Source organism: Pseudomonas parasichuanensis (assembly GCF_021601385.1).
Lineage (GTDB): Bacteria > Pseudomonadota > Gammaproteobacteria > Pseudomonadales > Pseudomonadaceae > Aquipseudomonas > Aquipseudomonas parasichuanensis.
Genome location: NZ_BQHO01000004.1, coordinates 112,544 through 276,169 on the forward strand (window position 1 = coordinate 112,544; position 163,626 = coordinate 276,169).

The following is a 163,626-nucleotide window of genomic DNA, read 5'->3' on the forward strand; positions in this document are numbered from 1 at the left end:
CCTTTCGTACACCTTTACTGTCCCTATCTGAGCAAATCTTGGTTGTTCGTGAGGACACGCGAGCCCGACTGAGCGGGTTACTCGACGCCGCCCGCGTTGTAGGCCAAGGCCAGCCCTACCAGCGGGACGTAGGCCACGAGCAGGCCAACGAATCCATCGATGTCGAACAGCATGACGCAGGCCGCTACCGGCAACAACCAGCATAGCGTCAGCAGCGCCACCGCCAGCGTCACAGGCAGGTGCCCACCTACGCGCCGCGAGGCGAACTGGTAGGCATGGCTGCGGTGCGCCTCATAGACCTTGTCGCCACGCAACAGTCGACGAATCAGGGTGAACGTGGCATCGACAATGAACACGCCGAGCAGGATCAACCAGCACCAGAACAGCTCAGACGACACCCAGGCCGCCTGCAGGGACAGGAGCCCCAGGGCGATGCCGAGAAAACCGCTGCCGGCGTCACCCATGAAGATCTTGGCAGGCGGGAAATTCCAATACAGAAAACCGCCTACCGCCATGATCAGGATCACCGGCAACACCATCAGTTGCTCGTAGCCACCGAGCCAGTACACCCCACAGGCACCCAGGCAGACACAAATGGCCTCCACGCTGGCAATGCCGTCGATTCCGTCCATGAAGTTGTAGAGATTGAGCAGCCAGACGAGGTAAACCGCCGCAATGATCGAGCCCGCCCAGCCAAGATCGATCTCGCCCCCAAACACGGTCAGTGGCGGCAGGCCTCCCAGCCAGAACAGCCCCCAGGCTGCGGCGATGAAGTGCCCCAGCAGCCGCCAGCGCGCGGCGATATGCCCGTGATCATCCATGAAGCCGATGATCGCGATCAGGCCACCCGCGCCGGCGACAGCCAACACGGCATGCGCCTCCAGCAGGCCGCCAGCGCCGAGCCCCACCAGTGCCAGCAGGAACGAGACCACGATGGCCACGCCGCCACCACGGGGCGTTGGTACCACATGGGAGCTACGCGCATTGGGAATGTCGATGATGCTCCTGGCCAGCGCATAGCGGCGCAAACCTGCGGTCATGAGCAGAGAGATCAGCAGCACCAGCGGTGCCAGCCACCATTGAGTCATTTGTTCATGTGTTCCTGGTAATGGTGGGCGGCTTGCGCCAGCGCCCGGTCCACGCTCACCGGCGGCGTCCAGCCGAGCAGCGAACGCGTTTTTTCGATATCGACCTGCAGCGAGCCGCACAGGCGCTGCGAGAGCGCACGACGCCCGAGCAATGTCGCGCCGAAGGCCAACCATGCAGCGGGAATGGGCAACAACCTCGCGGGCTTGCCCAGAGCGCTTGCCATGCGCTGCAACAGGCTGGTGGTGGACAGGTCCTCGCCATCGCTGACCAGGAACGTCTGGTTGGCGGCGGCCGGATGACTCGCGCAGGTGCGCACCAGGTCGACAAGGTTGTCCAGGGCGACCAGGCTGCGGCGGTTGTGGATGGCTCCAAATGGCAGGGGGACGCCCTTGTCCAGCCAGCGCATCATCGCCAGGAAGTTGGCCCTGACGCCCGGGCCGTAGACCAGCACGGGGCGAATGATCACCACTTCCATGCCGGTATCCCTGGCCAGTTCGCGCAGCCCCTGCTCGGCCTCCATTTTCGACACGCCATAAGGATCGGCAGGCGCCGGCCTGTCGTCCGCGCGATAGGGCCGCCCGGGCAAGGTGCCTTCGCCATTGACCTTGATCGAGCTGATGAAGACAAACCGCCGCACGCCCGCGGCCACCGCTTGGCGGGCCAGATTGAGGGTGCCCTCGACATTGACCTTGCGAAAGGCCGCCAAGGGGTCTGCCTCGGTATCGTTCATCACATGCACACGGGCGGCCGAGTGGATTACCACTTCGACGCCGTCGAGGGCAGTCCGCCAGTCGGTCTCACCGTCGATCGCCTTGATCGCGAACGCCGTAGCCGCGAACTCGGCCGGGGTCGCCCCACGAATCGCAGCGCGCAGCGTATGGCCACGGGCGACGAGGTCGGCCAACACGGCCCTGCCGACAAAACCGGTAGCCCCCGTCAACAACACCATCGAACTCATCAGCAACTTGTCCTTCGCAACGAGGCGCCACGCAGCAGGGATTCCAGGCGAGTCATCAGTTTTTCCTTGGCGTAGCGCTGCTCGTAGTAAGCACGCCCCGCTCGCCCCATGGCCACCCGCTCAGCCTCACTGGCCTGGGCCAGGGAGCGGGTAATCGTAGCCAGGCCACCGGCATCGCCGGAGTTGCAGGCATAACCTGCGCCTGACTCCTCGATCACCCGTGCGGCCTCGCCATTGATCATACCGAGTAAAGGCCGCCCCGATGCCAGATAAGCCTGAACCTTGCCGGGAATAGTCTGCTCGAACACATCATTGGTCTTGAGCGACACCAGCAACGCGTCGGCCTGGGCGAACAACCCCGGCATCGCCTCTAGGGGATGGCGCCCGAGCAGATGCACGTTGTCTAGCTTGCGCAAGGCGACCTGGGCGCCAAGCCATTCGCTCATGCGCCCGTCACCCACGATCACCCAGCGCACCGCCACCTTGCCGCGCAAGGCTTCGGCGGCATCGAGCACGGCGGGAAAGTCCTGGGCCTCGCCCAGATTGCCGGCGAACACCACAGTGAACTGTTCGGGGTCGCGCTGGATCAGCGCCGAGCCAGATAACGACGCCTGGGAAAAGTCGTCCTCCGCCCAGCTGGGGAAGTAAACCAGACGCTCCTCCGCAATCGGGCGGCTGCAATATCGGCGTACATTGTCGAAAAAACCGTGGGACTGCAGCAGCAGGTAGTCGGTGCGATTGTAGATCCACGAGACCATCCTGCCGACCAGCCCCAGCAGGCGGGGGTGCTTGACCACACCGACCGCACGCAGGGTTTCGGGCCACAGGTCCAGCACCCAGACGAATACCGGTGCACGCTTCAGGCGCCCGATGACCAGGGCCGGGATGGCTGCCAGGATCGGCGATACGGCGTACACGAACACGGCATCGAAGTGCCGCCCGCGCAACTTGAATGGGCCCAGCGTGGCAGCACTCAGGAGGAACGACAGGTAGTTCAATACCAGTGTGAAGCTACGCTTCCCTCGCGACACCATCGGCACGCGAATCACTTCGGCACCCTCATAGTGCGCGAACGCCTCCGGGTTCTTTCGGAAGCGTTCGAATACCTTACCTTCCGGGTAGTTGGGCAACCCGGTCAGGACGGTGACTTGGTGACCTTTGGCGGTCAGATCGCGGACCAAGTCATTGATCCGCATATTTTCTGGCCAGAAGTACTGGGAAACCACCAGTACCTTCAAAGAAGTGTCTGACATGTTCGCTCGATCTGACTCAATACTGCTTCCAGACGACGCGATTCACGTAGTCGGTATAGCTGTGGAGGATACGCACGACCTTGTCTGCGACATTAGGCATGCTGTAGTCCTCGACCAGACGCAGGCTGCGGTTTTCGCCCCGGCCCTGGCTGTCGAGGATGGCAAGCCCCTGCAGAACACGATCGATTTCCAGGCCGACCATCATTGCCGCCGCCTCTTCCATGCCCTCGGGACGCTCGTGCGCCTCTCGAATGTTCAAGGCCGGGAAGTTGAGAATCGAAGCCTCTTCGCTGATGGTGCCGCTATCTGACAATACCGCCTTGGCATCCATCTGCAGCTTGTTGTAGTCCTTGAAACCAAGCGGCTTGAGCAGCCGCACGTTGTCATGGAATACGATACCCAGGCTGTCGACGCGTTTTTGCGTGCGCGGGTGGGTGGAAACGATGACCGGTAAATCGTAGGTCTCGGCAACGGTGTTGAGCACCTCGACCAGCTTCATGAAGTTTTTGTCGGAGTCGATGTTCTCCTCCCGGTGCGCACTAACCACGAAGAAGCGGCCCCGCTCGACACCCAGGCGAACCAGCACATCGGAGGCGTCGATGCCCTGTCGATAGTGGTTGAGCACTTCGTACATCGGGCTGCCAGTCTTGATCACACGATCCGGCGGCAGGCCTTCACGCAGCAGGTAGTCACGCGCGATCGTGCTGTAGGTCAAGTTGATATCGGCAGTGTGATCGACGATGCGGCGGTTGATTTCCTCGGGCACCCGCATGTCGAAACAACGGTTGCCGGCCTCCATGTGAAATGTCGGAATCTTGCGGCGCTTGGCCGGTATCACCGCCATGCAACTATTGGTGTCGCCCAGCACCAGCAGCGCTTCAGGATTGACTTCAGACAACACGCGGTCCACGGCGATGATCACATTGCCGATGGTCTCGGCACCCGATGCGCCCGCCGCGTTGAGGAAGTGATCGGGTTTGCGCATGCCCAGATCCTGAAAAAAGATCTCGTTCAGTTCGTAGTCATAATTCTGGCCGGTGTGGACCAGCACATGGTCGCAGTGCTCATCCAGCTTCGCCAACACGCGCGATAGGCGAATGATTTCTGGGCGGGTCCCCACCACGCTCACTACTTTCAGCTTTTTCATTGCAAATTCCTGTCGCCGCTCAGGCTTGTTTACCGACCGGCCGGGCGTAGGTATCCGGATGTTCTCGGTCAAAGATCTCATTGGCCCAAAGTACCACGATCATTTCGTCATCACCGATATTGGTGATGTTGTGCGTCCACCCCGGTACAGTTTCAACGATCTGCGGCTGGTCACCCTGGGTGATCAGCTCGTAGAACTCTCCGGTCACAATGTGCCGGAAGCAGAAGCTCGCCCGCCCCTTGATGACCAGGAACTTTTCCGTCTTGGAGTGGTGGTAGTGGCCACCCCGGGTGACACCCGGATGCGCCGTGAAAAAAGAAAACTGCCCCGCATCGCGGGTCTTGAGCATTTCCACGAACACTCCCCGAGGGTCGCTATACGCCGGGACCTCGTAGGTAAAGCGCTCTGGCGGCAGATAGCTCAGATAAGTGGAGTGCAACGCCCTCACCAAGCCGTTGCCTACCGCCTCAGTCACCAGTGTCTTGCGGCTGTCGCGAAATGCCTGGATTTGCTCGGCCAACGCCCCGACCGTCATTTCATACTGCGGCAAAACGTTGACGTAAGGCCCGTCGGGCGCCGCGCCGTCCATGATCGCCATGAACTGACGAACCACATCGTCGATATAGACAAGCGTCATGCGTGCGGCAGGATCATTGATCTGGATTGGCAAGTCCCGACCGATGTTGTGGCAAAACGTCGCCACTGCCGAGTTGTAGTGAGGTCGCGCCCATTTACCGAACACGTTGGGCAAGCGAAAGATATGCACCGGCGAGCCCTGTGTCTCGCTCATTGCCAGCAGCAGCCGTTCTGCAGCCAACTTGCTGGCACCGTATGGATTCTCAAGCTCGGCCTGGCTGGACGAGGCATACAGCACCGCTATCTTCCGCCCGCTGGCCTTGACCGCTGCGCACAGGGCGGCGGTCAGGTCGGTGTTGCCGTGGTGGAACTCCTGAGGGTCCTGAGGGCGGTTGACACCGGCCAGGTGGAAAATGCATTCCACCTGCGCCACAAGGCTCGGCAAGCTTTCCAGGGCATCGTCCCGGGTGAAGGACAGCACCTCGACATCCTGTCGCTCACCCAGGTGCACGACAAGATTGCGGCCGATGAAGCCATTGGCACCGGTAATCAGAACCTTCATGTTCATTCCTCGGGCGTTGCGTGCTCACCGCGTTGAATGGCACGCATGAAATCCAGTTTCAACAGCAAACGCTGCATACCGGCCACCTCCAGGCGCTCGGTATTGTGCGAGTTGTAGTCTTCGGTGCGGGAGATCTTGGTTTCGCCCTGCTCCACAAACTTGGCATAGTTCAAGTCGCGCAGGTCTGGTGGTACTCGGAAGTACTCGCCCATGTCCTCGGCGCAGGCCATTTCTTCTCGGCTGAGCAGTGCTTCGTACAGTTTCTCGCCGTGGCGAGTGCCAATCACCTCGATGGGATGCTCTGGCACACCGAGCAGACCGGTCAGTGCGCGCGCCAGTGTTTCCACGGTCGCGGCCGGCGCCTTCTGCACGAACAGATCACCGTTGTTGCCGTGCTCGAAGGCGTAAAGTACCAAGTCCACGGCATCACCCAACGTCATCATGAACCGGGTCATGTTGGGGTCGGTCAAGGTCAGCGGCTTGCCTGCCCGGACCTGGTCGATAAACAGCGGAATCACCGAGCCACGGGATGCCATGACGTTTCCGTAGCGCGTGCCACAGATAACAGTCTTGCTGTCATCGACGTTACGCGACTTGGCGACCATCACTTTTTCCATCATGGCCTTGGAAATACCCATGGCGTTGATGGGGTAGACCGCTTTATCAGTGCTCAAGCACACCACACGCTGCACTTGGTTCTGGATCGCCGCCTCCAGTACGTTCTCGGTACCGATGACGTTGGTCTTGACCGCTTCCATGGGATGGAACTCGCACGACGGCACTTGCTTGAGGGCCGCGGCGTGGAAGATGTAATCGACACCCCGCGTGGCATTGAGCACGCTTTGATAATCGCGAACATCACCGATGTAGAACTTCAACTTGGTATTGGAATAACGCTTGCGCATGTCATCCTGTTTCTTCTCGTCCCGGCTGAAAATGCGGATCTCGGAAAAACCAGAATCGATAAAACGGCGAAGCACGGCGTTACCAAACGATCCCGTACCACCGGTAATCAAAAGCACCTTGTTAGTGAACATCTCTACATCCTTTCTTAATTCTGCAACGCGCTATGGCAAAGCTGCGTTTTTTGAGCCGGAGTCGGGTAGTTGATCAGCACAGCCCGGTACTTCCCCTTGAACACGAACAAGCTTCCCGCTGCTGCACCCACCACACCCAATCGCTTGATCAGATCCTCGAGATGTTCCTGGGCTCCCGCGCCGCCGAGCACGGTAACCGGCACCCTGACAGCGGCCTTGACCGACGCAGCCAGTTCGATGTCGTAACCTTGCATCATGCCATCACGATCAACCGAGTTGATCACGATCTCGCCCGCCCCAGCATCCTGCAGCTGCCTGGAGAATTCCACCGGGTCGAGCTTGTGCAGTTTTTGCGCGTTATGCGTGCACACCTGGTAGCCCTTGGAGAACAACCCGCTTTTCTTGCGCACATCCATCACCGCGACCACCGACTGGCTACCCACCGCCCTGGCCATTTCGGTTATCAAGGCGGGCTGGGCAATCGCCGCGGCACTGACCGCGACCTTCTCCACGCCAAGCTCGATGATGCGAGCCGCTTGCGCCGCAGTCGTGACCCCACCGCCGTAACACAACGGCATCCGGCATTCGGCAGCCAACTTGGCAATCAGGTCGAAGTTGGGCGCAACCCCTCTGACCGTGGCGTCGATATCCAACACCATAAGCTCGTCGGCTTCTTTTTCATTGAAGATCTTGACCGCGTTGATCGGGTCACCCACGTACTTCGGGTCCTTGAACAACTGGGTCTTGACCAGGCCACCCTGGTGTATGAGCAGACAAGGAATGATTCGTGGCCGTAGCATCAATCAGCACTCCGCAAAATTTTTCAAAAGCTGCGCGCCCCAATGATGGCTTTTCTCCGGATGGCATTGCACGCCATGGATATGCCCTCGCGATACCACGGCATCAAAGTCAAAGCCGTAGTGCGCCGTGGCCGCCACATCGTCCTGGTGTTGCGCGTCAAAATAATAGGAGTGCAGGAAATAGAACTGCGGCGCCTCCTCGGCAGCTTGCGCGAACAACGTGCTGCCCTCGCGCACATTGAGCGTGTTCCACCCCATGTGCGGCATGGGCAGCGCCTTCGCCTGGGGATGGCTGGCAAAGGCCCGCACATGCCCCGGTATCCAGTTGAGTCCTGGCAACTGCCCTTCCTCCGAACCGGTAGCCAGCATTTGCATGCCCACGCAAACGCCTACCACCGGAACCTTCTCTTCCAACACAAGCGCTTCCAGCCGCTCGCGCATCCCGGAATCGTTGAGACGCTGCATGGCATGATCGAAATGACCCACGCCAGGGAGGATAAGACGCGTGGCGTCAGCTAGGGCCTCTGCACAGGTCGCACGCTGGGCATCTACGCCCAAACGCTTGAAAAGGGTAAGAAAGGCCTGGATGTTGCCAACGCCGTAATCGACGATACGAATCACCGGAAGAACCTCTTTTCCAGGCCCAACGCACGTAGCAGGCTCGCGCCGGAATCAATGACCCAGCGTTTGTTCTTGTAGTCGCGATAGGTTTTCTTCGGGCTGTCGAACAGCACACGTAGCTCGTCCACCGTCAGCCCCAACTTGTGCGCGACATACTCGAATTCCTGCTCGAGGAAATGCTCGTCCATTTCCGGGCGGGCGATGCGTTCGAGTGCGGCCTCACGGGTCATCTGCCCAGTCATGATCAGGCTGGAAAAATGCGCGCGGCGCTTTTCGAAGCCGAATCGCCGCGGCAACCAGTAGTCTTCATAAAACCGAGTAAAGCGCGACTCGTGATGTTTGTGCTTGAACGAACGCCAGCCATATAAGCGACCCAGTTCCTCCTCCGCCTCCTGCTTCACATAGGGCACGAGGTTAAGCGGATGATGGACCTTCATCCCGAGGATCTTTTGATACCAGACCTTGTAGATCAGAATATCGGTCAGCGGGAAGCTCTTGAGCTGGCCCTCGCCGTGCTGTTTCCAGATATCACCGAACAGCCGCGTGTCGATGCCCAGGTAGCCGCCCCACTCTTCAGGCTCACGGCAGCACTCCGTCGAGAAGTTGGAGCCCGTGATGATATGCTTGATGCCATGCTGACGTGCGAACTTGTAGAGGCCAGAAAAGAACGCCGCGTCCTGAACCAGGTCCTGATCAGGAATGCCTGCGCGCAGGAAGGCGGTCTGAAGCCGACGCACCTCATCCCAGTTGATCACTTCCGTGTAAAGATCGAGCCCCAGCCCGTCCACCAGCTTTTCGATATTGCCTACAGCCTGATCGGTGTTCCAGCCCGCATCAACATGGAACAGCAATGGGCGCAAGCCCATCTTCTCCTTGGCGATATAAGCGGCATAAGAGCTGTCCAAGCCGCCACTGAGGCCGATGATGCAGTCAAAGTCCTTGCCCTCACCTGCCGCCTTGATGGTGTGCGCCAATTGCGCCAGACGTGCTTGGCCGGCAGCCCCGGTATCCCAGCTGGGTTTGATATTGCGCTCAAAATTGCTGCAATATTCGCAAACACCCGCTTCATCGAAAGTAATATTAGGATCCGACGTATCCATAATGCACTTAGAGCAAATCATACACTACCCTTATTTTGCAAAATCTGATCCTGCTCACCGCTATACTGTGACGTCGATACTCTCTCGACTGCCGTTAGAAAATCCAAACTTAAAAATAAAAAAGTACTGCCCAGCCCGTCGGCGCAAATCCTTCACCATCGAATGCACCCTTTGCAAAACATGAAGTAGGCTGTGTAAAAAAGTGTCTGCGCTAAGGTCATGCCGCGTTGAAAACAGGCCCGAAATGCTCATTGACAGCCAGTCAAGTCGAGCGCGACTTCGACCGCTCCTCATCAGCTTTCGCCTCGCCTGATCGCCGCTCGGCGCCCCCGGCAAGTGCGCTGCGCATCGGCAACGGCTTCGGCCAACTCGACCGAGCGGCAATGGTACAGCAAAAGGCATATGCGAAAAACGTGTGAAATGCCCAAGCGGCGATGCATAAGCCCCTCACGCATAGGTTGAACGAGAGAGCCTGGCCACCCGCACGCCAGGCCCGCACATCCGCTTCCCACACGCTTGAACAACTCGCGATGTGCACTGCGCGCGCGATCAACAACCGCAAAATGCGCAATAGATTACCGGTCACATCAGAAAAAACTGTTGGAACATTGTAATCGGTCAACCACTTGCGCGAACGCTACCCTTGCTGTGGCGATCGCCCCTCGGCTGGAAGACCACCGTCCATCGCCGCCCCCTCCAGAGCCTGCAAAAAAGCCTCTACGTCAGTGACAGTTTCCCCCAGCAACGCGAGCCTTTCATCTGAACACTCCCACCACCTGACACGCTCCAGGCGCGCGATCACCTCTGGGTCAAACCTGTAGCGAATCACCTTCGCCGGGCTCCCCGCAGCAATGGCGTAGGGCGGTACATCCCGGGTCACTACCGCTCCCGCGCCCACTACGGCACCATTACCCACAGTCACACCCGGCAGGATGATCGCGCAGCGACCAATCCACACGTCATGCCCGATCTCGACCGATGCAGACGGGGGTAACGGGTGCTCGGCGAACTTGCGGGTAACACTGTCACGCCCCTTGTAGAAAACCGGAGACATGCTGGCCCACTCCATCGGGTGCCTCGCCCCGCCCACCACGACCCCACTGGCAATGGAGGTGAAACTACCGATGGCACAATGAGCAATATCGCAGTCGTAGCCACAGAAGCTATATCGCCCCATGCGCGAGGATACAAAGCTGGTGCCCGACTCCACCTTGGCCGTTGCATGCACCTGCGAATCTATTACCGCAGCCAGGCGCAATTTCTTGAGCGTTTTTGACACCAGGTAGGCAAGACTGAACCTGAAAAACTTCACACGCTTCTCTCCCTCACAGCACCGTGGAGACCGGACGACGAGGATAAGCATCGAGCAAGCTCACGTCGGTCAAATTGACCACCTTGACACCATGCTTTTTGGCCAGCTTCGCAATCAAATAATGGAACTCGGTCGTCAAGTGATAATACTTGAGATAAAAAGCGAGATTGTAGGTGACCGCCGACAACTCATCGTCATCGTCATAACAGTGACCACGACCAAAATTGCAGAACGCGTTATAGTCGCAGCCCAGCAAATAGATTTCCTTAAAGCCCATGTACATGGCAGAGACAATGCAGACGCTCACCACATTCATCAAACCATGTATATCGCTGTGTAGCGCCAGGCTCACCTCGGAAACCGGGTATTTCTTGGCGTACACATAAATTGCATCCAGCTCTCGACCGGCACCGTCGACCACCGCTTTGGCCCGCGGGTCGGTAATGAATACCGGTGCATCCGCGCCATAGGCCTGCGCCACCTCGGCATAGGTATGCTGATGAACCTCCCAGTAGTTATTATCGACCAGCGCGTAGTAGTCAGGCCGCACAGCCTTGCCCACGCCAGCCTTGTACAGGGAGTTCAAGCCAAAGGTTCGCTCTTGCTTCAACTTTTCGATCTGTGCGTCGCTGAGTTCACCCAGGGACGGCCCGGTCCCCAGGATAAAACAGCGCTCCCCCTGATGCTTGTTCTGGTAGGCGCGGTTTTTCTCGAGCAGCTTTCTCGTCTTGAAGCTGCACAGGAAAATGACTGTCGCCAGGGTGTTGTACATCAGGAAAACACAGTTATCCAGAAGCTCTTTAATTTTGAACTTGTTCATCAATCGCAACCAAAACTATATAAAATGAGCCAGCGTCACTGGAGTGTTTGGCTCCACCGCCAACCGCAGCTCACGCCCCACAATGTCATCCATAAACTTGGGGGCCAGCCCAAAGCCCGGCCTAACACTTCTGACCGCATCCGCCGTCAGTCGCTCACCCGCCTTCATCTTCTTCACGAAATAGAGCGAGCGCCGAAACTTCACGTTCCCCTGTTCACTCGACTTACGCCCATAGTCAACCTGCCCCAACGCCTGCCAGGCCGTCTTGCTGTCACGGCACAGCGCCGCCAGTTCGGCAGGCTCCAGCGAGAAGCTGTCGTCTGGCCCACCGCCATTGCGATCCAGGGTGAAGTGCTTCTCGATGATGCACGCCCCCAACACCACACTGGCCGTTGCCGTCGTGTTATCCAGCGTATGGTCAGAAAGCCCGGTGACACAGCCGAAGCGACGCATCATGTCAGGCAGGGTACGAAGGTTGTAATCTTCGGCAGGGGCAGGATATCCACTGACGCAATGCAGGATTGCCAGCTCCTTGCAGCCGCCTTCACGAGCAGCATTGATCGCCTCTTGTATCTCTTCGGCATCCGCCATGCCCGTGGATATGATCATCGGCTTGCCGGTACTGGCTACATACCTGATCAAAGGCAGATCGACAGCTTCGAACGAGGCGATCTTGTAGGCCGGCGCATTCAGGTCCTCCAGCAGGTCGACCGCCGAAGGATCAAAGGGTGAACTGAAAATGGTAATACCCAGCCGATGCGCATGCTCGAACAAGGGCTGATGCCAAGCCCAAGGCATATGCGCTTCCTGGTAGAGCTGATAGAGGGTCTTGCCACCCCACAGGCCACCCTGGATCTGAAACGCCTCATCATCACAATTCAGCGTAATGGTGTCAGCGGTATACGTTTGCAGCTTGATAGCGTCCGCACCGGCTTTTTTAGCTTCTTCGATAATCTTCAGTGCGGTCTCAAGCCGGCCATTATGATTGGCTGACAACTCGGCAATAATGTAGGGCGGCTCATCGCCTGCAATCCGGCGGCCGGCAATCGTGATGCTGGGGTACGAAGACATTGGCTGATCTCACACTATACGGCTTGCCACTCACTGAGCAGCAACCCTAAACAAATGACGTCATGATAGCGCTGGCCATCATAATGCTGCTGACGCAGCACGCCTTCCTGACTGAAACCCAGGCGCTCATGAAAACGAATGGAGCGCACATTGTAGTCGAGCACCTGGCCACACAATTTATGCAGCTTTGCCTCGCCGAACGCGTACCGCAATGCGGCTTGCCCCAGCAGCCGCCCGGTGCCCTGCGGGGCATCGGCGCTAGCATAAAACCCCCAGTCGGCCACCCCACCGCGCCCGGTTTCATGGATGCTGACAAACCCCAATGGCGTGTCATCGCACTCGAACACCAATAGATGGCGCGCGCTGTCCCGCGACGCCTTCGCGAACCAGCGAGCATGCTCCTCAAGGGTGATTTCATGCTGGGTATACATGTAACGACGCACCTCAGGGTGATTGCGCCACATCAAAACCCGCTCCAGGTCCGCGTCCACCATGGGACGCAGTGTCTGCCTGATCATTTCAGTGCCTCCATCCGCTCAACCACGACCTCTGCGCCACGCCCGTCCAGCAGGCCTGCCGCCACGGCGCTCATTCTGTTGAGACACCCAGGATCACTGACCAGCGTTGCCATGTATTCTGGAAGCCGCGCAACGGCATCCCCGTCACCCTCCAAAACCCATGCCGCCCCGGCAGCCTGAAGCGCACTGGCGATCAAACGCTGGTTATCAGCCAGTACCATCATCAAGGTAGGCAAGCCCAAGCAGCAGCGCTCCCATGACGTAGCGCCCGCCGCGCCCACCGCCAGATCGCTGTCAGCCATCAACTCGCCCATATTGCTGACACCCGCCAGCACGCGAGTGTCCCACGGCATCCCCTGGGCAAGGCTGCGGACCTCGGACAGCCATGGAGCACTCGCCCCCAAGACCACCGTAATTCGAGACCGAGCCGGTAGTCGACAGAGCCGCAACGCTTCCAGCACTTGGCCTGTCGCATTGCCTTTGTCGACCCCGCCCATCGTAACCAGCACCTCAAGCAACCTCGGGACGGACCGTCGCTTCAGGCTGGCAGCACGAAGCGCAGCGAACTCCGGGCGCAGCAGCGCATACCTGACACCGCACAACATGACACAGTGCCCAGACACCCAAGGCCGATAATCCGCCTCATCACGGCCTAGGGTCTGATCCAACAGCATGTCGCACTCATGCGATCGATCCGCCAGATCATCAATGACCAGGAGCTTGCCGCAATAAGGCGTCAACTCGCGCTCCCAACGACTGTCGAGCGCATAGTGGTCGACAATCAACCAGTCGGGTCGCAGCCCCGCCAATACGCCCCGACAGGCCTGTACGTCGTCGAGCTGAGTACCCCCCAGCCACGCGCTGTGAGCCACCCCATCGTCTTCAACAGGCCCTGCCGGCCCACGGGGCAACACATGGACGCGATAACCTTTTTGCCGCACCCACTCAACAAGGTGCCCAGGATGTTCGCGGCAGAGGAAATGGCATTCAACACCGTGCTGACGCAGGGCGTCCGCCAACGTCAAGCAACGCATGACATGACCCGCACCAATCTCCAGCGAGGCATCGGCACGGAAAACCACCTTGCGTATCAATTTCCCGCCTGCATGGCTTTGAACAGCCATTCAGCCCGAACCCAGTCTTCCTGAGTGTCGATATCCTGGACACGGTGGCGCGGCAGCACCACCGGCACGGAACGAGGCCCAAAGATGGGTCGCTCCTCAAGCCAGGCTGACGTACGCCCCCAATAGAATTGCCCAGCGTCGTGAAACGCCTCTTCGAGATCTTGAGAGCGCGTGCCGAGGTGCTCCGGCTGGAACATCTCAATACGGTTCTGCGCAGTGACCCGCACGGCACGCTGAATGGGAAACGCGTAGCTCGTTACCGAAAAGGCGTAATCCACCGCCTCGTCTGCCATCGACACAAGCCCGCGCTCTATATCAGCCGCATTGACAAAAGGTGCCGTTGCGTAGATGCAACAGACATGCGTCGGCATCTCGCCTTCGGCCTTCAATTGCTCGATAGCGTGGCGAATGACAGGTACCGTGCCCGTGTAATCGTCCGATAACGCGCCAGGGCGGAGGAAGGGGACACTCGCGCCACACTCGCGTGCAAGGGTCGCTATCTCGCTGTCATCCGTTGAAATGACCACTTTATCAAAGCAGCCACTGGCCAAGGCGGCCTCGATGGAATAAGCAATCATCGGTTTCCCGCAAAACATTTTTATGTTCTTGCGTGGAATACGCTTGCTACCACCGCGCGCAGGAATGATTGCAACCTTCACACGAGCAACTCTTGCAATTTGTCGATGACAAAGTCCTGCTGCGCCTCGGTAAGCCCAGGGAACAACGGGATACTGATAGCCTCCTGATAGTATTGCTCCGCCTCGGGAAACTGCCCCAACTGAAAGCCCAAATTTCGATAATAGGGCTGCGTATGCACCGGAATATAATGCAGGTTAACCATTATTCCGGCTTCACGCATCGACGTGAAAATATCGACGTGCTTAGCCTTGATACGATCCAGCTGGATCCTGACGACATAAAGGTGATAGGCGGAATAATTATCAGGGTACTGATAAGGCAGCGTCAGTGGCAAATGCTGAAGCTTTTCGTTATACCGCTGGGCCAGCAGATGCCGCTTGTTAACAAATTCATCCAGACGCTCAATCTGAGCGACACCAAGCGCCGCCTGCAAATCGGTCATGCGATAATTGAAACCAAGGTCAACCTGCTGGTAATACCAGGGTCCATCCATCTCATGCGTCATCAGATGCGGCTCACGGGTTATGCCATGGCTGCGCAAAAGCCCCATTTTCTCGGCCAATTGCGGATCATTGGTAACCGCCATGCCACCTTCAGCCGTCGTGATGATCTTGACCGGATGGAAGCTGAATATCGTGATATCGCTGTAGCTGCACCCGCCAATGTAGTCACCTTGATACTTCCCACCAATCGCGTGAGAGGCATCTTCAATGACCTTGAACCCATACTCATGGCTCAACGCGCGAATCGCACGCATGTCGCAAGACTGCCCGGAGAAATGCACCGGCACCACCACCTTGGGCAGCGTGCCCAGCGCCTTGGCCTCTTTCAGTTTCTCTTCAAGACGCAAAGGGCAAAGATTGTAGCTTTTCGGGTCAATATCGACGAAGTCGACCCGAGCCCCACAGTACAATGCACAGTTTGCAGATGCGACAAATGTATTGGGGGTCGTCCACAGCCAATCCCCTGCGCCTAACTCCAGCGCCAGGCATGCGATATGCAACGCTGAGGTCGCGCTATTGGTAGCCAGCGCATAACGGGCACCACACACGGCTTTCACAGCATCTTCGAATTGCGTAATTCTAGGGCCCTGGGTGAGATTCGTTGATTGCAGTGCACTCACCACCGCATCAATATCGGCTTGCGTAATTTCTTGCCGCCCGTAGGGTATCATTTGCCGATTTTCCTCAAACTTTAGTAAAACAAGGCACACGATTTAACATTATTTTTTATCACTGCAGCACTGCGACCTTGGCGTCACTGTAGCGGTAGGCACAATATTTGTAGAGGAGCATAAATATATAAGCTACACAACCACCCACTGGCACCGCATAAAACGCATTCCAGTCAACTGCCAACCACACCACCAATATGAATACCGGAACGCTCAACACATGCGCCGCCACGATCGCACGGTCCCGCCCTTGGGCATAGAGCGCATAATGTGGAATGTAGCTCAGCGCCTGGAAAAACATGGCGAGCAAGAAAACATACAAAATATCTTTCATTCCAGAATACACGTCTCGCTGCAGCAGTAGCAAAACCCAGTCAATGAACAGTAAAACCCCTACTGCGAACGCTATAGCAAGCACGACGGTCTGAATCAACATCTTGCGCAAGTGGCTCTTGAAAAGAACCTCGTTTCCAGCACTGTGCGCCGCAACAATAGACGGGTACATGAAGAAGAACACCCCCGCCTCCAGAAATGACATCATGGCGGCAGAGATCGACATGTAGAACACATAGCCGCCGAGCATTTCACGCCCCTGCAATGACTCGAACCAATAGCGATCAACGCTCGTGACAAAATTCAGGGACATGGTACCGATAAACATGGGAATAGCGACCTTCAATCCCCGCCGTATCCAGCGCCAGTCCACCGCTTCAGACAGGAAGCCCATCCCTCCCGATGCCCTGGCCAAAGCAAAAGCACACATGACCGCGGCCGCTGCCGCCCCCATAAGCCAGGCCATCAGGACGTTGTCTAATTGGCGATAACCTGGATCGAACGCCATCAGCAAGATCACCACGCAAGCCCACAACCCCTGCCGAACGAACAGCGTAATACTCGCTATCAATTGCTTTTCGAGCGCAATCAGCAGACGCGTCATTTCCTGACAAGCATGCTCCAGCACCACCAGGGCAAAAAACCAAGGAGCCATCCGCCAAGACAAGAAGTCAAAATAAAAAATCAAAAGCAACAATGGCAAGGAAATGACATACAACCAGCCATGCAGGGCAAGTTGATTTTTGAAGAGCCGCCCGCGACTGCAGGGCCCACTCTTTATTATTTCGCGAGAGCTATAGGCATAGAATTCCAGGCCCAATGGGTAAGTAGCATAAGCAATGGTAACGACCAAAAGCCCATACAGCCCCACATCCTCTGGAACCAGATATTTGGCCAGGAAAAACAATAATACAAACTTGCCAACCAGCGTCATACCGCGCAGGCCCATATTCAGCAATCTGTGAAAATACTGCGCCAACGTCATAGTAACTGCTTTTTCTGTGGACTGTATTCTGTGCCCTGGCCGCACGGCACCCCCGGCCTCACGAGCAGGCGTACCCTGTAAAAACCCACTCGCTTACATTCAGACACACCAGAACCTCATGAATTTCCTCTGCCGCCCGAAATCGGCCACCTCACACACTCAGCGCTGGTTATGGACCGCAAGCAATCGCTGCAATGCGGCACGCAATTTACGCGCCACTAGAGGATGGCGAGCACAAAAGATGCCATCAAGACACAAGCCTGCTCAGGCATAGGCAGTATCGGACGTGCGCCTTGAATCTTTAATGGACGCAAGTACACTCACGACAAGGTCGTAGACAGCGAACCCATGCAGCAGCCGATTCCAGTCACACTCATCGCCCCTCGCCCCGACTGCAGCTCATGCCCGGCACTTCGATGCCACACCCACGTAAACGGCTGATACTAACAAAATCGGGGGTAGGCCACATCATTTATACGCCCAGACATACCTACGCCGATTGAAGCCCCACTCATCACAGAGCAGCCGCAGCCGCAGCCGCAGCCAAGCAGCGGGCACCTACTGCGCCACGCTGACATCCATCGCGCAACCTAGATCGAGACTTCTGCGACGCAACGCCAGGGCCAACGCCTGCTTGCTGGCCTGCTCCCCATGCACCAGCACCACCCGCTTGGCCGGCTCCTCCTGGCACAGCGCAAACTTGATCAAACCCTCCTGGTCCGCGTGCCCCGAATACCCGCTCACCGTCATCACCTTCGCGCGGATATCGTACATTCGCCCATCCAGGTCGATCTGCACGAAGCCTTCTGCACCCTCGCTGGCCTGGATGACCGCGCCAGGCGTGCCCTTGGCCTGATACCCCACGAACAACACCTCATGCCTGGGGTCTGTGAGCATAGCCTTGAGATAGTTGACAATTCGCCCGCCGGAGCACATGCCGTTGCCCGCAATCACGATAGCCGGGCGCCCAGTACTCTTCAGGTAGTTGACCACTTGTTGATGGCGAGCATGGGTATCAATGCTGATCAACTGGCGAAAGCCCAGCGGATCGCGCCCCTGGCTTATCCGATCCTCGGCCGCCTCGCGCCAATATTGGTGCAGCTCGCGATAGACATCGGTCACACGCCTGGCCAATGGGGAATCAAGAATGATCGGCAACTGCGACCACCCAGGGAAATCCCCCTGGACCTTGACCGCAGGCTCGCCCAACAAGGCTTTGCCATGAAGAATTTCTTCGATCTCACACAGCAGATCCTGGGTACGCCCCAAGCTGAACGCTGGGATCAATATCGTTCCACGATCAACAAGAGCACGATCGATGGCGTGTTCCAATTGCTGGCGACGATCGCCACGATCAGGATGCATGCGGCCGCCGTACGTGCTTTCGAGCACCAGCACGTCAGCCCGCTCAGGAGGCTCCACCGGACGTAGCAGCGGACTATCGGGAGCACCCAGGTCACCAGAGAACACCACACGCGCGCCGCCATCGGGGCACACCACATCACACTCGACGTAAGCAGAGCCAAGCAAGTGGCCAGCACGTCGCAAGCGTATTGCACAACGCAGGGCCGAATCCTCGATCAGCACCTGCCAACGATCGAATGGCAGCGCAACGATACGCTGCTGTACGAACGCCAGGTAGCGCGCAACCTCAACAGGATCGCTACTGATCGCGAGCCGATAGGCGTCTTCAAGTACCAATGGGAGCAACCGAGCCGAGGGCTCACTGCAATAGATCGGGCCACGAAAGCCCGCTGCGAACAACGCAGGGATTCGACCAACATGATCGAGATGGACGTGCGTGACGACCAACGCCTGAATGCCAGCGACGTCAAAATTGATCTCCGCCGAGGCCTCGCCACCCCCGAGCCCCGCGCCCTGCTCTAACCCGCAGTCGACCAACAGACTGAATGTCGAATCAAGATGTAACTGGTGACAGGAGCCCGTGACACCACGGGTACCACCATGATGAGAAAGGAATGGATAGGTCATTGCATCAAGGCCTTGTGCCAGGGGAAAGAGCGCTCTATTTAGTCACCCCCTCAACCACCAACACAGCACCCGAACGCCACGCCCTTCGTGAGAAACTTCCTTAACGACCGGCCAAGGCATCCTTGCGAGCGCTCGCCCGGATCTTGCGCTTACCACGCATCAGGCCATAAGCCCCCAGCAGTGGACCGACCGCCAAGCCGAGCACCAGCGCCGCGATGAGCAACACTGCGACCGGCACTGCAGGCGCCGCCCAGCCAAACATTACCAGCGAAACAGCCTGCTGATTCTCTAGTACGAAGAACAGCACCACGGCCGCAAGCAGCAACACGAACAACGCCGCCAGGACGCGTTTGAGGTTACGCATCGGATCGCTCCTTAAGTGATTCAGCCTGGCTCATGCTCTTCTTCATTCACCCGATCACGCAATTCCTTGCCGGGTTTGAAGTGCGGCACGAACTTGCCTTCGAGCTCGACCGACTGGCCAGTCTTGGGATTGCGCCCTACGCGCGGCGCGCGATAATGCAGAGAGAAGCTGCCAAAGCCACGGATCTCGATGCGATCCCCTGTAGCCAGGCACTGCGCCATCTGCTCAAGCATGGTCTTGATGGCCAGCTCAACGTCCTTGGACGAGAGCAGCCCCTGATGGGTGACAATACGTTCGATCAGCTCCGACTTCGTCATATTTTTCCCTTCGTTATCAAGCAGCTAGATCATTGCTTAATCAGTTTGTAGCACGCTCCAGCTGATTTGAACAGGCTAGTTCTTGACTAAAAGAAAAAATTCAAGATTACGCTTTAACCCGCTTGAACGCTGATCGTCGCAAACCCGTGACGGACGAAGCCGAATTGCGAGCATGAAAAAGGGCGACCGAAGTCGCCCTTTTTCTTACCGATCAAACAGAACTCAGTTCTGCTTGGCCATTGCTTCGCGCAGCAGCGCAGCCATGGTGGTATCGGCAGCCGCTTCCGGAGCGTTTTTCAGGCTCTGGATGGCTTCGCGCTCTTCAGCATCGTCCTTCGACTTGATGGACAGGCTGATAACGCGGGACTTGCGGTCGACGCTGATGATCTTGGCTTCGATCTCTTCGCCTTCCTTCAGCACGTTACGGGCGTCTTCAACGCGGTCACGGCTGATTTCGGAAGCTTTCAGAGTAGCTTCGATGTCGTCGGCCAGGGTCACGATAGCGCCCTTGGCATCAACTTCCTTGACGATACCTTTGACGATAGCGCCCTTGTCGTTGATCGAAACGAAGTTGGAGAACGGATCATCTTCCAGCTGCTTGATGCCCAGGGAGATGCGCTCGCGCTCTGGGTCAACCGACAGGATGACGGTTTCCAGCTCGTCGCCCTTCTTGAAGCGACGCACGGCTTCTTCGCCAGCTTCGTTCCAGGAGATGTCGGACAGGTGAACCAGACCGTCGATGCCGCCGTCCAGGCCGATGAAGATACCGAAGTCGGTGATCGACTTGATGGTACCGGTGATCTTGTCACCCTTGTTGAACTGGCCGGAGAAGTCTTCCCATGGGTTGGACTTGCACTGCTTGATGCCCAGGGAGATACGACGACGCTCTTCGTCGATGTCCAGAACCATGACTTCCACTTCGTCGCCAACCTGAACGACTTTCGACGGGTGGATGTTCTTGTTGGTCCAGTCCATTTCGGAAACGTGTACCAGGCCTTCAACGCCTTCTTCCAGCTCAGCGAAGCAGCCGTAGTCGGTCAGGTTGGTAACGCGAGCAGTTACGCGAGTGCTCTCTGGGTAACGGGCTTTGATAGCAACCCATGGGTCTTCACCCAGTTGCTTCAGGCCCAGCGAAACGCGGTTGCGCTCGCGATCGTACTTCAGGACCTTGACGTCGATCTCGTCGCCAACGTTGACGATCTCGGACGGGTGCTTGATACGCTTCCAGGCCATGTCGGTGATGTGCAGCAGACCATCGACGCCGCCCAGGTCAACGAACGCACCGTAGTCGGTGAGGTTCTTGACGATACCTTTGACCTGCTGGCCTTCCTGCAGCGATTCCAGCAGAGCTTCGCGCTCGGCGCTGTTTTCGGCTTCCAGGACGCTGCGACGGGAAACGACAACGTTGTTGCGCTTCTGGTCCAGCTTGATGACCTTGAATTCCAGCTCTTTGCCTTCGAGGTGGGTGGTGTCGCGCACTGGGCGGACATCAACCAGGGAGCCCGGCAGGAACGCACGGATGCCGTTAACGTCGACAGTGAAGCCGCCTTTAACCTTACCGTTGATAACGCCCTTGACCACTTCTTCAGCAGCGAAAGCAGCTTCCAGAACAATCCAGCACTCGGCGCGCTTGGCTTTTTCACGGGACAGCTTGGTTTCGCCAAAGCCGTCTTCGACCGCGTCCAGCGCAACGTGAACTTCGTCACCGACCTTGATGGTCAGTTCGCCAGCTTCGTTGTAGAACTGCTCGAGCGGGATGACGCCCTCGGACTTCAGGCCAGCGTGTACGGTAACCCAGTCGCCGTCGATGTCGACAACGATACCGGTGATGATCGCACCCGGCTGAAGATTGAGGGTTTTCAGGCTTTCTTCAAAGAGTTCTGCAAAGCTTTCGCTCATTTTAATTCCTGTAGATTCGGGCGAAAAAGACGCCCATAGCCACATTCCAGACAATGTGGGTTTCGTTAAGTTAAGAAGCGCTGACAGGACGTTGACTGGTGCCCCTGCCCGCTCTCCTCTCCATCAGACCAAGTCGCGCAGGGCGAGCTCGCTTCTGATGCGTTGCAGCACCTGCTCGATGGACAACTCCGTGGAGTCCAGCTGGATCGCATCGGCCGCCGGTTTGAGCGGGGCCACTGCGCGCTGGATGTCGCGCTCATCGCGCGCACGGATCTCATCTAGCAGACTCGACAGACTAACATCTTCGCCCTTGCCCTTCAACTGCAGGTAACGGCGACGGGCACGCTCCTCGGCACTGGCGGTGAGGAACACTTTCAACGGCGCGTCCGGGAATACCACGGTACCCATGTCACGGCCATCGGCGATCAGCCCGGGCGCTTCGCGGAACGCGCGCTGACGCTGCAGCAGCGCCTCGCGCACCGCCGGCAGCGAGGCGACCATCGAGGCGCCGGCGCCGACCGTCTCGGTGCGGATGACGTTGCTGACATCCTCGCCCTCGAGAATGATCTGCTGCAGCTTGCCAGGCTCGGCGGCGATGAACTGCACGTCCAGATGGGCCGCCAGGGCCTTGAGCAGCTCTTCGTTGGTCAGGTCGACACCGTGGTTGCTGGCATTGAATGCCAGCAAGCGGTACAGGGCGCCGGAGTCGAGCAGACGCCAGCCCAGCTCACGGGCCAGCAACCCTGCGACCGTACCCTTGCCCGAGCCGCTTGGCCCGTCGATGGTGATGACCGGCGCTTGCGAATTCACGACTTGCCCTCTTCTGCGACGCGAATACCGACTTCCTTGCACAGCGCCAGGAAGTTGGGGAACGACGTGGCGACGTTGGCGCAGTCATGAATGACGATCGGTGCAGTAGCGCGCAGCGAGGCGATGCTGAACGCCATGGCGATACGGTGATCACCATGGCCGTGCACTTCACCGCCACCGATCTGGCCGCCGTCAATGATGATGCCATCCGGGGTCGGCTCGCACTTCACACCCAGGGTGATCAGGCCGTCGGCCATCACCTGGATGCGGTCCGACTCCTTCACCCGCAACTCTTCGGCACCGCGCAGCACGGTACGCCCTTCGGCGCAGGCAGCGGCGACGAACAGCACCGGGAACTCGTCAATGGCCAGTGGCACCAGCTCTTCAGGGATATCGATACCCTTGAGCTTGGCGCCACGCACACGCAGGTCGGCCACAGGCTCGCCGCCGACTTCACGCTGGTTCTCCAGGGCGATGTCACCGCCCATCAGGCGCAGGATGTCGATCACGCCGGTGCGGGTGGGGTTGATGCCGACATGCTCCAGGACCAGCTCGGAACCTTCGGCGATCGAAGCGGCCACCAGGAAGAACGCTGCGGAAGAGATGTCCGCCGGTACTTCGATGCGGGTCGCAGTCAGCTTGCCGCCGGACTGCAGCGAGGCGACCGGGCCGTTCGACTCGACCGAGTAGCCGAAGCCACGCAGCATGCGCTCGGTGTGGTCACGGGTCGGCGCAGGCTCGGTTACGGTGGTGGTGCCTTCGGCGTACAGGCCCGCCAGCAGCAGGCAGGATTTGACCTGGGCACTGGCCATCGGCAGCGTGTAGGTCAGGGCCTTGAGCTTGGCGCCACCACGAATGGTCAGCGGTGGGCGCCCTTCCGGGCCGGTTTCGACTACCGCGCCCATTTCGCGCAGCGGGTTGGCCACGCGGTTCATCGGGCGCTTGGACAGCGAGGCGTCGCCGGTCATGGTCACATCGAACGGCTGGCCAGCCAGCAGGCCCGAGAGCAGGCGCATCGAGGTGCCGGAGTTGCCGACATAGAGCGGGCCAGGCGGCGGCTTCAGGCCGTGCAGGCCAACACCGTGAATGGTCACGCGGCCATGTTGCGGGCCCTCGATGACCACGCCCATGTCACGGAACGCTTGCAGGGTGGCAAGCGCGTCTTCACCTTCGAGGAAGCCTTCGACTTCAGTGGTGCCTTCGGCCAGGGAGCCGAGCATGATCGAACGGTGGGAAATCGATTTGTCGCCCGGTACGCGAATCCGTCCGGAGACGCGGCCACCAGGTTGGGCCAGGAAAATCATGTCGTTGGCGTTCATAGCGTCCACATAGGCCCGACGGGCAAGGATTTTACTGAAATGCTCGCGGGCAACCCGGGCGCGGGTGAACACACCCAGCAGTTGGTGCCCGTCTCCAGCATCGACCGCGTCGCGCAAGGCGTCGAGATCGCTGCGAAATGTATCGAGGGTGCGCAGGACCGCTTCCCGGTTGGCGAGGAAGATGTCATGCCACATGATCGGGTCGCTGCCGGCGATTCTCGTGAAATCGCGGAAGCCCCCCGCAGCGTACCGGAAGATGTCCAGGTTTTCATTGCGCTTGGCCAACGAGTCGACCAGCCCGAATGCCAGCAGGTGGGGCAGATGGCTGGTGGCTGCCAGCACTTCGTCGTGGCGCTCCACCGGCATGTGCTCGACATCGGCGTCCAGCGCGCGCCACAGCCGGTCGACCAGCGCCAGCGCGGCCGGATCGGTCTCTGGCAATGGCGTGAGAATGACTTTGTGCCGGCGGAACAGCGCGGCATTGGAGGCCTCCACCCCGCTCTGCTCGGAACCGGCGATCGGGTGGCCCGGGACGAAGCGCGACAGGCCTGCGGCAAAGGCCTCACGGGCCGCGCGCACCACATTGCCCTTGGCGCTACCGACATCGGTGATCACCGCATCGCCCAGCGGCAACTGCGCAAGCAGCGCCAGCACCTTTTCCATCGCCAGGATGGGCACGGCCAGCTGGATCACGTCGGCGCCGACACAGGCCGCGGCCAAGTCGGCTTCACAGCGATCAACCACACCGAGCGCCACCGCCTGCTTGCGTGACTCGGCATCCAGGTCGACGCCGACCACTTCGCGGCACAGCCCGCTTTCGCGCAGCCCCTTGGCAAAGGAGCCGCCGATCAGGCCGAGACCGACGACGACCAGGCGGTTGATCAGTGGGGTGGAATTGTTTGTTACAGCATTAACCACGAGCGCGAACCCTGTTCAAAAACATGCCAGTCAGTGAGGCCGCAGGGGGCTGCTGCGCAGCCCATCGCTGGCAAGCCAGCTCCCACAGGGCCGGCGACACACCGCTCCTTGTGGGAGCCGGCTTGCCGGCGATGGGCCGCAAGGCGGCCCCCTGCAAAATCGATCAAAGCACCGCTTTCGGATAGGAACCCAGCACCTTCAGCGCCACAGCCTCCTGGCTGATCTTCTCCAGCACCGCCTTGATCAACGGGTCGCGGTGGTGGCCGACGAAGTCGATGAAGAACACGTAGGTCCACTTGCCACTGCGCGACGGGCGGGTCTCGATGCGCGTCAGGTCGATGCCATTTTCATGGAACGGCACCAACAGCTCATGCAGCGCACCGGGCTTGTTGCTCATGGAGACGATGATCGAGGTCTTGTCGTCGCCGGTCGGCGGCACTTCCTGGTTACCGATCATCAAAAAGCGCGTGGAGTTGTCCGGGCGGTCCTCGATCTTCTCGGCCAGGCGGGTCAGACCATACAGGTTCGCCGCCATATCACCGGCGATCGCCGCAGAGTTCCACTCACCCTTGACCCGCTTGGCCGCCTCGGCGTTGCTCGAAACCGCCACGCGCTCGACATTCGGGTAATGCGCGTCCAGCCACTTACGGCACTGGGCCAGCGACTGGGCATGGGAGTAGATGCGGGTAATGCTATCGGTCTTGGTGTTCTCGCCCACCAGCAGGTGGTGGTGGATGCGCAGCTCGACCTCACCGCAGATCACCATGTCGTGCTCGAGGAAGCTGTCCAGGGTATGGCTGACCGCACCTTCGGTAGAGTTTTCCACCGGCACCACGCCGAAGTTGACGGCACCGGCCGCCACTTCACGGAACACTTCGTCGATGGCCGCCATCGGGCGGCTGACCACGGCATGGCCGAAGTGCTTCATGGCCGCCGCCTGGGTGAAGGTCCCCTCAGGGCCGAGGTAGGCAATCTTCAACGGCTCTTCAAGCGCCAGGCACGACGACATGATCTCGCGGAACAACCGCGCCATCTCTTCGTTGCCTAGCGGGCCCTTGTTACGCTCCATCACGCGCTTGAGCACGGCAGCTTCGCGCTCGGGGCGATAGAACACCGGCTTCTCGCCTTCGGCCAGCGAGGCGGTCTTGACCCGCGCCACTTCTTCGGCGCAACGCGCGCGGTCGCTGATCAGCTCGAGGATCTTCTCGTCGAGGCTGTCGATGCGTACGCGCAGGGCCTTGAGTTCCTGTTCGGACATCAGCCGTGCTCCTTCTCGAATTCAGCCATGTAACCCACCAGCGCTTCGACCGCTTCCAGGCCCAGGGCGTTGTAGATCGATGCGCGCATGCCGCCCACCGACCGGTGGCCTTTGAGGTTCAGCAGGCCACGGGCATCGGCGCCGGCCAGGAAGGCCTTGTCCAGACGCTCGTCGGCCAGGCGGAACGGCACGTTCATCCACGAACGGGCGTTGTGGCTGATCGGGTTGGTATAGAACTCGCTGGCATCGATGAAGCCGTACAGGCGGTCTTTCTTGGCACGGTTGCGCTGCTCCATGGCCTCGACACCACCCTGCTCCTTGAGCCACTCGAACACCAGGCCCGAGAGGTACCAAGAGTAAGTGGCCGGCGTGTTGTACATCGAGCCGTTGTCGGCCGAGACCTTGTAGTCGAGCATGGTCGGGCAGCTGCTGCGGGCACGGCCCAGCAAGTCTTCACGCACGATCACCACCACCAGGCCGCTCGGGCCGATGTTTTTCTGCGCACCGGCGTAGATCAGGCCGTACTGCGACACGTCGATCGGGCGCGAGAGGATGTCCGAGGACATATCGACCACCAGCGGCACGTCGCCTGCCTCGGGCACCCAGTCGAACTGCAGGCCACCGATGGTCTCGTTGGAGGCGTAGTGCAGGTAGGCGGCATTCTTGCTCAGCTGCCACTCGTTCTGGCCCGGGATGGCCAGGTAGTCATAGGGCTTGGCGCTGGCAGCGACATTGACATTACCGAAACGACGCGCTTCCTCGATGGCCTTTTTCGACCAGATACCGGTCTCGACATAGTCCGCGGTGCCGTTTTCCGGCAGCAGGTTCAGCGGGATCTCGGCGAACTGCTGGCTGGCGCCACCCTGCAGGAACAGCACCTTGTAGTTGGAGGGGACGGACAGCAGGTCACGCAGGTCCTGCTCGGCCTTCTCGGCGATGGCCACGTAGTCGTCGCTGCGATGGCTCATTTCCATCACCGACAAACCCTTGCCGCGCCAGTCCAGCATTTCTGCCTGGGCACGCTGCAGGACGGCATCAGGAAGCGCGGCAGGGCCTGCGCAGAAGTTAAAGGCTCGTTTGCTCACATCCACTCTCGCTCTGCCAAATAGAACAAATCGTAACTTGCAGGCCCCGCCCACCCCTGTAGGAGCGGCCTTGTGTCGCGAAAGGGCCGTATGGCGGCCCCAGGATTTCAGTGACACCGCATGAATCCGGGGCTGCTTCGCAGCCCTTTCGCGACACAAGGCCGCTCCTACAGGGGCCAGCGCTGCCGGCTCTAATCAGTCAAACGGGGCGACCTTGGTCGCCCCGTTCGGGTTGTAGCACTTGCTTACTCTTGCGGCGCCTCTTCAGCGCCGGCGCTGTCCTCGTCAGCGGCATCCACCGCGTCGAGCGGTGCGCCCTCCTCGTCCGTCTCGATGACATCGTCGAGTTCGTCCTCGGATGGCTCCTGGATACGCTCCAGGCCTACCAGCGTCTCGTCGGCTGCCAGCTTGATCAGCGTCACACCCTGGGTGTTACGGCTCAGGCTGGACACTTCGCCAACCCGCGTACGCACCAGCGTGCCCTGGTCGGAGATCAGCATGATCTCTTCGCCTTCCTGCACCTGGATAGCACCGACCAGCAGACCGTTGCGCCCCTTGGTACCCATGGCGATCACGCCTTGGCCACCACGGCCGCGACGCGGGAACTTGGACAGCGGGGTACGCTTGCCGAAGCCACGCTCGGAAGCGGTGAGGATCTGCGCGCCGGACTCCGGGATCAGCATCGAGATAATCTGCTGCCCTTTGCCCAGCTTCATGCCGCGCACGCCGCGGGCGGTACGGCCCATTTCGCGCACGACGCTCTCGGCGAAACGGATCACCTTGCCGGCGTCGGAGAACATCATGACTTCCTTGGCACCGTCGGTGATGGCCGCGGCGATCAGGGTGTCGCCCTCTTTGAGCTTCAGGGCGATCAGGCCGTTGGAACGCGGACGGGCGAACTGCACCAGCGGGGTCTTCTTGACGGTACCGGAAGCGGTGGCCATGAAGATGTAGGCGCCTGTCGCTTCGGCAACCCACTCCGGCGTGTCACCGTCTTCCTCGTCGATCTCTTCGGCCTCTACCAGCTCGCCTTCGATCACGTTGTCATCGCTGTCTTCCAGCTCTTCCTCAGGGTCTGCGTGCTGCTGCAGCGCCTCCAGGTCGATCTGCAGCATGGCGGTGATGCGCTCACCCTCCTCCAGCGGCAGCAGGTTGACCAGCGGGCGACCGCGGGCGGCACGGGAGGCCTCGGGGATTTCGTAGGTCTTCTTCCAGTACACCTTGCCCTTGCTGGAGAACAGCAACAGGGTGGCGTGGCTGTTGGCGACCAGCAGGTGCTCGATGTAGTCCTCGTCCTTGACGCCGGTAGCCGACTTGCCCTTGCCACCACGGCGCTGGGCCTGGTAGGCGGACAACGGCTGGGTCTTGGCATAACCACCGTGGGAGATGGTCACCACACGCTCTTCTTCCGGGATCATGTCGCCGTAGTTGAGGTCGTGGCTGGCATTGAGGATTTCGGTGCGGCGGGCATCGCCATACTCGGCACGGATCGCTTCAAGCTCTTCGCGGATCACTTCCATCAGGCGCTCAGCACTGCTGAGGATGCGGATCAGTTCGCCGATCTGCTCGAGGATCTCCTGGTACTCGGCCAGCAGCTTCTCGTGCTCAAGGCCGGTCAGGCGGTGCAGACGCAGGTCGAGAATGGCCTGGGCCTGCTCCGGCGACAGGTAGTACTTGCCTTCGCGCAGGCCGTATTGCTCCGGCAGGTCTTCCGGGCGGCACGACTCGGCGCCGGCGCGCTCGACCATGACCTGCACGGCGCTGGATTCCCAGGCCATGGCGACCAACGCTTCCTTGGCCTCGGAAGGCGTCGGCGAAGCCTTGATCAGGGCGATGACCGGGTCGATGTTGGACAGCGCGACCGCCTGACCTTCAAGGATGTGGCCACGTTCGCGGGCCTTGCGCAGTTCGAACACGGTACGACGGGTCACCACTTCGCGGCGGTGACGGACGAACGCTTCGAGCAGGTCCTTGAGGTTGAGCAGGCGTGGGCGACCGTCGATCAGGGCAACAATGTTGATGCCGAACACGCTCTGCAGCTGGGTCTGCTGGTAGAGGTTGTTGAGCACCACCTCCGGCACCTCGCCGCGACGCAGCTCGATGACGATGCGCATGCCGTCCTTGTCGGACTCGTCGCGCAGCTCGGTGATGCCTTCGATCTTCTTCTCTTTCACCAGCTCGGCGATCTTCTCGATCAGGCGCGCCTTGTTCAGCTGGTAAGGCAGCTCGGTGATGACGATCTGCTGGCGGCCACCGACCTTGTCGATGTCTTCGATCTCGGAGCGGGCGCGCATATAAATGCGGCCACGGCCGGTGCGATAGGCCTCGATGATGCCCTGGCGACCGTTGATCTGGCCGGCCGTGGGGAAATCCGGGCCCGGGATGAACTGCATCAGTTCATCGACCGTGATATCGGAGTTGTCGATCAGTGCCAGGCAGCCATCGATCACTTCGCCCAGGTTGTGCGGCGGAATGTTGGTGGCCATGCCCACGGCAATACCGCTGGAACCGTTGACCAGCAGGTTGGGGATACGGGTCGGCATGACCGCCGGGATCTGCTCGGTGCCGTCGTAGTTGGGCACCCAGTCGACGGTCTCTTTGTGCAGGTCGGCCAGCAGCTCGTGGGCCAGCTTGGACATGCGCACTTCGGTGTATCGCATGGCCGCGGCGTTGTCGCCGTCCACCGAACCGAAGTTGCCCTGGCCATCGACCAGCAGGTAGCGCAGCGAGAACGGCTGCGCCATACGCACGATGGTGTCGTACACGGCAGTGTCGCCGTGGGGGTGGTACTTACCGATCACGTCACCGACCACACGGGCGGATTTCTTGTACGGCTTGTTCCAGTCGTTGCCCAGTTCGCTCATCGCATACAGAACGCGACGATGCACGGGCTTCAAGCCGTCACGCGCATCGGGCAGCGCTCGCCCGACAATCACGCTCATCGCGTAGTCGAGGTAAGACTGTCTCAGTTCGTCTTCGATATTGACCGGGAGGATTTCTTTGGCCAGTTCGCCCATGAGAAGCCTGATTCCTTTTTCTGGTGAAACTTCGCCTGATCCCTCGAAGGACGAACGAAGCTCGCCGCCGCAGTGCATAGGGGTGCGACGACATACGACAAATCAATGAGTTGTGCCATGGATCTGCGCAATGAAGGCCGCCTCAACGAGCGGCCTTGGAAACTGCCGGATGTTACCACAAAGGCTGGGCGCATGGGAGATATGGCAGGATGCCGCCGCGCCCCCTGACAGCCCCATCCATCTGGACAGGGCGAAGCCGCTGAAACCCCCTCAATGCAGGCGTTTGCGGCACATCAGCTGGGCGATCTTCGCGGTATCCGGGCGCTCGACCACGCCTCTTTCGGTAACGATCACGTCGATCAGGTCGGCCGGGGTGACATCCACCACCGGGTTGTAGGCCTCGACATCGGCCGTTACCTGGATGCCTTCCACCTCCAGCAGCTCTTCTTCGCCGCGCACTTCCAGCGGGATGTCTTCACCTGTAGCCAGGTTCAGGTCGATGCTGGTGCTCGGCGCCACCACCATGAAGCGCAAGCCATGGTGCATCGCCGTTACCGCCATCTGATAGGTACCGATCTTCGCCGCCACGTCGCCATTGGCGGCGATACAGTCGGCGCCGACCACCACCCAGGTAATGCCTTTGACTTTCATCAAGTGCCCGGCAGCGGAATCGGCGACCACGGTCACCGGCACGCCATCGGCGGCCAGTTCCCAAGCTGTCAGGCGCGAGCCCTGCAACCACGGGCGCGACTCACAGGCATAGACCCGCTCGACCATGCCTTCCAGCGCCGCAGCCCGGATCACCCCCAGTGCGGTACCGAAACCACCACTGGCCAGGGCCCCGGCATTGCCATGGGTCAGCAGCACCTGCTCGCTGCCCTGGTGCTTGCGGATCTGCTCGACACCGAACTGGGCCATGGTCAGGTTGGCCTCGCGATCGCTCTCATGGATGGCCACCGCCTCGGCCTCCAGCGCCGCCAGCACGTCCTCTTCAGGGCGAAGGCGCTGCAGGCGTTCGCGCATGCGGTTGAGCGCCCAGAACAGGTTGGCCGGCGTGGGGCGCGCCTCGCCCAGCATCATGAAGTCTTCTTCCAGGGCCTCTTCCCAGCCGTCGCCTTCGGCCAGCCGCTGACGCAACGCCAGCACCAGCCCGTAGGCGGCACAGATGCCGATTGCCGAGGCGCCACGCACGGCCATGTCGCCGATCGCCTCGACCACCGCCGCAACGTCGGTGCAGGCCAGCCAATGCTGCTCGAGCGGCAGCAGGCGCTGGTCGAGCAGGTGCAACGCGCCGTCGCGCCACTCGATGCCCGTCACCGTCTCCGCCGCCAAAAGTTGCTCGCGCATCGCCTCTCCCCGTCGCCCTGGCATCAAAAGCCGGCGATTATAGCGACCCTGCGCCCCGGACGCTCGGGTATACTGCGCGTTTCGCCGAACCGACCCAGGTATATGCCGCGCATGCCCACCGCCACTCCCCCTCTCGACCTGCTGCTCGTGCCGCAATGGCTGGTGCCCGTGGAGCCGGCAGGGGTGGTACTGACGGGGCACGCGCTGGGCATTCGCGACGGCCTGATCGCCTGGCTTGGCCCGCGCGAGCGGGCCCCCCAGGCGAACGCGGTGCGCGAGCTGCCCGACTGCCTGCTCAGCCCCGGGCTGATCAATGCCCACGGCCATGCCGCCATGAGCCTGTTCCGCGGGCTTGCCGACGACCTGCCCTTGATGACCTGGCTCCAGGAACACATCTGGCCGGCGGAAGGGCGCTGGGTCGACGAGGCCTTCGTGCGCGACGGCACCGACCTGGCCATCGCCGAACAGCTCAAGGGCGGCATCACCTGCTTCGCCGACATGTACTTCTTCCCCCGCGAAGCCTGCGACCGCGTGCACCGCAGCGGCATCCGCGCCCAGATCGCAGTGCCCCTGCTGGACTTCCCGATCCCCGGCGCACGCACCCCGGAAGAAGGCCTGCAGCTGGCCATCGAGCTGTTCGGCGACCTGCGCCACCACCCGCGCATCAGCATCGCCCTGGGCCCACACGCGCCCTACACGGTCAGTGACCAGAACCTGGAAAAGATCCGCATCATCGCCGACCAGCTCGACGCGCCGCTGCACATGCACATCCATGAGACCGCCAGCGAAGTCGAGCAGGCGCTCAACGACACCGGCGAGCGCCCGCTGGCGCGCCTTGCGCGCCTGGGCCTGCTCGGCCCCAACCTGCAGGCAGTGCACATGACCCAGGTCAGCGACGAAGACCTGGCGCTGCTGGTAGAAAGCAACACCAGCGTGGTCCACTGCCCGGAATCCAACCTCAAGCTGGCCAGCGGCTTCTGCCCGGTGGAGCGCCTGTGGCAGGCCGGTGTGAATGTGGCCATCGGTACCGATGGCGCGGCCAGCAACAACGACCTCGACCTGCTCGGCGAAACCCGCACCGCCGCCCTGCTGGCCAAGGCCGTCGCCGGCAGCGCCACCGCCCTGGACGCCCACCGGGCGCTGCGCATGGCCACGCTCAATGGCGCGCGTGCGCTGGGCCTTGGGGACGTGACCGGCTCACTGGAGCCGGGCAAGGCCGCCGACCTGGCCGTGTTCGACCTGTCCGGCCTGGCCCAGCAACCCGTGCACGACCCGGTTTCGCAACTGATCTACGCCACCGGCCGCGACTGCGTCAAAGACGTCTGGGTCGCCGGCCATCCCCTGGTGCAGGACCGCCGCCTGACGCGGATGGACGAGCAGGCACTGGCCGCCACGGCCCGCGCCTGGGGAGCCCGCATCAACGGGCGCAACGAATGACTGGCCGGCAGCCACGGCTGCCGCCCCGTGACACTCTTTATCGAAGTTTCAGAGGACTGTTCAAATGAGCAACGTCGACCACGCCGAAATCGCCAAGTTCGAAGCCCTGGCCCACCGCTGGTGGGACCGCGAAAGCGAGTTCAAGCCCCTGCACGACATCAACCCGTTGCGCGTCAACTGGATCGACGAACGGGTCAGCCTGGCCGGCAAGAAAGTGCTCGACGTCGGCTGCGGCGGCGGCATCCTCAGTGAAGCGATGGCCCAGCGCGGCGCCACCGTCACCGGCATCGACATGGGCGAGGCACCGCTGGCGGTAGCCCAGCTGCACCAGCTGGAGTCCGGCGTCGCAGTCGAATACCGGCAGATCACCGCCGAAGCCCTGGCCGAGGAAATGCCCGAGCAGTTCGACGTGGTCACCTGCCTGGAAATGCTCGAGCACGTGCCCGACCCATCCTCGGTGATCCGCGCCTGCTACCGCATGGTCAAGCCAGGCGGCCAGGTGTTCTTCTCGACCATCAACCGCAACCCCAAGGCCTACCTGCTGGCCATCGTCGGCGCCGAGTACATCCTCAAGATGCTGCCGCGCGGCACCCACGACTTCAAGAAGTTCATCCGCCCCTCCGAACTGGGCGCCTGGAGCCGCGCTGCCGGCCTTGAAGTGAAGGACATCATCGGCCTCACTTACAACCCGCTGACCAAGCACTACAAGCTGTGCAACGACGTCGACGTCAACTACATGATCCAGACCCTGCGCGAGGAATGAGCATGCGCCTGCGAGCAGTACTCTTCGACATGGACGGCACCCTGCTGGACACGGCGCCGGACTTCATCGCCATCTGCCAGGCCATGCTCGCCGATCGCGGCCTGCCGGCCATCGATGACGCGCGCATCCGCGACGAGATCTCCGGTGGCGCCCGCGCCATGGTTGCCGCCACCTTCGCCATGGACCCGGACGCCGACGGCTTCGAGGCCCTGCGCCTGGAGTTCCTCGAGCGCTACCAGCGCGACTGCGCGGTGCACAGCAAGCTGTTCGACGGCATGCCGGAGCTGCTGGCCGACATCGAACGCGGCAACCTGCTGTGGGGCGTGGTCACCAACAAGCCGGTGCGTTTCGCCGAGCCGATCATGCAGCGCCTGGGCCTGGCCGAACGCTCGGCGCTGCTGATCTGCCCCGAGCACGTGACGCGCAGCAAGCCCGACCCGGAGCCGATGATCCTCGCCTGCAAGACACTGAACCTGGACCCGGCCAGCGTGCTGTTCGTCGGCGACGACCTGCGCGATATCGAGTCGGGCCGCGATGCCGGCACCCGCACCGCCGCCGTGCGCTATGGCTATATTCATCCACAGGACAACCCCAACAACTGGGGCGCCGACGTGGTGGTGGACCACCCGCTGGAACTGCGCAAGGTGATCGACAGCGCGCTGTGCGGCTGCTGAACGCCAACTGATGCCCCGAACACCGTCCTGTGGGAGCGGTGCAGCATCAACGAACTCGAAGGATCTGGACATGTTCGACTACACCGCCCGCCCCGACCTGCTCAAAGGCCGGATCATCCTGGTCACCGGCGCCGGCCGCGGCATCGGCGCCGCCGCCGCCAGGGCCTATGCCGGCCTTGGCGCCACCGTGCTGCTGCTGGGCAAGACCGAAGCCAACCTCAACGAGGTCTATGACCAGATCGAGGCTGCCGGTCATCCGCAACCCGTGGTGATCCCGTTCAACCTGGAAACCGCCCTGCCCCACCAGTACGACGAACTGGCGGCGATGATCGAGGAGCAGTTCGGCCGCCTCGACGGCCTGCTCAACAACGCCTCGATCATCGGCCCGCGCACGCCGATGGAACAGCTGTCGGGCGATAACTTCATGCGCGTGATGCACATCAACGTCAACGCCACCTTCATGCTCACCAGCACCCTGCTGCCGCTGCTCAAGCTGTCGGAGGACGCCTCGGTGGTGTTCACCTCCAGCAGCGTCGGGCGCAAGGGCCGGGCTTACTGGGGGGCGTATGGCGTGTCGAAGTTCGCCACCGAAGGGCTGATGCAGACCCTGGCCGACGAGCTGGAAGGCGTGGCGCCGGTGCGTGCCAACAGCATCAACCCAGGCGCCACGCGCACGGCGATGCGCGCGCAGGCCTACCCGAGCGAGAACCCGCAGAACAATCCGCTGCCCGAAGAGATCATGCCGGTGTATCTGTACCTGATGGGGCCAGACAGCAAGGAAGTGAACGGGCAGGCGCTGAACGCGCAGTAACGTTCAAGATTGCCGGGGCCGCTGCGCAGCCCTTTCGCGACACAAGGCCGCTCCTACAGAGGTACGCATGCTTCTGTAGGAGCGGCCTTGTGCCGCGAAAGAGCCGCAAACCCCAGCAATCAGCCCGCCGCCAAGGCCGGGCGCATCCGCCCCTGTTGGCGCCCTTCCAGCTGCATGCAACGCTCCAGGAACAGGAACATGCAGTCGTAGCTCTTGCAGATCGCCCTGCGCAGTTCGGTGCGCAGCCCCAGCGTCGGGTTCTCACCTGCCAGCGTGCAGATGATTTCCAGCGCCTCCCACGGGTGCGCATCGTCGTACTGGGCGTGCATTTTCAGCCACTTCATCGCGCGCTTGCGGGTTTCGTCGGGGAAGCCTTGGGCGTAGGTGTCATCGGCACAAACCACCGCCGACCACTCGCCCGTGGCACCTTCGATGGCGTAGTTGGTGGCGGCCATGGCGATGGCCAGCGACTCGGTGGCGCAGACCCGCCAGCACCAGTCGTTCAGGCCATTAAGCTCGGGCGGCACCTCCTGCGCCTGCAGCTCGTGCAGGTGAATGCCGTGGGCCTGGCACCAGTGCACCCAGTAGTCGGCATGGTTGAGTTCAACGCGGATGTTGCGCATCAGCCAGCGCCGCGCCATGTCTTCACCGGCGTGGCGCCCGTAACGGGTCTTGGTGAGGTTGTGGGCCATGTACAGCGAGAACTGCTCGACCACCGGCCAACCGCCGATCAGGTACTGGCGGATGGTTGCCGGGCGTAACTGACCATCGCGCAGACGCTGGTAGAACTCATGCTCGACCACCCTGCGCTTGCTTTCGCGGCAATCCTCGATCAGTTGCTGGGCCCAATCCGGATAACTGGCCGGATCCATCAAGGGTCCGATCCTTATGAATGCGTCAATCACTGTCAGCTCCTTGATTCCCTGTGATTTCCGGGCTGAATTCAGCGAAAGGTCCCCGGCGCCCGGTGTAACAGGGGTCTCGCGGCAATCCGTTGGCGCTGCAGGCTGTCGCAGGTGAATACCTGCGGCCGCTCGATGAGATAGCCCTGGGCGTAATCCACGCCGATTTCCTGCAAAGCCTGCTCGATCAAGGGTGTCTCGACGAACTCGGCGATGGTGCGCTTGCCCATCACATGACCGATGTGATTGATCACCTCAACCATAGCCCGATTGATCGGGTCGTCGAGCATGTCTTTGACAAAACTTCCGTCGATCTTCAGGAAGTCTACCGGTAAATGTTTCAAATAGGCGAATGACGACATCCCGGCGCAGAAGTCATCGAGGGAGAACTTGCAGCCCAGCCCTTTCAATTCATTGATGAATCGAATCGCGCTCCCAAGATTGGCGATTGCACTGGTTTCCGTTATTTCAAAACAGATGAGCCGTGGCGGGATCTCGAACTCACCAAACAGCCGCTGCAGGTATTCGAGGAAGTTGTCGTCACCGATGCTCGAACCCGACAGGTTGATCGCGCACAGGGCCAACGGCCCCTCGCGCCCCTCGTCCAGGCATTGGCGGATCACCTGGAACACACTGCGCACCACCCAGCGATCGAGGGCCGTCATCAAGCCGTAACGCTCGGCTGCCGGGATAAAGCTATCGGGCAGAATGGTGCGTCCGCTTTCATCATGCAGGCGCAGCAGGATTTCGATATGGCCCGGCCCCTCCTGCCCTTGCAAGGGCGCGATCTCCTGGGCGTACAGGCAGAAGCGGTTCTCCTCCAGCGCCACATGCAGGCGCTGGATCCAGGCCATCTCGCCAAAGCGCATGGACAGCTCGCTGTCGTCGGCGTGGTACACCTGGACCCGGTTGCGCCCTTTCTCCTTGGCCATGTAGCAGGCCATGTCGGCAGCCCGCAGCGACGCCTCCAGGGTGCTCGGTGCCTGGGCGATATGCACCAGGCCAATACTCACCGTGGTGACGAACGGCCGGCCCTTCCACACGAAATGCAGGCTCTGCACCGCCTGGCGCAGCTGCTCGGCAATGCGCTCGGCCTGCTCCGGCGGGCAGTTTTCCAGCAGCACGCCGAATTCGTCGCCCCCCAGGCGCGCCAGGGTGTCACCCTCGCGCAGGCCCGACTGCAGCACCGCGCAGATATGCCGCAGCAACTCGTCGCCGGCGGCATGGCCACAGGTGTCGTTGACCAGCTTGAACTGGTCGAGGTCGAGGAACATCAACGAGTGGCGCCCCGCCTGGCGCATCAGGGTGTTGAGCGCCTGCTCCAGGCGGTATTCGAATTCGCGGCGGTTGGCCAGCCCGGTGAGGGCGTCATGGGTCGCCTGCCATGACAGGTTGGCGATGTACTGGCGCTCCTGGGTCATGTCGTGAAGCACCACGACGATACCGCTGACCTGGCCGTCGGTCATGATCGGCGAACCCACCAGGTTGATGGAGACCGTGCTGCCGTCCAGACGCTGGATCAACCGGGCATGTTCGTCGCTGCCCTTGAGGCTGCCGCTGAGCACCTGTTCGACCAGGGTTCGGCTGTCCTTCTCGGCGTTCTCGTCGAGCAGGCTGAACAACGCCGCCAATGGCAGGCCCTCGGCCTGGGCAGCCTGCCAGTGAGTCAGCTGCTCGGCCGCGGGGTTCATGAAGGTGATGCAGCCATCGACGTCGGTGGTGATCACCGCATCGCCGATCGACTCGAGGGTGACCTGCGCCCGCTCCCGCTCTTCCTGCAAGGCACTGGCGAAGGCCTGGCGCTGGGCCAGCAGCTTGCTCGAGCGCAGCCAGGCCATGGCGATGAGGAACAGTGCAGTGATCAGGTTGGTGAGCATCAGCACTTTGAGCAGCGCCCGCGAGCCCTCGCCCAGGGCGTCGCTGAAGGCCTTGGCGGCCGGGGTCACGCCATCGTTGATGGCGACGATACGGGTCTTCCATTGCGCCACAAGGCCTGCGTCGACAGCGCCACTGACAAAGCCCTCGCGCATCTCACCCGCCAGCACATCGAGCTGGCGCAGGTAGTCGTCGCCGATATCCCAGTAGTCGATGGCGGTCTGCATGTAGCTGATGTGGCGAAAGTTGCGGTAGAACCAGATGATCCGGGCGACATCGTCCGGGTGGTTGCCGCCCTGCAGGATGCCCTTGCGCGCGGCTTCGATGTCCGGCTCCGCCCGGTCGAGCGCCAGGCGCAGGTCGTGGTCGCCCTGGGGCACCAGAATGGCCTGGCGATAGCGTTGGTAGGTCAGCGGGTGACGATCGTCGGCGTACAGGCTCAAGTAGTAGATGGCGTCCTTCTGGGCCTTGGACCACAGGCTTTCCCCCGCCACGTAGGCACGCACCGAGGACAACGCATAAAGGCTGAGGCTGCCCAGCAGCACCTGGAAAACCACAACGGCAACGAAAGGCCAGATGATGCCCAGCAGCCTTGGCGCTTCGAGAGTCCGATTTCCCTTCATGTAATCCCTGTCACGGCGGCAGATAAGGCACGAATCGACCTAGACACAGCACAGCGTAGGCCATTTGCCATGAAGCAGCGACAAGCGACAAGCTTCAAGCAGCAAGAAAAAGCGCACGCGCTCCTCTTGCCGCTTGAAGCTTGTAACGTGCGGCTGTTTTTAGGTCTGCTGCAGGTGCCCGTACAACTTGGCGTACAGGCCGCCTTCGGCGATCAGTTGCTGGTGGTCGCCATCCTCGGCCACATGCCCGCCATCGAACACCAGCACCCGGTCGGCCTGCTTCACCGCCGACAGCCGGTGGGCGATGATCAGCGTGGTGCGCCCGCTGAGGAACCGCGCCAAGGCCTGGTGCAGGTTGTACTCGGTGGCGGCATCCAGCGCCGAGGTAGCCTCGTCGAGGATCACCACCTTGGGCTCGGCCAGCACCATGCGCGCAATTGCCAGGCGCTGCCGCTGGCCGCCGGACAGGCGCACCCCGGAGCGGCCGACCACGCTGTCCAGGCCCTGCGGCAGGGCCGTGATGGTGGCATCCAGCTGGGCGATGCGCAGCGCGTGCCAACAGGCTTCGTCACTGCATTCGCGGCCCATGGTCAGGTTGGCACGCACGCTGTCGTTGAACAGCGACGGGTGCTGCAGCACCACCGCAACATGCTCGCGCAGCGTCTCCAGGCCGATTTCCTGCAGGCTGGCGCCACCAAAGCGGATGGTCCCGGCCTGGGCGCTGTACAGCCCCAGCAACAGTTGCACCAGGGTGCTCTTGCCACCGCCACTGGCGCCCACGATAGCCACCTTCTCACCCGGGGCGATGGACAGGTTCAACTGGTCCAGCACCGGCTCTTCGGCGTAGGCAAAACGCAGGTCACGCACCTCGATGCCCACCGTCTCACGCCCGGCGAACGGGTCGCTGGCCGCCGGGTACTGCGGCTCGTCGGCGCGCGCCAGCAGCTCGTTGAGCCGGCTCAGGGCGCCGCCGGCGGCATAGTAGGCGTACTGCAGGTTCAGCAGTTGCTCCACCGGGCCGATCATGAACCACAGGTAGCTGAACACCGCCAGCATCTGGCCGATGGACAGGTCGGAGAACAGCACGGTGAGCATGGCGGCGGCACGGAAGATATCGATGCCGAACTGGAACAACAGCCCGCTGGCGCGGCCGCTGGCATCGCTTTTCCACTGCGAGGCAACGGCATAGTCGCGCACCTCGCGGGCACGCAGGCCTAGGCGGCCGAGGAAATAGCCCTGGCGGTTGCCGGCGCGGATCTCCTGGATGGCATCGAGGGTTTCGGTCAGCGCCTGGGTGAAGCGTGCAGTGCTGTCGTTCTCGAGTTTTTTCAGGTGCTTGACGCGTTTGCCCAGCTGCACGGTGAAGTAGATCACCAGAGGGTTGAACAGCAGGATCAGCAGCGCCAGCTGCCAGTGCATCCAGATAAGGATCGCCGCCGTGCCGGTGAGTGTCAGCACCGCCACCAGGAAGCGGCTGAGGGTTTCGCCAACGAACTTGTCGAGGGTATCCAGGTCGGTGACCAGGTGGGTGGTCACCGTGCCGCTGCCCAGGCTTTCATACTCCTGCAGCGAGATGCGCTTGAGCCGCTCGATCAGGCGGATGCGCAGGCGGTAGACGATATCCTTGGCAAGCCCGGCGAACAGCTTGGCCTGGACCACGTTGAAGGCCAGCGCGGCCAGGCGCAAGGTCAGCGTGGCGCAGAGCATCAGGCCGATATACCCGGCGGCCACCTGCCAGCCGCTGGGCAGCAAGTGATTCATCCATTTGAGCGCGGCATCGCCATGCCCCAGCAACACTTCGTCCACCAGCAGCGGCAGCAGCAACGGTATCGGCACACTGCACAGGGCGGCGAACACCGCCACCAGGTTGGCGCTCCACAGGGCTTTCTTGTGGTGCAGGGCAAGGCGGCGGATTTCCGCCCAGCTCAAGCGATCGGGCACAGCGGGGGGCTTCCCAGGTACAGGGTCTGGCGACCCGGGCAGGTCAAGCACACACGGCCTGCTGCAGCCAGCGGCCGAGCAAGGGTTGCAGGCTTTGCAGCGGCTGGTAGCCGTTGGTCAGCAGGGCCAGCTGGCCATTGCGCTCGGCCAGCAGCGTGGGGAAGCCGGCGATCCCCAGGTCCTGCACCCAGGCGAAATCGGCCGTGGTGGCAGTGCGGGTGTCGTGGCTGGCGAAGCGCTGGGCGAACAGCTCCCGGTCGAACCCGGCCTGTTCAGCCAGCTCGACCAGTTGCGGGGCGCGGGTGACATCCACGCCCTGCTGGTAGAACGACGCCTGGATCAGCTTGAGCAGGCCCCAGGCGCGCTGCTCGTCCAACTCACGGGCCGCAACCAAGGCGCGGCAGGCAGGCTCGGTGTCGTAGACGAAACCATCCGGCATCGCGCCTTCGAACTGGAACGGTTGCCCGGTGGCGTCATGCACCGCCTGCCAATGCTCGAGGATGTACTTGCGGGTCGAGGCGTCCAGGGCAGTGCCGCCTGTACGCAGCCCGCCCGGTACCAGGCGGGTGCTGACACCGGCCTCGCGCGCCTGGGCGATCAGCGCCTCGGCCACCGGGGCGAAACCCCAGCACCAGGAGCACATCGGGTCCATCACATAGAGCAGGCGTGCGGACATGCATCAGGCCTCGGCTTTGTAGTTGAAACCGATCGGGTGCGGCTGGTTGCGCGCCTTGGCCAGCTCGATCTGTTTCTGGCGGTCGATGGCGCTGCGCCGGGTCTTCTCACTCAGGCTGTCCCAGCAATGCGGGCAGCTCACGCCTGGCGAATAGTGCTCGGACTCACGGTCCTTCACATCGATCGGGTGGCGGCAAGCGTGGCACTGGTCGTACTCGCCTTCGGTCAGGTCGTGACGCACGGTGACCCGGTTGTCGAAGACGAAGCAGTCGCCGTCCCACAGGCTTTCTTCCTGAGGTACTTCCTCGAAGTATTTCAGGATGCCGCCCTTGAGATGATAGACCGCTTCATAGCCCTCACCGAGCATGTAGCTCGAGGCTTTTTCGCAACGGATGCCGCCGGTGCAGAACATGGCCACCTTCTTGTGCTTGCTGGGGTCGAAGTTGGCCTTGATGTAATCGGGGAACTCGCGGAAGGTCTCGGTCTTCGGGTCGATGGCGCCCTTGAAGGTGCCGATGGCCACTTCGTAGTCGTTGCGGGTGTCGATCAGCAGCACTTCAGGGTCGCTGATCAGGGCGTTCCAATCCTTCGGCTCGACGTAGGTGCCCACGGCCTGGTTCGGGTCCACGCCCGGCACGCCGAGGGTGACGATCTCTTTCTTGAGCTTGACCTTGGTGCGGTAGAACGGCTGCTCGTCGCAGTACGACTCTTTATGGTCGACGTCCACCAGGCGCGGGTCGTTGCGCAGCCAGGCCAGCAGCCCGTCGATGCCTTCACGGGTGGCCGACACGGTGCCGTTGATGCCTTCGTGGGCCAGCAGCAGGGTGCCTTTGACGCCGTTTTCCAGCATGGCGTTGAGCAGCGGCTCGCGCAGCTCGAGGTAGTCTTCCAGGGTGACGAACTTGTACAGCGCCGCCACGACGATCGGTTGGGTCATTGCGTTGAATCTCCAGGTGGTTGCCCTCGTAAGGGGCGGACCGGAATGACAAATAAAAACGCGCCGACAAGCGGCGCGTTGTGCAGTCTACCAGAATGCCGGAATGGATTCAGTGCCCGCCGCCGGCACACACCGGCGAGGCCGGTGCCACACCCACCTGGGCCCACTCTTCAGGGGTGTAGGTGTGAATGGCCAAGGCGTGGATTTCGCCCATCAGCTCAGCCATGGTGGCGTAGACCTTCTGGTGGCGCTTGACGCTGTTCAGCCCGGCGAACTGCTCGCTGACCAGCACCGCCTTGTAGTGCGTCTCCTGGCCACGGCTGTGCATGTGGCTTTCGTTGAGCACTTCAAGGTGCGCGGTGCCCAGCGGCGCCAGTTGCTGTTCGATGCGTTGCTGCATGCTCATCGCGATGGGCTCACTTCTTGGCCGGGGCCTTGCCGGCGTTCGGGTCGAGTTCCTTGGTCATGTCGTCGAGCAGCTTGTTGACCACCGGTACCGCAGGCTCGAGGCTCTGCTGGGTGAGCTGGGCCGACTGCTGGGTGACCTTGGGCATTTCGCGCAGGACTTTCTTGCCCAGCGGCGACTCGTAGAACTTGACCAGGTCGTTCAACTCGGCCTCGGTGAAGGTGGCGGTGTACAGGTCGACCATCTTCGGCTTGAGCTTCTTCCAGCCAATGGCGTTGTCCAGGGCGGCATTGGCCTTGGCCTGGTAGCTGTCGAGTACGGTTTTCTTGGAGGCCGGCGCCTTGGTCTGCTCGAAGCGCTGGGCGAACATCTGCTGGACCTGCATGTACACCGGGGTGCCCAGCTTGTCGGCGTTGGCCAGGGTCAGGAACTTCTCGGCGGCGGCATTGTGGCTGGGGGTGGCAGCGAGTACCTGGCCGCTGGCACAGACCAGGGCTACGGCGGCACAGAGGACACGGAGACGGGTCATTGCATTTCCTTCAAGAAAGGGAGGCGGGTACCTCAGAGTAGAGCATTCTGCGCCGTGATGGCGAAGTGCTCAAGGGCTACGACGAGCGTGGGAACCGCTTGATCGAATCAAGGCCTAAACTGCGAATTCGGACTACAAAGGAGTGAGCGCAGCATGAGCCGTATCGAGACAGACAGCCTGGGCCCGGTGGAAGTTCCGGAGGACGCCTACTGGGGTGCGCAGACCCAGCGTTCGCTGATCAACTTCGCCATAGGCAAGGAGCGCATGCCCCTCGCGGTGCTGCACGCCCTGGCGCTGGTCAAGAAAGCCGCGGCGCGGGTCAATGACCGCAACGGCGACCTGCCCGCCGACATCGCCCGGCTGATCGAGCAGGCCGCCGACGAAGTGCTCGACGGCGAGCACGACGACCAGTTCCCGCTGGTGGTCTGGCAGACCGGCAGCGGCACCCAGAGCAACATGAACGTCAACGAGGTGATCGCCGGGCGCGCCAACGAGCTGGCCGGCAAGGGCCGTGGCGGCAAGGTGCCGGTCCACCCCAACGATCACGTCAACCGCTCGCAAAGCTCCAACGACTGCTTCCCCACCGCCATGCACATCGCCGCCGCCCAGGCCGTGCAGCACAAGCTGCTACCGGCCATCGCCGAGCTGTCATCCGGGCTGGCCGAGCTGTCGGCGCGCCACCAGAAGCTGGTCAAGACCGGCCGCACGCACATGATGGACGCCACGCCGATCACCTTCGGCCAGGAAGTCTCGGCCTTCGTCGCCCAGCTCGACTACGCCCAGCGCGCCATCCGCGCCACCCTGCCGGCGGTGTGCGAGCTGGCCCAGGGCGGCACGGCGGTGGGCACCGGGCTCAACGCCCCGCATGGTTTTGCCGAGGCCATCGCCGCGGAGCTTGCGGCCCTCTCCGGCCTGCCCTTCATCACCGCGCCCAACAAGTTCGCCGCCCTCGCCGGCCACGAGCCGCTGACCAGCCTGGCCGGCGCGCTGAAAACCCTCGCGGTGGCGCTGATGAAGATCGCCAACGACCTGCGCCTGCTCGGCTCCGGTCCCCGCGCGGGGCTGGCCGAGGTACGCCTGCCGGCCAACGAACCGGGCAGCTCGATCATGCCCGGCAAGGTCAACCCGACCCAGTGCGAGGCCCTGTCGATGCTGGCCTGCCAGGTGCTGGGCAACGACGCGGCAATCGGCTTTGCCGCAAGCCAGGGTCACTTGCAGTTGAATGTGTTCAAGCCGGTGATCATCCACAACCTGCTGCAGTCGATCGAACTGCTGGCCGATGGCTGCAGCAACTTCCAGCAGCACTGTGTGGCCGGCATCGAGCCCGACGCCGGGCAGATGGCCGCGCACCTGGAGCGCGGGCTGATGCTGGTGACGGCGCTCAACCCGCACATCGGTTATGACAAGGCCGCGGAAATCGCCAAGAAGGCCTACAGCGAAGGCAAGACCCTGCGTGAGGCGGCACTGGAGTTGAAGTACCTGACCAACGAGCAGTTCGATGAGTGGGTAAGGCCGGAGAACATGCTGGCGCCTGGGGGCAAGGGTTGATCTGACACTACGCTTCAGCTTCTTCGCGGGTTTACCCGCGAAGAAGCCAACGCAGTTAATCAGCCAACCCGCGCCAGCCGCGCCTTCCACCCCGCCACCAACGATGGCCCCAACGCCACCAGCGCCGACCCCAGCACCACCGTCACCGCCCCGAGATACCCCAGCGCGTTGATATCCTCGGCATGCACGTAGTCCGGCCAGACCCAGGCCGCGATCGCCACTGCAATGAACGTCACCAAAGGCGTCAACGCCAGCGTCGCGCTCACCCGCGAGGCCTCCCAGTGCGCCAGGGCTTCCGCGAAGGCACCATAGGCCACCAGCGTGTTGAGGCAGCAGGCCAGCAGCAGCCAGCCCTGCAACGGGCTCAGTTGCAGGGCCTCCAGCGGGTGCACCCAGGGCGTCAGCAGCATCGCGCAGCCCAGGTACATCACCATCATCACCTGCTGCGACCCCCACACCGTCAGCAGTTGCTTCTGGCTCAGGGCGTAGAACACCCAGATGCTGGTGGCCAACAGGATGGTCAACACCCCGGTGGTGTAGGCACCCAACGAGGTCAGCAACTCTTCCAGGCGCTGGTTGAAGAACAACCCGAAGCCCGCCAGCAGCACCAGCAGGCCAATGCCCTGCCCCAGGCTGAAGCGCTCCTTGAACACGAACACACTGGCCACCAGCAACAACACCGGCCCCAGTTGCACCACCAGCTGCGCGGTGCCGGGGCTGAGCAGCTTGAGGCCGATCAGGTACAGCACATAGTTGCCCAACAAGCCGCCGATGGCGACCAGCACCAGCAGTTTGCCCTTGCCGCCCAGCCGGCCGAACGAAGGTAGCTGCCGACGGGCCGCCAGCCAGGCGAACAGCAACCCACCGGACACCGCAAGGCGGTACCAGGTGACGGTCACCGGGTCCATCACTTGCAGCACCTGCTTGAGCTTGATGGGCAAGATGCCCCACAGCAGCGCGGTCAACAGGGCGAGCAGCAGGCCGAAAACCCAACGGCCGGAAGTGATGTGCATGGTGTCCTCGATCAGGCCCGTGGTGGGGGAAACTGGATTCTAAGGGGTTGCAGCGCCGGGCCGAGGGCGGGTTGCGGGAAAAGAATTCATCAGGTCATTCCCACCCGGCATGGGTATCCCTTTGTAGGAGCGGCCTTGTGCCGCGAACGGGGTGCGAAGCGCCCCCGGCTTTCGGGTCAGTCGCAAGAATGCTGGGGCCGCTGCGCGGCCCTTTCGCGGCACAAGGCCGCTCCTACAGGGGACGGTGTTGACCCTATTTCTTGTGCTTGGCAAACGCCGCCTCCAGCGCCTCGTTGATGGTGCGCAGCACCTTCACCCGCGCCCAGCGCTTATCGTTGGCCTCCACCAGGGTCCACGGCGCGATCTCGGTGCTGGTGCGGTCGACCATGTCGCCCACCGCTTCGCTGTAGACGTCCCACTTGTCGCGGTTGCGCCAGTCTTCCTCGGTGATCTTGTAGCGCTTGAACGGGATCTGCTCGCGTTCCTCAAAACGCTCCAACTGAGTCTGCTGGTCGATGGCCAGCCAGAACTTGACCACCACCACCCCGGCGTTGCGCAGTTGCTCCTCGAAGTCATTGATCTCGCCATAGGCACGCATCCAGTCGGCCGGGCTGCAGAAACCCTCGACCCGCTCCACCAGCACCCGCCCGTACCAGGAGCGGTCGAAGATGGTGAACTTGCCGCGCGCCGGAATGTGCCGCCAGAAGCGCCACAGGTAGGGCTGCGCACGTTCCTCCTCGGTGGGCGCGGCCACCGGCACGATACGGTACTGGCGCGGATCGAGCGCCGCCGCCACCCGGCGGATCGCCCCGCCCTTGCCGGCAGCGTCATTGCCTTCGAACACCGCCACCAGCGCATGGCGGCGCATGTACTTGTTGCGCAGCAGACCGGCCAGACGCGCCTGCTCGGTAACCAGCTGTTCTTCGTAGTCGCGCTTGGCCAGGCGCAGGGTCAGGTCCAACGCACCGAGCAGGCTCTTCTGGTCGATGCTGCGCCCCAGTGGCGCCACGTTACCCTGATGCTTGCCCTTGGGGTTGTTGGCCAGGGCAGCCTGCAGGCTCTCCAGCAGGATGCGCCCCACCGCCAGGCTGCGGTAGTGCGGGTCGAAGCCCTCGACCACATGCCAGGGCGCGTAGTCGCGGCTGGTACGGCGCAGCACGCGCTCGCCAAAGCGCACGAAGCGGTCATAGGTTTCCGATTGCTGCCAGTCCAGCGGGCTGATGCGCCAGTTGTGGAGCGGGTCGTCCTTCAGCGCCTTGAGCCGCGCCTTCATCTGCTTCTTGGACAGGTGGAACCAGAACTTGATGATCAGCGCGCCTTCGTCGCACAGCATCTGCTCCAGGCGCTCGGCCCCGGCGATGGCCTGGTCGAGCACGGCGTCCTTGAACTGGCCATGCACCCGGCCTTCGAGCATCTGGCTGTACCAGTTGCCGAAGAACACGCCCATGCGCCCTTTCGGCGGCAGTGCCCGCCAGTAGCGCCAGGCCGGTGGGCGCGCCAGCTCTTCGTCGGTCTGCTGGTCGAAGGTGCGCACCTCGATCAGGCGCGGGTCCATCCACTCGTTGAGCAGCTTGACCGTCTCGCCCTTGCCGGCGCCCTCGATACCGTTGATCAGCACGATCACCGGGAAACGCCCCTGCTGCTTGAGGTCGTACTGGGCTTCGAGCAACGCCTCGCGCAGGGCGGGCACTTCGGCCTCGTAGGTGTCCTTGTCGATGCTGTGACCGATTTCCGCGGATTCGAACATGCTGGGCTCCTTCATTGGATAAGCAAGACTAGCGGATTGTGTTTCCCCTGTACCAATGCCTTAAAATCGGCCATCCGCCGCAACCGAGCCCCCCATGTCCACCCTCCACCAACATGCCCAGATCGACTGGGACGACCAGGGCCGTCCGCACTCGCGCCAATACGACGATGTGTATTTCTCCAGGGAAGACGGCATCGACGAAACCGTGCATGTGTTCATCGAGCAGAACCGCCTGCGCCAGCGTTTCGCCGAACTGGCGCCACACGCCTGCCTGGTGATCGGCGAGACCGGCTTCGGCACCGGCATGAATTTTTTCTGTGCCTGGCAACTGTTCGACCAACTGGCCCATGCCGATGCCCGCCTGCATTTCGTCAGCGTCGAGAAGTACCCGCTGACCCGTGACGACCTGGCGCGGGCCATGCAGTTGTGGCCACAGTTCGCCGCATTCACCGGCCCGCTGCTCGAGCAGTACGTGGCCATCCACCCGGGCTTTCAGCAGTTCAGCCTGGACGGCGGCCGGGTGACCCTGACGCTGATGATCGGCGATGCCCTGGAGCAGCTGCCGCAACTCGATGCGCGCATCGACGCCTGGTTCCTCGACGGCTTCGCCCCGGCGAAAAACCCCGACATGTGGACCCCCGAGCTGTTCGCCCAGCTGGCGCGCCTGTCGCACCCCGGCACTACCTTGGGCACCTTCACCACCACCGGCTGGGTTCGCCGGTCGCTGGTCGAAGCCGGCTTCACCATGAAGAAGGTGCCGGGGCTGGGCAAGAAATGGGAGGTGATGCACGGCCACTACAGCGGTGAACCCGCCGCCCCGCCCGCCCCTTGGTACGCCCGCCCGGCCACGCCACCCGGCCCGCGCGAAGCCCTGGTGATCGGTGCCGGCCTGGCCGGCAGTGCCACGGCCGCCAGCCTGGCCGCACGCGGCTGGCAGGTCAGCGTGCTGGAGCGCCACGACGGCCCGGCGCGGGAAGCCTCGGGCAACCCGCAAGGCGTGCTCTACCTCAAGCTGTCCGCCCACGGCACGGCGCTGTCGCAAATGATCCTTGCCGGCTTCGGCTACACCCGTCGCTGGCTCGAACGCCTGCAGCGCGGCCAGGCCTGGGACGGCTGCGGGGTGTTGCAACTGGCCTTCGACGGCAAGGAAGCCGAACGCCAGGCCAAACTGGCGGCGGCGTTCGACAGCAGCCTGCTGCGGGTGCTGGACCGCGACCAGGCCCAGACCGTCGCTGGCGTCGCCCTGCCCGCTGGCGGCCTGTACTACCCCGAAGGGGGCTGGGTGCATCCGCCCGCGCTGTGCCAGGCGCAGCTCGGCCATCCGCGCATCCGCCTGCTGAACCACGCCAATGTGCTCCAACTGCGCAAGGCCGATGGCCTGTGGCAGGCCTGGGACAGCGAACGCCTGCTGGCCAGCGCGCCGCTGGTGGTGCTGGCCGGTGCCGCCGAGGTGCGCAACTTCCCGGCCTGCGCCGGGCTGCCGCTCAAGCGTATTCGCGGGCAGATCACCCGCTTGCCGGCCACCGACGCCAGCCGGGCGCTGCAAACGGTGGTGTGCGCCGAAGGCTATGTGGCGCCGCCGCGTGGCGACGAGCACACCCTGGGCGCCAGCTTCGACTTCCACAGCCAGGTCACCACGCCGACCACAGCCGAGCACCAGGGCAACCTGGCGCTGCTGGACGAGATTTCCACCGACCTGGCCCAGCGCTTGGCCGTTGCAGAGCTCGATGTCGAGCAACTGCAAGGCCGTGCGGCGTTCCGTTGCACCAGCCCGGACTATCTGCCCATCGTCGGGCCGGTGGCGGATACCGAGGCGTTCAATGATGCCTACGCCGCGCTGGCCAGGGATGCGCGGCAGGTGCCGGATATCGCCTGCCCGTGGCTTGCGGGGCTGTATGTGAACAGCGGGCATGGCTCGCGTGGGTTGATTACTGCACCGCTGTCCGGGGAACTGATTGCGGCGTGGGTCAGTGGTGAGCCGTTGCCGGTGGCCCGAGCCGTGGCCGAAGCTTGCCACCCGAACCGGTTCGCGTTGCGCCGGTTGATTCGCGGTAAGTAGCGAGATCGCTGGGGGCGCTTTGCGGTCCCACTCCCGGCAACCACATATAACAGAATGATCTAAAACTCTCACAACCCACCCCGGTCCCTACCTAAGTGCCCCCATTTTGGGCACCTTCCCCAACGGCAAAACCGGTAAGGACTTATGTGCGGATTAGCAGGAGAGTTACGTTTCACCCCCCTCGGCCAAGCCCCTCGCCCGGCGGACCTCGCCGCGGTGGAGCGCATCACCCACCACCTGGCGCCCCGCGGCCCGGACGCCTGGGGCTTCCATAGCCAGGGCCCGATTGCCCTCGGCCACCGCCGGCTGAAGATCATGGACCTGTCCGACGGCTCGGCGCAGCCGATGGTCGACACCCCCCTCGGCCTGGCCCTGGCCTTCAACGGCGCCATCTACAACTTCCCCGAGCTGCGCGAAGAACTGCAGGCGCTGGGCTACAGCTTCCACTCCGACGGCGACACCGAGGTGCTGCTCAAGGGCTACCACGCCTGGGGCGCAGCATTGCTGCCCAAGCTCAACGGCATGTTCGCCCTGGCCATCTGGGAACGCGACAACCAGCGCCTGTTCCTGGCCCGCGACCGCCTCGGCGTCAAGCCGCTGTACCTGTCGCGCAACGGCGAACGCCTGCGCTTCGCCTCGACGCTGCCGGCGCTGCTCAAGGGCGGCGACATCGACCCGATGCTCGACCCGGTGGCGCTCAACCACTACCTCAACTTCCACGCCGTGGTGCCGGCGCCGCGCACCCTGCTGGCCAACGTGCAGAAGCTCGAGCCCGGCACCTGGATGCGCATCGACCGCCACGGCGAAGTCGAGCGCCAGACCTGGTGGCAGCTGCACTACGGGGCCAACCCCGACGAGCAGGAGCTGGACCTGGAAGGCTGGACCACCCGCGTGCTCGACGCCACCCGCGACGCCGTGGCGATCCGCCAGCGCGCGGCGGTGGACGTTGGCGTGCTGTTGTCCGGCGGGGTCGATTCGAGCCTGCTGGTCGGCCTGCTGCGGGAGGCCGGGGTGGACGACCTGTCGACCTTCTCCATCGGCTTCGAGGATGCCGGCGGCGAACGCGGCGACGAATTCCAGTACTCCGACCTGATCGCCCGCCACTACGGCACCCGCCACCATCAGTTGCGCATCGCCGAGCACGAGATCATCGAGCAGCTGCCGGCGGCGTTCCGTGCCATGAGCGAGCCGATGGTCAGCCATGACTGCATCGCCTTCTACCTGCTGTCGCGGGAAGTGGCCAAGCACTGCAAGGGCGTGCAAAGCGGCCAGGGCGCCGACGAGCTGTTTGCCGGCTACCACTGGTACCCGCAGGTGGACGGCGCGCAGGACCCGTTCGCGGCCTACCGCGAAGCCTTCTTCGACCGCAGCCACGGCGAATACCGCGACACCGTGCAGGCTCCCTGGCTGCTGGACAACGACGCCGCCGGCGACTTCGTCCGCGAGCACTTCGCCCGCCCCGGCGCGCCGGACGCGGTAGACAAGGCGCTGCGCCTGGACAGCACGGTGATGCTGGTCGACGACCCGGTCAAACGGGTGGACAACATGACCATGGCCTGGGGCCTGGAGGCGCGCACGCCGTTCCTCGACTACCGCCTGGTCGAGCTGTCGGCGCGTATCCCGGCGCGCTTCAAGCTGCCCGACGGCGGCAAGCAGGTGCTCAAGCAGGCAGCGCGGCGGGTCATCCCCCACGAGGTGATCGACCGCAAGAAGGGCTACTTCCCGGTGCCCGGCCTCAAGCACCTGGAAGGCGCGACCCTGGGCTGGGTGCGCGAGCTGCTGACCGACCCCAGCCAGGACCGTGGCCTGTTCAACCCGGCGATGCTCGACCGCCTGCTGAGCAACCCCCACGGCCAGCTCACCCCGTTGCGCGGCTCCAAGCTGTGGCAGCTGGCAGCGCTGAACCTGTGGCTCAGCGAACAAGGAATCTGATCGATGAAAGCCCACGAAATCGCCTACGGCCAGCGCCTGTTGCGCGGCCAGGCGCCGTCCTACGAACGCCTGCAGGCGCGCCTGGCCGGTGACGGCAGCGAGCCCCACGACCAACCCCGCGCGGTGCACTGTGGCTGGGGCCGACTGCTGATCGGGCACACCTACCCCGACCCGGCCAGCCTGGCCGACGCTCTGCTGGAAGAACGCGCCGGCGAGCGCGACATCGCCCTGTACGTGGCCGCGCCGCAGCAGGTGCTGGCCCGGGCGCCGCAGCAGCTGTTCCTCGACCCGTCCGACACCCTGCGCCTGTGGTTCACCGACTACCGGCCGGCGCAGCGGGTGTTCCGCGGCTTTCGCATTCGCCGTGCACAGAGCGCGGCGGACTGGCAGGCAGTCAACGCCCTGTACCAGGCCCGCGGCATGCTGCCGCTCGACCCCGGCCTGCTGACCCCGCGCCACCTCGGTGGCCCGGTGTACTGGCTGGCCGAGGACGAAGACAGCCACGCGGTGATCGGCAGTGTCATGGGCCTGAACCACAGCAAGGCCTTTGACGACCCTGAACACGGCAGCAGCCTGTGGTGCCTGGCGGTCGACCCACACTGCACCCGCCCCGGCGTTGGCGAGGTGCTGGTGCGCCACCTGATCGAGCACTTCATGAGCCGCGGGCTGGCCTGCCTCGACCTGTCGGTGCTGCACGACAACCGCCAGGCCAAGCGCCTGTACCAGAAGCTGGGGTTTCGCAACCTGCCGACCTTCGCCGTCAAGCGCCGGAACGGCATCAACCAGCCGCTGTTCCTGGGCCCCGGCCCGGAAGCCGGGCTTAACCCCTATGCACGGATCATCGTTGATGAAGCGTTGCGCCGGGGCATCGAAGTACAGGTGGACGATGCCGCCGCCGGGCTGTTCACCCTCAGCCTGGGCGGGCGGCGCATCCGTTGCCGCGAGTCGCTCAGCGACCTGACCAGTGCCGTGAGCATGACCCTGTGCCAGGACAAACGCCTGACCCGCCAGGTGCTGCACGATGCCGGCCTGCAAGTGCCGGCGCAGCAACTGGCGGGCAACGCCGACGACAACCTGGCGTTTCTCGACGAGCATGGCGCGGTGGTGGTCAAGCCCGTGGACGGTGAGCAAGGCCAGGGCGTGGCGGTGAACCTGGCCTGCATCGACGACATCGGTCAGGCGGTGGAGCAGGCGCGGCGCTTCGACAGCCGTGTGCTGCTGGAAAGCTTCCACCCGGGCAGCGACCTGCGCATCCTGGTGATCGGCTACGAGGTGGTGGCCGCCGCCATCCGCCACCCGGCCCAGGTGATCGGCGACGGCAAGCACAGCCTGCGCGCGCTGATCGAGGCCCAGAGCCGCCGGCGCCAGGCTGCCACCGGCGGTGAAAGCCGCATCCCGCTCGATGACGAGACCGAACGCACGCTCAAGGCGGCGGGCGTTGGCTACGACCATGTATTGCCGGCCGGCCAGCGCCTGGCCGTGCGGCGCACCGCCAACCTGCACACCGGCGGGACCTTGGAAGACGTGACCGAGCGCCTGCACCCGGTGCTGGCCGATGCGGCTGTGCGGGCTGCGCGGGCGCTGGAGATCCCGGTGGTGGGGCTCGACTTCATGGTGCGTGATGCCGAGCATCCGGATTACGTGATCATCGAGGCCAATGAGCGCGCGGGGCTGGCCAATCATGAGCCGCAGCCCACTGCCGAGCGTTTTGTCGATTTGCTGTTCGCCCATAGCCGGGCGCCGGCGTAAGCCTTCAAGGGCCTCTTCGCGGGTAAACCCGCTCCCACAGGTACGTCGCCACCCTCTAGGTGAGTGAAACCCCTGTGGGAGCGGGCTTGCCCGCGAAAGGTCCAGCACAAGATTCGAGGAGTACCCCATGACCGAACGACACCCCGAACCCGATCTCGACTACCTGAAGAAAACCCTGCTGGAAATGCTCGCCATCCCCAGCCCCACCGGCTTCACCGACACCATCGTGCGCTATGTCGCCGAACGCCTGGACGAACTGGGCATTCCCTTCGAGCTGACCCGCCGCGGCACCATCCGCGCCACCCTCAAGGGCCGGCAAAGCTCGCCGGACCGCGCCGTCTCGGCGCACCTGGATACCATCGGCGCCAGCGTGCGCCAGTTGCAGGACAACGGCCGCCTGGCCCTGGCGGCCGTGGGCTGCTGGTCGAGCCGCTTCGCCGAGGGCAGCCGGGTCAGCGTGTTCACCGACACCGGCGTGTACCGCGGCAGCGTGCTGCCGCTGATGGCCAGCGGGCACGCTTTCAACACCGCCATCGACCAGATGCCGATCAGCTGGGAACACGTGGAGGTGCGCCTGGACGCCTACTGCACCACCCGCGCCGACTGCGAAGCGCTGGGCATAGCCATCGGTGATTTCGTCGCCTTCGACCCGCTGCCGGAGTTCACCGAAAGCGGCCATATCAGCGCCCGCCACCTCGACGACAAGGCCGGCGTGGCGGCGCTGCTGGCGGCGCTCAAGGCGGTGGTGGAAAGCGGCCGGCAGCCCCTGATCGACTGCCACCCGCTGTTCACCATCACCGAGGAAACCGGCTCGGGCGCCGCCGCCGCCCTGCCCTGGGATGTCAGCGAGTTCGTCGGGATCGACATCGCCCCGGTGGCTCCCGGCCAGGCCTCCAGCGAACATGCGGTGAGCGTGGCCATGCAGGACTCGTCCGGGCCTTATGACTACCACCTGTCGCGCCACTTGCTGAAGCTGGCCGGCGACCAGGGCCTGCCGGTACGCCGCGACCTGTTCCGCTACTACTTCAGCGACGCCCATTCGGCGGTGACCGCCGGCCACGACATCCGCACCGCGTTGGTGGCCTTCGGTTGCGATGCGACCCATGGCTACGAGCGCACCCATATCGACAGCCTGGCGGCACTCAGCCGGCTGCTCTGTGGCTACCTGTTGAGCCCGCCAGTGTTCGCCAGCGACTCGCAGCCGGCCAACGCTTCGCTGGAGCGCTTCAGCCACCAGCTGGAGCACGATGCACAGATGGAAAGCGATACCCGGGTGCCGGCGGTGGACAGCCTGGTGGGCAACAAGGGCTGAGGCTTTGTGGTGACTGTACGGGCCTCATCGCCGGCAAGCCGGCTCCCACAGGGTTATGTGATCCCTGTGGGAGCCGGCTTGCCGGCGATTGGCAGGCGCGGCCAATGCACATCGCACGGCTTGCCCCGCCCTGCGCCACCCCGCACAATGTCAGGCCTTTCTGGCGTCAATCCGCAGGACCCTGCATGAAAATCAACAAACCCACCGCCATCGCCCGCCGCAACGAAGCGCTGGCGCGCCCGGTACTCGACAGCGACAACACCCTGTTCGCCATCCTCGACACCAAGCGCAACCTGTGGTGGTTCGACGTGCCGGTGGCACTGCTGCGCAAAGGCCAGCCCGACTGGGTCAACCTGCTGCTGCACACCCCGGAAACCGACGAACTGCAGCACCTGAAGGTGCCGGTCAACTTCCTCCGTGCTCACCAGGAGCAGATGGAAGTGCGCCACCCCGGCAAGCGCCGCTCGACCATCAGCCTGGCGCTGAGCGCCGACCGCGATTCGCTGCTGCGCGACACCCGCCCGGGCGGCGAGCAGCTGGATTTCCGCACCTTCGTGCAGGCCTGATCAGGCCCGCTCGATCCGGTCGTCATGGATGACGATCTTGCCTTGCTTGAACAACGCGCCAATGGCCTTCTTGAAGTTGCCCTTGCTGACGTTGAACAGCTGGCTGATCACCGCCGGGTCGCTCTTGTCGCACACCGGCAGCACGCCACCGGCCGCTTCCAGGCGCTGCATGATCTGCCCTTGCAGGCCGTCGGCCAGTGCTTCGCCCACTGGCTGCAGGCTCAGGGCAATCTTGCCGTCGTGGCGCACTTCCTTGATGAAGCCCTTCTCGTGCATGCCCGAGCGCAGGAACTTGAATACCTCGTTCTTGTGGATCAGGCCCCAGTGGCGGTTGTTGATGATCGCCTTGAAGCCCATCGGCGTCTCGCCGGCCACCAGCAGCTCGACCGGCTGGCCGGGCTTGTAGTCGACCGGGGCGTTGTCCAGGTAGCGATCCAGCTTGGCGGTGGCGGTGATGCGGCGGGTGCGTTTGTCCAGGTAAGCGTGGACCACGCAGTAGTCCCCGATCTTCAGCGGCCGCGACTCTTCCGAGTACGGCATCAGCAGGTCCTTGGACAGGCCCCAGTCGAGGAAGATGCCCGCGCCGTTGATGTCCTTGACCTTGAGGCTGGCGAACTCGCCCACCTGCATTTTCGGCTTCTCGGTGGTGGCGATCAGCTGGTCTTCGCTGTCCAGGTAGATGAACACGTTGAGCCAGTCATCGAGCTCCAGCTCTGCGCCCTTGGGGAAGTAGCGCCGTGGCAGCAGGATTTCGCCATCGGCGCCGCCGTCCAGGTACAGGCCGAATTCCACGTGTTTCACGATTTGCAAACTGTTGTAGCGCCCAAGCAGAGCCATTTCCGAAGATCCTCAAGACAAGGCGGCTATTCTAACACCTGACCCGCCCGGCCGCCCGAGCGCACATGCACCGGAACCGCCGCGCGCCCCTTGCGTCTACCGCCTGGCCAGTCCCTGCAAGGATTCGCTCATGCCTGTACGCCTGACCAAAGCCCTGCTCATCGTCGTTGCCCTGGCCCTGGTGCTGGCGGCCTGCAACCGCATCGACCTGGCCTACCGCAACCTCGACCGCCTGGTGCCCTGGTCGCTGGGCGACTACCTGGACATGAACCGCGAGCAGAAGCGCCTGCTCGACGAACGGCTCAAGGAGCAACTGGCCTGGCATTGCAGGACGCAACTGCCCGGCTACCTCGACTGGCTCGACCGGGTGCAGTCGATGGTCGCCAGCGACAACGTCACCGATAACGCCCTGCAACAGCGTACCGCCGAAGCACGCCAGGCCATCGGCCGGGTGGCCGAGCAGATCACGCCCTCCGCCACCGAGCTGCTGCGTGGCATGAGCGATACCCAGGTGGCCGAAATGCGCCAGGCGTTTCGCCAGGACATCGCCAAGCGCCGGCAAACCTATGCCGATACCCCATTGCCGAAACAGGTCGAACTGCGCGCCACGCGCATGCAAAAGCGCCTGGAACCCTGGCTGGGTGAACTCACCCGCGATCAGCGCCTGCGGGTGATGAGCTGGTCCCAGGCGCTCGGCGACCAGAACGGCCAGGCGATCGCCAACCGTGCCCACTGGCAACAGCAACTGGCGCTGGCGATGGAGCAACGCGCCTCCCCCAGTTTCGAGCCACGCCTTGCGCAGCTGCTGCAGCGCAAGGAGAGCCTATGGACGCCAGAGTACCGCCAGGCCTTCCAGAACAGTGAGCAACAGGCACGCAGCCTGCTGGTGGACCTGATGAAGCAGAGCAGCCCGGCGCAGCGGCAATTCTTGCAGCAAAAACTCAACAAGGTGCGCACCGACTTCAGTGAGCTGAAATGCCTGAAAGGGTAAATCAGCCGCTCCACAGCCCCCTAGTCAGCGCACCTTGCGCCGGTAGGGGAACACGTCGATCACCTTCCCTGCCCGGATCGCCTCCTGCAACCCCTTCCAGTAATCGGCGTCATACAGCTCGCCGTGCAAACGGCTGAACAAGCGGCGCTGGCCGATATCGGCGAACAGGAACGGCGGGAACTCCTCGGGGAACACATCGTGCGGGCCAATCGAGTACCACGGCTCGCCGGACATTTCGTCCTCCGGGTAGCGCGGTGGGGGGATATGGCGGAAGTTGACCTCAGTAAGGAAGCAGATTTCGTCATAGTCGTAGAACACCACACGGCCATGGCGAGTGACACCGAAGTTCTTCAACAGCATGTCGCCAGGGAAGATATTGGCCGCCGCCAGCTGCTTGATGGCCAGCCCGTAATCTTCCAGCGCCTCCAGCACCTGTGCCTCACTGGCATGCTCCAGGTACAGGTTGAGCGGGGTCATGCGCCGCTCGGTCCAGCAGTGGCGGATCAGCACGGTGTCGCCCTCGAGCGTTACGGTGGAAGGCGCCACCTCCAGCAGCTCGGCCAGGCACTCAGGGTCGAACTTGGACTGCGGGAAGCGAAAATCGGCGAACTCCTGGGTATCGGCCATGCGCCCGACGCGATCGACGCTTTTCACCAGCCGGTACTTGTCGATCACCGTGGCGCGGTCGACGGTCTTCGAGGGCGAAAAGCGGTCCTTGATGATCTTGAACACCTGGTTGAAGCCCGGCAGGGTGAACACGCTCATCACCATGCCCCGTACCCCCGGGGCCATGATGAAACGGTCATCGCTGCGCGCCAGATGGCCAATCAGCGCGCGGTAGAACTCCGACTTGCCGTGTTTGTAGAAACCGATCGAGGTGTACAGCTCGGCGATATGCTTGCCTGGCAGGATGCGCTTGAGAAAGTTGACGAACTCCGCCGGCACCGGCACATCGACCATGAAGTACGAGCGGGTGAAGGAGAAGATGATCGACACCTCGGCCTCGTCGGTGATCAGGGCGTCGGCCTCGATGCCATGCCCTTCACGGTGCAGCAGCGGGATTACCAGTGGCCATTGTTCGTCGACCGTGTGCAGGCGCCCGACCAGATAGGCGCCCTTGTTGCGGTACAGCACCGGGGTGAACAGCTCCACGGCCAGCGCCGGGTCCTTGCACACCCAGTCGGGCAGGCTCTCGCGCAGTTGTTGCTCCAGCCGCGTCAGATCGCCCTCCAGGTCACCGTACGGTGCGTTGAACACGTAATCGGCGAAGATCGCCCGCAACAATCCCTTCAGTCCGCCCTCGAGCGGGTAGGTACAGGTTTGCGCCGCGCGCTCATGGCTGCGCATCGACGGCCGGGTGGTGTGGATGAACATGCAGCCGTCGCTGATCTGGTCATGGCTGAACAGGCTGCAGAACAGCGAGTTGTACCAGGTCTCCGACAGTTCATCGTCCAGGCGCGGGTCGATCAGGCGGATGTAGGCGTTCTTCACCAACGGCCACTGCTCCACGTCCAGCAGCACCGGCGCCTCGAACCCCTGGCGCAACCTGCCGTTGGCCTCGGCGACCTTTTCTTCGTAGAGGTTGATACGGGCGGCGGCCGCCTGCTGGATGTCCTGCCAGCGCGCCTGCTCGAAACGCTCGCGGGCGCCCAGGGTGATGCGGCGAAAATGCTCGCGGTAGTCGTCGAAGCCCTCGAGGATCACACGGGCGATGTCGGCGGCGGGCCAGGGTTGGGTCATGCGCGGGGCCTCAGTGCAGTGGGCATCGCAAGAGCTTAGCCGGGCCGAAGCCGGTGTGTGGCCTGCCAGGGCCTCATCGCTATTGCACAGCAAGAAAGCACAAGAATCGCCAAGGCCCGTGACGTACACTCGCGCCCCTGCCCCACTGCCGGAGACCCCCGTGAGCCCCATCGCCCTAGCCCGCCTGCTGACCCTTGCCGCTGTCTGGGGGGCGAGCTTCCTGTTCATGCGCATCATTGCCCCGGAACTCGGCACCGTGCCGACCGCATTCTTCCGGGTGTCGATCGCCTGCCTGGGGCTGATCGCGATCCTCGCCGCTACCCGGGTGCGCTGGGACTTCAATGGCAAGCTGGGCGCCTGCCTGGTGCTGGGCATGATCAACTCCGGTATCCCGGCCACCTTCTATTCGGTGGCGGCGCAGGTGCTGCCGGCCGGCTATTCGGCGATCTTCAACGCCACCACGCCACTGATGGGCGTGCTGATCGGTGCGCTGTGCTTCCGTGAACCGATGACCCTGGCCAAGCTGAGCGGGATTTTCCTCGGGCTGTTCGGGGTCGGCATCCTCAGCGGCGCAGGGCCTGTGGCACTGGACCTGGCCTTGCTGCAAGGCGCCCTGGCGTGCCTGGCGGCAACCACCTGCTATGGCTTTGCCGGCTTCCTCGCGCGACGCTGGATCAGCGGCCTGGACAGCCGCCTGTCGGCCCTGGGCAGCATGCTCGGCGCCACCCTGCTGCTGAGCCCGCTGTTCGCCTGGAGCGCCCTGACCCAACCGCCGGCCAGCTGGGGCGGCTGGCAAGTATGGCTGTCACTGCTGGGCCTGGGCCTGCTGTGCACGGCGTTCGCCTACATTTTGTACTTCCGCCTGCTGGAGGAGATCGGGCCGGTCAAGGCCAGTACCGTGACCTTCCTGATTCCGGTGTTCGGGGTGCTGTGGGGGGCGTGGCTGCTGGACGAGCCATTGTCGATGGCGCACCTGTATGGCGGGGTGCTGATTGCTGCTGCGCTGTGGCTGGTGTTGCGCCCGGCGCCCGGACGAAAAGCCATTTGAGATCATCGCCGACACGCCCACATAACGGCCTTGCGTGTCTTCTGTAGGAGCGGCACAAGGCCGCTCCTACAATTGTCGTTCAGTCCAAGTGCGAGCCGACTCAGCGCTTTGCCTTAAACCTCAACCGCACGCAGCGCCGGCTTGCGGAACACAAACAGCAGCCCCACCACGATCAGCCCCATGCCCAGCAGGCTGAGCGGCGCCAGGCGGTTACCGAAGATGATGAAGTCCATCACTGCGGTCACCGCCGGCACCAGGTAGAACAGGCTGGTGACATTGACCAGGTTGCCCCGCGCGATCAGCCGGTACAGCAGCAGCGTGGCCAGCAACGAAACCACCAGCCCCATCCACAGCAGCGCGCCGACGAAGCTGGCGTTCCACTCCACCTGCAACGGCTGGAACGGCGCGAATACTGCACACATCGCAAAGCCCGCCAGGTATTGCAGCGGCAAGGTGCCCAAGGGGTTGTCGGTGATGCGTTTCTGCAGGATCGAGCCGCAGGTCATGCTGGCCAGCGCCAGCAAGGCGAACAGCATCCCGAGCAACGAAACACCGCCGAGGTTGATGCCCTGGTAGACCACCATCACCAGCCCGCCAAGCCCCAGCCCAAGGCCGAACAGGCGGCTCCAGGAGCGTTGGCGCTCCATCAGCACCACGGTGAGGATCGGTTGCACGCCCATCACCGTGGCCATGACGCCGGGGGTAACGTGGGTATTCAGGGCCAGCAGATAGAAGATCTGGTACGCGCCGAGCAACACGCAGCCGGTACCCAGGGCGCGCAGAATGCCACCCCGGCTACGCGGCCAGCGCAGCCCCAGCAACGGGCCGATCAGCAGCAGGCCGGCCAGTGCCAGCGCCGAGCGCAGCAGCAGGAAGGCGAAGGGGCTGGCCTGGGCCAGGCCGAGTTTGGAGACGATCGCCCCGCTGCTCCACAGCAGGACGAACAGGCTGGTGGTGGCCGCCGAGGCCACGGATGCTTTGGTAAAGACAGACATGTATTGCCACCTGTATGGGCAAGGAAAGCCGTACGGGCGGATCTATCGCGTATCGAGGGATAGCCGACCGTGTTCAGTAGGTTGCGTGTGCTGGGGATGCGGCCAGAAGCCGATCAGCCCAGTACGACCACGCAAGGAGGCGGAGCTACGCCGCCTACAACGCCACTGACAGGTGGTGGTGGGTAGTGACTGATCATGGCCGGCTGCTGGCTGCCACGCACGACCACGCCCGCGACAGGCGCGAGAACGTAAGCGGTGGTGGAAGGGATGGCTGGCATGAACAGGTCTACTGGAGAAGTGAGTGTTTCGGAATATATCGGTGTATTCATCGCGGGGCAAGCCCGCTCCCACGCGGGAGGACGGGCTTGCCTCAGCGCGTCAGAACAACCAGCGGTAAAGCGCGACGGCCACCAGCACCGCCAGCACCGGCCGCAGCACGCGGTAGGCCTTGGGGTTGGCGCGCTTGAACTGCTTCACCCGCGAACTGATCACGTTGCTGAAACGCTTGCTCCAGGCATAGGCCTGGTTGATCCCGCCCACGCGCTCGTCGTCGGTGTTCTGCGGCGCGGTGGCGCGGCCGAGGAAGGCGCTGACCTTGCGGTTGATGCGGGTCATCAGCGGGCTGTTGAGCGGGCGCTCGACATCGCAGAACAGGATCACCCGGGTCATGTCGGTCTCGTTCTTCACCCAGTGCACGAAGGTCTCGTCGAACATCACGTCCTCGCCATCGCGCCAGGCATACGGCTGGCCGTCGACGTAGATGCGGCAGTTGTCCGAGTTGGGGGTGGACAGGCCCAGGTGGTAGCGCAGGGAACCGGCGAAGGGGTCACGGTGCGGGTTCAGGTGGCTGCCGCCGGGCAGCAGGGCGAACATCGCGCCTTTGACGTTGGGAATGCTGTTGACCAGTTCGACGGTCTTGGGGCACAGCGTCTCGGCCGACGGCAGCGCCTTGTCGTACCACTTGAGGTAGAAACGCTTCCAGCCCTTCTTGAAGAACGAGCCGAAACCGGCATCGTTGTCTTTTTCCGCGGCCTTGATGTAACCCTCGTCGAACAGGCGCATGGCCTCTTCGCGGATGGTTTGCCAGTTGTCCTTGAGCACGTCCAGTTCAGGGAAGCGCTGGCGGTCGAGGTACGGCTTGGACGGCACACCGGAGAACAGGTACATCAGGCTGTTGTACGGGGCGAACAGCGCCGAATGGTTGACGAACTGGCGCAGCACCGGCAGGCGCGCCTTGCCGCGCAGATGCACGAACAGCACGCTGCCGAAAAAGACCAGCAGCACACCGGCCTTGGCGACAAAGGAAAAGGTCATGCAACACTCCTTGGAGGGGAAATCTGGCCATCCCCGAATAGCCGGACATCATAAACCCCTCAGGGGCAGCTGCAAGCTACAAGCTGCAAGGTACAAGCTGATCTGGGTCAACTTGCACAGCCTTTGCTTGCAGCTTGAAGCTTGCCGCCAGCTGCTCTACTGCTGGTTTTCCTGCTCGCTGAACATGTCGCTGAACAGCATGCTCGACAGGTAGCGCTCGCCGGAGTCGGGCAGGATTACGACGATGGTCTTACCCTGCATTTCCGGTTTTTCCGCCAGGCGCACCGCCGCCGCCATTGCCGCGCCACAGGAGATGCCACACAGAATGCCCTCCTCCTGCATCAGGCGGATGGCCATGGCCTTGGACTCGTCCTCGGTAACCGTCTCCACCTGGTCGACGATCGACAGGTCGAGGTTCTTCGGCACGAAACCGGCGCCGATGCCCTGGATCTTGTGCGGGGTGGGCTTGAGCTCCTCACCGGCCAGGGTCTGGCTGATCAGCGGCGAGTTCACCGGCTCCACCGCCACCGACAGGATCGCCTTGCCCTGGGTGTGCTTGATGTAGCGCGACACCCCGGTGATGGTGCCACCGGTGCCGACACCGGCCACCAGCACGTCGACCGCGCCATCGGTGTCGTTCCAGATTTCCGGGCCGGTGGTCTTCTCGTGGATGGCCGGGTTGGCCGGGTTGTCGAACTGGCCCGGCAGGAAGTGCTGCGCAGGGTCGCAGGCGACGATCTCGTTGGCCTTCTCGATGGCGCCCTTCATGCCCTTGGCCTTGTCGGTCAGCACCAGCTCGGCACCCAGTGCTTTGAGCACCTTGCGCCGCTCCAGGCTCATCGAGTCCGGCATGGTCAGGATCAGCTTGTAACCGCGGGCGGCGGCCACGAAGGCCAGGCCGATGCCGGTATTGCCCGAGGTGGGCTCGACGATGGTCATGCCCGGCTTGAGCTTGCCGCTGCTCTCGGCGTCCCAGATCATGTTCGCGCCAATGCGGCACTTCACCGAGTAGCCAGGGTTGCGCCCTTCGGTCTTGGCCAGAATGGTCACGCCGCGCGGGGCGATGCGGTTGATCTGCACCAGCGGCGTGTTGCCGATGGAGTGGGCGTTGTCTGCGTAGATACGGCTCATGGCAGGTGTCCTTGAACATGAAACAGCAGGGAAAACCATGAGGGTAAGCCCGCAAATAGGGTGCGTAAAGCCCGTTCGAACTCACTGAAGCGGCCCGCAGTCAACCGCACAACCTGCTGCGGAGAATCGCGATGAAAGCCCGTTACCGCTGGCCGCTGGTCGGCCTGGCCAGTTTGCTGGTGCTGCTGGCGCTGCACCTGGCCTTGCCCTGGCTGGTGCGCGATTACCTCAACGACACACTGGCCGACATGGGCGACTACCGGGGCCAGGTCAGCGACGTGGACCTGGCCTGGTGGCGCGGCGCCTACCAGATCAACGGCCTGAAGATCATCAAGGTCAGCGGCAAGGTGCCGGTGCCGCTGCTCGACGCCCCGCTGATCGACCTGTCGGTAAGCTGGCCCTCGCTCTGGTACGACCATGCGGTGGTGGCCAAGGTGACCTTTGCCCGCCCCACGCTCAACTTCGTCGACGGCGGCAGTAAGCAAGCTTCCCAGACCGGCCAGGGCACCGATTGGCGCCAGCAACTGGAAAAGATGCTGCCCATCACCCTCGACGAAGTGCGCATCGAACACGGCAGCCTGACCTTTCGCAACTTCACCTCCAAGCCACCGGTCGACCTCAAGGCCACCCGCCTCGACGCCCGCATCCGCAACCTGACCAATGTGCGCGACAGAGAGGGCCGGCGCGACGCCAGTTTCGAGGCCAGCGCCCTGCTGCTGGGCGATGCCAAGGTCGAGAGCCGCGCCACCTTCGACCCGTTCAGCGACTTCGACGACTTCCAGTTTCGACTGCGCGTCACCGGCATCGAGCTGCGCAGGCTCAACGATTTCGCCAGCGCCTACGGCAAGTTCGACTTCAACGCCGGGCACGGCGATGTGGTGATCGAGGCCCAGGCCGAGAAGGGGCGACTCAACGGCTATATCAAGCCGCTGCTACGCGATGTCGATGTGTTCAACTGGCATCAGGACGTGGAGAACACGCACAAGGGCGTGCTGCGCTCGGTGTGGGAGGCACTGGTGGGGGCCAGTGAAACCGTGCTGAAGAACCAGCCAAAAAACCAGTTCGCCACCCGCGTGGAGCTCAATGGCAGCGTGCACCAGCAGGACATCAGCGCGTTCGAAGCCTTCCTGCAGATTCTGCGCAATGGGTTCATCCAGGCGTTCAATGCACGCTACGAGCAGCCCCCACCCAAATCAGACTGAGCCCTGGGTGACGAACCATTCAGGGACTGAATACCCGGTCTGCGTTTGCAGGCGCCTGGGCTGGGGTTATAGTCGTCGCCAATATTCAGCGCTTGTCCGCAGCGGCCTCTTCGCGGGTAAACCCGCTCCCACAGGGCGTGCACGTTCTTGTGGGGGCGGGTTTACCCGCGAAGAGGCCCTCGAGGCCCTCAGAGGATCGGTTCATGAAGTTCGAAGGCACCCGCGACTACGTCGCCACAGACGACCTGAAACTGGCGGTCAACGCGGCCATCACCCTGGAGCGCCCGCTGCTGGTCAAGGGCGAGCCCGGCACCGGCAAGACCATGCTCGCCGAGCAACTGGCCGCCTCGTTCGGCGCCCGCCTGATCACCTGGCACATCAAGTCGACCACCAAGGCCCACCAGGGCCTCTACGAGTACGACGCGGTCAGCCGCCTGCGTGACTCGCAGCTGGGTACCGACAAAGTCCACGATGTGCGCAACTACCTGAAAAAGGGCAAATTGTGGGAAGCCTTCGAGGCCGAGGAGCGGGTGATCCTGCTGATCGACGAGATCGACAAGGCCGACATCGAGTTCCCCAACGACCTGCTGCAAGAGCTCGACAAGATGGAGTTCTACGTCTACGAGACCGACGAGACCATCAAGGCCAAGCAGCGCCCGATCATCATCATCACCTCCAACAACGAGAAAGAGCTGCCCGACGCCTTCCTGCGCCGCTGCTTCTTCCACTACATCGCCTTCCCCGACCGCGACACCCTGCAGCGCATCGTCGATGTGCATTACCCGAAGATCAGCGAATCGCTGGTCAGCGAGGCGCTGGACGTGTTCTTCGATGTGCGCAAGGTGCCGGGCCTGAAGAAAAAGCCTTCCACCTCCGAACTGGTCGACTGGCTCAAGCTGCTGATGGCCGACAACATCGGCGAAGCCGTGCTGCGTGAACGTGACCCGACCAAGGCCATCCCGCCGCTGGCCGGCGCCCTGGTCAAGAACGAGCAGGACGTGCAACTGCTCGAGCGCCTGGCCTTCATGAGCCGGCGCGGCAACCGCTGACAGGAGCCGGGCCATGCTGCTCAACCTGTTCAATGAAATGCGCGCAGCCAAGGTGCCGGTGTCGGTGCGCGAGCTGCTCGACCTGCACCACGCCCTGCAGAAAGGCGTGGTGTTCGCCGACATGGACGCGTTCTACTACCTCGCCCGGGCCATCCTGGTGAAGGACGAACGCCATTTCGACAAGTTCGACCGCGCGTTCGCCGCCTACTTCAAAGGCCTGGACAACCTCGACCGGCATATCGAGGCACTGATCCCCGAGGACTGGCTGCGCAAGGAGTTCGAGCGCTCGCTGAGCGACGAGGAACGCGCGCAGATTCAATCACTCGGTGGCCTGGACAAGCTGATCGAGGAATTCAAGAAACGCCTCGAAGAGCAAAAGGAACGCCACGCCGGCGGCAACAAGTGGATCGGCACCGGCGGCACCAGCCCGTTCGGCTCGGGCGGTTTCAACCCCGAGGGCATCCGCGTCGGCGAGGCCGGCAAGCGCCAGGGCAAGGCGGTGAAGGTATGGGACCAGCGCGAGTACAAGAACCTCGACGATCAGGTCGAACTGGGCACCCGCAACATCAAGCTGGCGCTGCGCCGCCTGCGCAAGTTCGCCCGTGAAGGCGCCGCCGAAGAGCTCGACATCGACGGCACCATCGACCACACCGCCCGTGACGCGGGGCTATTGAACATCCAGATGCGCCCCGAACGGCGCAACACGGTGAAGCTGCTGTTGCTGTTCGATATCGGCGGCTCGATGGATGCCCATGTGAAGGTATGCGAAGAGCTGTTCTCGGCCTGCAAGACCGAGTTCAAGCACCTGGAGTACTACTACTTCCACAACTGCGTCTACGAGTCGGTGTGGAAGAACAACCTGCGCCGCACCTCTGAGCGTTTCGCCACCTTCGACCTGCTGCACAAGTACGGCGACGACTACAAGGTGATCTTCGTCGGTGACGCCGCCATGGCGCCTTACGAGATCACCCAGCCTGGCGGCAGCGTCGAGCACTGGAACGAAGAAGCCGGGTATGTGTGGATCCAGCGCTTCATGGAGAAATTCAAGAAGATCATCTGGATCAACCCGTACCCCAAGCAGGCCTGGGACTACACCGCGTCGACCCACCTGGTGCGCGACCTGATCGAGGACAAGATGTATCCGCTGACCTTGCAGGGGTTGGAAGACGGGATGAAGTATCTGTCCAAGTAGGCATTTGAGCAGGCCCGGCCCCAGCGCCGGCCGGCGCCCACAGGGTTCGATGCCCTTTGTGGGAGCTGGCTTGCCAGCGATAGGGCCGACACAATTTGTCGGGCAATTACGCTAAACTCGCGCCACTGCTGTCTGGAGTGACTTATGCGCGATGCCCTGAACGCCGGCCTGATCGAATTCCTCAAGGCCTCCCCGACGCCCTTCCATGCCACCGCAAGCCTGGTGCAGCGCCTCGAAGCTGCTGGCTTCCAGCATCTGGACGAACGCGACAGCTGGGCCACGGTGCCCGGCGGACGCTACTACCTGACCCGCAACGACTCCTCGATCATCGCCATCAAGCTCGGCAAGCATTCGCCGCTGATAGGCGGTATCCGCATGGTCGGCGCCCACACCGACAGCCCATGCCTGCGGGTCAAGCCGCAACCCGAACTGCAGCGCCAGGGCTTCTTGCAACTGGGCGTGGAAGTCTACGGCGGCGCCCTGCTCGCCCCGTGGTTCGACCGCGACCTGTCGCTGGCCGGGCGGGTCACCTTCCGCCGTGACGGCAAGGTCGAAAGCCAACTGATCGACTTCAAGCTGCCGATCGCGGTGATCCCCAACCTCGCGATCCACCTCAACCGCACCGCCAATGAAGGCTGGATGATCAACCCGCAGACCGAACTGCCGCCGATCCTGGCCCAGGTGGCGGGCGATGAGCGCATCGACTTCCGCGCACTGCTCACCGAGCAGCTGGCCCGCGAGCACGACCTCAACGCCGACGTGGTGCTCGACTACGAGCTGAGTTTCTACGACACCCAGGACGCCGCGTTGATCGGCCTGAACGGCGACTTCATCGCCGGCGCCCGCCTGGACAACCTGCTGTCGTGCTATGCCGGCCTGCAGGCGCTGCTGAGCGCCGACAGCGACGAAACCTGCCTGCTGGTGTGCAACGACCACGAAGAAGTGGGCTCCTGCTCGGCCTGTGGCGCCGACGGCCCGATGCTCGAACAGACCCTGCAGCGCCTGCTGCCCGAAGGCGACGCCTACGTGCGCACCGTGCAGCGCTCGCTGATGATCTCGGCCGACAACGCCCACGGCGTGCACCCCAACTACGCCGACAAGCACGACGGCAACCATGGGCCCAAGCTCAACGCAGGCCCGGTGATCAAGGTCAACAACAACCAGCGCTACGCCACCAACAGCGAAACCGCCGGGTTCTTCCGCCACCTGTGCATGGCCGAGGAAGTGCCGGTGCAGAGCTTCGTGGTGCGCAGTGACATGGGCTGCGGTTCGACCATCGGCCCGATCACTGCCGGCAACCTGGGCGTGCGCACGGTCGACATCGGCCTGCCGACCTTTGCCATGCACTCGATCCGCGAGCTGTGCGGCAGCCATGACCTGGCACACCTGGTGAAGGTGCTGACGGCGTTCTACCGTAGCCGCGAACTGCCGTAAACCACGCTGCCCTTTTCGCGGGTAAACCCGCTCCCACAAGGTCCGCGAACCTCTGTGGGAGCGGGTTTACCCGCGAAGGGGCCCGTGCAGGCATACACCTGCCCCTGGTCAATCCGCCTCGCTGGCAAAGCGCTATGCTTGATACATGGCCCATCAAGCACAAGGATTGCCACCCCATGTCCCCGTTCCTGTCGCTGTTCATCCCGGTATTCGGCTTTCTCATGCTGCTGACCATCGGCTTCAGCCTGCGCGAGCGCAATATCGGCGTGCTGATGATGTGGATCGGCACCCTGGGCATCTTCGGCCTCACCTGCTGGAAGATCCTGGAGAAACTGCCCACATAAACCTCTACACTCGGTCAATCGTTTGACCTGAGGTAGATTTCCCGGTGCCTGCCCTCCTGCGTTGCCTGTTCCTGCTGCTGTTCCTGTTCGTCTCCCCGGTGCACGCCGCCGGCCTGCCGAGCCTGCTTGGCTCCAGCGCGCCCGCCCAGCCCGAGGCCACCGAGCCGCTGGGCAAGTCGCTGGACGAGGTGATCAAGAACCTGGAAAACGACCAGCAGCGCGCCAAGCTGCTGGCCGACCTGAAAAAGCTGCGCGACGCCACCAAGCAATCGCAACCCACCGTCGAACAAGGCGTGCTCGGCCTGATCGGCGGCGCCCTGCACGATTTCGAGAAGCAGTTCAGCGGCGACGCCAGCCCGTTCAACCGCTGGGCGCAGGAGATCAGCCAGGCCCAGGATGAACTCATTGCGCTGATGGTGCCGGTGCACCAGTGGCCGGCCATCCTCTTCGGTTTCGCTGCGGTCATTGCCGTATGGAGCCTGTTGGCCTACGTCTTCAACTGGATCGGCCACCGGGTGCGGGTGCGCTTTGGCCTCACCGAAGAACTGCCCCAGCACCCGCGCACCTGGGACCTGGTGCGCTTTGCCCTGCGCAAGCTCGGGCCGTGGCTGGTGGCGCTGGTGTTCACCGTCTACCTGAGCTTCGCCCTGCCGCCATCACTGGGTAAGTCCATGGCCATGGTGCTGGCCTATGCGCTGGTGGTCGGCACGCTGTTCTCGGCGATCTGCGTGATCGCCTTCTCGCTGCTCGACGGCCCGCACCGCCACCGTGCCCTGTACATCCTGCGCCACCAGGCGTTCCGCCCGCTCTGGCTGATCGGCAGTTTTGCCGCGTTCGGCGAGGCAATGAGCGACCCACGCCTGACCACTGCCCTGGGCAGCCACCTGGCCCATGGCCTGGCCACCCTGGCCAACGTCTTCGCCGCCTTGTGCACCGGGCTGTTCATCCTGCGCTTCCGCCGCCCGATCGCCCACCTGATCCGCAACCAGCCGCTGAGCCGGCGCCTGACCCGGCGCACCCTCAGCGACACCATCGAAATCCTCGGCAGTTTCTGGTTCATCCCGGCGCTGATCCTGGTCGCCGTCTCGCTGTTCGCCACCTTCGTTTCCGCCGGCGACACCAGCACTGCGCTGCGCCAGTCACTGATGTGCACGGTGCTGGTGGTGGTGTGCATGGTGCTCAACGGCCTGGTACGCCGCCACGCCGCCAACCCCAAGCACGCCAACAAACGCCAGGCGGTGTACACCGAGCGCTTGCGCAACTTCGGCTATGCCCTGGTGCACTTGTTCATCTGGCTGGCCTTCATCGAACTGGGGTTGCGCGTGTGGGGCCTGTCGATGATCGACTTCGCCGAAGGCGACGGCCACGAGATCAGCCTGCGCCTGCTGGGCCTGGCCGGCACGCTGATCGTCGCCTGGCTGGTGTGGATCCTGGCCGACACCGCCGTGCACCACTCCCTGGTGCGCTCGCGCCGGGGCCAGGCCAACGCCCGCGCACAGACCATGATGCCGCTGATCCGCAACGTGATGTTCGTGGCGATCTTCATCATTGCGGTGATCGTCGCCCTGGCCAACATGGGCATGAACGTCACGCCGCTGCTGGCCGGTGCCGGGGTGATCGGCCTGGCCATCGGTTTTGGCGCCCAATCGCTGGTCGCCGACCTGATCACCGGGCTGTTCATCATCATCGAGGACTCGCTGGCCATCGACGACTACGTGGATGTCGGCGGCCACCTCGGCACCGTGGAAGGCCTGACCATCCGTACCGTGCGCCTGCGCGACATCGACGGCATCGTGCACACCATCCCGTTCAGCGAGATCAAGAGCATCAAGAACTACTCGCGCGAGTTCGGCTATGCGATCTTCCGTGTGGCGATCCCCCACAACATGAACATCGACCAGGCCATCAGCCTGGTGCGTGAGGTCGGCCAGAAGCTGCGCAGCGACCCGCTGATGCGCCGCAACATCTGGTCGCCGCTGGAGCTGCAGGGGGTGGAGAGTTTCGAGTCGGGCTCGGCGATCCTGCGGGCGCGGTTCAAGACCGCGCCGATCAAGCAGTGGGAAGTGTCGCGGGCGTTCAACCTGGCGTTGAAGCGCCAGCTCGACGAAGCCGGGCTGGACCTGGCGACGCCGCGGTTGTCGGTGCAGGTGGTGACGGCGGGGGGTGGTGCCATCCCTGAAGCCGGCGGAGCCGCCAGCTAGGGCCGCTTCGCGCCCCATCGCCGGCAAGCCGGCTCCCACAGGGATCACATGACCTTCAAGACTAACGCCAAACCTGTGGGAGCCGGCTTGCCGGCGATGGGCTGCACAGCAGCCCCCTTACCCCGCCTGCGCGCGGATGCGAATCGCATCATGGCGCCAATACTCCAGATCGCAGTCGATCAAGTGCCCATGCTGGTCGCTGTTGACCCGGGTGATATGCAGCCCCGGGCTACCCGCTGACACTTTTAGCGCACTGGCCGCGTCCACCGGCAGGGCGGTGGGCAGGATCTCGAAACATACCTGCCCGTACTGAATGCCGTATGCCCGGCCATAAATCTCGGTCAGCGATTGCGCCAGGTCCAGTTCAAGAATGCCTGGGAAGTACCTGGGGTTGAGGTAGTGCTCGGCATACAGCACCGCCCGCCCGTCAATCCGCCGCAAACGGCAGATCCGCACCACGCTGGACAGCGCCGGCAGGCGCAGGCGTGCGCAAATGGCCGCCGGGGCCGGTTGCAGCCGCGCCGACAGCAGCTCGGTGCTGGGCGCCCGTCCCTGGTCCCGCACCATCGCATGGAAGTGGCTACGCTCGATCAGGTCGTAGGTCAGCCGCTCGGGCGCGACGAACCAGCCACGCCGCTCCTCGCGGTAGATCAGGCCCTGGGCCTCCAGCTGCACCAGTGCCTCGCGCAGGGTGATGCGCGTGGTATCGAACACCTCGCTGAGCTTGCGTTCGGCCGGCAGCTTGCCGCCCGGCGCCAGCAGGCCGTGTTCGATCTGCTCCTGCAGGGCATGGCAGATGGCTGTTACCGCACGCGGTGGCGTCGCTTGCATCAAAGGTTACCTATCTGGACTAGTCCAGAACAGGGCACATGGAGCGTAGTGCAAGCCTAGTCACGGCTGATGAACATCCTGTGACAAAGGCTTTTCACAGGGCTTGCCAGATCCGGGCCAGCCCGCGTGATTCAAGGCTTTCGATCTGGTCTACGCTGTATTGCCAGGGCCTTTGGCCAACCCTGGCGGCCCGCCCCTTACATCAAACTGTCACGCAACCGGCCTACCTTGGCTCAAGGTTTGCTGACCTAGACCAACGGTTGGCAGGCACCGCTTCATCACATAACAACGATTGCAAGGCACCCACCCAAGGAGCTTCGGATGAAAAAGTTGTTCATGGCGTCACTGCTCGGTTCGGCCATCGCGTTCTGCACCACGGCCATGGCCGAAGACCTCAAGGCCCTGGAAGATGCCGCCCGCAAGGAAGGCACGGTCAACAGCGTGGGCATGCCCGATGCCTGGGCCAACTGGAAAGGCACCTGGGAAGACCTGGCCAGCAAGTACGGCCTCAAGCACAGCGACACCGACATGAGCTCGGCCCAGGAAGTGGCCAAGTTCGATGCCGAGAAGGACAACGCCAGCGCCGACATCGGCGACGTGGGTGCCGCCTTCGGCCCGATCGCCACCAGCAAGGGCGTGACCCAGCCCTACAAGCCAAGCACCTGGGACCAGGTACCCGCCTGGGCCAAGGACCAGGACGGCCACTGGGCGCTGGCCTATACCGGCACCATCGCCTTCATCATCAACAAGGACCTGGTCAAGGAAGGCGATCGCCCGAAAACCTGGCACGACCTGGAAAAAGGCAAGTACAAGGTCGCCATCGGCGACGTCGGCACCGCCGCCCAGGCCGCCAACGGCGTGCTGGCTGCCGCCATTGCCTACAAGGGCGACGAGAAGAACATCGAGCCGGGCCTGCAACTGTTCACCAAGCTGGCCCAGCAGAAGCGCCTGTCGCTGGCCAACCCGACCATCCAGACCATCGAGAAGGGCGAGATCGAAGTGGGCGTGGTGTGGGACTTCAACGGCCTGAGCTACCGCGAGCAGATCGACCCCAAGCGCTTTGAAGTGCTGATCCCGTCCGATGGTTCGGTGATTTCCGGCTACACCACCATCATCAACAAGTACGCCAAGCACCCCAATGCGGCCAAGCTGACCCGTGAATACATCTTCAGCGATGCCGGGCAGATCAACCTGGCCAAGGGCCACGCCCGGCCGATCCGCGCCGAGCACCTGAAACTGCCGGCCGACGTGCAGGCCAAGCTGCTGCCCAACGAGCAGTACAAGGCCGCCCAGCCGATCAAGGACGCCGCGGCCTGGGAAGCGACCTCCAAGGCCCTGCCGCAGAAGTGGCAGGAGCAGGTGATCATCGAGATGGAATAACGGGCAGATTCCCTTCTGCCTGAACCGGCCCTATCGCCGGCAAGCCGGCTCCCACAGGGTCAGCGCAAGACCTGTGGGAGCTGGCTTGCCAGCGATGAGGGCGACGCGGTACCGACTGATACCCCTGCGGAGCCACCATGCAACACAACGTCATCCTGGTCCTGCTCGACGGCCTGAACTACCAGGTCGCCCACCACGCCATGGGCCACCTGCACGCCTACGTCGAGGCCGACCGCGCCGCGCTGTACCGCGTGGAATGCGAGCTGCCGTCGCTGTCGCGACCGCTGTACGAATGCATCCTCACCGGCGTGCCGCCGATCGACAGCGGCATCGTGCACAACAACGTCAACCGCCTGTCCAACCAGCGCAGCGTGTTCCACTACGCCCGCGAGGCCGGGCTGGGCACCGCGGCGGCGGCCTATCACTGGATGAGCGAACTGTACAACCGCTCGCCGTTCGACCCGCTGCGCGACCGCCACACCCACGCGCCCAAGTTGCCGATCCAGCACGGGCTGTTCTACTACGCCGACCACTACCCCGATTCGCACCTGCTGGCCGACGCCGAATACCTGCGCCGCCGCCATGCACCGAACTTCCTGCTGGTGCACCCGATGAACATCGACGACGCCGGCCACCGCCACGGCCTGGACAGCAGCCAGTACCGCAACGCCGCGCGCAGCGCCGACATCCTCTTGGCCGACTACCTGCCGCGCTGGCTGGAAGAGGGCTACCAGGTGCTGGTGACCGCCGACCACGGCATGAACAACGACCGCTCGCACAATGGCCTGCTGGCCGAAGAGCGCGAGGTGCCGCTGTTCGTCTTCGGCGACAGGTTCAGCCTTGACCCGGCAGCCAAACCGCTGCAGACCGAACTGTGCGGCACTATTTGCGAACTGCTGGGCGCGGCCCATGACAAGACCGTCTGCCGGGAGCTGCTCAAGTGAATGCAAGCTCCCGTGGCCGTTACCTGGCCCTGCTCTGGCTGTTGCCGTTCGCCGTGTTCTTCATCATCTTCCAGATCGCCCCGCTGGCCTGGGTGGCGATCAACAGCCTGCAAAGCGAAAGCGGCTGGGGCCTGGCCAACTTCAGCAAGGTGTTCGCCTCGAAGTTCTACCTGCAGGCGCTGCAACGCAGCCTGGAGATCAGCTTCTGGTCGAGCCTGTTCGGCATCATCATCGCTACCCTGGGTGCCTACTCGCTGCGCCGGGTCGATTCGAGACTGCGCGACTTCGTCAGCGCCTTCGCCAACATGACCAGCAACTTTTCCGGGGTACCGCTGGCGTTCGCCTTCATCATCCTGCTGGGCTTCAACGGCGCACTCACCCTACTGCTCAAGCAGATGGGCCTGCTGGGTGACTTCAGCATCTATTCCAAGACCGGGCTGATCCTGGTGTACACCTACTTCCAGATCCCGCTGGGGGTGCTGCTGCTCTACCCCGCCTTCGATGCCCTGCGCGAAGACTGGCGTGAATCCGCTGCGTTGCTGGGGGCCAACCACTGGCAGTTCTGGCGGCACATCGGCCTGCCGGTGCTCACCCCTGCCCTGCTCGGCACCTTCGTCATCCTGCTGGCCAACGCCCTGGGCGCCTACGCCACGGTCTACGCCCTGACCACCGGCAACTTCAACGTGCTGCCGATCCGCATCGCCGGCCTTGTGGCCGGCGACATCAGCCTCGACCCGAACCTGGCCAGCGCCCTGGCCATGGTGCTGGTGGGGCTGATGACCCTGGTCACGGTGGTCCATCAATGGCTGCTCAAGAGGAGCTACCATGCGCGCTGAACAATCCACCGGCGGGCTTTACCACAAGCTGGTGGTGTACCTGCTGTTCCTGATCCTGCTGCTGCCGCTGGCCGGTACCCTGCTCTACTCCCTGGCCACCAGCTGGTCGGCGACCCTGCTGCCCAGCGGCCTGACCTTCAAGTGGTACATCGCGCTGTGGAGCGAGCCACGCTTTCTTGCCGCCTTCGGCCAGTCGCTGCTGGTGTGCGTGGGGGCGCTGCTGCTGTCGGTGGTGCTGATCCTGCCGCTATTGTTCGTGGTGCACTACCACTTCCCCCGGCTAGACGCGCTGATGAACGTGCTGATCCTGCTGCCGTTCGCAGTGCCGCCGGTGGTATCGGCAGTGGGGCTGCTGCAGCTGTACGGCAGCGGGCCGATGGCCATGGTCGGCACGCCGTGGATCCTGATCGGCTGCTACTTCACCGTCGCCCTGCCGTTCATGTACCGGGCCATCACCAACAACCTGCAGGCGATCAACCTGCGCGACCTGATGGACGCCGCCCAACTGCTGGGGGCCAGCACCTGGCAGGCCGCGTTCCTGGTGGTGCTGCCCAACCTGCGCAAGGGCCTGATGGTGGCGTTGCTGCTGTCGTTCTCGTTCCTGTTCGGCGAGTTCGTGTTCGCCAACCTGCTGGTGGGCACCCGCTACGAGACCCTGCAGGTGTACCTGAACAACATGCGCAACAGCAGCGGCCACTTCAACAGCGCGCTGGTGATCTCCTATTTCGCCTTCGTGCTGGTGCTGACCTGGGTCGCCAACCGTTTGAACAAGGACAAGACCTGACATGAGCTTCGTCAGCGTACAGAAACTGCAAAAGAGCTACGCCGGCAGCCCGGTGTTCGAAAACATCGACTGCCAGATCGAACGCGGCGAGTTCGTCACCCTGCTCGGCCCCTCGGGCTGCGGCAAGTCCACCCTGCTGCGCTGCATCGCCGGGCTCACGCCGGTGGACAGCGGCCATATCCTGCTCGACGGCCAGGACATCGTGCCGGTCAGCCCGCAGAAACGCGGGATCGGCATGGTGTTCCAGAGCTACGCGCTGTTCCCCAACATGACCGTGGAGCAGAACGTCGCCTTTGGCCTGCGCATGCAGAAGGTCAAGGCCGAGGAAAGCCAGGCACGGGTGCGCGAAGTGCTCGACCTGGTGGAACTGGGCAGCTTCGCCGGGCGCTACCCGCACCAGTTGTCCGGCGGCCAGTGCCAACGCGTGGCGCTGGCCCGCTCACTGGTCACCCGCCCGCGCCTGCTGCTGCTCGACGAGCCGTTGTCGGCGCTGGATGCGCGCATTCGCAAGCACCTGCGCGAGCAGATCCGCGCGATCCAGCGTGAGCTGGGGCTGACCACCATCTTCGTCACCCACGACCAGGAAGAAGCGCTGACCATGTCGGACCGCATCGTCCTGATGAACCAGGGGCGCATCGTCCAGAGCGGCGATGCCGAAACCCTCTACACCGCGCCCGTCGATCTGTTTGCCGCGGGCTTTATCGGCAACTACAACCTGCTCGATGCCGACAGCGCCAGCCGCCTGCTGCAGCGCCCGGTGGCCAGCCGCCTGGCGATCCGCCCCGAGTCCATCACCCTGGGCGTCAACGGCGAGCTGGACGGCGAGGTACGCAGCCACAGCCTGCTGGGCAACGTCATCCGCTACCGCGTGCAGGTGCGCGGGGTGGAACTGGTGGTGGACGTGCTCAACCGCTCGGCGGCCGACCTGCACCCCGACGGGCAGCGTGTATCCTTGTCGATCGACCCCACGGCGCTACGGGAAGTGGCCTAAGGAGATTCAACCCATGGCATTGGCAATTTTCGATCTGGACGAAACCCTGATCCACGGTGACTGCGCGTCACTGTGGAGCGAACAGATGGCCCGATTGGGCTGGGTCGACGGCAAGGCGTTCCTCAAGCGCGACCATGAACTGATGGAGGCCTACGGCAAGGGCCACCTGGCCATGGAGGACTACATGGCTTTCAGCCTGGAGCCGATCGCCGGACGCACCCTGGAAGAGGTGGAGCACCTGGTCGAGCCGTGGGTCGAGGACGTGATCGAGCCGATCATCTACGGCGATGCCTGCCGTTGCATCGCCGAACACCGCAAGCGTGGCGACCGCATCCTGATCATTTCCGCGAGCGGTACGCACCTGGTGGGGCCGATCGCAGCGCGGCTGGGGGTGGACGAGTACCTGGCCATCGAGCTTGAGGCGGTCAACAGCGTGTTTACCGGCAAGACCCACGGTGTGCTGACCTACCGCGAAGGCAAGATCACCCGATTGCTGGAGTGGCTGGACCAGGAGCAGGAGAACCTGGAAGGGGCGAGTTTCTATTCCGATTCGCGCAACGATTTGCCGTTGTTGCTGAGAGTGGATCATCCGTTTGCGGTGAACCCGGATGCGGTGTTGCGTGAGCATGCCGAGAAAAATGGATGGCCGGTGCTGAGCTGGGCCTGAAGGTTTGTGCTGCCAGTTCTGCCCCTATCGCCGGCAAGCCGGCTCCCACACTAACCGCGCTGACCTTGGGCTATGCGCAATCCTGTGGGAGCCGGCTTGCCGGCGATGAGGCCGGAATGCCTTACACCAGGCTCGGGTCGATCACCAGCACCAGCTTGCCCGACACCTGGTTGCTCGCAAGCTCCGCATAGGCCGCCTCGGCAAATTCCACAGGATAGGTATCGACCAGTTGCGCCGACAACCGCCCCTCAGTGAACAGCGGCCATACCTGCTGCCCCAGCTCGCGCAGCAATTCAGCCTTGAATCCGTCATCCCGGTTGCGCAGCGTCGACCCGGTGACCTGCAGGCGCTTGCCCAGGACCAGCGCCAGGTCCAGCTCGACCTTGCGCCCGCCCATCAGGCCGATGATCACCCAGCGTCCGTCGCGGGCGAGCAGCTTGAGGTTGAGCGGCCCATAGCTGGCACCGACCGGGTCGAGGATCACATCGAACGGCCCGAGCTGCTCCAGCGCGTCGAGGTTGGCATTGCGCACCACGCCGCCCGCCGCCCCCAGGCCTTCGCAGTAGGCCAGGCGCTCGTCAGAGCCGACGCTGACCCATACCGGGTTGCCGAAGGCCTTGCACAGCTGGATCGCCGCCGAACCCACGCCGCTGGCGCCAGCATGCACCAGCACCTTCTCGCCAGCCTTGAGGCCACCCAGCTGGAAGATGTTCAGCCAGGCCGTGGCGTACACCTCGGGGATCGCCGCCGCTTCGTGCAGGCTCAGGCCTTCGGGTACCGGCAGCACGTGGCGGGCATCGACCACCACTTCTTCGGCCATGCCGCCACCGGCCAGCAGTGCGCAGACCCGGTCACCGACGCGCCAGTCGGCGCCAGCGCCGACCTCTTCGATGATGCCGGCGCACTCCAGGCCCATATAAGGGCTGGCACCCGGCGGCGGTGGATAAAGGCCGGCCTTTTGCAGCAGGTCGGCGCGGTTCAGCCCCGCGGCGGCCACTCGAATGCGCACCTGCCCTGCGTCACAGGCCGGGCGTTCGGCCTCGACCCAGGCCACATGTCCGTCAACGCCTTGCAATGCCTTCACAGTGCCTCCATAGTTGAATCATATGACTGAGCCTGGGATCACCGTCCCAGGCTTTTTGCAGTATTTTCCCGGTTTCATGGAACCGGCGAACGGAAAAGACGGCCTACTATGCGTGATCAATTGCCTACACGTCGAATCAGCATGAAGCATTTCCTCCCCAGCACCGCCCTCGCCCTCGTCATCGGGCTCGGCAGCCTCACGCTCGGTGGCAATGCGGCCGCCGCCAACAAGTGGGACAGCTTGCAGCCAGACCGTGACGAGATCGTCGCCAGCCTCAACGTGGTCGAGTTGCTCAAGCGCCACCACTACAGCAAGCCGCCGCTGGACGACGCCCGTTCGGTCATCATCTATGACAGCTACATCAAGCTGCTGGACCCGTCACGCAGCTATTTCAACGCGGCCGACATCGCCGAGTTCGACAAGTGGAAGACGCAGTTCGACGATTTTCTGAAAAGCGGCAACCTCGACCCCGGTTTCACCATCTACAAGCGCTACCTGGACCGTGTGAAGCAGCGCCTGGACTTCGCCCTGGCCGAACTGAACAAGGGCGTCGACAAGATCGACTTCACCGTAAAAGAGGACCTGCTGGTCGACCGCAAGGACGCCCCGTGGATGAAGAACTCGGCCGAGCTCGACGACCTGTGGCGCAAGCGCGTGAAGGATGAAGTGCTGCGCCAGAAGATCGCCGGCAAGGACTTCAAGCAGATCCAGGAAACCCTGACCAAGCGCTACAAGAACCAGCTGGCGCGCCTGGACCAGACCCGTGCCGAAGACATCTTCCAGGCCTACATCAACACCTTCGCCCAGTCCTACGACCCGCACACCAACTACCTGTCGCCGGACAACGCCGAAAACTTCGACATCAACATGAGCCTGTCGCTCGAAGGCATCGGCGCGGTGCTGCAGAGCGACAACGACCAGGTCAAGATCGTACGCCTGGTGCCCGCTGGCCCTGCGGCGAAAACCAAGCAGGTGGCCCCGGCCGACAAGATCATCGGCGTGGCGCAAGGCAACAAGGAAATGGTCGACGTGGTCGGCTGGCGCCTGGACGAAGTGGTCAAGCTGATCCGTGGCCCGAAAGGCTCGGTGGTGCGCCTGGAAGTGATCCCGGCGAGCAATGCGCCGAACGACCAGACCAGCAAGATCGTCTCGATCACCCGTGAAGCGGTCAAGCTCGAAGAGCAGGCGGCGAAGAAGTCGGTGCTCAAGCTCAAGCAGGACGGCCGCGACTACAAGCTGGGGATCATCGAGATCCCGGCCTTCTACCTCGACTTCAAGGCCTATCGCGCCGGCGACCCGGACTACAAGAGCACCACCCGCGACGTGAAGAAGCTGCTCACCGAGCTGCAGAAAGAGAAAGTCGACGGCGTGGTCATCGACCTGCGCAACAACGGCGGTGGCTCGCTGCAGGAAGCCACCGAGCTGACCAGCCTGTTCATCGAAAAAGGCCCGACCGTGCTGGTGCGTAACAGCGACGGCCGCGTGGACGTGCTCGAAGACGAAAACCCTGGCGCCTTCTACAAAGGCCCGCTGGCGCTGCTGGTCAACCGCCTCTCGGCCTCGGCCTCGGAGATCTTCGCCGGCGCCATGCAGGATTATCACCGCGCGCTGATCATCGGTGGCCAGACCTTCGGCAAAGGCACCGTGCAGACCATCCAGCCGCTCAACCATGGTGAGCTCAAGCTGACGCTGGCCAAGTTCTACCGGGTTTCCGGGCAGAGCACCCAGCACCAGGGCGTGCTGCCGGACATCGCCTACCCGTCGATCATCGACACCAAGGAAATCGGCGAGAGCGCCCTGCCCGAAGCCATGCCGTGGGACACCATCCGCCCGGTGATCAAGCCGGTGGCCGACCCGTTCAAGCCGTACCTGGCCCAGCTCAAGGCACAGCATGAGGCGCGCAGCGTCAAGGATGCCGAGTTTGCCTACATCCGTGACCGCCTGGCGCTGACCCAGAAGCTGATGGACGAGAAGACCGTCAGCCTCAACGAGCAGGACCGCCGCGCGCGCCACGACCAGATCGAGGCCAAGCAGCTGGCGCTGGAAAACATCCGCCGCAAGGCCAAGGGCGAAGAACCGCTCAAAGAGCTGAAAAAGGAAGACGAGGACGCGCTGCCAGCCGAGCCGGACGACACCAAACCGGAAGACGACGCCTACCTGTCGGAGACCGGGCGCATCCTGCTCGACTACCTGAGCTTGAGCACGTCGGTGGCCAAGCACTGAAGTGATGGCAATATAATGTGAGCCGTCATTAAACAGTCATCTGACTGTCGTGAAATAGAAGGGCCGGGCGTGAAAACGCCCGGCCTTTTTCTATTCAGGAAGCAGTCCATGACCGTCACCGAACAGCTCAGCGCACTGAGCGCCATCCTGGCTCAACGTAGCGTGCACAGCCTGTTCCAGCCCATCGTCTGTCTTTCTGAACGGCGCATTCTCGGCTATGAAGCCTTGAGCCGCGGCCCCTCCAACAGCCCGCTGCATTCGCCGCTGAACCTGTTTGCCATCGCCCGCCAGGCCGGGCGCCTCAGCGAACTGGAAGTGCTGTGCCGCGAAACCGCCTGCCGGCGCTTTGCCGAACAGAACCTCGAGGGCAAGCTGTTCCTCAACGTTTCGCCCGAGTCCCTGCTGGAACCGCACTACCCTTCCGGGCGTACCCTGAAGATGCTCGAACAGGTCGGCCTGTCGCCCAGCCGGGTGGTCATCGAACTCACCGAGCAGACGCCCACCGAAGACTTCCAGCTGCTGTTCAACGCCCTGCACCATTACCGCGACATGGGTTTCTCGATTGCCCTGGATGACTTGGGCGCAGGCTATTCAAGCCTGCGCCTGTGGTCGGAGCTGCGCCCGGACTACGTGAAGATCGACCGCCACTTTATCGACGGCATCCACCAGGACCCGCTCAAGCGCGAGTTCGTCGGTTCCATTCTGCAAATCGCCCGCGCCTCACGCGCCCAGGTGATCGCCGAAGGCATCGAGCTGGCGGAAGAGCTGGCAGTATTGAGTGAAATGGGCGTTGAGCTGCTACAGGGCTATCTGCTTGGCCGCCCTCAGGAGACCGCTGCACGTGAATGCTCGATCCTGCCGCCTCAAGTGCCGAGCAGCCCTGCCACGTTGAACGAAGACAACGCCGACCTTGGCGCCCTGCTTATCCAGCAGCCAGCAGTGCCGCTGGAAACCGCCACCCAGCATGTGTTGGAGGCCTTCCGCCGCCAGGCCAGCCTCAACTCCATCGCCGTGCTGGACCCACAAGGCAAGCCGTGCGGTATCGTCCATCGCCATTCGTTGTCCGAAGCGCTGCTCAAGCCAGCGGGCAGCGAGCTGTTAACAGGCAAACCCGTCAGCCAAGTGATGAGCCAGGACTTTGTGGCAGTCGAACGTGGGCAATCACTGCAGCAGGTCAGCCGCCTGCTGACCAGCCGGGCGCAACAGCGTATCGAGGACGCCTTCATCATTACCCAGGGCGGCCGCTACCTGGGGCTGGGGCGGGTGATCGACGTGCTCAAGCTGATCACCGAGCAGCAGAGCGAGCGGGCCCGCGATCAAAGCACCTGCTGCTAGGTGGGCAACGTCATGTGAAAACAACTGCCTGTTTAGGAGCCCCCGAGAAGGCCGCGCCTACAGAAGTTACGCAGCTCTTGTGGGCGTTGGCTTGCCAGCGATGAAGCCGGCACTGCCGCCCCCGTTTCACGCCTCTTCCGGATACCGATACTCGAATACCCGCACCACTTCCGAGGCATGCCATGACGCCGCTTCCATGCCATCCACCGGCCCGTTGAACCTGCCCAGCCGCTCGACGCACTCGAAAAAACCGGTACGTGGCAGGCGGCTGGCGCCCTGGCTGATCACCAGCGAGCTGCGCAACGGCTGCTCGGCGCGGGCATCAAGCAGCGCCAGGTATTCCAGGGCGGCGGTCAGTGTCTGCATGGCCGGGCTGGGCAACTGGAGGCGTTCGAGCAATGCGCGGTAGGTGAGCAGGTGGCGTTGACGGCGGGCCAGGTCGAGCTCGGTCAGCAGACTCTCCCAGTGCTGACGGCTGATCCTGACCTGGCTCATGACGGCTCGCTCCAGCCACCAATGCCCAGGTGCCAGGCCAGGCTGCGCAGGATTGCAGCGTCAGGACGGCGTTCGCCGGACTCGATCATCGCCAGGTAAGCCGGGCTGATGCCTACCGTGCGCGCCAGCTGCTCGGGAGCCAGGCCTTTGGCCTGACGCAACGACGCCAGCTCATCCAAAGCACGCAGGCTGGCGCTCTGCGTTGTGCTTTCGACAGTGTCGGTACTGCCTGGCGCCGCGGCAGGTGCCTGGCCCGCGGCGGCCAGCAGCGCCTGATACTGCTCCCAGGGAACCACTGCGTACTCGGGCTGACCGTCCCGGCTGATGACCTGAATACCCATACAACCCCCTTGACGTTGGATCACGGCATGTAATCCCTAGGCATAACGCTTATGCCAATTATATTACCAACCTCGGGGGTCTGTGCGCTCGCTGCTTGTTCAGCGGTTTGGACGCTCCAGGCGCAGCGCCTCGGGCGTGGCCGGCAGGCGCTCGACCACCCGCAGTTTCTCCGGCGCCTGGCTGTCGCGCCAGGCCCTGAAGCGGCTCAGTTCATCGGCCACGGTCTTCAATACCCAGCCGAGCACGGCGATATCATCGAGGAAACCGACCCCCAACAGCCAATCGGGAATCGCATCCAGGGGGCTGACGAAATACAGCAGCCCGGCGACGACGGTCACCAGCGCCTTGGGGCTCACCGCGCGGTACTCGCCACGCCACCAGGCCAGGCACAGGGCCTGCATCAGCCGCACATCCTCACGCAACTGGCCAAGCTTGGGCCCCTTGCGCGCGACCGCAAACAACAGCGCCGGCAAACGCCCACGGCTGAGCAGGCGCTCGGCCAGCGGCAGGAAACGGGCGAAATTCCAGGGAGCGCTCATGCAACCTCCAGAGCAACGGACAGTTATCCACATTTATTGTGGATAACCTTGTGAACAGGACCGCCTTTGCGCCGCTCGGCGCCCGCCGGACAAGGGCCGGGCACGGATCGGGCGTTTTTTACACAGCCGTTTCAATTGCGCAAACGTTTTGCGACAACCCGCCGCAGGTTCATCCCACGGCATTGCTTGCGACAGTGAAGGACGTCAGCGGTTCGCGTCAACCACCTGCAAAAACGACGACGCCCCGTCGAAACGGGGCGTCGTTGTACAGCAAAGGGTGCGCTTACTCAGCCTGGGCCGGTTCGGCGTCCTGCTTGCTCGGGTCTTTGATGCCCAGCAGTTCCAGGTCGAAGACCAGGACCGAGTTGGCCGGGATCAGCGGGCTCGGGCTCTGGGCGCCGTAGGCCAGCTCGGCCGGAATGTACAGCTTGTACTTCTCGCCGACATGCATCAGTTGCAGGCCTTCGACCCAGCCCGGGATCACGCCGCTGACCGGCAGGTCGATCGGGGCGCCGCGCTCGACGGAGCTGTCGAACACCTTGCCATCGATCAGCTTGCCTTCGTAGTGAACGGTCACGACATCAGTCGGTTTTGGCTGCGGGCCATCGGCCTTCTTCACCACTTCGTACTGCAGGCCCGAAGCCGTGGTGACCACGCCAGCTTTCTTGGCGTTTTCTTCCAGGAACTTCTTGCCGGTGGCGGCAGCTTCTTCGCTGGCCTTGGCCAGACGCTCCTCAGCGCGCTTCTGCAGGGCGGAGAAGGCCTCGACCAGCTCTTCGTCCTTCAGGCGCTGTTCTTTCTTGCCGACCGCATCCTCGATACCTTGGGCGACAGCTTTCGAATCCAGGTCGTCCATGCCTTCCTGAGCCAGGCTCTTGCCCATGTTCAGGCCGATACCGTAGGAAGCTTTCTGTGCCGGAGTCTTCAGTTCGACGCTGCTGGTCTGGGCGTCGCAGCCCGCCAGCACCAGACCTACCAGGGCAACCGCAGCCGCCAGACGAGTTTGTTTCATGCTGATTCCTTGTTCATGCGCCAGAGGGGCAAATCAGGGTAAAGCCGCGAGCTTATCAGGCGGCCACGACCAATGGCTACCGGCATAGGAGCCAGGAAAGCCTGATAAGTTCCGGTATTTGAACAACAGACGCCAGTCCAGCAGACCGTGGAGTACCAGATCGCCATCACACCCTTCGAGACAGTGGCTGAAAACGGCCCTGCCCAAAGACCTGCTCAGGGGTACAGGCCGTCCCGGTACTGCCCCGCCACCTCGCGCAGCACCTCGCACACCCACTGCGCGGGGAGGCTCGGCGGCAAGTCGGCATTGCGGCAGATGCCCACCGAGCCGCCCGGCTCGCGCACGCCCAGGTCCAGCTCGGCCAGTTCGTTACGGCGCAGGTCGAGCAACACCGCGTCGCGCGGCGCCACCCACAACGCATCGCTGCCCAGCAGGTAACGGCGGCTCAAGGCCAGCGACAGGGTTTCCAAGCGCTGTGCCGGCAACGCGATACCGCACTGCACGAACAGGCTGTCGGCGTGCCGGCGAATGGTGGTGCCCTGGGGCGGCAGCACCAGCGGATAGCTGCCCACCTGCGCCCGCTCCACCGGTGCGCTGGCCAGCAGCGGGTGGCCCGGACGTACCACCAGGGCCATCGATTCGCTGTACAAGTGTTCGAATGACAGGCCCTGGATCTGCGGGCTGTCGGTCATACGCCCGACCACCAGCTCCAGCTCGCCCAGGCGCAGTTGCCCGAGCAACTGCGCACTGACCCCGGTGACCACGCTGATCACCAGGGCTTCATGGCGCTGGTGCAGGCGGCACAGCACTTCGGGCATCAGCAGGCCCTCGACCGTCGACAGCACGCCGATGCGCACCTGCGAGGGTGTCCTGGCGTCGCCACGCACGCTGCCCACGCCATCGCGCAGGGCCTGCACGCTGGGCCCGGCGTAACGCATGAAACGGGTGCCGGCGGGGGTCAGGTTGACGCCCAGGTGGGTGCGCTCGAACAGCCGTGCTTCGAGCAGGTCTTCCAGTTCCTTGAGGGTCTTGGAGATGGCCGGCTGGCTGATGGCGAGCACATCGGCGGCACGGGCCAGGCTGCCCTGCCGGGCAATCTCCAGGAAGCACAGCAGGTGGCGAAACTTGATGCGGGTGTCGAGGTTCATGCGAGGCAGTGTATCTGCGCGGGCGAGTGCTGTAATCCGTTGCCGTAGAGGCATGTCGGCTGCACTGGCCTCATTGCCGGCAAGCCGGCTCCCACAGGAACCGCGTCTCCCTGTGGGAGCCGGCTTGCCGGCGATGAGGCCAGGTGAGATTACCCCAAGCCAATCTCCACCTGCCCCGCCACCACCCGCACCGGCCACACCCGCAACTGCTGCGCGGCATCCTCCAGGCAACGCCCGTCCTGCAGGCTGAAATGCTGCTTGTACAGCGGCGCCGCCACCACCAGCTCACCCTGCAGGCTGCCCACCAGCCCGCGACCGATGATATTGGCCCCCGAGCGCGGGTCGCGGTTGTCGATGGCGTACAACGCCTGCTCGTGCCCCGGCAGGTAGAACAGCGCCACCTGCTCGCCCGCATGCCATACCACCACGCCGGAATCGGCAACCAGGTCGACGGCCTGGCACACGGCCTGCCAGGTGGTTTGCGTTGCTACAGCAGCATTGGACAGGTTCATCAGACAACCTCCTCATGGGTCGGGATCAGGTGCAACGCAGCAGCAGGCCGGCGCTGGCCACGCTCGCGGACGAAGTGCACATCGGGGTCGGCGCGCCGGTCGTTGACGAAGGTGCGAAAGCGCTTGAGTTTTTCCGGGTCGTTCAGGGCGTTGGCCCACTCGCATTCGTATTGCTCGACCACATGCTGCATCTGCGCTTCCAGCTCGGCGGCCAGGCCCAGGCTGTCGTCGAGGATCACCTGCTTGAGGTAGTCCAGCCCGCCATCCAGGCCTTCGCGCCACACCGAGGTGCGCTGCAGCTTGTCGGCGGTGCGGATGTAGAACATCAGCACCCGGTCGATCAGCCGTACCAGGGTTTCATCGTCCAGGTCGGTGGCGAACAGCTCGGCATGGCGCGGGCGCATGCCGCCGTTGCCGCACACGTACAGGTTCCAGCCCTTGTCGGTGGCGATCACGCCGATGTCCTTGCTCTGCGCCTCGGCGCACTCGCGGGTGCAGCCAGACACCGCGAACTTGAGCTTGTGCGGCGAGCGCAGGCCCTTGTAGCGGTCCTCCAGGCGCAGGGCCATGGCCACGCTGTCCTGCACGCCATAGCGGCACCAGGTGCTGCCCACGCAGGACTTCACCGTGCGGGTCGACTTGCCGTAGGCGTGGCCGGTCTCGAAACCGGCCTCGATCAGCTCGCCCCAGATCAGCGGCAGCTCATGCAGCTGGGCGCCGAACAGGTCGATGCGCTGGCCGCCGGTGATCTTGGTGTAGAGGTCGTACTTTTTCGCCACCTGGCCGATCACGATGAGTTTTTCCGGGGTGATCTCGCCGCCAGGGATGCGCGGCACCACCGAGTAGGTGCCGTTCTTCTGCATATTGGCCATGAAGGTGTCGTTGGTGTCCTGCAGCGGCACCAGCGCCGGGTCCATGATCGGCTGGTTCCAACACGAGGCGAGGATATTGCCCACTGCCGGCTTGCAGATGTCACAGCCGACATGGCCTTTGCCGTGGCGTTCGAGCAACTCGTGGAAGCTGCGGATGCCCTCGACCCGCACCAGGCCGTAAAGCTCCTGGCGGGTGTAGGCAAAGTGCTCGCACAGGCTCTTGTCGACGGTCACGCCACGGGCGGTGAGCTCGTGTTCGAACACTTGCTTGAGCAGCGCCGCACAGCCGCCGCACCCGCTGGCCGCCTTGGTGCAGCCCTTGACCGCCGCAAGGTCGCTGCAGCCGCTGTCGATGGCCGCGCACACCGCGCCCTTGCTGACGTTGTGGCACGAGCAGATGGTCGCGCTGTCGGGCAACGCATCGGCGCCCAGCGCTGGCGCGCCGCCCCCTTGGGGCAGGATCAGCGCGGCCGGGTCGGCCGGCAGCTTGATGCCGTTCTGGGCGTATTGCAGCAGGGTGTCGTAATAGCTGTTGTCGCCCACCAGCACCGCGCCGATCACATGCTTGCCGCTGGCGTCCACCACCAGCCTGCGGTAGCTGGCGTTGGCTTCGTCGATGAAGCGGTAGCTGCGCGCGCCCGGGGTGGCGCCGTGGGCATCGCCGATGGAGCCGACATCCACCCCCAGCAGCTTGAGCTTGGTCGACATGTCGGCGCCAGTGAACTCGCCACTTGCCGCGCCCATCAACAGCGCTGCCAGGTTGCGCGCCATGGCATAGCCCGGGGCGACCAGGCCGAACACGCTGCCGTTCCACGAAGCGCACTCGCCGATGGCGAAAATCTTCGGGTCGCTGGTGCGGCAATGCTTGTCGATCACCACGCCACCCCGGGCGGCGATCTCCAGGCCGCTGGCCCGGCCCAGGGCGTCCTGCGGGCGAATACCGGCAGAGAACACGATCAGGTCGGTTTCCAGGTGTTCGCCGCCGTCGAAGTTCATGCGGTAGCGGTAGTCTTCACCGGCACTCACCGACTGGGTGGCACGGGACAGGTGCACGCCCACGCCCAGCGCTTCGATCTGTGCCTTGAGTGCCGCGCCACCGTCGATGTCCAACTGCACCGGCATCAGCCGAGGAGCGAACTCCACCACATGGGCTTCCAGCCCCAACGACTTGAGTGCGTTGGCCGCTTCCAGCCCCAGCAGGCCACCGCCGACCACCACGCCACGGCGGGCATCACTGGCGGCGGCGCGGATCGCATCGAGGTCATCGAGGGTGCGGTAGACCAGGCGGGCGTTGCCGCTGCAGCCTTCGACCGGCGGCACGAACGGGTAGGAGCCGGTGGCCAGCACCAGTTGGTCATAACCGTAACGGCCCTCGGCGGTGACCACCTCGCAGCGCTCACGGTCGATCTCCAGCACCGCCTCGCCCAGGTGCAGGTGTACGCCGTTGTCGCCGTAGTAGCCCTGCCCGCACAGGGCCAGGGTCTCGGCGCAGCTCCCGGCGAAGTATTCCGACAGGTGCACCCGGTCGTAGGCACGCTGGCGCTCTTCACCGAACACATGCAGCTCGAAGCGCTCGAGTGCGCCCTGCCCGATCAGTTGTTCGACACAGTGGTGGCCGACCATGCCGTTGCCGACGATGACCAGTCGTGCCCGTTGTGCGCCGTTCGCTGTTGCCTTCATAGCCGTTCCTCGATCACGGAAAACAAAAAGGCGCCTGGAGCGTAAGCTCCAGGCGCCTTTGCCTGTACTCATCAGTGTGAGGCCCCTGGTTTGATCGCCGTTGATCAGTGGGGCTGTTGTGAATCTGTCAAAGCAGAGACTGTGCCAAGACCTGCATGTCGCGTTGCCTCACCGGCTGCTTCGCGGGTAAACCCGCTCCCACAGGGCCTTCGCTGCTCCTGTGGGAGCGGGTTTACCCGCGAAGCAGCCGGCACAGGCCACCCATGAATGCACAGCCAAGGTGCACAGCTCCCCAACGCGGGGCACTCAATACACATCCCGCCGATAACGCTTGTCGCGCCCCAGCGCCTCGACATAGGCATCCGCCGCCGCCGCATCCATGCCGCCATGCTCGGCCACCAGCTTGCGCAATGCGCTATCCACATCCCTGGCCATGCGCTGGGCATCGCCGCAGATGTAGACATATGCCCCCGCCTGCAACCACTGCCACAGCTCGGCGCCGTGCTCCAGCAGGCGCTGTTGCACATAGATCTTCTCGGCCTGATCGCGGGAAAACGCCGTGCTCAGGCGCAGGTGCCCGCTGGCCTGCCAGGCCTCCAGTTGCTCGCGGTAATAGAAATCGCAGGCCGCCTGCTGCTCGCCGAAGAACAGCCAGTTGCCCCCGCTGGCCGCGCGCACCTCGCGCTCCTGAAGGAACCCGCGAAACGGCGCCACACCGGTGCCGGGGCCGATCATGATGATCGGCAGGCTGTCGTCCTCGGGCAGGCGGAAGTGCCTGGACGGCTGCGGGAAGATTGCCACTTCCAGTGCCTGAGCCCGGTCGGCGAGAAACGCCGAGCAGACCCCTTTGCGCTCGCCGTAGCGCACGGTGGCCATCGTCAGGTGCACCTGCCCCGGGTGCGCGGCGAGGCTTGAGCTGATCGAGTACAGGCGCGGCTGCAGCGGCTTGAGCAGCGTCAGCCAGGTCTCCAGCGGTAACTGCTGGGGGTATTCGCGCAGCACGTCGGCCAGCTGACGGCCCCACAGCCAGTCTTTCAATTCGGTTTTGTCCTGCAGCAGATCGCGCAACGCCTCGGCCGTCTGGCTGAACACTTCCAGCTGCTGCGGCGTAACCCGGGCGATTTCCAGGTGCCGCTCCAGGGCCACGGCCAGCGGCATCGGTGCGTGCCCCTTGAGCTCGACCTGGGCCTGGCCATCGAGCTGCATCAGTGCCAGCAGCTCGATGACCAGCGCCGGGCAGTTGCGCGGCCATACGCCCAAGGCATCGCCGGGCTGATAGGTGAAGCCGCTGCCGCTCAGGTCGAACACCACTTGGCGGGTTTCCTTGGTCGAGCCAGGGCCGCTGAGCAAGCGGTTCTCCAGCACCGGCGCCAGCCAGGGCTGCTGCTTGCTGTAGGTGTCTATCGGCTCGGGCTCAACGCAGGCTGGCGCGGCGCTACCCAACTCGGGCAGCAGGGCGGCCAGCCAGGTGCTGAAGGCTTCGTCATGGTCCGGCTCGCAATCGACCCGCGCCAACAGGCGTCGCCCGCCCAGTTCGGCCAGGCGCTGGTCGAGCTTGCGGCCAAACCCGCAGAACTGGTCGTAACTCGAATCGCCCAGCGCCAGTACCGCATAGGGCAGTGCCGCGCAATGCGCGCCCGCCTCGCCCTGCAGCGCCTGCCAAAACGCCGCGCCGCTGTCCGGGGCGTCACCATCGCCAAAGGTACTGGCGATCAGCAGCACGCTGGCGCTGCCCCGCAACTGCGCCGGGCTCACGGCCTCCATGCAGCTCAATTGCACCGCCAGCCCGGCCTCGCGCAGGTGCTGAGCGCAGCGTTCGGCCAGAGCCTCGCCCGTGCCGGTCTGCGAGGCCCAAAGTACGTGGTGGCAGGGCGCTGCATCTATCATCGCCGGGACTGCCGCAGGCTGGGCGAACAGCCCGGCCAGCAAGCCATCGACGAACAGCCGCCGGGCCGGGGCCAGCGGCGCACTGGCCGGCAGGCTCGGCACGCCTTCGCTACGGGCCTGGCCCAGGCCGAGCAGGAAGCCCTGCAGGTAGTGACGTTCGTCCTCGGCCAGCACCGGGGCCGGCAGTGCGTCCAGGCCCAGCAGGCGGGACAGGGTGGCGGTCGGCATGGCGGCAGGCTCCGAAGGGGTGGCAGTGTTCAGGTCGAGGGCCTCGATACGCTCGCCGGCCACCCGCTCCAGGGCCACGGCGCAGTGCTTGAAGGCCGGTTGCAGCGAGGTGGGGTCGACCGCATCGCAGGTCACCGCGTTGATCGCCAGTTGCTCGCCGTACAGGTCGTTCCAGTGGAACGGCGCAAAGCAGCCACCGGGCAATACCCGGTCACTGAGCCGCGCCGGCAGCAGCGCCCGGCCACGGCGTGAGCGGATCGCCACCTGGTCCTTGTCGGCAATGCCCAGGCGCCGGGCGTCGTCAGGGTGGATCTCGACGAAGGGGCCGGGCTCCAGTTTGTTCAGGCTCGGCACCTTGCCGGTCTTGGTCAGGGTGTGCCACTGGTGCTGCACGCGGCCGGTGTTGAGCACGAAGGGATAGGCGTCGTCGGGCAGCTCGGCCGGCGGCAACCAGGGCCGGGCGAAAAAACGCGCCTTGCCGCTGGGCGTGGGGAAGGCCAGCGCCGGCAGCTGGCCTTGCGGGTCGCGCAGCAGGTGCTGGCTGAGGCCGTCGTTGCGGTAGCGCCATGGGCTGCGGTCGTCGTTTTGCCCTGGGGCGCACGGCCATTGTCGGGGGCGCTCGCGCAGCTCGGCGTAACCGATGCCGCGCAGGTCGTAGCCGGTGGCCGGGTTCCAGAAACGGCGGATTTCCTCGTACACCGCTTCGGCGTCGGGGTAGTCGAAGGCCTCGGCGTAGCCCATGGCGCAAGCGATACGGGCAATGATCCGCCAGTCCTCCAAACTTTCACCGGGCGCCGCGACGGCACGCGGCATCAGCGTGAGGTTGCGCTCGCTGTTGATCATCACCCCTTCACCCTCGGCCCACAGCGCGGCGGGCAGGAGGATGTCGGCATGGCGGTTGGTTTCGCTGTCGAGAAACGCGTCCTGGCTGATCACCAGTTCGGCCTGGCCCAAGCCGTCGATCACCTGCTGGCGGTTGGCGACGCTGGCCACCGGGTTGCTGCAGATGATCCAGCAGGCCTTCACCTCGCCGGCCTTCATTTGCTCGAACAGCGCCACGGTGCCCTCGCCGCCTTCGCTGCGCAGATGGCCGGGCGGCAGTTGCCATTGCTGCTCGACGAACGCACGGTCAGCCTCGACCTGCGCCGAGCGCTGGCCCGGCAGCCCCGGGCCCATGTAGCCCATCTCACGCCCGCCCATGGCGTTGGGCTGGCCGGTCAGCGAGAACGGCCCGCTGCCAGGGCGGCAGATGGCGCCGGTGGCCAGGTGCAGGTTGCACAGCGCATTGCTGTGCCAGGTGCCGTGGATGCTCTGGTTCAGGCCCATGGTCCAGCAGCTCATCCATTCGCCGGCCTCGCCGATCAGGCGTGCGGCCTCAATGATGTCGGCCTCGCTCAGGCCGGTTATGGCGGCCACGCGCGCGGGCGTGTAGTCGGCCAGGAATGCCGGCAGCTCGTCCCAGCCCTCGGTGTGCCGGGCGATGAAATCGGGGTCGGTGTGGCCGTTGGCGTGCAGCAGGTGCAGCAGGCCGTTGAGCAGCGCCAGGTCGCTGCCCGGGCGCAGTTGCAGGAACAGGTCGGCCTTGTCGGCGGTGGCGCTGCGCCGGGGGTCGACGACGATCAGCCTGGCCCCGGCCTTGACCCGGTCGAGCAGGCGCAGGAACAGGATCGGGTGGCAGTCGGCCATGTTCGCGCCGATCACCAGGAACACCTCGGCACGCTCGAAATCCTGGTAGCTGCCCGGCGGGCCGTCGGCGCCCAGCGACTGCTTGTAGCCACTGCCGGCGCTGGCCATGCACAGGCGCGAGTTGGACTCGATATGGCGGGTGCGGATAAAACCCTTGGCCAGTTTGTTGGCCAGGTACTGGGCCTCCAGCGACATCTGCCCGGACACATACAGGGCCACGGCGTCCGGCCCGTGCGCGTCGATGATCGCGCGCAGTCGCGCAGCGGCCTCGGCGATGGCCTGGTCCATGCCGGTGCGCACCGGCTGCTGGCTGCGCTGGCGGCGCACGAAGGCCTGGGCCATGCGCCCGACGCTCAGCGGCACATGGGCGGTCAGGCCCTTGGTGCACAGGCGGCCGAAATTGCTCGGGTGCTGCTTGTCGCCGCTGACCTTCACCACCTGGCCGTCGCTGACGCTCATGACGATCCCGCACCCCACCCCGCAATACGGGCAAACGCTGCGCACCTGGCTGCTGCTCATCGGCGATCTCCTGCTGATGAAACGACAAAGGCGCCGGCTGCCCCGCCTGCACTGGGCAAGCGGGGCAACACGGCGCCTTCGTCGTGATGAAAAGCGGCCATCGGCGTTGATGGCCTTGATGGTGTGTGCTCAGCAATTCTCAGGCCAGCACTGGGCCAATCGCTGGCAAGCCAGCGCCCACAGGGTTCAAGCTGCGGGAGCCAGCTTGCCGGCGATTGCCCCACGCACCGTTGTGGTGAGTAACGCACCAGCGGGTGGCATACCTCTCGATATCCAAGATATGATTCATATACGTTTCATATATACGGATGACTTAGCCATGGGCATCGTCAAGATCAACGACGAACTCCACGAAGACCTGCGCATCGCCAGTGCCGCCCTGTCACGCTCGATCAACGCCCAGGCCGAACACTGGATCCGCCTCGGCATGCTCGCCGAGCTGCACCCCCAGGCCACCTACCAGGAATTGCTGCGCCAGCTGCTGCGCCAGGAACAGGCCAACCTCAAGGAACTGCTGCAATGAGCAAGGTGATACTCAAGGACGCCGCCCAGCTGGCGCTGATGCGCCGCGCAGGGCAACTACTGGCCCAGGTGTTCGCCGACCTCGACGGGTTCATCCGCCCTGGGGTGACCACCATGCAGATCAACGACCGCGCCGAAGCCTTCATCGTCGAAACCCTCAAGGCGCGCCCGGCGAGCAAGGGCCAGTACGGCTTCCCCTACGCGCTGAACACCTCGGTGGACCATGTGGTGTGCCACGGCATGCCCAAGCTGGACGAGGTGCTCAAGGAAGGCTCGATCGTCAATGTCGACATCACCCTGGAACAGGGCGGCTATATCGCCGACTCGTCGAAGATGTATTGCCTGGGGCAGATCGGCGCAGAGGCCCGCCGGCTGGTCGACACCACCTACGAAGCGCTGTGGAAAGGCATCGAACAGGTCCGCCCGGGCGCGACCCTGGGCGATATCGGCCACGCCATCCAGGCCCATGCCGAGGCCGCCGGCTACAGCGTGGTGCGCGAATACTGCGGGCATGGCATCGGCCAGGAAATGCACGAAGCGCCCGAGGTGCTGCACTTCGGCCAGCCCGGTTTTGGCCTGAAGCTGCAGCCCGGGATGGTGTTCACCATCGAGCCGATGATCAACCAGGGCGGGCGCGGCACCCGCAGCCTGCGCGATGGCTGGACGGTGATCACCCGCGACCACAGCTTGTCGGCGCAGTGGGAGCACACCGTGGCGGTGACCGAGCGCGGCTATGAGGTGTTGACCCTGCGCGCGGACGAACAGCGCCACTGAGCACCCCTGGTTCGACGCCCTCTGTAGGAGCGGCCTTGTGCCGCGAAAGGGCTGCAGCGCAGCCCCGGCGACTTCTGTTGTGACGCTGAAAACTGGGGCCGCTTCGCGACACAAGGCCGCTTCTACACCGGAACCGTAACCCCACGCCGCCAACCATTGCATTACAATCCGCGCCAGTTCCCCCGCGCCCCAGGATCGATTTTTCATGGACGAAACCGCGCAGCACTGGCTGTATGCCCTCTCCGCCCCCATGGCCGCCCTCAACGGCGCCAGCTACACCGCCGCCGAATACTACGAAGGCGAAGACCAGTCCGACCTGGAACGCTGGTGGGGCATCAGCAACCGCGCCCATCTGCTGGACATGCTCGGCATGGCCGACACCGGCCACGCCACCGAGGTGAGCGAGGCCTACTGGCAATTCCAGCGCTGCCTGCCCAGCCAGTGGCAAGCCCTGCTCGACGGGCTCACTCCACGTGAGCGTATCCGCCACGAATTCGCCGCCCGCACCTTCCCCGACTGCGGCCCGGGCGGCACCCGCGCCTGGGACCTGGGGCGCATGAGCTTTCTACTGCGCGCCGGGTTCAAGAAGGGCCTGATCAGCCACGACGAGAGCCTGTACCTGCACTACCGCCTGGCCCTGCGCGCCCGCCACTACTACAACCGCTGGGACACCTACCTGGCCGGCTACCTGTTTGGCAAGGCGCTGTGGAACGTCAGCGACAGCAGCGACGAGACCTTCGCCGCCAACCTCGAACGCCAGGGCAGCGAACACTGGAACCGCTGCATCGTGCTCAACCTGCGCCACGGCGCCCACGAACTGCTCGCCGGCCTGCCGTGGGACTTGCCCCTGCCCGAACCTGAACGCCCCACCACGCTGGAAGAGGATTGCTGGTCATGAGCTGCTGGATTCGCCTGGGGATCGAGCCCACCCACGACCTCGACGCCATCCGCCTGGCCTACCGTGGCCGGCTGCCCGCCCACCACCCCGAGACCGACCCGGAAGGTTTCAAAGCCCTGCGTGCGGCCTATGACGAAGCCTTGCGCCTGGCCCGCGAGCAAGAGCCCGCGCCACCTGATGACAGCGAGCAGCCGGCCGAGGAAGCCGCCGCGCATCCGGCGCTGACCAGCTTCCACACCCTGCTCGAAGAGCCGGCCCTGCGCTTCGACCCGCAGGCCTGGCAGCGCTACATCGCCGAGCTGGACGAGTTGCCGCTGGATGAGCTGGACGAACTGAGCTGGCAATTGCTGCGTGCCCTGTACGACTGCGGGCCGCTGTCGCACCAGTGCGCGGGCCTGCTGGCGCGCCGCCTGGCCTGGGACCAGCAACTGCTGCGCCTGGAAGACCCGCAACCGGTGGAAGCCTTCCTGCGCCGGCTGGATGAGCCCGACCCGTTCGACACCGGGCTGATGCGTGACTGGCCACCCACCGCGCAAATGGAAACCCTGTGGTACCTGCGCAGCCTGGAGCACTGTTTCCAGCAGCGCCCGCTGTTCGAGTACGAGCAGTTCGCCAGTGTGCACACCTGCCTGGCGATCCCCAATGACGACGCCCTGGTCGAGCGCCTGATGGTGCAGTTCAGCCAGGCTGGCATCGCCAGCAGCACTTTCCATGGCCTGCTGCAGGAGCGCTTGCGCCAAGCGCCAGACGACGCCGACCTGCTCTACCTGCTGGCCCGCCAGGCCGATGCCCTGGGCGCCGAGGCGCAAGCGCTGGAATGCTGGCTGCGGCTGTACCGCGAACACCAGCATCCACAAGCCGAACGCTGGCTGCTGGACCTGTGCGCGCAGCGCCAGCCCCAGCGCCTGCCGCTGCTGATCCAGGCCTTCGACCGGCAGCACACACCGGCCGCCTGGCCCGCCGACCTGGCCGACCCGGCCCAGGCCTGGGGCAGCCCGGGGCAGGCGCCGCAAACCCTGACGCGCTGGGCCGAGGCTTCGCGCCAAGGGCTCGACGGCATCGCCGCCACCTTCGTCGACTGGTGCCTGGACGGTGACGACGAGCTGCCGCTGCTGGCCTGGCTGCTGCAAGAGCAGCCCGACCGCGAGCTGCACCGCCTGTATTGGCAGGCCTGGGCGCTGCAACGCGGCGAGGCCGGGCTGCTGCGCCTGATCACTGACCAACCGAACAGCGCAGAGCCCCTCGACGCGTTGATCCTCGAAGGTTTCCAGCGCCAGGCCAGGCAACAACTGCACTGGCTGGAGCACTCCCCGGTGGTGCAGGCGCTGGTGCAGTTCTGCGCCAGCGACGACCCGGCGCAAACACTGCCCGAGGCGCTGAGCGAGGCCGCCGTGCACCCGGTGTGCCGCGAATGGTTGCGGCGCATGCGGGTGTATTCGGCCCGGGCGCTGCATGAACTGGACAGCCACTTCGAGTTGCGGCGCATGTTCACCGTGCCGTTCGCCGTGCAGTTGCAGGCCAACCTGGCCGGGGACGGTGTACTGATGCCGCCGCAACCGCAAGGCGAGGCCTTGTGGGACTGGCATCGTCAGCAGCTGTTCATGCTGGCCCTGCTCGAGCAGCCGGCGCGTTGGCTGGCCCTGATCGACCCCGCGCTGACGGGGCAACTGCAGTACCCGAGCGAGCACCCGTTCGCCAACCTGCACGCCTTGCTGCACACCAGCGCCGAAGGCGGTAGCGGCCTGCTCGGCAGCCTGGATACCCGCGACCCGCTGCAACGCGCCGTGGCCAACCGCCTGCTCAGCCTCAGGCAAGCACTCGACAGCGCCCGCCTGCCCAGCGCCGTGCAACTGGCGGCCTGCCTGGACAACGACGACGGTGGCCTGCTCAACGATTCCACCCTGGGCTACCTGCTGTTCTGCGCGGTGCTGTACCACGACCGCTCGCTGGATGAGGAACAGCGCACACGCCTGCGCAACCGCCTGGAGGCGGTGGACCTGCACGGTGCCTGGTTCGAGCCGCTGCGCCGTGGCCTGGTGGAGGGCAAGGTCAAGCACCCGGCCCCCGAATACGTGGCCGCCCAAGGTGTCGAAAGCCGCCCCTTCAACCACGCGCTGGACGCCCTCGACAGCCTGCTCAACGATTGCACCCCGCCCAAGGTGAAGGTGCTGCGCGCGCTGCAAAAAGCCAAGGACGACCCGCAGCAGGACCTCGGCCTGCGCTGCGCGATCACCGCGCTGCTGGCCTGGTCCGAGCGCATGCTGCGCAACGACCTGCAGCACAAGCCCGCGCCGTTCTGGGCCGTGTGGAAGCTCAATAGCCGCCTGAACCGCTCAGGTTTTGGCCTGCACCTGGTCGCCATCACCCTGTGCTACAGCCTCATGCTGACAATGCCAGCACTGATCCTGGTGATCATCGGGCTGGTGATCAGCGCCCTGCTCAGGCGCCTGCACGACCTCAATCGCGGCGTACCCTCACTGCTCCTGCTGGTGGTGGTCAGCCGCCTGCTGCCATTCGTGCCCTTCCTGTTGCTGGGCTGGCCTGGCGACCGGCTGCCGAACCGCTATGGCTCGGCACCGGGGCAGCCGGGGCTGCTGGAAGACAGCCTGCAGGCCACCCTGCGGCGGATGAACGGTCAGTAGCGCAGTTCGTCGAGCGCCTGGCTCAAGGCCTGGCGCTCGCGGCTGATCTCGCTGGCCTGCTGGCGGGCCAGCACGTTGTTGAAGGCATCCAGCCAACCGCTGATCAACTCGCGTTCATCGCCCAGGCTCTGCATCCAGGCACGTTCAAGGCGCGCCAGCAGGGTGCGGTTGGGCAGCGTGTCGCGTGGGTGGATCTTGAGCTTGGCCAGGCGCGCCTGGCTGGCCTGGCGCGCATCGGCATCCAGGCCGGTGGGGCTGCGGTCGATGCTGTGGCTGTGCTTCTGGCCGCTTTCGAGGAAGGTCACGTCCACTTCCAGCAGGCCGTTGATGTCGTAGCTGAAACGCACGTCCAGCGACTGGACCTGGCCGGTCTGCTCCAGCGGGATCTCGAAACTGTCGACCAGGATGTTGTCGCGCACCCACGGCCGCTCGCCCTGGTAGACGGCAATACGCACGAATTTCTGCTCGGCATGGCTGCTGTAGAAGCGCTGCACCTTGGAGGTGGGGATCACCGTATTGCGCTCGATGATCGGCGAGAACGCGCCGGTGACGTCTTCGCCCCGCGAAGAGGCGACGCCCAGGGTGTAGGGGCAGACATCGGTCAGGATCAGCTCGTCGATGGCCGCGTCACGGGCCTTGCAGGCGGCCTGGCTGGCGGCGCCGAGGGCGACGATAGTGTCCGGGTCCAGGTGCCGGTACGGCAGGCGGCCGAACAGCTTGGCCACCAGTTGCTGCACCTGCGGCATGCGCGTGGCACCGCCGACCAGCACCAGGCTGTCCAGCTCCCGTGGGCTCAGCCGGGCATCGCGCAGGGCCTGCTCGATGGGGGTGCGCACCCGCGCCAGCAAAGGTGCCCAGATGGCCTGCAGCTTGAGTTCGTCGAGCACCCATTCGCGGGCCTGGCCGTCGCCGCTCCAGCTGAGCGTGCGGCTGCCCTCGCCCGCCTCGCGCTTGAGCTGCTCGATGGCGTCGCGCAGGCTGGCCAGGGCCTGGCCTTCGAGGTCTTCGAGGGCCAGGTTCCAGTCGCGCAGGCAGGCCAGCAGCAAGGCCTCGGTGAAGTCCTCGCCGCCCAGGTAGTTGTCGCCGGTGGAGGCATGCACCTCGATCAGCGGCAGCGCGTACTCCAGCACCGTGACGTCGAAAGTGCCGCCGCCCAGGTCGAACACCAGGGTGCGCTCGAACTTCTGCTCGTGCAGGCCGTAGGCCATGGCGGCGGCAGTCGGCTCGTTGATCAACCGTTGCACGGTCAAGCCGGCAAGCTCCGCGGCGAACAATGTGCGTTTGCGTTGCTCGTCGCTGAAATAGGCCGGTACCGAGATCACCGCCTCGCTCACCGCGCAGCCCAGGTAAGCCTCGGCATCCTGCTTCAAGGCGCCCAAGACCAGGGCCGACAGCTCTTCGGGGCTGAAGCGGTGCTCGCCCAGTTCATAGCGTTTGTCGCTGCCCATGAAGCGTTTGAACGCCGCAGCGGTGCGCTGCGGATGAGTAGTCAGGCGCGACCGTGCAGCCTGGCCGACGAGGATGCTGCCGTCGTCATCGACGCTGACCACCGACGGGGTCAGCACTTCGCCCAGGGCATTGGGGATCAGCTGCGCGGCGCCATCGCGCCAGACGGCAATCAGGCTGTTGGTGGTACCGAGGTCGATACCCAGTAAGGGCGTGGGCTGTGTCGCGGAGGGAGCGAGGCTGGCATCCTGCATGGTCGGTCTCGTGCTGGCGATAAGAACCGGCGCACGGCCTGCTGGCCACTTGCGGCGGACAGGGGATTCTGACCGGTCCGGCGCACCGGCGAAGGCCAGAAACAAAAAAAGCGACCCTAAGGTCGCTTTCTCTGTTGCTTCAGGGTGTTCAGTGGGCCCTGAAGCTTAATATGGCGCGGCGGACGGGACTCGAACCCGCGACCCCCGGCGTGACAGGCCGGTATTCTAACCGACTGAACTACCGCCGCGCTATACATCGAGTGGTGGGTGATGACGGGATCGAACCGCCGACCCTCTGCTTGTAAGGCAGATGCTCTCCCGGCTGAGCTAATCACCCTTCGTCTCGGTGTGGTGCGCATTCTACGGAGGGGCCTGCACCCTGGCAAGCACTTTTTTAAATTTTTTTGAATAATTTTCAAGGACCTAGCGCAGCCGCTGTTTTCTTCCTTTATAGAGGACTGGTGGCCCTCTGACAGGGTTGGCCTGAACCCACCGCTCGGAGAATAATGCCCGCCTTATGCATTAAGGAGAGATTGCCCCCCATGTGGTTCAAGAACCTGCTGACCTACCGCCTGACCCAGGATGTCCCGTTCGAGCCTGAAGCACTGGAAGCTGCCCTGGCCAGCAAGCCGGCCCGCCCCTGCGCCAGCCAGGAACTGACCACCTACGGTTTCGTCGCCCCGTTCGGCAAGGGCGAGGACGCGCCACTGGTGCACGTCAGCGGTGAATTCCTGCTGATCGCCGCACGCAAGGAAGAACGCATCCTGCCCAGCAGCGTGGTCAACGATGCGGTGAAGGAGAAAGTCGAAGAGATCGAGACCGAGCAGATGCGCAAGGTCTATAAGAAGGAACGCGACCAGATCAAGGACGAGATCATCCAGGCCTTCCTGCCACGCGCGTTCATCCGCCGCTCGATGATCTTCGCCGCCATCGCCCCGCGCCAGGGCCTGATCCTGGTCAACTCGGCCAGCGCCAAGCGCGCCGAAGACCTGCTGTCGACCCTGCGCGAAGTGATGGGCTCGCTGCCGGTGCGCCCGGTCAGCGTCAAAGTCGCCCCGGTCGCCACCCTGACCGAATGGGTCAAGGCCCAGGCCCCGGCTGCCGACTTCTATGTACTGGACGAATGCGAGCTGCGCGACCAGGCCGAAGACGGCGGCATCGTCCGTTGCAAGCGCCAGGACCTGACCGGCGAAGAGATCCAGCTGCACCTGAGCACCGGCAAGGTGGTCACGCAACTGGCCCTGGCCTGGCAGGACAAGCTGTCGTTCGTGCTCGACGACAAGACCGTGATCAAGCGCCTGAAGTTCGAAGAGCTGCTGCAGGAGCAGGCCGATCAGGACGGCGGTGACGAAGCCGAGCAACAGTTCGATGCCAGCTTCCAGTTGATGATGATGACCTTCAACGAGTTCCTGCCGGCGCTGTTCGAAGCATTGGGCGGAGAGGAGATTCCGCAGGGGGTCTGAGGCCCCTGAACTGCCGGTGCTGGCCTGGGGAATTTCTTCAGCCAGTACTGGCCCTCTCGCCTGCAAACTTAACTGGGCTCATGATCTTGGACACATTCACTGGGCGATAAAGCCCATGCCCATAAACGCCCCTTCCCGCTTTGCGCCGCTTCCCTGCCCCACTAAGCACATGCCTGCCCTTACTGGAATAGCTTCCTGCTGCGCCTCCCTGAAACCACTACGTAGGCTGACTTTGCTTCAACGAGTCAGACAACGACCTATCAGGAGGCAAGTCCATGAGCATTCCCACAATCGATTCCACAAAATCTTTCACAGCTGATGTCTACATTCTCGACAGCAGCGCCAAACACCCTGTCCGCATCAACGAAGACGGCTGGCTGACAGTTCTGCAAGACAACGTCTTGCCGACAACCTTATGGTTCGGGTGCTATCAGGAAGATGGCGAAGACTTTTTCATCATCAAGGAATACACCAAAGGTGCCAGCAATTTCGACACTGCTATCAATATCAGCAGCAACGACTTCCTGGGCTTGTACAAAAATTCGTCCAGACCCTGGAAAGTCAAGAAAGCAGACGGCAGTGCAGTGGCAAGACAGATTGGCGCCGACATCGACGTGTCGATCTGCACCAAGGGCGGCAGGAGCTGGAAGGTAAGCGAAAACTTCCTCAAAGTGCGTGATGGTGAAGGAAGCCAGATCCAGATCCATGTGCATAAATGGGGCATCAGTCGCTTTTGAATGAGTGCCGTGGTTTCACGTCTTGGCGCGGATTACCGGACCGCTGCTTGCCTTGCCGCCTTTGAGTGGGCACTATAGTGCGCACTGTGAGGACGACCTCACGACGCTGTGCGTGATCGTATCGGGGACGGCCCCATCATTAATAGATGGAGACACACCATGTCCTGGATCATCCTGTTCTTCGCCGGCCTGTTCGAAGTCGGCTGGGCTGTCGGCCTCAAGTACACCGACGGCTTCACCCGCCCCCTGCCCACCGTGCTGACCGTCGGCGCCATGGTCATCAGCCTTGGCCTGCTGGGCCTGGCCATGAAAGAGCTGCCGCTGGGCACCGCCTATGCCATCTGGACCGGCGTTGGCGCCGTGGGCACCGTCATTGCCGGGATCATCCTGTTCGGCGAGTCCATGGCGCTGATCCGCCTGGCCAGTGTCGCCCTGATCGTCACCGGCCTGGTCGGCCTGAAGGTCAGCGCCAGCTGACCTTCTGCTTCATCCCTTCCTAACGTAGATCGCCGCGCAGCAGGCTTACCTGTTCGCGCAGCACTTCGGGCTGCGCCGCCTCCACCGGGATGGCGGCGCCTGCCACGATCGTCACCCGCGACCACAGGCGCTTGAAAAAGCCCTTGTTCGGATCGCGACTGAAGAAGCTGCCCCACAGCCCCTGCAACGCCAGCGGAATCACCGGCACCGGCGTTTCCGACAGGATCCGGCTGACCCCACCCTTGAACACATCGATCTCACCGTCGGCACTGAGCTTGCCCTCGGGGAAGATGCACACCAGCTCGCCCTCGGCCAGGTACTGCTTGATGCGAGCGAAGGCACGTTCGTAGATCGCCTCGTCCTCACCACGCCCGGCAATGGGGATGGTGCCGGCAGTGCGGAAGATGAAATTGAGCACCGGCAGGTTGTAGATCTTGTAGTACATGACAAAGCGGATCGGCCGGCGAATGGCGCCGCCGATCAACAGCGCATCGACGAACGACACGTGGTTGCACACCAGCAATGCCGCACCTTCATCAGGGATACGCTCAAGCTCGCGGTGCTGCACCCGATACATCGAGTGGCTGAGCAGCCAGATCAAAAAGCGCATGGTGAATTCCGGCACGATGCGGAAGATATAGGCGTTGACCGCGATGTTAAGCAGCGACACCACCAGGAACAGCTGCGGGATGCTCAGCTTGGCCAGGCTCAACAGGACGATGGTGACGATCGCCGACACCACCATGAACAGCGCGTTGAGGATATTGTTGGCGGCGATCACCCGGGCCCGCTCGCCTTCGGCGGTACGGGCCTGGATCAACGCGTACAGCGGCACGATATAGAAGCCGCCGAAAATACCCAGGCCAACGATCGAGGCCATGATCCACCAGGCCTGGCTCATGCCCAGCAGGTCCAGCCAACTGTGCGGCGCCGCGCCTGCCGGCACATCGCCCGAATGCCACCACCAGAGCAGGCCGAACAAGGTCAGGCCGAACGAGCCGAACGGCACCAGGCCGATCTCCACCTTGCGCCCGCTCAAGCGTTCGCACAGCAGCGAACCCACGGCGATGCCCACCGAGAACAGGGTCAGCACCAGAGTGACCACGGTCTCGTCGCCGTGCAGCCAGTCCTTGGCGTAGGCAGGGATCTGCGTGAGGTAGATGGCGCCGACGAACCAGAACCATGAGTTGCCGACGATCGAACGCGACACCGCCGGGGTTTGCCCCAGGCCCAGGCGCAGGGTGGCCCAGGACTGCTTGAAGATGTTCCAGTCGAGTTTCATTTCCGGCGCGGCAGCCGCCGCCCGCGGGATCCAGCGGCTGGCCAGGTAGCCGAGCACAGCAGTGCCGAGCACCCCGCCAGCCACCACCGTGGCATAGCTGGAAGCCGACATCATCACCCCGGCGCCGATGGTGCCGGCGAGGATCGCCAAGAACGTCCCCATTTCCACCAGGCCGTTGCCGCCCACCAGCTCTTCTTCGCGCAGGGCCTGGGGCAGGATCGAGTATTTCACCGGGCCGAACAGCGCCGAATGGGTACCCATGGCGAACAGGGTCAGCAGCATGAGCTCCAGGTGGCTGGTGAGAAAGCCGATGGCGCCAATGGCCATGATCACGATCTCGGCCAGCTTGATCGCGCGGATCAGCCGGTCCTTGGCGAACTTCTCGCCAAACTGCCCGGCCAGCGCCGAGAACAGGAAGAACGGCAGGATGAACAGCAAGGCGCAGAGGTTGACCCAGATCGAGCGGTCGCCTTCCAGGCTCAGCTTGTAGAGGATCGCCAGGATCAACGACTGCTTGAACAGGTTGTCGTTGAACGCGCCCAGCGACTGGGTGATGAAGAACGGCAAGAAGCGCCGCTTGCCGAGCAGGGTGAATTGCGAGGGGTGACTCATCGTCCGTGTACCTGGTTGGGCTTTGTCATTGGAGGCACGCTCAGCGCCAGAAGCCACAAATCTGCACGGGAATGGTCACCCAAGGCAAGCCGTGGCCCCTCAGCGCTGGGCAATGCACGGCGACACGAACAGCTCGCCACGCCATGCCCCACGCAGGGTCCGGCTGGCCACCAGCGCCCAGAGCATGGCCAAGGCCACCACCAGCACCTGGCCGAACACCAGGAAGAAGCCGAGCTGCAGCCAGGCCGCCAATTTCAGGGTGGCCAGGCAGTACACGCCCAGTGGGAAGGTAAAGCCCCACCAGCCCAGGTTGAACGGCATGCCCTGGCGCATGTAGCGCAGGGTGATCAGCACCGCCGTCAGCAACCACCACAACCCCGCGCCCCACAGCACGATGCCCGCCACCAGGCCCAGGCCACGGGCCACCTCGCCCAGCGAACCCAGGCCATTGGCGGCGAACACCGCCGGCGCGTCGCCACCGAGCACCAGCATGCCCAGCGCACCGGTGCCGATCGGCCCGAGGGCCAGCCAGCTGGACGCCGCCATGTTGGCCGGCGGCAGCTTGTGCAGGGCCATGCGCAGCATGAGGATGGTGAGTATGCTGAACGCCACCGGCAGCGACACCGCCCACATCACGTAGCTGGTGATGACCACCAGGAACTGGGCATGGGCGTCCGCCAGGTGTGGCGCCAGCAGCCCGCCGCTGGCGGCGGCGACTTCGGCGGCCACCACAGGCAGCAGCCACACCGCGGTCATCTGGTCGATGCTGTGCTCCTGGCGGGTGAACATCAGGTACGGGATGGCCACCCCGCACAGCAACGCCAAACCAACATCCAGCCACCACAGGCTCTCGACCCACGGCACCACCGCCTCGCCCCAGCGCGCCAGACCGAACACCAGCGCGCCATTGAGAATCGTGGCCAGGCCCATGGGGATGGTGCCGAAGAACATCGACACGGTGGAGTGGGCGAAAATCCGCCGGGCCTCGTCGAAGAACAGCACCCAGCGGGCGCCATAGAGGACACAGAACAGGGCGAACAGGCCGATGGTCAGCCACCAAAGGCCTTCGGCCACGGTGTCCAGCAGCGGGATCTGCACCTGATGAAAGGCCAGTGCCAGCACGCCAGTCCCCATGGTCGCGGCGAACCAGTTGGGGGTGAACTGGCGGATCACCTCGCGGGGATGGGCCAATTGGCTGAACGGGCGCCACGACGGGGCGCGGGTCTGGGTGCATGGCATGGGCTGTCTCCTGGCCTTGTGTAAGGTGGATTCATCTTATGCCTTTGAAGAATATCTATATAACGGGTAATTTCTCTATCTGTTATCGATTTTAAAGATATAGCCTATGCCACGGCGCCTGGCATATGCTTGGCCGCTAACAAAGACAAGGATCCGTCGATGCTCCGCGCCCTTAAAAGCTACCCTGCCGCCGTCCGCCTGCTGCTGCTCACCACCTTCACCCTGACCACGGCCCGGGCGATCACCCTGCCCTACCTGGTGGTGTACCTGTCCGCGCACATGGCCCTGTCGATCGGCCAGACGGGGCTGCTGGTCGGTGGCGCGATGTTCCTGGCATCGTTGCTGAGCCTCTATGGCGGGCACTTGGTCGACACCCTGCGCAGCCATACGCTGATCGTGGCGAGCGCGGTGGTGTTCGCCCTGGCCATCGCGGGGATGATGGCCAGCACTTCGGCCGTGCTGTTCTTTTGCTTCCTGGTGGTGACCAACCTGGCCCAGACCGTGGTCGATATCGCCGCCAAGGCGGGGTTCTGCGCCTTGCTGCCCGAAGACAAGCGCGGCGAGGTGTTCGCCATCAAGTACACCTTCAACAACATCGCCTGGGCCGCTGGCCCCATGCTCGGGGTGCTGCTGATCGAAGCCGACGACCACCTGCCGTTCCTGGTGTCGGCCCTGATCGGCCTCGGCCTGAGCCTGATTTATTACCGCCTGGGCGAACGCGGCCTGTCGAGCCAGGGTGAGCGCGCGCCCGCGGCAGGTTTCATCCAGGTCGCCCTGGGCATGCTGCGCGACCGGCGCTTGGTGTGCTTCACCCTGGGCGGCGTGCTCAGTGCCGTGGTGTTCGGGCAGTTCACTGCCTACCTTTCGCAGTACCTGGTGGTGAGCATCCAGGACCCCGCCGAAGTGGCGCGGCTGGTGAGCTACCTGGTGACCACCAACGCCCTCACGGTGATCGCCCTGCAGTACCTGATCGGCCGGCGCATAACCCGCCAGCACTTGATGCCCTGGCTGATGGCCGGCATGGCCATGTTCGTCGCCGGGTTGCTGGGGTTTTCCCTGGCCGGCTCGGCACTGGCCTGGTGCCTGGCCATGCTGGTGTTCACCCTGGGCGAAATCATCGTCATTCCCGCCGAGTTCATGTTCATCGACCTGATCGCGCCGGAACATCTGCGCGGGATCTATTACGGCGCGCAGAACCTCTCCAACCTGGGCGCGGGGCTGGGGCCGATGCTGGTGGGCCTGGCCCTGGGGTACATGGCGCCAGCGGCGGTGTTCTACCTGTTGATCGGGTCGGTGATGCTGGCGGCGGTGTTCTACTGGCTGGGGACGCGCGGGGCGCAGCAGCCCTAGGTGAATTGGTTCGGCCCTATCGCTGGCAAGCCAGCTCCCACAGGTTCTACGCAGCTCCCGAAGTTCGCGCTGTTTCTGTGGGAGCTGGCTTGCCAGCGATGGGGTCGACACCGATGCCTGCGACGTCCTGCCACTGCGACCAACGTCGGCGCTGACGAACCCGCCCCCGCGTGCCAGACTGATTGATCGTGACCGCGTTACATTTTTTGCTCCGGAGTTTGCATGTCGTTGTCCAGCGGGCTGATCGCCGTGGTCGCCCTGGCCTATATGGCCATCATGTTCGCCATCGCCTTCTACGGCGACCGCCGCAGCACCCCGTTGCCGCCGAAGCTGCGTGCCTGGGTGTACAGCCTGTCGCTGGCGGTGTACTGCACCAGCTGGACCTTCTTCGGCGCGGTCGGCCAGGCCGCCGAGCAACTGTGGGCGTTCCTGCCGATCTACCTGGGCCCGGTGCTGCTGCTGATCTTCGCGCCCTGGGTGCTGCAAAAGATGGTGCTGATCAGCAAACAGCAGAACATCACCTCGATCGCCGACTTCATCGCCGCCCGCTACGGCAAGTCGCAAACCCTGGCGGTGGTGGTGGCGCTGATCTGCCTGGTCGGCGTGCTGCCCTACATCGCCCTGCAGCTCAAGGGCATCGTGTTGGGGGTGAACCTGTTGATCGGCGCCAACGCCGACGCCACCGGCAGCCGGGTGCAGGACACCGCGCTGGTGGTGTCGCTGGTGCTGGCGCTGTTCGCCATCGTGTTCGGTACGCGCAGCCTGGACGTCACCGAGCACCACCGTGGCATGGTCCTGGCGATCGCCTTCGAGTCGCTGGTCAAGCTGCTGGCATTCCTCGCCGTGGGCGCCTTCGTGGTGTTCAACCTGTACGACGGCTTCGACGACCTGTTCACCCAGGCGCGCCAGTCGGTGCACCTGGAAAGCTACTGGCAGGAGACCATCAACTGGCCGTCGATGGTGGTGCAGACCGCCGTGGCGATGATGGCGATCATCTGCCTGCCCCGGCAGTTCCACGTCACCGTGGTGGAGAACATCGAGCCCCAGGACATGCGCCTGGCGCGCTGGGTGTTCCCGCTGTACCTGGCGCTGGCCGCGCTGTTCGTGGTGCCCATCGCCCTGGCCGGGCAGATGCTGCTGCCGGGCACGGTGATCTCCGACTCGTTCGTGATCAGCCTGCCGCTGGCCGAAGCCCACCCAAGCCTGGCGCTGCTGGCGTTCATCGGCGGCGCCTCGGCGGCCACCGGCATGGTCATCGTCGAGGCCGTGGCGCTGTCGACCATGGTCTCCAACGACATGCTGCTGCCCTGGCTGCTGCGCCGCAACAACGCCGAGCGGCCGTTCGAGGCATTCCGCCACTGGATGCTCTCGGTGCGCCGGGTGACCATCGTGGTGATCCTGCTGCTGGCCTACGTCAGCTACCGCCTGCTCGGTTCCACCGCCAGCCTGGCCACCATCGGCCAGATCGCCTTCGCCGCAGTGACCCAACTCACACCGGCCATGCTCGGCGCGCTGTACTGGAAACAGGCCAACCGCCGCGGCGTGTTCGCGGGCCTGGCCGCCGGTATCTTCCTGTGGTTCTACACCCTGGTACTGCCGATCGCCGCCCATAGCCTGGGCTGGTCGCTGTCGCTGTTCCCGGGGCTGGCCTGGCTGCACGGCAACCCGCTGGGCCTGCCGATCACCCCGCTCACCCAAGGCGTAGTGCTGTCGCTGGCGGGCAACTTCACCCTGTTCGCCTGGGTCTCGATCCTGTCGCGCACACGGGTCTCGGAGCACTGGCAGGCCGGGCGTTTCATCGGCCAGCAGACCAGCGCCCGCCCCAGCAGCAAACCGCTGCTGGCGGTACAGATCGACGACCTGCTGAACCTGGCCGCGCGCTTCGTCGGCGAAGAGCGCGCCCGACAGAGCTTCATCCGCTTCGCCTACCGCCAGGGCAAGGGCTTCAACCCCAACCAGAACGCCGACGGCGACTGGATCGAACACACCGAGCGCCTGCTGGCCGGGGTACTCGGCAGCTCGTCGACCCGCGCAGTGGTCAAGGCGGCCATCGAAGGCCGCGAGATGCAGCTCGAGGATGTGGTGCGCATCGCCGACGAGGCCAGCGAGGTGCTGCAGTTCAACCGTGCGCTGCTGCAGGGCGCCATCGAGAACATCAACCAGGGCATCAGCGTGGTCGACCAGAACCTGCACCTGGTGGCCTGGAACCGCCGCTACCTGGAGCTGTTCAACTACCCCGACGGGCTGATCAGCGTCGGCCGGCCGATCGCCGACATCATCCGCTACAACGCCGAGCGCGGCCTGTGCGGCCCGGGCGAGGCACAGGTCCATGTGGCGCGGCGCCTGCACTGGATGCGCCAGGGCCGCGCGCACTCCTCCGAGCGGCTGTTCCCCAATGGCCGGGTCATCGAGCTGATCGGCAACCCGATGCCCGGCGGCGGCTTCGTCATGAGCTTCACCGACATCACCCCGTTCCGCGAAGCCGAGCAGGCCCTGCGCGATGCCAACGAAGGCCTGGAGCAGCGGGTGGCCGAGCGTACCCACGAGCTGTCGCAGCTCAACCAGGCGCTCACCGAGGCCAAGAGCCGCGCCGAGGCCGTCAGCCAGTCCAAGACCCGTTTCCTCGCCGCAGTCAGCCACGACCTGATGCAGCCGCTGAATGCCGCGCGGCTGTTCTCCGCCGCGCTGTCGCAGCAGGCCGAGGGCATGAACGACGAAGCCCGGCAGCTGGTGCAGCACATGGACAGCTCGCTGCGCTCGGCCGAAGAGCTGATCAGCGACCTGCTGGACATCTCGCGCCTGGAAAACGGCAAGGTCACCCCCGACGTCAAGGCCTTCGCCCTCAACGAGCTGTTCGACACCCTGGGTGCCGAGTTCAAGCTGCTGGCCGCCGAAAAAGGCCTGGCGTTCCGCCTGCGTGGCAGCCGCCTGCGGGTGGACAGCGACATGAAGCTGCTGCGCCGGGTGCTGCAGAACTTCCTCACCAACGCCCTGCGCTATGGCAAGGGCCCGATCCTGCTGGGCGTGCGGCGCCAGGGTGAGCGGCTGTGGCTGGAAGTGTGGGACCGCGGCCCGGGCATCGCCGACGACAAGCTGGCGGTGATCTTCCAGGAGTTCAAACGCCTGGACAGCCACCAGACCCGCGCCGAGAAAGGCCTGGGCCTGGGCCTGGCGATTGCCGACGGCCTGTGCCGGGTACTCGGCCACCAGCTGCAAGTGCGCTCCTGGCCGGGCAAGGGCACCGTGTTCCGCGTCAGTGTGCCGATTGCCCGCAGCGCAGCGCCGAGCGTGCCGACACCGACAGAGCAGCCAGGGCAACCGCTGGCCGGGCTGCAGGTGCTGTGCGTGGACAACGAAGACAGCATCCTGATCGGCATGAACAGCCTGCTCAGCCGCTGGGGCTGCCAGGTGTGGACCGCGCGCAACCAGGCCGAATGCGAAGCGCTGCTGGCCAAGGGGCTGCGCCCGCACCTGGCGCTGGTGGACTATCACCTGGACGACGGCGAGACCGGCACCGGGCTGATGGGCTGGCTACGGGCGCGCCTGGGCGAGCCGGTACCGGGGGTGGTGATCAGTGCCGACGGGCGCAACGAGACCATCGCCATGGTCCATGCCGCCGGCCTGGACTACCTGGCCAAGCCGGTCAAGCCCGCAGCGCTGCGCGCCCTGCTCAATCGGCATCTGAGCCTGGTTCAGTAACCGCTTCGTCGCTCAGGGCGCGCTCGATCAACTCGGCCGGCAGGCTCTTGCTGGCCCGGGCGCCGAGCAGCTTGAGCTGCTCGCTGCGGCTGACCAGGTTGCCGCGCCCTTCACAGAGTTTGTTGCGCGCAGCAGCGTAGGCCTTGTCGACCTGTTGCAGGCGGGTGCCGAGTTCATCCAGGTCCTGGATGAACAGCACGAACTTGTCGTACAGCCAGCCGGCGCGCTCGGCGATCTCGCGGGCGTTCTGGGTTTGCCGCTCTTGCTTCCACAGGCTGTCGATCACCCGCAGGGTGGCCAGCAAGGTGGTTGGGCTGACGATCACGATCTGCCGGTCAAAGGCTTCCTGGAACAGGTTCGGCTCAGCCTGCAGCGCCGCCGAGAACGCCGCCTCGATGGGCACGAACAGCAGCACGAAATCGAGGCTGTGCAGCCCATCGAGGCGGTTGTAATCCTTGCTCGACAGGCCTTTGACGTGGTTGCGCAGCGACAGCACATGCTGCTTGAGCGCGGCGTCGTCGTTATTGCTGACGAACTGCTGGTAGGCGGTAAGGCTGACCTTGGCGTCTACCACCACCTGCTTGTCGCCCGGCAGCATGATCAGCACGTCAGGCTGGAAGCGCTCGCCATCGGCGCTCTTGAGGCTGACCTGGGTCTGGTACTCGCGGCCCTTTTCCAGGCCCGCGTGCTCCAGCACCCGCTCGAGGATCAGCTCGCCCCAGTTGCCCTGGGTTTTCTGGCCCTTGAGTGCCTGGGTGAGGTTGGTGGCTTCGTCAGACAGGCGCAGGTTGAGCTGCTGCAGGCGTTCGAGCTCCTTGCCCAGCGAGAAACGCTCGCGGGCCTCTTGCTGGTAGCTTTCCTCGACGCGTTTTTCGAAGGCCTGTATGCGCTCCTTGAGCGGGTCGAGCAACTGGCCCATCTGCTGCTGGCTGGTCTGGGCGAAGCGCTGCTCGCGCTCATCGAAGATCTTCGTGGCCATTTCGGCGAACTGGGCGCGCAGGGTGTCGCGGGCTTGCTGCAGGTCTTCCAGGCGCTGCTGGTGGCTTTCCTGCTGCTCACGCAACTCGGCTTCCAGGCGCGCGGCCTGCGCTTCGAAGCGGCGTAGTTCGGCCTCGCGATTGGCGCGTTCCAGGCTCCAGGCGTGGGCGGCGTCGCGGGCGTTGTCGCGGTCGATCTGCAACAGCTCCAGTTCGCGGCCCTGGGCGGCCAGCTGGGCCTGCTTGACGGTGTTGGCTTCGCTCAGGTCGCTGATCTCGTCACGGCCCGCGTCGAGCTGGGCCTGCAGGCCTTCCTGGGCCAGCTGGGCGCTGTTCAGGCGCTCTTCGAGCAAGGCCCGCTCATTGTCCCGAGCACCCTGGCGGCGCTGAACCTGCATGACCCACCCCAGGCAGGGCAAGGCACCCGCCACCAACCCCAGCAGAATGCTGGCCAGATCCACTGCCATGCTTACCCCGAACGATCTTTTGCGAATGCTGCGCAGCTTATCAGCCTGGATGCGACACTGCCCGTGCCTACAGGGAGGCTAACTGCTTCAACAGCCGCCGCGCCTCCTGCGAGCCCTGCCCCGCCGCCTGCCCCAGCCAGTAGCGTGCCTGTTCGGGCTCCTGCGCCTGGCATGCACGCCCATACTCCAGCTGCGCTCGGCGATCACCGGCACGCGCAGCCTGGCGCAGCAATTCATGGCCGATGCGCCGGTCACGGGCGTTGCCACAGTCGCGGCACAGCATCTGCCCCAGGCGGCTCTGGGCCACCACCACGCCCTGGCGGGCCGGCTGTTTGAGCATGCGCCCAGCCAGGTGCTTGACGCTGGGTTTGTCGCCCAGCCGCGGGCTGTCGAGCAGCCACAGGGCAACCTTCAGGGAAAACCGTTTTTTGGGGGGCAGCGATGCATCCGGACTGGCGAGGTGTTTACCGCGAAGCTTCATGACCAACAGCGTAGGTGACTCAAGAGGCGCGCCACTCTACTCTTTTTTTTTCGCCACGGCCCGGCAGACTTTTGGCCAAGATCGATTTTTTTTTTCATGTTTTTTTCTTGACGTTTTCGCCGGGCGGATTTCCTTGCCACGGCACAACCCCGATTGTCGGACACTTGCCCAAACTGCTGGCACGCCCGTGCTAGAGCAAGCGCCCGGGACAATCCACAGAAGCTGTGGATAACTCGGTGGACAACCACTTCGAGAAGCCCGCAAAGCCCGATGAAACGTGGCCTGCAGTCAAACTGTCGATTTTTTCACCAGTAAAAATTAGTGTTTTTTTTCATTGACTTAAGCTCGCAGTCAAGTCATTGGCGAGGCCTTGGCAGCCTGTTGCACGCGGCTAACAGCCACTGTCTCAAATGTGTACAAGTGCACCATCAAACAGCATGGGCGTGCCCGAAAAAAGGCCATCCAGGTATTGGACGGGGCATTTCCCCTCTTCCCAGCACCGACAAGAATCGACATAATGGCGGGCTTCGCTAAAAACAACTTGATACTTGCCAACCCTCGATCATTCGTGTAGGGTTCGCCCCGTTAGTACCCAGTTGAAAATCAATTCCGGCCACACAGTCCTCGCAGCCCCCCTCTCGACCACGAGCAGGCGCTGCCCCATCAGGACCGGCCCATTCGATGATCCACTTGGCAGCCAACGCTGCTCAAGCACGAATCACGTCTCAGATTGATCAGGATCTTCCCCGGCGCCTCGAACCCTGGCCCCGGTGTGCTGCCTGCCTTTTGTCGTACCTACCAGTCAGCCCAGCGCCCACCTTTGATGCGCCACTCTGGCTGCCCTGTTCCAGTCAGGTTCTGCGTCTCCTTAATAAAGACGTCACTGGAACGTTTCTATTGTGCACGGATCAAACCCCGTGTCTTACGCAGGAACATCCAACAATATGAGTAACCATCATCAAATTCAGGTTGCCGCCGGCACCCTTTCCAAAGCCTTCGCTCCACTGAAGTGCCTGATCGTTGCGCCCCGCAAGGGCAGCTTCAGCTTCACCCTGGTCGACGAGTTTGGCGTTGCTTGCCACACCGAACGCCTGTACCCGGACCAGTACACCCGCGCCGAGCCCTTGCAGGCAGTGATCGAGCGCACCCGCCAATCACTGGTCGCATGAACGAATGGCGCGCGATTCATGCCGTGAATCCATGCCCATGCAAGCTGCCTGAAGGTTCTTGGCTTAATTGCCAGCGGGTATATGCCCCGCAACCTCAGGCAGCAATCGATTTAAAAACAGCCCTTTACACCATGCTTATCACACTACACTTCAACTCGAGCGGCCGTGGTCGCTTCCGACGGGCCTGACCACTCACCAGCTGCCAAGCTCCAGCGCCCGTCGGTCCTGATCTGGTCGAGGGCACCATGGGCATCGCTGCGAACGAGTTGAGTCGATACGTGATTCGGCCAACGCTGATCTACCTGAACCGCCACTGCGAAAGCGCCGAAGCATTGTTACTGGGCGTTGCCGCAAGCCAGTCGGCACTGGGCTCGGCCTTGCACGACCGGCGCGGCCACGGCCTGTACCGCATTGCCGAGCACCGCCACCGCTGCCTGTGGGACCAGTTCCTGGCCCGCGACCCGGAACTGGCCAGCCTGGTCCGTGGCCTGGCCAGCCAGCACGCCTTCCTCGGCGGGCCGCACCTGGAACTCACGGTCAACCTGCGCTACGCCACCGCCATCGCCTGGATGCTGATCGAAGAGCAGGCCCCCCCATTGCCCGCCGCCGACGACCTGCTGGGGCTGGCACGGATCTGGCGCCAGACCTTCAACCCCCAGGGCCGCTTGCGTGATTTCACCCGGGCCTGGCAGCACTGTATCGAACCCGTCACGGCATAGCCGTGCTGAGAAGCGTTCTCGAATACACCCCGGAAAAAAGGAATTTTGGTCGGATTGTCCTACAAAACCGCTCTATCTCGTGCATTACAGCCTATGGCGTGGAGCGAGATTTGTTGGTAGCTTTCCGACCCGGAGATCCCAAGGAGTTTCTAATAATGAAAAAAGCAATGCTCAAAACCTCCCTCGGTATTGCCGTTGCCCTCGCTTCCAGCCACTTGCTCGCCAGCGGTTTCGCGCTGAACGAACAAAGTGTCAGCGGCATGGGGACAGGTTTCGCGGGTCGTTCTTCTTCTGCCGAAGATGCCAGCACCGTGTACGGCAACCCGGCGGGCATGGCGCGCCTCAAGCGCGAACAAATTACCGTGGGTGGCGCAGCCATCTTTGCAAAGTCCGACATTTCCGGCCGTGGCAGCAACCTCGGGGGGGAAACCGATGGTGACATGGTCCCGGTCGTCGGCGTGCCGATGGGTTACTACGTCAAGCCGATCGACGATCACTGGAGCGTCGGTTTCGGTGTGTACGTACCGTTCGGCCTGGTCACCGACTACGGCAGCGGCGACGCCGCACGCTACTGGGGCAAGAAGAGCCACGTTGAAGTGGTGACCTTCCAGCCGACCGTCAGCTACGCCTTCAACGACAAGGTGTCGATCGGTTTCGGTCCGACCATCAACCGCATCAAGGGCGAGCTGGGCTCGAACACCGTCAACCCGCTCACCCCTGGCCGCAACGACGGCGAAGTGAAGATCAAGGGTGACGACACCGCCGTCGGCTACAACATCGGCATCATGATCCAGGCCACCGACCGTACCCGCATCGGCCTGACCTACCACTCGATGGTCGACTACAAGCTCGAAGGCGATACCAAGGTCAACAACGCCTTCCTTGGCGCCTACAGCGGCAGCAAGTTCGACGCCGAACTGAAGATCAAGACGCCGGAGTCGGCCGACTTCTCGATCACCCACGAGCTGGATGACCAGTGGACCCTGTACGCAGGCACCACCTTCACCCGCTGGAGCCGTCTGAAAGACATCACCGTCACCAACGAGTTGCCGGCACAGGTTGCCGCCAACCCGATCGGGCGTGGTCTGGGTACCATCACCGAAGAGCAGAACTGGCATGACACCTGGGCTGGCGCCATCGGTGCGGCCTACAAGGTGAACAAGGAGTGGACCCTGCGCACCGGCTTCTCCATGGACCAGTCGCCGACCAACAACCACGACCGCTCGCCGCGCATCCCCACTGGCGATCGCAAGATCTTCAGCCTGGGCGCCGGCTACAGCCCGACCGACGACATGACCATCGACGTGGCTTACTCCTACCTGTGGGAGGAAGACACCAAGGTCAACCTGGCAAGCTCGACCAAGGGCAGCTACCAGGCCAAGTACGAAAACAGTGCTCACGGTGTCGGTGCTTCCCTCACCTACCGCTTCTGAGTCACTGCCGCAGCATGAAAGAACCGCCCACGTGGCGGTTTTTTCATGCCTGAACGGGCCAGCTGTCGCCCAGGCAGTCCTGCAGATACGCCATGAAGGCACGCACCTTGGTGGTCATGGCATGGCGATCGGCCAGGCACAGGTAGACATCCATCGGCTCGGTCTGGGCATAGGCCTGGGCGTCGTCGCTGAACTCGAACAACGGCACCAGCCGCCCGGCGTCCAGGTGTGGGCGTGTGATGAAATCGGCCAGTCGGGTGATACCGCCATCGTTCAGCGCCATCTGGGTCAGGGCATCGATGTCGTCGCTGATCAGCACCGGGCCGAACTGCGCCTCGAAACGCAAGCCATCGCGCATGAAGCCCCAGGGCAGGTAGCGCCCATCCACCGGGTAGCGGAACACCAGGCAGCGATGCTCACGCAGCGCCTCGGGCGTGGCGGGCCAGCCGTTGGCGGCCAGGTAACCGGGCGAGGCGCAGCAGATGAAGGGGATGCGCGCGATATGCCGGGCCAGCAGGTGATCTTCAAGCTGCGGGGTGATGCGCAGGCTGACATCGACGTCCTCGCGGGCATGATTGACCTTTCGGTCAGTCATCACCAACTCTATCGAAAGCTGCGGATAGCGCGCGGCAAACGCCGGGATCAGCGGCGCCAGCACATGCCGGCCAAAGGCCGAACTCGAGGCAATGCACAACCGGCCTTGGGGTTCGCTATCGGGCGTGGTCACGGCTTGCTCGGCCAGGGCCAGGTCACGTTCGATATGGCTCACCCGCGCGTAGTACAGGGTACCTGCTGGTGTAAGTGCCATGCTACGGGTGGTGCGCGACAGCAGGCGGACTTGCAGATGGCTTTCCAGGCGCGCCAGGTTCTGGCTGACTGCTGCTGGGCTAAGCCCCAGCGTGCGGGCGCCCCCGGCAATGCTGCCGGCCTCGACCACCTTGATGAAACTGCGGATGGCGTTGAGCAAGTCCATGTCGTGCCCTTCGGATTCGTAAGAATCTCTTTATAAAGAACACACTGGGCGGGGTCTACAGGGGCCTAGGTAGTCGTTGCTAACCTGCGCCCTCACCTTTCGCACAGGAATAGCCATGAACGAGCCCCTTACACTGCGCAACCGACGCAAGCTGCACCCAGGTGCGACACCCTATGTCTTTGCCTTTTTCATGTCGGGGATCATGGCCATGCTGATGTGCTTCGTGATCACCGCAGCCACCGCCGGGGTGGATGCCGATTACCTGAGCAAGGTGCTCAAGGCCTACCAGCTGGCGATGCCGGTGGCTTTTGTTTGTGTGCTGATGGTGCGGCCAGTGGTGGTTCGACTCGTGGCGCTGACGGTGCACCCTCATTGAGGTGAGGTTGGGCCTCAAGATGCAGGTCGGGATATTGGGTGAGGGCCACCAGGCGTTCGCGGGGGCATTTGCTGCGCTCTCAAGATCGAGCGCCGCCCGCGCGGCGCATCGCTGGCAAGCCAGCTCCCACATCTGTTTCGGGCCAGTCACTCCTGTGGCTTCATCGCTGTACGCCTTGTTGGTACGACGCGGTGTTGAGGTGGGCACCACTGACGCCTCGCCTGACTTGAGACATGCGCCAAGGCGGGCAGCGGTACCTTCACAGGCATAATTGGCCCGAAATAAATGTGGGAGCTGGCTTGCCAGCGATGCGCCGCGCGGGCGGCGCTCGATCTTGAGAGCGCTGCAGATCTGTCGGCGAGCACCTGGCGACCCACATGCAATCCCAAGACAGAAGCCAGAGCATCACTCACGGCTGCGAAGCAATCGCCTTCTCGATCGCCGCCGTAAACGCCGGATCATCCGGTTTGGTCAGGCTGGAGAAATTGCCGATGACCTTGCCCTTGCGGTCCACCACGTACTTGTAGAAGTTCCACTTCGGTGCGCTGCTCTGGTGCGCCAGCTCGACAAACAGCGGGATCGCATCCTTGCCCCGTACCGGCTGGGTCTTGGTCATGGTGAAGGTCACGCCGTAGTTGGCGTAGCACACCTTGGCGGTCTTCTCGCTGTCGGCGTCTTCCTGCTTGAAGTCGTTGGACGGCACGCCCAGCATCTCTAGCCCTTGGCCGTGATAAGTCTTGTAGGTGGTTTCCAGCCCTTCGAACTGCGGGGCGAAGCCGCAGTAGCTGGCCGTGTTGATCACCACCAACGGCTTGCCGGCGAAGCGCTGGCACAGGTCGATCTGCTCCTTGCCACGCAGTTCGGGCAAGCTGCCCTGCAGCAAGGCCGGGCAGTCAGCCGCCCAGCTGGAAGTCGCTGCGGCCAGGGCCAGCAGGGGTAAGGTCAGCCAGCGTGCATGCATCAGGGGTGCTCCTGCAGGAAAATGCTTCCTGCAGGGTAGCGCTTAACACAGGCTCATGCCCAGCTGCAGCAACGCCAGCCCGCCCTGGTGCCAGCCCCACCAGGCCAGCGCCAACAACAGCAGCACGGCGACGGCCAGCAAGCCGCGCCCCAACAGGCGGTTCATGCCGCCTGCGCCTGCAACCGGGCGACCGGGCGCTCTCGCACCGGCCAGTTCAGTGCAGCGGCCAGCAGGCTGAGCAGGATCGAGATCTGCCAGACCAAGTCGTAGCTGCCGGTCTGGTCGTACACCACACCGCCCAACCAGCCGCCGAGGAAGGCGCCCAGCTGATGGAACAGGAACACGATCCCGCCGAGCATCGACAGGTTGCGCACGCCGAATAGCGTGGCCACCGTACCGTTGGTCAAAGGCACCGTCGACAGCCATAGCAGGCCCATGGCGATACCGAACAGGTAAGCGCTCACCTGGGTCACCGGCGCCCACAGGAACAGCACGATCACCACCGCCCGCAGCAGGTACAGCGCGGTCAGCAGGCGCGGCTTGGACATGCGCCCGCCCAGCCAGCCGGCGGTGTAGGTACCGACGATGTTGAACAACCCCACCAGCGCCAGCACCGTGGTGCCGGTGATGGCCGGCAGGTGCTGGTCGACCAGGTAGGCCGGCAGGTGCACGCCGATGAACACCACCTGGAAGCCGCAGACGAAGAAGCCCAGGGCGAGCAACCAGAAGCCCGAATGCGAGCAGGCCTCGCGCAACGCCTGGCCAAGGCTCTGCTCGGCGCCATGGGCAGGCATCGGGTTGTCGCGCAAAAAGCCCACCAGCGGCACGATCAAGGCCACCATCAGGCCCAGCACCAGCAGCGCCGCCGACCAGCCCAGCCACTGGATCAGGCCGAGGGTGCCGGGCAGCATGGCGAACTGCCCAAACGAACCCGCCGCACTGGCGATGCCCATGGCCATGCTGCGTTTTTCCGGCGGCACGGCGCGGCCAACCACGCCGAGAATCACCGAGAACGAGGTGCCGGACAGGCCGATGCCGATCAGCAGGCCGGCACTGAGCGACAGTGACCAGATCGAGTCGGCCATGCCCATCAACACCAGCCCCGTGGCGTACAGGATGCCGCCAATGATCACCACCTTCGCCGCGCCCAGCCGGTCGGCCAGCGCGCCGGAGAACGGCTGGGCCAGGCCCCAGATCAGGTTCTGCAGGGCGATGGCGAAGGCGAACACCTCGCGGCCCCAGCCGAAATCGGCGCTCATCGGTGCCAGGAACAGGCCGAAGCCATGCCGCACACCCAATGACAGCGCCAGGATCAGCGCCGCCCCCAGAAGTACCCAACCGCTGGTCCGCCATACGGAAGTCATTGTCGTTGTCTCCAGCACATCGCAAGGTTTATGCGGGTATATACCCGCTTATGATCGTCATGGATCAAGCCAGCCGCTCCAACAGGCGCACCAGCTCGTCGCGCTGGCCTTCGCCCAGTTGTTCCACCAGTTGCTGCTGGGCCTGCTGCCAAGCCGGGTGCGCCGCTTCAAGCCGCGCCCTGCCCGCCTCGCTCAACAGCACCAGCCGATTGCGCTGGTCGTCGCCGTCGGCCAGCCGCACCAGCCCTTCGGCTTCCAGCACCCGCAGATTGCGGCCCAGGGTGCTGCGCTCAAGGCCCATGGCTTCGGCCAGGCTGGTGATGCTCGGCCGGTCGAGCCGCTGCACATGGCGCAGCAGCGAAAACTGGGCGACATTGATGCCGAAGCCGGCAAGGGCCTCGTCGTAATGCCGGCTCACCCCACGGGCGGCGCGACGCAGATGGGTACAGATGCATTCACTGGTCAGCATGGATACGTGTATATACCCGCAATATGGATGTTGCAAGAAGTTTCAGGGTTCATGAGGCCAGCGCTGGCAATCGAACAATCAGCCGGCCAATACCGCCAGCGCAACCACCACGGCCAGTTCCAGCAGTTCCAGCAATGCCCCCGCGGTATCTCCGGTAGTACCGCCGAGGCGCTTGCACATCAACCGGCGCAGCCCGCCAAACACCAGCAACGCCAGCCCGAGCGCCCACAGCACCGACCAGCCTCCGAGCGCCACGCTTGCCAGCGCACTCCCCAGCAGAGCCCATCCTGCAGCCTGGCGCGGCAAGTGTTCGGCCAACGCCGCCCCCAGCCCACCGGCCCGCACATAAGGCGTCGTCAGGAACAGCCCGAGCATCGCCGCCCGCCCGACCACCGGCGCCAGCACCAGCAAACCACCCGCCCCACGCTCGACCAGCACCCACAGCGCGCAGAACTTCAACAGCAGCACCAGTACCAGGGTGACCACGGCAATCGGCCCGCTGCGCGGGTCTTTCATGATCTGCAGGGTGCGCTCGCGATCGCCGAAGCCGCCCAGCCAGGCATCGGCGCTGTCGGCCAGGCCATCAAGGTGCAGGGCACCGCTGAGCAGCACCCACAACGCCAGCAACAGCGCCGCCTGCAAGGGCGCCGCCACGCCCTGCAGCAGGTGGCTGGCCAGCCACAGCAGCAGGCCGAACAGCAAGCCGACCACGGGATAGAACAGCAGCGAACGGCCCATCTGCGCAGGCGTCGGCATACCCGGCAGGCTTACCGGCAGGCTGCTGAGAAACTGCAGGGCAATCCAGAATGGCAGCATCTCAGTCGACCTCACGCAAATGGCCATCGCGGCTGGCCTCAAGACGCATCAACGCCCCATGCCCAACCTCGACTTGCAGCAACTGCTCACGCGGCAGGCCACGCGCCCTTGCCAGCAACAGGCGCATCACCCCGCCATGGGTGACCAGCAGCACGCGCTTGCCGGCATGCGCGCGGGCCAGGCGTTCAACCGCTGCCACGACCCGCTCGGCAAACGCCAGCACTGGCTCGCCGGCCGGCGGTGTGAAGGCGTAGGGGTCATTCCAGAACTGGCCCAGGGCATCGGCTTCGGTCTGCATGATCTGCGCCGCGCTACGCCCTTCCCAGTCGCCGAAGTGCAGCTCGCGCACATCCGCCTCACGCTGCACCGGCAAGCCCAGGCGCGCGCCCAGCTCGTCGGCGAACAGCGCGCAGCGTTGCAGCGGTGAGCTGACCACGACGTCCCAGGGGCCGGCCTGCGCCACGGCCTGGCGCATCTGTGCCCAGCCGGTGGCGGTCAGTGCGTCGTCCAGGCTGCCACGCAGGCCGCCACCCAGTTCGGTCTCGCCGTGGCGCAGCAGGTCGAGGATCATGCCGGGCGGTCCGCCACCGCCGCTTCGGCGAAGGTCGCCATCTGCCCGTGCAGGGCGCAGGCCAGGCGCAGCAGCGGCACCGCCAGCGCCGCACCGCTGCCTTCACCCAGGCGCAGGCCCAGGGCCAGCAGCGGCTCGGCCTGCAACGCGGCCAGCAGCGCCTTGTGGCCCGGCTCGGCGCCCTGGTGGGCGAACAGCAGCCAAGGGCGGCATTGCGGGTTGAGGCGTACCGCCACCAGGGCGGCGACGCTGCAGATGAAACCATCGACCAACACCGCCACGCCGTGCTGGGCGCAGGCCAGGTAGGCGCCGGCCAGCGCGGCGATCTCGAAACCACCGACACAGGCCAGGGCCTGCAGCGGTTGGTCGGCGCGCAACCCGTGCAGCACCAGCGCCGCCTCGATCACCTCGGCCTTGTGCCGCACACCGGCGCTGTCCAGGCCAGTGCCCGGCCCGCTCAGTTCGCGCGCCGGGCAACTCAGCAAGGTGCTGGCCAGGGCCGCTGCCGCGGTAGTGTTGCCAATGCCCATCTCGCCGCCGATGAACAGCTGGGCGCCGTCCTCGACCGCCCGCAGGGCACTGTCACGGCCGGCCTGCAAGGCTGCGGCCAGCTGGGTGTCGGTCATCGCCGGCTGGCGGGCGAAGTTGGCTGTGCCCGCGCCCAGGCGCAGGTGGTGTACGCCAGGCAGTTCGAGGGACGAATCGATGGTGCCGAGGTCGACCACCTCAAGGCGTGCATCCAGTTGGCGCGCCAACACGCTGATCGCCGCGCCGCCGCCGACAAAGTTGCGCAGCATCTGCCCGGTCACTGCTTGCGGGTAGGCAGATATACCCTCCTCCACCACACCGTGGTCGCCGGCGAAGATACTGATCGCGACCTTGTCCACGCCAGGCCGCTCGCGGCCCTGCATGCCGGCCAGATGAATCGCCAGGCCTTCAAGCTGGCCGAGGGAACCGGCGGGTTTGGTCAGCTGCTGCTGACGGGCGCGGGCCTGGTCCATGGCGGCGGTGTCGAGGGGTTGGCAGGCGTCACGCCACCACATCTGGGTCATAGAGCGGGTCCTTTGGTAAAGGCGAGGAAAGTCGGGGCCGCGTTGCGGTCCTTTCGCGGCGCAAGGCCGCTCCTACAGAGGGTTGCGTGAGGCATGGCCCGCGTCAAAGCGCGGGTCCTTTGAGCATGAAAGGGAGGCCGGCCACGGTCAGCACCACGCGTTGGCAGCGCTCGGCCACGGCCTGGTGCAACAGCCCGGCGTGGTCGACGTAGCGGCGGGTCAGTTCGCCCATGGGCACCACGCCCAGGCCGGTTTCGTTGCTGACCAGGATGATCGTGCCCGGCAATTGCTCAAGGCACGCCAGCAGCGCGTCGCGCTCCTGCACCAGGCGCTGTTCGTCGTCGAGCATCAGCAGGTTGGTCAGCCACAGCGTCAGGCAGTCCACCAGCAGGCAGTGCCCTGCGTCGGCTTCGGCGCGCAGTGTCCTGGCCAGGGCCAGGGGTTCTTCGATCAGCCCCCAGTCGGCCGGGCGGCGTTCACGGTGCAGGCGCACCCGTTCGTTCATCTCGCCGTCCAGCGGCTCGCTGGTGGCGATGTAGGTCACCGGCAGGCCGCTGGCGCTGGCCAGTTGCTCGGCCAGGCGGCTCTTGCCCGAGCGGGCGCCGCCGAGGATCAGGTTACGCATGGGCAGTGATTCCACACAGCTGGCGCAGGTGCGCGGTGTCCAGGTGCTGCTCGACCAGGTCGGCCAGGCGCTCGATATCGCGCTCGCGCAGGGCCTCGTAGTCGATGGCCTGTACATCGGCGAGCCCGGCCCAGCGCAGCAGCGCCGCGCACGACTGGCTGCCTTCGAACAGGCCGTGCAGGTAGGTGGCGAGGATCTGCCCGTCGGCGCTGATGGCGCCGTCGCAGCGGCCGTCGTGCAGCTGCACGGCCGGATGCTCCAGGGCCGGGCCACGGGTAACGCCGGCATGGATCTCGTAGCCCGCTATCGGCGACTGCTCAAGCCGCAGTGTGCCGCCGACGTTGCGCAGTTGCTTCTCGGCCTCCAGCACGGTCTCGTAATCCAACAGGCCAAGCCCGACACTGGAGCCGGCCGGGCCTTCCAGCCCGAGTGGATCGTGGACCTCGCGGCCCAGCATCTGCAAACCGCCGCAGATGCCGATCAGCTTGCCGCCGTAGCGCAAATGCCGGGCGATGGCCGTGTCCCAGCCACGCGCACGCAACTGCGCCAGGTCGCCGCGCACGCTCTTGGAGCCGGGCAGGATGATCAGGTCGGCGGGCGGGATCGGCTGGCCCGGGCCGATGAATTGCAGATCGACCTGCGGGTGCAGGCGCAGTGGGTCGAAATCGGTGTGGTTGCTGATGCGCGGCAGCACCGGCACGATCACCTTGAGCAGCCGTTCGCCTTTGACCGCCTGGCGCACGTCGATGCCGTCCTCGGCCTCCAGGTGCAGGTCGGTGACATAGGGCAGCACGCCCAGCACCGGTTTGCCGGTGCGCTGCTCCAGCCAGTCCAGGCCCGGTTGCAGCAAGGCGATATCGCCACGGAAACGGTTGATGACGAAGCCTTTGACCCGCGCCTGCTCGCTCGGCGAGAGCAGCTCCAGGGTGCCCACCAGGTGGGCGAACACCCCGCCACGGTTGATATCGGCCACCAGGATTACCGGGCAGTCGACCGCCTCGGCAAAGCCCATGTTGGCGATATCGCCGGCACGCAGGTTGATCTCGGCAGGGGAGCCTGCGCCTTCGACCATCACCACTTGATAGGCTTGCTCGAGCCGCTCATGGGAGGCCAGCACCGCCTGCATGGCGATGGCTTTGTAGCCGTGGTAGGCCACGGCATTCATGCTGGTGACGGCGCGCCCATGGATGATCACCTGGGCACCGGTGTCGCTGTTGGGCTTGAGCAGCACCGGGTTCATGTCGGTGTGCGGCGCCAGCCGGCAGGCCTGGGCCTGTACCGCCTGGGCACGGCCGATCTCGCCACCGTCGGCGGTCACTGCGCTGTTGAGCGCCATGTTCTGCGGTTTGAACGGCACCACTGCAACGCCTTGGCGCAGCAGCCAGCGGCACAGGGCGGTAACCAGCGTGCTCTTGCCGGCATCGGAGGTGGTGCCTTGCACCATCAGGGTGGTCATGCCGATTCCTTTAGATAATCCAGCAGCGCCTCGCGCAGGCGCTGCTCTTGTGCGGCGTTGGCCGGCAGGCCGAAACGCAGCGCCGCCGGGTGCTCGAACAGGCGCACGAGGATGCCGCGCCGGGCGAGGAATTCATGCAGCTGTGCGGCACGCTCGGTGGCCACGTACTGGAACAGGTCGCAGCCCCCCGTCGGCGCCAGGCCGGCTTCGGCCAACAGGGCCACCAGCCGAGCGCTGGCCCCGGCACAGCGGTCGATCTGCATCAGGTGGGCCAGCTCATCGGCCAGGCATACCTTGCCCAGCACCCGGGTCGGACCGCTCACCGTCCACGGCCCCAGCAGCTCGGCCAGCGCCTGCAGCAGTGCCGGTTGAGCCATCACGAAGCCCAGCCGCACCCCTGCCAGGCCGAAGAACTTGCCGAACGAGCGCAACACGATCAGCCCTGGCCGATCGACATGGCCGCACAGGCTGAGCCCCGGGGTGTTGTCGATGAACGCTTCGTCGACCACCAGCCAGCCGCCCCGCGCAGCCAGCCGGGCATGCCAGGCCAACAGGCGCTCACGGGGGATCAGCCGGCCGGTGGGGTTGTTGGGGTTGACCAGCACCAGCACGTCGAGGCTGTCGATAGCTGCCTCGACCTGGTCGTCACCCAGCTCGACCAAGGTATGCCCGGCACGCTGCCAGGCATGCGGATGCTCGGCATAACAGGGTGTCAGCACCCCGACCCGCCCAGGCGCGCGCAGCTGCGGCAGGGCCTGGATCGCCGCCTGAGAGCCGGCCACGGCCAATAACAGACTGGCGTGATAGTAGGTGCGCGCCGCCTGCTCCAGGCCGTCCTCGGTTTCCGGCAGTCGCGCCCAGGCCTCCTGGGGGATCGACGGCACCGGGTATGGCCAGGGTGCGATGCCACTGGACAGGTCGAGCCAACGCTCGCGGGCAATCCCGTACTGCACTACCGCCCGCAGCAGGCGGCCACCGTGTTCAAGCATTCAGGTAACTCCCCAGGCAGATCACCAGCAACCATAGCCACACCCCGCGCTGCACCAGGCTCCAGCCACGCTCGATGGCGTCGGCGTCGGCCATCGGCCCCTCGCCCAGGCGCGGCCGCTCGTGCAGCTCGCCGTGGTACACCGCAGGGCCTCCCAGCTCAACACCCAGCGCACCGGCGCCGCTGGCCATCACCGGGCCTGCGTTGGGGCTGTCCCACAGCGGCCCCTGCTGGCGCCAGCAGCGCAGCGCCAGGCGGGTCTTGCCGAGCACGGCGTAGGTCAGCGCCACCAGGCGCGCGGGAATGTAGTTGAGCACATCGTCGATGCGCGCCGCGCACCAGCCGAAGCGCTCGAAGCGTTCGTTGCGATAGCCCCACATGGCATCGAGGGTATTGCTCAGGCGATACAGCACCACACCCGGCGCACCGGCCACGGCAAACCAGAACAACGCGGCGAACACCGCATCGCTGCCGTTTTCCAGCACCGACTCGGTAGCCGCCCGGGCCACGGCGGGCTCGTCCAGCTCGCGGGTTTCACGGCTGACCAGGTAACCGACCCGGCGCCGCGCTTCGTCCAGGTCACCCTGGCGCAGCGCCTGGGCCACCGGCAGCACATGCTCGCCGAGGCTGCGCAGGCCCAGCGCGCAGTACAGCGCCAGCACATCGACGATCCAGCCAACGTAAGGTAGCCAGGACAGGATCAGCGCCAGCAGGGTCAGTGGCACCACGGCCAGGAACCAGGCGCTGACACCATGGCTGCGCCAACCACGGCCACCGGCATTCAGGCGCCGCTCCAGGTTCGCCGCCAGGTTGCCGAAGCCCACCAGCGGGTGCCGGCGTTGCGGCTCGCCAAGCAAGGCATCCAGGGCCACGCCCGCGACAGTCAGCAAGGCCACGCTCATGGCCGGTCTCCCCAATGGTTTTCGTACAGCATTTCACTCAGCGGCCGTGGCTCGGCCCAGTTTTGCAGCGCCAGCATCGGCGCCGGGTAGAACTCGGTCACCGGCCCCAGGCACAGCACCGCCACCGGCTTGGCTCCGGCGGGCATGCCCAGCAGCTCGGCCAGCGCCTGTGGCTCGAACAGCGACACCCAGCCCATGCCCAGGCCCTCGGCACGCGCCGCCAACCAGAGGTTCTGGATAGCGCAGGCCAGCGACGCCAGGTCCATTTCCGGCAGGGTGCGACGGCCGAAAATGTGCGGTTCGCGGTTGTCCATCAACGCCGCTACCCACAGTTCGGCGCAGTCGTTGATGCCCTCGACCTTGAGCTTCATGAATTCGTCGGAGCGCTCGTTCAGGGCGTCGGCGGTGCGCACCCGCTCCTCCTCCACCAGCGCCTGGATGCGCGTGCGCAGTTCAGCCTGGGTGATACGGATGAAACGCCATGGCTGCATCAGGCCCACGCTGGGCGCCTGGTGCGCGGCGGCCAGCAGGCGCCCGAGCAGTGCCGGCGCCACCTCGCCACCGGCGAAATGGCGCATGTCGCGGCGCTCGCCGATGGCCCGGTAGACGGCCGCGCGCTCGGCGTCGCTGTAGGCGTGGCCGCTCATGGTCGCAGCAGCGCCGCCGCCGCGTCGGGGTTGGAAGGGAAATAGAAGTGCACGTAGGAGGCGGTCAGCCGCCCGATGCGGTACACCGCTTCGTTGCCACGGCCACCGTTGGGGCTCAGGCCGCGGGCGATCGGCTCCAGCGCGGTGCTGGTCAGCGAGTGGTGGTAGGTGTGCCCGCGCAGGGTGCCTTCCGGCAGCTCAACCGCCTGCAAGGCCAGGGCAGCCAGGCGTTTCTGCATGGTCGCCTCACCCGGCAGCAAGCCGAGCAGTGCGGCGCGTTCGCCGGCCACGTCGGTCAGGGCATCGAGCAGGTAGAGCATGCCGCCGCACTCGGCCAGCAAGGGCTTGCCCTGGGCGTGGTGGGCGCGGATCGCCTCCAGCATCGGCGCGTTGGCGGCCAATGCAGGGTGATGAAGCTCCGGGTAGCCACCGGGCAGGTACAGGCTATGCACGGTGGGCAATTCGCGGTCATGCAGCGGCGAGAAGAACTCCAGGTGCGCACCGAGGTTGCGCAGCAGCTCCAGGTTGGCGCCGTAGGTGAAGGCAAAGGCTTCGTCACGGGCTACGCCGATGCGTACGCCGGAGAGTGTCTTCGACAGGTCGACAGGCGCCGGCGCGGCAAAACTGACCGGTGGCGGCAACGCCGCATCGCAACTGGCGGCGAGTGCTTCGGCGGCGGCGTCCAGGCGTGCATCCAGATCGTTCAGTTCGCTGGCCTGGACCAACCCGAGGTGGCGGCTGGGCAGCTCGATGCCGCGCTCGCGGGACAGCCCGCCATACCAGCGCAGGCCTTCGGTCAGGCTGCCTTCGAGCAGCTGCGCATGGCGCAGGGTGCCGACACGATTGGCCAGCACGCCGGCAAACGGCAGGTCCGGCTGGTAGCGCGCCAGGCCCAGGGCCAGGGCGCCAAAGGTCTGGGCCATGGCCGTGCCGTCGATCACCGCCAGCACCGGCACGCCGAAGTGGCGCGCCAGGTCCGCACTCGACGGCGTGCCGTCGAACAGCCCCATCACCCCTTCGATCAGGATCAGGTCGGCATCAGCGGCCGCTTCCCAGAGCAGGCGGCGGCTCTCGTCGGCACCAATCATCCACAGGTCCAGCTGGTACACCGGCGCACCGCTGGCGCGCTCGAGGATCATCGGGTCGAGGAAGTCCGGGCCGCACTTGAACACCCGCACCTTGCGCCCGAGGTTGCGGTGCAGGCGCGCCAGGGCGGCGGTGACGGTGGTCTTGCCCTGGCCGGAGGCTGGCGCGGCGATCAGCACCGCCGGGCACTGGCGTGGCTCACTCACAGTTCAACGCCCTTCTGCGCGCGGATACCGGCCTGGAACGCATGCTTGAGCATGCCCATCTCGGTGACGGTGTCGGCCAGTTCGACCATCTCGGGCTTGGCCGCACGGCCAGTGACAATCACGTGCTGCATCGGCGGGCGGGCCTGGATGTCGCTGAGCACCTGGTCGAGGTCAAGGTAGCCGTGCTTGAGGGCGATGTTCAGTTCATCGAGCACGACGAACTGGATCGACGGGTCCTGCAGCAACTGGCGCGACACGGCCCAGGCGGCTTCGGCGGCAGCGATGTCGCGCTGGCGGTCCTGGGTTTCCCAGGTGAAGCCCTCGCCCATCACGTGGTAGCTCACCTGCTCGGGGAAGCGCCGGAAGAACAGCTCCTCGCCGGTGCTGTTGCGGCCCTTGATGAACTGCACCACGCCGCACTGCATGCCGTGGCCCATGGCCCGGGCGAGCATGCCGAAGGCCGAGCTGCTCTTGCCCTTGCCGTTGCCGGTGAGTACCAGCAGCAGGCCGCATTCGTTAGGGGCGTTGGCGATGCGCTCGTCGATGAGCGCCTTCTTGCGCTGCATGCGCGCCAGGTGGCGTTCGTCGCGTTCGGGGGATTCGCTCATCAGGGTTCTCCGCAGCTGTCACCGCCAGGCGACAGGTAAAAGGCGGGCAGACGGAGAACGCGCAGGGGCCGTGGCACGAAAGACCACATCGCACTGCGCATCACCCTCCGTGATGCCGTTGGCAGTTACAGGCCGGTCTCCGGGCTTGTGAGCGGGCCATGGGCCCTGTGCCTGCGCACCTTCCCGGGTGTTTGCACCCAGTGGTTCTGCGCGGTTTCTACTCACTTACCGTTGCGGGGGCAGCGCCGGAATCGCACCTTGTCGGCGCCCACCGGCTTCCCAGTTTCACCCTGCCGAACCACAGTCCGCAGGGCACCTGAAACACGCCGCGAAGGTTAGAGGGTTGCACCATGAGCGTCAATCGAACACGGGCCGATCTGGCCTGGATCAATGGCCAATCCGTCGGCTTGTGCCACACTCATGACAGTGATATCACTTAGCCATCAATCTCGCTGACCTCAATGACAATGACAAGGAGCGCCCAGCATGCAAGGCCTGATCATCAACAACACCCACTTCGAGTTCCTGCGCCCGGCGCTGGAGCGCTGGGTTGACTGCATCGACCGCTTCAACCAGCTGCAAGGGGACGCTGATGCGCCCTACTGGCATGGCAGCGCCGCCAACGTCGGCATGCTCGCGGCAGCGGCCTGGCAGGGCGAACTGGTGGCACTGCAGCAGTACCAGAGCAAGAAGCAACGTGACGAGGGTGAGCGCGAGGGGCGTTGCGACCTGTCGATCAGCAACGCCGAAGCCTCCCTGCACCTGCATGCCGGCCAGCGCTGGCCACGTATCGCCCGCCTCGACCTGGCCTCGGCCCTGCAGGAAACCGCCGCCCAGGCCAAACACATCGGCTATGCCAGCCAGCTCAAGGCGGGTGCGCTGTTCGTCACGCCCTGGAAAGCCGGCCAGCACGCCAGCCCCGAGGAGTTGCAGGACCTGGTTGACGACCTGCAGAAACACACCGCCTGCGCCATCGCCTGGTACTTCCCCTATGCCTACCGCAAGCTGCACAACGACCTGGGGCAGTACTTCCCCGGCGTGGCACTGCTGCTCAAGCAAGCCTGAGGGCAGGTGCCAGATAGCTACCGCCGCCCCGCCGCCTCCCTGACGACAATGGCCACTCCATCCCCTGAAGGAGCTGGCCATGACCGCCCTGCTGGACAAGTTTCAAAGCACCCTGGACGCCCTTGAGCTGGCCGGGCCGTTCGTACGCCTGGTCGATGATTTCGTTCGAGACTTCCCCGACCCTTTTGCACTGGCAAACGGGCACGCGGCACGCATCGTGCGCACCTATGAGGGCAAGTCGCTGGACCCGCGGTTTTTCTGGTGGCACCAGTTCAATACCACCAGCAGCAGCTCCCGCACCTTCACCGGCTGGCAGCACAGCGGCCCACCACAGAAGTCGATGACCTTGACGCAGCTGGTGGTGCAGCGTTTCGACCTGCGCTTCCAGGAGGCCAGCGATGAACTGAGCCAGTTGGGCGGGTTCTACCGGGACGGCCCCCAGGCCCGCATGTTCGACGAGCGCAACGAGCAGCGGCTGCTGGGGGCCGATGTTCTAAGTGAGCTCTGGACACTGGATTTCGGCGCGGCCTATCGCCACGATGTCGAGCGCTTCTGGCGGGGTAGCGGCCGGCACTTCAAAGTGCTGGCCAGGCTCAACCTGCTGGGCCACGCTTGCACCGCCGAACGTGCGGGGCGGATCGACAGTGCCGACCTTGCCGCGATACGGGAAATGCTAGGAGTATCGGGCAACGTCCTCACGCTTGCCGAGCTGCAGCACGATGCGCCCGCTAGCGCACTCACCGTGAGCCGCTATGACGCCGGGCACGGCAGCCGGCCGTGGCTGTACAGTCTGGCGGCGAGCAGTGGACGGGTGCTGGCCTACCTGCCGTGGTGCGCAGAGCCGCTGCGCGCATTCGATTCGACGCGACACATGGCCGGCTGGCTGCGCACGCAGTTGCAGGACCCGACGCAACTGGCGGCCTTTGCCCAAGCGGCGCAAAGCGACCTGGCCGACAACGCCCAGGCGCAATTGCTGTATCGCACCTTCAGCAGCATCAGGGACAGTCGCTCCGACGAAGCGGTCGAAGTGTTGCTGGGTTTCATCCGTCGGCAGCTGCCGGGTAATTTCTTCGTCTACCTTGCCGAACAGGCCAGGGCAGAAATGCAGCGCAATGCTTCGGCAATGCTGAACAACAGCGCGCTGCGCAAGGCCCTGTGGAGCGGTTATCTGGCGGCGTTCCTCGGCGTTTTTGGCAGCTTCGCACCGCTGGGCTGGCCAATGACCCTGCTACTGCTCGGGGCTGGCCTGACCAAACTGGCGCTGGATGTGGACGCAGCGGCCAGCGCGGTCGACAAGGCGGCGCGCCAGGACGCGTTGCGCGAAGCCATGATCGACAGCCTGTGCGCGGCATTCAGCCTGGTCGACCTGAGTTTTCATGGCAATTTCGCGTCACTCGACTACCAGGCGCCCGCCCACGAGCTGGACACCACCCTGAACACATGGGCGCCGCACCCGGCTCCGGGTACGGTACTGGAGGGCCTGGAGAGCAACCAGCTGGCGATCGGCGAGCTGGGCGTGGCTGGCACGCTGCAAGGCGTGAGCCTGTATGACGATGGCAGTTGCCGGATCAGCCTGGACGGGACGGTCTATCGGGTGCGCTACAGCCGCGAACTGTCGACCTGGTTGATTGTGACGGAGGACAATCCTTACGCATTTGCACCGCTGCGCCCGGTGCGCCTGAACGCGTCCGGCCAATGGGAGCTGCTGGATCGCCCGGGGCTGATCGGCGGCGCCCCGCCCACCGTAGCCGGCGTGGCCGACGTACCCTCGGCGTTCTGGGACCAATACATGGTCGCCGACCAGGGTAAAAGCACAGCGCTGTCGGTACGCGCCAGGCTTCGGCAGAAAAATTTGCTCGCTGACCTGCCCGTGCTGGCCAAGGATCAGTTACCGCAAGCGGATGAACATGGCATCTACTGCATCAAGGTCGATGGCAACCCGACCTATTCGTACCTGCACCAAGGCGACGGCTATCACAACGAGTTGATCGAGTACTTCACCGACGAAGACTCGCAGGTCAACCGAGTGTTCCGCCAGGGCACCTACGACCATGACGATGTCGACAACTACATTGCCAGGCTCGCCGATTCGCTCGAGGCATTACCCAAGAGCAATGCGGTCACCCTGTACCGGGGCGGTAATGCCGCGCGCGGAACCAGTGGCGCCTTGTACCGCAATGGCCAGCTGAAAGTGGGCGATACGCTGATCAATACCGACCTGACCTCGTTCACCGAAAACCCCTATATCGTTCCCGGGTTCGCGGCCAGGGTCGCGGTGACGTCCGATCTGCCCTGGTTGTTCGATGACACCTCGGTGGTGTTCGAACTGCCGGCGGGGCACTACCAGGGAGGAACGCCAATCAGCGCCTTTTCCATGTATTGGGATGAAGCCGAAACGCTGTTCCTGCCCGGCCAGTACTTTCGTATCGAAAAGCTCGAGCAGGTCTACGGCGATGCCTACCGCTTCATTCACGTGACCCTCAGGCAGGTTGTCAGGCCAACTTCAGGGCCTTTATACGACCTGCGCACCGGTGCGCCGTACGATCGCGGGCTACTGCAGGCCCGGATCAGAACACCTGCACTGGCGCAGCGTTTCTTTCCGCTGGAGCCCACACAGGCGTGAAGCAGGCTCAGGGGTTCTGCGCCAAATGCCCGGGTGGCAACACCCGCTTGGCCTGCAGATAGGCCTTGGCCCAGTAGTTGCTGGAGAGGTAGTCCAGGCGCACCGTGCCGCCGGTGGACGGCGCATGGACGAAACGCCCTTCGCCGACATAGATACCAGCGTGGCTGACCTGTGCCCCGCCATTGGTGGCAAAGAACACCAGGTCGCCGGACTGCAAGGCATTGATGTCCACACTGGGCGCACGCATGACGATCATGTCGCGAGTGGTGCGTGGCAGGCTGATGCCCGCGGCATCACGGTACACATAGCCGATCAGACCGCTGCAATCGAACCCCGAATCAGGGGTGTTGCCGCCCCAACGATACGGCGTACCGACCAAACCGATCGCGCGGAACAGCACATCCTCTGCCGCGGGCGATGCCGCCGGTTGCGGGCTGAAGACCATGGGCTGCTTGACCGGCGCAGGGGCAGGTGCACGGCTGGAGCAGGCAGCAAGCAATGCCGCCAGGGAGAGAAATGCGAAGCGCGCCAACATCGCCATGATGCGAACGTCCTGTCAGGCAAACCTCGGCCGCGGCCGAAGATGGAAAGAGGTGAGAAATTAGATTAGACGCTTTCTGTAAATGCGCACGGCGGCGAGCTTTTCAGCTACGCCGCCGCGGCAGGGTACAGCATTTTGATATCAAATCAATTGCGCGAGATCGTGGTCGGTGCCATGGCCAGCGCGCGCTTGGCTTCGATGAAGGTCTTGCTCCAGTAGCGATCGCCCAGGCTGTCGATGCGCACACCACCGCTGCGGCGGCTGCTGGAGTGGATGAACTGGTTGTCGCCCAGGTAGATGCCGGCATGGCTGACGCGGCCGCGACCATTGGTGCTGAAGAACAGCAGGTCGCCTGGCTTGAGCTTGTTGCGCGCGACTTTGGGGGCGTCGACGTTGATCATCTCGCGGGTCGAGCGCGGCAGGTTCATGCCAGCTTCTTCGCGGAACAGATAACCAATGAAACCGCTGCAGTCAAAACCTTGCTCGGTGGTGCCGCCAAAGCGGTAGCGGGTACCGATCAGCGCCATGCCGCGCTCGAGGATACTGTCGGCCAGCACCGGGAGCTGATAAGGCTTGCTGTTGCTGGAGAAGGCATTCAGGTCATCTTCGCTGGCCAGCTCTTCCTCGGTGAATACGGAAGAAGCGGAAGCCTTGGCCTTGACCGATTGCTCGGCGGCCAGGCGATGATCCTGGGATTGAGTGGCCGGGCCATTAGCGGCGCAACCAAACAGAAAGGTGGCAAGTGCAAGTGGCACGAGGGGTGCGAAGCGCTTCAGCATGGGCACGACCGTGTCTGTAGTCCTTTAGAAGGGGGAAACTATGCCTTCTATCGGAACCATTTGCAAATTTTATCGAAAAACATGTGACTTTTCTGTTTTGACGCTCTGGCCCCGTGTTTTCAGGGCGTCACCAACCCAGGGTTTCCTTGAGGAACGGGATGGTCAGCTTGCGTTGCGCCTGCAACGAGGCCTGGTCTAGGCGTTCGAGCAGGTCGAACAGCGCGCTCATGCTGCGTGTGCCACGGGTGAGGATGAAGTGGCCGACCTCGTCGGTCAGGTGCAGGCCGCGCCGCGAGGCACGCAATTGCAGGGCACGCAGCTTGTCTTCATCGGACATGCCACGCATCTGGAAGATCAGCGCCAGGGTCAGGCGTGACTTGAGGTCCGCCAGCTTGATGGGCAGTTCGCGAGGGGAGCTGGACGCCGCCAGCAGCAAGCGCCGGCCACTGTCGCGCAGGCGGTTGAACAGGTGGAACATGGCCTCTTCCCAGTCTGCCTTGCCGGCGATCACATGCAGGTCGTCGATGCACACCAGTTCGTATTGTTCGAGGTGGTCGAGCAACTCGACGCCGCGCTCCAGCAGTTGCGCCAACGGCAGATAGACGGCGGGCTCGCCGCGCTGCTGGAACCGCTGGGTAGCGGCTTGCAGCAGGTGGGTGCGGCCAACGCCCTGTTTGCCCCACAGGTAAATGAGGCTCTCGGTCCAGCCGGCGTCGGCTTCGCATAGCCGCTCGACATAGCCCAATGCCGCGGCATTGGCGCCGGGGTAGTAGTTGATGAAGGTGGCGTCATCACGCAGACGCACACCCAGGGGCAACTGGATCGGTTTCATGCTCTCGGGCGGTCGCGTGGACCACAGGGGGCCTTTGGTGAAGAGTGTGCAAAGTCTATACCCGCAACGCGGGCGGCACAATCCGACAGGGGAAGAGCACAAGTAAAATCAAGCAGTTGCGATGTTCAACAGCCCCTGTGGGAGCGGCGGTTCGCCGCTCCCACGGTTGACGCGGTCACTTACAGGTCCGGATCAATCTCCCCGGCGTACATATCCGACTCCTTGTAAAGCTCATGCACGTGCCGCAGCAGCACCATGATCACCGCCGCCGCAGGCAGCGCCAACAACACCCCGGTAAAGCCGAACAACTCACCACCGGCGAGGATGGCGAAGATCACCGCCACCGGGTGCAGGCCGATCCGGTCGCCCACCAGCAGCGGCGTCAGCACCATCCCCTCGAGTGCCTGGCCAACCATGAACACCGCGACGATCCCCAGCATCGGATACAGCTCGCCGCTGAACTGGAACAAGCCGGCCACCAGTGCCGCGCCGATACCGATGATGAAGCCCATGTACGGGACGATCGCCGCCAGCCCCGCCAACATGCCGATCAGCAGGCCCAGCTCCAGCCCCACCAGCATCAGCCCGGTGGAATAGATGACGCCCAGTGCCAGCATCACCAGCAACTGGCCACGCACGAACGCCCCCAGCACCTCATGGCATTCACCGGCCAGCCCCACCACCTGCTCTTCGCGCTGGCGCGGCAACAGGCTGCGCAGCTTGGCCATCATCAGGTCCCAGTCACGCAGCAGGTAGAAGCCCACCACCGGGATCAGCACCAGGTTGGCCACCCAGCCGATCAGGGCCAGGCTCGACGCAGTGGCCTGGGACAGCAGTACACCGACGAGGTCGGTGGTCTGGCCCATGTGCTCGCCGATGGCGGATTTGATCTTGTCGAACTTCCAGAAGCCATCGGCCAGGCCCAGGCGGATTTGCACCCAGGGCAGGGCCACGTGCTGCAGCCAGTCGAGCATCTGCGGCGCCAGCTCGTACAAGCGCACCAGCTGCTTGGCCAGCATGGGGATCAGCACCAGCAGCAAAGCCATGAACACCAGGGTGAACAGGCTGAACACCACCACCACGCCCCAGGTTCGCGACAGCCCGGCTCGCTCGAGGCGGTCGACCAGCGGATCGGCCAGGTAGGCCAGCAGAATCCCTACCAGGAACGGCGAAAGAATGTTGTGCAGCAGATACAGCAGCACAGCGATCAGCAGGGCCGCGCCCAGCCCGATCCAACGACGCATATCGATCATGCTCAAGCCCCCTTACCAGCGAAAACGCAAGCCATCGAACGGCTTGGCTGCAGTGGCAGGGGGTGTCGTGCCTGGCTCGCCCTGGGCGGCAGGTGCCGGCGCGGCCTCGGCAGGCAACTCCTGCAACTTGGCCAAGCCCAGTTGCGCACGCAACTGCTCGCGGTTGCCGGTGACACCGTAAGTCAGGGTGCGACCTTCGGCCATCTGCAGACGGGCACCATAGGGCTCGAGCACGCGGCTCAATTCGGCATAGCGCTGCAGGTTCATGCCCTGCACCTGCACCTGAAGGTCACTGCTGGCCCCGGGGCGGGTGACATAGCGCGGCGCCAGGCGGTTGCTCACGGCCAGCAGCACGGCATCGGCCAAGGCGGCCTGGTCGGCACCTTCGGCGCTGCCCTGCTCGCGCTGGTCACCCAACCACAGCTGCCACTTGCCCTGCCACTTGCCGTCGGCCTCGTGCGCATGCACCGCCAGCAAGGCATTGGCGCCGTAACGCTCGGATGCCTCACGCAGCGGTGCCGGGTCATTGCCTTCAAGCTGCTTGGCGTTGGCCACCAGCTGCTCCTGCAAGTCGGCCAGCGGCAGGCGCAGCGGCAAGCCACGGTGCTGGGCGGCACGGCGCAGCGGTTCGGCGGCGGCCTGGCCATCACCCACCAGGTTGCTGCCCTCGGCACTGTCGTAAAGCCACCAGCCGAGGATAGACGGGCGATTGTTGCCCCACAGCGCCAGGCCCGCCTGGCGCAGCGCACGCTCAGTGCTGCCAGGGTCGAACTCGACCAGCAGCACCTCGGGCGGCCCGGCCTCGGTGCCCACCTGGTTGATGATTTGCTGCGGGTCCTTGCGCAGCGCGGCCAAGGCCGGGCTCTGCGCCGCCTTGGGGTCGCCGGTCAGGCGCAGCACCAGGGTATCCAGGGCCTTGCTGGTAGCCTGGGCGCGGGCGTCGCTGCCCTGCCCTTCGACAGGTTCGCGGACCTGATAAAGGCCGGTGACGGTTTCGGCCTGCGCTGCAGCGCCGACCAGCACCAGGCACCCGGCCGCGATGAAATTGAAAAGACGCATTGAGGATTCCTGTCCAGATGACCACGAGCGACGAGCCCGGACCTGCCGGTTGTGACCGCGCAACGCGGAAAAATGCTGCGCTGCCGCGGCCCTTTATGCCCGTCACGATGCCTATACCTTATACAGGCACCGGCGCGGCAACCAGTCGCGCACCGTGAAAGCGCTTTTTTGCCCAGATTTGAGGCCTGCCCGTCGGCCTGAGGATGGCCGCTTCGGGGCAACCCTGATAAAATCGCGCGCCTTCGCAGACCAGTGACGTACAGGCAGCCGCCGCTTCTGAAGCCGGCCTTGGCCGTCCCGGTCGTTTTCCAAGAATCCCTCCCTCTTAAAGGCCTGGATCAATGAGCAAGCAACCCTCCCTGAGCTACAAGGACGCCGGTGTAGACATCGACGCCGGCGAAGCACTGGTCGAACGCATCAAGGGCGTCGCCAAGCGCACCGCACGCCCTGAAGTCATGGGTGGCCTGGGCGGCTTCGGCGCCCTCTGCGAGATCCCGGCCGGCTACAAACAGCCGGTGCTGGTCTCCGGCACCGACGGTGTCGGCACCAAGCTGCGCCTGGCGCTGAACCTGAACAAGCACGACAGCATCGGCCAGGACCTGGTCGCCATGTGCGTCAACGACCTGGTGGTGTGCGGCGCCGAGCCGCTGTTCTTCCTCGACTACTACGCCACCGGCAAGCTCAACGTCGACGTGGCCGCCACCGTGGTCACTGGCATCGGCGCCGGTTGCGAACTGGCCGGCTGCTCGCTGGTCGGTGGTGAAACCGCCGAAATGCCAGGCATGTACGAAGGCGAAGACTACGACCTGGCCGGCTTCTGCGTTGGCGTGGTGGAAAAAGCCGAGATCATCGACGGCTCGAAAGTGGCCACCGGCGACGCCCTGCTCGCCCTGCCCTCCTCCGGCCCGCACTCCAACGGCTACTCGCTGATCCGCAAAATTCTGGAAGTGTCCGGCACCGACATCGAAAACACCCAGCTCGACGGCAAGCCGCTGACCGACCTGCTGATGGCGCCGACCCGCATCTACGTCAAGCCGCTGCTGCAGCTGATCAAGAACACCGGCGCGGTCAAGGCCATGGCCCACATCACCGGTGGCGGCCTGCTGGACAACATCCCGCGCGTACTGCCGAAAAACGCCCAGGCCGTGGTTGACGTGGCCAGCTGGCAGCGCCCGGCGGTGTTCGACTTCCTGCAGGAAAAAGGCAACGTCGACGAGCACGAGATGCACCGTGTGCTGAACTGCGGCGTAGGCATGGTCATCTGTGTCGCCCAGGATCAGGTCGAAGCCGCCCTGAACGAACTGCGCAAAGCGGGTGAGCAGCCTTGGGTGATCGGCCACATCGCCGAAGCCGCCGAAGGCGCCGCCCAGGTCGAGCTGCAGAACCTCAAGGCACACTGATGCCGAGCAAGACCTGCAACGTCGTGGTATTGCTGTCGGGCTCCGGCAGCAACCTGCAAGCGCTGATCGACAACACCAGCGCCAGTGACAGCCCGGTACGCATCCGCGCGGTGATTTCCAACCGCGCCGATGCCTACGGCCTGGAACGTGCCAAGGCAGCCGGCATCGACACCGCGCTGCTGGAACACCAGGGTTTCGACGGCCGCGAAGCCTTCGATGCGGCGCTGATGGCGCTGATCGACGGCTTCGAGCCCGACCTGGTGGTACTGGCCGGCTTCATGCGCATCCTGAGTGGCGGCTTCGTACGCCACTATCAAGGCCGCCTGCTCAACATACATCCGTCACTGTTGCCCAGGTATAAAGGCCTGCACACACACCGGCGTGCGCTGGAGGCCGGCGATGCCGAGCACGGCTGCAGCGTGCACTTCGTCACCGAGGAACTCGATGGCGGGCCTTTGGTCGTACAGGCTGTGGTTCCGGTTGCAACGGACGACACCGAGCAGACACTCGCCCAGCGCGTGCACCTGCAGGAACACCAGATCTACCCGCTGGCGGTGCGCTGGTTCGCCGAAGGACGCTTGCGTCTGGGCGAACAGGGTGCATTACTGGATGGCCAGCCGCTGGCGGCCAGCGGTCACTTGATTCGATCCTAGGAGAATTTATGCGTCGCGCCCTGCTCTTGGCTCTCGCCGTGCTCGCCCTGCCGCTCCAGGCAGCTGATCTGAAGCCTTTCGCAGCCAGCTACACGGCTGACTGGAAGCAACTGCCCATGAGCGGCACTGCCGAGCGCAGCCTGGTGAAGAACGCCAACGGTACCTGGGACCTTAACTTCAAGGCTTCCATGATGATCGCCAGCCTCACCGAGCAAAGCACCCTCAAGCTCGACAACGACACCCTGCTGCCGCAGAAGTACCACTTCGAGCGCGGCGGCCTGGGCAAGGCGAAGAAAGTCGATCTCACCTTCGACTGGACCGGCAAGAAGGTCACCGGCAGCGACCGTGGCGACGCGATCAGCCTGCCGCTCAACCGCGGCGTGCTGGACAAGTCGTCCTACCAGCTGGCACTGCAGCATGACGTGGCCGCCGGCAAGAAGAGCATGACCTACCAGGTGGTCGACGGTGACGAGATCGACACCTACGACTTCCGCGTGCTGGGCACCGAGAAAGTCACCATCAAGACCGGCCAGGTTGAAGCAGTCAAGGTCGAGCGCGTGCGCGACCCGAGCCAGAGCAAGCGCATTACCGAGCTGTGGTTCGCCAAGGACTGGGACTACCTGCTGGTGCAACTGCGCCAGGTCGAGACCGACGGCAAGGAGTACGTGATCGTGCTGCAGGATGGCACGGTCGATGGCAAGGCGGTCAAAGGCAACTGATCAGCGACGCCGGCAATAGCCGAAGCCCCGCCTTGTGCGGGGCTTTTCTTTGCAGCAGTCACTACCCTCCTGTAGGAGCGGCCTTGTTTCGCGAAAGGGCTGCGCAGCAGGCCCGGCAATCTTGTGGCCTGGGCAGACTCTGGGGCCGCTACGCGACCCTTTCGCGACACAAGGCCGCTCCTACAGGGGGCCGCGCACACCCTACTGCCTTCATGAAACTTGTTTCATCGCCGTTTAATTTACTTAGCCTGCTAACAAATTCTATAAAGAAGGCCTGCGACACAGTGCCGCAGCCCATCAAGCAGTGGAGTTTGACGATGACAGTTCAAGTAACCGAACGCGACGAATCGAAAATGTCCCACGAAGGCCTGGCCGCTGGCGTGCGGATCTGGGATGTGCACCAACAGGGCCAACTGGTCGGCATGTTCCACGAAGAACACCTGGCCCAGCAGTACCGCAGCGAACTGGAAGTCCTGGAAAACCAGCGCACGCCCCAGTGACACCGCCTTCAAACAAAAAACCCCGCCTAGGCGGGGTTTTTCATGCTTACCACATCAAATCGTCAGGGATCTTGTAGGCCGCGTACGGATCGTCCTCGTCCGCCTCCTCGACATGGGTGTTGAGCAGCAGGATACGCTGTGGGTCGCGCTCCTGGATTTTCACCGCCGCTTCACGCGGAATCACTTCGTAGCCGCCGGCATGGCCGACGATCGCCAGCGCACCGTTGCTCAGCTTGGTACGCATCAGGGCGTTGACGGCGATGCGCTTGACCTTCTTGTCATCGACGAAGTTGAAGTAATCCTCGGTGGTGAGCTTGGGCAGGCGCGTGGCTTCGATCAGCTGCTTGATCTGCGCGGCGCGGGCTTTCTGCTCGGCCTTCTCCTGGACCTGGCGGTTCAGCTCCTGGTCTTTTTTGGCCTTTTCGGCCAGGGCTTCCTTGGCCAGGCGTTGCTGGCTGTCGTCCACCTCGACCTGGCCTTTGTGCTCCAGGCGCTTCTGTTTTTTCTCAGCCTTGTTGGTCTGGGAAACCTGTTTCTGGTTGACCAGGCCGGCTTTGAGCAGCTGGTCGCGAAGGGAAAGGCTCATGGGTGTCTTTACTCACTTATGCATCGGCTCAGCCGCAGCTGGGCAGGTTCTTTTCCTGACGCTTGGCCTCGCCCCACAGGGCGTCCAGCTCGTCGAGGGTACGATCTTGGAGGTTCAGGCCCTGCTCGCGCAATGCCTGTTCGATAAAACGGAAACGCCGTTCGAATTTGCGGTTGGCGCGGCGCAGGGCGTTTTCCGGGTCGTGCTTGAGGTGCCGGGCCAGGTTGACGGTGGCGAACAGCAGATCGCCCAGCTCGTCCTCCAGCGCATCGCTGTCACCGTCGGCCATGGCCTGCAGCACTTCGTCGAGCTCTTCGCGCACCTTGTCCAGCACCGGCAGCGCATCAGGCCAGTCGAAACCGACCGTGGCCGCGCGCTTCTGCAGCTTGGCGGCGCGCGACAGTGCCGGCAGCGCCGCGGGCACGTCGTCAAGCAGCGACAACTGCTCGGGCTCGCTGTTTTCGGCGCGCTCTTCGGCCTTGATCTCTTCCCAGCGCGACTTGACCTGGGCTTCGCTCAACGAAGGCGTGTCGACCGGTGCATAGAGCTCGCCGGTGGGGAACACATGGGGGTGACGACGGATCAGCTTGCGGGTAATCGAGTCAACCACACCGGTGAACTCGAAACGCCCCTCTTCCCGCGCCAGCTGGCTGTAGTAGACCACCTGGAACAACAGGTCACCCAACTCACCCTGCAGGTGGGCGAAATCACCCCGCTCGATGGTGTCGGCGACTTCGTAGGCTTCTTCGATGGTGTGCTGGACGATGCTGGCGTAGTCCTGCTTGAGGTCCCACGGGCAACCATATTGCGGGTCGCGCAGCCGGGCCATCAGGTGAAGCAGGTCGTCGAGGGTGTAGGTCATGAATGGCTTTTCCTCAGCGAGGGCGTTGCCCTCGATCGCCGGCAAGCCGGCCCCCACAGGGAGCTGGCTTGCCGGCGATGGGCCGCACAGCGGCCCCGTTCAGTCTCAAGGGGTACGGTTACGCCGCGTCTCGATGATGTTCGGCAACTGCGAGATCCTGCCGAGCAAGCGCCCGAGGGCATCCAGGCCGGGGATCTCGATAGTCAGCGACATCAAAGCGGTGTTGTCTTCCTTGTTCGAGCGGGTGTTGACCGCCAGCACGTTGATCTTCTCGTTGAGCAGCACCTGCGACACGTCGCGCAGCAGCCCCGGGCGGTCGTAGGCACGGATGACGATGTCGACCGGGTAGGTCTGCACCGGGATCGGCCCCCAGCTGACCTGGATGATCCGCTCCGGCTCCTTGCCCGCCAGTTGCAGCACCGAGGCGCAGTCCTGGCGGTGGATGCTCACGCCGCGGCCCTGGGTGATGTAGCCGACGATGGCATCGCCCGGCAGCGGCTGGCAGCAACCGGCCATCTGCGTGAGCAGGTTGCCAACGCCCTGGATCTGGATGTCGTTGCGCTTGCCCGCGCGGATGCCCCGCGCCTGACGCGGCACCAGCTCGACCTGTTCGATGCGCTCGGGCTCGAGCAGCTGCTGGGCGGCGTTGACCATGTGCGCCAGGCGCAAGTCGCCGGCACCGAGGGCGGCGAACATGTCTTCGGCGGTCTTGACGTTGGCCTTCTCGGCAAGGCGTTCGAAGTCCACCTGGGGCAGGCCCAGCCGGCTCAGTTCGCGCTCGATCAGGGTCTTGCCGGCAGCGACGTTCTGGTCGCGGGCCTGCAGCTTGAACCAGTGGACGATCTTCGCCCGCGCCCGCGAGGTGGTCACATAGCCGAGGTTGGAGTTCAGCCAGTCGCGGCTCGGGTTGCCGTGCTTGCTGGTGATGATCTCCACCTGCTCGCCGGTCTGCAGGCTGTAGTTGAGCGGCACGATGCGGCCGTTGATCTTGGCGCCGCGGCAGTTGTGGCCGATTTCGGTGTGCACGCGGTAGGCGAAGTCCAGCGGCGTGGCGCCCTTGGGCAGGTCGATGGCATGGCCGTCGGGGGTGAACACGTAGACCCGGTCCGGCTCGATATCGACCCGCAGCTGCTCGGCCAGGCCGCCGATGTCACCCAGTTCTTCATGCCACTCGAGCACCTGGCGCAACCAGGAGATCTTCTCTTCGTAGTGGTTGGAGCTGGGCTTGACGTCGGTGCCCTTGTAGCGCCAATGCGCGCACACCCCCAGCTCGGCCTCTTCGTGCATGGCGTGGGTACGGATCTGCACTTCCAGCACCTTGCCCTCTGGGCCGATCACCGCGGTGTGCAGCGAGCGGTAGCCGTTTTCCTTGGGGTTGGCGATGTAGTCGTCGAACTCTTTGGGGATGTGCCGCCACAAGGTGTGCACGATGCCCAGCGCGGTGTAGCAGTCGCGCACTTCCGGCACCAGCACGCGCACCGCGCGCACGTCGTAGATCTGGCTGAACTCCAGGCCCTTGCGCTGCATCTTGCGCCAGATCGAATAGATGTGTTTCGCCCGGCCGCTGATGTCGGCGTTGACGCCGGTGGCCAGCAGCTCGTTCTGCAACTGGTTCATCACGTCGCTGATGAAGCGCTCGCGGTCCAACCGGCGCTCGTGCAGCAGCTTGGCGATCTGCTTGTACTGGTCGGGCTCAAGGTAGCGGAACGAGAGGTCTTCGAGTTCCCACTTGATATGGCCGATGCCCAACCGGTGGGCCAGCGGTGCATAGATATCGAACACCTCGCGGGCCACGCGCAGGCGTTTTTCATCGTCGGCGGACTTCACCGCACGAATGGCACAGGTGCGCTCGGCGAGCTTGATCAGCGCCACGCGAACGTCGTCGACCATGGCCACCAGCATCTTGCGCAGGTTCTCGACCTGCGCCTGCGAGCCCAGCACCAGCGACTGGCGTGGGCTGAGGCTGGCACTGATGGCCGCCATGCGCAGCACGCCATCGATCAGTTTGGACACCACCGGTCCAAAACGCTGGCCGACTTCGGCCACTGTCACCTTGCCTTCGCGCACCGAGCGGTAGATGACCGCCGCCATCAGCGAATCCTGGTCGAGCTTGAGGTCGGCGAGGATTTCGGCGATTTCCAGGCCCGCCTGGAAACTGGACGTGCCATCGGCCCAGGAATGCTTGGCCGGGTTGCCCTTTTTCTCGATTTCCTGGGCGAACTCACAGGCCTCTTTGAGCGCCGCGCGATCAAGCTGCGAATCGACGCTCACCACATGATCGAGCCATGCTTCGAGATTGATACTGCCGTCGTTGTTGACCGGCTGGTGCACTCTCACCTGTACCATCTTTGTTTTACCTTTCCATACAGCGCACCACACGGGTGCGCTGGTTATCACCTGTGCCGCCCACGTTCCCTGAGGGCCACACCAAGAAGACCAGGCTCGCTAGCCCACTTCGAATAACGCCATGGCCTCGACATGCGCCGTCTGAGGAAACATGTCGAGAATCCCGGCCCTTTTTAACCGGTACCCCTGCCCGACCAGCACCTGCGCATCTCGCGCCAGCGTGGCCGGGTTGCACGATACGTAGACCAGCCGTTTCGCGCCGAGCCGAGCGATGCCTTGCACCACTTCGTACGCACCGTCGCGCGGTGGATCCAAGAGTACCGCAGAAAAGCCCTCGGCGACCCATCCGGCGCCGGCCAAAGGCTGCGATAAATCGGCCTGAAAAAACCGTGCGTTATGCACATTGTTGCTGCGGGCATTGGCCTCGGCGCGCTCGACCATCGCCTGCACGCCTTCTACCGCTACCACTTCCCGCGCCTGACGGGCCAACGGCAGGGCGAAGTTGCCCAGGCCGCAGAACAGGTCCAGCACCCGTTCATCCGCCTGGGGCGCCAGCCAGGCCAGGGCCTGCTGGATCATCAGGGTGTTGACCTGGGCATTGACCTGGACGAAGTCACCCGGCCGCCAGGCCAACTGCAACCCCCAGGGTTCCAGGGCAAAGCCCAGCTCGACCGCGGCCTCCACTGGCGCCGGGTCGCCCTCACCCTGCAGCCACAACTGGGCGCCGGCTTCACGGCAGAACGCCTCGAGCCGCGCCAGGTCGTCAGCCGCAAGCGGCGCCACATGGCGTACCAGCAGCGCCTCGGCACTGCCGCTGAACAGCTCCACATGCCCCAGCGCCTGCGGCTTGCTCAAGCTGCGCAGCACGGTCGGCAAGTGGCGCAAGATCGACTGCAAGGGTTGTACCAGCACCGCGCAGTCGTCGATGGCGACGATGTCCTGGCTGGCCTCGGCACGAAACCCCACGTCCAGCTGACGAGCCTTGACGTCCCAGCGCACGGCCACCCGCGCCCGGCGTCGATAGCCGAACTCGGGCCCGCTCAGGGGCGCGGCCCACTCGTCCGGCTGGATGCCGGCGACACGCTGCAATTGTTCAGCGAGCGTGCGCTGCTTGAGCGCCAGCTGGCCGTCATGGGGCAGGTGCTGCAGGTTGCAGCCGCCGCAGCGCTGGTAATGTTTGCACGGCGCTTCGCGGCGCTCGGGGCTGCCCTGGAATACGCGCTCCAGGCGCGCCTCGACCACCTTGCCGCGGGCCGCGAGCACCCGTGCTTCGACCTCTTCGCTGCCCAGCGCACCGCTGACGAACCAGGTGCGCCCTTCGACGAAGGCGATCCCGCGACCATCACCGGCCAGGCGCTCGATCTTGAGGCGCTGCTTCTTGCCCACGGGCACCTGGGTGCTACGGTCGCCGCCGGCCGGCTGGAAGCGCAGGCCGCTGTTGCTTTTCTTTCTGGACATCAGTTGGTATCGAACAGGCCGGTGGAAAGGTAACGGTCGCCACGGTCGCAGATGATGGCAACCATCACTGCGTTCTCGACTTCACGGGACAGGCGCAGCATGGCCGCCACCGCACCACCGGAGGACACGCCGCAGAAGATGCCCTCTTCGCGGGCAAGGCGGCGGGTGGTCTCTTCGGCTTCCTGCTGCGACATGTCGACCACACGGTCGACCCGGGTAGCGTCGAAGATCTTCGGCAGGTATTCCTGGGGCCAGCGGCGGATGCCGGGGATGGCCGAACCTTCCATCGGTTGCAGGCCGATGATCTGCACCGCCGGGTTCTGCTCCTTCAGGTACTGCGAGCAGCCCATGATGGTGCCGGTGGTGCCCATGGAGCTGACGAAATGGGTGATGGTGCCCTCGGTCTGCCGCCAGATCTCCGGCCCGGTACTGTTGTAGTGGGCAATCGGGTTGTCGCCGTTGGCGAACTGGTCGAGCACCAGGCCACGGCCTTCGGCCTGCAGCTTTTCAGCCAGGTCGCGCGCGCCTTCCATGCCCTCTTCCTTGGTCACCAGGATCAGCTCGGCGCCATAGGCGGTCATGGCCGCCTTGCGTTCGGCGGTGGAGTTGTCCGGCATGATCAGGATCATCTTGTAACCCTTGATCGCCGCCGCCATGGCCAGGGCGATCCCGGTGTTGCCGGAAGTCGCTTCGATGAGGGTGTCGCCGGGCTTGATCTGATTGCGCAGTTCGGCGCGGGTGATCATCGACAACGCCGGGCGGTCCTTGACCGAACCTGCCGGGTTGTTGCCTTCGAGCTTGAGCAAAAGCGTGTTGCTGGTGGCCCCGGCGATGCGCTGCAGGCGAACCAGAGGCGTGTTGCCGACGCAATCGGCGATGGTTGGGTACTGCAGGGTCATGGGCGTTATCGCAATCCGGACGGCAGGGGCGCCTATCATACCGGCAAACCCTGCGTGGCCATATCACGCAATTGTCGGACGCTATAGCTGGAAGCTATAAGCCGACTGGCAATGGGGGGGCGTCGCGCGTTGTGGGAGCTGGCCTGCCCCGCGATGGATCGCACTCACCTGCCGGCAGGCGCATGCACACGCGCAACCCATGTTCGCCATTGATAGCCCAGACACTGCCCCCCTGGCGCCGGATGGCACTGCGGGCAATGCTCAGCCCCAGCCCGAAACCACCATCCCCCGGCCGCGAACCGTCGAGCCGCGAGAACGGCGCGAAGATCCGCTCCAGGTCCTCCTCGGCCACGCCGCCGCCCTCGTCTTCGAGGGCGATGCGCCAGTAACCGCCCTCGCGCTGCCCACTCAGGCGCACACAGCCGTCGGTCGGCGAATGACGAATGGCATTGCGCAGGATGTTCTCCAGCGCCTGGGCCAGGTGATTGAGATTGCCCTGCACCCAGCAGTCGAGCGGCAAGGCACAGACCAGGCGCTGTGGTGCCCAGCCACTTTCATAGCAGGCGTTTTCGCTGAGCATGTCCCACAGCACCGGCAACTGGATCGGCTCCAGGTTCATCGGTGCGCGCTCGGCATCCTGCCAGGCCAGTTGCAGGGTGTCCTCGACCAGTTGCTGCATGCCGTCCACTTCGCGGTGCACGCGTTCGCGCAGGCGCTGCAGGTCGGTTTCGCCATCGCAGGCCACGCGCAAACGGCTGAGCGGGGTGCGCATTTCGTGGGAGAGGTCGCGCAACAGCTGCTGCTGCAGCGCCACGGTGCCCTGCAGGCGCTCGGCCATCTGGTCGAAGGCCCGGGCCAGTTCGCCAAGCTCGTCACGGCGCTGGATGGTGCGCGAGTCGAGCCGCGTCGTGAGCTGGTCGGCACGCCAGGCGCTGGCCTGCTCGCGCAGCTGGTTGAGCGGCACGATCAGCATGCGGTACAGGCCGACGCACAGCAGCAGGGTGAACAGCCCTGGGATGACACCGTTGGTGATGACCCGCCAGAACAGGCGGTACTGCCCAGGGTTGAAACGCTCGGGCAGCTCGATCACCAGGGCGCCTTGCTCCGGCTGGCCGGGAAACGGCAGGCGCAGCCAGGGTTGGCCGATAGTGCGCCGGCTCATCGGCCAGTCAACGCCGCGCAAGCGGGTCAGGTGCTGAATCTGCTCTGCGTTCAAGGGGGCCGTGCCCAAGGGGCGAAGCCCCCCGTCGAGCACCCCGACCCAGCCGCGCTCGCGCTGGTGCATGCCTGCCAGCCAGCGGTCGACGCCGTCCTGCCCGCCTTCGCGCCAGGCCTGCTCGGCTTCGGCAGCATAGCCGCGCAATACCTGGCGGGCCGGCTCGGAGAGGAAGGCGTTCTGGGTTTCCATGTGCCGGCCCCAGGTGTAGCTCAGGCCGATCATCAGCAGGCAGAAGCCCACGAGCAGTACGGCCAGCTTCCAGAACAGCGAATGGCGATCGAGCACGGTCAGTCCGCCTCGCCCGCACCGAACAGATAGCCCTTGCCCCACACCGTGCGGACCTGCCGCTCGTGGTAGCCGATGGCCTTGAGCTTGCGGCGGATCTGGCTGACGTGCATGTCCAGGCTGCGGTCGTGGCGGGCGTAGCCGCGCTGCAGCACTTGCTGGTAAAGGAAGGGTTTGCTCAGCACTTCGTCCTGGCTACGGTTCAGGATGTCGAGCAGGCGGAACTCGCTGGGAGTCAGGCCGGCCCAGGCACCTTCAAGGCTCACATCGCACAGTGGCTCGTCGAAGTGCAACTGGCCGACGCCCGCCTCATGGGGCACCTTGGCGCGACGCTCGAAGGCCACCCGGCGCAGGATCGCCTCGATACGCACCCGCAGTTCGGCGAAGCTGAACGGTTTGGGCAGGTAGTCGTCGGCGCCGCGCTCGAAGCCGCTGATCCGGTCCGCCTCGGCCCCCAGCGCCGACATCAGGATGACCGGCGTGGCGCTGTGCCGACGCAGGCGCGCCAGGGCGTCCAGGCCGTTGAGCCCCGGCAGCAGGATATCCATCAACACCAGGTCGAACACCTGGCGCCCGGCGGCCTCCAGCCCTTCCAGGCCGTTGCGGCACCAGGTGACCTGGAAGCCGCCACGCTGCAGTTCTTCATGCAGGTAGGCGCCCAGGACAGGATCATCCTCGATGGCCAGGATACTGGACTCGTGAATAGCTACGGGATTCATTGGCAACTGCCATCAATTCTCAGTTGCGCAATTATTGAGCATACCGTCTTGCCAAGGCAACCGCTGTACGACCGACGCGCACCCTGCAGGCCAGGGCAGACAAAAACCAATACAAATGAGTGCATTGCCACCAAGCCCGGAGTAACGTTCCCGCTGGAGCGCGTCCGCGCGTTGGCACATGACAGGAGACAGGTGTGCTCGATCGTTTGGGAATCCGCAGCCGCGTGCTGCTGCTGGCGTTGCTGCCGGCCAGCCTGATGGCCCTGGTGCTGGGCAGCTACTTCACCTGGCTGCAACAGAACGAGCTGCGCACGCAACTGCTGCAACGCGGCAAGATGATCGCCGAGCAACTGGCCCCGCTGGCCGCCCCTGCCCTGGCCCGCCTGGCCCCGGAACAGCTGGAGCGCATCGCCGCCCAGGCGCTGGAGCAGTCTGACGTGCGCGCCGTGGCGTTTCTTGCCGCCGACCGCACACGCCTGGCCCACGCCGGCCCGAGCATGCTCAACCAGCCGCCCAGCGGCGGCACCGGCACACAATTGTTGCAACGCACCGGCAATGACGCCACCCGCTACCTGATGCCGGTGTTCGGCCATCACCGCGACCTCGCCACCGACGCGGTGCCCGCCGAGGCCGAGCGGCTGCTCGGCTGGGTGGAAATCGAGCTGTCCCACGATGGCACCCTGCTGCGCGGCTATCGCAACCTGTTCACCAGCCTGCTGCTGATCTTCGCCTGCCTGAGCCTGACCGCCCTGCTCGCCGTACGCATGGGCCGCACCATCAATGGCCCGATCAACCGCATCAAGCATGCGGTCAACCAGCTCAAGGACGGCCACCTCGACGCACGCCTGCCGGCCATGGGCAGCCATGAGCTGGACGAGTTGGCTGCCGGTATCAACCGCATGGCCGAAACCCTGCATAGCGCCCACGAAGAGCTGCAGCACAGCATCGACCAGGCCACCGAGGACGTGCGCCAGAACCTGGAGACCATCGAGATCCAGAACATCGAGCTGGACATGGCGCGCAAGGAGGCCCTGGAAGCCAGCCGCATCAAGTCCGAGTTCCTCGCCAACATGAGCCATGAAATCCGCACCCCGCTCAATGGCATCCTGGGCTTCACGCACCTCTTGCAGAAAAGCGAGCTGACCCCGCGCCAGCTCGATTACCTGGGCACCATCGAAAAGTCCGCCGACAACCTGCTGGGGATCATCAACGAGATCCTCGACTTCTCCAAGATCGAGGCCGGCAAGCTGGTGCTCGACAGCATCCCGTTCAACCTGCGCGACCTGATCCAGGACACCCTGACCATCCTCGCCCCGGCCGCCCACGCCAAGCAGCTGGAGCTGCTCAGCCTGGTGTACCGCGACACGCCGTTGTCGCTGGTCGGCGACCCGCTGCGGCTCAAGCAGATCCTGACCAACCTGGTGAGCAACGCGATCAAGTTCACCCGCGAAGGCACGATCGTCGTGCGCGCCATGCTCGAAGACGAGCAGGAAGACAGCGTGCAGTTGCGCATCAGCGTGCAGGACACCGGCATCGGCCTGTCGCCGCAGGACGTGCGTACCCTGTTCCAGGCCTTCAGCCAGGCCGACAACTCGCTGTCGCGCCAGCCCGGCGGCACCGGCCTGGGCTTGGTGATTTCCAAGCGCCTGATCGAGCAGATGGGTGGAGAGATCGGCGTCGACAGCACCCCGGGCGAAGGCTCGCAGTTCTGGATCAGCCTCAACCTGCCCCGGGCCCACGACGATATCGAGGAACACCCCGTGCAGGCGCTGCTTGGCCGCCGGGTGGCCATCGTCGACGGCCATGACCTGGCGCGCCAGGCCCTGGAGCATCAGCTGGAGGACTGCGGGCTGTCGGTCTGCCTGTTCACCACCTACGACCAGCTGCTGCAGGCCGTGCACGCGGCCGCGCAAGCCGGGCAGCCCTTCGATTTCGCCGTGCTCGGCGCCAACCTGGGCAGCCTCTCGCCCGAACAGCTCGGCCACTATCACCAGCAACTCGAACGCCAGGGCTGCCAGTGCGTGGTGCTTTGCCCGACCACCGAGCAGCCGCTGTACCACCCCTACCTGCCCAACGCCCATGGCCAGTTGCTGGCCAAGCCGACCTGCACACGCAAGCTGCGCCGCCTGCTGCTGGAGCTGGTGCAACCGCGCCGCCCCCTCGGCGAACAGCGCCACGTCACAGGCGAGCGCATGCCCAAGGTGCTGTGCGTCGACGACAACCCGGCCAACCTGCTGCTGGTGCAGACCCTGCTTGAAGGCATGGGCGCCGAAGTGCTGGCGGTGGACAGCGGCTTTGCGGCGGCCCAGGCCGTGCAGGACGAACCCTTCGACCTGGTGTTGATGGATGTACAGATGCCGGGCATGGACGGGCGCGCCTGCACCGAACAGATCCGCCGTTGGGAAAGCAGCCACAGCGGCCCGGCGCTGCCGATCGTCGCCCTGACCGCGCACGCCATGGCCAATGAAAAGCGCGCCTTGCTGCACAGTGGCATGGACGACTACCTGACCAAGCCGATCAGTGAACGCCAGCTGGCCCAGGTGGTGATGAAATGGACCGGCCTGAGCCTGGGTGCCCCGCAACCCGAGCGCAGCCCCGAGCGCCTGCCCGATAGCAGCGAACTGAAAGTGCTCGACCCAGAGGAAGGGTTGCGCCTGGCTGCCGGCAAACCGGACCTGGCGGCGGACATGCTGGCCATGCTGCTGGCCTCGCTTGCATCTGAACGGGAGGCCATCCTTGCAGCCCGTGAAGCGGACGATCACACCGCCCTGATCGAGCGCGTGCATCGGCTCAACGGCGCCTCGCGCTATTGCGGCGTGCCACAGCTGCGTGCGGCCTGCCAACGCAGCGAAACCTTGCTCAAGCAGGACAACCCACAGGCCCAGCAGGCGCTGGATGAGCTGGACCGGGCGATTGTCCGCCTCGCGGAACAGGCGCAATGCGGTGTGTGATCGCGTCCCCCTTGGAGCGGGCTTGCCACACGATGAGGCCGCCACAGCCCATCCAGATCAATAGACGCCCTGCCCGCCTGGCTAAACTGGCGGCGTAGCCATTAAAGGAATACCACCATGCGCGCCCTGTTGTTCAGCAGCCAGCACTACGATCAGGAAAGCTTCAACCGTGCTGCCGCTGGCACGGCTCTGGAGTTGCACTACCAGCCGGCGCGCCTGACCCTCGACACGGCGGCCCTGGCCTGCGGTTACGAGGTGGTCTGCGCGTTCATCAACGACGAGCTCGACGCTCCGGTACTGGAGCGCCTGGCAGCTGGCGGCACGCGCCTGATCGCCCTGCGCTCGGCCGGCTACAACCACGTCGACCTGGCGGCGGCGCAGCGCCTGGGGCTGGCGGTGGTGCGGGTGCCCGCCTACTCGCCGCACGCCGTCGCCGAACATGCCGTGGCCCTGATCCTGGCCCTCAACCGGCGCCTGCATCGCGCCTACAACCGCACCCGTGAAGGTGACTTCACCCTGCATGGCCTGACCGGCTTCGACCTGCACGGCAAGACCGTCGGCGTGGTCGGCACCGGGCAGATCGGCGTGGCCTTCGCCCGTATCATGGCCGGTTTCGGCTGCCAGCTGCTGGCCTACGACCCTTACCCCAACCCCGAGCTGCTGGCCCTGGGGGCGCGCTACCTGGCGCTGCCCGAGCTGCTGCGCGAAGCCCGCATCATCAGCCTGCACTGCCCACTGACCGAGCACACCCGGCACCTGATCAACGCCCAAAACCTGGCCCAGTTGCAACCCGGCGCCATGCTGATCAACACCGGCCGCGGCGCCCTGGTCGATACCCCAGCGCTGATCGAGGCGCTCAAAAGCGGCCAGCTCGGCTACCTGGGGCTGGATGTGTATGAAGAAGAGGCGCAGCTGTTCTTCGAGGACCGCTCCGACCAGCCCCTGCAGGACGATGTGCTGGCGCGCCTGCTGACCTTCCCCAACGTGATCGTCACCGCGCACCAGGCGTTCCTGACCCGCGAGGCGCTGGATGCCATCGCCGCGACCACCCTGGACAACATCACCCGCTGGGCGGCAGGCAATCCGCAGAACATCGTCGAAGGTTGATGCTAGGATACGCGGCAATTCTGGAGGACCCATGGTCGAACACGATTTCCGCTACACCCTTTTCAACCCGCAACACACCCTGATCGAATGCCGCGCACTGGTGCCGGGCCGTTACCAGGTCACCGGCAACGGCGGCTCGATCCAGAAAAACGACGTGCTGCTGGTCAGCCTCAAGGGCAGCAAGACCCTGTCCATGCGCCTGACCGTGGACAGCGTGCGTCACCTGATCAACCCGAGCGGCCAGTGGGTCGCCGTGGCCCAGGGCCCGGTGTTCAACGAGCTGGAAATCCTCGAATGGCAGGTCAAGTGCGACAGCTGCGACGCCGTGCTGGATTTCGAGTTCGCCGCTGAAGCCAAGCTGGGCAAGAAAGGCCATGCACCGGCCGCCAGCGCCCGCGTGGCGGAGCTGGGCTGGGCCAGCCAGGGCGACAAGCACCTGTGCCCACAGTGCCGGGAGCGTGGTTGAGTGAAACAGCTGTTGAGCGCCGCGCTGATCGCCGGCGGCCTGATGGGTTGTGCAGCGCAGCCTTCGCCCCTGCAGCAGGAGCAGAGCTATGTGCTGGAATGGATCGGTGAGCGACCGCTGATCGACTACAGCCACCTCACGCTCACCCTGGCCAACGATGGCCGCGCCTATGGCAATGCCGGCTGCAACCACTGGTTCGCGCCGTACACGCTGAATGGCGAGCAGCTGAGCTTCGGCAAGGTCGGCAAGACCCGCAAGCTGTGTGCGCCGGCGCTGATGGACCAGGAAAAACGCTTCCTGCAGGCGCTGGAGACGGTGCAGCGCTGGGATGTGTCGCCGATCGAGCAGATCCGCTTCTGGCCGGCTGAAGGCAAGCCGTTGCGCTTCTGGCCTGAGGAAGGCTGAGCATCCAAGGGGGCGCTTTGCGCCCCATTCGCGGCACAAGGCCGCTCCTACAGGGGCACGCGATACCCTGCAGGAGCGGCCTTGCCGGGGCGCCGGACCGGCCGGAAAGGGCCGCATAGCGGCCCCGACAATGCCTCAGGCGCCGCCCTTGAGCGCCTTGATCTTCGCCTGCAGCCCTTCGAGCGTCTGCTCACCCATCAACTGCTCACGCACCTTGCCCTTGTCGTCGATGATGTAGGTCACCGGCAGCGCTTCGCTGCGCGGCAGTTCGTAGCGCTCGGCCGGGTCCTGGGCGAGCACGGTGAAGGCGATGCCCAGCGTGTCGGCGGCGGCCTTGAGGTCGGCGCCCTGCAAGCCGTCGAAGTTCACCCCGAGCACCTTGATGCCCTGGGCCTCCCACTGCTTGGCCGCGGCATTGAGTTCGGGAATTTCCGTACGGCACGGGCCGCACCATTCGGCCCAGTAGTTGAGCACCAGCCAGTGCCCGTCGACCTGTTCGCTCTTCACCGTGTTGCCGTGCTGGTCCACACCGTAGTCTGCACCGCAGCCGCCGAGCAACAGGCTCGCGGTGATGGCCAGTGCAGCTGCCAAACGCCTTGCCATGGGTCAATCCTTCTCGAAGTTTTCAAGCATTGAAGTCGGTTAGAATAGCTGCCACACCCTGCTGGATGCGACCCGTCATGACCGATCTGACCCTGTATCATAACCCGCGTTGCTCGAAATCCCGCGGCGCCCTTGAGCTGCTCGAGGCACGCGGCTTGTCGCCCACCATCGTGCGCTACCTGGAAACCCCGCCAGACGCGGCCACCCTCAAGCACCTGCTTGGCCAGCTGGGCATTGGCGCGCGCCAGCTACTGCGCAGCGGTGAAGACGAATACAAGGCCCTCGACCTGGCCAACCCGGCCCTGACCGATGCCCAACTGATCGAAGCCATGGTCCAGCACCCCAAGCTGATCGAACGCCCGATCCTGGTCGCCGGCGGCAAGGCCGTGATCGGTCGCCCACCGGAGAAAGTCCTGGAGATCCTGCCGTGAGCGCCCCGTACATCCTGGTGCTGTATTACAGCCGCCACGGCTCGACCAGCGAGATGGCCCGGCATATCGCCCGCGGCATCGAGATGGCCGGCCTGGAAGCCCGCCTGCGCACCGTGCCGGCGATCTCCACCGAGTGCGAGGCCGTGGCCCCGGACATCCCGGCCAGTGGCGCGCTGTACGCCACCCTCGACGACCTGCGCCATTGCGCCGGCCTGGCCATGGGCAGCCCGACCCGCTTCGGCAACATGGCCGCCCCGCTCAAGTACTTCCTCGACGGCACCAGCAGCCTGTGGCTCGGTGGCGAGCTGGTGGGCAAACCTGCGGCGGTGTTCACCTCCACCGCCAGCCTGCACGGCGGCCAGGAAACCACCCTGCTGTCGATGCTGCTGCCGCTGATGCACCACGGCATGCTGGTGCTGGGCCTGCCCTACAGCGAGTCGGCGCTGCTGGAAACCCGCGGCGGCGGCACCCCGTATGGCGCCAGCCACCATGCCGGCGCCGACGGCAAGCGCGAACTCGATCAACACGAAATCACCCTGTGTCGCGCACTCGGCCAACGCCTGGCGAATACCGCCAAGGCCCTGGGTGGCGAACGTGGCTAAAAAACCCAAGGTACTGCCGCCACTGGACTGGCTGGCGCCACGGGTGCGGCTGACCCGGGCCTTGAGCCTGGCCTGTTTCTTCGGCCTGATCGCCTTGCTGGTGGTGAACAACCTGTGGTTCGCCGATCTGCACGGGGCGCGGGTCGGGGTGATCCTGGCCATCGAACTGGTCCCCCTGCTGCTGCTGTTGCCCGGCATGCTCATGGGCAGCGCCCGGGCGCATGCCTGGACCTGCTTCGTGGTGAACATCTACTTCATCAAGGGCGTGCTGGCGGCGTTCGACCCGTCGCGGGCGCTGTTTGGCTGGGTCGAGGTGCTGGTGAGCCTGGGGTTGTTCGTGGCCGGGCTGCTGTATGTGCGCTGGAAGTTTCAGATCGAGCGGCGTATGGCCGGCGAATGACGTTAAATTCTGCCATTTCGCGGCGCAAGGCCGCTCCTACAGGGGAACGCTTACTTCTGTAGGAGCGGCCTTGTGCCGCGAAAGGGCCGCAACGCGGCCCCGGCAATCTCAATGGTTGACGGTATGCGCCAGCATCACCGACAGCTGGCACAGCGGCCGCCCGCTCTCGGCGTGCCACTGGTTGAACGCCTGCTGCACCAACGCAAGATCCCGCTGGCTGGTCGGCGGTTTGTCGATGATCTTCTGCGCGATCAGCGCGGCCGCCATGTCGTCGGTGGGGATGAAGGTATCCTTGCCGACCATGCGCAGAAAGCGCGGCGCCGACAGCCCGCCCAACTGGTTACCGTGCTTGGCCAGGTACTTCCACAGCCCGACGATGTCGGTCTCTGGCCAGTCGGCAATGAACGCGCCGAAACTGCCCTTCTCCCTGGCCACGTCCAGCACCATCTGCGCATTGCGCGGCACGCTCTTGAGCTTGCCCAGGTGGCGGATGATGCGTTCGTCCTGCATCAGCCGCTCCAGGTGCTCGGCGCCCATCAGCACGACTTTCTCCGGGTCGAAACCAAAGAACACCTGCTCGAACGCCGGCCACTTGGCGTCCACCAGGCTGTGCTTGAGCCCGGCGCGGAACACGCGCAGGGCCAGGGTCGACAGGTAGCGGTCGTCACTGATGCCGCGCAACTGCGCCGGCGTGCGCGGCTGCGGCAGGAAGGCCTCCAGGGCCTGGGCCGAGCCGAAGCGGTTCAGGCAGTACTCGTACAGCCACGGGTAGTCGCGCATGGGCTCAGAGGTTCACCACGTCGAGGAAACGCGGGGTGGCGTTTTCGTCGATGGTAAGGCTGGTGAAGTCGAACAGGTTGCGGTCGGCCAGCTGCGACGGCGCCACGTTTTGCATGGCGCGGAAGATGCTCTCGGTACGGCCCGGGTGCTTGCGCTCCCACTCCACCAGCATGTCCTTGACCACCTGGCGCTGCAGGTTTTCCTGCGAACCGCACAGGTTGCACGGGATGATCGGGAATTCCTTCATGTCCGAATAGGCCTGGATGTCTTTCTCGCTGCAGTAGGCCAGCGGGCGGATCACCACGTTGCGCCCGTCGTCGGCGCGCAGCTTCGGCGGCATGCCCTTGAGCGCGCCGTTGAAGAACATGTTGAGGAAGAAGGTCTCGACGATATCGTCGCGGTGGTGCCCCAGGGCCATCTTGGTCGCGCCGATCTCGTCGGCGAAGGTGTACAGCGTGCCACGGCGCAGGCGCGAGCACAGCGAGCAGGTGGTCTTGCCCTCGGGCACCAGCTCCTTGACCACCGAGTAGGTGTCCTTCTCGACGATGTGGTACTCGACACCCAGCGCTTTGAGGTAGGCCGGCAGCACGTGCTCGGGGAAGCCGGGCTGCTTCTGGTCCATGTTCACCGCGACGATGTCGAACTTGATCGGCGCCACCTTCTGCAGGTGCAACAGAACGTCGAGCATGGTGTAGCTGTCCTTGCCGCCGGACAGGCAGACCATGACCTTGTCGCCATCCTCGATCATGTTGTAGTCGGTGATGGCTTCGCCGGCGAGACGACGCAGGCGTTTTTGCAGTTTGTTCTGGTTGACCGAGAGGGTGCCCATAGCGCTTGGATCCGCGAGGTGTGACAAAAGGCGGATATTTTACGCACAAATGGCGCACCGCTGTAGGCCATTCCGTCAAAGACTTCAAGGGAATCAACAGAGGGCCTGACAGCGCAATTTGCTCTAAAAAGCCGGTTTTGTGTGGGGAACGGCTTCCTATACTGCGACATAAGGCCACATGACCGCGGTAATGGGTGTTCCTGGCCTCGGGCCACAGGCGCTCCATCTGGGGGGCGTTTGGCAACGACGATAGGAGTGACCAGTATGATTCATCACGTTGTAGGGCTGTTCACCCACCCTGACCAGGAGTGGCGGGAGATTCGTGGCGAGGACGAAAGCATCAGCCACATGTACCTGACGCACACACTGATCCTGGCGGCGATCCCCGCTGTCTCGGCGTTCATCGGCACCACCCAGGTGGGCTGGGTAATCGGCGAGCGCCCGGCAGTGATGCTGACCATGGAAAGCGCGATCTGGATGAGCATCATGTCGTACCTGGCAATGCTCGCCGGGGTGGCCGTGATGGGCGCTTTCATCCACTGGATGGCGCGCACCTACGACGCCAACCCGAGCATGGCGCAATGCATCGCCTTCGCCACCTACACCGCAACCCCGCTGTTCATCGGGGGCCTGGCGGCGCTTTACCCACACTTGTGGCTGGGCATGCTGATCGGTACAGCGGCGATCTGCTACACGGTCTACTTGCTGTACGTGGGGCTGCCGACATTCATGAACATACCGTCCGACGAAGGCTTCTTGTTCTCGAGTTCGGTGCTGGCGGTGGGCCTGGTGGTCCTGGTGGCGATCATGGCCGCCACGGTGATCATCTGGGGACTGGGCGTGGGGCCCGTCTACACCAACTAGCACATACCAATTAGATCGACCCGACACGGGAGCATCACCCGAGGCCGCCGCAAGGCGGCTTCGTTTCGTCTGCTGACCGGTGGCTCGGCAGGCCCAAAGCGCTTGCGGCATAATGCCCGGTCAGGAGAACCACCCCGCCATGCCCGAGCAGCTCAAGCAACGCGTCGAAACCTGTTACCAGCAAGCCGAAACCTTCTTCAAACGGCCCTTCCCGCGCCCGGAAGTCAGCTTCAAGCTGCGCGGGCAGAAGGCGGGTGTCGCGCATCTGCACGAGAACCTGCTGCGCTTCAACCTGCAGCTGTACCGCGAGAACCAGGAAGACTTCCTGCGCCAGACCGTGGCCCATGAAGTGGCGCACCTGGTCGCCCACCAACTGTTCGGCGACCGTATCCAGGCCCATGGTGAAGAGTGGCAGCTGATCATGCGCGGGGTGTACGAGCTGCCGCCCAATCGTTGCCACAACTACGAAGTGCAACGGCGCGTGGTAATGCGCTACATCTACCGCTGCCCGTGCCCGCAGAGTGATTTCCCGTTTACCGCGCAGCGCCACAAGCTGGTGCGCCAGGGGCGGCGCTACCTGTGCCGGCGGTGCCGGGAGATCCTGGTGTATAGCGGTGAGACTCGCGTCGAGTGATAGACCGTATTCGCGGGTAAACCCGCTCCCACAGGTAAATCGGCAGGCCTGAGTACGGCACACATCCTGTGGGAGCGGGTTCACCCGCGAAAGGGCCGACACCGGCGCTGCAGAAAAACCAGGCACCAAAAAAGGCGACCCGAGGGTCGCCTTCTTCATTTCACTGTCGCGATCAACGCGCCGGGCCTTCAGCCACACCCAGGTCGTCGGTCGGACGGGTTTCGACCAGCGGCGAACCACCGGAAGCCAGCTCCGACTCCAGCTTGTCGGTGTCCAGCTCCTTGACCCACTTGGCCACTACCACGGTAGCCACGGCATTGCCGATCAGGTTGGTCAGGGCACGGGCTTCGGACATGAAGCGGTCGATGCCGAGGATCAGCGCCAGGCCGGCAACCGGCAGGTGGCCGACGGCCGACAGGGTCGCAGCCAGGACGATGAAGCCCGAACCGGTAACGCCGGCAGCACCTTTGGAGGCCACCAGCAGCACCAGCAGCAGGGTGATCTGGTGGGTGATGTCCATGGTGGTGTCGGTGGCCTGGGCAATGAACACCGCGGCCATGGTCAGGTAGATCGAGGTGCCGTCGAGGTTGAACGAGTAACCGGTCGGGATCACCAGGCCAACCACGGATTTCTTCGCACCCAGGCGCTCCATTTTGGCCAGCATGCGTGGCAGGGCCGACTCGGAGGACGAGGTGCCCAGCACGATCATCAGCTCTTCACGGATGTAGCGGATCAACTTGAGCACGCTGAAGCCGTGGGCGCGGCAGATGCCACCCAGCACCACCAGCACGAACAGCACGCAGGTGATGTAGAAGCAGGCCATCAGGTAGCCCAGCTGTACCAGCGAACCCACGCCGTACTGGCCGATGGTGAAGGCCATGGCACCGAAGGCGCCGATCGGGGCCAGCTTCATGATCATGTTGATGATGTTGAACATGACATGGGCGAAGCGGTCGATCAGGTCCAGCAGCGGCTTGCCGTAGCTGCCCAGGCGGTGCAGGGCGAAGCCGAAGATCACCGAGAACATCAGTACTTGCAGGATGTCGCCGTTGGCGAAGGCGCCAACCACGGTGTTGGGGATGATGTTGAGCAGGAAGCCAACGGTGGTCTGCTGTGCGCCGGCGGCGGCGTAGGCGGCCACGCTGCTGGCGTTCAGGGTGCTGACGTCGATGTGCATGCCAGCGCCCGGCTTGACCACGTTGACGACGACCAGGCCGATGATCAGGGCGATGGTGGAGACGATTTCGAAGTACAGCAGCGCGTAGCCGCCGGTCTTGCCTACCGACTTCATGCTTTGCATGCCAGCGATGCCGCTGACCACGGTGCAGAAGATGATCGGGGCGATGACCATCTTGATCAGTTTGACGAACCCGTCACCCAGGGGTTTGAGGGCAACGCCGGTTTCCGGGTAGAAGTGGCCGAGCAGGATACCGATGGTGATGGCGACCAACACCTGGATATACAGCGATTTGTACAGCGGCTGACGTGTCGTCATGGCTCATTTTTCCTCAAGTGTGCCGGCCCATCCTTCCCAGGATGTGGGGCACCTGAATCGCGAACCCTCCTGCACCCGGAGGGATTTGTCGTTGTGTTCGAGCGCCTGGGCAGGCCTCTGCCAGATGAATAGCAAGGGCGATGCCAATGTGCCCGCTTGGGGTGCATGACCAGTGTTTACGGGGTGGGAATGCCCTCGGACGGGGCGAAACTGCAGGTAGGAGATGGCGGATTCCCGCCCGATGGCGGAAAACGTACAAGGCAGGTTGGCGGGAATCCGCCTTGCAGGCACCCGCACCGCTGGCGCCTGCGGGGTGTCATTCCAGGCGGAAGACGATGTGGAAGGCTGCCCCGCCGAGCGCCGAATCATCCAGGCTCAGCTCGGCGTCGTAGCTGTCGATGATGTCCTTGACCACCGCCAGGCCGATGCCCTGCCCAGGGTGCTGGCTGTCCAGCCGCTCGCCGCGCTCGAGGATGCGCTCGCGCTGGTCGGCGGGCACGCCGGGGCCGTCGTCCTCGACGCACAATTCCAGCAGCCCCGGCGTTTCATGCAGGCTGACCCGCACCTGGCCCAGGCACAGGCGGTAGGCGTTCTCCAGCAGGTTGCCGAGCAGCTCCAGCAGGGCGCCCTGCTCCATCGGCACCCGCGCCTGGGGCGGGATGTCCAGGCTGACCTCGACGCGCTTGTCGCGGTAGACCTTGGCCAGCGTGCTGCACAGGCTGTCGAGCAGTGGGCCGAGCTGCACCTGGTGGCGTACCAGGCCGCTTTTGCGCAGGCTGGCGCGCTGCAACTGGTAGTCGATCTGCTGGCTCATGCGCTCGATCTGGCCCTGCAATACCCGCCCCTGCTCGGGTTCCTGCTTGCCCTGGGCCATGCTTTCGCCCACCCCCTGCAGCACCGCCAGCGGGGTCTTGAGGCTGTGCGCCAGGTCGTCGAGCGAGTCACGGTAGCGCTGACGCTGCTCGCGCTCGCTGCGCAGCAGGCGGTTGAGCGAGCCGGTCAGGCGCAGCAGTTCACGGGGATGTTCACGGCTAAGCCCCTCCCGCGCACCGGCCTCGACCTCGTCGAGCTCGACGCTGAGCCTGCGCAACGAACGCAAGCCCCAGGTCAGGCCGGCCCAGAGTAGGACCATCAACGCCAGCAAGGCCGCGCCAAAGCCCAGGTAGAGCTTCTCGCGCAGGCCGTCCAGGGTGTGCTGGTATTCGCTTACCGGCTGCAGGGCAACAATGCTGAACGCGGCGCTCTTGCCGCCCAGCAGCTTGACCTCCACGTCATAGACGAAAAACTCATCGCCATCGCTTTGGTGGATGCGCGCGAACTCGTTGCCGCGCCCGTCGTACCGCGGTTGGTAGTTGATGTTCTGGTTGCGGGTAGCCCGCGACTGCCAGACCAGCTTGCCCTGGCGGTCGAAGATATAGCCGAGCAGGCCGGTGTAGGGCAGGTTGAAGCGTTCGTCCGGCAGCAGCGCCGGCATCTGCAGTTGGCCGCGCTCAATGCGCGCGGCGGAGATCAGGGTGGTTACATCAGAAGCCAGGCGCTGCTCAATGGACTCCTGCAACGCCAGGCTGAAGGCCTTCTGTAACGCCGGCAGCAGCGCCAGCATGAACAGCAACGCCAGCAGCGCCGCCGCCAGCATCAGGCGCACGCGCAGCGAACGGATCATCGGCAGCGCTCGGTGAACAGGTAGCCCAGGCCACGCACCGTGTCGATCGGCTTGAAGCCCTGTTCGCCCTCGAGCTTGCGCCGCAGGCGGCCAACCAGCACTTCGATGACATTAGGGTCGCGCTCTTCGTCCCCCGGGTAGAGCTGCTCCATCAGCCGGTCCTTGGCCACCACCTGCTGGTGATGGCGCATGAGGTATTCGAGGATGCGGTATTCGTAGGCGGTCAGCGCCAGCGGGGCCTCGTCCAGTGTCGCCTGCTTGCGGTTGAGGTCCAGCACCAGGGGGCCGGCGGCGATGGTCGACTGGGTGAAGCCGCTGGAGCGGCGCAGCAGCGCGTTCAGGCGCGCCTCCAGCTCTTCGAACTGGAACGGCTTGACCACATAGTCGTCGGCGCCGGCGGCCAGGCCTTCGACCTTGTCCTGCCAGTTGCCCCGGGCGGTGAGGATAAGGATCGGGAAGCTCTGGCCCAGGCTGCGCAACTGGCGGATCAGGTCCAACCCGCTCATGCCCGGCAGGCCCAGGTCGATGATCGCCAGGTCGTGGTTGTACTGCTCGGCCTGGTACAGGGCCTCTTCGGCATTGGCCACCGCCTGCACCACATGGCCGCCCTCGCCCAGGCGAGTGAACAGATGATGACGCAGCAGCGCCTCGTCCTCGACCACCAGCAATTTCATGCGGATCTCCTTATTCGGTTGCCTTTAGCGGCCTCATCGCTGGCAAGCCAGCTCCCACAGGTTTTGCGCATCACCTGTGGGAGCTGGCTTGCCAGCGATGAGGCCCTTACAGGATAACAGTGACCTCAGAACTTGTAGTTGGCCGCCAGGTAGGTCTGCGCGCTGCTGTTCAGGCGCAGGGTGCCGATCTTGGCGCCGTCGTGGGGCGACAGTTCGGTGCTGGCGTTGCTGCGCAGGTAACGGTAACCCAGTTCCACCGAGGCATTGTCGGTGACCTGTTGCAGCACGCCGCCCTGCAGGCCGACGGCGTAGCCGGTATCGGTATCACGGCTGTAGCCGGAGGACTCCTGGGACAGCTTGGTCACACCCAGCGAAGCACCGCCGAACAGCTTGGTGGTATCGCCCACCGGCAGGAACAGGTCGTAGCTGCCGAGCAGGTTTTCCTGGCGCAGCTTGAGGCCGCTGTGCTCGCCCGAAACGTTGTCGTAGGTCAGGTAGTAGCGGCCCTGGTTGTTCATCTGCCCCACGCGCACGCCCCAGGTACCGTCCTTGGCGATGACGCCATCGGTGTTCAGGTGGTCGGTGTTGCTCTGCAGCAGGCCGGACTTGCGAACCTTGTCGCTGGTCTGGCCGTAAGTCAGGCTGGCGAAGGTGTCGTCGGCCTGGGCGGTGGTGGCGATGCCAGCGGCGCAAACGGCCATGGCGGCAAGCAGGGTGTTGAAGGTTTTCATAGGTTCGTACTCCAGTTGGATGCGCTGTTTCGGTCTGGGGACTAGAGTAGGGAGGACGCCCTGAACCACCGCTGAACCCGGCCTGAACCCCGGCTGAACGAAACACCCACCGCAAAAGAAGGAGCTTTGCCATGCGTTTTCTGCTTGCCCTGGCCCTGCTGTGCAGTACCGTCCTTGCCCAGGCAGCGGTGCAGACCCGCGAGATCCGCTACCAGGATGCCGACGGCCCCCCCCTGATCGGCTACTACGCCTATGACGACGCGGTCGAAGGCAAACGCCCCGGTATCGTCGTGGTGCATGAATGGTGGGGGCTGAACGACTACGCCAAGCGCCGCGCCCGGGATTTCGCGGCGCTGGGCTACAACGCCCTGGCCATCGACATGTACGGCGACGGCAAGCACACCGAGCACCCGCAGGATGCCCAGGCGTTCATGGCGGCAGCGATGAAGGACCCGCAGGCGGCCGCCAAACGCTTCGATGCGGGGCTGGAGTTGTTGAAGCTGCAGCCCAACACCCGGCAGCACCAACTGGCCGCCGTGGGCTACTGCTTTGGTGGCAAGGTGGTGCTCGACGCCGCACGCCGCGGCGAGAAGCTCGATGCCGTGGTGAGCTTCCATGGTGCGCTGGCCACCCAGAGCCCGGCCAAGCCCGGCGTGATCCGGGCGAAGATCCTGGTGGAGCACGGCGAGGCCGACAGCATGGTCACGCCGGAGCAGGTGGCGGCGTTCAAGGCAGAGATGGATGCGGCCAAGGCCGACTACAAGTTCGTCGGGATTCCGGGAGCCAAGCATGGGTTTACCAACCCGGATGCCGATCGGTTGAGCCATGGCGAGCATGGTGGGCCGGACATTGGTTATGACAAGGCGGCGGATGAGAGCTCGTGGAAGGATATGCAGGCGTTCTTGAAGACGGCGTTTGATTGAAGATAGCCGGGGCCGCTTTGCGGCCCCAGCAATTTCAGCTCCACCACCCGCCCAACGGCTGGCACAATACCCGCCATGAACAGACTCCCCGCCTGCTGCGCCCCCCTCCAGC

General features: G+C 64.2%; 144 protein-coding genes, 2 tRNA genes, 1 pseudogene and 1 riboswitch. Of the genes and pseudogenes, 55 read left to right on the top strand and 92 right to left on the bottom strand.

Going from position 1 to position 163,626, the window contains the following annotated elements; translation table 11 throughout:
* Positions 1 to 77: 77 nt before the first annotated feature.
* From L6D77_RS04880 to mtnA, 27 genes are all read right to left on the bottom strand, one after another.
* The gene (locus L6D77_RS04880; RefSeq protein ID WP_232882306.1) at positions 78 to 1,088 is read right to left on the bottom strand and encodes an MraY family glycosyltransferase; all 1,011 of its coding nucleotides are present in this window, start codon (positions 1,086 to 1,088) and stop codon (positions 78 to 80) included.
* Positions 1,085 to 2,047, bottom strand: a complete 963-nt coding sequence (locus tag L6D77_RS04885; RefSeq protein ID WP_232882307.1) for a UDP-glucose 4-epimerase family protein — start codon at positions 2,045 to 2,047, stop codon at positions 1,085 to 1,087. The genes L6D77_RS04880 and L6D77_RS04885 overlap by 4 nt, the downstream gene beginning before the upstream one ends.
* On the bottom strand, positions 2,047 to 3,300 hold the full coding sequence (locus L6D77_RS04890; RefSeq protein ID WP_232882308.1) for a glycosyltransferase family 4 protein: 1,254 nt from the start codon (positions 3,298 to 3,300) through the stop codon (positions 2,047 to 2,049). The genes L6D77_RS04885 and L6D77_RS04890 overlap by 1 nt, the downstream gene beginning before the upstream one ends.
* A gap of 16 nt (positions 3,301 to 3,316) precedes the next feature.
* Positions 3,317 to 4,447 carry a non-hydrolyzing UDP-N-acetylglucosamine 2-epimerase gene (gene wecB, locus L6D77_RS04895; protein WP_236170006.1) on the bottom strand — a complete coding sequence of 377 codons (1,131 nt, stop codon included), beginning with the start codon at positions 4,445 to 4,447 and terminating at the stop codon, positions 3,317 to 3,319.
* Between the two features lie 19 nt (positions 4,448 to 4,466).
* Positions 4,467 to 5,585: a UDP-2-acetamido-2,6-beta-L-arabino-hexul-4-ose reductase gene (gene wbjC / locus L6D77_RS04900; protein WP_232882310.1), complete on the bottom strand. Its 1,119-nt coding sequence runs from the start codon at positions 5,583 to 5,585 to the stop codon at positions 4,467 to 4,469.
* A 2-nt stretch (positions 5,586 to 5,587) separates the two neighbouring features.
* On the bottom strand, positions 5,588 to 6,622 hold the full coding sequence (locus L6D77_RS04905) for a polysaccharide biosynthesis protein (protein ID WP_232882311.1): 1,035 nt from the start codon (positions 6,620 to 6,622) through the stop codon (positions 5,588 to 5,590).
* 14 nt (positions 6,623 to 6,636) lie between these two features.
* The gene (locus L6D77_RS04910) at positions 6,637 to 7,422 is read right to left on the bottom strand and encodes an AglZ/HisF2 family acetamidino modification protein (RefSeq protein ID WP_232882312.1); all 786 of its coding nucleotides are present in this window, start codon (positions 7,420 to 7,422) and stop codon (positions 6,637 to 6,639) included.
* 3 nt (positions 7,423 to 7,425) lie between these two features.
* A complete protein-coding gene (gene hisH / locus L6D77_RS04915; protein ID WP_236170007.1) occupies positions 7,426 to 8,043 on the bottom strand; it encodes an imidazole glycerol phosphate synthase subunit HisH in 618 nt (205 codons plus the stop codon).
* Complete coding sequence (locus L6D77_RS04920; protein WP_269807411.1) at positions 8,040 to 9,164, bottom strand: N-acetyl sugar amidotransferase; 1,125 nt, start codon at positions 9,162 to 9,164, stop codon at positions 8,040 to 8,042. The genes hisH and L6D77_RS04920 overlap by 4 nt, the downstream gene beginning before the upstream one ends.
* Before the next feature lie 616 nt (positions 9,165 to 9,780).
* Positions 9,781 to 10,455, bottom strand: coding sequence for a CatB-related O-acetyltransferase (locus L6D77_RS27280; RefSeq protein WP_275094576.1), 675 nt, complete (start codon positions 10,453 to 10,455; stop codon positions 9,781 to 9,783).
* 13 nt (positions 10,456 to 10,468) lie between these two features.
* The gene (locus tag L6D77_RS04930; protein WP_232882315.1) at positions 10,469 to 11,275 is read right to left on the bottom strand and encodes a 6-hydroxymethylpterin diphosphokinase MptE-like protein; all 807 of its coding nucleotides are present in this window, start codon (positions 11,273 to 11,275) and stop codon (positions 10,469 to 10,471) included.
* 15 nt (positions 11,276 to 11,290) lie between these two features.
* Complete coding sequence (gene pseI / locus L6D77_RS04935; protein WP_232882316.1) at positions 11,291 to 12,346, bottom strand: pseudaminic acid synthase; 1,056 nt, start codon at positions 12,344 to 12,346, stop codon at positions 11,291 to 11,293.
* Positions 12,347 to 12,360: 14 nt separating this feature from the next.
* Positions 12,361 to 12,864: a UDP-4-amino-4,6-dideoxy-N-acetyl-beta-L-altrosamine N-acetyltransferase gene (gene pseH, locus L6D77_RS04940; RefSeq protein ID WP_232882317.1), complete on the bottom strand. Its 504-nt coding sequence runs from the start codon at positions 12,862 to 12,864 to the stop codon at positions 12,361 to 12,363.
* Complete coding sequence (pseG, locus tag L6D77_RS04945) at positions 12,861 to 13,988, bottom strand: UDP-2,4-diacetamido-2,4,6-trideoxy-beta-L-altropyranose hydrolase (RefSeq protein ID WP_232882318.1); 1,128 nt, start codon at positions 13,986 to 13,988, stop codon at positions 12,861 to 12,863. The genes pseH and pseG overlap by 4 nt, the downstream gene beginning before the upstream one ends.
* Entirely contained in the window at positions 13,955 to 14,647 is a 693-nt protein-coding gene (gene pseF, locus L6D77_RS04950) for a pseudaminic acid cytidylyltransferase (RefSeq protein ID WP_232882319.1), read from the bottom strand. Before pseF ends, pseG begins: the two co-directional genes overlap by 34 nt.
* Positions 14,644 to 15,801, bottom strand: coding sequence for a UDP-4-amino-4,6-dideoxy-N-acetyl-beta-L-altrosamine transaminase (gene pseC, locus L6D77_RS04955; RefSeq protein WP_232882320.1), 1,158 nt, complete (start codon positions 15,799 to 15,801; stop codon positions 14,644 to 14,646). Before pseC ends, pseF begins: the two co-directional genes overlap by 4 nt.
* A 58-nt stretch (positions 15,802 to 15,859) precedes the next feature.
* A complete protein-coding gene (locus tag L6D77_RS04960; RefSeq protein WP_236170008.1) occupies positions 15,860 to 17,119 on the bottom strand; it encodes a lipopolysaccharide biosynthesis protein in 1,260 nt (419 codons plus the stop codon).
* Between the two features lie 558 nt (positions 17,120 to 17,677).
* The gene (locus tag L6D77_RS04965) at positions 17,678 to 19,111 is read right to left on the bottom strand and encodes an MBL fold metallo-hydrolase RNA specificity domain-containing protein (protein ID WP_236170009.1); all 1,434 of its coding nucleotides are present in this window, start codon (positions 19,109 to 19,111) and stop codon (positions 17,678 to 17,680) included.
* 100 nt (positions 19,112 to 19,211) lie between these two features.
* The gene (locus L6D77_RS04970) at positions 19,212 to 19,475 is read right to left on the bottom strand and encodes a lipopolysaccharide assembly protein LapA domain-containing protein (protein WP_232882323.1); all 264 of its coding nucleotides are present in this window, start codon (positions 19,473 to 19,475) and stop codon (positions 19,212 to 19,214) included.
* A 20-nt stretch (positions 19,476 to 19,495) separates the two neighbouring features.
* Positions 19,496 to 19,792: an integration host factor subunit beta gene (gene ihfB / locus L6D77_RS04975; RefSeq protein ID WP_232882324.1), complete on the bottom strand. Its 297-nt coding sequence runs from the start codon at positions 19,790 to 19,792 to the stop codon at positions 19,496 to 19,498.
* 222 nt (positions 19,793 to 20,014) lie between these two features.
* Positions 20,015 to 21,691: a 30S ribosomal protein S1 gene (gene rpsA / locus L6D77_RS04980; protein WP_110992524.1), complete on the bottom strand. Its 1,677-nt coding sequence runs from the start codon at positions 21,689 to 21,691 to the stop codon at positions 20,015 to 20,017.
* A gap of 123 nt (positions 21,692 to 21,814) precedes the next feature.
* Positions 21,815 to 22,501, bottom strand: a complete 687-nt coding sequence (gene cmk, locus L6D77_RS04985) for a (d)CMP kinase (RefSeq protein WP_236170010.1) — start codon at positions 22,499 to 22,501, stop codon at positions 21,815 to 21,817.
* Positions 22,498 to 24,738, bottom strand: coding sequence for a bifunctional prephenate dehydrogenase/3-phosphoshikimate 1-carboxyvinyltransferase (locus L6D77_RS04990; RefSeq protein ID WP_232882325.1), 2,241 nt, complete (start codon positions 24,736 to 24,738; stop codon positions 22,498 to 22,500). The genes cmk and L6D77_RS04990 overlap by 4 nt, the downstream gene beginning before the upstream one ends.
* A gap of 163 nt (positions 24,739 to 24,901) precedes the next feature.
* The gene (gene pheA / locus L6D77_RS04995) at positions 24,902 to 25,996 is read right to left on the bottom strand and encodes a prephenate dehydratase (RefSeq protein ID WP_153786959.1); all 1,095 of its coding nucleotides are present in this window, start codon (positions 25,994 to 25,996) and stop codon (positions 24,902 to 24,904) included.
* Positions 25,996 to 27,081 (bottom strand): 3-phosphoserine/phosphohydroxythreonine transaminase, encoded by a 1,086-nt coding sequence (gene serC / locus L6D77_RS05000; RefSeq protein WP_232882326.1) that lies wholly within the window; start codon positions 27,079 to 27,081, stop codon positions 25,996 to 25,998. Before serC ends, pheA begins: the two co-directional genes overlap by 1 nt.
* A gap of 245 nt (positions 27,082 to 27,326) precedes the next feature.
* Entirely contained in the window at positions 27,327 to 30,098 is a 2,772-nt protein-coding gene (gene gyrA, locus L6D77_RS05005) for a DNA gyrase subunit A (protein ID WP_236170011.1), read from the bottom strand.
* 270 nt (positions 30,099 to 30,368) lie between these two features.
* A complete protein-coding gene (gene mtnA / locus L6D77_RS05010) occupies positions 30,369 to 31,445 on the bottom strand; it encodes an S-methyl-5-thioribose-1-phosphate isomerase (RefSeq protein ID WP_153786962.1) in 1,077 nt (358 codons plus the stop codon).
* Between the two features lie 111 nt (positions 31,446 to 31,556).
* Between mtnA and L6D77_RS05015 the strand changes: the two genes are divergently transcribed.
* From L6D77_RS05015 to L6D77_RS05030, 4 genes are all read left to right on the top strand, one after another.
* Positions 31,557 to 32,882, top strand: coding sequence for a TRZ/ATZ family hydrolase (locus L6D77_RS05015; RefSeq protein WP_232882328.1), 1,326 nt, complete (start codon positions 31,557 to 31,559; stop codon positions 32,880 to 32,882).
* Positions 32,883 to 32,946: 64 nt separating this feature from the next.
* Positions 32,947 to 33,645 carry a bifunctional 2-polyprenyl-6-hydroxyphenol methylase/3-demethylubiquinol 3-O-methyltransferase UbiG gene (ubiG, locus tag L6D77_RS05020; RefSeq protein WP_232882329.1) on the top strand — a complete coding sequence of 233 codons (699 nt, stop codon included), beginning with the start codon at positions 32,947 to 32,949 and terminating at the stop codon, positions 33,643 to 33,645.
* A gap of 2 nt (positions 33,646 to 33,647) precedes the next feature.
* Complete coding sequence (gene mupP / locus L6D77_RS05025) at positions 33,648 to 34,319, top strand: N-acetylmuramic acid 6-phosphate phosphatase MupP (RefSeq protein WP_232882330.1); 672 nt, start codon at positions 33,648 to 33,650, stop codon at positions 34,317 to 34,319.
* Positions 34,320 to 34,389: 70 nt separating this feature from the next.
* On the top strand, positions 34,390 to 35,130 hold the full coding sequence (locus tag L6D77_RS05030) for a YciK family oxidoreductase (RefSeq protein ID WP_232882331.1): 741 nt from the start codon (positions 34,390 to 34,392) through the stop codon (positions 35,128 to 35,130).
* Positions 35,131 to 35,249: 119 nt separating this feature from the next.
* Here the strand turns inward: L6D77_RS05030 and L6D77_RS05035 are convergent, their stop codons facing one another.
* From L6D77_RS05035 to L6D77_RS05065, 7 genes are all read right to left on the bottom strand, one after another.
* The gene (locus tag L6D77_RS05035; RefSeq protein ID WP_232882332.1) at positions 35,250 to 36,035 is read right to left on the bottom strand and encodes an iron-containing redox enzyme family protein; all 786 of its coding nucleotides are present in this window, start codon (positions 36,033 to 36,035) and stop codon (positions 35,250 to 35,252) included.
* Between the two features lie 38 nt (positions 36,036 to 36,073).
* Positions 36,074 to 38,530, bottom strand: a complete 2,457-nt coding sequence (locus L6D77_RS05040) for an EAL domain-containing protein (protein WP_236170012.1) — start codon at positions 38,528 to 38,530, stop codon at positions 36,074 to 36,076.
* A gap of 159 nt (positions 38,531 to 38,689) precedes the next feature.
* Positions 38,690 to 40,522, bottom strand: a complete 1,833-nt coding sequence (locus L6D77_RS05045) for an ABC transporter ATP-binding protein (protein ID WP_232882334.1) — start codon at positions 40,520 to 40,522, stop codon at positions 38,690 to 38,692.
* A complete protein-coding gene (locus L6D77_RS05050) occupies positions 40,515 to 41,147 on the bottom strand; it encodes a DsbA family protein (protein ID WP_232882335.1) in 633 nt (210 codons plus the stop codon). Before L6D77_RS05050 ends, L6D77_RS05045 begins: the two co-directional genes overlap by 8 nt.
* A 3-nt stretch (positions 41,148 to 41,150) precedes the next feature.
* On the bottom strand, positions 41,151 to 42,083 hold the full coding sequence (gene trhO / locus L6D77_RS05055; RefSeq protein WP_232882336.1) for an oxygen-dependent tRNA uridine(34) hydroxylase TrhO: 933 nt from the start codon (positions 42,081 to 42,083) through the stop codon (positions 41,151 to 41,153).
* A gap of 109 nt (positions 42,084 to 42,192) precedes the next feature.
* Positions 42,193 to 42,489, bottom strand: a complete 297-nt coding sequence (locus L6D77_RS05060; RefSeq protein WP_125463092.1) for a BolA family protein — start codon at positions 42,487 to 42,489, stop codon at positions 42,193 to 42,195.
* A 10-nt stretch (positions 42,490 to 42,499) separates the two neighbouring features.
* Positions 42,500 to 43,018, bottom strand: coding sequence for a DUF2059 domain-containing protein (locus tag L6D77_RS05065; protein ID WP_236170013.1), 519 nt, complete (start codon positions 43,016 to 43,018; stop codon positions 42,500 to 42,502).
* Positions 43,019 to 43,171: 153 nt separating this feature from the next.
* Between L6D77_RS05065 and L6D77_RS05070 the strand changes: the two genes are divergently transcribed.
* Positions 43,172 to 44,566, top strand: coding sequence for a class II fumarate hydratase (locus L6D77_RS05070; protein WP_232882338.1), 1,395 nt, complete (start codon positions 43,172 to 43,174; stop codon positions 44,564 to 44,566).
* A gap of 59 nt (positions 44,567 to 44,625) precedes the next feature.
* Here the strand turns inward: L6D77_RS05070 and L6D77_RS05075 are convergent, their stop codons facing one another.
* Together L6D77_RS05075 and pap are read right to left on the bottom strand one after the other, a co-directional pair.
* The gene (locus tag L6D77_RS05075; RefSeq protein ID WP_232882339.1) at positions 44,626 to 45,579 is read right to left on the bottom strand and encodes a DMT family transporter; all 954 of its coding nucleotides are present in this window, start codon (positions 45,577 to 45,579) and stop codon (positions 44,626 to 44,628) included.
* A gap of 253 nt (positions 45,580 to 45,832) precedes the next feature.
* Entirely contained in the window at positions 45,833 to 47,326 is a 1,494-nt protein-coding gene (gene pap / locus L6D77_RS05080; protein ID WP_232882340.1) for a polyphosphate:AMP phosphotransferase, read from the bottom strand.
* Positions 47,327 to 47,420: 94 nt separating this feature from the next.
* On the opposite strand from pap, the gene mnmC reads away from it, so the two are divergent.
* From mnmC to L6D77_RS05105, 5 genes are all read left to right on the top strand, one after another.
* Positions 47,421 to 49,385, top strand: coding sequence for a bifunctional tRNA (5-methylaminomethyl-2-thiouridine)(34)-methyltransferase MnmC2/FAD-dependent 5-carboxymethylaminomethyl-2-thiouridine(34) oxidoreductase MnmC1 (gene mnmC, locus L6D77_RS05085; RefSeq protein ID WP_236170014.1), 1,965 nt, complete (start codon positions 47,421 to 47,423; stop codon positions 49,383 to 49,385).
* A 144-nt stretch (positions 49,386 to 49,529) separates the two neighbouring features.
* Positions 49,530 to 51,317 (top strand): N-acetylglutaminylglutamine amidotransferase, encoded by a 1,788-nt coding sequence (locus L6D77_RS05090; RefSeq protein ID WP_232882342.1) that lies wholly within the window; start codon positions 49,530 to 49,532, stop codon positions 51,315 to 51,317.
* A 3-nt stretch (positions 51,318 to 51,320) separates the two neighbouring features.
* Complete coding sequence (gene ngg, locus L6D77_RS05095) at positions 51,321 to 53,066, top strand: N-acetylglutaminylglutamine synthetase (RefSeq protein ID WP_232882343.1); 1,746 nt, start codon at positions 51,321 to 51,323, stop codon at positions 53,064 to 53,066.
* 127 nt (positions 53,067 to 53,193) lie between these two features.
* The gene (locus L6D77_RS05100; RefSeq protein ID WP_232882344.1) at positions 53,194 to 54,378 is read left to right on the top strand and encodes an osmoprotectant NAGGN system M42 family peptidase; all 1,185 of its coding nucleotides are present in this window, start codon (positions 53,194 to 53,196) and stop codon (positions 54,376 to 54,378) included.
* 185 nt (positions 54,379 to 54,563) lie between these two features.
* Positions 54,564 to 54,944 carry a hypothetical protein gene (locus L6D77_RS05105; RefSeq protein ID WP_110992499.1) on the top strand — a complete coding sequence of 127 codons (381 nt, stop codon included), beginning with the start codon at positions 54,564 to 54,566 and terminating at the stop codon, positions 54,942 to 54,944.
* Here the strand turns inward: L6D77_RS05105 and L6D77_RS05110 are convergent, their stop codons facing one another.
* Positions 54,945 to 55,781 (bottom strand): CvfB family protein, encoded by an 837-nt coding sequence (locus L6D77_RS05110; protein WP_232882345.1) that lies wholly within the window; start codon positions 55,779 to 55,781, stop codon positions 54,945 to 54,947.
* A 130-nt stretch (positions 55,782 to 55,911) separates the two neighbouring features.
* On the opposite strand from L6D77_RS05110, the gene L6D77_RS05115 reads away from it, so the two are divergent.
* Positions 55,912 to 56,772 carry a DUF6279 family lipoprotein gene (locus L6D77_RS05115; RefSeq protein WP_232882346.1) on the top strand — a complete coding sequence of 287 codons (861 nt, stop codon included), beginning with the start codon at positions 55,912 to 55,914 and terminating at the stop codon, positions 56,770 to 56,772.
* A 24-nt stretch (positions 56,773 to 56,796) separates the two neighbouring features.
* Here L6D77_RS05115 and aceK read toward each other — a convergent pair whose 3' ends face one another.
* A complete protein-coding gene (gene aceK / locus L6D77_RS05120) occupies positions 56,797 to 58,512 on the bottom strand; it encodes a bifunctional isocitrate dehydrogenase kinase/phosphatase (RefSeq protein WP_236170015.1) in 1,716 nt (571 codons plus the stop codon).
* A 160-nt stretch (positions 58,513 to 58,672) separates the two neighbouring features.
* On the opposite strand from aceK, the gene L6D77_RS05125 reads away from it, so the two are divergent.
* On the top strand, positions 58,673 to 59,560 hold the full coding sequence (locus L6D77_RS05125) for a DMT family transporter (RefSeq protein WP_232882348.1): 888 nt from the start codon (positions 58,673 to 58,675) through the stop codon (positions 59,558 to 59,560).
* Between the two features lie 113 nt (positions 59,561 to 59,673).
* Here the strand turns inward: L6D77_RS05125 and L6D77_RS05130 are convergent, their stop codons facing one another.
* The 3 genes from L6D77_RS05130 to cysK all read right to left on the bottom strand — a co-directional run bounded on the left by L6D77_RS05130 (position 59,674) and on the right by cysK (position 63,000).
* Positions 59,674 to 60,555, bottom strand: coding sequence for a DMT family transporter (locus L6D77_RS05130; RefSeq protein WP_232882349.1), 882 nt, complete (start codon positions 60,553 to 60,555; stop codon positions 59,674 to 59,676).
* Between the two features lie 378 nt (positions 60,556 to 60,933).
* On the bottom strand, positions 60,934 to 61,869 hold the full coding sequence (locus L6D77_RS05135; RefSeq protein ID WP_236170016.1) for an aspartyl/asparaginyl beta-hydroxylase domain-containing protein: 936 nt from the start codon (positions 61,867 to 61,869) through the stop codon (positions 60,934 to 60,936).
* A gap of 156 nt (positions 61,870 to 62,025) precedes the next feature.
* The gene (gene cysK, locus L6D77_RS05140; protein ID WP_232882351.1) at positions 62,026 to 63,000 is read right to left on the bottom strand and encodes a cysteine synthase A; all 975 of its coding nucleotides are present in this window, start codon (positions 62,998 to 63,000) and stop codon (positions 62,026 to 62,028) included.
* Positions 63,001 to 63,131: 131 nt separating this feature from the next.
* Here cysK and L6D77_RS05145 point away from each other — a divergent pair, with 131 nt between their 5' ends.
* From L6D77_RS05145 to L6D77_RS05170, 6 genes are all read left to right on the top strand, one after another.
* Positions 63,132 to 64,202 carry a DUF748 domain-containing protein gene (locus L6D77_RS05145; protein ID WP_232882352.1) on the top strand — a complete coding sequence of 357 codons (1,071 nt, stop codon included), beginning with the start codon at positions 63,132 to 63,134 and terminating at the stop codon, positions 64,200 to 64,202.
* Between the two features lie 203 nt (positions 64,203 to 64,405).
* Positions 64,406 to 65,251, top strand: a complete 846-nt coding sequence (locus tag L6D77_RS05150) for an AAA family ATPase (RefSeq protein WP_110992491.1) — start codon at positions 64,406 to 64,408, stop codon at positions 65,249 to 65,251.
* Positions 65,252 to 65,264: 13 nt separating this feature from the next.
* On the top strand, positions 65,265 to 66,443 hold the full coding sequence (locus L6D77_RS05155; protein ID WP_232882353.1) for a vWA domain-containing protein: 1,179 nt from the start codon (positions 65,265 to 65,267) through the stop codon (positions 66,441 to 66,443).
* 144 nt (positions 66,444 to 66,587) lie between these two features.
* Positions 66,588 to 67,877: a M18 family aminopeptidase gene (locus tag L6D77_RS05160; RefSeq protein WP_232882354.1), complete on the top strand. Its 1,290-nt coding sequence runs from the start codon at positions 66,588 to 66,590 to the stop codon at positions 67,875 to 67,877.
* A gap of 176 nt (positions 67,878 to 68,053) precedes the next feature.
* Positions 68,054 to 68,221 carry a hypothetical protein gene (locus tag L6D77_RS05165; protein ID WP_167409870.1) on the top strand — a complete coding sequence of 56 codons (168 nt, stop codon included), beginning with the start codon at positions 68,054 to 68,056 and terminating at the stop codon, positions 68,219 to 68,221.
* Between the two features lie 44 nt (positions 68,222 to 68,265).
* Positions 68,266 to 70,422 (top strand): mechanosensitive ion channel family protein, encoded by a 2,157-nt coding sequence (locus L6D77_RS05170; protein ID WP_232882355.1) that lies wholly within the window; start codon positions 68,266 to 68,268, stop codon positions 70,420 to 70,422.
* A gap of 117 nt (positions 70,423 to 70,539) precedes the next feature.
* Here the strand turns inward: L6D77_RS05170 and phnR are convergent, their stop codons facing one another.
* Positions 70,540 to 71,253, bottom strand: coding sequence for a phosphonate utilization transcriptional regulator PhnR (phnR, locus tag L6D77_RS05175; protein WP_232882356.1), 714 nt, complete (start codon positions 71,251 to 71,253; stop codon positions 70,540 to 70,542).
* A gap of 321 nt (positions 71,254 to 71,574) precedes the next feature.
* Between phnR and L6D77_RS05180 the strand changes: the two genes are divergently transcribed.
* The 6 genes from L6D77_RS05180 to L6D77_RS05205 all read left to right on the top strand — a co-directional run bounded on the left by L6D77_RS05180 (position 71,575) and on the right by L6D77_RS05205 (position 76,855).
* Positions 71,575 to 72,633 carry an ABC transporter substrate-binding protein gene (locus tag L6D77_RS05180; RefSeq protein ID WP_232882357.1) on the top strand — a complete coding sequence of 353 codons (1,059 nt, stop codon included), beginning with the start codon at positions 71,575 to 71,577 and terminating at the stop codon, positions 72,631 to 72,633.
* 137 nt (positions 72,634 to 72,770) lie between these two features.
* Positions 72,771 to 73,577: an alkaline phosphatase family protein gene (locus L6D77_RS05185; protein WP_232882358.1), complete on the top strand. Its 807-nt coding sequence runs from the start codon at positions 72,771 to 72,773 to the stop codon at positions 73,575 to 73,577.
* Positions 73,574 to 74,413 (top strand): ABC transporter permease, encoded by an 840-nt coding sequence (locus tag L6D77_RS05190; RefSeq protein WP_232882359.1) that lies wholly within the window; start codon positions 73,574 to 73,576, stop codon positions 74,411 to 74,413. The genes L6D77_RS05185 and L6D77_RS05190 overlap by 4 nt, the downstream gene beginning before the upstream one ends.
* Positions 74,403 to 75,197 (top strand): ABC transporter permease, encoded by a 795-nt coding sequence (locus tag L6D77_RS05195; RefSeq protein ID WP_232882360.1) that lies wholly within the window; start codon positions 74,403 to 74,405, stop codon positions 75,195 to 75,197. The genes L6D77_RS05190 and L6D77_RS05195 overlap by 11 nt, the downstream gene beginning before the upstream one ends.
* A 1-nt stretch (position 75,198) precedes the next feature.
* Positions 75,199 to 76,188 carry an ABC transporter ATP-binding protein gene (locus L6D77_RS05200; RefSeq protein ID WP_232882361.1) on the top strand — a complete coding sequence of 330 codons (990 nt, stop codon included), beginning with the start codon at positions 75,199 to 75,201 and terminating at the stop codon, positions 76,186 to 76,188.
* A 13-nt stretch (positions 76,189 to 76,201) separates the two neighbouring features.
* A complete protein-coding gene (locus L6D77_RS05205) occupies positions 76,202 to 76,855 on the top strand; it encodes an HAD family hydrolase (RefSeq protein WP_232882362.1) in 654 nt (217 codons plus the stop codon).
* A 121-nt stretch (positions 76,856 to 76,976) separates the two neighbouring features.
* Here L6D77_RS05205 and L6D77_RS05210 read toward each other — a convergent pair whose 3' ends face one another.
* Positions 76,977 to 77,939 (bottom strand): NAD(P)H-quinone oxidoreductase, encoded by a 963-nt coding sequence (locus L6D77_RS05210; RefSeq protein ID WP_236170017.1) that lies wholly within the window; start codon positions 77,937 to 77,939, stop codon positions 76,977 to 76,979.
* Positions 77,940 to 78,080: 141 nt separating this feature from the next.
* On the opposite strand from L6D77_RS05210, the gene L6D77_RS05215 reads away from it, so the two are divergent.
* Both L6D77_RS05215 and L6D77_RS05220 read left to right on the top strand, forming a co-directional pair.
* Positions 78,081 to 80,162 (top strand): carboxy terminal-processing peptidase, encoded by a 2,082-nt coding sequence (locus tag L6D77_RS05215; RefSeq protein WP_232882364.1) that lies wholly within the window; start codon positions 78,081 to 78,083, stop codon positions 80,160 to 80,162.
* 108 nt (positions 80,163 to 80,270) lie between these two features.
* Positions 80,271 to 81,476 (top strand): annotated as a pseudogene (locus L6D77_RS05220) (EAL domain-containing protein); the annotation flags it as partial.
* 147 nt (positions 81,477 to 81,623) lie between these two features.
* Here L6D77_RS05220 and L6D77_RS05225 read toward each other — a convergent pair.
* From L6D77_RS05225 to L6D77_RS05260, 8 genes are all read right to left on the bottom strand, one after another.
* The gene (locus L6D77_RS05225; protein WP_110993079.1) at positions 81,624 to 81,992 is read right to left on the bottom strand and encodes a hypothetical protein; all 369 of its coding nucleotides are present in this window, start codon (positions 81,990 to 81,992) and stop codon (positions 81,624 to 81,626) included.
* Positions 81,989 to 82,333, bottom strand: coding sequence for a helix-turn-helix domain-containing protein (locus L6D77_RS05230; protein ID WP_232882365.1), 345 nt, complete (start codon positions 82,331 to 82,333; stop codon positions 81,989 to 81,991). Before L6D77_RS05230 ends, L6D77_RS05225 begins: the two co-directional genes overlap by 4 nt.
* A 99-nt stretch (positions 82,334 to 82,432) precedes the next feature.
* Complete coding sequence (locus tag L6D77_RS05235) at positions 82,433 to 82,873, bottom strand: YkvA family protein (RefSeq protein ID WP_232882366.1); 441 nt, start codon at positions 82,871 to 82,873, stop codon at positions 82,433 to 82,435.
* 283 nt (positions 82,874 to 83,156) lie between these two features.
* The gene (locus L6D77_RS05240; RefSeq protein WP_125463028.1) at positions 83,157 to 83,885 is read right to left on the bottom strand and encodes a BamJ family beta-barrel-assembly machinery protein; all 729 of its coding nucleotides are present in this window, start codon (positions 83,883 to 83,885) and stop codon (positions 83,157 to 83,159) included.
* A 215-nt stretch (positions 83,886 to 84,100) separates the two neighbouring features.
* The gene (gene pcaQ / locus L6D77_RS05245; RefSeq protein WP_236170018.1) at positions 84,101 to 85,033 is read right to left on the bottom strand and encodes a pca operon transcription factor PcaQ; all 933 of its coding nucleotides are present in this window, start codon (positions 85,031 to 85,033) and stop codon (positions 84,101 to 84,103) included.
* Between the two features lie 149 nt (positions 85,034 to 85,182).
* Positions 85,183 to 85,545 carry a nitrite reductase small subunit NirD gene (gene nirD, locus L6D77_RS05250; RefSeq protein WP_232882368.1) on the bottom strand — a complete coding sequence of 121 codons (363 nt, stop codon included), beginning with the start codon at positions 85,543 to 85,545 and terminating at the stop codon, positions 85,183 to 85,185.
* Entirely contained in the window at positions 85,545 to 88,097 is a 2,553-nt protein-coding gene (nirB, locus tag L6D77_RS05255; RefSeq protein ID WP_232882369.1) for a nitrite reductase large subunit NirB, read from the bottom strand. Before nirB ends, nirD begins: the two co-directional genes overlap by 1 nt.
* A 306-nt stretch (positions 88,098 to 88,403) precedes the next feature.
* The gene (locus tag L6D77_RS05260; RefSeq protein ID WP_232882370.1) at positions 88,404 to 92,417 is read right to left on the bottom strand and encodes a bifunctional nitrate reductase/sulfite reductase flavoprotein subunit alpha; all 4,014 of its coding nucleotides are present in this window, start codon (positions 92,415 to 92,417) and stop codon (positions 88,404 to 88,406) included.
* Between the two features lie 319 nt (positions 92,418 to 92,736).
* Here L6D77_RS05260 and L6D77_RS05265 point away from each other — a divergent pair, with 319 nt between their 5' ends.
* The 4 genes from L6D77_RS05265 to L6D77_RS05280 all read left to right on the top strand — a co-directional run bounded on the left by L6D77_RS05265 (position 92,737) and on the right by L6D77_RS05280 (position 97,253).
* Complete coding sequence (locus L6D77_RS05265) at positions 92,737 to 92,940, top strand: ParD-like family protein (protein WP_110993070.1); 204 nt, start codon at positions 92,737 to 92,739, stop codon at positions 92,938 to 92,940.
* Positions 92,937 to 93,713: a type I methionyl aminopeptidase gene (gene map / locus L6D77_RS05270; protein WP_232882371.1), complete on the top strand. Its 777-nt coding sequence runs from the start codon at positions 92,937 to 92,939 to the stop codon at positions 93,711 to 93,713. Before L6D77_RS05265 ends, map begins: the two co-directional genes overlap by 4 nt.
* A gap of 205 nt (positions 93,714 to 93,918) precedes the next feature.
* Positions 93,919 to 94,611 carry a DUF1266 domain-containing protein gene (locus L6D77_RS05275; protein ID WP_232882372.1) on the top strand — a complete coding sequence of 231 codons (693 nt, stop codon included), beginning with the start codon at positions 93,919 to 93,921 and terminating at the stop codon, positions 94,609 to 94,611.
* Positions 94,608 to 97,253 carry a J domain-containing protein gene (locus L6D77_RS05280; protein WP_232882373.1) on the top strand — a complete coding sequence of 882 codons (2,646 nt, stop codon included), beginning with the start codon at positions 94,608 to 94,610 and terminating at the stop codon, positions 97,251 to 97,253. The genes L6D77_RS05275 and L6D77_RS05280 overlap by 4 nt, the downstream gene beginning before the upstream one ends.
* Here the strand turns inward: L6D77_RS05280 and L6D77_RS05285 are convergent.
* From L6D77_RS05285 to L6D77_RS05295, 3 genes are all read right to left on the bottom strand, one after another.
* Positions 97,247 to 98,953 (bottom strand): molecular chaperone HscC, encoded by a 1,707-nt coding sequence (locus L6D77_RS05285; RefSeq protein ID WP_232882374.1) that lies wholly within the window; start codon positions 98,951 to 98,953, stop codon positions 97,247 to 97,249. The two genes, L6D77_RS05280 and L6D77_RS05285, sit on opposite strands and share 7 nt — an antisense overlap.
* A 171-nt stretch (positions 98,954 to 99,124) precedes the next feature.
* Positions 99,125 to 99,201 (bottom strand) — tRNA-Asp (locus L6D77_RS05290).
* A gap of 13 nt (positions 99,202 to 99,214) precedes the next feature.
* Positions 99,215 to 99,290, bottom strand: a tRNA-Val gene (locus L6D77_RS05295).
* A gap of 205 nt (positions 99,291 to 99,495) precedes the next feature.
* Here L6D77_RS05295 and rdgC point away from each other — a divergent pair.
* From rdgC to sugE, 3 genes are all read left to right on the top strand, one after another.
* Entirely contained in the window at positions 99,496 to 100,416 is a 921-nt protein-coding gene (gene rdgC, locus L6D77_RS05300) for a recombination-associated protein RdgC (RefSeq protein ID WP_232882375.1), read from the top strand.
* A gap of 275 nt (positions 100,417 to 100,691) precedes the next feature.
* A complete protein-coding gene (locus L6D77_RS05305; RefSeq protein ID WP_232882376.1) occupies positions 100,692 to 101,153 on the top strand; it encodes a hypothetical protein in 462 nt (153 codons plus the stop codon).
* Between the two features lie 159 nt (positions 101,154 to 101,312).
* Positions 101,313 to 101,630 (top strand): quaternary ammonium compound efflux SMR transporter SugE, encoded by a 318-nt coding sequence (gene sugE, locus L6D77_RS05310; protein ID WP_153784979.1) that lies wholly within the window; start codon positions 101,313 to 101,315, stop codon positions 101,628 to 101,630.
* 19 nt (positions 101,631 to 101,649) lie between these two features.
* On the opposite strand, the gene L6D77_RS05315 is transcribed toward sugE, so the two are convergent.
* Positions 101,650 to 103,524: an MFS transporter gene (locus L6D77_RS05315; protein WP_232882377.1), complete on the bottom strand. Its 1,875-nt coding sequence runs from the start codon at positions 103,522 to 103,524 to the stop codon at positions 101,650 to 101,652.
* Between the two features lie 99 nt (positions 103,525 to 103,623).
* Positions 103,624 to 104,763 carry a TDT family transporter gene (locus L6D77_RS05320; protein WP_232882378.1) on the bottom strand — a complete coding sequence of 380 codons (1,140 nt, stop codon included), beginning with the start codon at positions 104,761 to 104,763 and terminating at the stop codon, positions 103,624 to 103,626.
* Positions 104,764 to 104,922: 159 nt separating this feature from the next.
* Here L6D77_RS05320 and L6D77_RS05325 point away from each other — a divergent pair, with 159 nt between their 5' ends.
* Together L6D77_RS05325 and L6D77_RS05330 are read left to right on the top strand one after the other, a co-directional pair.
* Positions 104,923 to 106,113, top strand: coding sequence for an MFS transporter (locus tag L6D77_RS05325; protein ID WP_232882379.1), 1,191 nt, complete (start codon positions 104,923 to 104,925; stop codon positions 106,111 to 106,113).
* Between the two features lie 222 nt (positions 106,114 to 106,335).
* Entirely contained in the window at positions 106,336 to 109,812 is a 3,477-nt protein-coding gene (locus L6D77_RS05330) for a hybrid sensor histidine kinase/response regulator (RefSeq protein WP_232882380.1), read from the top strand.
* On the opposite strand, the gene L6D77_RS05335 is transcribed toward L6D77_RS05330, so the two are convergent.
* A complete protein-coding gene (locus L6D77_RS05335) occupies positions 109,784 to 111,142 on the bottom strand; it encodes a DNA recombination protein RmuC (protein WP_232882475.1) in 1,359 nt (452 codons plus the stop codon). The two genes, L6D77_RS05330 and L6D77_RS05335, sit on opposite strands and share 29 nt — an antisense overlap.
* 181 nt (positions 111,143 to 111,323) lie before the next feature.
* Positions 111,324 to 111,737 carry a tetratricopeptide repeat protein gene (locus tag L6D77_RS05340; protein WP_236170019.1) on the bottom strand — a complete coding sequence of 138 codons (414 nt, stop codon included), beginning with the start codon at positions 111,735 to 111,737 and terminating at the stop codon, positions 111,324 to 111,326.
* A 944-nt stretch (positions 111,738 to 112,681) separates the two neighbouring features.
* Here L6D77_RS05340 and L6D77_RS05345 point away from each other — a divergent pair.
* From L6D77_RS05345 to L6D77_RS05355, 3 genes are all read left to right on the top strand, one after another.
* Positions 112,682 to 112,906, top strand: coding sequence for a hypothetical protein (locus L6D77_RS05345; protein ID WP_232882382.1), 225 nt, complete (start codon positions 112,682 to 112,684; stop codon positions 112,904 to 112,906).
* Positions 112,907 to 113,151: 245 nt separating this feature from the next.
* On the top strand, positions 113,152 to 113,625 hold the full coding sequence (locus L6D77_RS05350; protein WP_232882383.1) for a hypothetical protein: 474 nt from the start codon (positions 113,152 to 113,154) through the stop codon (positions 113,623 to 113,625).
* Between the two features lie 155 nt (positions 113,626 to 113,780).
* Positions 113,781 to 115,058 carry an OmpP1/FadL family transporter gene (locus L6D77_RS05355; RefSeq protein ID WP_232882384.1) on the top strand — a complete coding sequence of 426 codons (1,278 nt, stop codon included), beginning with the start codon at positions 113,781 to 113,783 and terminating at the stop codon, positions 115,056 to 115,058.
* Positions 115,059 to 115,101: 43 nt separating this feature from the next.
* On the opposite strand, the gene L6D77_RS05360 is transcribed toward L6D77_RS05355, so the two are convergent.
* Complete coding sequence (locus L6D77_RS05360) at positions 115,102 to 116,031, bottom strand: LysR family transcriptional regulator (RefSeq protein WP_236170020.1); 930 nt, start codon at positions 116,029 to 116,031, stop codon at positions 115,102 to 115,104.
* A gap of 115 nt (positions 116,032 to 116,146) precedes the next feature.
* Between L6D77_RS05360 and L6D77_RS05365 the strand changes: the two genes are divergently transcribed.
* Positions 116,147 to 116,407: a DUF2798 domain-containing protein gene (locus L6D77_RS05365; protein WP_232882385.1), complete on the top strand. Its 261-nt coding sequence runs from the start codon at positions 116,147 to 116,149 to the stop codon at positions 116,405 to 116,407.
* A 409-nt stretch (positions 116,408 to 116,816) separates the two neighbouring features.
* Here L6D77_RS05365 and L6D77_RS05370 read toward each other — a convergent pair whose 3' ends face one another.
* The 14 genes from L6D77_RS05370 to cobO all read right to left on the bottom strand — a co-directional run bounded on the left by L6D77_RS05370 (position 116,817) and on the right by cobO (position 128,158).
* The gene (locus L6D77_RS05370) at positions 116,817 to 117,368 is read right to left on the bottom strand and encodes a glutathione peroxidase (protein ID WP_232882386.1); all 552 of its coding nucleotides are present in this window, start codon (positions 117,366 to 117,368) and stop codon (positions 116,817 to 116,819) included.
* Between the two features lie 42 nt (positions 117,369 to 117,410).
* Positions 117,411 to 117,533, bottom strand: a complete 123-nt coding sequence (locus tag L6D77_RS27285; RefSeq protein ID WP_269807413.1) for a hypothetical protein — start codon at positions 117,531 to 117,533, stop codon at positions 117,411 to 117,413.
* Complete coding sequence (locus tag L6D77_RS05375) at positions 117,530 to 118,732, bottom strand: MFS transporter (RefSeq protein ID WP_232882387.1); 1,203 nt, start codon at positions 118,730 to 118,732, stop codon at positions 117,530 to 117,532. Before L6D77_RS05375 ends, L6D77_RS27285 begins: the two co-directional genes overlap by 4 nt.
* Positions 118,733 to 118,796: 64 nt before the next feature.
* Positions 118,797 to 119,201, bottom strand: a complete 405-nt coding sequence (locus tag L6D77_RS05380) for a MarR family winged helix-turn-helix transcriptional regulator (protein ID WP_232882388.1) — start codon at positions 119,199 to 119,201, stop codon at positions 118,797 to 118,799.
* A 78-nt stretch (positions 119,202 to 119,279) separates the two neighbouring features.
* Positions 119,280 to 120,017, bottom strand: a complete 738-nt coding sequence (locus L6D77_RS05385) for an adenosylcobinamide-GDP ribazoletransferase (RefSeq protein ID WP_232882389.1) — start codon at positions 120,015 to 120,017, stop codon at positions 119,280 to 119,282.
* Between the two features lies 1 nt (position 120,018).
* The gene (gene cobC, locus L6D77_RS05390) at positions 120,019 to 120,588 is read right to left on the bottom strand and encodes an alpha-ribazole phosphatase family protein (RefSeq protein WP_232882390.1); all 570 of its coding nucleotides are present in this window, start codon (positions 120,586 to 120,588) and stop codon (positions 120,019 to 120,021) included.
* Positions 120,585 to 121,640, bottom strand: coding sequence for a nicotinate-nucleotide--dimethylbenzimidazole phosphoribosyltransferase (gene cobT, locus L6D77_RS05395; protein WP_236170021.1), 1,056 nt, complete (start codon positions 121,638 to 121,640; stop codon positions 120,585 to 120,587). Before cobT ends, cobC begins: the two co-directional genes overlap by 4 nt.
* Positions 121,641 to 121,743: 103 nt before the next feature.
* Complete coding sequence (gene cobU, locus L6D77_RS05400; protein ID WP_232882392.1) at positions 121,744 to 122,265, bottom strand: bifunctional adenosylcobinamide kinase/adenosylcobinamide-phosphate guanylyltransferase; 522 nt, start codon at positions 122,263 to 122,265, stop codon at positions 121,744 to 121,746.
* Positions 122,258 to 123,721 (bottom strand): cobyric acid synthase, encoded by a 1,464-nt coding sequence (locus tag L6D77_RS05405; protein ID WP_232882393.1) that lies wholly within the window; start codon positions 123,719 to 123,721, stop codon positions 122,258 to 122,260. The genes cobU and L6D77_RS05405 overlap by 8 nt, the downstream gene beginning before the upstream one ends.
* Positions 123,718 to 124,710 (bottom strand): threonine-phosphate decarboxylase CobD, encoded by a 993-nt coding sequence (gene cobD, locus L6D77_RS05410; protein ID WP_232882394.1) that lies wholly within the window; start codon positions 124,708 to 124,710, stop codon positions 123,718 to 123,720. Before cobD ends, L6D77_RS05405 begins: the two co-directional genes overlap by 4 nt.
* Entirely contained in the window at positions 124,703 to 125,611 is a 909-nt protein-coding gene (cbiB, locus tag L6D77_RS05415) for an adenosylcobinamide-phosphate synthase CbiB (RefSeq protein WP_232882395.1), read from the bottom strand. Before cbiB ends, cobD begins: the two co-directional genes overlap by 8 nt.
* Positions 125,608 to 126,258 (bottom strand): 5,6-dimethylbenzimidazole synthase, encoded by a 651-nt coding sequence (bluB, locus tag L6D77_RS05420; RefSeq protein ID WP_232882396.1) that lies wholly within the window; start codon positions 126,256 to 126,258, stop codon positions 125,608 to 125,610. Before bluB ends, cbiB begins: the two co-directional genes overlap by 4 nt.
* Positions 126,255 to 127,550: a cobyrinic acid a,c-diamide synthase CobB gene (locus L6D77_RS05425; RefSeq protein WP_232882397.1), complete on the bottom strand. Its 1,296-nt coding sequence runs from the start codon at positions 127,548 to 127,550 to the stop codon at positions 126,255 to 126,257. The genes bluB and L6D77_RS05425 overlap by 4 nt, the downstream gene beginning before the upstream one ends.
* A complete protein-coding gene (gene cobO, locus L6D77_RS05430; protein WP_232882398.1) occupies positions 127,547 to 128,158 on the bottom strand; it encodes a cob(I)yrinic acid a,c-diamide adenosyltransferase in 612 nt (203 codons plus the stop codon). Before cobO ends, L6D77_RS05425 begins: the two co-directional genes overlap by 4 nt.
* A 113-nt stretch (positions 128,159 to 128,271) precedes the next feature.
* Positions 128,272 to 128,493: riboswitch (cobalamin riboswitch) on the bottom strand.
* A 151-nt stretch (positions 128,494 to 128,644) separates the two neighbouring features.
* Between cobO and L6D77_RS05435 the strand changes: the two genes are divergently transcribed.
* Positions 128,645 to 129,223: a hypothetical protein gene (locus L6D77_RS05435; protein WP_232882399.1), complete on the top strand. Its 579-nt coding sequence runs from the start codon at positions 128,645 to 128,647 to the stop codon at positions 129,221 to 129,223.
* A 79-nt stretch (positions 129,224 to 129,302) separates the two neighbouring features.
* The gene (locus L6D77_RS05440) at positions 129,303 to 131,846 is read left to right on the top strand and encodes a dermonecrotic toxin domain-containing protein (protein ID WP_236170022.1); all 2,544 of its coding nucleotides are present in this window, start codon (positions 129,303 to 129,305) and stop codon (positions 131,844 to 131,846) included.
* A gap of 7 nt (positions 131,847 to 131,853) precedes the next feature.
* On the opposite strand, the gene L6D77_RS05445 is transcribed toward L6D77_RS05440, so the two are convergent.
* From L6D77_RS05445 to L6D77_RS05465, 5 genes are all read right to left on the bottom strand, one after another.
* Positions 131,854 to 132,387 carry a C40 family peptidase gene (locus tag L6D77_RS05445; RefSeq protein WP_232882401.1) on the bottom strand — a complete coding sequence of 178 codons (534 nt, stop codon included), beginning with the start codon at positions 132,385 to 132,387 and terminating at the stop codon, positions 131,854 to 131,856.
* 146 nt (positions 132,388 to 132,533) lie between these two features.
* Positions 132,534 to 133,166, bottom strand: coding sequence for a C40 family peptidase (locus L6D77_RS05450; protein ID WP_232882402.1), 633 nt, complete (start codon positions 133,164 to 133,166; stop codon positions 132,534 to 132,536).
* Positions 133,167 to 133,293: 127 nt separating this feature from the next.
* A complete protein-coding gene (hda, locus tag L6D77_RS05455) occupies positions 133,294 to 133,998 on the bottom strand; it encodes a DnaA regulatory inactivator Hda (RefSeq protein WP_110993035.1) in 705 nt (234 codons plus the stop codon).
* Between the two features lie 179 nt (positions 133,999 to 134,177).
* Positions 134,178 to 135,251, bottom strand: coding sequence for an AI-2E family transporter (locus L6D77_RS05460; protein WP_236170023.1), 1,074 nt, complete (start codon positions 135,249 to 135,251; stop codon positions 134,178 to 134,180).
* A 12-nt stretch (positions 135,252 to 135,263) separates the two neighbouring features.
* A complete protein-coding gene (locus L6D77_RS05465; protein ID WP_232882404.1) occupies positions 135,264 to 136,310 on the bottom strand; it encodes a DUF2066 domain-containing protein in 1,047 nt (348 codons plus the stop codon).
* Between the two features lie 341 nt (positions 136,311 to 136,651).
* On the opposite strand from L6D77_RS05465, the gene purM reads away from it, so the two are divergent.
* The 4 genes from purM to L6D77_RS05485 all read left to right on the top strand — a co-directional run bounded on the left by purM (position 136,652) and on the right by L6D77_RS05485 (position 139,582).
* Positions 136,652 to 137,710 (top strand): phosphoribosylformylglycinamidine cyclo-ligase, encoded by a 1,059-nt coding sequence (gene purM, locus L6D77_RS05470; protein WP_232882405.1) that lies wholly within the window; start codon positions 136,652 to 136,654, stop codon positions 137,708 to 137,710.
* A complete protein-coding gene (gene purN / locus L6D77_RS05475; protein ID WP_232882406.1) occupies positions 137,710 to 138,363 on the top strand; it encodes a phosphoribosylglycinamide formyltransferase in 654 nt (217 codons plus the stop codon). The genes purM and purN overlap by 1 nt, the downstream gene beginning before the upstream one ends.
* Positions 138,364 to 138,371: 8 nt before the next feature.
* The gene (locus tag L6D77_RS05480) at positions 138,372 to 139,082 is read left to right on the top strand and encodes a DUF3108 domain-containing protein (protein ID WP_232882407.1); all 711 of its coding nucleotides are present in this window, start codon (positions 138,372 to 138,374) and stop codon (positions 139,080 to 139,082) included.
* 317 nt (positions 139,083 to 139,399) lie between these two features.
* Entirely contained in the window at positions 139,400 to 139,582 is a 183-nt protein-coding gene (locus tag L6D77_RS05485) for a hypothetical protein (protein WP_110993029.1), read from the top strand.
* Positions 139,583 to 139,628: 46 nt separating this feature from the next.
* Here L6D77_RS05485 and L6D77_RS05490 read toward each other — a convergent pair whose 3' ends face one another.
* From L6D77_RS05490 to L6D77_RS05520, 7 genes are all read right to left on the bottom strand, one after another.
* A complete protein-coding gene (locus L6D77_RS05490; RefSeq protein ID WP_232882408.1) occupies positions 139,629 to 140,168 on the bottom strand; it encodes a DUF2058 domain-containing protein in 540 nt (179 codons plus the stop codon).
* A gap of 28 nt (positions 140,169 to 140,196) precedes the next feature.
* Complete coding sequence (gene mazG, locus L6D77_RS05495; RefSeq protein ID WP_232882409.1) at positions 140,197 to 141,030, bottom strand: nucleoside triphosphate pyrophosphohydrolase; 834 nt, start codon at positions 141,028 to 141,030, stop codon at positions 140,197 to 140,199.
* A 105-nt stretch (positions 141,031 to 141,135) separates the two neighbouring features.
* Positions 141,136 to 143,376: a GTP diphosphokinase gene (gene relA / locus L6D77_RS05500; RefSeq protein ID WP_110993026.1), complete on the bottom strand. Its 2,241-nt coding sequence runs from the start codon at positions 143,374 to 143,376 to the stop codon at positions 141,136 to 141,138.
* Between the two features lie 99 nt (positions 143,377 to 143,475).
* A complete protein-coding gene (gene rlmD / locus L6D77_RS05505) occupies positions 143,476 to 144,834 on the bottom strand; it encodes a 23S rRNA (uracil(1939)-C(5))-methyltransferase RlmD (protein WP_232882410.1) in 1,359 nt (452 codons plus the stop codon).
* A complete protein-coding gene (cysM, locus tag L6D77_RS05510) occupies positions 144,834 to 145,733 on the bottom strand; it encodes a cysteine synthase CysM (protein WP_232882411.1) in 900 nt (299 codons plus the stop codon). The genes rlmD and cysM overlap by 1 nt, the downstream gene beginning before the upstream one ends.
* A 94-nt stretch (positions 145,734 to 145,827) precedes the next feature.
* On the bottom strand, positions 145,828 to 147,237 hold the full coding sequence (locus L6D77_RS05515; RefSeq protein ID WP_232882412.1) for a HAMP domain-containing sensor histidine kinase: 1,410 nt from the start codon (positions 147,235 to 147,237) through the stop codon (positions 145,828 to 145,830).
* Between the two features lie 2 nt (positions 147,238 to 147,239).
* On the bottom strand, positions 147,240 to 147,956 hold the full coding sequence (locus L6D77_RS05520) for a response regulator transcription factor (RefSeq protein ID WP_232882413.1): 717 nt from the start codon (positions 147,954 to 147,956) through the stop codon (positions 147,240 to 147,242).
* Between the two features lie 194 nt (positions 147,957 to 148,150).
* Between L6D77_RS05520 and L6D77_RS05525 the strand changes: the two genes are divergently transcribed.
* The 4 genes from L6D77_RS05525 (at position 148,151) to L6D77_RS05540 (ending at position 152,885) form a co-directional block, all read left to right on the top strand.
* A complete protein-coding gene (locus tag L6D77_RS05525) occupies positions 148,151 to 150,907 on the top strand; it encodes a response regulator (protein ID WP_232882414.1) in 2,757 nt (918 codons plus the stop codon).
* A gap of 117 nt (positions 150,908 to 151,024) precedes the next feature.
* On the top strand, positions 151,025 to 152,014 hold the full coding sequence (locus L6D77_RS05530) for a 2-hydroxyacid dehydrogenase (protein WP_232882415.1): 990 nt from the start codon (positions 151,025 to 151,027) through the stop codon (positions 152,012 to 152,014).
* 31 nt (positions 152,015 to 152,045) lie between these two features.
* Positions 152,046 to 152,480 carry a hypothetical protein gene (locus L6D77_RS05535; protein ID WP_232882416.1) on the top strand — a complete coding sequence of 145 codons (435 nt, stop codon included), beginning with the start codon at positions 152,046 to 152,048 and terminating at the stop codon, positions 152,478 to 152,480.
* Positions 152,481 to 152,885 (top strand): META domain-containing protein, encoded by a 405-nt coding sequence (locus tag L6D77_RS05540; RefSeq protein ID WP_110993018.1) that lies wholly within the window; start codon positions 152,481 to 152,483, stop codon positions 152,883 to 152,885.
* 135 nt (positions 152,886 to 153,020) lie between these two features.
* Here the strand turns inward: L6D77_RS05540 and L6D77_RS05545 are convergent, their stop codons facing one another.
* Positions 153,021 to 153,488: a TlpA disulfide reductase family protein gene (locus L6D77_RS05545; RefSeq protein ID WP_232882417.1), complete on the bottom strand. Its 468-nt coding sequence runs from the start codon at positions 153,486 to 153,488 to the stop codon at positions 153,021 to 153,023.
* A gap of 77 nt (positions 153,489 to 153,565) precedes the next feature.
* On the opposite strand from L6D77_RS05545, the gene arsC reads away from it, so the two are divergent.
* Genes arsC through L6D77_RS05560 form a run of 3 tightly spaced genes read left to right on the top strand, consistent with a single transcriptional unit; the run spans position 153,566 to position 154,921 of the window.
* Entirely contained in the window at positions 153,566 to 153,919 is a 354-nt protein-coding gene (gene arsC, locus L6D77_RS05550; RefSeq protein ID WP_232882418.1) for an arsenate reductase (glutaredoxin), read from the top strand.
* Positions 153,916 to 154,521, top strand: coding sequence for an NAD(P)H:quinone oxidoreductase (wrbA, locus tag L6D77_RS05555; RefSeq protein ID WP_232882419.1), 606 nt, complete (start codon positions 153,916 to 153,918; stop codon positions 154,519 to 154,521). Before arsC ends, wrbA begins: the two co-directional genes overlap by 4 nt.
* The gene (locus L6D77_RS05560) at positions 154,514 to 154,921 is read left to right on the top strand and encodes a DUF2069 domain-containing protein (RefSeq protein WP_232882420.1); all 408 of its coding nucleotides are present in this window, start codon (positions 154,514 to 154,516) and stop codon (positions 154,919 to 154,921) included. The genes wrbA and L6D77_RS05560 overlap by 8 nt, the downstream gene beginning before the upstream one ends.
* Before the next feature lie 108 nt (positions 154,922 to 155,029).
* Here L6D77_RS05560 and L6D77_RS05565 read toward each other — a convergent pair whose 3' ends face one another.
* Positions 155,030 to 155,701: a DNA-3-methyladenine glycosylase I gene (locus L6D77_RS05565; protein ID WP_232882421.1), complete on the bottom strand. Its 672-nt coding sequence runs from the start codon at positions 155,699 to 155,701 to the stop codon at positions 155,030 to 155,032.
* Positions 155,702 to 155,705: 4 nt separating this feature from the next.
* On the bottom strand, positions 155,706 to 156,530 hold the full coding sequence (ttcA, locus tag L6D77_RS05570) for a tRNA 2-thiocytidine(32) synthetase TtcA (RefSeq protein WP_232882422.1): 825 nt from the start codon (positions 156,528 to 156,530) through the stop codon (positions 155,706 to 155,708).
* A gap of 264 nt (positions 156,531 to 156,794) precedes the next feature.
* Between ttcA and L6D77_RS05575 the strand changes: the two genes are divergently transcribed.
* On the top strand, positions 156,795 to 157,394 hold the full coding sequence (locus L6D77_RS05575; RefSeq protein WP_110993012.1) for a Yip1 family protein: 600 nt from the start codon (positions 156,795 to 156,797) through the stop codon (positions 157,392 to 157,394).
* A 139-nt stretch (positions 157,395 to 157,533) separates the two neighbouring features.
* Entirely contained in the window at positions 157,534 to 158,028 is a 495-nt protein-coding gene (locus tag L6D77_RS05580) for a SprT family zinc-dependent metalloprotease (RefSeq protein WP_232882423.1), read from the top strand.
* A 172-nt stretch (positions 158,029 to 158,200) separates the two neighbouring features.
* On the opposite strand, the gene L6D77_RS05585 is transcribed toward L6D77_RS05580, so the two are convergent.
* The 4 genes from L6D77_RS05585 to L6D77_RS05600 form a co-directional block, all read right to left on the bottom strand.
* Complete coding sequence (locus tag L6D77_RS05585; RefSeq protein WP_125462965.1) at positions 158,201 to 159,523, bottom strand: dicarboxylate/amino acid:cation symporter; 1,323 nt, start codon at positions 159,521 to 159,523, stop codon at positions 158,201 to 158,203.
* Between the two features lie 316 nt (positions 159,524 to 159,839).
* Positions 159,840 to 161,186, bottom strand: a complete 1,347-nt coding sequence (locus L6D77_RS05590; protein WP_232882424.1) for an ATP-binding protein — start codon at positions 161,184 to 161,186, stop codon at positions 159,840 to 159,842.
* On the bottom strand, positions 161,183 to 161,860 hold the full coding sequence (locus L6D77_RS05595) for a response regulator (RefSeq protein ID WP_232882425.1): 678 nt from the start codon (positions 161,858 to 161,860) through the stop codon (positions 161,183 to 161,185). The genes L6D77_RS05590 and L6D77_RS05595 overlap by 4 nt, the downstream gene beginning before the upstream one ends.
* Before the next feature lie 125 nt (positions 161,861 to 161,985).
* A complete protein-coding gene (locus tag L6D77_RS05600; protein WP_232882426.1) occupies positions 161,986 to 162,591 on the bottom strand; it encodes an outer membrane protein in 606 nt (201 codons plus the stop codon).
* Between the two features lie 131 nt (positions 162,592 to 162,722).
* Here L6D77_RS05600 and L6D77_RS05605 point away from each other — a divergent pair, with 131 nt between their 5' ends.
* A complete protein-coding gene (locus L6D77_RS05605) occupies positions 162,723 to 163,514 on the top strand; it encodes a dienelactone hydrolase family protein (RefSeq protein ID WP_232882427.1) in 792 nt (263 codons plus the stop codon).
* Positions 163,515 to 163,626: the final 112 nt, after the last annotated feature.

Coding starts and splice junctions, on each gene's coding strand:
- L6D77_RS04880 (WP_232882306.1), bottom strand. CDS start 1,088: ATGACTCAATGGTGGCTGGCACCGCTGGTGCTGCTGATCTCTCTGCTC.
- L6D77_RS04885 (WP_232882307.1), bottom strand. CDS start 2,047: ATGAGTTCGATGGTGTTGTTGACGGGGGCTACCGGTTTTGTCGGCAGG.
- L6D77_RS04890 (WP_232882308.1), bottom strand. CDS start 3,300: ATGTCAGACACTTCTTTGAAGGTACTGGTGGTTTCCCAGTACTTCTGG.
- wecB (WP_236170006.1), bottom strand. CDS start 4,447: ATGAAAAAGCTGAAAGTAGTGAGCGTGGTGGGGACCCGCCCAGAAATC.
- wbjC (WP_232882310.1), bottom strand. CDS start 5,585: ATGAAGGTTCTGATTACCGGTGCCAATGGCTTCATCGGCCGCAATCTT.
- L6D77_RS04905 (WP_232882311.1), bottom strand. CDS start 6,622: ATGTTCACTAACAAGGTGCTTTTGATTACCGGTGGTACGGGATCGTTT.
- L6D77_RS04910 (WP_232882312.1), bottom strand. CDS start 7,422: ATGCTACGGCCACGAATCATTCCTTGTCTGCTCATACACCAGGGTGGC.
- L6D77_RS04920 (WP_269807411.1), bottom strand. CDS start 9,164: ATGATTTGCTCTAAGTGCATTATGGATACGTCGGATCCTAATATTACT.
- L6D77_RS04930 (WP_232882315.1), bottom strand. CDS start 11,275: ATGAACAAGTTCAAAATTAAAGAGCTTCTGGATAACTGTGTTTTCCTG.
- pseI (WP_232882316.1), bottom strand. CDS start 12,346: ATGTCTTCGTACCCCAGCATCACGATTGCCGGCCGCCGGATTGCAGGC.
- pseH (WP_232882317.1), bottom strand. CDS start 12,864: ATGATCAGGCAGACACTGCGTCCCATGGTGGACGCGGACCTGGAGCGG.
- pseG (WP_232882318.1), bottom strand. CDS start 13,988: ATGGCTGTTCAAAGCCATGCAGGCGGGAAATTGATACGCAAGGTGGTT.
- pseC (WP_232882320.1), bottom strand. CDS start 15,801: ATGATACCCTACGGGCGGCAAGAAATTACGCAAGCCGATATTGATGCG.
- L6D77_RS04960 (WP_236170008.1), bottom strand. CDS start 17,119: ATGACGTTGGCGCAGTATTTTCACAGATTGCTGAATATGGGCCTGCGC.
- L6D77_RS04965 (WP_236170009.1), bottom strand. CDS start 19,111: ATGACCTATCCATTCCTTTCTCATCATGGTGGTACCCGTGGTGTCACG.
- L6D77_RS04970 (WP_232882323.1), bottom strand. CDS start 19,475: ATGCGTAACCTCAAACGCGTCCTGGCGGCGTTGTTCGTGTTGCTGCTT.
- ihfB (WP_232882324.1), bottom strand. CDS start 19,792: ATGACGAAGTCGGAGCTGATCGAACGTATTGTCACCCATCAGGGGCTG.
- rpsA (WP_110992524.1), bottom strand. CDS start 21,691: ATGAGCGAAAGCTTTGCAGAACTCTTTGAAGAAAGCCTGAAAACCCTC.
- pheA (WP_153786959.1), bottom strand. CDS start 25,996: ATGTCCGAACAGGAACTCAAGGCCCTGCGCGTACGCATCGACAGCCTC.
- gyrA (WP_236170011.1), bottom strand. CDS start 30,098: ATGGGCGAACTGGCCAAAGAAATCCTCCCGGTCAATATCGAAGACGAA.
- mtnA (WP_153786962.1), bottom strand. CDS start 31,445: ATGCGCGAGCAACTTTTGGCGGCGGAGACGGTGACGGGCATCGAGTGG.
- L6D77_RS05015 (WP_232882328.1), top strand. CDS start 31,557: ATGCCCACCGCCACTCCCCCTCTCGACCTGCTGCTCGTGCCGCAATGG.
- ubiG (WP_232882329.1), top strand. CDS start 32,947: ATGAGCAACGTCGACCACGCCGAAATCGCCAAGTTCGAAGCCCTGGCC.
- mupP (WP_232882330.1), top strand. CDS start 33,648: ATGCGCCTGCGAGCAGTACTCTTCGACATGGACGGCACCCTGCTGGAC.
- L6D77_RS05030 (WP_232882331.1), top strand. CDS start 34,390: ATGTTCGACTACACCGCCCGCCCCGACCTGCTCAAAGGCCGGATCATC.
- L6D77_RS05040 (WP_236170012.1), bottom strand. CDS start 38,530: ATGAAGGGAAATCGGACTCTCGAAGCGCCAAGGCTGCTGGGCATCATC.
- L6D77_RS05050 (WP_232882335.1), bottom strand. CDS start 41,147: ATGTCCGCACGCCTGCTCTATGTGATGGACCCGATGTGCTCCTGGTGC.
- trhO (WP_232882336.1), bottom strand. CDS start 42,083: ATGACCCAACCGATCGTCGTGGCGGCGCTGTACAAGTTCGTCACCCTG.
- L6D77_RS05060 (WP_125463092.1), bottom strand. CDS start 42,489: ATGAGCATGCAGCAACGCATCGAACAGCAACTGGCGCCGCTGGGCACC.
- L6D77_RS05065 (WP_236170013.1), bottom strand. CDS start 43,018: ATGACCCGTCTCCGTGTCCTCTGTGCCGCCGTAGCCCTGGTCTGTGCC.
- L6D77_RS05070 (WP_232882338.1), top strand. CDS start 43,172: ATGAGCCGTATCGAGACAGACAGCCTGGGCCCGGTGGAAGTTCCGGAG.
- L6D77_RS05075 (WP_232882339.1), bottom strand. CDS start 45,579: ATGCACATCACTTCCGGCCGTTGGGTTTTCGGCCTGCTGCTCGCCCTG.
- pap (WP_232882340.1), bottom strand. CDS start 47,326: ATGTTCGAATCCGCGGAAATCGGTCACAGCATCGACAAGGACACCTAC.
- mnmC (WP_236170014.1), top strand. CDS start 47,421: ATGTCCACCCTCCACCAACATGCCCAGATCGACTGGGACGACCAGGGC.
- L6D77_RS05090 (WP_232882342.1), top strand. CDS start 49,530: ATGTGCGGATTAGCAGGAGAGTTACGTTTCACCCCCCTCGGCCAAGCC.
- ngg (WP_232882343.1), top strand. CDS start 51,321: ATGAAAGCCCACGAAATCGCCTACGGCCAGCGCCTGTTGCGCGGCCAG.
- L6D77_RS05100 (WP_232882344.1), top strand. CDS start 53,194: ATGACCGAACGACACCCCGAACCCGATCTCGACTACCTGAAGAAAACC.
- L6D77_RS05105 (WP_110992499.1), top strand. CDS start 54,564: ATGAAAATCAACAAACCCACCGCCATCGCCCGCCGCAACGAAGCGCTG.
- L6D77_RS05110 (WP_232882345.1), bottom strand. CDS start 55,781: ATGGCTCTGCTTGGGCGCTACAACAGTTTGCAAATCGTGAAACACGTG.
- L6D77_RS05115 (WP_232882346.1), top strand. CDS start 55,912: ATGCCTGTACGCCTGACCAAAGCCCTGCTCATCGTCGTTGCCCTGGCC.
- aceK (WP_236170015.1), bottom strand. CDS start 58,512: ATGACCCAACCCTGGCCCGCCGCCGACATCGCCCGTGTGATCCTCGAG.
- L6D77_RS05130 (WP_232882349.1), bottom strand. CDS start 60,555: ATGTCTGTCTTTACCAAAGCATCCGTGGCCTCGGCGGCCACCACCAGC.
- L6D77_RS05135 (WP_236170016.1), bottom strand. CDS start 61,869: ATGACCTTTTCCTTTGTCGCCAAGGCCGGTGTGCTGCTGGTCTTTTTC.
- cysK (WP_232882351.1), bottom strand. CDS start 63,000: ATGAGCCGTATCTACGCAGACAACGCCCACTCCATCGGCAACACGCCG.
- L6D77_RS05145 (WP_232882352.1), top strand. CDS start 63,132: ATGAAAGCCCGTTACCGCTGGCCGCTGGTCGGCCTGGCCAGTTTGCTG.
- L6D77_RS05150 (WP_110992491.1), top strand. CDS start 64,406: ATGAAGTTCGAAGGCACCCGCGACTACGTCGCCACAGACGACCTGAAA.
- L6D77_RS05155 (WP_232882353.1), top strand. CDS start 65,265: ATGCTGCTCAACCTGTTCAATGAAATGCGCGCAGCCAAGGTGCCGGTG.
- L6D77_RS05160 (WP_232882354.1), top strand. CDS start 66,588: ATGCGCGATGCCCTGAACGCCGGCCTGATCGAATTCCTCAAGGCCTCC.
- L6D77_RS05165 (WP_167409870.1), top strand. CDS start 68,054: ATGTCCCCGTTCCTGTCGCTGTTCATCCCGGTATTCGGCTTTCTCATG.
- phnR (WP_232882356.1), bottom strand. CDS start 71,253: ATGCAAGCGACGCCACCGCGTGCGGTAACAGCCATCTGCCATGCCCTG.
- L6D77_RS05180 (WP_232882357.1), top strand. CDS start 71,575: ATGAAAAAGTTGTTCATGGCGTCACTGCTCGGTTCGGCCATCGCGTTC.
- L6D77_RS05185 (WP_232882358.1), top strand. CDS start 72,771: ATGCAACACAACGTCATCCTGGTCCTGCTCGACGGCCTGAACTACCAG.
- L6D77_RS05195 (WP_232882360.1), top strand. CDS start 74,403: ATGCGCGCTGAACAATCCACCGGCGGGCTTTACCACAAGCTGGTGGTG.
- L6D77_RS05200 (WP_232882361.1), top strand. CDS start 75,199: ATGAGCTTCGTCAGCGTACAGAAACTGCAAAAGAGCTACGCCGGCAGC.
- L6D77_RS05205 (WP_232882362.1), top strand. CDS start 76,202: ATGGCATTGGCAATTTTCGATCTGGACGAAACCCTGATCCACGGTGAC.
- L6D77_RS05215 (WP_232882364.1), top strand. CDS start 78,081: ATGAAGCATTTCCTCCCCAGCACCGCCCTCGCCCTCGTCATCGGGCTC.
- L6D77_RS05225 (WP_110993079.1), bottom strand. CDS start 81,992: ATGAGCCAGGTCAGGATCAGCCGTCAGCACTGGGAGAGTCTGCTGACC.
- L6D77_RS05230 (WP_232882365.1), bottom strand. CDS start 82,333: ATGGGTATTCAGGTCATCAGCCGGGACGGTCAGCCCGAGTACGCAGTG.
- L6D77_RS05235 (WP_232882366.1), bottom strand. CDS start 82,873: ATGAGCGCTCCCTGGAATTTCGCCCGTTTCCTGCCGCTGGCCGAGCGC.
- L6D77_RS05240 (WP_125463028.1), bottom strand. CDS start 83,885: ATGAAACAAACTCGTCTGGCGGCTGCGGTTGCCCTGGTAGGTCTGGTG.
- pcaQ (WP_236170018.1), bottom strand. CDS start 85,033: ATGAACCTCGACACCCGCATCAAGTTTCGCCACCTGCTGTGCTTCCTG.
- nirD (WP_232882368.1), bottom strand. CDS start 85,545: ATGAACCTGTCCAATGCTGCTGTAGCAACGCAAACCACCTGGCAGGCC.
- nirB (WP_232882369.1), bottom strand. CDS start 88,097: ATGAAGGCAACAGCGAACGGCGCACAACGGGCACGACTGGTCATCGTC.
- L6D77_RS05260 (WP_232882370.1), bottom strand. CDS start 92,417: ATGAGCAGCAGCCAGGTGCGCAGCGTTTGCCCGTATTGCGGGGTGGGG.
- L6D77_RS05265 (WP_110993070.1), top strand. CDS start 92,737: ATGGGCATCGTCAAGATCAACGACGAACTCCACGAAGACCTGCGCATC.
- map (WP_232882371.1), top strand. CDS start 92,937: ATGAGCAAGGTGATACTCAAGGACGCCGCCCAGCTGGCGCTGATGCGC.
- L6D77_RS05275 (WP_232882372.1), top strand. CDS start 93,919: ATGGACGAAACCGCGCAGCACTGGCTGTATGCCCTCTCCGCCCCCATG.
- L6D77_RS05280 (WP_232882373.1), top strand. CDS start 94,608: ATGAGCTGCTGGATTCGCCTGGGGATCGAGCCCACCCACGACCTCGAC.
- L6D77_RS05285 (WP_232882374.1), bottom strand. CDS start 98,953: ATGCAGGATGCCAGCCTCGCTCCCTCCGCGACACAGCCCACGCCCTTA.
- rdgC (WP_232882375.1), top strand. CDS start 99,496: ATGTGGTTCAAGAACCTGCTGACCTACCGCCTGACCCAGGATGTCCCG.
- L6D77_RS05305 (WP_232882376.1), top strand. CDS start 100,692: ATGAGCATTCCCACAATCGATTCCACAAAATCTTTCACAGCTGATGTC.
- sugE (WP_153784979.1), top strand. CDS start 101,313: ATGTCCTGGATCATCCTGTTCTTCGCCGGCCTGTTCGAAGTCGGCTGG.
- L6D77_RS05315 (WP_232882377.1), bottom strand. CDS start 103,524: ATGAGTCACCCCTCGCAATTCACCCTGCTCGGCAAGCGGCGCTTCTTG.
- L6D77_RS05320 (WP_232882378.1), bottom strand. CDS start 104,763: ATGCCATGCACCCAGACCCGCGCCCCGTCGTGGCGCCCGTTCAGCCAA.
- L6D77_RS05325 (WP_232882379.1), top strand. CDS start 104,923: ATGCTCCGCGCCCTTAAAAGCTACCCTGCCGCCGTCCGCCTGCTGCTG.
- L6D77_RS05330 (WP_232882380.1), top strand. CDS start 106,336: ATGTCGTTGTCCAGCGGGCTGATCGCCGTGGTCGCCCTGGCCTATATG.
- L6D77_RS05340 (WP_236170019.1), bottom strand. CDS start 111,737: ATGAAGCTTCGCGGTAAACACCTCGCCAGTCCGGATGCATCGCTGCCC.
- L6D77_RS05345 (WP_232882382.1), top strand. CDS start 112,682: ATGAGTAACCATCATCAAATTCAGGTTGCCGCCGGCACCCTTTCCAAA.
- L6D77_RS05350 (WP_232882383.1), top strand. CDS start 113,152: ATGGGCATCGCTGCGAACGAGTTGAGTCGATACGTGATTCGGCCAACG.
- L6D77_RS05355 (WP_232882384.1), top strand. CDS start 113,781: ATGAAAAAAGCAATGCTCAAAACCTCCCTCGGTATTGCCGTTGCCCTC.
- L6D77_RS05360 (WP_236170020.1), bottom strand. CDS start 116,031: ATGGACTTGCTCAACGCCATCCGCAGTTTCATCAAGGTGGTCGAGGCC.
- L6D77_RS05365 (WP_232882385.1), top strand. CDS start 116,147: ATGAACGAGCCCCTTACACTGCGCAACCGACGCAAGCTGCACCCAGGT.
- L6D77_RS05370 (WP_232882386.1), bottom strand. CDS start 117,368: ATGCATGCACGCTGGCTGACCTTACCCCTGCTGGCCCTGGCCGCAGCG.
- L6D77_RS27285 (WP_269807413.1), bottom strand. CDS start 117,533: ATGAACCGCCTGTTGGGGCGCGGCTTGCTGGCCGTCGCCGTGCTGCTG.
- L6D77_RS05375 (WP_232882387.1), bottom strand. CDS start 118,732: ATGACTTCCGTATGGCGGACCAGCGGTTGGGTACTTCTGGGGGCGGCG.
- L6D77_RS05380 (WP_232882388.1), bottom strand. CDS start 119,201: ATGCTGACCAGTGAATGCATCTGTACCCATCTGCGTCGCGCCGCCCGT.
- L6D77_RS05385 (WP_232882389.1), bottom strand. CDS start 120,017: ATGCTGCCATTCTGGATTGCCCTGCAGTTTCTCAGCAGCCTGCCGGTA.
- cobC (WP_232882390.1), bottom strand. CDS start 120,588: ATGATCCTCGACCTGCTGCGCCACGGCGAGACCGAACTGGGTGGCGGC.
- cobT (WP_236170021.1), bottom strand. CDS start 121,640: ATGACCCAGATGTGGTGGCGTGACGCCTGCCAACCCCTCGACACCGCC.
- cobU (WP_232882392.1), bottom strand. CDS start 122,265: ATGCGTAACCTGATCCTCGGCGGCGCCCGCTCGGGCAAGAGCCGCCTG.
- L6D77_RS05405 (WP_232882393.1), bottom strand. CDS start 123,721: ATGACCACCCTGATGGTGCAAGGCACCACCTCCGATGCCGGCAAGAGC.
- cobD (WP_232882394.1), bottom strand. CDS start 124,710: ATGCTTGAACACGGTGGCCGCCTGCTGCGGGCGGTAGTGCAGTACGGG.
- cbiB (WP_232882395.1), bottom strand. CDS start 125,611: ATGAGCGTGGCCTTGCTGACTGTCGCGGGCGTGGCCCTGGATGCCTTG.
- bluB (WP_232882396.1), bottom strand. CDS start 126,258: ATGAGCGGCCACGCCTACAGCGACGCCGAGCGCGCGGCCGTCTACCGG.
- cobO (WP_232882398.1), bottom strand. CDS start 128,158: ATGAGCGAATCCCCCGAACGCGACGAACGCCACCTGGCGCGCATGCAG.
- L6D77_RS05435 (WP_232882399.1), top strand. CDS start 128,645: ATGCAAGGCCTGATCATCAACAACACCCACTTCGAGTTCCTGCGCCCG.
- L6D77_RS05440 (WP_236170022.1), top strand. CDS start 129,303: ATGACCGCCCTGCTGGACAAGTTTCAAAGCACCCTGGACGCCCTTGAG.
- L6D77_RS05445 (WP_232882401.1), bottom strand. CDS start 132,387: ATGGCGATGTTGGCGCGCTTCGCATTTCTCTCCCTGGCGGCATTGCTT.
- L6D77_RS05450 (WP_232882402.1), bottom strand. CDS start 133,166: ATGCTGAAGCGCTTCGCACCCCTCGTGCCACTTGCACTTGCCACCTTT.
- hda (WP_110993035.1), bottom strand. CDS start 133,998: ATGAAACCGATCCAGTTGCCCCTGGGTGTGCGTCTGCGTGATGACGCC.
- L6D77_RS05460 (WP_236170023.1), bottom strand. CDS start 135,251: ATGATCGATATGCGTCGTTGGATCGGGCTGGGCGCGGCCCTGCTGATC.
- L6D77_RS05465 (WP_232882404.1), bottom strand. CDS start 136,310: ATGCGTCTTTTCAATTTCATCGCGGCCGGGTGCCTGGTGCTGGTCGGC.
- purM (WP_232882405.1), top strand. CDS start 136,652: ATGAGCAAGCAACCCTCCCTGAGCTACAAGGACGCCGGTGTAGACATC.
- purN (WP_232882406.1), top strand. CDS start 137,710: ATGCCGAGCAAGACCTGCAACGTCGTGGTATTGCTGTCGGGCTCCGGC.
- L6D77_RS05480 (WP_232882407.1), top strand. CDS start 138,372: ATGCGTCGCGCCCTGCTCTTGGCTCTCGCCGTGCTCGCCCTGCCGCTC.
- L6D77_RS05485 (WP_110993029.1), top strand. CDS start 139,400: ATGACAGTTCAAGTAACCGAACGCGACGAATCGAAAATGTCCCACGAA.
- L6D77_RS05490 (WP_232882408.1), bottom strand. CDS start 140,168: ATGAGCCTTTCCCTTCGCGACCAGCTGCTCAAAGCCGGCCTGGTCAAC.
- mazG (WP_232882409.1), bottom strand. CDS start 141,030: ATGACCTACACCCTCGACGACCTGCTTCACCTGATGGCCCGGCTGCGC.
- relA (WP_110993026.1), bottom strand. CDS start 143,376: ATGGTACAGGTGAGAGTGCACCAGCCGGTCAACAACGACGGCAGTATC.
- rlmD (WP_232882410.1), bottom strand. CDS start 144,834: ATGTCCAGAAAGAAAAGCAACAGCGGCCTGCGCTTCCAGCCGGCCGGC.
- cysM (WP_232882411.1), bottom strand. CDS start 145,733: ATGACCCTGCAGTACCCAACCATCGCCGATTGCGTCGGCAACACGCCT.
- L6D77_RS05520 (WP_232882413.1), bottom strand. CDS start 147,956: ATGAATCCCGTAGCTATTCACGAGTCCAGTATCCTGGCCATCGAGGAT.
- L6D77_RS05530 (WP_232882415.1), top strand. CDS start 151,025: ATGCGCGCCCTGTTGTTCAGCAGCCAGCACTACGATCAGGAAAGCTTC.
- L6D77_RS05535 (WP_232882416.1), top strand. CDS start 152,046: ATGGTCGAACACGATTTCCGCTACACCCTTTTCAACCCGCAACACACC.
- L6D77_RS05545 (WP_232882417.1), bottom strand. CDS start 153,488: ATGGCAAGGCGTTTGGCAGCTGCACTGGCCATCACCGCGAGCCTGTTG.
- arsC (WP_232882418.1), top strand. CDS start 153,566: ATGACCGATCTGACCCTGTATCATAACCCGCGTTGCTCGAAATCCCGC.
- L6D77_RS05565 (WP_232882421.1), bottom strand. CDS start 155,701: ATGCGCGACTACCCGTGGCTGTACGAGTACTGCCTGAACCGCTTCGGC.
- ttcA (WP_232882422.1), bottom strand. CDS start 156,530: ATGGGCACCCTCTCGGTCAACCAGAACAAACTGCAAAAACGCCTGCGT.
- L6D77_RS05575 (WP_110993012.1), top strand. CDS start 156,795: ATGATTCATCACGTTGTAGGGCTGTTCACCCACCCTGACCAGGAGTGG.
- L6D77_RS05580 (WP_232882423.1), top strand. CDS start 157,534: ATGCCCGAGCAGCTCAAGCAACGCGTCGAAACCTGTTACCAGCAAGCC.
- L6D77_RS05585 (WP_125462965.1), bottom strand. CDS start 159,523: ATGACGACACGTCAGCCGCTGTACAAATCGCTGTATATCCAGGTGTTG.
- L6D77_RS05590 (WP_232882424.1), bottom strand. CDS start 161,186: ATGATCCGTTCGCTGCGCGTGCGCCTGATGCTGGCGGCGGCGCTGCTG.
- L6D77_RS05595 (WP_232882425.1), bottom strand. CDS start 161,860: ATGAAATTGCTGGTGGTCGAGGACGAGGCGCTGCTGCGTCATCATCTG.
- L6D77_RS05600 (WP_232882426.1), bottom strand. CDS start 162,591: ATGAAAACCTTCAACACCCTGCTTGCCGCCATGGCCGTTTGCGCCGCT.
- L6D77_RS05605 (WP_232882427.1), top strand. CDS start 162,723: ATGCGTTTTCTGCTTGCCCTGGCCCTGCTGTGCAGTACCGTCCTTGCC.